Below are 230,686 nucleotides of genomic sequence, written 5' to 3'. Positions count from 1 at the left end.
GGTTTGAGTTCGCAGACGACGACGCGGATATCGAATCGACCATCTACGAGATGGAATCCCTGAGCGTCCAGTACCGGCATCTGCTCCGGCGGGCGCGGGAATTAAACCTCACCTGTGACCCCATGGACAATTGGTGAAAAAGTCTTGCAAACAGCGGGGAAAGCGGTATAATAAACTTAGGGAAGCTGTTTACAAAGCGTCCAAGCGGCGCTTTGTATTCCGCTTTTACTGGATGTGTGAAAACATTTCGCCATGAACTTTAAAAGGACACGGATAAAAAGGATGGATTTATGAAAAAATCCTGTCCAATCTGATGTTAGGACAACCCTCTTAAATCGGCCCGTGTTCCTGAAAGGAATGAGATCTTATGGAGCTCAACCGCTATATGCAGCAGCTGGTAGACGACATCGCAGCTCTTTGCTCCCCGGAACGCATTTACATATTCAGCGTCAAGGTCAACCTGCACGGAGAAGTGACGAGTTTTAAGCTCTGCGTCGTCGCCGACACCGATAGCAAAGCCAAGCTGGAACAAAAAATCTATCTGAGCCTCGACTGCGAGCTGCCTTACGACGTAGTCATCTACACTGCCGACGAATGGAAGGCTTTTACGAACAATCCCCTGTCCTTTGCCCATTCGATTATGGAGAAAGGATGGAAGGCTTATGACAAGGCACCGCAGTAACCCGGAAGACAGCCGGCACTTCCGCGACTGGGTCAACGCCGCCTACGACGACCTGCGGGCGGCAAAACTTTTGCTGGAAGACAATACCCTTAACAACTGCACTGCCTTCCACTGTCAGCAGTGTGTGGAAAAAGCCCTGAAGAGTTTTATCCTCTGCCGAACCCATCAAACGGTGGACGGACACAACCTGACCTGGCTCTGCCGCCGGGCGGCGGGGCTGGACGGAAGCTTCAAGCAGTGGCTTTCGGAAAGCGCCACTTTAAACCGGTACTACATTGAGACCCGGTACCCTACCGATATTCCCACCGAAATTTCAGACGCCACAGTTTACCGGCTCTATAAGCTCACCGAGGAGATGTTTTATTACGTCACCGACGAAGTAGGGCTGACCGACCGTCTGGATGACCTGGACGCTTACTAAAATACATAAAAGGAATTCTATATGGATAACTTTACGTTGGAGCAATGGGACGAAACCGGCTATCAGGCCCTCACCGCCCATCTTTTCACACTGAAAGACCCTGCCTACAAAACATTTCACCAAAAGCTCATCCCCGATGTGGAAAATTTTATCGGCGTCCGTACCCCGGCGGTCAAGACACTTGCCAAGGAAATCGCCAGGGGGAATGCGGAAAGCTTTTTGCGGGTGAGCAAAAGCGATTATTACGAGCAGTCCATGCTGGAGGGGCTCGTCATTGGGACCGCCAAATGTGATTTTAACGTGTTTTGGGAGAGAGTCTCTGCCTTTGTCCCGAAAATCGACAACTGGGCGGTCAACGACAGCTTCTGTGCCGCCGCCAAAATGGTGGGCAAACATCTTGCAGACAGTCTGCCGCAGATAGACAAGCTTCTTTGCAGCGACAACCCTTGGTGCATCCGGGCGGGGCTGATCTTGCTGCTCGACTACTACGTTCGGGAGGAATGGATCGACGAGACTCTTTTCCGGTGCGCGCTCCCCTTCCCCGACAAGTATTACGTAAAGATGGGGCTCGCCTGGCTTCTTTCGGTCTGCTATGTGAAATTTGAGGACAAAACTCTCGCCTTTTTAAAAAATAGCGCGCTGGATGATTTCACCTACAACAAAGCTTTGCAGAAAATCATCGAGTCCAATCGAGTTTCCAAGGAGAAAAAAGAGCAAATCCGGAAGATGAAGCGGTAAGATGTGAACTTTTTAATTTATTTTCGAAAATAGATTGACTTTGACTCAACACGGTGTTATACTAAACAAGTATTCAAGATTTGTAGCTTTGTTCCACATGTTATGTAGATCATGGTTCTAAAATGATCTGCAGTAATATGTGGATTTTTTGTTCTTTGGGTACAAATATTTTTTAGGAGGTACCCAAATGAATAACGGTACTGTAAAATGGTTCAACTCTGACAAAGGCTTTGGTTTTCTCACTAACGACGACGGCGGCGAGGATGTATTCGTCCATTTCTCCGCAATCGTTTCCGACGGGTTCAAAACCCTGGCGGAAGGCCAGAAGGTGACTTTCGACACCGAGCAGGATCCCAAGGACAGCCGCAAGCTGAGAGCTGTGAACGTTCGCGCTGCGTAATTTTATTGCAGCGTACAAAGGAGCAGGAGAAATCCTGCTCCTTTTATTTTTTAGAGAAAATAAGTATTGCTTTTTTCCTGCTTTTTAGCAGCAATCTCCTATTCATAATTTTCGTATCACTTATACGACAATTATGATTATAATGAAAAATAACAATCGTATTATAATAGTGTTGAAGGTTCGCAACGGAATCAGTAACTATAACGGTACTCTTTATAGGAATATTACAACTTTTAAGAATATAAACTGCCATAAAAAACGCTATTATAGAAATGGAAAGAGGAGGGCTGCGTATGCCGGTTATAAAAATCCAAAGCAATCTCAGATTAGACCCTGTAACTCATTGTAAAATACAAAAAATTGCCCGAGAAGAACACCGTTCCCTAGCAAATATGATCGACCATCTCGTAAAAAAAGAAATAAAAAGATATGAAATGGAGCATAGTGAAATCATCGTAACCGAAGAGGACATCGTGTTGGCATAAAAACAGCGGGAATCGATGGATTCCCGCTGTTTTCTTATCTTTTAATTAGCTTATCCCAGCATTTCCTCACGCCTGCGGGACCAGCCGGGCAAAAATCTGGCCCCAGTTCAAACATGGCCGGGCCGCTGTACCCCGCGTCCTCCAAAGCGGACAGAATCGCTTCCCAATCGTTCAAACCCTTGCCGGGGAGCCAGTGGCGCTCGTTGACGAAGTCGTAATCGGAAAGATGCACCGTGACGATGCGGCTTCCCAACGCACGGATGAAATCCTCCGTCCTCTCGGTGAGCAGGTGGTTCGTGTCGCAGCAGACACCCAGCCTGTCGATGCCGTCGACAATCCGGAGCATCTCTTCGGTGGTGTTTCCGAGGCAGGTACGAGGAAGATCCTCCACTGCCACCTGCACCCCCACCTGTTCCGCCGCGTCGCAGAGGTCAGAGAGTGACTCTCTCACCCGTTTAATCCGCTCCTCCCGCTCGTTTTCGGGGACGGGCTCAAAGGAAGGATGCACCACAGTCTTGCGGATACCCATTGCTTCCGCCGCCGAGGAAATCAGCGCGCTGTGCCGGACGACGACAGCCTTGCGGTGGCACTCGTCGAGGCTTGACAGATCCTCGTCCCATCCGTAGGGGATGTGAAGCGACCATATGGTGAGGCCGATGCGTTTGGCGTGATCTCCCAGATGCTTCCACGCGGCTTTCAGGTCGCAGGCCGGCCATCTTTGCCAGCGGTTCTGCATATCCAGTTCCATAAAGTTCACGCCGTTTTCCGAAAGACGGGTCATGTCTTCCAATGCGACGGCCTGCTCCCCAAAAAGGCAGGATGCGGCACCCACTTTCCAATCCATGCGGCTGGTTTTCATAAAAAAGCCTTCTTTCTCTTGATGGGACAAACGCCGCGACAAAATCGCGGCGTTTGTTTTTCTTCATCGTATCAAATTGTAAAAGAAACTGCAAGCTTTATTTTTTGCTCAGTTCCAGAATACGGATAGAGTCGAGAATACCCGTTTCTTTGGCAAGCTTTCCGTATTTGTCCACTTCATTTTTGTCCTTGGGGCCGTGAGTGACGCAGGCTGCCCCGCCGATACATCCACCCACGCAGGCCATACCTTCGATGAAGTTCGCGTCCAAAACGCCCTTGTTCGCTTTGAGCAGGGCTATTTTACAGGCTTCCAGCCCGTCGCAGGCCTCGGCCTTCACGGTAAACTCCTCGCCTTTTTCCTTGAGGGCCTGCACCACCGCGTCGGACACGCCGCCCGACCGTGCGAAGATGCGGCCATAGTAAGAGGCGTTGTTCAGCGGCGACTCCTCCAGATTTTCCGGCTCTATGTCCCGACTGTCCAGCAGCGCCTGAAGCTCCTCAAAGGTGATGACGCAGTCCACATACCGGTTCACCGGTTCCCGCTTCACTTCCATTTTCTTGGCGGTACAGGGCCCGATGAAAATTACTTTTCCAGTGGGGTCGGTTTCTTTGATATATTTGGCGATTTCCGCCATGGGGGACAGGTTGTGGGAAATGTGCTCCACCATCTGGGGGAAATTCTTGTGAATGAAATCGACGAAAGCAGGGCAGCAGGAGCTTGTGAGGAAGCCTTTCTCCATCAGCTCGTCGGATTCCTTATAGGCTGTCATGTCGGCGCCCAAAGCAGCCTCAACAACCTCGTGAATACCTAATTTCTTGATTCCGGTGACGATCTGGCCGATTTTTGCATATGCAAACTGGCTGGAAATGGCGGGGGCGATGACGGCGTAGACCTTGTAATTGCGGTTTTGGTCGCTTTCCTTAATCATCTCGATGGCGTCAACAATGTAGGACTTGTCGACGATGGCGCCGAAGGGACACTGGTAGACACAGGCGCCGCAGGAGACGCACTTCTCGTTGTTGATGTGGGCCTTCTCGTCCTCATCCATCTTGATGGCGCCCGCTTTGCAGCTCCGCTCACAGGGGCGGACCTGCTCTAAAATCGCGCCGTAAGGACAGACGCTGGCGCACCTGCCGCAGGCCACGCATTTATCGTGGTCGATGACGGCGTGCTGGTCCTTGATGCGGATAGCGTCCTTGGGGCAAACGCTCTGGCAGCGGTGAGCAATACATCCACGGCAGGCGTCGCTGACAGTGACCCGATGAACGGGGCACTCGTCACAGGCGATGTCGATGACCTCGATGACGTTGGGGTTATCCCGGTCGCCGCCCATGGCCATATGTACCCGCTCCTCGACAATTGCCCGCTCCTTGTAGACGCAGCAGCGCATGGTGGCTTTTTTACCGGGGATGATGGTTTTGGGGATTTCGTAGTAACCCTCCCGGAGCCGGCCCTCAAAGGCGAGCTTGGAGACCTCCTTTAAAACCTGATATTTCAAAAGCTGCACGCTGGTATCAAAATTTCTGTTCATCTGCCTTACCTTTCTTAATAATATTTCACTTTTACCCGTTTTCCCATGATCTCCAGATTTTTGGCGAGAATCTCAACGATTTTCAGCTTCAGGGAAAGGTCGAGAGGGAGGTTCGGGTTCTGATGAGCAGGGTTCATGGCCCGGCCCACGTAAAAATTCACGTCAGTGGCCTCCTCAAAAAGGTACTTGGCGATCAGCGATGCCCCATCCTTCTTTTTGAGCCAGGAGGTGTCGGTGTTGGAATCGCTGACGATGGTGTTGGAAATCTCCATAACCTTCCCCAGAGTCAGTGCCCCCTCGGTGACCAGGTCCACCCCGTCCATGTATCCGATGGGAGGAATTTTCGGGTCGATGTAGTCGAGGCAGGTGCGCACCGTCGTCCCAAGATAGCCGGAGACGATTTTGGAGGTGGTTCCCCCGCTGACGATTTTTTTACCCTCGTCCTCTAAAAATTCCTTGACTACCTTTTTGTCGTCGGCCGAATCGGACGGCGGGCCGAACATGATAGAAACCAAGGATTTTTCCCGCACCTTCATGACGGCGACGGTGGTATCATCCCCCATTTTGTCCATGTAAAGGGCCTTGCAGGCGTCGGCCAGCTTTGCCGCCGTACTTTTGGGAGAAGCGTCGGGGTCGTAGTTTTCCTCCAGGAATTTTGCCACGTTCTCCTGCTGCCAGCCGATGTTCATGGTAATGCCGATTCCGGCGTGTGGCACTCCGTCGCTGAACATGACGAAAACGTCCCCCAGCTCCACTTTCATCCGGCTTTCATAAACGGTTTTGTCCGAGATAATGTTCATTTCAATGGGATATTCGGTGCGTTTGCCGTCCCGCAGCAGGACGCAGAGGGGGTTGTCAAACTGTACCATGTAGGCTTCCCCATCGGAGCGGATTTGCAAAATGGTAAAGGTGGAATAAGCTACCTGGCGCACTTTGCAGATGGGCAGTGTCTGGATAATGGTCTCAACACAGTCCTCGATTTTCATGCCGCTGGCCATCATGGTGCCAATAATTTTTGAAGTCAGAGTGGAGAGGATGTTGGCCTTGACACCGCTTCCCAGCCCGTCAGCCAGAACCAGGGTTAGAGTGCCATCGTAATAGATGCTCTCTACCCGGTCGCCGCAGAGCTCCTCGCCGTATTTATTAAGGCTCACATAGCCGGTTTCGATAAAATATCTCATGGCAACGCCCCCTTAGGCTTCGTCGGCGTCGTCCATCATGCTCTCCTTGAGCCTCGTCAGGGCGATCTTGGTTTCAGCCGTGGTTTCCCCTAAAAGGGAGGCGATTTCCTGAACGACCCGCATCTGTTTGTTGATGACCTGGTCGGTGATCTCGATGGTGTCCCGGCGCATGGCAGCCTCGTGCTGGGCGGCCTTTTCTTCTTTATTGATATCCTTGAGGAAAATCAGCAGCAGTCCGTGGTCGTAGTCGTAAATAATAGATTTTTCCACGTAGATGCCGTACCGGTCGAGATAGCATTTCTCCGACAGGACATTCTGGCGAGTGTCGATAATGTCGATGAGCTCCGCCTCGTCGTAGATGTCGCCGATGGGGCGGCCTGCCATCTTTTCTCCTGGATCGATGCTCATTAAGCGGTATGCAGCCCGGTTGAACTGCTGGATGGAAAAGCTGGAATCAACCGCGATAATGGCGTTGGGGGAAGAATCGAGAATCTGGTCAGAAACCGATTCCGCCCGCTCTTTCATATAAGGCAGGCACATTTCCAGCTCCGCCTTGCCCTGGTAGACGGCGATGGCCTTCTCCCAACAGGTGGAATAGCCGCAGGCGCCGCAGTTGAGCATATCTTCAGGTTTTGTCTTACCCGTCTTAGCCAAAATTTCCCAAATAGCCGCCTCACCGGGAATATTCTGGCGGGGCAGGTCCAAATCAATCCGTTTGTTCAGGGTTAGATTATGTACTACATCGTAATCTTTTTTCTTTTCGGCGATTTTTTCTACCATGGCGCGGGAGGTAATGATCCCCTTTTTCTCATGGGGCATACCCGGCCCGTTGATACAGCTTCCCTCGCAGGCGCTCATCTCAATGAAATAGCCTTCCATCTTCCCCTCGGCGATTTCCTCTAACGCCTTCCGGCAATTTTCCACACCGTCGATAGCGATATATTGATAGGTAGGGTCTACATCCATACTCTTGATAATACCGCCGGTCTCAGGGAAAAACCGGGAGCGGAACTTGGAGCCGTCTCCTTTGGAATTATCGATCTCCACTCCTTCCTCGGCAAACCAATCCCAAAGCTCGTCAAAAGTGATGGTAATGCTGATGCTCTCGTTGCCGCAATACTGATCCACTTCGTCTTTTTTGGAGATGCAGGGGCTGATGAACACCACCTCGGCGTCGGGGTACTGCTCTTTCATCAAGCGGCCGTGGGCGTCCATAGGAGAGAGCACCTTGGCCACATAGGGCAGACAGCCGATGTGGTATTTCTGGATGAGGCGGATCACCGAATGGCAGCAGGAGGAGATGATGACCGGCTGTTTTTCCTGAACCAGCCGCTCGTACTCCCGCTTGACCACATTGGCGCCGGCGGCAGTTTCCTGCACGTCGAAAAAGCCCAGTTTTTTGATAGCCTCGGCGATGGGAGTAAACCCGTCGGTGTCAAAGGCGGCAATATAGGACGGCGCCAGCGACGCCACCACTTTTTTGCCGGATTTCATCATTTCCTTGACCCGTGGCACATCGTCCCGGACCTGCTTTGCGTTCTGGGGACAAATTTTAACGCACCGGCCGCACAAAATGCATTCCTCAGGGATGATTTGCGCCTGGTGGTCTTTAACGCGGATGGCCTTGATGGGACATTCGCGCACACATTTATAGCAGTCTTTGCAGTTTGCTTTTTTAAAGCTCAATACTTCCACAACATTCACGCCTTTCTCAAGCGTCCGATTTTCGACGCCGCAGAGTTAGATGCTGATCGGAAAATGCGCGCCTCCCGGATGAAAACGTTTCCAATTTTGGGCAGAGCGCCGCCTTTCCTAAAAAGAGTCAGTTCCCGTTCTGAATTGGCTTCAACACGTATTGATTGAAAATTTCCACCGCGTTTTCGGGAGATACATGATCAACGAACTCCCCATTGATTTTCGTGGAAACACCATCGGTACAATGGCCCAGACAGAAAGACGCCTTAAGCTCCACCTTGTCTTCCAGCTTGTGCTCCTCAATCAACTTTTGAAAAGCGTTGATGATGTTGTAAGACCCCTTGAGGTGGCAGGAACTGCCCACACAGATAAATACTTCCATAAAATCCTCCTTATTGATTTAGCAAATTAAAGCTGTAATTCATCGAATTGTTAAATTATTATCAAATATGTTTTTATTATACTGGTTATTCCCCGAAAAGTCAACGATTATTGGCGATTTTCCACGAATTTACGGAGAATAAGCTGATTTTATTTCTTATAAATCTATTGCAAATTATCGGTCTTTCCCAGAAGTTCTCTTTTTTGACTTTTTGATTTATCTGCCGTATAATATCTACAACTGACACATAAAGTGTGCCATGCGCCTAAAGGCGCTTTTATCCCGCTGGCCCGGGATAAGTGAGAACATTGTATCATAAGTCCCGGCCGCTGCACGGCCGACAAAGTCGCTTCGCGTCTTTTTGCCCGCTAAAGCGGGCGAATTTATGGTATAATATCCACAAATAGCACACAATGTGTGCTATGCGCCGCAGGCGCAATCATTTTGTCTCGCAAAATGATTTGTGGATGATTATCACCATAACAAAAACAGCTAAAGCTGTTTTGCGCCGCTGAAAGCGGCGTGCAAGCCCTATGGGCTTGCGGATATGGTATAATAACCTCACGGCGTAAGCCGAAGCCTTGTTTCACAAGCCTTCGGACGCCTGAGAGAACATTTTATCACAATTTGGACTATCGCCCCTGCGGCTGCGCCGCTCCTTGCGCTTCGCGCAATTAAATTGTGGTATAATAGCCTCACAAGCAAACAGCAGGGCTGTTTGCAAAGCGCCTTGCGCGGGCTATGCCCGTTATCGTGGACTTCGTCCACTAATTTATGGTATAATGAAATACATCAATTATTGCAAAAGCTGCCTTTATACAAGAAACTTTGTACACCGGAATAATCTAAACCGGTTCAGGAGGAAAAAATGAAAAAACTCATTGCATCCGTGCTTGCACTGTCTTTAATCGCATCCACAGTAACTGTACCAGTAGGCGCAGCATGGAAAAAAGACAGTACCGGCAACTGGACATACCTGCAAAAGAATGGTTCGAAAGCAACCGGCTGGCTTACGCTTCAGGGCAAGTGGTATCACTTTGACTCCAATGGCTTGATGGAAACCGGATGGGTGTACTCAGGAGGAAAATGGTATTATATGGCATCCGATGGCACGATGAAGACTGGCTGGATCAAAACAGGAGGCCAGTGGTACTACATGGACCGGTTCGGGGCCATGCAAAAAGGCTTTATCCACGACGGAACAGACTGGTATTTTTTAGGGCCTTCCGGCGCGTTGGAGCAAAACGGCGTTGAAGCCTGCGAAAGCTGTGAAGCTTTTTCCTCCAACGGTAAAAGCATCCGTTTGAAGGGCGGCCTCATTTACGTGGACGGCATTCTCGTCGCCAATAAACGCTACCCCCTCCCGAAAAACTATACTCCCGGCGGCCTCACCGACGAAGTGATGGGCGCTTTCAACACACTGAAAAATGCCATGTCGGCACAGGGCATGTCGCTTTACATTTCTTCCGGCTACCGATCCTATAGCTATCAGGCGGGTCTCTATCAAAAATATGCGGCGAGGGACGGAAAAAATGCCGCCGACCGGTATTCTGCACGAGCTGGCTTTTCGGAGCATCAGACGGGGCTGGCGTTTGATGTAAACCAAATCAACGACTCCTTCGCAAACACCGCCGAGGCAAAATGGCTTGCCGCACACGCCCACGAATACGGCTTCATCATCCGCTATCCCAAAGGCCAAGAAGATATCACCGGCTACCAGTACGAGCCCTGGCACCTCCGGTATCTAGGGAAAGACACTGCCAAGGCGGTCTATGAAAGCGGACTTTGCCTGGAAAAATACTTAGGAATCCCCTCCTATTATCTGCAATAATTTTGCTATTCATGTAAAAAACATCGGCTTACATAAGCCGATGTTTTTTGTTTCGATGCAGATGAATTTTATTCTTTCCGAAGCGCTAAGATCTGTTCCACCGCCTCGGCAAAACCGTATCCGCCCTCCCCTTCGGTCACATAGGTGGGCAGGTGGTTGAGCAAACGCACGAAAGGCTTGATGTTCGCCACACCGCAGCTCAGTTTCAGACTCTCGAACATGGGCTCGTCATTGGGGGAATCGCCGAAAAACATCACATGGTTTTGGATGTCCTCCTCCCCACGTACATCAGAGAGAAAGAGCTTTGCCATCGAGACTTTGTTGAAATCCCCAAACCAGGTGTTCACATGAATGGAGCTGATTTTTGCCACCGCCCCAAACCGTTCGCAGACTTCCTTGATTCGCTCCGCCGCCTCGAATCCAAGCTTCGGCTCGTCCTCGTTAAAATCGATGGCCAAATCATACTGGCGGTAATGCTGGTCTTTGGAAATCCGGCAGCCGGGCACTTCCTTCAGGCAGGCGTCCCGGATGACCTCAAGTTTACCGGAAACGTCCTCTGTGGGAATGGACGGATGGGTAAATTCCTTCCGCCTGCCGTTTTCCTCGTAGAAAACGAGCGCTCCATTCTCTCCGATGATAGCGTCGATGGGCCACTGTCGCACCGCCATGTCGCACCAGCCCGCCGGACGGCCGGTGACAGGAATCACCTTGATGCCGGCTCGATAAAGTTTCCACAATGCGTCATAGGCCTCGGGGAGAATTTTGCCCTCGTTTGTAATGGTGTCGTCGATGTCATGGAGGACATAGCGCAGATTTTTTGCCGTTTCCGGTTTTAAGTTCACAATCGGTTCCAATGTCGTTTCCTCTCTTTCGGTCTGCTGTCAAAACGTTACCTTTATTATAACGGATTACAGGCATTTTTACAAGAAAAGGCTCCCATTCCCACCGGGAAAACCGGTGAGAACGGGAGCCTGCTTCTCAAAAATCTCTGCACGCTACCCTTACGCTTCGTTTCTTTCTTTGGTATGACGGATGACCTTCAGGCGGGAAAATTCCTCCCTCTCCTTTTCCTCCAACGCATTGGAGATAAAGGCCGCCGTGGACTCAAAGTTCGGAATAATGATGTTTTTGAGGGCGTTTGCCCGGCGCTGGGTTTTTTTGATGGCGACGGCAAGCCGGTAGATGCTGTTTTCCATCTCCGCCAGTACCACCGTCATCTCTTTACATCGGTTAAAGCAGATATAAGCGATGTCTAGCTGGGAGTTAGAGACATAAAGTCCGTAAAAAACGCCCTCAGTTTCCGTCGCTTCCATGGTGATATGAGGGATTTCCACCCCCATTACACTTCGGTAGGTGATTTCGATACTCCGCTCCACCGGAACGGAGTAGGCGACGTTTTCTGAGATTCCCATAGAAATATTCGCCCTTTGGAGCGCGTCGTAGGCCCGTTTATAGGTGTCTTCAATTTCATCACGGATTTTTTTCGCGGTGTCGATGAGCGACATCATCTCCCGAATGAGAATATTCCGTTTTCGGTCCATCAGCTCGTAGCCGAGGTTCGCCAGCGACAGGGATTTCTTAATATTCAGTAGATTTCCTTTGGTGGGAAACACCTGGTCAGCCACGCGCAATCATCTCCTTTTCTGGACAGAGGGTGTGATCACCTTTCCGCCCTCACAAGCTAACAATCAAACGGAATGAATCTGTCTTTTGAATTTTTTGGCCCGGCTTTCGGTGTAGAACTCCAAAAGCATCTTTTCGTCGATGCGGTCCAACTCTTCTTTGGGCAGAAGGGACAGAAGGTCCCAGCCAAGCTCCAGCGTCTGCTCGATGGTGCGGTTTTCATTAAACCCCTGGTTGAGGAAATATTCCTCGAACATCTTGCCAAACTCCAGATACGCCCGGTCGGAGGGGGAAAGCTCCTCCTCGCCGATGACAGATGCGAGACTTCTCGCATCCTGGGTCTTGGCGTAGGCGGAAAAAAGCTGGTTGGAAACCGCCGGATGGTCTTCCCGGGTGTAGCCTTTTCCGATGCCGTCCTTCATCAGACGGGACAGGGACGGCAGGATGGAAACCGGCGGGTAAACGCCACTCTGATCCATGGTGCGGTCTAATACGATCTGCCCCTCGGTGATGTACCCGGTCAAGTCGGGGATGGGGTGGGTAATGTCGTCGTTGGGCATGGTGAGGATGGGGATTTGGGTCACAGAACCGTTTCCGCCCTTGACGATGCCGGCCCGCTCATAAAGCGACGCCAAATCGGAGTAAAGATAGCCCGGATAGCCTTTTCTGCCGGGAATTTCGCCCTTGGAAGAGGAAAACTCACGAAGGGCTTCGGCGTAAGAAGTCATATCAGTGAGGATGACCAAGATGTGCATCCCTTTTTCGTACGCTAAGTATTCGGCAACCGTCAGCGCACACCGGGGGGTGACAATACGCTCGACGATGGGGTCGCTTGAGAGGTTTAGGAACATGACGACCCGCTCCAGAACGCCCGACTCCTCAAACTGGCGCTTAAAGTAATCCGCCACGTCGTTTTGTACGCCCATGGCCGCGAAAACAACGGCGAATTTCTCGTCTTTATCGCCGCTTAGCTGGGCCTGCTTGACAATCTGGGCCGCCAATTTGTTGTGGCTCATGCCGGAACCGGAGAAAATCGGAAGCTTCTGGCCGCGAATCAGCGTCATCAAGGCGTCAATGGAGGAGATACCGGTGCGGATATAGTTTCGAGGATACTCACGGGAAACCGGGTTTAACGGTTTTCCGTTAATGTCCGCGTGTTCTTTTGCAAAAATCGGGCCCAGGCCGTCGATGGGGGTGCCGGCACCGTTAAAGATCCTGCCCAGAACCTCGGGGGAGAGGGGCATCTCCATAGGGTGTCCCTGGAAGCTGGTGCGGGTGTTAGTGAGAGAAATGCCGTTGGTGCCCTCAAAGACCTGCAAAACCGCTTTGTCCCCCTGGATTTCCACCACACGGGCCAAACGTTTGGTGCCGTCCTCCATGTGGAGTTCGGCCATTTCGTCATATCCGATGTCGGTCACGTGATCAAGGACGACGAGGGGGCCGTTAATTTCTTTCAAACCTAAAATTTGTACGCTCATACTCCTCGCCTCCTACTTGATCTGCGACAGCTTGTCGTCGATCATGGGATAGTATTCTTCCATCTTTTCAAGCTGATTGTTGGGGATGTTGTACTTCATCTTTACAAGCGCGTCAAACACTCCTGTCTCCGCCATAAGGGACACAGGGATACTGTTTTTCACGAGCCGCATGGCCTGGTCGTAGAGGTAGAGGATGATTTTCATCATGCCCAGCTGTTTTGGGAGCGGCACGTAGGTGTCGTCCTCGTGGAAGGCGTTCTGCTGCAAGAAGCCCACCCGGATGACCTTGGAGATTTCGATGACGAGCTTCTGGTCCTCCGGCAAAACGTCGGAGCCGATGAGCTTGACGATCTCCATGAGCTTCGCCTCTTCGCCGAGGATGTTCGAAAGCCGCTGACGGCACTGCAAAAAGTCGGGGCTGACGTTTTCTTTGTAGTAGGCCGCCAAATCGTCGATGTATTCGCTGTAACTGGTGATCCAGTTGATGGCAGGATAATGCCGGGCGTAAGCCAGCGATTTATCCAGCGCCCAAAAGGTGCGAACAAAACGCTTGGTGTTCTGGGTGACTGGTTCGGAGAAGTCGGAGCCCTGGGGGGAAACCGCTCCGATGATGGAAACGCTTCCCTCTCCGCCGCTCAAGGGAATCATATACCCGGCCCGCTCATAGAACTCGGCTAAACGGGACGGCAGGTAGGCCGGGAACCCTTCCTCGGCGGGCATCTCTTCCAGGCGTCCGGAAATCTCACGGAGAGCTTCCGCCCAGCGGGAGGTAGAGTCCGCCATGATGGCCACGTGGTAGCCCATGTCGCGGTAGTATTCCGCCAAGGTGATGCCGGTGTAGATGGACGCCTCACGGGCGGCAACCGGCATGTTGGACGTATTGGCGATCAGTACAGTACGGTCGGTCATGGCGCGGCCGGTTTTGGGGTCCACAAGCTCCGAGAATTCCTCCAGAACCTGGGTCATTTCGTTGCCGCGCTCGCCGCAGCCGATGTAGACGATGATATCAGCATCGCACCATTTGGCCAGCTGATGCTGGGTCATGGTCTTGCCGGTTCCGAAACCGCCGGGGATGGCCGCGGTGCCGCCTTTGGCGATGGGAAACAAGGTGTCGATGATCCTCTGACCGGTGATAAGGGGTCGGGCAATAGGAAGCCGTTTTTGGACCGGCCTTGGTGTCCGGATGGGCCATTTCTGGCAGAGTGTCAGTTCTTTTTTCTCTCCGCCCTCGGTGCGGATCACTGCAACGGTATCGTTGACGGCATATTGCCCGTCGGGCATGACTTTCACGACTTCGCCGCTCAAATTAGGGGCGAGGAGGCATTTGTGCAGGATTACAGGGGTCTCCGGGCAGGTGGCGTAGATCTGCCCGCCCTTTAAGGTGTCCCCCACCTTAACCTGCATGGTCACGTCGTATTTTTTCTCGGTGTCGATGGGAGAAACGTCGATTCCCTCGTCGATGAAAGCGCCGCATTTGTCAGCAATTTTCAGAAGAGGGCGTTCGATGCCATCGTAGATATTTGTTAAAATACCGGGTCCCAGAGTCGCGCTCAGCGGCGCGCCGGTGGAATAAACCGGTTCGCCGGGTTTTAAACCGGTGGTCACTTCGTAGACCTGAATGGTGGTAAATTTATCGGTAACGCCGATGACCTCACCAACCAGTTTTTTGTGGCCCACATAGACCATCTCTAGCATGGAGAAGTCTTTGGTGTCTTTGACCTTAATGACTGGCCCGTTTATCGAATAAATGGTATTGTTCAAGGTTTTTCACTCCTTTTCCGAAATGGGGACTTCTTTTTCAGGAGCTTATCTGAGGTCTTTTTTCAGCTGTTTTTTCAAAACCAGAAGCCGATCAAAACCGCCCGCAGATTTTGAAAAAACAGCCCAAAGGCCGGACTCTCAGACAAGCTTTGGGCACATCCCGCGACAAAGCCGAGGATAAACAACCCATAAATTCAAAGAACGTCCAGCTGTATGCTGTTGTCGGAGTAAAAGTCCTCCTTTTTGGCATTGAGCTTATAGGCAAAGGTCTCGTCAATGTAGATGTTGTCAGCAGGGCTTACGATGACGATGCCGCCCAATAGATTCATTGGATCAGGCTCCACCTCGCAGCCGGGGGCCAGCTTTTTCATGAGTCCACAATCTGCTTCCCGGGCCAAAATCTTCGCTTTGGACAGATCGGCCTTTTGAAGAACAGCAGCTAAATATTTTTCGTACTCTCCGCTCTCGGAAAAGGCTTTGAGTTCTGCGCCCGCCTTTTCAAACAGGCCCTCGATCAATTCTTTCCGCTTCAGCAGCACTTGCTGCTTTGCATTGAGCTTTTCCTTGGTAATGGCCTGGGCATACTGGGCTTCGATCTCTTCCAGTTCCTGTTTGGCCTCTTTTTCGGCCTCGTTTTTCGCCTCTTCCTCGGCTTTTTCCAGCACTTCTTTCTGATGTGCTTCCACCTCAGCTAAAATTGCCGCCACTTTTTCGTTGACTTCAGTAAAAATCGCTTTTTCAAAGCGTGCTAATTTTTCTTTATCGTTTGGCAAAGGAAACCCTCCTTCAATACAGGTTCTCCCTGTCTCATTGGTCACAAGCGGAGACGTCAGATATTGATGCCGACAGCCTCCCTGATGTATGTGGTAATGGAATCCCCAATGTCGGAGTCACCGTGACGGTCTGGAATTTCCACGATCAGGGGACGCCGCTTGTTGAGCTTGATGTCGTACACCACGTCTTTGCAAAGGGTGATGAGCTTTTTGGTCATCAATACGATGCCGATGTCCTCGGTGGCGCAGACCCGTTCCAGGGCCTGACGCACTTCGTCGTATTCGTGAACAACCTCGCCTTCAATTCCGGCAAGGCGCATTCCGACCTGAGTGTCTACGTTGTCGCTGATGAGATACATGCGCATCCCGAGTCACCCCCTAGTTAAGTGTTTGAGTCGTCTCAAAAATTATCGTGGAGGGCTTTTGGCCCTCCACCGAATCAAATTATCAGACTCTGTTGAGGATCAGGATGGAGATCAGCAGACCATAGATGGCGATACCTTCACCCAATACAACGAAGATCAACGCTTTGGCGAAAGACTTGGGGTCTTCGCTGACAGCGCCGATAGCAGCGGGAGCAGCGGCGGCAACTGCGATACCAGCTCCCAATGCAGAAAGCCCGGTAGACAGAGCAGCGGCGATATAGCCCATGCCAGCTGCGGCAGATCCGGCCGCAGCTGCTTCACTGGCAGCGGAGACAAGTCCGCCGACAGGCATAACAACTGCCAAAGCACACACGCCAAAGAAAGCGCAGAGATTGAGAACGATGTTTCTTCTTGCTTTTTTACCGGTGGACATTCCTCTGAGTACATTGACGAGGGGCAGGCTGATTAAAACGAGAGCTGCAAGAGGCAGCAAAAAGTGATAAAATTTCATGATGTTTTCCTCCTGAAAGTCATTTAGTCTGATATGTGAAAGCAGGATAGGCGCGCCCTATTCGGCTTTGTAGGAAATGGATGCCGGTTCGTATTCCTTACCGTCGCCATTGTAGAAACGGCTGAAAATCTCGTAAAACTCCAGTCTCAGCACCTGGATGCCCACGATGAGGCCCTCGAGGCACATGACAAAAACGTTGCCGATCACCATGACGACTATTGTACCGCCCCCGCTCATCATTTCGCTGAGAGACATGACCACAGCCATCATACCGGCGTGGGAGAGAATAAATCCGCCGACACGCAGGAAGCTCATAGTGTTGGACAGGTAGCTCAAAACATATTCGAACATCTCAAAGAAGTTTTCGAGGATAAAGGTGCCCACCCCGTCGGCGGGCTTTAAGTCCTTGCGTTTCTTCATCATTTTGCCCAGCGGCTCCCTCAGAAAGATGAGCAGCACGGGAATCACAATGACTAAAATAATGAACCAGGGACTGAGTACATTGATATTATAAAGCATCAACGCTGCCACCGCGATAACGGCTCCCATATAGAGCACTAGTCCCGCAAGCCCGTTGTTGCCGAATACCGCCCGTTCGTAGTCCTTGTGCTTGAAACCGAGGCAGATGTTAATAATCATGGCAACACAGATAACGCCTACGCCGATAAAAATCGCCGCCAAAAGCAGCATATTCGTTGTCCCCGCCTCAAATACCTTCAAAGGAAGGATTCCGCCGAAACCCAAACTTTCCCACATCGGGTCGAGCCATTCTTCATAGCCGAACACTGAACCGTAGATCGTGCCGAAAACTGCGCTGGAAATTCCCAGCCGGAGCATAATCCGCCCAAAGTCCATTTTTTTGGCCAGCCCCAGGAAAAGACCGATAAGGGCGATCACGAGTCCTTGGCCCAAATCGCCGAACATGATGCCGAACATCAAGGTATAGGTAATGGCCACTAAGGTGGTGGGATCATAATCATGATAAGAAGGTAGGCCGTACATTCCTACAAACATCTGGAACGGTTTGGCGAAGCCTTTGTTCCGAAGCTTTGTGGGCGGGGTCAAGGCCGGGTTCGCATCTACCGGATTCAGCATGCAGGACACGCCGTCGATGTCATTGAGGGAATCGGCAAACTTCCTTGCGTCCCTAGCCGGGACAAATCCCTCCAGATAGAAGCTGTTGTGGGCCACCGCCACGTATTTCCTCATGGAAAAGGTATCCGATGCCGCTTTCAAAACGGTAAAGCAGGAATTCAAACAATTGAGTTCTTCCTGTTTAATATCCGCAATCTGTTTTCGCACTTCCACAAGACGGTTTTTGTGCTCTTCCAGCATGCCGCCGATATGCTCGATGGCGATTTCCGGCTTGTTATGGGCGTAATCCGGTACCCGGAGCCGTTCAAAATAGAGAGATTTAAAAATGTCGTCGATCGATTCGATCTGCGGAGCCGGAGCGAAGTAAACCCCCCAATAATACTCGCTATCGTGGTCAAAGGTAAAGAAAAAGAAAGGCTTTTTATCGTAAAAATTGAGTTTTGGAAAGCTGTCGTAGGGCAGCCGCCCAAACCTGACTTTAACATAACTGGAGGCGAATACTTCATCGAAGGAGACATCCAGCCCCTGCAAATGCTTGATGAGCATCAGTGCCTGCTCGTACTGGCCGATTTCCTCCTTGAGGGTCTTCTTCTCCTGAGACAGGGCGGAAGCCTTATCCCGTATTCGTTTAATTTCGCCGTCCGCCGCTTCCGGGGTAAGGTTACCCGTATCCTCGGTGTATTGGAGCTTGGCATGGATATCCTGTGCCAGATCATACAGCTTTTTCAGAGAAGCGGAATAGGTGTTTTCTCCGTTCATCAAACTGAACGCCGTGGTTTTGTCCCCTGAACTCAGGACAGTCTCCGGGTGAAACACTCCACTTTGAATACACTTTAAAAGCGTTTGATCAAGCTCCGGCAGGTGGCCGACAATATCGACCAGCTGCATTTTTTCAATAGCCATTTTTCAGGTACACCACCTTTGTTTTTTGTGGTTACAATATCAGCAGACTGAGGATTTCGTCCTGCGGCTGACCGTACCGCACTCCCTCAATCACGGTAATAATGTTCTGTACTTCAATATTTCGCAAAGCGATGAACGCATACATGGCGACAGCAGCTTTCGTCGTTCCATGCAGCTGTCGCTTATAGATGCGGTAGCAGTAGGAATGGGTGTAATACTCCATAAAACCTTCCGGCACGCCTTTATGCATTTCCTCACCGGGCCGCACGATTTTGGCAATTCCCGTCATTTCGGCGATGGTTTTCGCCTCCAGGATTTTTTCCAGTTTCTCGTCGTTTAAGTGGTAACGGTATGGAAACAACAAGGGTTTGATTTGTTCCGCATCCATATGGTGAAAATACTTGAGGCGGAAAATGATTTCCACATTGTGCGCCTCAATTTCAGCCTGCATAATCTCTTTGAGGGCTTTTTTCGTCGCCCCTCTGAAATGCTTATCCACCGAATCGAACAAAAACTGGTAGTAATAGGAATAAAGCGCGAACTCACAGTGCAGATAATCTGCTGTGCCGTCGTCCCGGCGAAGTCTTCTGAGAATCGCCGCGTAAGGGGTCCCCGACAGCGCCTCGATCAGTTCGTCAAGATTCTTGACCTGGGTCAGCACCATCAGGTTAAAGGAAGTGTGGTGCATGAGGTATGACGGCATCTCGATAATAAAGCCTTCCGTCTGTCCCGCGCCGATGAGCATCAGGCAGCGGAGTATTTCATCCACTTCTACCCTGGTCAGTATAAAATCATAAAAACCGTTGTCGGAAAAATCATACCGGCGCAGAGAAGAGTACTTATAGTACAGATCCTTTTTAATGAGCGATTCTAGCTGGCCACGGTGGATTTCCGTCTCGTTGATGTTTTTCAGTGCCTTCTGGTAGGAAGGATTTTCTTTCAAAAAGGCTGCGACTTCTCCTACATCTGATTTTCGTGCCATCTGAGAGAAATCGGAAGGGGTCAGCCGTTTGCCAAAAATCGCGTGGACCTTTGTCAGGATCGCATTGCTGGAGAAAGAATTGAGCATCGGTTTCCATCTCCTTTAGCCGTTGAGGACCGAATCGACGATTTGGCGCAGCCATTCGTCCTTTCGGCTCTCGAATTGTTCCGCCAATTTCTGGGTAGCGGCATTTGCAGCCTCACGGATTTTTTCCACCTCGCTGTTTTCCTGCTGTTTGCGGGAATCGCGTACTTTCTGCACCTTTTCTTCAAAGACGGCTCGCTGGGCTTGCTGGATTTCGGCGACCTGCCCGTCTAGTTTTTCTTTCATGTGATCCCGGTCCTCGTATGCCTGCTGCAGCTTCTGCTGCGCGCGGGCGTCAATGTCCAAAATCTGGTGGATAATATCATCCATTCGAAATCACCTGGCCTTTCCCGGTTGATGCAGAATGAAAAACATCCTGCCATTCTATTATAAACCATTATCTGTAAAAGAAGCAAAGTTTCACAAGAAAATTTCACATTTTTGCTATGCACCTAATCATATACCCAATCCGTCAAATTTACAATAGAGTTCCTACTGAAAAAGGCTGGGCAAATAAACTAGTTTTTTGTACAAATTATATATAAAATGCGAATAAAAATCTTTATTGACCCAGGATTTCCATGGTTTACCTCTGAAAAACCTTACTGCTGCAATCGCTTGGGAATTCATAGGCTGCTGCCGTCAGATTTACCTCTGTTAAACATGCACAATCAGGCGCGCAGGAGCGCTTGAACTGGTTTTGCACAAATCGGCGGAAAAACAGCTTCGCGCACCGTCCGATCTCTTCAGAAGAAATTTCTGGAAATGCTTTTTGGGCGTAGAACTCCAGCGAGTTTGTCGACAATCCGTACTCCAAAAAATAGTAAAGAAAAAAGTCGTGAAGCTCATAGGGCCCCAAAATTTCCTCGGTTTTTTGGGCGATACCGCCGTTTTCGTCAGCGGGGAGCAGCTCAGGGCTGATGGGAGTGGCCAAAATATCCCGGAGTACGCCGCCACAGGAGGCAAATCGCCCGCTTTCCGCCAAATGTGAAACCATCTGCCGCATCATGGTTTTTGTGACGCAGACGTTGACATTATAATTTGCAATGTGGTCCCCGGCAAAGGTACAGAATCCCAGCGCCGCTTCGGACAAATCCCCCGTCCCCACGACGATGCCGCCGATTTGGTTTGAAATGTCCAGCAAAATCTGAGTCCGTTCTCGGGCCTGCGCATTTTCGTAGGCGGTGTCGTGCACCTGCGGGTCCTGCCCAATGTCCGAAAAATGCTGGAGCACTGCGTCCCGGATGGGAATTTCCCGGATGGTGCAGCCGAGGCCCTGCATCAGTTTCAGGGCGTTTTCATAGGTTCGCCCGCTGGTGCCGAAGCCCTGCATAGTCACCGCCACTATGTTTTCGGGGGGCAGATTCAATAAATCCATTGCCTTTTGGCACACGAGAAGCGCCAGTGTGGAGTCGAGCCCGCCCGAAACGCCAAGCACTACCTTGCGGGCGCCGATATTTCGCAGGCGGACAGCCAGCGACGACGCCTGAAGGACAAAGAGCCTTTCGAGAAAATCCGCTTTTTCTTTCGGTAGAAAAGGGTCGGCGCTGACGGTAAACTCATTATCGTTGCAGCGGGGAACTTCCAAGCACACAAGCTCTTTCTTCGGTGCAAGAGGCAATCCATGATTGCGTTTATATCCTTTTATGAGCTCTGGATCTAGGATTGACTCATAACATACCGCCTCCATGGCATCTTCTTCCGAAAAAGCCTTTTCTCCCAGAAAATATTCCGCCGCGGAAGCCTCGTACAGATATGGGGCTGAAGTGTCCCCTGCCCCTCCATTTATATAAAACAAACGGCATCCGAGGCTGCGGGACACAACTTTCATTATTTCGTCCCGCCGTTCCCGGCTGACGGTGTTAGCCGGCGCCTGCTCACAGACCAAAAGCAGCTCGACGCCTTCCGTTTCCAGCGCTCCTAAATCAAAAGCTAGGCGTGCTGTTCCCGCTGTATACAGGCAAGTTCTCATGCCGCACAAATTGAACAATTGATATCCGCCCATGGGAATTTCTGCCATTGTTTTTCCCTGACAGAGTATCTCATAAAACAAACTTCCGTTTTCATGATATTTGCCCAGCAATAGAATAGAAATACCTGCCGCATTTTGCACACGTAAAAATGCCTGCTCCGCCGTATCAATCCACGTTTTACCACAGGCGAGCTTTCCCACGTTGCCACCCAAACAGTAAGGCGGCAACACCAAAACGCCACAGCCCTTGTGCTCTTCCAGCAAAGGGATCAGCTCTTCTGCTGATTGTTCCGGATCTCCAAGAACCACGCGGTTTGATAGTATTCCTATCTTTACAAATGAAGGCATATTTTTTCCTCCAATCTTGTCCCGCCGGATTTCACCGGCCGCGCAGTCAAGATAAAAAGCGCCCGGAGGCGCTCTCTCGACTGCTTAACGTTTCATTGCATTCAGTATATCATATTTTGGCTAAAAATACCACTCTTTCCCGGTTCGAAAATTTTTCCCATTCATTTCCCATTTGGACAAAAGCTGTGAATAGAGAAAGGCCAACTAAAAAATAAAATTTCGCCTCAGAAAAGGACAGAAGGGTTCCCTCCTGTCCACCCGAAAATATTCCTATTCCGCTTCACTGAAATTAGAAACTTTACAGCAAACTACTTCTTGCAAAATAATATCGAATCGCCTCACCAATAAATTTTGACGCCCCTTCTCCATACTGACAGTCCGTGACTTCGATGATAGACGGGTTGTGCAGGTATCCATCAATGAGGATATCCCAATAGTTATCACCCATATCCATATTTGGACTGTGATTTTCATCAAACAAATGAATAATTTCATCGACAACACCCTGTACTTCTTGCAAACTAACATCCTTCGAAATATCTTCCACCAGCATTTTCATCAGGTTCCTGCTTTTTTCCACATATCCGTCTTCTTTGATTTTTTGCATCTTTTCCATATTCTCCGAAAAATGGCTTAGGTTATTTTTCATGGCCGCCGTGTACTTTTCCACGCTTCCATAATACTGAATAGCCGTTTTGGCGATATCCGTTTCATCCGCTCTTACTTTCTCGATCAAGGCGTCGAACTTCTCCATACTCCCCCAGTGTTTGATGACTTCTTCGGCATGCTCGTTTTTGAAGGTTTCCAGCGCCGCGATATATTCACTCAAATCAAATTCTTGAAAGCTTATACACAATTCTCCTTTTTCCAGATTACTCAGCAGGCTGAGCATTCGATTCAGCCTGTCCCGTTTTGCCGTCAGCAGGATTTTCTGCTGCTTAAACGCTTCTACTTTGCTGAAATCGGGGTCCTCCATGATACTTTTGATTTCTTTCAGCGGAAAATCCAGCTCCTTGTAAAACAAAATCTGCTGAAGCGTATTCAGCGCCTCGTCGTCGTAGAGCCGGTAACCCGCCTCCGTCACCCTCGTCGGCTTGAACACCCCGATTTCGTCATAGTATTGCAGTGTACGCACGCTGACGCCCGTCAGTTTGGCAATTTCCTTTACCGTTCTCATCCGAAACCCCTCCATTTGGTTATTTTTAAAATGAACGGGATACTTTCGCCCGGCGAAAGCCTTCGTATCCCCCATTCCTATCATAACTTACCACGCAGCGTGAGAGTCAAGAGCTTTTCAAAATTTTTTGTATTTCTATTGACATTTTAAGGACAATTGCATATAATAACAAATGAATAGATGCTCATATGTTTAATTATAGAATAAAGGAGAATTCTGATGGGACTGGAAAAATCTTTGGAACACGCCTGCTGTCTGGACGGACATCACCACTATGAGAACATTCCCGACGTGACCCGGGAGATACCTGATGACGATACTATCTTTGAAGCCAGCGAATTTTTCAAGGCGCTGTCAGACAGCAGCCGGCTGAAAATCATTACCTCCCTGCTGACCCATGAATTGTGCGTCCAGGACATCTCCGAGCAGGTTAACTTGTCTCAGTCGGCCGTTTCCCATCAGCTCCGGGTACTGCGGGCGGCACGTATCGTCAAATACCGCAAAGACGGCAAAATGGTGTATTACTCCATCGACGACGAGCATATTGCGGAGATCATCGGAACCACGATCTACCATTTATCGGAACAACCGGCAAAATAGTTTATGTAAATCTTTCAAGCCCGGAATTTTGCACCTTTGCCCTGCAAAACCGGCCAATATATTCTGGAAAGGAATGTTGATTGACATGAAAAAATTTCGCCACAAAGGCTCTCACGAATATTCAGAAGCATCCTGTACGGGCGGCGCCTGTGGCCCTGAGGATAATGAACATACCCATTCCCACGAACACGATCACGAAGAATCCTGCCATTGCGACCACGAGCATTCTCACCCACATGACCATCCTCCCGGCTGCGACTGCCCCCTCTGTCGGGAAGGCGGCGGCTGTTCCTGCGGCCATGACCACGCCACCCATGAAACCGGTAAAAAAGATTTGATTTTATTGGGAATCGCCGCTATATTGGTGGCTGTTTCCTTCTTCCTCCCCCATGGGGAAACATTCGAACCTCTATGGTGGCTGCGGCTGGCAATACAGGCCGCCGCGACTTTGTTCGCCGGATACGACCTGCTGATTGCCGGTTTCAAAGGGCTATTTAAGTTCTCCCTGGACGAAATGACGCTGATGACCATCGCTGTCGTCGCCGCCTTCGCCATCGGGGAAGGCTTTGAAGGGGCGCTTGTCACTATCCTCTTTAAAATCGGCGAGTTCTTTGAAGACAAGGCCGTCCAGAACAGCCGCAAACGGATTGACGCGCTGGTGAACATCGTCCCGGAAAATGCTAATCTCCTTTCGCCCGACGGCTCGGTTCGAGAAATCGCCGCCAGGGAAATTTCCGTCGGCGACACCATCCTCGTAAAAGTGGGCGACCGAGTGCCCTTGGACTGCATCATTCTCGAAGGCGGCAGCGACATCGACACCTCCGCCGTCACCGGCGAAAGCGTGCCTGTCCGCTCGGAGACAGGCGATTCCCTCCTCTCCGGCATGATCAACTTAAGCGGCGCGCTGAAATGCCGGGTGGAAAAGAGCTACGAAAACTCCACCGCCAACAAAATTGCCGAGCTGGTCAAGGACGCCACCCGGGAAAAAGGCAATACCGAGCGGTTTATCACAAAATTCTCGAAAATCTACACCCCCGTCGTAGTCGGCCTCGCCGTTCTCATCGCCGTTTTGCCTCCCCTGTTCGGTCTCGGTGAATTCGTCACTTGGCTGAACCGCAGCCTCATCTTTTTGGTGGCCTCCTGCCCCTGCGCGCTGGTGATTTCCGTCCCCATGACCTTTTACAGCGTCATCGGCACCGTTTCCAAAATGGGCGCCCTCATCAAAGGCTCCAAACACGTGGAAATCCTGTCCAAAGCAAAGAACTTCGTTTTTGATAAAACCGGAACCCTGACCACCGGTAAAGTGAAAGTATCGGGGTACGGCTCTCTTTCCGCTCTGGACAAGGAAGAGGTCCTCCGCCTTGCCGCCGTGTGCGAAAGCGTGTCGAGCCATCCTATCGCCAAAGCGGTCATCGAAAAGGCGGGCGCTGCCCTTCCCGCCCCCGATGTGGCGGAAGAAATTGCCGGCAAGGGCGTCAAGGCAATGGTGGACGGAAAAGCCTACTACTGCGGCTCCTACAAGCTGATGAACGACCGGGGTATTCCGCTGGACGCCGCCCCCGCCGCAAACCTCTACCTCTCCGATGAAGAAAACCTCTTAGGCTACATCCAGATCGGCGACACAGTGAAGCCGGAAGCCAAAGCAGCCCTCGCCGAACTGAAGGCGCTGGGCGCGCAGAAAACAATCATGCTCACCGGCGACCGGAAGGAGCAGGCGGAGCTGACCGCCGGCTTCCTTAACGTAGACGAAGTCCGCAGCGACCTGCTCCCCCAACAGAAGGTGGAAAACCTGCTCACCGTGAAGCAGACCGGCGTTACCGTTTTCGTCGGAGACGGCATCAACGACGGGCCGGTCCTCGCCGCCGCCGATTTGGGTATCGCCATGGGCATGGGCAGCGACTTGGCAACTCAGACCGCCGACATGGTGCTCATGTCAAACAACCTGAAGGGGATTACCGCCGCCATCCGCGCCTGCCGCAAAGGAATGCGGATTGCCCGGGGGAATATCGTGTTCATCCTCCTTGTCAAGGCGCTGGTGCTGGTGTTGGGCGCTTTGGGCTACGCCCCCATGGCCGCCGCCATCTTCGCCGACGTGGGCGTCACCCTGATCACTGTCCTCAATTCGCTGCGCATCCTCAAGGTGCGGAAGGAATCACGCAGATAAAAGTCAGAAAGCCGCTGGTTATTAAAATACCAGCGGCTTGTGTTTTCCCTGCTAACTATAAGCAAGCAATTTTCCGGCAAAAATCTGATATAGTAAAACAAAGGAGGATTGCCCATGAAACTAAAATCATTGACACTTCGCTTAGACGACCAATTGCTTTGCAAAATCCGCTATGTGGCGAGCTACGACGGACGGTCGATGAACCAGCAAATCATTCAGTGGATTCGAAAGTACATTGATCATTTTGAAAAACAGGTGGAAACCATCGAGATCGACGATAAATAAAAAGCAGTATCCCAACTCCGGGATACTGCTTTTGGTTTCAATTACGATCTCTTACTTCAAATACCCGTCGATGACCTTTTTGGCGTTTTCGGTGTCGTCGGTGACGCAGACCGCCACGTAACGGCCCTTCTGCTCCACAATGGCCTTGTCGAGCTTTTTGACTTCCTCGGGGATGTAGCTCTCGAAAGCGTCCCGCTGTTTTTTGATGTGTTCCTCGGCGGAAGTTTTCATCTTCTTGGCCGTTTCCTCATCCTTTGCCTCGAACACCGAAGCCTCCTCGGCCGTGGCTCCGCTTCCCATGTAAATCACCGCATTGTCGACGCCCTCCGGGATGTCGTAAACCATCCCCGCCATGTCGCCGTCGATGGGGGCGATCTGATCCTGATAGGTGACCTTCTCCGCTAAATCCTTTGCCATAGCGTTCACGTCCACCGTCAGATCCTTTTGATTCCCGCAGCTTGTCATAGAGGCACATACCACCGCAGCTGCTAAAAAGGCACATAATTTTTTCATTTTGGTTCCTCCCTGTCAAATTGATTCTGTCATTATTGGCCTATATTTCCGGCCGTGTGGTTTTTCAGGTAATCCAGCCATTTGCCGCAGTACTCTTTGTTCAGATGCACCCCGTCGGTGGACGCTTCTGCAGGGAGATACCCGCTGCTGTCCGCCACCGCCTCAGCCACATTGAGGTAGTACACCTTTTTATCTTCCGCCATCTTTTTGATCAGGCTGTTGTACTCATTGATTTTCGTCATGTTGTAGATTTTATCGCTGCTGGATTTTTTCTCGCTGACCGGCAGGATGGATTGGATGTAAATTTCAGCATCGGGTTTGATCTCCTTGATTTTGTCCACCAGTTCCCCGTATTTCTCGATAAAAATATCGCTGTAGGCCCAACCCAGCTCGTTGACTCCCAGCATCACATACACCCTTTTGAAGGTCTTATTCTGGGCTAAAGCGTCCATGGCGGACATTTTCACCCCATTTACTTCGATGTCGGCCTTGGTAAAAGCGGTGTCCACCTTAAGGCCTTTATCCATGTAGGTGGTTGCATTGCTGAGCCCGTTATAAATGATAAATCCCTGAGTCCGGGAATCTCCAATGAACACCGCATCATCAAAATAGCTGTTGTCCACAGCTGCCCCTGCCGGAACCGAAGCTGTGTAGTCGTATTGTTTGTAAGTGTTATTGTTTCCCACCGCCTCGCTGGACTGCTCTTCAACAGGTTCACTGCTGGACTCCGGCGGCGTTTGGCTCGGTTGCTCCGAAATACTGCTGTCGGTGGACGGCTGAGAATCTGAAATTGATACTGAACTGCCGGATGATTCCTCAGAAGACGGATCATCCTGCCCGCAGGAGGATAAGCCCGCCGTAATCAGAGCAGCGGTCAAAACAGCCACTACGCTTCTCCTCCAGACGGATTTATTAATAGACTTTTTCATCTGAAAAACTCCTTATAGCTGCGTTTTTCCCCGGTAGGCACCGGTTCACACGGGTTTTATTCCTATCATGATTTATCATATGCATTTTTCAATATTATATCAAAAATTACAATAAAAACAAAGCACCAAATGCAATTTTCCACCATTTTTGCGCTCTTTTGTCGAAAAAAGTTTCCTGCATTGGAATAGACTCTCCGCCTTAACGAAAAGTTTCCGATAACTTTCGAATTTGCAAAAGCAAAAGCGCGGTCTATCCCACCGCGCTTTCTTTCAGCTTCTCTTTTATTTCCGGTACCGATAATCCCGCTGATTTTAAGGCTTTTATTCTTTCCAGCCGTTTGAGCGTCTCCTCCCGGCGATACCTGCGGGTCAGATTTTCTTCCGCCTGCTCAAAGGGGAGCATCCCCTCCTCAGTGTAATACTTTAGAGTACTGTACCGCATTTTGGTCAGGCGAACCAGTTCGCCCACTGTCACATATTCTGAAATAAGGATTTTCTCCAGCGGCCGCTGCCTGGACATATTTAACCGATCCCTTCCTGCAAATTTTTATGGGGCACCCTTTCCAGTTAATCAGTTTCCCCCAGAAGACGACGAAGCGATTACCGCCATCATCACCATCTGGATGTCGTCCAGCGCCTTCTTGACGATAGAGGCCAGCTCGTCCTTCTTCACTTCCTTCAGCCGCTTTTTCATCTCTTTTTCTTCGTACTTGGAAAAATATCGTTTTAGCTCCCCGCTGTGGTAAAGCAATGCTGACAAAGTCGTGGTTTCATCAGACAGCTCTCCTTCTTCCAGAAATTCAGCCCGGATTTTTTCCACCACCGCGTCCGCACAATCTTTTTTGACCTGTTCCAGACGCTTTAAGCCGAACAGGCCTTTTTTTGTTACTGTTTCGATACAGCCGGCCTCGCGAAGGGATTCGATCAGTCCGTCATAAATAAAGATCACCTTTTTGGTGGTAAAGTTATAGGTCAGATCCTGAAGCCACCTTTGCAGCGTCATGGGCTTTTTATCCCCGATTTTTTGCCAAAGCTCTCGCATATACCCGATCCCTTCCGGTACTTTTCCCGTCAAAACGATCCGTTTTTTCTCGTCCAATTCTAAATTGCCATCCATTATCATTTGACAAAATACCGCGCCCACCGCACAAACGATATGCGGATAGTCGTTTCGAAGAAGCTTTAAATTTTTTCTGCCCGCCATGGCACAGACCGCGTATTCCTGTACGAGATTCAGCTCTTTCATGGTTGCACCTCACAAAAATTTACTTACTACTTATCACTTACTGCTTACAATTTACTACTAATGAGATAAAATGTCAAGTGTTTTTAACCCCACTTGTTCAGACGCCTCAGCATGAAATATATTGTACCGAAAATTTTCAAAAAGCCGTATGCGCTCTTAACATAGATACGCACACGGCTTTTTTGTTTCTTTACTTTTGCTTTTGGCAGGATTCACCTGTTTCAGATTCGCTTGCCTTTCCGGAATCGAAACGGCAACAAACTTCTTTGCCGGAGCAGCCGACACATCCCGAACATCCGGAACAGCCTCTCCCCTTCTTTTTGCGCCGGCGATTCCAAGTCAGAATCATCGCCACGAGGATGACAAGTACAAGGATTATCACAATATCTGCTGGTGTCATCGTATCACCTCATCGAATGAGCAGACTGCCCACCTGGAAAATCACTAGGGAAACGAGATAGGCGGCACCGGTCTGGTAAAGTGCAGTTGCCACGGCGCTTTTCAGCGAACCCAGCTCCCGTTTGGTGGCGGCGAAAGCGGCCACGCAGGGCATATACAGCACCGTAAACACCAAAAACGAAAAAGCGGACAAAGGCGAAAATACAGTTTGCAGAATACTGCCCAATTGGGCGTCGTTGGCGGCCCCCGTCAGGATGGTCAGGGTGCTGACCACCGATTCTTTGGCGGTGAGGCCAGTGATGAGGGCGGTGGAAGCCCGCCAGTCGTTGAAACCAAGAGGAATGAAGATGGGCGCGATAACCGAGCCGATGGATGCGAGGATGCTCATCGAGCTGTCGCTGACCATATTGAGGCTCCAGTCAAAACTTTGCAGGAACCAGATGACGATGGCGGCGATGAAGATGATGGTAAACGCCTTGCGGATAAAGTCCTTGGCCTTTTCCCACATGTGGAGCAGGACACTTTTGGGCGACGGCATCCGGTAGGCGGGCAATTCCATAACAAAGGGGATAGGATTGCCGCGGAAAATGGTCTTTTTCAGGAGTAACCCCGACAGCACCGCTACGACCATCCCCAGCACATAGATGCTGAACATGACCATCCCGCTGTGTTTCGGGAAAAATGCGGCGGTAATCATCCCGTAGATGGGAAGCTTTGCGCTGCACGACATAAAGGGAGTCAACACAATGGTCATTTTCCGATCCCGCTCGCTGGACAGGGTGCGGGTAGCCATGATGGCGGGCACGCTGCACCCAAAGCCGATGAGCATGGGCACAAAGGAACGGCCGGACAGTCCGATTTTTCGCAGCAGCTTATCCATGACGAAGGCAACTCGGGCCATATAGCCGCTGTCCTCCAAGAGCGAGAGAAAGAAAAACAGCAAAACGATAATGGGCAGGAAGGACAAAACGCTTCCCACACCCGCGAAAACACCGTCAATCAAGAGGGAGTGGAGCCAGGGACTCACATCCAAGCGGGTGAGAAAGCCGGAAAACTCCTCCGTCAGCCAGTCGATGCCGCCGCCTAGCAAATCCTGGAGGGGAGCGCCGATGACGGTAAAGGTCAACCAGAAGATAAGGAGCATCAGCCCTAGAAAAATCGGAATGCCGAAATATTTGTGGGTGAGAACCCAGTCGATCTTTTCTGAACGGACCTGTTCCTTGGTCTCCCGGTGCCGGGTGACGCAGTCGGCGCAGATTTTTTCGATGTAGGTGTAGCGCATATCGGCCAGTGCCGCTTCCCGGTCAGTACCCAGCTCAAACTCCATCTCCTGGACGATGTGGTCGATGATATGCTGCTGGTTTTCGGTGATGCCCAGCGCCTCGGTCATGGGGCCGTCCCCCTCCACCAACTTGGTAGCCGCGAAGCGGGTGGGGTAATCGTAGGCTCGGGCCTGGTCCTCGATGAGGTGGGCGATAGAGTGGATTGCCTTATGTACCGGCCCAACACAGAAGTCGAGCTTCACCGGTGGGCTTTTCGCGGTGACGACTTTCATCGAAACGTCTAAGAGATCGGAAATGCCCTCGTTTTTGCTGGCGGAAATAGGAACTACCGGAACACCCAGATGGGCCGACAGCTTTTTCACATCAATGGAGTTTCCGCTCTGGCGCACCTCATCCATCATGTTGAGGGCGATAATCATGGGAAGCCCCAGCTCCATGAGCTGTAAAGTCAGGTAGAGGTTCCGCTCGATATTTGTGGCGTCGACGATGTTGATGATGGCGTCGGGGTGCTCCTTGACGGCAAAATCCCGCGTCACCACCTCTTCCGACGTATAGGGGGAAAGGGAATAGATGCCGGGAAGGTCGACGATCGTCGCGTTTTTATGCTTGAGGATGTGGCCTTCTTTTTTCTCGACGGTGACGCCAGGAAAATTGCCCACATGCTGGTTGCTCCCGGTAAGCCGGTTAAACAGGGTGGTTTTTCCGCAGTTTTGGTTTCCAACCAGCGCGAACAGAAAACTCATGTATCGATTGCTCCTCTCATCTTGTGTAACACGAATTGTTGAAATTGATATGCTATCAGAAGCCCTTTGCGGTACGGTATTCAATAAGGGGCTTTGCCCCGTCATTCAACGTTTTCAGTGGGATCCGCCGCCTATAGAGGCGGGGGACATCTTAATTTAGTTATACTTTGGATACACCGTGAACTTCGATTTTTGCCGCCTCTTCCCGCCGGATGGTAAGAACATAGCTCCTCAGATACAGTTCAATGGGATCGCCCATGGGCGCCACCTTCCGTACCGTAACCATGGTATTGGGAGTCAGCCCCATATCCAGAAGCCGCCGGCGCAAAGCTCCTTCGCCGCCGATGGCCGTAATCGTCCCGCAAAAGCCGGGTTTTACATTGTCCAGTGTCATTGTCCGCCCCCCAGTCAGCAAATATTGTTAACATACACTTACATTATTCATTATAAAAGGAAAATCGTACTTTGTCAAGGCAAGGACTACGAATTGTTTGAACTTTTCAAAAGTTTATGTTATACTGTACACAAATAATTGATTTAGTCGGATTATTTATATGTGATTTTAAACTCAATCATGTAGAAAGGAGCGCCTCATGAGCAAATTGACACCATCCCAGCAGGATTATCTGGAGGCGATTCTAGACTTGGGGGAAGGGAGCGTTCGCTCCATTGACATTGCAACCGCATTGGGTTTTTCCCGGGCCAGCGTCAACAAGGCTATTCAATCGCTGAAGGCCCAGGGCCTCATTGAGCACGAACATTACGGACAGATCACCCTGACAGAATCCGGACTTTTGGAAGCGCGGGCGGTTCGGCGGCGGCACAATCTCTTAAAAACCTTTCTTAAGGAGATACTAGGCGTTGCGGAAGCCACTGCGGAAGAAGATGCCTGCCGGATGGAACATGTGGTCAGCCCTGAGTCACTGGAAAAGCTGGAATCCTTTACGGAACACTATCTGCAAAAGAAGTAAAGCCGTTTTACTTTTGCTATGAATGACACACCTCCTCAGTCGAACTGGGGAGGTTTTTTCGTTTGGGGAATCTCTCCATAAATTGGTATCCACAGTAGGTCATTGCTCTCCACTCCCTATCCGTGATAGAATACAGTTGATAAAAAGTTGATTTTTTTCCGCTATACTGGCGGCAAGAAAGTCAGATCGTCGAAAAAATCCTTTAAACCATAGATTTATAATCTTTACCGTAAAAACATCAGGAAGGAAAGCTGATCTTTATGAAAAAACGAATCCTCATCGTTGACGACGAAACCGATATTGTCACATTGCTCCGGGACTACTTCGAATTAAACGGCTACGAGGTCATCACCGCAAAAAACGGCGAAGAAGCCCTCAAGCAGGCGGAGCGTAATCCGAGCCTCATCCTTCTGGACATCAACATGCCCCAGATGGACGGTCTCACCGTCTGCAAGCGGATCCGGGACACCTTGTCCTGCCCCATCCTCTTTCTCACGGCAAAGGTGGAGGACGCCGACAAAATCAACGGTTTTCGTGTAGGCGGGGACGATTACATCGTCAAACCTTTCAGTATCAGCGAGTTAGGTGCTCGGGTGGATGCCCATCTCCGCCGGGAGGAGCGGCATTCCAGCCGGAACAAAGCCCGCTTCGACGGGGACCTCACCATCGACTACACCAGCCGGACGGCGTGTTTTAAGGAAACTCCCATATCCTTTGCCAAAAAAGAGTTCGACATCCTTGAGCTCCTTTCGATGAACCCAGGGCAGGTCTTTGACAAGGAAAGAATATACGAAAAGGTCTGGGGTTGGGATTCCGAGGGTGACAGTTCCGTTGTAGCAGAACACATCCGCCGTATCCGGCAGAAGCTCTCGTCCGCCGGATGCCCGGGCAAAATCGAAACCGTCTGGGGGGTGGGCTACAAATGGGGAAAATAAGGAAAGCGATCCGGTTTCTCCGGGACAAACGCCATTTCCGCAATATGACTCTGCGGCAGGCTATGGCGGTGCTCACTGTTTTGACCCTTCTGGCGGCTACTCTGGTGCTGGCTCTTCTCATGAACGGACTGGAAAAACTTTACTCCGCCGTCAGGCTGCCCTATCTAGGGGAAATGATGATCACCCCAGAGATTGGCACCACCGTCCTCATTGCCGAGCCGAAAGGCCTGGATGCCTTCCTCATTGATTTGATCCCCAATTTACAGATGCTGTCGTTTTTTCTCGTCATTGGCGGTGCCATCGTCTTCGAATCGCTGATTTTTTACCGCTTAAAGCTGAAAAAACCCATCGAGCTTCTGCAAGGGGCTTCCCACAAAATTGCCGGGAATGATCTGGACTTCACCCTCGTCTACGAACAGGCTGACGAGCTGGGAGACCTCTGCCGGTCCTTTGAAACCATGCGAAGCTCCCTCGATGAAAACAACCGGAAAATGTGGCGGGCCATGGAGGAGCGCAAACGTTTAAACGCCGCTTTTTCCCACGACCTGCGCACCCCGCTCACCGTCCTGCGGGGCTATGCCGATCTCTTAGAGCAGTATCTCCCGTCGGACCAGCTCCCCCAGGAAAAACTAATAGCCACAGTCTGCACTATGTCGGGGCATATTGCAAGGCTCGAAAACTACGTGACCAGCATGACCGAAATCCAGAAGCTGGAAGACGTGGAGCCTCATTATTTGTCCGTCCCCTCGAAAGAATTGCTCAATTCCTTCGAGGAATCGGGCAATATCCTCGCTGTTGAGGCCGGGAAAGATTTTTCCTTTGTAAACGGCGTATCAGCCGGAACACTCATCGTTGATTCCGCCCTCGTCAGTCAGGTTTACGAAAACCTCCTCTCCAATGGAATGCGGTATGCTGCGTCTGAGCTTTGTGTCCGCTGCGGGCAAAAAGGCGGTCTGTTCTCGATTTCAGTCCGAGACGACGGACCGGGTTTTTCCCCCGAAGGACTCCAAAACGCCTGCAACCCCTTTTATACCGGAGACTCTCGTACTGGGAGCCACTTTGGGTTGGGACTCAACATCAGTAAAGTCCTCTGTGAAAAACTGGGCGGCACCCTCCATATCCAGAACGGTAAAGAAAAAGGCGCTGAAATCACTGCGACTTTTGCGGTTCCAAAAAATATTACTCAGTAGATAAAAAGTTGAAAATCCCCTGGTACACTCATCTTGTACTCAAAACAAGGTAAGGCGCGTGAAAAACTAAATTTTTCACACCAAAAATTTGTTGCGGTTTGCAATAAATTTAAATAAGAAGGGGAATTTTTATGAACCAAAACGAAATCGTGATTCGCCATCTCAATAAGTTTTACGGTAAAAAGCGGGCCCTTTCCGATGTAGATCTGACCATCCAGCAAGGAATGTTCGGCCTTTTGGGGCGAAACGGAGCGGGAAAAACCACCCTGATGAAAACGCTTGCAACCCTCTTGCACAAAAATACCGGAGACGTCTTTGTCTGCGGCATTCCAGTGGAACACGCCCGGGAAGTCCGCTCCATTACCGGTTACCTCCCTCAGGAATTTTCCTGCTATCCAAACATGACTGTACGGGAGGCGCTGGGCTACCTGGGCATTTTGTCTGGCATGGACGGAAAAACGCGGAAGGAACGTATCGAGCTGCTGCTCAAAAAAACAAACCTTATCGAGCAGCAACAGAAAAAGGTAAAAGCTCTGTCCGGAGGCATGAAGCGCCGCTTGGGCATCGCTCAGGCCTTGCTCCATGATCCCAAAGTGCTCATCGTCGACGAACCGACGGCAGGCCTCGACCCGGAAGAGCGCATCCGCTTCCGGAACCTGCTCTGCGAGGTGGCGGAGGAACGAATCGTCTTGCTCTCCACCCATATCGTCGGAGACATCGAGGCCACCTGCGAGCGCATCGCGATTTTGAACGAGGGGCAGCTCCTTTTTAACGGAACGACCGGAGAACTGCTCCAGAAGGCCAATGGAAAGGTTTTTGAAGCCGATGTTTCTCGAAAAGAATTGGAAAGCCTCAAAAAAGTATATACCGTCACAGCCATGCATGCCGCCGGGCAAAACTGCCGCGTGCGGATCCTAGCGGAATCTCCTTCTCTGCCGTCGGCTTCCCCCGCAGAGCCCAACATAGAGGACGCCTATATGCTCTGCCTTCTCCATCACGGCGTCGCTGCAAACGACTTGGGAGGTGAAAAAGAATGAGCCTGTTTCTGAGAGAGTGCAAAAAGGTGATTCTCAGCATCCCCTACCTGATTTTTGTGGTGGTTTTTATTGGATTTCTTCTGTCCCAGGGGCTCAGCCGCCTGAACCCTATCGAAAAGCCGGTTCCCGGTGGCAGCTACGGCACCAAAAGTGCGGAAGTTCCCGAAATTATCATGCCCGCCGCGGTAGACGCCCTGTATCAGGACTACCAGGCAAACGAATTCACTGCCTATCCCATTGGATTTTACAAAAATGTTAGGCTAAATGCCCAAAAGCAGGAGCGGATGGCCAAAATCCTCTCTGAACTGACCGGCGTCCCGGCCGAAGAACTCCAAAATTTTTCGGTGCGGCAGGATAACAGGGGCTTCGTGCAAAAGGACGGTGAAATTGTGGTTCAGATCGAGGGAAATGGCGTCATTCAAAACGGGGACGGTTCCTTTACCGTAGGTTCAGAAGAACAGAGTGAAAATACACCTTTGAGTGTAGCCCCCGCATCAGGCCTTAGCTACGACCGGTTCAAGGAGCTGATGAACGGGGCCGACTCCCTTCTTGGCGGCGGTTCCGACTATGGGGACACCTACCGTACCGACCGATTTGGAAGGGTTCCCATGACCTACGAGGAAGCACTTGAGAATTACAACGATATCCTCACCCTCGACAAAGTCAGCGGAAGTTACGCCCGGTATTTTTGCGACTACGGCGGTATCATGCTGGGAATCCTCCCTATTTTTGTCTCCGTCGCCATATGCCTCAAAGACCGGCGGAGCGGCGTGCGGGATCTCATTTACGCCCGCCAAGCCACTTCTATGAAAATCGTCTTTACCCGGTACTTCGCCATGGTTATTTGCTGCTTCCTGCCGATTTTGCTCTTCTCCGGTTACCTAAACGGGGAAATCTCCTCCATAAACCCGAACCTTTCCATCGACAGTATGACTGTTTTTCGGTACGCTGTAGGCTGGCTTCTGCCCACCCTGATGACTACCCTGGCGGTAGGTATGTTTTTTACCGAGCTTACCGACACCCCCATCGCCATTCTCGTCCAGGGCGCGTGGTTTTTCTATAACATGTTCGGCGCCATCGGACGGATGGGCGGAGGCGGCTACAGCATGGACCTCATCCCCCGCCACAACACCATCGGCAATACGAGAGGATATCTTGACCACTTTGGTTCCCTCGTGTTCAATCGGGTTTTCTACGCGGTTTTGGCTTTGCTGCTTATCCTTGGGACGGCCTTTCTCTACGAACAGAAAAGGAGGGGAAAATATCATGGCATTGACTCCCATACAAAAATATTCCGCAGTGGCCGTCAGCAATCTGCGGCATAACTGTTTGCCTCACTTTTTGCTGTCTATCGGCTTTCTGCTCGCCACTCCCGCCATCTTTGGGATGAACGACCTTGACGCCCGGGCGGCGGCTGTCCCGCTGGAATACTTTATTTCCCTGACCGGAGTGGTGTTATTGACCCCCATCTTTTTGCCGGAGCAGGAAGATTCCGTCCGCGACGTTATGCAGTCCCGGGAAACCGGACTCACACCCGTTTATCTTATACGAGCAGGAACCGCCCTCCTAGCCCTTTTGTGTCTCTCCCTGTCCGCGGTTTTGATGCTGCGAACGGGCAGCTGCCAAGTGGATCTCAGCTTTGTTTCGGCCGTATTTGCAAACGGCATCTTCCTCGGTGGACTGGGGATGCTCTCATACGGCATTTGTGGAAATATCGCCGTCGGGTATATGATTCCGGTTCTCTATTATGTACTGAATTTCGCCGGTAAACCTCAGTCCTTTGGCCCGTTTTACCTGTTCTCCATGTCTCAGGGACATACAGGAGGCAAGTGGTTGATGCTGCTCTGCGGATGCATTCTCATTACATTGTCCATTGTCCTCAGGCACCTGCGACAAAACCTGCGTTAACAGCACAAAAGTACCCGGGAACGAAAAGTTCGCTCCCGGGTACTTTGTTTTCGACATAACTGTTACTCGACCATATCGTTTCTTCTGAAGTAAAGCGAGATGCACCACAGCGCAGCGATGCCCACCAGAGCAAAGATAATGCGGCTGAAGACAGCGGCCTGACCGCCGAAGATGGCTCCGACAAAATCAAAACCGAAGATACCGATAGAACCCCAATTGAGTCCGCCGATGATAACAAGTGCCAATGCAATTTTATCCAACACGCTCATAAGTCCTCCTAGAATTTGTTTGATTTAATAGTTACTTTTTAATTTTATTTTAACTTTAGTATGGAATCTATTTTCATTTTTATACATTTATGGTATGATAGAAATACTGATAATTTTTGGAGAGGACAGAATGTAGATATGACTGGACAACAGATTATTGTTCTTTGCGCAGGAGTGGCCATTATTCTCATCGCCCTGAGCATTTTTTTGGTAAATCGCAGCAATAAGAAAAAGGATGGAACTTTGGGACGCAAGAAGGTGGCTTCCATTTTACGGAATTTCGCCGGCATCCGTAGCTTTAAAGTCATCAACAACATAGACCTTCCCATCGGCGACGGCCGCTACACCCATATCGACCACATCCTCATCGGCTTTTTCGGCCTGATGGTTTTGGAAAGCCGGTCCGAACCGGGCGCTATCTATGGCCAGGCCAGGGATCAGGAATGGGTTTCGGTGGTCACCAGTAAAAACGGCTCCGAGCGCCGGAAAAAATTCAAAAATCCCGTCACCCTCAACCAGGAGCACTGCGAGGCCATCCGCAAAATTTTTCAGCAGGACAAAATCTACAAAGTCGATATTGAGAGCTACGTGATTTTCACTGACCGCAAAATTCAGCTGGGCGCCCAGCCGACCTTGCCAGTTATGAACCTGAAAAAATTGAAAAAGCTCCTGTCCCACAGCCGATATTCCGACAACGGCCCCGTGGACGTGCCCATGGTGTACGAAGCCATTATGAAACGTGCCAAAACAAAATAAAATGCTTTTAAAATCCATCGAGCGGCTCGATGGATTTTTTCTGTCCCCAAACGATCCTTTCCACAAGATAGTATGCCCCATCAACGCACAAACCCGGCAGGAAAAATCCCGCCGGGTTTTAACATATTTAAAATCACATTTGTTTTAACATAGCGACGACGATTTTTGCCGCATCGTCGGCCGCAAGCTGCTCGAAGGTGTCAAAATCTATCTCCGCACCATCGTCGGCGTTGTCGGAAATGCTGCGAATGATTACGAAGGGCACTCTGTTGGCGGCGCAGACGTGAGCCACTGCCCCACCTTCCATTTCCACGGCATTCGGGTCGAGGCGGCTGACAATATCCTCTTTGATCCTTTTGTCGGAAATAAATTGGTCGCCTGTGGCGATTTTCCCCAAGTGACAGGCAATGCCGCACTCGGCGCAGGCCTTCTCCGCCTTTTTGACGAGAGCCTCGTCCGCCGCGAACTGCTCCGTATAAGGATGGCTCAGGGCGACGAGCCGCAGCTCCATATCGTGATAGGCGGCTTCGGTTGAAACAACTACATCCCGCACCTTTGCGTCCTTTGCCCCTCCGGCAATACCGGTGTTGATAATAGCATCCACCCCAAACCGGTCGATGAGAATCTGGGCGGACATGGCGGAATTCACCTTCCCGATACCGGAGCAGACCAAAACCACGTCGATGTTGCCGATTTTTCCGGCGTAGAAGGTACGTCCGGCAGCCACCGTCTCCTCCCTTCCATGCATCATTTCCCGCAGGTGTTCCACTTCCGATCCCATGGCTCCGATGATTCCGATTCGATTCATATTTTAACATCCTTTCGATTGATTGTGAGCCCGTCCCATCTGCTTCCATGGAAAAAGGGCGCCCAAATGCGTCCTTTTTCACAGCAGCACCCAATTGGTATCCTAACTCAGCACTGGTCAGATTCTTTCTTGATTCCGAAAATCAGGCGGAGCAGACCGGATATGTATTTTGGGCTCTTAATGACGACAACTTTCATGGTGACGACTCCTTTTCTCCGACGATGCAAAACCACAAAGCGCCGCCCGGTCGGCAGGCGCGGACGCTTGCTTTCTGTTACTTACAGCACCAGAAGGACCAGAACCCCCATCCCAAGAGCACCACGGCCAGCATGGCGCAGACGAAGCGGAAGGAAAGCATGACGCCCAAAAGCAGGACGATCCCAACGATGATGGCGACGCAGGGCAGTTGCCTGCGCGTAAAAAGCGGTCTTTTCATGGCAGGCACTACCCCTTTCCCCAGCTTTTTTCGAAGGCTCTAATGACATTCCATTATACGCCCGGCACTTGGATTTGGTTCCTGCTGTTGCGGAAAAGAGATTTGCATCAAAAAAGGGTCATTCGTTCGCTAAAATAAGGAGCAGGGTGCCGTCCTCTACCTGGATGACCGCTTCCTCCCCTTTTTGCTGATTGCTGACGCCTAGAGGAAAATCCGGCGTCAACGCCACCCCGTCCAGGGGATACTGCACCCCTTTCAGAGTGACTCCGCGGCATTCGCCCCCGAAGGCGAAAACGCTGATGTAATGATAGGGCTCATCGAGGGAAATTTTCCCGTTTCGAAGCAAAAAAACCTTGTGGTTTTCGTCCACAAGCATTCCCTGTGCCCCCTCCCGGAGCAGATAACATAAAGACTGGATATTGGCGACAGTGTGGTCAAGCCTCCCGCCCAGTGCCCCGTAAATCACGAAGGAACGGTACCCCATCTGAAGTCCCTGCTTGATAGCCAGCATGGTATCGGTATCGTCCTTTTGGGCGGGGAATAAAATCGCTCCCTCTGGAATCTGCTGCCCCTCCATTGAGTCCATATCCCCGATGACGATGTTTGGGACGAGCCCCAGCTTTTCTGTGTGCCGGAGGCCTCCGTCCGCCGCAATGATAAAATCGCCGGGCAGCTGTTTATAGCAAAGTTTCCGGTAATCCCGGACTTCCGCCGCGGAAAAAATGATACAGCGTTTTGTAATAATAATCACCATTCTTTTTGTCGGAATTTGTGTCGGTTTTATGACAATGAAGCCGGCAAAGACAGAAAAACGTGGGTGAAAAACTGCTTTTTCACCCCCTCCCTATTTTTCCCACTCTTTGATTTTCATGGCATCCTCATACAGGGCGCAGTAGCTTTCGTGACGGCTCACGTTTATTTTCCCCTCATGAATCGCTTCTAAAACAGCGCAGCCCTTCTCCACCCGGTGGGAGCAGTCTAGAAACTTACAGTCTCCTAAATAATCCTGAAATTCCCGGAAACAATGCTGCAAATCCCCCTTGAGGATCCGGTCGTACTGACTGAGTTCCACCGTGCTGAATCCGGGCGTGTCAGCTACAAAACCGCCTTCCGGGAGGGGATAGAGTTCCACATGGCGGGTGGTGTGCCGCCCTCGGCCCAGCTTTTCACTGATTTCCGCGGTGGCGAGATTGAGCTCCGGGAACAACCGGTTCAAAAGAGTGGATTTTCCCACCCCGGTGTTTCCAATAAACAGGGTAAGCTTGTCTTTCAGCAGACCGCGGATTTCCTCCACGTTGTCCACGTCCACACTGGTGGAAACCACTGTAAACCCAGCGCTCCGGTACAGCTCACAAAGCCACTCCCCATTACACAAATCGGTTTTGGTGACTACTAAAACCGGCTCGATGTCCTTGTATTCACAGACGGCGATGAGCTTATCCAGCACCATCAGATTGGGGTCGGGACTTTGAGCCGACACTACCATCAGTGCCTGATCCAGATTGGCTGCAGGGGGCCGCAGCAGCTCGTTTTTCCGGGGCAGGATGTTCACCACGGTGTTGTCCTCCACCTCGGCCATATCGCCTACCAAAGGCGTGATTCCCTTTTTGCGGAACACGCCCTTTGCCTTGCATTCCAATAGCCCGTCAGCGGTTTCTACATAGTAGAAACCGCTGATGGCTTTCATAATCAATCCTTTTTGTATCATGCCATTCCTCGATGAATTATTCCGCGCTCGGGGCGTCAATAGGTCCTTCTGTTGGAGTGCTGGACGGTTCACTGGAAGATTCGCTGCCGGACGGCGTGCTGGAAGAACTGCCTCCCGAACCGATCCGGTCAATGATCTCATCATAGTATCCCTGTGTCAAGGTAAAGGTTCCCTTGTCGAAGTCCACTTCGTATTCGGCGTATTTGACGCCGTCAAGAGAAATGATGACTTTCTGGAGTCCGCTTCCCTCAATCGTCACATTCCAGGTGGGTGACTGGGCCGGGTTGACGGTGGCGCTTCCCTTGTCCTCGCCATTGATATAAACGATGAGCTTATACTCCCGGGATTGGGCGTCCGGCGGGAAATCCACGGCAAGCGTTACCTTTTTGTAGTAGCCGGAGCCGTTGCTCACTTTCAATGTGATGCTTTCGCCTTCCTTGATATATTCATTTGCCTTAAGGCTCTGATCCACGACGATTCCGGGTGCCTTGTCGCTGTCCACCTCGGTGATGCTGACGACGAGCCCCGCCGCCTCCAGCTTCTCTCGGGCGACGGCCTGATCGAGTCCGATGACCGCCGGCACTTTAGAGGCCGTTTGAGCCTGCCCGCGGCTGACGTAAAGGACGATTTGGGTGTTTTTCTCAATCTGAGTGCCGGCGGGTGGGTCGGTTTTGATAACCTGGTCCACCGGAACGTTTTCTTCGTTCTGGGTGCGCACCGTGTAATCGAGCCCCATGTCAAACAGCATCTGTTCCGCGGTGGCAATGTCTTTTCCGGCCAAATCGGGGACTTCCAGCGTCTTGTAGCCGTCACTCACCTTGATTTTGACAGTGCGGTTTTCCTTGACAGTAATGCCCGCCTGGATATTCTGGTAATAGATGACCCCAGCGGCATAGTCGTCGGTCAGCGCCCGCTCCTCAATGACAAAGTTAAACTTTTTATATTCGTCCATTGCCTTCACTTCGTCGTAAGCCATGCCCACCAGATCCGGCATCTTGATTTCGGCCACTTTTTCGCTTCTGCCCCAATAGAAAAAGCCCAAAAGCACCAATACCGCTGTGATGACGCAAGCAAATGCGATTCCCGTCAAAATCAAAATGGTGGGACTTTTCTTAATGACAATTTCTTCTTCCGGCTCATCTATGGCAACATCCTCGTTCTGGATGATGTCCACCGAACGAGTGTAGGCGGCGGGATCGGTCTCCTCCGCCATATATTTGTACTCAAACCGGATGGATGGATTCTGTTTGAATTCCTCGATGGCAGAAAGCATCTCTTTGGCCGACCGGTAACGGAGATTTTTGTCCTTCTGCATGGCCTTTTCGACGATTTCACAGAGTCCTTTGGGCACCTCTGGATTTTTTTCCTCCAAAGGAGTGGGGTTGCTCCGCATGTGCTGCATGGCGATATCTTCCGGGGTGTCCCCACTGAAAGGCATTTCACCGGCAAGCATCTCGTAAAGCAGGATTCCCACCGAATAGATATCGCTCTTTGCGTCTGATTCCTGGCCACAGGCCTGCTCCGGACTGATGTAGTGCACTGAACCCAGGGCCTTGTCCTTCATGGAGCGGATGTCCTCCCGAGCGAACCGGGCGATGCCGAAATCCATCACCTTGATGGAACCGTCCCGCAAAAGCATGATGTTCTGAGATTTGATGTCCCGGTGGATAACGCCGTGCTCGTGGGCGTGTTCCAGCGCCTTTAGAATCTGAGTGGCGAAGTGGATGGTGTCCTTCCAACGCAGCACCCCCTGATGGCGAATATACTGGTTCAGCGTAATGCCGTCGATATACTCCATCACGATGTACTGCTCCGCACCGGTAAAATTCACGTCGTAGACTTTGACAATATTGGGATGGCTAAGCACCGAAATCACCTTGGATTCATTTCTGAACCGCCGGACGAACTCGTCGTTTGTCAAATATTCCTCCTTGAGGATTTTGACAGCAACCTGCCGGTCCTCCACAAGGTCTTTTGCCTCGAAAACATTGGCCATGCCGCCGGAGCCGATAAGCCTTAAAAGCTCATAGCGCCCGGTCAGCTTTTTTCCGATGTACTGTTCCTGATCCATAGGTACCTCCATTGAAGAGAGATGGCGGCTTCCCGCCGCAAGGTATCGTTAAGCTCTGTACCCGCAATGAGAACGGCGCCCAACGAATTAACTCTATCCCAAGCCCGGTAAAAAAGGGCTCAATTTTCTGCGATTACAACGGTAATGTTGTCGTGTCCGCCGCCCATGTTGGCTAGCTTTATCAGCGTTTCAACCGCCTGCTCCGCCTCCCTAGTTTTCAAAACATCGGCAATCTCCCCGTCGGTGCAGATATTCGAGAGGCCGTCGCTGCACAGCAATAACTTGTCGCCCGGCTCAAAATCGACTGTGAGGAAGTCCACATTCACGTCAGGCCCGATTCCCACTGCTCTGGTAATCATGTTTTTCTCCGGATGGACCCGCGCTTCCTCCGGCGTAATAATCCCTCGGTCCACCAGGTCCTGTACCCGAGAATGGTCTTTGGTGAGCTGGGTGAGTACACCCCCCTGACAACGATACAGCCGGCTGTCGCCCACATGAGCTACATATGCTTTGCCCCCGTAGAGGATCGTCAGGACTACCGTCGTACCCATTCCCGTCAGCTCGGGATGCTCTTTCGCCGTCCGGTAAATCTTCTGGTTGGCCGCATCGATGGCCCGGAGCATTACATTGCGAGTATCTTCTTCGCTCATATTTTCTGCAAAAGACGCTTTGATGCATTCTGAAATCTCCGCCTTGGCAATGGAACTGGCCCGGTCTCCACCGTTGACGCCGCCCATGCCGTCGCAGACCAGCGCAAAACCCGCACTCTGGCCCAGCGCAACGATTTTAAAAGCGTCCTGATTGGTTTCCCGAACCAGACCGATGTCTGTTTTTCCTACTATTTTCAATGGTATGCTCCCCTCTTTTCTGTTGAAAATATGAAGCTGTAATTATGGTGCTGCCAGCAATTAACGTGTTGTTTCTGCTGCTGAAGCCATGATAGGCATTTCTACGAAACAATCTCCTGCCGTCTCAGCTGTCCGCAGGCAGCATTGATATCGGCTCCCAAGGTCCGGCGAACTGTCGCGTTGATACCTTTGTCATTCAAAGTTTTTTGAAAAGCGTAAACGGCCTCTTTAGAGCTTTTTTCGAATCCCGCTTCCTCCACATAGTTGACTGGTATGAGATTTACATGGCAAAGAGTTCCCTTTAACAGCTTTGCCAAACGCAGCGCCTGCTCTCTGCTGTCGTTGACCCCTTTAATCAGCGAATACTCATAGGAGATGCGCCGGTGGGTGCGGTCGGTATAGTGCCGGCAGGCCTTGAGCAATTCTTCAATGTTCCAGCGCCGGTTGATCGGCATAATTGAACTGCGGGTTTCATCGTCGGTAGCGTGGAGGGAGATGGAAAGGGTGAGCTGCAAATTTTTGTCCGCCAGTTCGTAAATCCGGTCCACTACACCGCAGGTAGAAAGAGAGATGTGCCGATGGCTCAGATTGAGCCCCTCCGAATGGCTGACAAGTTCCAAAAAACGCAAGACGTTGTCGAAATTATCCAGCGGTTCCCCGATGCCCATGAGCACGATGTTCGACACCTTTTCACCCGTATCTCTGGAGACGGCATACACCTGTTCCAACATCTCTGAGGGGGTCAGATGCCGAATGAATCCCGCTTTTGTGGACGCGCAGAACTCACATCCCATCCGGCAGCCCACCTGGCTCGATATACACAAACTGTTTCCATGTTCATAGCGCATAAGGACCGTCTCTACATATTCCCCATCCGGCAGTTCAAAAAGGTATTTAATCGTACCGTCCAATTGAGAACTGAGTTTCCTCACAATAGAAAACGACGTAATGATAGAGCTTTCCTTCAATTTTTCCCGTAGAGCAGCAGGCAGGTTCGACATTTCGTCAAAGGACAGGACTCTTTTTTGATGAAGCCAGGAAAAAACCTGTTTAGCTCGGAATTTCGGCTCCCCCATTTCGGCGAGAAAGCGGCTCAGTTCTTCTATTGTCATGGATTTCAAGTCGATGCCCGCCAAAATACGTCCTCCTTCTATGTTATGCACCAGCCCGTCCCCAAAGACCAGGGAAGGACGACGCAGGAATATTCTTCCATCAAAGCAGCTTTTAGCTTTTGGATACCAAGTAAAATAAGAAATCCGCCTCTGCCGCTTACAGGACATCTGTGCATATTATCCCACAAATTTAACTTCTTTTCAACCTTGCCAGGAAAAATCCGTCAAAATTCCCCACCAGAGGCGATAAACTGATGTAAGAAACGGTCTTTCCCGCCACTTTTGTAAAAATCTCCGGCAGTTCATCCCGCTCAAAATCGGGATGGTTCTGTAAAAAGTCCTCCACCACCCGCTCGTTTTCATCTTTGTTGAGGGAGCAGGTGGAGTAGACAAGAACTCCGCCCTTTTTGACGTACCGGGCGCCGTTTGCAAGGATCTCCCGCTGGATGGCTGGAAGCTCGTCCACCTCAGCCTGCTTCTTATACTTGATTTCCGGTTTGCGTCGGATAATGCCCAATCCGGAGCAAGGAACATCGCAGAGCACCCGATCGGCGTCCCCCAAGTTTTCATCAAATCGGGAAGCATCCCCCATCTTCGCATGGATGCAGCTGAACCCAAGCCGTTTAGTCCCTTGTTCAATGAGCCTCACCCGATGCTCATAAAGGTCAAAGGAACAAATTTCCCCCTTATCCTCCATCAACTGAGCAATCGTAAAGCTCTTAGAGCCGGGTGCGGCACAGAGGTCAAATACCCGTTCCCCTTCCTTTGCTCCCAATGCGGCGGCACATAGCTGGGACGACGCATCCTGTACATAGAAAAGGCCTTCAGAAAACCCTGAAAGTTTCGAAATACTTCCACTGTGTTCGATGGTAAGGCAATTTTCGATCAGCGGATGAACTTCTACCGAAACACCGTCTTTTTTAAGCATTTCTACGACTTGCGAAACATTGGCCTTACGGGTATTGACCCGCAAGTTCAGAGGCGGACGGCCCATACAGGTTTCTGCCAGGCCCACGGCGGTTTCCCATCCGTAATCCCGCTCCCAATACTGCAATATCCACGCCGGGATGGAATACTCCACCTCTGCCCGGCGATATTTGTCATTAAGCGGAGGCAATACAATTCTGCACCCTCCCCGGATATAGTTTCTCAGCACCCCATTTACAAAGCCGGAGGCACTTTTTTTCCTGGACTTCTTGATGAGATTGACACTTTCGTTTACTGCCGCGGAGGATGGCACGCCGTTCATATAGGAGAGCTGGTAAATCCCCAGCTCCAATGAAACCACTACCTCCAAATCCAGCTTTTGCACCGGCTTTTTGGTCAGCAACTGAATTTGATAGTCCAGCGTCAGCTTCCGCTCCAGCACCCCATAAAATAGCCGGGAGGCAAACTGAGACTCCCGCGGCTCCATTGGAGTGGCCTTTAAAAAAGCATCCAACGTCAAATTGGAGTAGCTCCCATCACGGGCGGTCTTTAGAAGAGCCTCGTAGCTAAGCTGCCGCGCTGTCATCGGTTATTCCTGTTCCGCAGCGCCAGGAGCCGCAGCAAGTTCGCCACCGCCACAATCAGCGACGCCACATAGGTCATAGCCGCCGCCGAAAGGACTTTCCGCGCACCGCGCAGTTCATCGTCTTCCAGAATATGATCGCTTTCCAGGGTAACCAGCGCCCGGCGGCTGGCGTTGAACTCCACCGGCAGGGTGACAAGCTGAAACACGACCACAGCACAAAACAGGATGATTCCGATCTGCACCAGCAAATCCATCCCCATGATGAGTCCGATAATGGCCAGAGGAAATGCAAGGGACGAACCCAGTTGGGTCACCGGGATGATGGCATTACGGATCTTGATAGGCAGATACCCCACCTGATGCTGGATAGCGTGACCGACTTCGTGGGCGGCGACGCCGATTGCCCCCACCGATGTGGAGTTATAGGTACTGTCGGACAGACGAATGACCCCTGCCCGAGGATCATAATGGTCGCTGAGTTCCCCGGCCACACGCTCCAGCCGGATATTCTGTAAACCGTTACTGTCCAAAATTTGCCGGGCAACCATAGCGCCGGTGTACTGCCGCCGATTGGTTACTTGGCTATATTTGTGGAATGTAGATTTCACCCTGATTTGAGCGATCAGCGCGATCATCAGCGCTGGTACCACCAGCACAAAATAGTAATAATCCAAATACAAGGAATTTTCCTCCTTTGTTTATCTGAGGAACCTATTCGCCCAGAATTTCACCTTTTTCAAAGTGCTTTCCCCGGAGGAAGTCCTCAGCCGCCATCCGTTTGCCGCCCTCGTACTGAACAGAAACGAACTGGACCGCCCCATCCCCGCAGGCGACGATGAATCTTTTTTCATCGAGAAGTTCCCCAGGGGCACCTTTTCCCTCTGAAATTCTGCTCTCGTAAATCTTGAGCCGTTTGCCCTGATGCATCGTGTGGGCGGCAGGCCAGGATGAAAGCCCTCTGATGAGATTATGCACTTGCTGCGCGGGTTTATGAAAATCGATGAGAGATAATTCCTTTGTGAGCATGGGCGCGTAGCAGGAAAGAGAATCATCCTGGGGTTCCGGCTTAAGTTTTCTCTCCTCTGCCTTCTCCACAGTGGAAAGCAACACCTTCGCTCCCAGCTCAGCCAACCGGTCGTGGAGCTCATCCGCCGTTTCGTTTTCCCCAATGGGAGTGGAAATCCGCTCCAACATATCGCCGGTGTCCAAACCTTCCGCCATATACATGGTGGTGACACCGGTTTCGGCCTCGCCGTTTAGAACGCTCCACTGGATGGGCCCCGCCCCCCTGTATTTGGGAAGTAACGAAGCATGTACGTTAATACAACCCAAAGGAGGCAGCTCCAATATGGTTTTGGGAAGGAGTTTTCCGTAAGCCACTACAATGATAAGGTCAGGGGCACAGCTTTTTAGCTGCTCCAGAGCCTCATCGTTTTTGAGGCTCACCGGCTGAAAAACCGGTATATTGTGCTGAAGAGCCAATTTCTTCACAGGCGGCGGGGTCAATTTATAGCCTCTTCCCTTGGGCTTATCCGGCTGGGTAAAAACGCCGGTCACCTCATAGCCCTTTTGGATGAGAGCATCAAGGCAGGGCACCGCAAACTCCGGCGTCCCCATAAATACAATTTTCATCTATATCTTGATTTCCTTTCAATGAAATTGGGCTTGATCACCCGTTTGCGGCGCAAACTCCGGCGTCCCTCAAAAATATGCGTCTTTTAGGCAATCGGGTCAGCTATTCTGTTTACGGCGCACTGCGATTTTTCTCCGGACGGGCTTTTCTGCCGGAGCCTGCATCTCCTTTGCCTTGTCTTTGAAAATGATACCTTCCAAATGGTCGATCTCGTGACAAAATGCCCGTGCCAGCAAGCCAGTGCCGACTTTCGTATATATCTTTCCATTGCGGTCAAAAGCACGGACTTCTACCCGGTCGGGCCGCTCGACGATACCGTATTCTCCCGGACAGGATAAGCATCCTTCCGAGTCCTCCTGGCTTCCGGTGGCTCTCACGATCTCGGGGTTAATGAGCTCTATGATACCCTCCCCCACATCAATGACGATGGCACGTTTGAGCACCCCCACCTGCACAGCGGCAAGGCCGACGCCCTCATATTTATACATTGTTTCCGCCATATCGTCCAGAAGCTGGTGAAGCTTCGAATCGAAATTCTCCACCTGCCTCGATTTCTTTCTCAAAGTTTCATCTTTCTCGGTAATGACTTCTCTTAACGCCACAATGGTTCCTCCTTTTATCTTTTCGCCCTGCAAAAGGATTGTTTCATCCAAATGATTCCAAATTATCAGTGGTCTTCAGGGACTTATTTGATGCAGCCGGACAAAAATCAGTTAATTTCCCCATTAAAATCGATAGTAACGGTGTTTTTTCCAAAAATCCGGTTATGTGAAGCTTTTGACACCACCCGTCTTACCAAATCCCTAAACTTCCGGTTATTTTTGCACTTTAATATAATGCGATACCGGAATTTTCCGTTGAGCCGATAGATGCCCGCTTGGGTTACACCCAAAAGCACCACAGGAAGCTTTTCCTTCTGAGCCAAAATCTCCTGCCGTAGAAGAGCGTAAAAATCATCCGCAGATTTTTTGGCACTTTCTTCGTCGAGGCCAGAAAAGCAAACTGCCATCAAGTCACAGAAGGGCGGCTGCAAAGCTGTTTTCCGGATGGCGATCTCCTCCCGGTAGAAAGCCTCGTAGTCCTGTTTAGCAGCACTAACAATCACCGAGTTGTCCGGCGAAACGGTCTGGATATAAGCTCTTCCCTTTTTCTCATACCGTCCGCTTCTCCCCACCACCTGAGTGATAAGGGAAAAAGTTTTTTCACCGCAGCGGTAATCGTTAGAGTAGAGATACTGGTCGCCATTCAGCACGCCTACTAAGGTAACATTGGGGAAATTGAGCCCTTTTGCCACCATTTGGGTGCCGATCATAATATCCTGTTCCCCTCGCTCGAATTGAGAGAACTTTTCCTCATAAGCATAGCGGGAATAAGTCGTGTCGGTATCCATCCGGAGAATTTTCGCCCCCGGGATGCGGCTCTTGATGAGATCCTCGATCTTTTGTGTTCCCGCCCCCATGAGCTTCACATGCTTGGAGCCGCAGGATGCACAGGGAACCTGAAGCCGCTGGGAATAACCGCAGTAATGGCACATAAAGTAACCGTTCACCTTGTGGTAAGTGAGGGTGATACTGCAATTGGGGCATTTAACCGCTTCTCCGCAGTCAATGCAGACGCCAAAGGTGGAATAGCCCCGCCGGTTGATAAGGACGATGGACTGTTCACGCTTGTTGAAATTCTCGAGAAGTGCTTCCGAAAACTCGTCGCTCAAAGGCGAAAAATTGTAGTTTTGCTCCTCCACCCGCATATCCACGATACGGACGTCAGGCAAAGTAGCCGCTCCGTACCGCTCATTCAGCGTAAATAACCGATACCGGCCGGTCTTGGCATAGTAATAACTCTCTAGGCTCGGCGTCGCCGAAGCCATCAGGAGCAGGGCGTTATGTCTCACACAGCGGAATTTTGCGATGTCTCGGGCGTGATACCGTGGCGTCATGTCGGATTTATAGGAGTGTTCCCCTTCTTCATCCATGATAATCAGCCCCAGGTTTTTCGCCGGGGCAAAGACGCTGCTCCGTGTACCTATGACGATCTTTGCGTCACCCAATTTCACCCGCTTATATTCATCCAGCCGCTCGCCCAACGAGAGGCTCGAGTGCATGACTGCCACGTCATCTCCAAAATAACCCCGAAATTTCTCGAGCATTTGGGGAGTCAGAGAAATTTCCGGCACCAACATTATTACCTGTTTGCCGTCCTTGAGGGCGGCCCGAATAAGCTCGATAAATACCTGGGTCTTGCCGGATCCGGTAACGCCGAAAAGCAGCGCCGCATAAGGGGCGTTCTCCTGATACAACGACAAAAGGCCTTCAAAAACTTCCCTCTGTCCCTTGGAGAGAACAAAATCCTCTGGTGGAGTTTGGCGCTCTACTTCCTTGGGACGACGGTAAACCTCCCGGTAAAAATATTCGACGATACCCTTTTTTTCAAGGGTTTTGATTACTGCGTCAGTTACGCCGGCATGATAACAGAGTTCCTTATCCGCTGCCGCGCCTACTGTCTGCAAAACAGTCAGCACATCCTGCTGCTTTGGAGTACAGGAGAGGCTTTCCAGATTCACGTCTTCGCAGATGCGCACCATTTTCTGATTTTTGTCTCCCACCTTGCGGCTCAGGAGATTTTCCTTCCGAAGTATCCCTTTCTCCGCCAATGTATCGGCAATTTTCCGGTTTGCAGAACCGTTTTTCCCCCAGAAAAACACTTCGGATTCTCGTGGACTGGAAAGTGACTGCATTCCAGCCAAAAGAGTTTGCTCCTCTTGGCTCAGGGCAGCACGCTCCACATCGCTGAGCTTTCCGGAAGGCAAATATTCCACCTTGGCTGATACCGAAAGTCCAACCGGCAGCATACACCTGATGGCATCGTAATAGCTGCAAAAGGTCGTGTCAGCCATGTACTCTGCCAATGCAAAGCCCTCTTCGTCGAGGACCGGTTCATTGTCCAGCACCGCTTCCACCGATTTGAGGCGCACCCCCTTTGGCGGCTCACGCTCCTCCAAATGAAATACCATGCCCTGAACCGGACGGTTAGCTCTGCCGTATGGTACCATCACCCGCATGCCACGTGCTACCCGCCCGGCGAATTCCTCTGGTATCCGATAACTGTAAAGCTGGTCAAAATGGAAAAGGGCGGACTCTACCGCAACATCTGCAATCAGTTCCACCCTTACTCCCCCTTTAAACGGCTTTGTATATTCTTTTAGTCTTCGTCCAGATCCATCGAATCGGTATGGCTGATCCGGCGATCGTGGATAACGCCGATATCGTCGCTCTCTACCAGCTTATATTTTCCCTTAGCAAAATCCTCTACGGCCATTTTAACCGGCTTTTCCAACAGGATATCACCGTTGTCATCGGCCTGTTGAGCGATTTCACGGGCGCGCTTCGCCACCGCCACCACCAGGGAATAGTAGCTCTGGCCCGGTTTCAGCAGTTCCGGTACGGAAGGTCTATGCATCATAATGAAACACCTCGTTTAAAAATTCTTTCTGGTTCTCTGTTTTGAGCCGCTGGGATCGGAGTACCGCGTGGAGGTCCTCCGCTGCCTGCTCAATGGTATTATTGACAATGATATAATCATATTGCGGTGCAGCCTTCATTTCCTCGCGGGCTTGACTGAGCCGTTTTTCCACCGTCTCCATATCCTCTGTCCCCCGGCCCACCAATCGGCTGCGCAATTCTTCCATACTGGGCGGCATGACGAAAATCATCGCCGCTTCGGGGCAGCGCTCCTTGATCTGCAAAGCCCCCTGCACCTCGATTTCCAAAATCACGTCGATGCCGGCGTTCAGCTTTTGATAGACACTGTCCCTTGGCGTACCATAGTAATTGCCGCAGTAACAGGCGTATTCCAGCATGCCGTCATGGGCGATTTTTTTCTTAAACTGTTCTTCGCTCAAAAAAAAGTAGTTGACCCCGTCCACTTCTCCTGGCCTTGGAGAACGGGTAGTGGCGGAAATTGAGAGAAATACATCCTCCCTGCCGTCAAGATATTTTTGGAGGATGGTGTCCTTGCCGCAGCCAGATGGTCCGGAAAACACCACGAGAGTGCCTTTATTCATCACTCTGCTCCTCTTCGTCAGGCACTTCAGCAGTCTGTACAAAACGGTTGGCGACAGTTTCCGGCTGGATAGAGGAAAGCACTACATGACCGCTGTCCATAATGATGACCGCGCGTGTTCTCCGCCCGTAAGTGGCGTCGATCAAAACGCCGCCGTCACGTGCTTCCTGGATGATGCGCTTGATAGGCGCGGATTCAGGGCTTACAATGGTGATAATGCGGTTTGCGGAAACCATGTTTCCATAGCCAATGTTGATCAGTTTCATTTTAACATTCTTTCCTTTCTGGGAGCCGCTTCAGTTTTGTCAGCAAAGGTGCAAAACCTGTTACAAAACTTTATTTCAAACAGCTCTTATTCGATATTTTGAATCTGTTCCCTGATTTTTTCAATTTCTGCTTTCATATCCACAACCAGACGGGCGATAGCCACATCTTGTGCTTTGGAACCAATGGTATTCACTTCCCGGTTCATTTCCTGCACAAGAAAGTCGAGCTTTCGTCCCACCGGTTCACTCCCCTCAAGGAGCTCGCCAAGTTGGTGGAGATGGCTTCTGAGCCGGACTGTCTCCTCATCAATGGCGACCTTGTCAGCAAAAATACCTGCCTCGGTAACGAGCCTCGACTCGTCAATATTTTTATCCTCCAGCACCTCACTGAGCTTCTGGTAAAGTCTGTCGTAGTACTCCGACCGAAGCTTGGGCGCCCGCTCTTCCACCTGGGAGAGCATTTCTTCGATAGCGCCCCGGCGGTTCAGCACGTCTTCCCTGAGTTTTTTTCCTTCCGTCTCCTTCATAGCGACAAAGGCATCCAGAGCCGTCTGTGCCACTTCGGAAACCGTGGCCCACAGCTCTTCCTCATCCACTTCCATCCGTTTGAGGGTGAAAATATCCGAAAAGCGGAGCAAGTCAGAAAGCTTAAGATTGTCCTCTAAAGACAAAGCAGGAGCCGCCGTGCGAAGAGCATTTACATATCCCGCCGCTACCGATTGATTCACTTCTACCTGAACATCCTGCTGTCCTACAGTGTAAATAGAAAGCAAAGCTTCCACTTTGCCGCGGGAAACTGCCTCCTGTACTTTGGCCTTCAGTTTATCTTCCAAAAAAAGAAACGTTTTGGGAATTTTGGACGACCACTCGAAATAGCGGTGGTTGACCGATTTAATTTCTACCGAAATATCCCATTTGTCGTTAACGGCTTGGCCGCGGCCGTATCCGGTCATACTTCTGAGCATTTTTCAGTACCTCTGCCTTTCTGAGCGTTGCGAGGGGTGCAGACCCACGCATTAATTGATACCGTTTTATTTTAGCAGATTTTAGCCTTTTAAAACCAGAATATTAATTTCATATTCATATATTTCATATATTATTTACATATTTGCGGAAATCAAAAAAACGCTGTAAAATAATATTGTATTCACGAAAGAAGGCGGTCTGATGCAAATCGAAAAAACCCATCTTGCGGTTTTCAGCCCAACTGGCACTACCGAACAGGTCCTCCGGGCCATAGCTCCCTATTTCCCCTCACTATCCCATGAAATCGATCTTTGCGATTATCAAAGCCGGGAGCAGATGCATCGTTTCGGCAAAAACGATCTCCTAATCGTGGGAGTTCCTGTTTATGGCGGCAGAGTGCCGATTCCCGCCAGAGAGCGGTTAGAGCGCTTTTTCGGAAATGGCACTCCCGCCATCCTAGCTGCCGTTTACGGCAATAGAGAATACGAAGATGCACTGCTGGAACTGAAAAACCTTCTGGAAACAAGAGGATTTCGTGCGGTAGCAGCTGGTGCCTTCCTTGCCGAGCACTCCATTGTCCGCTCCATCGCCGCCGGGCGCCCCGACGCAGCCGATCTTCAAAAAATCAATGCCTTTGCAGAACAGGCTAGCAATAAAATAGAAGGCATCGACGATATCTCAAAAGAGCCGGAGCTTTTTGTCAAAGGAAACTTCCCTTATCGGGAATTCAAAGGCGATCCCTTTGACCCTCACGGCTTCAAATCCTGCACCGGATGCGGCATCTGCGCAGCAAAATGTCCCACAGGTGCAATCTCGAAACAAGCTCCCTGGAAAATTGACAAAAATCGCTGCATTTCCTGTATGCGCTGCGTAAAAGTCTGCCCCAATGGCGCCAGAAATCTGAGTCCAGTAAAATACGCTTCGATCCGCAAAATGCTGGAAAGCAAATGCAAAGGCAGGAAAGAACCGGAATTTTTCTTTTAAATATGTTAAAACGGAACCCGTTTGATGGGTTCCGTTTTTCTATTGCCTGTAACTTTTTCGTTTCGGTGCAGGAATTTTCTGCTCTGGCGGCTTATTTTTGAGCCAGATGGTAAACCGGGTACCTTCCTCCTCCCGACTCTGCCAGTCGATAGCACCGCCCACCAGGTCGATGATGCTCTTTACAATGGAAAGCCCCAGCCCGTTTCCATGAGAGGCGTGGGAAGTGTCCGCCTGGTAAAACTTTTCGAAAATCCGCTGTTGCTTGTCAGCGGGGATCCCCACCCCGTCGTCCGCCACCGTCACAATTACCTCGGTGCCAATCTGCCGCAGGTAAACGGCAATATTCCCGCCCTCTCCGGTAAATTTGACCGCGTTATCTATCAAGTTTACCCACACCTGCTGCATCAATTCTTCGTCGCCGAAAAAGTCTACCTTATCCAGCTGGATGTCCATCTCGATGTTTTTGGCCTCCCATCGGTTCGCAAAAAGCAGAATCGCCTTTCGAATCTGCTCGTCTAAGGAAAAACGATTTTTTTGCGGAACGATAGACTGATTCTCGATTTTTGTCAGTTTCAGCATATTGGACGATAGGTTCGAGAGCCTCCCGGATTCCTCCTCGATAATTTCCAGATAGTTTTGCCGCTCTTCGTCAGAAAGCTCCGGACTTTTAAGGAGCTTTGCAAACCCCTGTATCGATGCGATAGGAGTTTTAAACTCATGGGATACATTGGACAGAAAATCCCGCCGCATGTGTTCCATACTGCCCAGTTCCCGGGCCATCCGGTTAAAGTTGTCCACTAGTTCGCCAATTTCGTCTTCACTGCGATAGAACACCTTGGTATCGAAGTCACCTCCCGCGACCCGCTTGGCAGCAGTAGTGAGCATCCCCACCGGCTTGATAACAAATGAAATAGCAAAGCACATCAGCACACTGCCAATCATCAGGCAGAGTACCAACGTCAGAAATACCAGCATGTAGATAGGCCGCAAAATACTGCTCTCCATGTTGATAGAAAGGATAAAGTATTCTCCCGGCCGGGCGGCAATTTGACCCAAATGGAAAGTCCGGTCCTCTCCGGAGATGTATATGAGTTCCCCTCCACCGAGTTTCTGCAGCTGTTCCTCTGTTAGATGAAGCGCGTCCACCTGCAGCTGTTCATAGAGAAAAACCTGATACATGTCGTTTGTGAGAATCGAGGCGATTTTTTCTGAGGAAAGCGCTGTATCCTCGGCCAAAGCATTCACCGAATTAAGGACCTGTTCCAGATTTGTCTCCAGCGTGTCGTGGGTATAATCCTGTACCATAAATGATGTGATAAAAAAAGATAGCAGGCAGGACAGGAGGAAAACTCCGATAAAAATTAGGGCGATTTTTACTCGAATCGAGCTTCGAACACGATGTTTCATCGGCATTTCTCCGCTTTATAGCCCAGGCCTCGTACCGTGACGATTTTAAAGGCGTCTGACTCCCCGAATTTTTCCCGGAGCCGCTTGATGTGTACATCTACCGTCCGCTCGTCCGCCTCGCTGTCGTAGCCCCAGATCTCGTCCATCAGCTGCTGACGGGTAAAAATCTGCTTCGGGTAGCTCAAAAGCTTAAATAACAAGTAAAATTCCTTTTTGGGAAGCTCCACCACTTTTCCCTTGACCGCAACTGTCAGCGCGTTGTAGTCCAGCACCACGTCTCCGATCACCAGCCGATGCTCGCTGGCAATCTGCGCCCGCCTGAGGAGCGCCGCCACCCGCATGAGCATTTCGTCCATGTCAATGGGCTTGACCATATAATCGTCGGTACCAGATAAAAATCCTTTTCGTTTGTCCTCAATGGTGTCCCGCGCCGTAACCATGAGGATGGGCAGCTCACTGTCGCATTCCCGAATGGCCGCCGTCAACTCATAGCCGTCCTTGCCGGGCATCATGATGTCGCAGACCAGCAAATCGATTTTATTGCTTTCGAGAATCTGAAGGGCCTCCTCGCCGTCAGCCGCCCCGTATACCTGATACCCATCTCCCTGCAAATATGCCGTCATAAGCCGCCGTAAATTTTTATCGTCCTCCGCGACCAAAATGCAGAACATCCCATCACCTCCTTTTTACTCTGCCAACAACGAAGGCGCGAAGGGACTCCCTCCGCGCCTTTTTCATCAGTTGGATGCAGGCAGTCCGCTAACGACAGCCTTATAGGTCTCGATATTCCAAAACAGGGTGGCGTTGGCGCTGTCCACCACGGCCTGCTGAGTCATCACAGCGTTTTTCTGGGTTTTGAGCTCCATTCCCGAGGCGCGCCCCAGATTGTACTTCTTTTGCGTCTGCTCGAGCTTTGTCTGCTCAGTCGCAAGCTTCTGTTTTTCGATATTCAGAGCATTCTCCTGTTTCACAATAGTGTTGTACTGCTGCTTGAGAGAGGTCTTTACCGACTCGGTCTCAGAATCAATCTCATTTTTCTTCATCTTCCGGTCGTTGTTATCCACCCTGCGGTCGCCGGAGCCATGAGCTTTCAGGTACTCCAACTCTTTTTCCTTGTACTGAATAGTATAGCTATTCTTGACCGCTGTTTTGGCGTCGTCATCCAACTTAATTTTCTTTACATAATCCAGATCGGGAGAAGGCAGCTTGCCGAGGGTTAGTTCTGCATCGGCAGAACGCCCCAGCATTTTATTGATCTCTCCCTTCATGGACGCAACCTGATTCTGGAGGTCGGCCAAATTGTTTTTCAGTTCAGTAATGCTCTTTTCAGTCTCCGCCACATTAAGTTTTGTGGTCATCCCCAGCGAAAGCTGTACCTTCGCCGCTTTCAGGGATTCCTCCAGGCTCGACTTAGATGCTTCCAGCTGGTTCACGTTATAAAGCAGCTGATAATAGGTGGCAAACATGCTCTGTGTGGCGTTTACCAGCTGGTAATTGGCCTGCTCCAGCTGGAGCTTTGTGAGATTGAGCTGCTGGCTGTAGCTATTGTACTGGGTGGTCTGTGCACCTGCCATCGAGCCGTACATAGAACTGATCATCGACAGGGTGAGCTTTGTGCTCCCCGCCACCGCCACCACATCTGGGGAGGCTTCGGAATTATTGATGATGGAATCCATACTGTACAGAGCATTGTTTATCATGTTGTCCATATCTGAGGTGGTATCCTGGGTCGTCTCAGTCACCCGGTTAAACTTGATATTCTGAATGGTGGCTTCGTTATTTTTCACCTGCAGGTTGTTTTTCAGCACCTGCTGTTCGATATCCTTGTATTCCAGTGTCAGAGGCGCGTTTAGGGTATCCGCCGCCATAGCAGACGCCGCCGCACCTATCATAAGAGCTGACGCCGCCAGCAGCGCCGTTAGTTTTTTGCAAAATGCCATAAATGATACCTCCTAAACATCAATTGCTTCTCAAAGCATCGATGGGATTTAACTCACTTGCCTTCTTAGCTGGAGTAAAGCCAAATACGATGCCCACAGCTGCCGAAAATCCAACTCCCAGCCCGATGGCCGAGCCGGACAACACAAAATCATATCCAATGAGGGCTGCGGCCCCCAACGACAACCCAAGTCCCAACGCCAGTCCGATGAATCCCCCCAGCAGGGAGAGCATGACTGCCTCCATCAAAAATTGGATCTGAATGGTGCGGGGTTCGGCTCCCAAAGCCTTTCTGAGGCCGATTTCGGTCGTCCGCTCGGTGACCGAAACTAGCATCATGTTCATAATGCCAATGCCGCCGACCAGAAGCGCGATGGACGCAATGCCCGCCAGCATTGTCTGCATCATCCCCTGCATGGATTTCATCATGTCGAGCAGGCTGTTCATCTCGATGACCGCATAGCTGTCGTCCTTGTAGTTGAACGCCCCGTTCAGATAAGATTTGATGCCGTCCACCACACTTTGGGAATTTGCTGTAGCATCCATATACAATTCTACCGCCATAATATTTTTGGCGCCGGACAGGTACATAACGTTTGTATAGGGAATCATGATGACTTCGTTGTTGTTGGCCATAGTCGTCATAACGGAATCCAGTTTCCCTGATGTGTCAGTAATACCGACAACGGTATACCGCACCCCGTCGATGGTAATGGTCTGATTGATACCGGACTCGCTCATGAAGAGCTTTTGCTCCATCTCCCGGCTGATGACGCAGACCCGATTTCGATTTTCGATGTCCAGGATGTTGATGCCTCGACCCTCTACGACGATATCCGGGTTTCTGCGGAAATACACTTCATTTTTGCCGTCTAAAACAATGTTTTCTTCAATATTCCCCCTGTTGGGAACATCGATGGTAGCAGTCACCGTGGGGGCAAAACCCACAATACCGTCAATATCCTGCAGAGCTTCTAAATCCTTGTCAGATAAGCCCTGCTTCAACGGCGTTCCGTATGCCTGCACCACAATGGTGTTTGCGCCGACGCTTTCGAACTGCTGGTTTACGTTGTTAATGACGCCCTGTACGATAGTGATCAGGGCAATGATAGCAGTAACGCCGATTACGATGCCCAATATGGTCAAAAAGGACCGGAGCTTGTTGTGAGTGATGTTTTTCCAGGACATTTTAAGGCTTTCTCTAAGCATCTTCCAACACCCCTTCCGACAGCTTTCCGTCCAAAATCTTCACGATCCGGTGAGCGTGTTTTGCAATGTTGGCGTCGTGGGTAATCATAATAATGGTTCTGCCCTCGTCGTTCAATTCCTTGAACAGCTCCATCACCTGCTTACCCGTCTTTTGATCCAGTGCGCCGGTGGGCTCGTCGGCCAAAAGGATGGACGGCTGGGTGATGACGGCGCGGCAGATGGCCACTCGCTGCTGCTGTCCACCGGAGAGCTGGTTAGGGTAGTAGTCGATTTTTTCTCCAAGGCCCATGCGGGTGAGAATTTCCACTGCCCGCTCCCGGCGTTCCTTGGCGTGGACTTTGGCGTACATAAGGGGAAGCTCTACATTCTCCACAATGGTGCTTCTGGGGAGGAGCTGGAACGACTGGAAAATAAAGCCGATTTCCTGGTTCCTTATTTTTGCCAGCGTCACTTCATCGAGATTCTCAATCTCCCTTCCGTTTAAGAAATACTCGCCGCTCGTGGGTACGTCAAGACATCCGATAATGTTCATCATGGTGGATTTGCCCGATCCGGATGGCCCTAAAATGGAGACAAACTCCCCTTTTTCAACCGAAAAATTTACATGGTCGAGCACGGTCTGTTCCTCGCCACCGGATTCATAGCTCTTGACGATATCTTTCATCATAAGCAATTCTTCTGCCATTTTATCGCCATTCCTTTTCAAATTTGTTGCGGTTCGCAGCAAGTTGCTGCAAATTCTCCCCCCTTTTGGGACGTAAAGAACAAATTTCGGTACGAAAAATTTTATTTTTCATACGATTCACCGCCTATCCCATCATCATGTCAGCCATGTTGATCGTCGTCTTGGGATAAAAGATGATGTCGCCGGCGCTGACGCCTTCTTTAATCTCTACTGTAATGCCGTCGTTAATACCGATGATGACCGGTTTAGACTGAATTTTCCCCTTCTCATCGGCATAGTAAACAAAGGGCTTGTTCTCATTGTCGAACTGAATGGCTTTCATCGAAATGGTCACAACGTTTTCTGCATTCTGATTCAAGGACTTCACTTCTACCGACATGCCTTCCAACAGCAAATCGTCCTTGGGCAGCGCCACATCCGCCGAGAAGTAGGAAATACCGTTTGCCTCGGTCGCCTGTCTCGATATCTTGGTCACCGTTCCAGTTAGGTCTTTTTGGAGAGCATCAACGGTACAGATGACTTCCTTTCCGATGCTCAAGGCGTTAACATCATACTCATCCACCTTGATGGTGGCGATCATCTGTCCGTAATCGGAAATGTCCATGGTGGGAGAGCCCACCATAACAGTAGAACCTTCTTCTATGTAGATTTTGGTGATTTCTCCTGCGAAATCCGCTTTAACCTCATCGTCCACCCGCTGGGATACCGCCGCGTCATATGCCGCCTGAGCCTGCTTGAGCTGCGCCTGGGCGGATTCAACCGTGTTGGTGGCCAGCGTCCCTTTTGTCAGCTCGTAGGTGCTTTTTGCTGTATCGTATTGCTGTTTCGCCGCGTCATAGGCGCTCTGGGCCTGATCCACGTCACTTTTTGCCACGATTTCCGCCTCATAGAGAGCCTTTGTGTCATTTAAGGCCTTCTCCGCGTTGTCGAGAGACAGCTTCGCCGAATTCATGGCACTTTCCGCCTGTAAAATCGACTGCTGGTTCTGGCCGTTTTTGGCGCTGTCGTAGTTCACTTTCGCCATATCGAGAGAAGCTTCCGCCTGCCGAAGGCTTGCGTCATAGTCGGTGTTGTCTACCGTGTAGAGCACATCTCCGACATTTACCGTATCTCCTTCCTCCACCATCAACTGTTTGACCTTGAGATTTCCATCAGCGGTGAGGGATTTCTTGTCGTGAGGTGCCACATTTCCGCTGAAGCTGTAGTAGGTGGCGATGCTTCCGGTCTTGGCCTCTTCCTGCTCAAACAGCGCCGTTTCAGGCACTTTAAACATCATAGACAGCCCCACCAGCGCTACAACAATGACCGCCGGTATGATAATATATCTCTTCTTAAATTTTTTCTTCTTTTTGTCTGTAGCCATACTGAATTTCCTCCTAATTGTCTTTCGCAGGCAGTATAGGATTTCAACATGAACCCTATATGAACGATTTTACCTGAATTCATAAATACCTTTCCTATCATACCGTATTTCTTTGCTGGATTTATGACGAGGATATGAACTTTTCATCTTCCATTTCCAAAGGTTCCCTTGACAAAAGATAAAAAATCAGCTAAAATAGAAAAGTCGATTTGCCGCTGTGGTGGAATCGGCAGACACAAGGGACTTAAAATCCCTCGGTAGCAATACCGTACCGGTTCAAGTCCGGTCAGCGGCACCAAATATCCTCCAATCCTTTTCGGGTTGGGGGATATTTTTGTCGTTCAAGGGACTTGAAGCGTTGGTCAACGTCCGGTCAGCGGCACCAACCGTATGCGTATTTTGCCGAAGGCTTGGCATTTATGCAGGTCAAAAGGGACACCGATTAATTTCGGTGTCTTTTTTCATGCCCGAAAAACAAAACGAGGCAATAACCTATTTATCTACAAAATCACTAAAGCCGAGGCTCCCGCCCCGGCTCTCTTTATCTCCGCACAAACCAAAAGCCGCAAGGACGTGCGCACATCCTCACGGCTTGATTGGTTCGGCTTTTGCAAGAATATTATACCACAACTCCGAATGTCTGTAAATAAAAATTTCCGGGGCAGCAAGATCCAAAGGTAATTGTATTGGTCAACCGGAGTTTCCCATTGGAATCGACATTTTTTTACAAATACGGCAATTGTTAATGTTTGTGTGTTTCTATTATTTGTCGATAAGTTTGTGTCTTGCACTGAGAAAACTCTTGTAATTAGCGGTAAATTCGGGAGTCAAATTGGTGCATTATTTTAATCATGAAACCAAAATGGCATTTCCAAGGTTTTACTATTAGAAGCTTATTTGAAACAATTAGGTCTGGAGGGAAAGAAATGAAAAAGATTTTGCGGGTTTCATTGACAGTATTTCTGGTTGGCGTATTATTCTGCGCCTGTTTCGTTACGTCAGCGGCGGCGAAAACAACAAGTGGAAAAATTGACGGAGGATTTACCTGGACGCTGGATGACCAGACAGGAGAACTGATTCTTTCGGGAAATGGAGACATTGAAGAAGATGCTTTCGAAGAATTTCAACAGAAAGTACTGATCTCCAATAAAAATAAAATTAAAAACATTGTCATTGAAGAAAATATAAAATCGATATATGCAATGGATAAATACTTAAGTAATACCGCACTTCCTAATTTGCAGACAGTGCTCCATAAAATTCCGAATGGATTTTCTTGGGAAATGGATTTCGTTACCTCTACAATGACAATCAGCGGGAATGGAAAATGTCCGGACTTAGAACCATATTTTTGGGCGTCCTATGGATGGCCATATATAGCGTATGATTATCAAACACTTAAGATTAACGATGGCATTACAGATATGGAAAACTGTAGTCTGCCATCCAGAAATTGCATTATTGGAAAAAATTGTAAAAATATTGGTAGTCTATACGTTTTCGAGTCTTTTGAGGTAGACTCCACTAATCCAGCCTATGCTTCCTATGAAGGATGCCTTTATACAAAAGATTACACAAAGTTGCTTAAGACACCGAGTGAGAAAGAAGGCCAATTGAGTTTTCATCCTAACCTTGCCATTATTGGAGACCAGGCCTTTCGGATGGTAAATGTAGATAATTTAGATATAGTTATCCCTTGGGGAGTAACTACTATTGAAGGAAGTTTATTTCCAAGTGGCAGTTCTGGCACCGGTCCTATTGGCGCAACAGTTGTACTGCCGGAAACATTAAAAAATTGGAATAGAGAAGTTGGCGGTGGTGGTATGATGTCCATTACTTTTCTATTTGGGGAAGGAAGCCAGACTTTTAAATCGGGATATTACGGTACAGGGGTTGAATTTTGGCCGCTTCTCCCTAAAGAAAGATACTACTCCATTTACGGTATCGCTCCCAACTCCCTGAAAACCTTCCAGAACGGCAAGACCTACTACTTCGACCAAAACTGTAAAATGGCCAAAGGCTGGAAGCAGGCGTCAGGCAACTGGTACTACTTCAACGACTACGGAGCAGCCGTCGTAAAAATCTGGCTGAAATCCGGCAACAAGTGGTACTTCATGCAGGCCGACGGCACCATGGCGACGAACAAATGGATTCAGTGGTACAACAAATGGTACTACATCGGCTCTGATGGAGCGATGTACGCAAACCGTTACACCCCGGACGGATATTGGGTCAACGGTTCAGGCGTGTGGGTGAAATAACAATACCTGGTTTCTGGCAACTTTGAAGTATCATTCCAGAAATCGTTTTATGTTGATATTGAAATGAATCAAAAATGGAGTTGTCCCCTGAAATATCAGGCGGATAACTCCGTTTTTGTATTGTTTATCTTTCCATATTACACTTTCTGCGTTTTAAAAATAACCATCAAATAACCCGGCGGATTCACACTAGGTCATTCTGTAGAACGATATTCCTGAGCAATTTTAGGAATTCTCACGGGAGGACAGCAGCAGGCCCTGAGTTCCAATCCTCCTAAGCCGCTCTATTTTATCTTTTGAGGGAATATAGCTGTTGCTGTCAAAATAATCGGTCATTCCGAGCCGCTCATATTTGCTCTTGCCCATGGGATGGTAGGGCAGCAAATCAATGCCTATCAAATTGTTAAGTTTTCCTGCGATTTCCCGGACGCGGCGGAAATGCTCTTCGTTGGCATTGATGCCCTCCAGGCAAATACAGCGCAGCCGAATTTTTATGCCGAACCGATCGGCACAAAACAAGTTTTTAAGCATTGGCTCAAGGGAAACGCCGGTGTTTTCAACATGGCGCGCCTCATCGGTGTCTTTGATGTCCCAAAGGAGCAGATCCGCAGTATCAGCTAGGGCAGGAAGATATTCTTTCCAGAAATATCCACAGGTTTCAACCGCCGTGTGCAGACCGATTTTCCTGCATTTACTGAGTATTTCAATCGCGGCGTCTCCCTGTTGCATGGGTTCGCCGCCGGAGAGTGTAATTCCTCCGGTTTTTCCGTAAAACGCCCGGTCTTTCAGAACTTCGGCAACTACTTCGGACGTATCCACGGTGAAAACCGTGTTTTCCAAAGCTCCCGACGGACATACCGCCGTGCATCTGCCGCAGTTTACGCATTTGCTTCTGTCAAACAGATGCCCGGCTTCGGTAAAGGTGTGGGCGCTGCACAGCGCACAACTCTGGCAGCCGATGCAGGCATTCTCTGTAAAGAAAATCCTGTTGCCTGTGAGCCTCGCTTCAGGATTGTGACACCATTTACACGACAGCGGGCAGCCGTTCATAAAAACCACGGTGCGGATGCCCGGTCCATCATGAGTGCAAAAATGCTGAATCTCCGTTACATTCACTTTCATGACTTGCATCTCTTTCAATAATCATATCCTGCCACTCCTTGTTCAGTGTGGCGAATCTCGCGTTCCAGCCAGAAACACGGACGGAAAGCGTCGGGAACTGTTCCGGATGCTCCTGGGCCTGTTTCAGAATTTTTGTATCCGCTACGTCTATCTGCATGAAATATCCGCCTAAGTGTACAAACCCCATCATCAGCCCCATAACAGCCTCCAGCCCGTCTTCACCGCTCACGGTAGAGGGCAGAAGCGAGATGTCGAGAGCCGCTCCCGTGACCTGTTTTTTCAAGTCGGCCTTACAGTAGGATGCCACAATGGAGGTCGCGCTTTCCTTGTCTGTTCCAGGAGTGGGAGAAAGGTTGCCGGACAGAACTTCCCCCTGTTTTCTGCCGTGAGGCGACGCAAGGCGGTTGGGCGCCCATTCGATCTGCCGGCCGAAGGTGCTGACTCCCGGGGGAAACAGAAAAGGCCCCTTTCCATCCAATTTTTTACAGGCCAAAGCGAAATCGTCGAGAATCCGGGCGGCTATCATGTCAGCTTCATCGTTGTTATTGCCGTAATAGGTAATCTTCTTGAGCGCATACTGCCGGAGCGCCTCGTCGGTCGCCCAGTTCTGCTTTAAGACCGCCATGAATTCGGAAAACGACACAAGTTTCTCTTCAAATACGATCTTTTTTATCGCGTATAGGCTGTTCGCTGCGTCGGCAAGTCCTCCGATATGGGGAGAGACGACCGTGTAAACCGTTCCGCCCTCCAAATAGGAAATTCCCCGACTGATGCAATCATTTTCAAACAAAGATACAACCGTGCAGGGAGCGGAACACCGTAAAAACTCGTCTGTTTTGTTCTGATGAATTTGCTGGACCTGTTTTTCCAGATCGGCGATAAAACCCTTATAAAGTTCTTCGAAAGAAACAAAGCCGGGAGCGTCATAGCTGTTGAGCGTCTGCTTTTGTAAAATAGCGAGCGCATCGAATGGAACATACGAAAAGTTGGTTTTTCCAGGTATCTGTACTTCCCAGCAGCCGTCGTTGGCAAAATTCACCGCATCAGAATAAGGATAACCATACTCTGTCAGAGACTGTAAAATCAGTTCCTCGTTATATACCGCAATCACCCCGCCGCCGTGGCGTATCACTTCTGAGACACGGCGGAGAAGCCTTTCATCCGTGTTTTTGTTTATGCGGACCGTTATGGGGAAATCGCTGATGCCCAGTTCCTCAACGATATCCAGCACAAGATAGGTCACTTGATTGGTAACGTCTCTGCCATCTTTCCCTATGCCGGACAGGACGATATTCTGATAATGCTGCGCATCACCGCTTCCGCTGCTTTTGCCGGTGATCCATTCGCAGCCCTTTATGAAAAAGTGGGCCAGGATTTCCCTCGCCTGGTCCAGGGTCAGTTTTCCATCGGCAAGATCCTTTTCTAAATACTCCCCTAACAGCCAATCCAGTCTGCCTATGCCGGGCCAATTCCCACAAAGCCGCAGGAAAGCGAAGGTAAACCAGATGCTCTGTACGGCTTCAAAGAAATTCCTTGCTCCGTATTCCGGTACCCGGCACAGGTTCCGATAGTTCTCCTCGCAGCCATGCTCCTGCTTTAGGGCGCTCAGATAGCGCCTGTGCCAGATTTCGAAACTGTTTACCGTTTGTTCAAGGCTTTTATAGAAAGGGAGTTTTTCGGGTTCCATGCATGCAGAAGCCGCCAGATTTATTTTTTCCCTTAGACCGCTGTATCCAATCCGGAGTATGGTCTCATAGTCCGTCGTCAGGTGGCTTACGCTGAAAAACACGGGAGTTCCCTTGTAATAGGCAGGTACCAAGTGCTGAATCGCAGCGCCCAGTGTGGCGGCGCCGCTCACTTTCTCACCGCTGCAAATCCTGATAGGAGCTCGGGACGCAATTTCAGAAACGGCGAGATCATATTTTTCCAAAGGGGTCAGGTTTTCAAAATTTTCGATCCCGTCCAACGAAACGCCGCTACATTTTTCCGTGTCAATTCCGTATTTGAACAGATACATGGATTCATATGCAAAGAGCCTTGTAGCTTCCGAAAGGCGAACGGGACGTTCGGTTTTTGACGAAGTATAGAAATCCATTTGCAACACCTCTTGGAATTATTGTACCATTGTGCGGTATTTTCACAATTGACATTCCTCTGATAAACCTATATAATTCTATTATTAATTGAGAACAGGCAGGGAAAAAGATGGATATTTATGATATTACCATTGGATATCTCGAAACAGGAAACCTCTGTTCTGGCCAGGTTGACGGCCTTCGCCATGTAAAACAACTTCCGTATCTTTCGGTGGTGCGTGCTACCCAAGGAGAGTATCTGATTGGACTGGACGGAGATGAATTGTCGTCCACCGGTGAAGGAGGTCTCTTTATCGCCCCTGCCGAGGTTATGCAGACGATCGTGCACAAGGTAAGCCCCAAGACACGGTATATGTGCGCGGACTGGGCATATTTAGACGTAACGGTGAATGGATTTCTTCGACTAGACCATATTTTCCGTTTTCCAAAAGTGATATCTCCCCAGAAGGCAGAAAAGTGGAATACTGCACTTGACGGATTGGCCTCTGCCGATAATGTGTGCGATCAGAAAATCTACGGATATATGCTTACGAAACAATTGATACAATGCGGAACCTTCCTAGAGTATGCCAATCATGAAGGGATCGGCAAGGTTTGCAGCTACATACATCGTAACTATTCTCAAAATATAACCGTCGGTGAACTGGCAGAGATTGCATGCATGTCAGTGTCTAATTTCCATGCAGTGTTTAAAAAACTCGTTGGTATCTCACCTACTGCATATCTCATCAATTACCGTATTTCTGTAGCAACACAGTTGCTGCTTTACAGTAAGTTTAGCATCGGTGAAATTGCAGCTAAAATAGGGATTGGAGATGCATATTATTTCAGTAGAATTTTCAGAAACAAATACGGCATTTCCCCTAGAGAATATCGTCAACAGAATCGTTACAGCGATTAGCTACCTGGTAAAAGTATTTAATGTACACAGCACAAAAAAGGACGGAGGTTATGGCCTCCGTCCAACTCATATAGAGAATTATCCAATTCGTGCGCCTTCTCCGTCTACTCGATATCCATCCGGAGTTTCCTGATTGATATACATACCGCCGTCTGCGCCTACATAATAGGACTTACCGTACCAGTCCACCCACCGGTTGGTCGCCATGACGCCGTCTTCATCCAAAAAGACCTGTTTCCCATCCTTTTCGAGCCAAGTCTTTACAGAAGCTGCGCCGTAATCGTTGAAGAAATACCAATTGCCATTTACCTGCTTCCAGCCTTTGACCATATTGTAGTATTGATCAAAATAGTAGGTTTTTCCATTCCCATCTTCGAATTTTTTCAAACTATTGGACTGAATGTCATAATAAGAAGCGATATTGTGATATGGGACGTACTCCAGCGCCTCATAGTTATTCTCCACATAGGCCAGTCGCATTTGGCCAGTTCCCGGCCATGCGTCCCACGCAGCAGAATTGTTGCGGGAAGGTACCCAGATGGGGTAAAAGCCCTGGCCAGATTCATCGACACTGGCTGTTCCAAAGCGCACCACGGTATCCGGGATAACGTATTTGATATTGGTTGAGGGGCTTCCAAAAATCTGATTGCCGACTGTGGTCACGCCCCAAGGAATAATGATTGTATCCACTTGTCCGCCTTCCCCATAGGGTCCGCAGTAGCGGTAAAAAGCGTAGTTTCCAATTTTTACTAATCCAGGATGGAAATCGTTGGGTTCTTTATATCGCGGATATTTCAGCAGTTCTGCAAAATCCTTGGTGTATAAAGCTCCTTCATAAGAAGCATAGAACGGATTCTCTTCGCTGACAGTATAATACCAATCGGTAGACATCAGGGGGGTAATATCATTCATGCTCCTGCCGATCATCACATATTGGCCAAAGCGAAAAGAATTGGATACGCCGGTAATTCCGTCGCCAAAAATCAGGGTATAGTCTCCATATTTTTCATCAGGGTACTTATTTTCATCAACTTCCGGCAATATACCGATACCTTCTACTGTTATGGTTTTTGTCGCATCGTCCACCTTCCAGGTAAAGCCATCTTTTGAATCGCCGCAAGCGGCCAAGCACAGGCATACGCAGGCTGCCAGAACGGCTAAACCTATTTTATGAATCTTTTTCATGAGATTCCCTCCTATTATTCATCAGGTGAATAATTATTTTTCGATACAAAAGCTTTTGTCCTACAGGAGGAAAATCCAGCAAAGCCGTTTGTATCAATTTTTCATACGGATACTGATTTCTCCGCTGTTAAGGGCCTTTGTTCGGCCATCTTCTGTCCGAACCAGAAGCCGCCCCTCTTCGTCGATGTCCATCGCCACGGCAGTGTACTGCCCCGTCATGCCGACAACAGTGACCTCTTGTCCGAGGAAAAACAGGTCTTTTCGGTACTGCCCCAAAAAGCTGGCCTTATTTTCCGGAAAATGCTGCTCATAAAAATACCGCTCAAAATTCTTCAGGAGTGCCGCGGCATAATCAGCCTGAGCGATACGCACACCAGTTTCCTGAAAAACTGAAGTGGCTATGTTGCGAATTTCCTCCGGAAAATCAACAGAAGTCTGCCCCAAATTTGTTCCAATTCCGACCACGGCGTATTCCACCGCCCCGGATTCCCCTTCAATGGAACATTCCGTCAGAATGCCACAGAGCTTTTTGCCATTGAGATAAACATCATTTGTCCATTTGATGGTGGGACGCAAACCGCAAAGTTCTTCCACTGTATCAGCCACTACCACTGCTGTCATTAGGGTGATGCAGTTGATATCGCTCACCTGCAGTTTAGGGCGAAGAAAAATCGAAAGATATACTCCGCAGCCTTCTGGGGATTCGAATTTCCGGGCCAGTCTCCCTTTTCCCGCAGTCTGACGGGCTGCCACGACTGCTGTTCCATTTTGTGCGTTGGACGCCCCCAGGGTTTTGGCATAGTTATTTGTGGAATCTACCTCGTCGAGAAATATCACCGGGTGGCCAATTATTTTGGTAGTAAGCCGACGCTCGATTTCATAAGCGGAATAAACATCGCTGGTGCTGAAACAATATCCTTTATTGGGGACGCTTTCGATTTGGTATCCTTCATTTTGCAGAGAAATAATCTGCTTCCAAACAGCGGTGCGAGACACCCCCAACGTGTTCGCCAGCTCGCCGCCAGATACGATTTTTCCCTGGTTTTTCTGAAGGACTTCCAGAATAGTGTATTTAATCATCCTTGTTCTCCTACCTTACTTTCAGCAGACGACTGCTTTGCCCAACAACTCTGCCGGACATCCAAACCGGTAGAATTTAATGGGCTGGCTTGGCTCAAAAAGAAGGCGGAGAAAATTATCTCACCCCTCTTTCGCAGTAGACATAAGCCTGCTGTAGGCACCAAAAGCCATCTGCACTTTTTTCTGTGTCCAGTTACGCCTGATGCGCATTGAACAGGTACTTTTATCATACAATATTTATCACCTCTTGACAATAATACCAATGAACTTGCAAATAAGTTTCAAATTGATACCATTTCATTTGAATATGATAAATTTCTGGATGAACAGCTATTTGTATGATATGGTATTTTTCGGATCTAACAAAAAACCTCCGGCCAACACCGGAGGTTTTTTCTAAAACTCTTTTCTTCTGTAGATACCCAAGGAGATAAAATAAGAAATAATGTAAGCGGCTATGGCGATAATCACCGCCCCTCCCAGCAAAAGCGCACACACGGTAGCATCCTGGGCAACCGACTCAAAATCCAGATTTTTGCCGAACCTGCTGAACAGGAAAACGACAATAAATGTCGGCACCATGTAAACGCCCATCATAATAAATCGGGATTTTTCACCGCCGAACTTAAATACCAGGGGAATCAGGATGGAAAGCATTAGGGTATTATAGCAAAGCAATACCAGCAGAACCGTCAAGTTCGCCCAGACCTCGGCGTCCGCATGGAACAAAGCCAGAATGCCGCAGCAAACTGCACCGCCTGTCACCCCAATTCCCAGCATTACAATGGCCAGAATATATTTACTCCCGACGATCTGTGAGCGTCTCAGCGGCATAGCGATGGCCAGAGAATCCCATTTGCTCGTTTCGTCCAGCGACATAGTGGTGATGGTATAGATGGGAAGAATGATGCAGAGCACCGACATGGCGCTGGCAAAGCCGCTGACTGCGTTTTGGCTCGTCATTGCAAACAGGACGATCATCGCCCCCATGTAAATTACAATAAAGCGCATATATCTCGACAACAAACAAAAATCTTTCTTCAAGAGGCCTTTCATTCCTGTCCCTCCTTGGCAATAAAAATCATCATATCTTCAATGTTGATGGGATCCACCACCATTCCCGGATATTTGGCCCGGATACGGTCGGCGTGTTTCACCAGCGCCTCAAATCCAAACCGGTGCCTATGGACACTGATGATATCCCCTTTGTCCACTCGGTTCAAATCGTCGAGGCTACCCTTCAGCACCCCATAGAGATATAGAATTTCATCCTTGGACTCTGACAACACCACTTTTCCGTTGTCCAAAAAGGTGATGTAGTCGGCAATTTTCTCCAGATCAGTGATAATGTGGGATGACAGTAAAATCCCCTTGTTCTCGTCCTGGATGAACTCCAAAAACAGGTCGAGGATTTCGCTGCGTACCACCGGGTCGAGACCGCCGGTTGGCTCGTCTAGGATTAAAAGGTCGGCGCCGTGCGACATGGCGGCTGCGATAGAGAGCTTCATCTTCATACCACGGGAAAAGTCCTTGATTTGCTTGTCAAGAGGGATTTTAAGCTTTTTGAGAAAGCCTAAAAACTGCTCCTCGTCCCAGGTTTTATAGATGTCCTTCATAAACTTGTTGATTTGTTTGGGTTTCAGGACGCTGTGAAAATAAGTCTCGTCGAAAACGATGCCCAGCCGTTCCTTGATCTCCTGATCGTGCTTGGTGTTGTCGAGGCCAAATACCTTGATGTCCCCGCTGTCCCGGCGGATCAGATTGAGAATACTCTTGATGGTAGTGCTTTTTCCCGCGCCGTTGGCACCTACAAGCCCCATGATAGATCCTTTTGGCAATTGGAAAGAGACGTTTTGCAGGGTAAAATCCTTGTAGCTTTTAGAAACGCCGTTTAGTTCCAGAATGTTTTCCGTGTTCATAATCCCTCTGCCTTTCCGGCTTTACGCCTCGTGATCGAATAAAATGTCGATGAGTTCCTTGAGTTCTCCGGCAGTGATACCCCCTGTTTTGGCCCAGCGTATTGCTTCGAACAAGGCACTTTCCACCTGCCGCATATGTTCTTCTCGTACAAACTCCACGTTTTTGGGAGCCACAAAGCTCCCCTTACCCGGAACCGTCTCAATAAAACCGTCTCGCTCCAAATCTTCATAGGCCCGCTTGGTGGTGATCACACTGATGCGCAGCTCCTTTGCCAAAAGGCGGATAGACGGAAGGGATTCCCCCTCTTTCAGCCTGCCGCTTATGATGAGAGATTTGATTTGAGAGGCGATTTGCTCATAAATAGGTTTTCCGCTGGAGTTAGAGATGATAATATCCAACTTTCGACCTCCCATCTGAAAATACTGTATATATTGTATATATACAGTATCACAACTTTACAATTTTGTCAATCCTCTTTTCTAAAAAATTTGCAAAATAAAAAACCTGCCTGTAACAGGCAGGTTTTTGAATTACTCTTCTGGGATCTCTTCGAACAGCTCCGGCAAAACCCGGGGCTTGTACTGCCGGTTTCTCATCAACTCAAAATGCCGTTCCAACTTGCCATTGGCGCATTCTGAAAAGCTGCAGGACAGAATTTTATCAATCTGTTCCTGCTCGTTTTTGATGTTGCGCCGCCGCTGCAAGCAGTCTTGAAGCTGTTTACAGAGCTTATAGCCCTCTACAACATTGAAACGGCTCAGCTCTACCTTGTGGTAAATATCGGTGAGCTCCAGCATGGTGTGATTATATTCGTTCCTCAGGTCTTTTAAACGTTTTCGTAAAAACAAAAGCTTCTCCTGTATTCCCTGCACCCAAGCTTCCAGCGATTCTTCGGCGGTGCTCACGGCTGTGCCAGGCTCTTCCGGCTGTAATTCCAGCGTAATCATTTCCCGCTGCTGAACTGCTTCTTCCGGTTCTTTTTTGCCTCTGGAACGCCGCCTGGATTTTTTAGGCACCGCTTCCTGCTTTGACTCTTCAGCAGAATTTTCCAGTTTATCAGCGGATTCCTCCACTGGTACGGACTCTTCAGCTTCGCGCTCGATGACTTCCTCCAACTCGGCAGGGGCAGACTGAGGGAATTTACTTTCGTCCACTGGCTGAATCTGCCATTCCACGCCGGAAAGAGATTTGGGAATCGAAGTCAAAAAGTTTTTCGCGGCGGTTTTTTTAAAAAGAAACGCATCGGTTTCATTTTCAGTCATTTTCGGGCGGTTGGTATTGTTTAAGGTGACATATTTTTTTCCGTCAGTGAGGACGTATTTGATTTTTTGTTCCACTTGCCGCCCTCCTTTCTATTAAGTTTCTATTGAATTTAGAAGTAAAAATTTCCGGTGTATAACTGCACTGGTTCAGCAGACACTATTTTCGAGGCGAACAGAGACTATTAAAAACGTCCGTCTGCAACTGTGGAGCCAGCGGAGGCCTTTTGCAGAAAAGCGGCCGTTATCCCTCTTTTCTCCTTGGTGTACAGTTTCATCCTCCAAAATTGAACTGAACCCGAAAAAGCCGTGTTCTTTGGGAAATGCCATATGGGATTTCCGAGGAAGGCGGCTTTTTTGTTTTATATTAAGCTTTCAGGTATTCGCCTAATATCTGGTTGACAAGTCCTGTGTCCGCTTTCCCTTTGACCAGAGGCATCAGATTTTTCATAATAATTCCCTTTTCCTTGACAGTAGGTGTTTGAAAGCCTAAATCATGCAAAACTTTTTCGATGACAGCTTTGATCTCCTGTTCGTCCATAGATTTGGGAGCAAACTCAGAAAGCACCGCCAAACGGGCCTTGCACTCGTCAATGATATCAGTGCGGCTCTCCGGTGCGCTGTCCATGGTTTCTTTCGTCTGTTTGATTTCCTTCAAAACGATGGCGTTTTCCTCTTCTTCAGACAAATCGGCATTTTTATCTTTGGCGACCGCCTTGAGGGAAGAGAGCAGAAGGGAAAGAGCCTCTTTTCGTACAGTATCTTTATTTTTTAAAGCTTCCATCATTTCTTTTCGGACTAAATCGATTTTCGACATATAAATCATTCCTTTCTAGATCTTTACGGCTTTACCGCCGCAAAATACTACTCGCTTCAATGTTATATTCAAACTATAATTCTATTGTAAGTCCCACTCCAACTTCCTGGATGGGGATTTCTTTATGAATAACCGCCTTGACGGCAAAAGACGTACAGTGACACGGATAGAGCCTTTGGATACGGTTTTCTTTAAAGTACTGAATCGTTTTCACCAACCTCTCCGATTCCTCGAATAGGTGGAATCCGCCGATCACACCAGCAATTTTATTGATTCCTGTTACTTTTTTTGCGTGCTCAATAATACTGCAAATGCCGCTGTGGGAACAGCTGGTAATGATAAAAAGGCCTTCTTCCAGAATAGCGGCAACCGCGCTGTCATCTAACAACAGATCCTCCTGCCAGACACCGTTTTTCTCGGCCATTCCGATAGCGTAACGGGGCTCAAAATCGAAGTAACGGGGAATTTCCCCCAGGAAAAGCAGATGCTCGCTGAGTATGACAGGCTGTTTGGAAAGAATAAGGTCAAATTTCCTGTCCAATTCTTTTCTTGTCATCGGGCAGCCGATTTGGTCGTGATGGGCCTGTTTTGCTCCAAACATATCGGGATGAGCCACTAATTTTACCTCATCCAGTCCCGACTGCTTGAAGAGAAACGGCAGTCCGCCTGTATGGTCGCTGTGCCCGTGGGAAAGAACAATGGTGCCGATGGCGGACACATCGATTTGAAGCTTCTCTGCGTTGGATAAAAAAATGTCTGAATATCCGGCATCCAGAAGTATTTTTTCTTCTTCATCCTCTATATAGTAAGAAAGGGCAGGTTCCCCCAGCAAATACTGGTTGATATACGTATTATTGTCCACAAGCACCGTAAGGCGCACAGTACCCTCCCCTTTCTCCATTTTGGGACAAATTAGCTGTGTTTATTCACGGATTTAGTATACACCTTTCTTTCCTTTCCGGCAAGCTTTTTTGGAAAAGGCAGGAGCTTTTGGCAAAAAAAGCTTTACAAAAAGGAATAGATGTTGTATAATAATCTGCAGTTGCGGATGTAGTTCAATGGCAGAACATCAGCTTCCCAAGCTGAATACGCGGGTTCGATTCCCGTCATCCGCTCCATTATTATCCCCGTAAGCAAAGCGCTTGCGGGGATTTTCTTTTTTCGAATAACACACTTTGTAACACACTTTAATTTTAAATCATCCTCAAATAATAAAAAACCGAGGCACCCGCCCCGGCTCTCTTCATATCCTCCGCAAAAAACCAAAAGCCGCAAGAATGTGCGCACATTCTCACGGCTAATGATTTGTCTCCTAGCAGTTTATCATATTAATAGTTTAACATATAAAATTTGGAAATATTGTCGAAATGTGGGGAAAAAAATCCCCGGAGTGGTGAGACTCCGGGGTATATTGTTAATCTAAGTATTCTGTTAGCCCAATACCTAAATCATTGTCTATTTTTTGTGTTGATTGTCTTTATCTACCCAAAAACGAAATACTTTCAGTCCATATGAACTGGCGTAAATACGTCTGCCTTTTACAGTGATATATGGAGTATAAACCCACATATAAAAACCTCCTTCTTTTTTGAGATTATCACTTGCATTTCGGCAGCATTCATGGTATGATAAATATGTACATACACACCGCTAACAAATGAAAATTGCCGATTTGCTAGTGTAGAAAAGGTCGAACTTTTGCGAGAAGTTCGGCTCTTTTTTCTTTATTAAAATCCTCAATCTCGAATTATACTAATCAAGTCGTAATAGAAATAAGTTCGTTTTCTTGGTTTCCCATCTGTGTAAAGGATACCGCATTCCACTAAGGAATTTAAATATCTATTAATTGTAGCAGAAGGAAGATCCGTGCATTTGGATATAATTGATGAGGATACAACGGGATATTTATATAGCAAATTTATAATGTCCACGATATTGCCACTATGTATAACTTCGCAAGCTCGGGACAGGTCTTGATCGTAAAGTTGATTTATTCTAGTAATCATTTTTATGTACTTGTCGCATTGTGACGTAACATTTTTTAAGAAAAATTGTATCCATTCGCTCCAACGACCGTCTGTGCGAATGTCATTTAAAAGCTTGTAATATCTAAACTTATCTTTTTCAAGTGCTTCACTAATAAAAAAGCAAGGCAGGTCAATTTGCTGACAACAATATAAATATAGGGGAATCAGAATTCTTCCGACACGACCGTTTCCGTCCATAAACGGGTGAATAGTTAAAAATTGTGCATGAATAATAGCAGCTCGTACCAATGGTCTCAAAGAATCTTTGGGATCTACAATATAATCTAAAAGATTTTCCATAAGCTGAGGCACCTCGCCAAAGATAGGTGGAGTAAATGTTATGGCGTGATCTTCGTCCATTTTCCCAATATAGTTTTGCTTTGTTCGAAATTCTCCAATTTCTCCTATAGTTTTTCTTACATTTCCTTTCATCAATGTTTTATGTATTTCTTTAATAAAATCTAAAGTAAACTGATTTCTGCTGAGGTAACGATACCCCATTTCTGTGGCTTCGAAGTAATTTGCTACTTCAATCAAATTTTTATCCTTTTCATTAGGTGTGACTTGGTTAATTAAAACCCCGTCCAAAGTAGCCTGTGTGCCTTCCATCATAGAAGACGCCAAAGCTTCTTTTTGCTGTAAAGTTGGCATAAACCACGAACTGTCAAGTTTGCTATCTCTAATTTTTTCCCTGTAAACTTCTAGCTTAGAACTAGCATCAATAAGGTCGTCGATAAAAATATCGTAATTTAAGCACCCCTTATTTAAGGGTAATGTAGCGGCAACGAATGGAACGGAAGCATCCATTTTCATATAAAATTCCTCCCTTCTTTTTCCAGATTACCACATTAAGAATCAAATGTCAAGTATTTTGATTCTTAATTATGCAAATATTTCTTTTTAAAATCAAAAACAGCCCGGAAGAGCACAACAACTGCTCTCCCCGGGCTTTCTTTACGCCTATATAATTGCGCCGCTCGAATCTGTCTGCAGCATCTGGCATTCTTTCAAATCGCCGAACGATTCCTCAAAGAAATAGTAATCCTTCCCTGCAATGGTGCGAAAGCCTCTGGCGGCCTTACCTACCTTCGGCTCAAAATAATACCATCTGCCGCCTATCTCTTTCCAATCTTCCAGCATAGCGCCAGTGGAATCCAAGTAGTACCACTCGCCTTTGTCCTTAATCCAGCCGGTGGCCATAGCGCCGTTTGCTTTGAGGAAGTACCATTTACCCTTGTCTTTCAGCCAGCCTGTTTTCATGTACCCATCCGATTGCAGATAGTACCAAACCCCATTGACCTTTTTCCAGCCCACGACGTCTTTCCCGTTTTCCCGGTAGCGCCACTTGCCGTTTTGTTTGTACCAGCCGTCGTTTCCCGACGGAGTCGGCGGTGTGACGGGGTTTGCGCCTGTTTCCAGCAGCTTGCCGTCGAGGTAAACGCCGTCCACCGCCCAGGCTTCAAACAGCGGCAATGGGAAGCCCTGACGGGCGCTCCAATCAACGATAGAATAAGGCATGGTGAAGAGTCCCTTTTTGCCGAAGCCCTCGCCCCAGGAATTGAGGACGGTAAAGCCCTGCTTGTTCCAGCCCACGATGAGCATCATATGGCCGCCCGCCATGGGCTCCAGACTGCCGCCGTCGATGCGGGGTTCGGGCATGATCGGGTTCTGGGCCGTGATTTCATAGAAGCTTTTGAATACAATGGTGCCTACGAGGACGCTTCCGTAGTAATAGACAGCCCGCTTCACCTCGTCCACCGTATTGCACTGATAGTAGTTCTTGATGCGGATGTTCTGGGCCTTTGTTTTGAAGCTCTCGAAATATTTCTCGAAAGTTTCGATGGCTTTTGGGACTTCCTCCTCGTAGGGGTAGTCAGTAAGATACAATCCCCCATCCTTTTGTGCAGCTTTTAAAAGGCCGCGGGCCTCTGTTCCTTCGCCCTTATTCTCCGAGTAGCGGCGGTTGCCGTAGTACCAGGGAAAGCTCACCTTCTGGTACTTTCCGGCCTTTTTGAGGCCGATTTCCACGTGGGCGGAAAGGGCGTGTGTCCCGCAGTTTTGATATTCCCCCTGGTCGTGGACTTTGATGCCTGAAATGTCGGTCTGGTAGCTCTCGGGCAGCGTCTCCGCGCCGTATGTAGCCCCGAACACATAGTCCCGGGGGTCTAGTTCCGTTTGGATGAGGCCGAGGCCCCTTTTTTCATATTCGCTCATAATATTCTCCTTACTTTAAATGTCCGTATTCATCAGTCTCAAGCAATTGGCACTCCTTTACTCCGTTATATGATTGTGGAGCAAAGCAGTATATTTTCCCGTCAATGAGCCGAGGCCCTTTTTCGGCAATCCCGGCGCTATCAAAGTAATACCAGCAGCCATCAATAAATTCCCAGTCGCCTTTAAAGGCTCCGTATGTCCAGCCCTTGGTAGTCTCTACCCACTTGTATATTGCCGTGGTGTTTGGGATTCCTAAAAAAGCGGCGGGATTGGTGCGGATGTTGTTCGGCGTCCGCACCTCAAAGTGGCAATGAGCACCGAAGCTGTGCCCGGTATTGCCCATAACGCCCAATTTAGTGCCGACTTGGACTTTGTCTCCTACCTTGACGGTCCTGGAATCCATGTGGCAGAAGAAATATCGGTTGCCGGAAGCGTCGTCTACCCGGACGTAGTTTCCCCACTCCCAGGTAATGTTGCCGCTGGATTTTGGGACCATAGTGGAGGACTTGACGATACCCGCAACGGGGCTAATGATGTTTTTGCTGCTCAGTCCTACAATATCAAGGCCGCCGTGAGAGGCGCTATATCCCTGCGTTACTTTGTAGTTGTCTGCAAAAATCCGCTTCATAGCCTACTCCTTCTTTGCTTTCAGTTCCTTCATAATTTTATCTGCCTCAATCGCTTCAGCAGTAAACGAGTTATTCTTCCACCATGCCCAGAGGGATGATCCCACGGTAAGCAGCAAGGTAAATCCCTCATATGCCTGTTCGTCCGACCAGGGCAGCGGATTGTGCCCTGAAATGGTCAGGATTTGATTGAGCAGCGCAAAAATCAATACGCCTGTCCGTGCAATAGTGCTGATTGATAAGTTTTTCATTCTATTTCCTCCTTTTTCTCAGTAGGTAGCTCCATAAGGCTGTCCATCAGCCCGGTCACTGTCCCGTTGCCGCCCAGATTGTGGTACTGCTCATAGAGCCGCCTCACATTCTCCCGGGCGTAAATGGGGCAGCAGCCCTTGTCCATGTAGTGGTTGTATGCGCTGATGATGCGGTCGCGCAGGAGGGCTTGCATCCCGAGTTTGATTGCCTCCTGCTCTTCGATGCGCTTTGACACACGCTTGGAGAGAAAGCTGAAAGCCGTCCCAAGCCCTGCGAGAATTGAACCGAACAGCGCCTCAAGCCAGTATTTTGCGATAAAATCTATCATACAGGAATATCCTCCACAGGCTCATCAGTAATTGTGGGTTCCTCCGGCGCCACCAGCACCGGACACGCCGCGTCGATCTCCGCCGCGTCCGCTTCGGTGAGCATTCCGCGGGCGATGTAGTTGGCTGTCATGGTGATGATTCCCGGCCGGGAAAACTCCCCGCTTTTGTAGCCGCCGATGATTCCCTCTTTCAGCCATTCTTTCAGGTTAAACATCTAATGTCCCTCCTAATGCAATAATCGCGCTTGTCAATTGGTTGATGATCTTGTTGCTGTCCCGGTTATATGCCACGTCGATTTCTCCTGCGTCGGCATACACCGTTGTCGTGGGATAAACCGCCGGGACTGTCTGCGGGTCGTGCTGAGTGGTGGTTGGGGTTTGCAGTTCATAGTAGATGGTGACGGGGGTTCCGGCGGCGTGCTGGGCGGCTAACCACTCTTTCAATCCCTCCGCCGTAGTGATATTGTGGGAATGGTTGAGACGGATGTACAAAGTACCGCCGACGGCGTTCCCATAGATTCCGTCATAGGTATACGTCTCAGAACCGCTGACAATAGTGCGGCAAATCAGGTGGGTGCAGTCTACAATACCTCCACCCATGGGAAGGCCCAGATAGAAAAAGGAGCTGGTTTCATTGCATTGGTCGGAAAGGATATTCCAGTTTTCTGTCCCATCCAGCGTCTTTTTCCCAATCCTCCGCGTCTCCACCCCCGTCACCGCGTCATACTCATCACAGACGCCGTTTGAAAGGCTCATCAGCGGTTCCAGGGCGAGGAGTGGGTAATCGGAACCGGTGTAGGGTTCGTAGGAGGTAGCGGTAGATCCGACTTCCAGCTGAGGATATACCGTAATTCCAGCCGACAGATCTGTGTTCAGGGAGATGTTAAAATATGCAATGGTAAATTCGGCAGCTTCCTGTAATGTGAAAGTGCCGGTTTTGTATCCCGGCGTGATGTAAAAGCTAACCCCACTGGGCAGCGTTCCGGCACTTAATGTATAAGTTCCTGCCGGGAGACGAATCTCCAGGTTACTCCGTGCAAGATAAATCGATGACGCCCCCGTCCCGTCGTTTACCCCTTGTATCGTGATGGAGCCATCGGCATTTTTGGTCGCGGTGATTCCGAAGCTGGTTTGGGTATCGCTTTCAAATTTGTATGGAAGCAGATTCTTTCCACACACCGTTACCTTCGTTGGCTCCACCCCACTGATACTTGCGATATTATCCGGCGACTTCTCTGCCTCTGGATTTGCGAGGACTTCCGTCGTCGCGCCTTGTACAGCGGCTTTAAGGAGCAGTGTGTTTTCCGCCACGTCGGGTAGGATTACCATTGCGCCGGATTTCTCGCCTACAAATGCATTGGCAAAAGCTTGGCGGGAGTCGGATTTGGTGTAAGCGTCGACTTCGTTATCCCAAATAGCCTCCCCATCTGAATTCCAACGAAGAATCTGCCCAGACTCTCCTCCATGCGGAACATGTTTGTTTCCGCTATCTGTTGGATGCACATAGTTATTGGCGTTTGATTCTACGCCATCTAGTTTCGCCTTGTCTGCCGCACTCATGAATCCCGCCGTGTCTGTAGTCGCGTTAGGAGCAAACTGCATCCAGGGATACCACGTAAATGGCCCTCCGCAAAATCGGATTTTGCAGCCGCTTCCAAATCTGGGCATTACCACTTGTCGCACCTGTTCGCCGTAGCTAAAAACGAGTCCATACAGACCGGTTCCCCCTGCTGCGCCCTCAAAAGTGGGAACGTTTGCAGCATTGTTATCGCTGTAATAGAATCCAGGCTTTATTGCGTCGTTCCAGTCGGTCACTAAAATAGCTTGTTCAAACATTTCTGCGCTCGCTGCTGCCGCCGTCGCGCTTTGAGCCGCACTGTTTTTTGATGCTTCTGCTTGCGCCGCGTATCCCTGCGCGTTTGTAGCAAATAACATTGCTTCCCCTGCGCTGCTTTCCGATGCTGTTGCGCTGTTTGCCGCGCTTGTAGCGCTCGCTTGCGCATCCGATGCGCTGTTTTCCGCTGCGGTTGCAGAATTTTGTGACGCAGTAGCTGATTGGGCTGCTGACTGAGCGGAAGCGTTGGCAGCATTGGCAGAAGCGGAAGCTTCGCTGGCAGAATTGGCCGCATTTGTCTCATGAGTTTTTGCGGCGTTTTTGCTGGAAAGGGCGGATGATGCCGAACTGGAAGCACTTTCTGAGTATCCTTTTGCCTCTTGCACTAATGATGATGCTTGAGTCAAAAACTGGTCGTAAATATCAGGAGTGACGGGAATAACGGGTTCTCCATCTAGCGCTCTTAAAATATTAACCGCGCTGTCCCCTTCTGATTGCCACAAGAAATGGCTCCCATCCGCGCCGTTTCCTTCGACTTTTAACTGCAAATTAAGTTTGCCGGGATAGGATGTCTGTGGCGGCTTGAGTGTCCACCATAAAGTAATCTCTGAATTTCCGACTTGCGGGGAAAAAGAAACAATACTCCTTCCATTTTCAGAATTTTGGCAAACCATTGTAATAGTGTACAAAGATAAATCATTTCCATCAAAAAAGCGAGGAAGAATCAATTTTACTTCCTCACTGTTCTCGTCGTTCTGCACAGCAATATTCTGTATCGCTGTCGGGATGTTGATTTTCCGCTCAGTAATGGTAATCGGCGGCTCAGTATCTGGATTCGCTGTGCGAAGCATTAAATTCGATCGGGCAAAAACCGCTGGTTGCGGGCTCGCGTCTTGTATTGTTCCCGCCACGATAAAACGAGTTGGTAAGCTGTGCCAAAGTTCCGATTCCAGGCCAGAAAATTTAAGGGCAACATGCAAAAATCCCTCTGTCTGTGTCACCTGATTTCCCACACGCCAAGTCAGGATCATTCGATCTCCTTCTAGCTTACGGTCATCTTCACTAATCGGAACATATCCTGGTTCCCCACACGAGGATTTAAAAAGGACATACGCTATCCCGCTGCTGTACAAATCTACTCCGTTGTAGATTCGAGGGAGTTCAAACTCGTAGACCTCTACCTGATTGTCCCCCGTCACGCCGATCATTGTATCATGCTGTTTGATTTCCCTGCCCTCTACTTTAAATCGCATTGGTCTCTCCCCTTTCATGGTGATTAATTTTGACATCTCCCTGTTGTATCTGAGTTACGATATCTTGCAAAACGCAGATGCTGTCCAACAGTAGTTTAAGATTAGTTGTTCCATGCACCTCAACCCGATTCAACGCCTGGATAACAGCTATTAGATTCTTTTCCACATTGTTCTCCTTATGATATTTCGGTAATAATCCCTCGTGTCACTCTGATAAAGGTCCCGTCCGCAAGAGTAAAAGTACCGGTCTGTCCATATTTACTGTCAATATATACTTCGCAGTTGTTTCCGATCCAAAGCCGGCTGGAAGCGTATAGGTCTCCGTATACACTCAAATTAGTTTGTACATAAAGATCACTGTAGTCCACGATAACGTCACCGGATGGGCCTCCAAGGGTGATATCCCCGCGGCCTGAATAGATGGTAATATCCTCTACCGCGCGAATTTCAGTGTACCCGTTAGAATTGTTGATGGTATTCCCGGAACCCCACGACAAAGAGGAACCTGTGATGGAAGAGCCCGTAATGTTACCGGATAAATTCAGATTGCCTCCTGCGTCAAACGACATGACATCACGGCTTCCGTTGTTCACATGTAGCCCGCCGTTATAGATGGTAAGGCCACTATTCTCCGTCAGGGAAACTTTCGTACTGTTTACAGCGGCTTCAATTGAGTTTGCCGTCTGGGTGACAGAAGATACATCGCCTTGTAAATTGCTGACCGAAGTATGTATCCCGGATAAGTCAATATTTATCGAGGAAATTTCTCCATCAATTGACTCCACGCTGGCAGTTAATGAGTTTGCGGTCTGCTTTAAAATAGAAATATCCCCTGTTTCTGCATCGTATAGCCTACTTATCGTCTCATCCACTGTCCGCGTCAGCTCATTGGTTTTTCCTTTGAGATTGGTAATCTGCCGATTGGTTTCCGTTACCTGTGTGGGCCTGACCTGGCTTCCAACAGCTTCCCATTCATCCGTTAGGCCCATTACCCCTGAGAGTTTCCGAGACATAATAACAGCTTTTACCGTCTGTCCTTTTTTGGTGTTTACCGTAATAACTTCTCCCGGCTGTATGAGAGGGCTTCCACGAACTTTCAGTTTATATGGCGTATAGCAAAAATCCTTGACGGCATTAAAAATAGCGGTCACTGCCGGCCTTAACTGACTGTCGGTTTCCGCGTATAAAAGAGGATTATCCGCGATTGTGTAGGCATTTTCACCTGTACCAACAATAACCCCGATATCATTCTCTGTGACCTTTACCTGAACTTTGTCTATCTTTTGTACCTGGTAATCTGAAAAGCTAAGGTCAAAATACTGGGTGTAGTCCGTAGTATGCCCCAGGTCGTTATACCATGAAAGGGCTAAACTGCCCGTCGGCGTAATATAGGCAAACCGCGCCGCTGCTTCGGCAATCCATTGTAACACTTCTCTCCCGGTAATGTCGTCGGCTTCTATTGTTTTGGCAACCAGATAATCTTGATTGGGGAATGTCGCATTTACCAACGGAATCCCTACCTCACTGCATAAAGATTGTAAGAGGCTTTTTAAAGAAATAGGGAAACTCAATTCGGAAAACCACTCGGCAACGGGCACATCAAATTTTGTCATCCGGTCATATGCCTTTACGCTGATGGTCCTCTCATTTTTACGCTCCGGTTTTTCCGCGATAAAATATCCCATTGATTTCAACTCAAAGGATTGCTCTACAAAATCGCTGACCAATTGGTTTTTATACTCTTTTGCATATTCCTTCAAAATGTCTCCTGAGAGCGACCAGGAAGCCGACTGTTCGCAAAAACGGATAACCTGTTCTTGCTGAAACGTGGATAATGATGGAGAAGAAAGCTTTGTAATCTGTGTGTCTGACACCGAATAGGAGGTCACATAAGGAGTTTCATTGTGGCAGCAATACAATTTCCCCTCTACATAAAAAAGAGCCTTGACGGGCTTGTCAGGCTGAGGCAGATTGTCTACAGGAGTTTCGCTTTTCCAGACAGTGAGGTAAGGAGCCCTTCCACTCCCCCCAAATATCCACTCACCATGTGGAAGCACAACATCTTTTCGGGCAGTTCGGTAAATGTCAAGATTGCTCTGTTCGGCTGTTTGGGCCGCCGCCCAGTACTGAAATTCCTTCCCTGCAATATCTTCACTCTGTATTGTCCCATTATAATCCAGTACATCAAACGACAATTCCGAGGCACAGGCGCTCCCCAACGTCAATTCCGACCCTGTGTTGACGCTCTGGAAAAGGGTCAGGTTTTCCTGTATCTCTGCTGCCGTCAACACCATATCCCCAAAGTCCATAAATACCCGCTTTGGGAGGCTGTCATCTTTATAAAGATTAATATCCATCTTTATCACCTATTTCTCGATGCAGTTAAACTTGACGCCCATCCAGTACCCACCATAAAAAACGGCGCTGTACAGATCAGAACTCTTGCTAGAACAATAACAAGTAATGGTATTTGTCCCCTTTTCTGGGTCGAGATAAGTCAGCTCAAAAAACACCGGGGATAGCATTGGGATCAAAAGTTGCATTTCTTCCTGCGTCAACCGGTCATAGGTAAAGGATATCTTCCTTACGCCCTGCCGTGCCCGTTCCCGGTGCAGAGTGCCATCCGCTGTTCGCTCCGCGCTGGTTTCTAAGTCTTCGATGGATACGCTGGCAGAGGTTGGTGAAAAAATGGGCTTTCCGTTGATTTTGTAGATTTCTGAATATGGCAAAAGAAGCACAGTATTCCCTCCTTTAAGCAAAAAAGCACATCAGCATATAGCTTGTATGCTTTAAAGTATAAAAATCAAATATAAAATCAAATACAAAAGTGAATATATACTATCTTGTAAAATTATGTTATTTTATTAATATATTAGTCATTTCTTATAAATATAAGGGGTTGTTTTTATGAAAAAAGTTCTTATTGCATGCCTTGTACTTACTTCCATCCTTTGCTTCTCTTCCTGTACGGATACAAACCAACCTGTAAACAAAACCAGTTCAGATTTGCAGTCAAGTCAAGAAAGCAGCGAATCTTCTGAGGAATCTATCCCTTCTGCTGCAACTGTAGGAGAAACGTTAGAATACAATGGCCTAAAGATAACATTAGATTCAGTTGAAAATTATGTTGACAGCGGAGATTTTATTATGGATGAGCCCGAAGAGGGAAAGCAATTTGTGGTTTTGAACTTCACGGTATTGAACGAAACCGGGAAGGATGATCACATCAACATGTTTTACCAAGAAGCCTACTGCGACGATATCGCAATTGATTCTGAAGCACTACTTTTTAATCACTCCGGAGAAACCATATGGGGCGATGTCGCCAATGGTAAAAAACGGGTAGGATATGTGGCTTACGAGTTACCAGAGGGTTGGCAAAAATTTGAGTTTAATTACAAGGTTGCAGGGAACCAAAAAATGGAATTTGTTGTCACGCCTGATAGCATAGCTTAACAAGTAGGGAGCGGAGAAAAAACCGCTCCCTTTTTTGTTACACTGGAACTTTTCCAGTACGTTTAAATTGATTCTCTCGATATTTCTGTGCTGTTTTACCGACTACATCACCGTCGATTTCTAGTGTTGGGTCAATCTCCCTGATTGCTTCGATTACCTGGTCAATCTTTTGGGCAAATGCCAAAACAAGAGGAGAATTTGCCTCCACCATTAAATCGTACAGCATACTTTGAGGGGCTACAATTTCAGGATTGCTTGACGCTCCTGCGTACTCTCCCATCATTGCAAGGGTAGGCTGCTTGATGACGCCGCCGGAAGCCAGTTTTGGTACTCTTCCAATTGTTACCTCTGGGATAACGCCTACTCGGAAGGAGAATCCCATTCCGATCTTATCAAGGATATCGCTGGCCCCGGAAAGGAAGGAATTTACTTTATTAATAAGGCTGTTAATCCCGCCTATAATCCAGTTAATAGCTTTTTCGACTCCGCCTAGAATTCCATTCCAAATTCCTATAAAGAAATTTCCGATTCCTGTCCACATCGCGTTCCACCCGCGTTTGAAATTTTCACAGAAAGTATCAAATCCGGCTTTTATTTTGTCCCAGATGTTTATGAAGAAATCTTTGACCTTGTTCCAAATAATTTTCCAATTTTCGAGCACACCCTCAATTTGTCGTTTAATCGCGTTATAGATGGTTGTTAAGATGTTACCCAAGAAATGGGAAATCGCATCCCAGATTCCAGTAAAGAAATCTTTAATTCCCTGCCATGCTTTTTCCCAATCGCCGGTAAATATTCCAGTGATAAAGTCGATGAGTCCGCCAAATATTTTGTAAATATCGGCCATTAAATCAGAAATAGTCTTAACCACACCATTAATAACTGTAACAATTACATCGAAAACTGTCTTTAGACTATTGATAACGACATCGATCAGTCCGATAGAATCGCAAAAGTCCCAAATAGCCTTAATGCATTCATACAGCTTAATACCGTATTTCATAGCAGCGTCTACAAGATTCAAAATTCCGTCTACAATTCCAGAAATAATGGATTTAAATCCTTCCCATGCAGCATCAGCAATGGGTTCCAAAAACTTCCAAATTCGGGCTGTGATTTCTCCTAACAGGGTTCCTATCTGTGTAAAGGTTTCGGTATGCTCCGTAAACCAATTCCCTATTTTGGCAAACATTTCCTGCAAAAATACCAACGCATCTTTAATCTTGCCGCCAGCCCATTCCGCAATGGGCACAAGGCCAATGTTGACAAAATTTTGTAATCCAGGTGTGACAGCCTGTACAGCATCATTAAGCATCGCAAAGAGCGAGGAAAGCGTGTTGATTGCCTCATAAACGATTCCGGGGATGTCAAGGGCTATCGCAATAGGAAATACAATGCTTTGTGCCGCATTAATGGACGACATCGCCAATTCAAAGCCGTTTAAAAGGGCGTTTTTCAGGGCGGTTCCATAATCATATGAGTTGACCTGCTTTCCTAACTCAGAAAAAAAGTTTTTGAAGTTATCAAGGACATCTTCAAGCCCCAAATCCATCATCTGGTTCTTGATTGCCTTCAACTTCTCCACAATGGTATCGGCCATTTTCTCATAAGGGCTTTCGCCCTCCGGCCAATCCAATGTGGGAACATCCCATTCATAGCCGCCGCCTGATCCTGCGCCGCCGGTGTCCTTATTAGTATCCTTCTGGATAACTTCCAGCTCATCAAACCCCGCAAGGGCGTTTTTGGCTTTCTTGGCATTGTCGGCTACATCTTTTTCGGCGTCTGCAATGTCCCCGAACCCACCAGCTATGTTCTGCTGTTGTTTCTGTTCGGCCTTGAAATCCCTGCCGAACAGACTATAAGTGAACGTCGCAAGTGCATTTCCCACTCGTTCCAGCAGCACGGCCAGCGCGTTTAGCCACGGAAGTACCGCTTGGATAAATGGCATAAAGGCATTGCCGATTGCTCTTCCTGCCGCCGTTAGCTGGCTTTTCAGGACACGGAGCATGTTGGCTGGGCTTTGTATCGTCCGCGCCATATCTCCTTGGGCGTTGCTGGTCTGTTTGAGGATAGTTAGATAACGGGCAATGATTTTTTGCTGGTCAGTCATTTCCTGACCACTCTTAATCAATCCGTATTGCAATGCCGTTTGTTCGATGTTTGCTGCTGTCAAGGATACGCCGTATTTGTACATTGCTCTGGGCATACCCTGCAAACCGCTCTGCATATTCTCAAAGACCTGAGACGGATCCGCCTCATACAGGGAAGCCATATCATAGGCAAGCTGGGTGAGAGACGTTGACATCTTAAAGGACGTCTTCTCTCCGATGCCCATAGACGTGGTGAAATTCTGCATGGTGGCAAGCATCTGCTTGCTTTCCATAATATCCACGCCAAAAGCCTTTTTTAAGCGCTGGGCGAATTCTTCTGCGGAGCCTGCGGCGTTTTTAAACGCTACATCAAACATATTCTGTATTTCAGGCGCAGAGATAGCAGACTCGATTCCGCTTTTTATAAATCCAAATAGCGCCCGGAAGCCTTTGTACAGCACCGCCGCGGCTAGCACCCGCTTGATAACCTGTCCTAGCTTTAAGAAAGCGCTCTTTGCTTTACTAGCAGACTGTACAGCCACGGTTCCATACTTCTTAGTAGCGGTTATCGCTTTTTCCGTCGCGGCCTTCACACGGTCCATGCCGGCTCCCAGATCGGTTTTTCCGGCATCGCTGTCCAACTTCTCTTTAGCCTCTTCTGCGCGGTTTAAGGACTCTGCCAGTTGGTCTGACTGCCGAATCATCCGGTTTAACTGTCCTTCGGTGTTGAGAATCTGCCCTTCCATCTTTTCTAGGCCGCTGCTGTCTGGATTAGGAGCGTTCAGAGCCTTTTCATAGGCTTCTTTCAATTGAGCCAGCTTTTGTTTCAGTAGCTCTATTTTTCGATTGAGGACTTCAAGATCGGTTTCTCCAGAACCATTAATCTTACCGATTTCTTCCCGAATTCGGCTAATAGAAGCGGCGTATTTGTCCGCGTTTTTATTGAGGTAATCCTGTACATTACCGAGAGGTGTGACGGTCGGAGCAGCACCAGTAAGATTGACTGGTTCCCGAATAGGGCCGTCTGACAGCGATTTATTTTGCTGTTCCAGACGCGCTGTGGCTCTCGCTACCGCCTCTTCTATGTCTCTCTGTTGCTGGATTACCTCTTCGGCTCTTGCCCGGTCTTGCGCCAACTGTTGGGCGTTGCGAGCTTCCTGTGCCTTTTGCTGTGCGACAGCTTTTTCCGATGCGGCTTTTGCCTTATCGATAACAGCCTGTGCTTTTGCCTGTTCTGCTTGGGCTTTCGCTTGCGCAGCAAGCGTCTTTGCCACCTGCTGTTGTACTTTCTGAGCCGCAACCTGGGCCATAGCTTGATATTTAGCCGACTCTGCCTGCATCTTCTGCATAGGAGTGGCCAGTTGCTTCAAAGCGTTCTGCGTTTGCTGGATCTGGGCCTTCATCTCAGGAGTGTTAAATAGGTTCTGCATCTGGGCTTTTACCTTATTCAAATCCTTAAGTGCTTCTTCCACCCTTGCTCTGACCAGTATTTCGAGCTCTTCTACTGTAATATGCACAATATAATCCCCCTTTCTATGAAATACTAAACCCCGAGAAATCTGCGCCAGATAAGCGCCTGTTCTTCTGGGGAGACCGCCCGCTTCTTTTCGACTTTGAACAAATCTGGATACAGTTTTTCTTTAGTGAGAAATACTTGGTGTTTCCCACCAAATGGAGAGATAGAAAGAACCTGCCTTGCCTGATTTTCCAGCATGATGATTTGTTCTTTCGCCCTTTCATTGCGGGCTTTAGATTGCTCGTAAATGTATTCACCCGCCTGTCTGAGGGTCATTTCCTCAAATTCAAGCGGGTGAATTCCTTCTCTGTATGCGTGAACGCGAAATTCCTGAATTATCTCACGGACGCTGCCAGGGCTTGTCCTGCCACATCCGTCGCCACTGTCTTGGCAGCAGATGCCATAATCTCGCCCATATCGAAGCCCACCATCGGATCCTGCGCCATCTTTTTGAGTTCTTCCTCCGGCAGCTTCTCCTTGAAAAAATACCGGTCGTTCATGGCAAGGATTAAATCCTGATAAAGCTCAAAAACGGTTTTTTCATGCTCTTGCTGGTAGTCGTCCAAAAAATCATAGACTTCATTGATGTTTTTAAATTCCTTCTCCGTCAAGGTCAAGAGGCACATCGCCAAGGTCCTCAGTTTCGCATTGTTCGCCTCCTGAAAGAGGAACGTCCGCAAATCCTTGCATTGAAGCCGCTCCTCCAAAAGAGCTACTAACCGGTTCTTCAACTGCAAGGTTACTGTCTTCTTCTCGGTTTCTAAGATCATATACCATTATCCCCCTTCAAGATCCACTCGGAAGGCCGTCCATGGTCGTCGGAACGCTAGATTTCCCGATTTTCAGGGTACATTTCACCATGTCGTCTAATGCAACCTCGCCGAGGCTTACCGATACGCTGCCCTGCCATTTTACAACCAGGGGCTTTGCACTGGATCCGCTGCCTGCGGAGGCATCTGGAAGTTTAACATACCAATAAATTGGATCTCCCGCTTCTTCCAGCGCGGCCAGCGCGCTATACTGCTCTTTGTAGTAAAGCAATTCAATTTCGATGGTCTCATACGCTCTCACACCCTGAACGGCAAACTCTGTCCTACTTTCCAGCGTCCGGTAGGTAATATCCTCCGGCGCAGAAATGATAGTGGGAATACTTTGTACGCCAAATACTTGTTTTAGTCCGGTATCCTCGGTTTCCGCGTAGTAAAGTTCAGTAGTTACCGACGCTACGGGAGGGGTTAAAGTAGTGCTTACTTCTGCCATAATGTCAACTCCTATCTATTTTGGTCAAATGTGTTTGTAATGGCGTTCCATCGGCATTCATAATAATTGCCGAACCGCCACTTTTTGGTAATGTCATCAAATTGTTCCGGTGTTGGAAGATTGGGCTTGAGATTGATTGTAGTGAGCTGCTCTCTCACCTTATCGGCCAAATCCATAGCCTTGTATACATCATCGGCCCAGACTTCTACCTTTAATGAAAAATCATAGCTCCAACCGCTGTATTTTTGCCGGGGAAGCAAATCACTGACTACAACGCATGGAAAACGCGCCTTTGCCGTAGGATTTTGGATCAGGACGTTTTGCGTCGTCAATCCTGGTGTTTCAGCCAATTTTCCAAGAATCGTTTTAAAAACAAGACCGGTATTCAAAGAATAGTGCTTCATCCGTTCACCACACTTTCAATCAGTTCCCGAATTGCCTCTGCAACTGCCCCTATGTTGTTATCCCGCATTGCGAACGCTGCGGGGCGCATAAATGGATGGGGATGTGTGCCCCGGATCATGTAATACCGATCTCCCTCCGGTGTTTCTGCCACCGGGAAATTATATCCGCTCAAATCGGCCATATCCTCGTGTACAAACCACGGAAGACCTGCTGCCGCTTTTTCAGAAATGTGTCCGGGACTTTCTGAATCCATGTAAATACCAGTACCGAACTCCAAAAATCCGGCGTGAAAAAAATCGGTGTAAACCCGTCCGCCCACCTCGGCGTTTTGTACTTTAACGATTTCCACCTTTATTCCCTGATTGCTCTCTCCGCTTGCCACATTCTTAAGCCGATAGGCATAATTAGCGGTGTTTTCAAGGGCAGTCTCAATTCCTTTTCCCGCTGCTTGAACCAGTCCGTTTATAATTCCATTTAATCCGCTTCCTTTGGTTTTACACACCACTTCAATGTCAATCATTTCCTACCAACTTTCTGGCCGTTGCAGTAGTGGGATTACGGATTGTTTTCACTCCGATACGGGATGGAATAATGCTCAACACCTCATAATCACCTGGGCCATAATCATCGTAGGTACTGTCGCCAACGGTGAAAACGCCTTGTTGCTCCGGCTTTTGAAGGTATAGGACATCCCCTTTTTGCAGATCGGGGAGGGAAAGGAAATCTAGGGTAACTACCCTGTTTGTCACCTGTCCAAATATCCGCTGCTCCATTTCGTTTGACATGTATTGAATGTTCACATATGAAAATTCCCGCAGATTGGTATTTCCGCCCTGCGGGATTCCGTCTGTGATCTCTTCCAACGGCGTTGCTGCCCAGATGGTGCATCGGTCAAATAATCGAGCCATTTTTAAAACCTCGGCTTTCGTTCAGATATGGCTACACTTTTCAATTTGGAGAGCAGGTCGCTATAGGTATAGGTCTGTCCTCCTACGGCGCTCCCATCAAGTCCTTCATCTCCGTGGGCGTTGTAGCTCGCGACTGTGTTCTCGACAACCTGGGAGGCAGTTGCGGGCGGCATCTCTTCATCCTCACTGAGCCGGAGGAAGGACGCTGCCACGCTGTACCAGTGTTCAAGGTTAATTTTGAGCAAGTCGTCGTTTACCGGCCCCTCAGGGAGATAAGTTTTTGCTTTCAATAAGTATTCCTGCTCGTTTTTCATAGCCCTCCTCCAAGATTAAGCCCCAGCAGCTACTTCCTTCGTATTGACCGGATTGGATGCATCGTTGGCAATAAACACACTGCGGCTATATGCAGGTTTGGTAAAGCTCTGGGAAATGCCGGTGAACTTACCATGATACCATTCAGGGCCATGGTCTAAGCCGATCTGTCCAAAGAGCTGATACTTTTCTCCCGCTCCGGTTTTTGCCAAAGGCTCCAGGAAAAAGTTACCCTTGCCGGGAACCGGCTGATATACGGGAGCAATTACGCTGAGATTCAACAGGAGCGCAGTTCCCTTAGGCAGGCATTCGCCTAGATACAGGTAAACCACACCGATGGGTGTAATGACGCTGGAAAGAGCAATACCGTTGATTTCACGTGCAGCGGGTACCACAGTCAACCCGTTTTGTACCGCATCGGCGTTGATCTGGAAAAGCGTTGTAGCGTCGCACCACAATGTCAGGCCGTCAGTAGGAGCGTTGGCCCCATAGATTTTCTTCACCATATCGGCAATGTCCCACAATCCCAAGGGCTTGCTCCCCATTGCGGTGGTATTGGTGGTAATAGCCGTGACAAGGCCCCTAGTCTTATTAACTTCGCTGTCAGTAGTAGCCTTGTTATATGCACCATTAATAAAGGTGTACTCAATATCCCGGTTTACCTTCTGAACTTTGGTCGCGACCTGAAAATCCAGCTCATTTACAGGGTTTGCCGTCTGATTTGCGATATTAACGCCAGACAAAGTTCCCATGTTGGACTGCTTGGCGTACGAAATTCCGACGGACTCCTGGAAAATCTGGGTGACATTGGTTTTCTGGGCGCGGGTCACAACACTGGCATCGGGAGCTGTTAAAGAAGCGGTTTCGCTAATTGCAGGCTGTGCGCCATCCCCACCTGCGGTGTATTCCTGTCCCGTTACAAACTCCACATGGTTTGTGGTTTTCGCCCTGCTTCCAATAATTGAGGAAAGCGGGGTTCTGGTGTTGCCCTTATTAAAGAGCATACCGGAGTAATTGAGTACTCCGAAACTGGTTGCAAACTGATCTGCCATAAAATTTCATCTCCTTGTTATTTTTGGCTGTTGGCCAATCGCGTATAGTACGCAATCGCCGTCATGTCGTTGTTCTCCTGAGCCTGTCTGAGCAGCTCCGAATAATCGGTTCTTGTGTTGCCCTGCACATGGGTTTCAGGAGATGCTTGTTTAAGTCTGCTGTTGACTTCCTGCTGTACCGATACTTGGAACAGTTTAGACATAGATTTGATTTGATCGCTGACGGTTTCGGCGCTCATTGCCTTAAAATCCAGCAGGTCAAGCAGCTCTACAGGAAGATTTTCCTTCCCTGCAAGCTTGACTGCTTCGTCTTTGAGTTTGTAGGCGTTAAGCTCTGCTTGTGCGTCCTGTGCCTGCTTAATAGCCTGTTCCTTTTCATAGTTCAGGCGGTCTTCAGTGGACATTTTAGCGAGCTTTGCTGCTTCGGTCTCCTGATTTTTCATGGCTGACACAGCATCGTTAGCCGCCTTTATCCGTTCGGCATTGACGATTTTATTGACCTCATCCCGTGTGTAAGTCTTTTCCGTCTTTTTGGCCGTCTCTTCCTGCGAAGCTGCATTCTCATTGCCGGATTCCGTTTTGGACTCTCCAGCTTTTGAGGCCTCTTCCGTTGCTTGTGCGCCTCCATCCGAATAACGCCGCATCAAAATCTGTCTCATTTCGTCTTTCAGCATTGTGTAACCTCCTTGCGTTCACGCCCGCCGGCATATATTTGAGTTCACGCCCTCCGGCAAATAAATATATACGAAAAGAACGCCAGCCACCCCGAAGGACAACCAACGTTCTTGACGTCAAAATATGTAATTTTTAGAAGTACTATTTTCGATTATTCTTGCTTTTCCCAACCGATACAGCCGTACCGATAATGATAGCGATAACCTCCGCAAATATCGTGCAGATAACACCCGCCCAAAACGGATCTACATACATAGCTTATTCCTCCTTTGGTTCAAATTGTATTCCGTGGTCTCCTTCGTACGGATTATCGTGCGAAACTTTACCCGTCCAAATTTCAGGTGGGATTCCATCTGGAAAAGCTTTACATTGGTACAAGTCGTCCGAATGCATTTCCCAATATTTGCAATTGATACAATTGGAACTGAATATCATATATTCGTATGGGTCCCCGTCAAACATAGGGCTCTGTTCCATTTCTTTATCGTATTCTTCCAGATACTTATTTTTCATCGTCATTCATCCCACCTAATTAAATTTATGGTAAATCCGTAACGCCTTGACATGCGGCGCATAATCAATCGCTGCAACAGATAATCTGCCTGTTCTGGATCCAGCGCCCCAGCAGACATCCTTCGGGAGATTGGGCCGTAATATTTCGGAATCATGGATTGATATTCTCGTTTCATTGCTTCTTTCGAACTTGGCGTCACCTTCCACTGTTTGGGCTGTTTGACTGAAAATACCCCGTGTTTTGTTACCGCCCTGACTTCTTTCATATCGAAAGCCCAGAGATTAAATAAATCCGACGGTGAAAGAGGACCATTTCCTGGGTGATTATGTGAAAATATGGAGCCTTTTAACATGCTTTTTTCGTCATTGGTTAAAGCGATGTGGTTGGAATCTCCTTTCTTCCGAAACAGTATTTTCCCGTCAGAATCAAAGGCTATTCCATGCTCAACTTTCTTATCTGCAATATCTTTCTCAGCATCAAAAATATTGCTATTTTCCTCAAAAGCAATTGTATCATCTTTTGGGTTCGGTTTCAAATCTGATATGGCTCGTATAATGCTCCTGCACGGATGTGGAATAGGTTGCCCTCTCCAATCTACAGTGATTGGGGGGGCATTGACACCCAGTTTCATTTCCGACACTTTAAACCGTTTCTGGTGGAGATGCTGGCAGGCTTCTGTGGTGCGCCCGTCGATAGTAGCAATGAAGATGTATTCCTTTGCACCGGACTCCTGGAAAGCTCTCATAGCGCTGTATCCTACAACAGCGGTCATTACGAGGTCTAGGTATCCATGATAGTCCTGCGTCTGTCCTGTGCTGCGCTGAGACGGTTTTAGAAGCCTGTTTTTCTCTGTATTAAGGATCTTTTGCATTTCCGGGCTGTCCGCTTCCAGGGGCGCTTCACGCTGCTTGGCGTTCCTCACTGTGTCTGCGGTGCGTTTCGCACCGTATTGGGCATATCCAAACATTTGGTCCTCATATGCAGTACCGTCCGGTAAATTCTGAAGAAGAGATTGCAAGTCTTTATCCGATACCCCGCCCTTTCTTCCACTCTCCCGCTCAAAGGTATTTTTTGAGATAGCTTGAAGAATTGGAAGCTGCGCATTTATCAGCCCGCGGTATCGGCCAGCAAACGCCGCAAATAGGTACAAAAAAAGAGCCTCGTGGCCCTTGATTCTACTGCGGTTTTCCAAATCGCGCATATATAGTTTTAGCTGATAGGAGTCGCTGTAACCGGCATCCCGCCATTGCTTGATTTTACGGTGGAGGGTTTCCGTCTCACGCTTTGACAGGTTGCCGGTCAGCTCTATCCGCATAAAGCGGTCGATAATGGCTTGAATATCGTCGGACAGCTCAGAAAAAGTCTCGTTAAGGATTTTGTATAGGTCATCTTGCTTTTGATTGGCAAATTCCCAGTACCTACGGATTTGCTTCCTGTCCGTCATCGTCCGGTTCCTCCTGCGGGTTCTGCTGATTTCGTTTCATCATGGTTTCGTAGTCTTTTTCTGTTTCCTGGTCCCGCCGCTCAAGCTCCTCTTGTGCGTCAACCTCAACCTGTGATTCATTGATGCAGGTTAGATCGGAGAAAAGGCCGCTCGACTTCATGGTAGCGGCTCTTGAAATGGATTTATCCTTATCGGTGGGAATATTCCGCTGCATTACGATGTTAATGTCTCTGAAATCAAAGTCTGCGCCTTTCAGATTTAACCGGTTCGTGATGATCTCCCACAGGCGAAGATATCCTTTGCGGAATACCCGGTCACTGGTAGCGCAATACTGATCAAGGGCATATAGCTTGTATCCCAAAGCGCTTGCATTGTCCGCGCTTGAAAATGCCTCATCGGTCATATTGGGAACGCCTGTAAGCATCGTTATCAAATCATGCAGGGATTTTTGGAGGCTCAGAGTTCCAGAGTAATCAATGCTTTTCAACAGCCATTCAATTTTTCCACCTTCTCCAATGAAGAGAACATTTGCTCTAAGCCATTCCGCATCTTCTTTATCTCGTTCCGGTGTTCCTATTTGGTTGGCCGGATTATATCCATAAACTAGCAATTTCGCATCGTCATTATACTGTGTCATGTTGCGGACATTGTTGATTAGCTGCTCGTAGGTGTCGATTGGAGAAATAGCTGGTTCGAATACGGTTATGCCATCTGGGTGCTCAAAAGTGACACATGGCACGTCCCCCCACGATAACATCTCTGGCTCTTCTACAATAGAAAAAACAAAATCCTTACCGATAAATTTTCTCCTGTACCCATCTGAGATGACTTCAACAACGGTTTCCTGCTGTCCTTTGACATCAGCCTGTTCCCATGTTCGGACACACCCTATTTGATTCGGCGGAGTGGCATAATCAAAAATTCCCACTGTTTGCCTGGAATCAAAGCGGGTATATACGATTTCGTTGTCTTCGTTTTCGTAGATATAAAGATGAGCCGCCGAAGTAATGAGGTAGTCATGGATTAGCTCTATGTAAGTGGCTGCATCGTCGTTATACCGCCTAATTTTTTCGATAGCGTCGGTATAATCTTTAACATACGATTCCTCTTTATCTCCTTTTTGCACGCTGTAGGCCGGAGCTTTTCCGCCCAGATACCCCTGTACCATGTTAACAACATAGAACTCAAACGCCACAATTGCATGGCGTTTTCCGTTTTCATCATATCCCCCTCCCATTGTATCAATTTGGGAAATCTTTCTGGAATATCTTTCATACATGCGTCTACGGTGGTCTAATATTGGACGAATTTTCTGTAGCAATTGTCCTATATTATCTCGGTTAATCAAATTAAACTGCTCGGCAGTCATTTGAAGCATAGGAATCCCCCCCCCCTAAATCTTAATTTTTCCAAAGCCCCATCCGGTATTGTATTTCATCACTTCTGAAAGTGCATATCGGCAAGCATCAATGGCGTGATTGTTTTTATCTGGAAAAGCGGAGATAAACTCCCCATCTTTATTTTGCTCATACTCGTATAAACTGAACTCTTTGTAGGCGTTTGGGGTTCGAGATTTGTCAATTACGATTGCATCAAGGCTTTGCATCCATTTAATCCCATACTCTACGCTGTCTGGTCCTTTCTTCGCTGGGTCGATTCGTATCCCCAACGAGGAAATCTCTGCAATGCTTTTCGGCTCCGCGCAGTCTGCGAGTATTCTTCCTGTCCCCCGCTCCCTCATCATGTCTGCTGCTCTCCTATTGCTCAGTTTCGGCTGATAGATTTCATCCAAAAGATAGAGGGTCTGGTGATTTTTGTTATAGTGCATTTTAAGCCATACAAAGGGGTCAATAGCAAATCCAAAGTCAACCCCATAATACAAGCGGTCAAAAGCGGCGATTTCTGTATCGGTAATCTCCCTCTCCTGAAGATTATCAAATACAGCGCCTCCGGTCCCGGTTGCCACTCCCATATATTCGTGTTCGTATGCTTCCGGTTTTCTGCTTTTCAAAAGTTCAGCCTCATAAATGAACTGATCTCCGAGCCATTCTCTTGGAACGTCTAAATAAGTGCTATGATGAGTAAATCGGTCTGGCCGCTCATCCATCATTTCGACGTTTACCCAACTATCACGGCTTTTCGGCGGGTTATAACTATAAAACATCCAGAACATGTTGCCGCCACGCATAGTGGACTGGTTGATGTTTCTAATCTCTTCCATACCGGTAAACTGATCTAATTCCTCATACCAAACGACACCTATATATCCCTTTTGGGGCTTAACCGATTTGATTTTTTGCGGTTTATCTGCACCACGAAAGAAAATTTTTTGCCCAGTTGGCAGATAGGTTATTTCCATTGGGGACGTCGTGTGCTTGAAACAGTCCGCGAGAAATAAAATGTCGATTGCCCAAAGCAATTGAGCGAAAACACTATCCCGCAGCGTCTCCCCTACCTTGCGAAGAATGAGGGCATTCACATCAGGGTGCTGGACAATCAAAAGAATAATTTCCAAGCTGATAAAAGAGGATTTTGTGGAACCTCGCCCACCATCAAACCAATAATGGGTATAAGCATGATCGTTTATATGCCATGCAGGGCCATAGAAGTGGGGGGCTATGATTTGGGACAAATTAACGTCCTGGTTTTGGAATATCAAAGACAATCCTCACTCCTTCCGGGTTTTGCTTGTCTGTTCCGGTGAATAGTCCGTATCTTTTACCAAGTAGTTCGGCGGCTTTTAAGCGGTCTTTTTCGTCCGGTGCTTTCTTTATCCTGCGGGCCTCAGAGCAGCCATCCCCACATCCTTCTACCACGACAATTTCAGATTCTGATTCGCCGCGCATAACGGCTGTGAGATATTCCATGACTTCTTGGGCTTCGGCTGTTTTTTGGCTGCGTATTTTTTCCAGTTGCTCGTCGATGTATGCTTTGACTGTAGTATTTTGTAGTAATTTATTAGCATTGGTGTGCGCATGTTTTTCGGAATATCCTGCTCTAATAGCTGCCTGCGTAGCGTTACAATCAATCAAATATTCATCACAAAATCTTTGCTGTTTTTCAGTAAGCGCCATACCACCCACCTCTCTTTTTAAACTTTCTGTTTTTATTGTTTTGGTGCAAACATTTCTGGATTATCTTGGATTACCATATACAAGGCGTTTGCCAATTCGTCAATCTGCTTTTCATCGTGTTCCGTATATCCAAGATGCGCAAATATTCCATGCATTAATTCGTGGACAAGACAGGCTTCCATGTTCCCTTTTGCACATGGACAAATTCTAATTACTAAATCCCTATAACAGATTTCCCCACTATAATTTACACTGCCCATATCGAGCCTATCAGTGATTTCTACGTTATAAATTTTACCGCCAATCTTTATCTTCTCTGGAATCTCCATTAGCCCCATCCTCTCATTGCTGCATCCTCTCGTTGCTGCATCACAAGCCCCCGCCCGCTTATCTGCTGATATGTGATGTCCAATCCGCCCATCAAAAAAGAGGGGCGTCCCCGACTAAAGGACGCTCCTCATACTTTTGATAATACTATTTTAGCATAAAAAAGTTGCGATTTATTGTCATCTTTTCCAAAGCTTCTCCATGGAGATGGCAGACATAATAATAATCATATGACATTTTACGAGCAATCTGTCGTAATGTGAAATCATTAATATACCGATATCGGAGGACTGTTTCCAGCCTTGTATCCCCAATAGTACTAATTGCCGTGTCAACTTCTCTCCGCAGATCCACCAGCCTGTCAATTTTGTCGTTGAGCTCGTCCTCCACCTCCGAAAGCCTCTCCACAGCATCCTGCATCCTGTCCTCGCCGCTACCACCGTGTGGCATCCCCGTATATGTAGGCGTGACCTTAGTTGCCCTGGCAATCCATCTGGCGCGCTCATTAATGAGCCTATCGACTTCTCTTTGTGCATCCTTGTACTGCAACAGGTATTCTTTCTTTGTCATCCCACGCCTCCATATCCCATAACTCGCTGAAATAGATTACTTTGTTCTCCGTCACCACGCGATTATGCTTGATGCAAACGATAGTCCCTATGTAGTCCCGATTAATCCGCACCTGATCTCCAACGTGATATGCCCTCCTATGCACCATTAGTGTGCGGTAACAATTAATCATAATCTTGTCCCTCCAAATTTTTTAGTGCCTCTCTTATCGTATCTATGTTTGCCGTTATTATTTCCATTGTAGCATCGCTCTTAATATGCTCAGAAGCCATCACCTTATCATATGTATTCATCTTGTAATATCCACAATAAGTTTGGTCGTTGTCTAAAAATCCGACAATTGCTATTTTCTTAACTTTGTATTCTGCGAACTTGTGAAGAGCGTCAGTAATGAATTCACTGTATGGCTGCGTCATATCATCAGAAAAAATTATTGTACTCAATGGTAAAATCCCCCTTTACCGCCCAGAGCTTCCAAACCCTTTATCGCCACGAGCGGTTTCAGGTAACGAATTTACAAGCCTTATATCCGGTGTCAACACTGGAAGAATAACAAGTTGGGCTATTTTATCCCCTTGGTTGACAAGGTAATCTGTTTTTCCTAGATTGTGTAGTTTTACCTTAATAGACCCTGTGTATCCTAAGTCAATAACACCTTCAGTTACTAAGTCGTGATTAACATTAAGCCCGCTTTTTGATTTCACAAATCCGGTTGTGGGGTATTGAACTCCATTAATGTATATGTACGGTAACTCTATATGTACTCCGGTATCAAATAACGCACTGTCTCCAGCAAAAACCCACCGTCTGACAGGTGAATATAGATCAAGACCTGCATCTGTAATATATGCCCTTGTAGGCTTTATTGCATGTGTATCAAGCTTAATTTTCACAATTTGAGTTTTACTACTGTTAAAATCATTATCATAGCATCGGTTAAGGTTTTCTATTCCAATTGTGGGCGTTTTATCAATTACAGCCCTGAAAGATATAATTTCGTATGGATTTATAAGATGGTTTGTTGCTATATATATTGCTTCATCTGCATCAATCAGTCTCATATTAATAACCCTCCAAACTCGCTAAATCAATCACGTATACCGGAAAGCTCCCTCTTTCGTTCCCACAAAATGAATAACATGGTTCTCCTTCAAATTCTATACAACTATCAGGAGCACGAATATAGAATCGACATCTTGCATCATAGATGTCATTGATTGTGGGCTTTCTCAATGAATTTTTCCCATTGGCGTCAAATAGGTAATCATACTCAGATACAAACAAGTCAATGACTTCTTCTTTGGTGTACTTATTAGCATGCACTACAAATTGAGTTCCTTCCGACCCGCCGTAGAATTCTATATAATCCAATTTGCTCATTACGGATTGTCCTCCTTTGTATAATTCTTACACTCAACACAAGATACGTGAAAGTTCCCACGGTCAAAGCATTCTTTATCTGTGCATGGATAGGGCCTAGTATGAATTTGATCGTCAATGTCAGAAGTTAAGTATTTTAGGGCTTTAACGCAGACATCTAATTGTTTTTTATTCATATTCGGACTACTTTCTCTCCCCGTAGCTGCAAAAATCATCATTTTCGATTTTGAAAGTGCTCAACAATCTATTGCACCGGTGTCTATCGTATTCGCTATCGTATATATGGTATTTGCATTTCTCGCACCTCACAACCTCAACCATATCAATAACAGGGATACTTAATAAATCATCTATCGCTTGGCTATATGCCTGATGGGCTTCTCCCGACGAATATTTGTATCTTTCTTCAAGTTTTCGATATATTGCATCCTGCTCTATGTATTTAGCCATCGTTATTTTCCCCCTATCTAAGAAATAATCCCATCCACACAAAGCCAAAACCTGTAATGATTTCGCCTGTAATTGATATTGCATCTCGCTTATTTCTTTTGTTTTCTGGCATATTGAAGCTATATCCAGAAGCGAATATCTGTATTGATATCCCGATAATCCAAATACAAATACCTATAATTAAAGCACTATTCATTTTCATCGTCCCCTTTATCAAGTTCCGGCAAATATGTAGTTTTAATGCTACGAAATCCACTGCATGAGTGCAGTGTATCCTTGACTTTTGTTCCAACGCTGACTTTCATTTCGGCATATTTACAGTAATACAGACGCAGACAGTCATAGCAGGATTTATAGCTCATTTTTTCCCCTTTGTCCCTTTCCATTCCCAATTTTCACCATAAAGGCAGGTTTCACAGGGGTCTTCCGACCACAAACATGATTCGCAGCTACTTTCATCTAGGTTACATTCTCTGCATAAACATGGATTATTGTCAACAGCATATAGGCATCCGTAGCACTCGCCATAATATCTAAGGCATGATATTGCCTCATTCCGTTCACGCTTTACCTGTTCCAGCTCTGATTGCAGTTGTTCGATTTTAGCAGCAAGTCTCTTTTTAGTATCAATAGCACTCTCATAATTTTGTAGTAGCGTTTCAAGGGTCTCAATAGCTGCGGATGCTTCGTCCAGTAAATCTTCGGTATACTGAATAGCCCTTCCGAGTGTTTCGCCGCTTCTATATCTTTTTGAGTAACTTCCAAGCTGTTCAACCAATTTTTCATACATGCTTGTCCTTCTTTCTTACGCCGTAGCTACAAAAATCAGATTTGTTAACATTAAGATAAAGGATATCTTCTCGTTCGCAGTCCCCTATGTCACCTTCTACCGGTGAATAAAATTTACACTCTCCACACCTCACAACCTCAACCACGTCGATGGCTAGCATATCATACAGTTCAGACAAGCACCATTGCACATCGTTGTCGTTGATTACCCGTTTGGATAGATTCTCATTGTTCAGAGACATTAGCTCGTTTACAAGGTCTTTCAATTCAGCCATTATTTATCCTCCTTCGGCGGTTCCGGTAACGGCATCCAGTGGGTTACTCCGTCTATGTAGAAATCAGGCTTGCAAGTAATTCCCAAATCTTCAAGCTTTGTGCTCCAATATACTACCGGTTCATCATTTTCTGGCAGCCTATCCTTAACACTTATCCACCCGGATTCCTTAAAATACGGACATTTCTCGGCCCGGATATTTTTAAGATTCATTACCATTGATAATTCTTTGGTATAATTATCGCACACCGCTTTATGTACGCATTTGTCACAATTTGGTTTAGGCATTGCTACAACTCCCATCAAAATATTGTAATGCTTGTTCCCGTGCCTCCTGTAAGAGACAAAATTGCTCCGCGTTCCCTCCGGTATCCGGGTGGGCGGCTTTGGCGAGCTGCTTAAACTGCCGTTCCACTTCCTGCATGTTGCGGGGGATTTCGCGGAATTGTAGCACTTTGAAACAATCCGGTATATCCGACTTAGGGGGTAAGTATTTCATCCCCGCAACCCACGTTGACAGATCATAGATTCCTCGCTCTACCATCCGGGCCAAATCCTCTAACGAAAGGACTACTTGGGCGAATACATCAGAGCCATATTTGATATTTACGCCGTGAATCTGAGCATTCTCGACGCTGTGAGAAAAACGGTAGTGTTGTCCCTTGTATGTAAATTCCACCCAGCATGAAAACCTGTCCCAATTGTAGTCATAGTTCTCGATTCCCAGCCGCCCCATTACCTTTTCTAGTTTAGCTTCATACGCGGCCGGTTCGGCATATTGCTTAGCCATTGTTGTCACGCTCCTTTTATTTACGAAAGAATCCAATTCTGAACTGAATATTAAGCCACATAAAAGCAACTAAAAACCTGAAATAATAATTATAATATACAATTCCTACAGAAGGAATAAAGACAAATTGGTTTTTGCTCCGATTAATTGCAAATCTATCATATGGTTCATGCATTGCTGTCACGCTCCTTTGTGCTTTATGAGACTGTGGCCTTTGACTTCTGAATCAATTGCAAAAATATCACTGTAGATTTCTGCTTCTTCATTATCGCAAATAGTAAGCGTTTGCTTTGCTGTTCCCTGTTCTTCGACAACTATGTACCACACGGCCAATTCAGATTTGCCGTAGCCTACTCTAATAATTGTCCCATCTACAAATCTGATTCGCACATCTTTGTCATAGCACCCTATTTCATCCTCTTTATAGGTGCTGTTTTCAATTTCAACAAGGTCGTCGCTGTATCCATAGATTTTTATCATATTGTTCCTCCCTCCCCAAAAGCGGGGATTAATTTCATTCCAGCAAAGGCCGCGCGCGTTTAAAAGCTTGCCTCTGGTTTCGTCAATCTTCGCTCTGTGTGTCTCTGTGAGACGTTTTTATGGGCAAAAGATATTTCGCTTATGGTTTTCTCCTGCCCACGTGTCAGCGGCTTTTCTAACGCCGCTTGGACATTTTCCACGCTCCTCATCAGCAAATCGCCAATCTCTTTGCTATCCATCCCCTCCCGATACCATTTGTGGATGAGATAGACGGTGTCTGCGGTGTAGGGGCGATTGGGGCCCGGTGCTGGCTCCCGCTTGCGATATTCCCTTTTCCGATTTCGCTTTCGATGATTTGCTTCCTGCCTGCATTTTGAGCAGCAATATATTTGTTTCCTTGCCGGATTGTACTCAAAATACTGGCCGCATTTACTATTCTTGCATTTTCGCATCTGGGGCAAGTTTATCCCTCACAATCTCATAAGTTCTCATTTCTCCGGTCATCCGTCCGATACACTCCATGGCTAATAGCAGTAACTTGTCCGCTTGTGCACCACTCTCTAAGCCCTTTAAGATTTCAGCCCTTAAATGACCCGCCTGACGGATTGATTCCTGATACTGGGCGTATGCAGCACAATAGAGAGCATGATTGTAAACTGCCTGGTCGAAAGCGCCTTGAATTTCTCTTTTCTTTGCTTTTGCTTCTTCCCGACTTAGTCTTTTTCCATAGAAGTCCCGGTAAAGTTGATAAAGCATATTGAAGCAAAAGAGTTCTTCCAATGAAGAGTGTTTAGGCATATCCTGTTTCTGAATGACCAGTTTTTCAATTTCTTCAAATGTCATATTTTTTCCTCAAGGTAACACAGGTTACACAACTGAAAATTTTTGTGTAACCATATAAAAGCGTCAACCATGCGGGTTTATCGGTACTGGTTACACAATTACACAAGTTACACTGTTTTTTTCTCTTACGCGTAAGGTGCACTATTATGTTCATATTTTATTAACTAATATATATGTTCTTTATATATAGTGGTGTGTGTATCGATTTTTTGTGTAACTGTGTAACCTTTGCCAACAAACCCAGCAACCATCGGGCTTTACGCGGTTACACAACTGAAAATTTTTGTGTATTCCGTGTAACCTATAAAATCATATCGTCCCAGTCGTCTTCATCTTCTATCGGTTTTAGCTGCATAATTACGCATCGTATACTGCTTCCGCCGATTTTTACGACTTTAGAAGGCACAATTTTTCCGCTTCCGCTCTGCTTAGAAGTCTCCACCAGATTTTTTCGCATTAGCCAGCTGAGAACGGCCCGGCTGCTGTATCCGCCGTCTGAACAGATTCGTTCAAACACAGAACGGATAATATAGGCTTGGTCATCTACGACTTTCCCCCAAATCTCCCCGTTTTCATTAGCTGGATTGAATCGATTGCTATTGGCTGCCACTGTCTCGCATATGTAGTTATAGGCGCGTTCATTGATATCAACTTCTGTTTTGGTCTGCAAATAGTCGCTAATATCCTCTATTGTGAGTGCTTTCCCGTCCTGAAATATCCATTCAGTCGCCAAGGCATCGGCGGTCAGAAGTACAGCACCGGCCATTGCCTGTTTTTCGGTGGCATCGGACTGGGTAATCTGTTTATAAAACTGTAAATATAGGTCTTTTGCCCTTTCAAAGTTTCCATCTTCCTGGATCCGTTCTATAAAGAATTTTCCGGCAAATCCATAATTGTTTCGAATAATTGCAAGGGTTTCCAAGGGATTTTCAAAGAGCTTTTCGGTACACTCAATTTCGATAATTCTGTTGAATGCTCCGGCGCCGGTCATAAAGTTCGTGATAGGCATTTCTCCACTTGTGAGGATGCAGTTGCGCCATGTTTGTGCTTTTTGCAGTCCTCCAGACTTTGCACCGCGTCCACGCCCAATTCCTTCCGCAAGCATGTATACCACCGATTCAAAATCTTTTTTGTTTTTAAGCATCTGAAACTCATCTAAAATTAAGGGAAGATTGTTTACAAATCCGGCTGATAGTTCCAAGCTTACAGCAGTTCCGTTAAAAGTGTGGATGTATTTTCCCGCCTCTGGATCAGCCCATACGCTGGCTGCAAACATCAATGCCACCGTTTTACCGGTTCCGCTTTCGCTCCCCCAAAGGTGGACGAAAAACGAAAGGGATTCGGTGATAGGCACCAACACACTAGCAAAGGCGCTGGCAAGAATCATCCTTATTGGAATGCCCCCCTGTCGGATGTGCCGGACGTGAGCCAGCCATTTATCATAGCTTCCGCAGTTGGACACGCTTTCAAAAAAACCTTTGAAATTGGCTTCCCCATCAAATACCAGATTTTCCACATAAGGTGAAAATCCATTGTCTCCTATCCATCCCAATCTTGCTACGCTGTTTTTTTCTGGTATCAGATCGTAATTCAAGGATTCCACATCATGGAGGTATTTGACCATATTTCTGGAATTCTCGCTGTTCACAGCAATTCCCACATTGGCTAGTTCCAAAATGCTGTTGTTACTGGCAAGGGTTTTCTTTTCGGCAATGGTATATCTCCATTGCTTACCTTTTCGATAGGCAAGTTTCAGCTTTTCAACACCGGTATCGATATTGACGAGACGGAGAACCGGCAATAAAGGGTGGTTGCAAGCTTCTACCTCTGCACCGTAGGAGCCGATGCCAGTGATCCCGCTATCGTCTGCCTGCCATTGTCCGCAGTTTAGCTCTAATTCCTGTCCCTCAAATTGGGTCACACTATCTGCGACGACGATTCCAGCTGCTTTTTGCTGGGCTTTTACATATTCTGCAAAGAGTTTTTTAAAATTCCTGATTTTAAGAGCATTGGCTTGTTCAGAAATTTTAATTAGTATCCGTTCCATAGTGAAAGAATCGTTTTTGTATTTGTAAACGAACTCATAAGGTGTTGTTGTGCTTAGAAAATCGTCCCTTGTAAATTCTGGTATCTGTTCGATGTTATCACCTCATTTTGCTCATCCGGCACATGATTTCATATTCCAACCAGTCCAGATTTTGAAGGGCGAGAATAAAGTATTTGTCCGGTGGTTCATCCATGGTTTTTGGGCGGCGGTGCAGATAGATTTTCCACAGTTGGCGGTGAAGTTCACATAGCTCTGCTAATTCATTTTCCACTTCTGCCTTTTTTTTTTCGTTCCGAAGTTTTTCAGCTGATATTTGCTTATACTCTCTCAATCCAGGAGTATCAGGTTCATATGGACGCAGGAAAAAATCGTCTTTAATCCTCAGGATTGCCTGTGAATAAGTGATATTGTGCATCAGCATCACAAAGCTGATTACATCCCCCTGCGCCCCACAGCCAAAGCATTTGAATCTGGTATTATCGGCATAGGCTTTCAAGCTGGCAGTCTTTTCAGAATGAAAAGGGCAGATGACAAATCCGGCTCTATTTGGTTCCAGCCCATAGGCCCTAAACAGGTCGTCCATCTTAATGGATTGCTTGATTTCATCCGCAATGGTCATCTGCGTCGCCCCTTTCCAGCCGTTCTTTGATCTCATAATACAGGATCCGCTCGATTAAATGTCCCGTGTCTTCCGGCTGGCAAAACAGGATTTGTGTGTTATACCTTGCTTGCCATGCCATCAGCGACGCAATAAACGATTTGGGGGCAAACTGCGTATTATATTGATGCCGCAAGATACTCCCCCAATCCGTGCGCTCGATCAAAAGGTACAGTTTCCCGCCCGCGCCGGTGAACCGGTCAAACTCTCGTTTGAACTGGTCGCGGCCACGGGTAAAGTTGCTGCTGATCTCGTTAGCGGACATTTTGCGCTCAATAGCAACCTTGTCTGCGAAACTGTACGGTGTCCCATCGGGGAGAGTGACCCGTGCGCTATAATCTCCAGATATCAACGCCACCCGCTCATATGGGCGGCCCATGGCCTCTAAACGGCGCTTATAAGCGCGTGTAGGTTGTTCTCTAGTGTCGCAAAGTATCACCATGCTGTTCAGGGATTCTTCTACTTCAATTGGGTGCATATTGTCACCGCCGCGCTAGAACGGGAGGTCTCCGTCGTCTTCCTCAATCGGTTCAAACTGCACTGACTGTCCCTGCGTTTTTACCTCATCGTCTGGTGTGTCGTTTGGATAATCTCTGTGGGGCTTAAATTTCGGAACTTTAAAGTTCTCATTTCTTACATCATCCACCGGGATGAATTTGAAAGGCTGGGCTTTCCATCCTTTTTTTCCGTTAACCGACCATTCTTCCAAACGGAACAAACATCCGACGATTTTTCCCTTGAGTTTTGACTCGTCCCAATCCCAGTGATACCCGTTATTGCTGTCCTCAATGGCATCTGTCATAGCTTTGAACTGCGATTTCGTCCACTCGTCTTTTTCGGTACCATCGTCTTTAAATATGTATTGTTTCAGAACACCTTTCCACTTTTTGTCTTCGGTGTTTTGCATTTTGAAATCTTTTTCATAAAAGTCCTTATATTCGCCTTCAATAATGTCCAGCGCCATTTCCAGTTTTTCAAAGGCCTGTCCATCGTTGTTGCTGTATTGAGCAACTTTTGCCCCCATAATTTTGACTACATATCCCCCGGCGGGAAGTTTTACTCGTTCCTGTGCGGCCTGTACCTTGTCCCAGTTATTTGGTTTGTTAATCATTTATTTTTCCTCACTTTCAAATTTCTAAAATTCAGACAGAGCTTCCAAAACTTTGCCCATATCGTTGTCAATTTCAAATGTTTCAAATGCGCCCATAGGGCTTTTGGCAGTGCTGTTTTTGGCCTGAGTTTCAAATACATAGCGTCCGTCTTCGGTCCGTTTAGCCAGTAAAACAGTGCCAAAAAGAGACTCCAGCACAACTTTCTCCAGTTTGCGTCCGTTGGTTTTGATGCGGGTGAAAGTATAGCCCAAATCGTCCCGAATCGTCTCGCTGTGCATCGCCACAATGACGGTAATATCCTCCCGTAGAGTTGCCGCAGTTTCACAAATATTCCAGACGTACTGTGTCAGGTCAATCCACTTTCCAAAGCCATCTTTATCGTTCATAGCTTTGATTTCTTTGTCTACCATACAGGTATTTAGTGTATCAATCACAATAGTGCTGATATCTGTCCGTTTCTCACTTACACCTAATAGGATTTGGCTGATTTTCGGTAGATCCCGACCGGAGAAAAAATTCTTCTTTTCTGAGTTGTACTGACTTCTCCATCCCTTCCAAGCAAGTCCTTTTTTGTCGCAATCAATGTAGTATGTACTATCAGGATTTAACGTTCTCATAGAAGTGGTCTTACCAGAACCGGATTCTCCCATGACACAAATCATTCTACTCATAGAGCATTCTCCTAATCTACGTCAAAAGTAGCCGGCTTTGCTATGGTACTGATACAATCAATGATCTCGCCCGTTGATTTTCTCATAACCATTCCATCTACAACTTGTAAATCCTTCTTCATTTCTGCCCAATTAACTTTTTGCTCTATCTTTAAATATTCTGGGGCTAGATTTACAACGTATTTTAGCAACTCAGATTCATTTTTTTGATAATCTATCTTTGGAAGCTTCCTAATTAGTTTCCCGTTTGGAAGTTCCAAAGACATCTGGGTTTTAGTAATCTTTGCTGGGGCTGTATCCAGATAATCATTTAGCTTAATAAGCAAAAAAGATGTTTTGCTGTCACATTTGCTTTTTGCCTCGTCGATTTTTGCTTTTAAGGATTCTATTCTTTGCTCTGCGGCTTGAATAAATAGATCGCGCCTCGCACGTTCTTCTTTAATTTTTTCCAATGCCCAATCAGCCTTATTAGCACTATCAATAACAAATTCGTCTTGATTTTCCTCTTCGTCTTCGATATACAGCCTTTCCATATAGTCAGTCATTGACTTTTTCCTCGCTTTCTGTTAAAATACTGGTGTTATAATGTCTTTTGCGCCTAGTCCGAGTTCCCGCTCGACTGGGCGCGTTTGTTTTATTTTGCATCATCTGATTCACCTAACCTAATTTTTGCCAACTCAATGGTTGCCTGATAGCATTTACCATAGAAACTATCCCCATGAGTTTGATTAACTTTTTGAGAAAACTCATCTAAGGTTCCATAAAAGCATCCGCAAGCTACCTTAATCTCTTTGTTCTTTGACTTAAAAAATGTGGTGGTACCATTACGAGATCCGATACAGCTGATCCAAAAGACACTTGATTTTGTAGCGACCCATGCATCGCCCCAGACCCGTGCATCTCCGCAGACCCATGCATCGCCCCAGACCTGTGCATTGCCCCAGACCCGTGCATCGCCATAGACCCGTGCATCGCCATAGACCTGTGCATTTCCATAGACCCGTGCATTTCCATAGACCCGTGCATCGCCGCAGACCCGTGCATTGCCATAGACCTGTGCATTTCCATAGACCCGTGCATCGCCATAGACCCGTGCATCGCCATAGACCTGTGCATTTCCATAGACCCGTGCATCGCCGCAGACCCGTGCATTGCCATCGTGCGATAAGTTTTTATCGCTCTCTACAAACCCGCCTATATCTCCAATCTTTACATCGCCAAATGAAATAAGGGCCTTGATACGGTACAGCGTTTTTCCTAAAAAATATTTTGTCTCCGATATAAGTTCATATTTTTTCTGTCCCATATGTATCCCCGCCTTTCATATATTCTTTGATTTCAGTCCAATTCAGTATCAAGGCCCCTATCGCCAGCATCCCGACTACTATCGTCAGAGCGGCTATGAGCTGCAATGGCTTGTCCGCATCGAAAATGGAGAAACCTACAAAAGCCAGTACGATAAACGCGCTTGCGGCCCATTCTCGCGGGCTCAGGCGGTCTTTAGAGTGCTTCATCGTTTCACTTCCTATCATTTTGTATTTAATTTTTGAATATATCCTTTCCTGTCGTTTTGTGGTACGGTTATGGGGGAAAGGAGGTGTAAATATGGAATCTATATTTGACACAGTAAATAGCCTTCAACAAAAAACTGACTATTTTCAAAAAGACCCATTATCTGTTCCACCAGACGGAATTACGCTACCTTCAAAATTTTTAACTTCATTTAAGGAATACCAATATGCAGACTATCAGTATGAATGTATCAAAGAAGAAATAGAATCGTTCCAGAACAGTCTTGATGATGAACATGAAATTGCTATCCAGCTGGCGAGTTTTGGACAATCTATTTTGATGCTAGTGTCTGACATAGGTTACGTAAATCCAAACCTTATGTTATTCTATGGCACAGTTAACGGAAGGTCATCTCAACTTATTCAGCATGTCAATCAATTGAATTTTATGTTGCAAGCTATTCCCAAAGAAGACCCTAATAAACCTGCTAGAAGGATTGGTTTCGCGACGTCCAATGAAGATTAAGAGTGTCTATTGCAATTGCTGTCGATACCAAGCGATATATCATCTCTACTGTTCCAGCAGTGGGGATGTTTTCGCTTTTAAGCAGTCCCTCTGCCTTTTCCAAGCATCCATTTCCTACCTGTTCCCACAGATTAATGTTTGTTTCATTCATCCTCTTTTCCTCCTTTCTTTGCTTTTAACCAGTTCCGTAGGATTTTTACCATTAAAGCGTTTTTGGACATTTCCCTTTTTTCTGCCTCCAATATAAGAGCAGTGTTTAAGTCCATCGGTATTCTGAGACCCGTCCTCTTTCTAGGTGCTCTCATTTTGTTGTCACCTCCTATATCACATTATAAGGTGTTGTCACTTTGTTGTCAATACGTTTTCTTTATTTTTTTTTGTGATATTATAGTGGTGCCAACATGACAACACAAAGGAGCGATTAAAATGCCTTCAAATTTACCTCAGTTTACTATTCGTATTGACCCATTGCTTTTAAAAAAATTCCGTTATGTAGCTGAATCAAATGCAAGGTCAGCAAATCGAGAGGCCGAAACACTTATTAAAGAACACGTCGAAAACTACGAGCGCCAACATGGTACTATCACTTTTGATGACTAAGCCATTGTCTGAATATTTTAATTACTAAAGCATTAAAACTCATTTCTCTCTTATCCGCCTCGTGCCTGAGCTTGTCCATTAATTCAGGATCGAGGCGGATTGTCGTTTGCTCCCGTTCCATTTTGCTCATGATTTTTCTCCTTCCCTTTTTCCAGTTGGTCGTTTAGCCACTTTAAAAATTCGCTTACGATGCACACAATGGGGCTCCTTTCTTTTGTTTTTTTGTGGGTGGAGTTAATTCTTTTTCTTATCTGGAAAATAGATTGGAATATCTTCAATTGGAATATCAAGTATCCTGCACAGCTCGTACACTTCCCAGATGTTGAAAGCGTAAACTTCCTGCATACGGTCGCTTATGTACTGCCCAGAGTGGCCGAGTATTTTTCCCAAATCTGCTTGGGTAATCTCTGCCTCAAAAAGCTTTGATCTCAACCGGTTCATTGGTCGCATGGTGTCACCTCCTACGAAAATGTATTTTGTGAGTGAATATACCTTTTTCTGTCAATTTGTGGTATACTGTCCAGAAAAGGAGTGGTATTCTGTGACTGAAACAATTGCTGTTGCCTTAATTACTGCCGTTTCTGGTATTGCCGGTGTCGCTGTCGGTGCTTTATTTGCATTTCTGACCGCAAAGTCAACACGAAAAAACGAGTATGAAAAACTTCTCTATGAAAAGCGACTTCAAGCCTATCAGGAGTTCTCAACAGCTTGCGGAGAATATTTAAAAGCTACAGACAACGCAGAACTTTATGCCAATCTGCTAGTTTCAACTCAAAAAGTTTACCTGGTTGCCGGCGAAGAGACCTACAGCTACATCTCTATCATTTCACTCCTTCTGAGAGACGCTTCTCCGAAAGAACCTGTTTCCCAAGAATTTAAGGATACCTACCATAAACTTCTGAATTCCTTTCGGATGGATCTCTCATCTTACAAAGGTAAATAACTCACGGCGCCCAGCCAAAACCATACACCAGTATGAAATATGTCGTAATCCCGCAAAGCGCACCGTAAACCAACCCAACTGGCAACACCAGGAAGACCATGAATTTCAAAATGTCCATCAAATTTTCTAGCCAACTGCACAGCTTTTGGAAAGACTTTCTTTCCCACCATCTGATTTTTTGGGGTTTTACTAGAAGCATCTGCGCATAAAATTCTTTCTCTGTCATCTGCATGCCTCCTTCCCCCACCATTTCTTTATAGAATTGGTGGTTAATTTTTTTGTTCTACCAGCGGCAAGATGCCGTGGGATTTCAGTAGTTCATAGATAAACAGCCGGCCTTTTTGCGTCCAATATGTATGGAGCTTACTGTGCTGCATTCCATCGTCTCCGCTGTAAGTATGCGTTTTAGATCGGGTATAACCCTTGTCCGCATATTTGTCGTAAAGAAGCCATACCCCGCCCTGTTTAAACTGAACGCTAAGCGTATGCAACAAGTCATTGAGCCACATGGCGCTTTTGCCATAGTCTTTTGCAATCTGGCTTGTTGAAATAGCGTCTTTGGTCTGCAAAACTACATCGTAATAGCTGGCCTTGGGGTTAAGTTCTGCGATAATTTGCTTCTGCTGGGCATTTTCGTCTTGCAGGAGCATTATTTTTTTGTCTGCGATTTTAAGTGCCCGGGCCATGACCTTTTCAGGACTGTTCCAATCTTTTTCAAGCTGGATGAAATACTGTCTTGCCTGTTTCCCTTTTTCGTTGCGTTGGAGCATACAGATTTCTTTTGCCATTTCGATGGTGAGTTGGGCGTCCTGCGCTGGACGGCCTCCGGTACTTTCGCTCAAAAATGAGCAGAAGTCTGTTCCCTCTAAAAATCCATATTCGCGCATACGTGGAAACCAATCTTTGTATGCTGTTTTTACTTCCAAAAACTCGTGCAGTTCTCTGGCTAACACTGTAGGCCGGTCGTTGTCATAATTGACCTTGATTAAATCGTTCATTTAGTCCTCCTTTTCTGTTTTTTTCTTGTTTTGTGTTTCAGAATGTGTTATTATGCTTCATGTACCAGCATATTAAGAAAGGTGGCTTTAAATTTGGATATTCAGGTAATTTGGTCGAAAGTTATGTCGCACTGGTCAGATGTTTTATCATCAATAGCTTTATTCATCTCTATTGGGGCTTTAATCATAAGCTATTTAGGTTATCGGCACAGAAAATTTATTTTAAAAAGTAGCATTATTGGAGATGAATCTTTTATCGTAGACCCAATAAGCACTATGAGTGGAAATCAATGTTCTGTGCTTCTTTGCATAATGTTGGAAAACAATTCTGAAGTTCCCATTACCGTCAGAGATATAGTCATATACGATTCAAAAAAGCCTTTTGTTATTTCACCCGAGCCAATGGGATATAACCTTATCGTTCCCGATGGAGAAGGACAGCATTTTTGGAATCCAAATTCGACTATAACTAGATTGCCTCTCAGAATAGAAAGTTATGGATACATGAAAGCATATCTCGTTTTTCCAAGTTCTTTTTGCGTTATGGAAGGAGATTATCAACCTGTACATTTTAAAGTAATGACAGCTCGTGGAAACAAAAAATTAAAAATAATGTTGTCTACGCCACAAGGTAGAGCAAAATGGTTTGATGGAGTAGGATTACACGAAGAAAATGATATTTAACTAAGCAATCAACTCTTAAAGCAAACTTTAACTTTTACGTATCAATATAATTGAAACAATCAGCGCTAATAAGGAAACTGATAACGATATAATTGGAAATATCGGCATATTTTTCCTCCTTCCCCTACCGCCATTTCTTGATAGATTTGGCGGTTTTTTATGTACTAATTCTTCTGGTCGTCTGAGAAGCCAAACAAAGTATTTGGTGTTTCGTCGAGCGCCTCACAAATTGGAGACACATACTCTTCTCTTAAAAGCTTTCTGCCTCGTAATATAGCATTGAAAACTTTTGGATCAAACCCAGCTGCTCTGGCAACTGCGGATTGATTCATCTTTTTTTTGCGCATAATTTCATACACCCTATCCGAAAAGTTCACTTTAATCACCTCCTTGATTGACAAGTTTCTTTGCAATTATTATTTTATAACAAGTTTCTTTTATTGTCAATACCTTTTTCAAAGATTCTTTTATTTTTTTCTTGACTTGCAAAGAATAATAGCATATTATAAATGCAGAGGTGATAAAAATGAGCTTTAGCACAAGACTAAAAGAGCGAAGAGAATACTTAAATATGAGTCGCGCGGAATTAGCTTCAAAAATTGGAGTTACACAAGCAGCTATTGGAAACTACGAAAATGGCATTAGTTCGCCTAAAGAAGAAATTCTATATAGAATATTTGATGCCTTAGCTGTAGAACCAAATTACCTTTGGCAAGATGAAATGAAAAAGAGTTCCTTACCCTTTACCGTTTCTTATCCCGAACAAAGCCTCATAAAAAAATACCGCGCCCTCGATACCCATGGGAAGGATATCGTAGACACGGTATTAGAAAAAGAATATGAACGGATACAGCAAGACGAAGACCTGGTAGGAATCTCGCTTGTGGCCCGCTCCGGTAAAAATGAGATAATTAAAGTTACCCGAAAAGAGTTAGAGGAAATAAATAAGATTCTGGATGAGTATGAGGCCGATCCGGATGAAGAGGCCGACAAATTATAACATATGGCTTTCTATGTAAGGTCGAAATTGCTCCAATACCTCCATTTCCAACGGAGACAGACCGTAGCAGGATTTGTGCTGTTCTCTTTCGTTGATTAATTTCAGACGGTTAAACCGGAATTGTGCCGCCGTTTCACTGATGTCACACAGCCTGGCTATGTCTTTGGCATCGTTTATCCTTAATGATTTTAATACGCACAATGGAGCCATTAATCGAGAGGCAAACACATTCGCCTGTTGCTCTAAAGGATTATCTTTCGACGAAGGTTCCCTGTTGATAGCGGTGATATGTATGCCGTCTTTAGGAACGTGCCCTAAGAGGATATGCCCCAGCTCGTGCGCAACAGTGAAGCGATTACGCTGGATGCTACAATGTTCATTAAAGAGGATGGTGTACCGCCCATCTATGCCTAGCGTAAAGCCATCTATTTCCAAGGTTTTATGTTCAAGCTGATGTCTTTTCAACAGCTTTTTTGCTTTTTCATAAGATCGTACCTGTATACCAAGCTTACGGCATATTGCCGATACCTTGATGGGCAGTTCGGTAAAGCCCATATCTAAAATAATCTTCCAAGCCAAATCTCTGGAAATTTTGTACTCTTCATAATCCATAATATCCTCTATCCTCCATTCGCTCGGTGATGCAAATGGAATATTTAAGAATTTTAGTTGAAATATTATGCTTTATATTATAATATTAATCCAAAATATTTAGTGTGTAAAGTGGTAAATTATGGTAATTATCTGGATACTTAATGCTCTATTGTCGAATTATGGATTATTTAACGTTATTTCGTAATGTTTTATCAAAATAACTCAAAATTTGTTATTAAATAGTTTTAGATAAATATGAACAAGCTACCTGGACTTATTCCGGGCGGCGGAAAGGAGATTCTCAGACATGGGCAGACGTACTAACACTGCTGTGTGGCTCGAAAAATATAATCGTTGGCAGATAAATGTACAAAAAGACGGTGTGAGACGTACCTTTACTAGTTCTAAGCCAGGACGTGCCGGGCAGCGTGAAGCCAATAAAAAAGCAGATGACTGGTTGGATGATAATATTGATTTGACCTCAACGAGGGTTTCCGTACTCTTTGATAAATATGTAGAAATGTTGAAACTAACTACTTCCGAATCAAATTGGGGAAAAATTGAATCCATGGGTCGTGTCTGGTTTAAGCCTGCCATCGGACATAAAAAAATAGTTTCCTTAACTGAGCAGGATTTTCAAAATATTCTTAATAAAGCATATAGTAAGGGACTATCCAAAAAGACGCTACTAAATATGAAGTCAACTATTACTAGCTTTATGAAGTTCTGCCGAAAAAACAAAGTGACAACGGCATTTTTTGAAGACTTGACCATTCCCAAGGGGGCAAGGACAAAAGAAAAACAAATACTTCAACCGAAAGATTTAGAAACGCTTTTTTCAACAGATACTACCATTTTGAATGGTAAGCGCAAATTTGATGATTATATATACGCCTACCGTTTCGAAGTGCTAACGGGGTTACGTCCCGGTGAACTAATTGGGTTACGCTGGTCTGATATACAAGACGATATGATATACGTCTCTCGATCAATCAATATTCGTGGAGAAGAAACAAAGGGGAAAAACGAAAATGCAATTAGACACTTTGCTCTAACTCCAACTGCCAAAAAGGTATTAGAAGCGCAAAAATCCATATCAAGTAGCGAATCGGTATTTGATATCAGCAATATGCAGCACTACTATAAGCGATGGAAAAAATATTGCCGTGCAAATGGCCTGCCTGAACTCTCATTATATGAAATCAGGCACACATTCGTTTCTATTGCAAAAAATTTATCTGATGGACAGGTCAAACCTCTTGTAGGGCATTCTGTTAATATGGATACCTTTGGAATTTATGGGCATGAGTTGAACGGCGAATTGCAGAAAACAGCTTCCGATCTTGAGTCTATTTTTGAGAGTATTTTGGGCTAAAAAATAACACACTTTGTAACACACTTTTATTTCTAAAACGTGTTTTTTGAGTCTAATTTATATGATTAAGAAATCTATAAAGCCCATAGTTATGGGGATTTTTGACGCAAATAAATCTTTAATAGATAGATGTTTATTGGTTCGATTCCCGTCATCCGCTCCATTATTATCCCCGTAAGCAAAGCGCTTGCGGGGATTTGCTTTTTCTGAATAACATACTTAAATTTTAATTGTTTTTAACAACAAAAGCCGAGGCCTCCCGCCCCGGCTCTCTTCATATCCTCCGCAAAAAACCAAAAGCCGCAAGAATGTGCGCACATTCTCACGGCTCTCAGTTGGTCACTTCCGGCTTTTGTACTGTTGGTCCCTACAGTTTTATCACAATAAGATTATATCACATCTCCGCAGCGATTGCAAGTAAAAAATCGCCCGGAAGAGCACCACAAGAATGCTCCTCCGGGCTTTTCGTTTGAGACAAACAATAAGCGGGGCCGAGGATACATCATCCTCGGCTCTTTCACTTTTTACGCCGCCAGCCAATTTAAAAATTCCTCATTTGTGTAAGTAAACTCGATATCCACCGGCGCGCCGTTTTGGATAATAAACTCGGTCAGGCCGTAGTCGGTCCCGTTGTCCGCCCAATCATAGGTATACCCGAGCCGGGTCCAAGGATAGGCGGAATCAAAATAAGACCAAACGATATTACCATCAAACCACTCTTTGAAGTCAACGTCACCATTTTCCGGCCAGCTCACTTCCATCTCATCCTTGGTGATATCGGTCTGATATGCCGGGCGGAGCAAATCCTCCGGGGAGACCCAGAATGCCGTAAAGTGAGTATATTCCTTCTCCTCCGGGAGGCCGATGAGCTGCTTGAGGCGCAGGTTCCAGTCTTTGACGCCATCCTTGTTCTTCTGATACCAAGCCTTGATTTCTTTGTCCGTGAAGGTCCAAACCTCACCGTACTGAAGGGTAATGGATTCACCATTAGGGTAACTTTCCGGGTAACGGTGCCAGGAAAGCATCAGCACCTTATCTCCCGCATCATTCCAGGTTACCATATCGTCGTCCGGCGTCACGCAGACAAGGGGCATTACTTCGCCGCTATCCGCCTCTACTGCATCCTCTACAGCGGCCTGGTAAAGCTGCCTTGTTGTGACAGGTGTACCGCTGACGGGGGCCGCCTCAGGACGGGGCAGAAACCATCCCAAAAAAGAAATTGCCACGGCAGCCACCATAACTACCGACGCTGTAAGCGCGCTAAACCGTTTTTTCAGCCAAAATTCTTTCATCATAACCTCCAGATCGGGTAAAATTCGCAATTCAAAATCTACCATAATTTTTGGCAGAACTGCCAATTATTTTTCATTCTACCACATATCTCGGTTTTTAGAAAGAAAAAATTCTTCTTTCTCCAATAGTGGAACTTCGTTTTCCCATTTTATTGGACGCTTTTCCCACAGACTTTTACAGAAAGTTTGATAATCGGTGCATAATTCAGCCATCCTTTCAAAATAATTGGAAAACGGACTGAGCCTCTGCGACAATCTTTGCACAGGAGATTTCCTATAATATGAACTGTTGGACCATCCATTCGGACAACCTGATCTGGGCGATTGGAAAAACACGAAGGATGGTTGTGGCAGCAGAAGTACTGCCGAAGGACATAAAAAGAAAGGTCGTTGCAGCATGAAAATTCCTTCTCTGGCGGCAGCCAAACAAAAACTTTTGGACGAATCGTTTGTCCAGGGCGCAAAATACGGGTTCACCGGAATTTTCGCCTTTCTGGCATCCAATGTAAAACTGTTGGGGAGCCTCTCTCCCTTTGGCGTGGCCCTGTCTATGGCTCTCCCCGCTCAATACTCGGTGGCGTCAATTATGGGGGCGCTGGCAGGATATAGCCTTTTTGGAAATTTTGCGGAAAACCTCCCCTATCTGATTGCATTGCTGGCAGTCATGGGGCTGAAGTTCGCTATTGCAGGCATTCCGAGGCTCCGAAGCAACCCCGCCGTTCTCTGTACCGCCTCAGCAGCGATGCTGGCTGTCTGCCTCATCATCCGCAACGCCCTGTTCGACAAGGGAACTATTGACCTTATCTTCTGCCTCTGTGAAAGCGTGTTGGGCGGGGCGCTGACCTATTTTGCCTTCCACGCGTCAAAAATCGTCCTCGGCCGGAAAAAAATTTCCGAGGGTGGGCTTATCGAACGGGCAAGCTTGGCCGTTGTCGTGCTGGTCGGATTGTTAGGCACCTGCCAAATTGAATTTTTTGTGTTTAATTTAGGGCGGATTTTGGCAGCCCTTGCTCTGCTCATCATCGCCAACCGGAGAGGAGCCACAGCCGGAGCTGTCTGCGGCCTGGCCTCAGCGGCGGTGCTGGCTTTGTATTCCCCGGAGTTTGCGGTAAGCGGTGGCATCTTCGCCCTGGCGGCTATGCTGTCTGGTTATTTCGCCATATTTGGGAAACTCACTCAGACCGCTTTTTTTATCCTCATTCACACCATCGGAATTCTCATCGTGGGAGCCGATTCCGCGGCCATAACCAGCGCTTTTGACCTGTTGCTGGCCTCGGCCCTCTTCATGGCCATGCCCCAGAAGCTACTCCAAAAAGTCCCCGCTCCGGTCGACGCAAATCGCAGCAAAACCATGCAGGAAACCGGGCGCACCTCAATGAAGCTTCAATTTGCGTCCAAAACGCTGGACGATATGCAGCAGGCGGTGGAGGCGGTGTCGGAAAAGCTGCGCCAGACCGGCGTCAACGACATTTCTTCTGTCTACGACCGGACAGTGGACCAGGTTTGCCGCCGGTGCGGACTCAAAATGTTCTGCTGGGAAACCACCTATAGCCAGACTATGGACGCTTTTCAAAAATTCACCCCCGTTCTGAAAGAAAACGGAAAAGTCACCAAGGAAGATTTGGCCGTCCACTTTACCACCCAATGCGCCAAGCCGGAGGAAATCCTTCGCACTGTCAACGGCTACTACCACGAATACCTCTCGAAAGGAAACGCAGCCCGCAAGGTATTGGAGGCAAAGCAGGTTGCGACAGAGCAGTTTGAAGGCATCGCGGACATGCTCTCGGAAATGAGCGAGGAAATCTCAGAAGTCACCCTCCTGAATCCCAAGCTCACCCAAAAGGCTCGAGATATCCTCATCGAAGTAGGCGAATCCCCCAACGAAGTTTACTGTATCTTAGACCAATACGACCGGATGCGGGTGGAAATCTATCAGGAAAATCCGCTCAAAGTGGACGCGCGCATCGTCACCGAACAGCTCAGCGAGGCGCTGGACCGGCAGTTTGACTTCCCAAGTGTTGTCACAGTGGATGATATGACGAAAATCTCCTTTTTCGAGCAGGCCCAGTACACGCTCCAGTTCGGAGTAAGCCAATTGAATTCCGGCAGCAACAAGGTCTCCGGCGACTGCTATGAGTACTTTACCGACAGCCGGGGCTTTGCCCATCTGATTCTCAGCGACGGCATGGGAAGCGGCGGAAGGGCCGCTATCGATTCCATCATGACCTGCAACTTCGTGCTGAAGCTCCTGAAAGCCGGATTTGGGTTTGACGCCGCCCTCAAGCTCATCAACAGCGCCCTGCTGGTCAAGGCGGGGGACGAATCCTTGGCTACACTGGACATCGGATGCATCGACCTCTACACCGGAAATGCCGAATTTCTAAAGGCGGGGGCCGCCTGCTCCTTTGTCACCAGAAACGGCAAAACCGTCATGGTGGACGGCAGTTCCCTTCCCATGGGCATTTTGCAGGGCATTTCCTATGACAAGCGGCAAATCAAGCTACAGGACGGCGATCTGATCGTCATGGTCACGGACGGAGCCATCTCCATTACCCCTGAATGGCTCCAGGAGGAAATTACCATGCTGGCGGGCTCTCCCCCGCGGGAGATCGCCACAAAGCTCGCCTCCCTGGCCCGGCACCGGGGCGACATTCCCGGCGACGACATCACCGTGCTGGCGGCGCGGATGGTACGGGTGAACTGATCAAAAACCGGCTTTCTCTATAGGAAAGCCGGTTTTTATAAAGATTTTCATCGAGATGATTGGTTGGTTCCACGAGGGCATTTGGACTCAGTGCAGGTTTTGCATATGTCCTCTGGTGTTCCTTCTAAACAACACATCATATAATTACATTCATCGCAGCAGCATTCTATCAAAATTCCATTATCGTCAATATGTTCTCCATTTCCCGGACAATCTACTCCTCCATTGCCAGGTATTAATTGAACTTTGGTAACATCAATTATCATATTGTGCCTCCTAAAATTTACATATAGACTAATACATTATATAATGTATTAGTCTATATGTAAAGAGCAAAATAAGGATATTATCTTATCAAAACATCAGTTTTGGAGAGATATCTTATGATTAAATTAAATGCACTGAAAATATTGGAACAAAACGGGAAAACAAAGTATTGGTTATACAAGCAATTGGGAATGAGTTATCAAAATTTCAGCAAAATGATTAACAACGAAACGAAATCCATCCGCTATGAAAATATCGAAGCATTATGTTACCTGTTAAACTGTACCCCAAACGAACTTTTTGAAATAACTGATGGGTAAAAATCGAAAAAACACCGGAAGGAACCAGCCTTCCGGTGTTTTTGAATGCTTGAATTTATGGGAACTGCTTTTAATCAACCGAGTTTGCCGGGGGCGCTTTGTTGACGTAAACCTCAATGGTGCCGCCGGTTTGGGTGTTGTACTTGCTCCCCACCATATGGTCGGTTCCTACCACGTACCCCTCGGGATAAGAGCTGTCCCAGCGATACAGGATGGTGTACTTAATGCCCAGTTCATCCAGTTTGGCCGTGTACTCCGCCTGAGTCTTTTTCTCATACGGTGGAATCAGCACTGTAGAGGAGCCTTTGCTGACCTTGAACTTGATGGACATAGTTTTTTCAAACTCTGTCCCCTCCGACACGCTTTGGTAAGTAATGGTGCCTTCAGGATACTGCTCATCATAGACATATTCCGGCGGATCGAAAATGTAGAGCTTTTGATTCTCGGGATTTCCCGTCACTGTCTTGTAGTCCTGCCCCACAAAGTTTGCCACCTTGTGCATCTGCTTGCTCTCTGATGACTCCGAACTCTCTTCAGAGCTCTGTGAAGAACTGCTTTCGCTCTCCGAACGATCGGAAGAGCTGTGAAATTCGGATTCTCCCCGGAAGGGATCGTTTTCCGACATGGAATCCACGATGGATGTAGTATCCCCCTCCGGCTCTTTGTGCCGGTCTTTTCCGAACAAAAACCAAAATGTAAAAATCAAAATCACCAGCAGAATGGGTAGTGTAATACCCATACTCCAGAGGATCAGCCTTTTGTTGCCACCATCTTTTTCCTCTTTTTCTTCCTGTTTCCGCTCGGCTTCCATAGGAATCCGTGGCAAGGTAGAAGTGGGCCGCCGAGAGGGTGGCTGAGCCCGCATGGAAACGGTGGGGGCATCGCTGCCGACAGCGCCTTTCTGGAAGGGACCGCCGATTTTTGCCAGCAGTTCCTCGACATTCTGAATGCGTTCAGTGGTGGACAGGGAAAGCCCTTGTATGATGGCCTGAGAAACCCGTGGCGGGACCGTCTCGTTGCGCTCCCGGGGAGGCAGCAGCGGTCTCGAATTGGAACGAATCAAAGCTTCCGGCGGAGCCGCTGCCGTCACACAGGTATAGAGCAGCGCGCAGACTGCGTAAACATCGGTCCAAGGACCGTGAGGGCTCACGGCGGAATACTGTTCCGGTGCAGAAAATCCGGGAAAAAGCTCGGCGACTAACTCGGTGCGGGCGGCGCGGACAGCGCTGATGGCAAAGCCATCCAGCTTAACCATCTTGCTTCGGCTTAAAATCACGCTGTCGGTGCTGATACCGCGGTGGATAAGGCCCTCCTCGTGGACAATGGCAAGGGTTTTGACCAGAGGAAGTAGCAAATCAGAGGTCTCCGTCCAGGTGAGCATTACGTCTCTCTTTTCCAGATAGGTTTTGAGGGAAATGCCTTCCACGAATTCCAAGATCGAATAGACGGTGTTGTTTTGATAGCAGATTGCGAATACTTGAGTAATACAGGTCAGCGTCCGCATACGAGAAAGTTTTTCAGCGATTTCGATAAAATCGCTCATGTACGCTTTGAACTGAATTTGACGGCCGTTGTTGACCGCAACCGATTTTCCGTCTTCACCGCGGGTAACCAAAGTGTCAGGAAAATATTCGTGAACCTTGACCTTTCGTTCGCCGATGACGTCATAACCGATATATGTGACGCTTTCGCCGTTATAGGACAGCACCTTGCCGACGACATAGCGGTTGTTGATAACAGTACGCGGAGCCAGATAGGAAGGAAAACGGGGAGATGTATCCGAATATCCGCAAAATGGACAAACCTCTTCTTCGCCTTTGTCCCTCATGCATCCCATGCACAAATTCTCATTCAAGCCTGTCACCTCCTAATTTCCGCAAAGCCGCGGATGAAGACTGTCGCTCTTTCGCATAAACGCCCATTTTTATTACGATTGGACAGCATCTTCTGTGAAGCTATCATGGAGTTGCTCTATTGCTGTCGGAGCACTGGCTCCGTAAAAAAATCACACTTACTGGCAAAAAGGTTTCAAACCCTGCCGTTATGAAGAATTTTTCCTTTTAGTACATAGTAATTTTATCACGATAAGATAAATTTTTGGCAATTGTATTTATTACGGATATATTATAATAAATTCCGCTGACAATGTCAACGGAATTCATTTTTCGTCTTATTCCCACACCAAAGAAAACTTCAATACCTTTCTAAGCAGCGTGATTCCGCTGTTTTTTACAAATTCAGTTTTCTATGGAGAATCTCTCACGTATCTGCAAGGCTAAATATATGCCGCCTTACTGAATGTTATGCTGAATTTTCGCCGCGGTGACGGTGTTCTGCATCAAGGTGGCGATGGTCATGGGGCCCACGCCGCCGGGAACAGGAGTGATGTATCCAGCGATGTCTTTGACTGCCTCAAAATCCACGTCGCCGCAGAGCTTGCCGTTCTCGTCCCGGTTCATGCCCACGTCGATGACCACGGCTCCCTCTTTGACCATATCAGCAGTGACGAATTTTGCACGTCCAACGGCAGCTACCAGAATATCAGCATTTTTGCAGATTTCGGGGAGATTTTTGGTCTTAGAATGGCAGATGGTCACTGTGCCGTTACGGTGGAGGAGCAGCATTGCCATAGGCTTGCCGACGATGTTGCTGCGGCCGATAACGACGCAGTTTTTGCCGGCGATGTCCACTCCGGTGGAATCAATAAGCTCCATACATCCGGATGGGGTACATGGCAGGAAATCAAAGTCGCCGATCATGATTTTGCCCACGTTGACCGCGTGGAAGGCATCCACGTCCTTTTCCGGCGAAATAGCAGCGATAACCTTGTGGTCGTCGATCTGCTTCGGTACCGGAAGCTGCACCAAAATCCCATTGACTTTAGGATCCCGGTTTAGTTCATCCACCAAAGCCAACAGTTCTTCCTCGGTGGTTTCCTCCGGGAGGGCGTATTCATATGATTCTATGCCGCAGCGGGCGCAGGCCTTCTTTTTGTTGTTGACGTAAACCCTGGAAGCTGGGTCCTGGCCCACGATAACTACCGCGAGACCAACAGTCACTCCATTCTCTTTGAGAGCGGCTACCTGCCCGCTGACTCGATCCTTCACCTGTTCTGAAATTTGTTTTCCGTCGATTCGTTTACTCATCGGTGTTGTCCTCCCCTGTAGTGTCGTCGTTACTGTCCGCAGTGTCTTCTGCAGGATCGGTATCGCTTTCCAGCTCTTTGATCTCTGTCGCCGATTCATCTGAAGTGGAATCAGCGGCAGGTTCCTCGGTCAGTGTAGCATTGCCGGTTTTCTTGTTCTTTTTCTTTGCCTGTTTTTCCTCGTAGGCCGCCACTTCATTTTGATAGGCCTCGGTTTTAACGTAGAGCTTCAGGTAATTCTCGTCGTGGGCCCGTTTGATCTTGGAGCGAACTGCCAACCAGACAATCACAGCGACAACCACTAAGATAAAAGCAAGCAGCTGGGAAACACGGATGCTCCCAAGGAGCAGGCTGTCGGTACGAAGGCCCTCGATGACGCCGCGACCCAAGCCATACCAGGCGGTGTACATCAAAAAGAGCTCACCGTCGAATTTGCGGTGCTTGCTGTATAAGAAAAGCAGCAAGAAGCCCAGAGCGCACCAGAGGGACTCATAAAGGAAACAGGGGTGAACCGACGCCAGTGCGTCTACGGTAACCCCCAGCTTACTGAGCGTCTCCACATTGGCGGAATTACTGAGATAGGAGGTGACCCGTTCGCCGGTCATACCCCAAGGGAGGCTGGTGTTGGAGCCGAACGCCTCCACATTGACGAAATTGCCCCAGCGCCCGATGGCCTGTCCGATGAGAAAACCCATACAGGCGATGTCGAGGACCGGAAGCAGCTTCATTTTGCGGAGCTTGACGATGAGGGCCCCCACCAAAATCGCGCCGATGAGTCCACCGTAAATTGCCATGCCGCCTTCCCAAGTCTTGATGATAGAGCCCAAATCGTTCTTGAAGGTATCCCAACTGAAAGCAACGTAGTAAAGCCGCGCGCCGACGATACCGCCGACGACGCCGCCCAGCACCACGTCAATGAGCTTGTCGGGGATGACACCGAATTTTTTGCATTGGCTCAGGGCAAAAGCCATGGCCAGCAGGATTCCAAGGGTAATGAGGATTCCGTACCAGGTAACCGATAGATTTCCGATCTGAAACGCCACCCGGTTCAGGTGGAAGGTGAGGCCAAGGCCGGGGAATTCAACTGTGTTCAATTGTTTCACGTCCTGTTCGTATAAATTTTGTCAGGGAATTATTTCTGGTTTGGGTAAACGATGGAAAGGGACTGGCAGACCTCATCGAAATCCGAGGCGAAGCGTTTTTCAACATCGGAAAAGGCAGTGTCGGCAATAACTTCCATCATGTCGAACAGCCCTACGTCCATCATCTCGTAGGAAAGCATAGCAGTCGCTGTGTTCTCCGCATCGTTGATGCCTTTAAGTGCCTTGCCGTAAAGGGCGTTGCGGCAGGAGAGGAAATCCTCCTCCGAAAGTCCGCTCTGCTTCTTTTCGGCAATCATTTTATTAAAAGCCGCCAAAACCGCCCTCGGATCTTTTGACTCGCCGCCCAGCATAGTAGCCAGGAATCCGCGCCCGCCGAACACTTCGGTGCCGAAGTTTGCGTTTAATAAGCCCTCCCGGTACATTTCGTTGTAGAAATCGGAGGTGGGCCCTGCCAAAACGTCCAAAAGGATTTCCAGTTCAATCTGCTGCTTGAGCCCGTCCATCGCCCCATCAGCAGGTTCCACCTTGTAGCCGAAATAGAACAGCGGAATCGCCACATCCAGGTTTTGAACCACTTCTTTTTTGTTTGCCTCCCGGGGCTCGTCGTAGCCTTTTCGTTCAATGGAAACGGGCTTCGATTCCTTGAGTCCGTCTACAATGATGTTTTCTGCAGTCTCCGGATCGAAATTCCCCGCCACGGCGATGACCATATTGGAGAGGTTATAGAAGGTATGGTAACAGCGGTATAGAAGATCCGCGTCGATTTTGGCAATACTCTCCACCGTCCCGGCGATGTCCACCTTGACCGCGTTGTTGACGTACAGCCCTTCCAGCAAATTGAACATGACTCGCCAGCTGGGGAGGTCCTCATACATCCGGATCTCCTGCCCGATAATCCCCTGCTCTTTCTCCACCGTCTGCTGGGTAAAGTAGGGGGCCTGTACGAAGGTGACAAGAGCCTTTAACGACTCCTCAAAGTTGTCAGCACAGGAAAAGAGGTAACAGGTCTTGTCAAAGGAGGTAAAGGCGTTGGCCTCCGCTCCGGTCTTGGCAAAAAGGGTGAATGCGTCCCCGTCTTCGCTCTCGAAAAGCTTGTGCTCCAAAAAATGAGCGATGCCGTCGGGCACCGTAACGAAATCAGCGTCGTCCCCAGTCTTGAAGCAGTTGTCTACCGAGCCGTATTTGGTGCCAAAGAGGGCGTAGGCGGTAGAAAACCCCTTCATGGGATAAAGCAAAATGGTGAGCCCCGACTCGTGCTCCATGCGGATATACTGCTCATGGATACGTGGGCTTTGAACCACGGTTTTTTTCATCAGCAATTCCTTCCTTTCTACCGCTTCACGTTCTCGCCGGTGAGCAGGTAAACGGTGTGTAGGCGGATATGCTTGGCCGCCTCTATGATTTCGTGTTTTTGAACCTTGGCGATGGCTTCGCTCTGTTCTTCCGGTGTGCCGCTGAGGCCTAAAACCGTCTGCGTCAGGTAGTAAAGCTCCATGGAATAGGCGCTCTCGCCCATGGAGCGAAAGCTGTTCTGGAGGCTTAACGACGCAAACTCCATGTCGGTGTCGGTAAAATCCCCATCACAAACCGCCTGAAGCTGCTCCAAAATGGCTTCTTTGGCCTCGTCAATCTTATCGTGCTCTACGCCGCTGTCAATCATCATAATGCCCTTAGTCCGGTCAAACCGGGCGGCGCAGTAGTAGCACAGGCTCTTTTTCTCTCGCACGTTGAGGAAAAGTTTGGAAGTCGGGGTGCCGCCCAGAATTGCAACTGCCATCCGCATGGGATTTAATAGCGTACTGTCCGGCTTAACATCGGTTTTGAACCCCAGACAGAGTTTCGATTGGGTCACATTAAACCGCTCAATGACGTTTTTCACCTCTCCGGAACCGATTTGGATCTCCGTCTCTGCAAAATCAGCCGGATGGCGTGTCAAGCCGGCAAATGCCTTTTTACACACCTCTTTGGCACAGGAAGGATCTCCCATGCCTACATGAAGGATTTCCACCGTCGCCTCGTCGATGATGCGGCGGTATGCGGCGGCGGTTTCTTCCGCTGTGATAGCTTTGACTCCCTCTACAGTACCGAACCGATCCTCCCCAAAAGCCTCGCCCTCGAACATGAGAGAAACAGTTTTCATTAGGGCATACCGGCGTTTGTCGTTGATTTCCGACTCAATGGTGTCGATGAGGTACTGTTTTTGGAGCATGAGCGTTTTTTCGTCAAACAGGCCTTTCTTCATAGCTGGACGGAGAAGCATTCCCATGAGAACTTCAGCGCTTTCCTTTAATAACAGCTCACCACTTAAGGCGTAGTTGTCGTCGATGACAGACATCATCAGCGTCAAGACAGCTTTGTCCCCTATTTTCGATATGGAGCTTCCCGCAGACGCACCGTACATCAAATTGAGCTTTTTGGAAAAAGCCTGAAAAGTCGGATAGTCCTCATATCCTTTTTCCAGAATCATGGGGACTAATGCATTTCCTGTCATAGTTTCTCTGCGCAGCGGCAGGATTAGGTTGACAGCAAGAAGATTGGTTTTATATCGCTCATCCCGGACGCTACCGAAATAGACGTGATCGCCTATAGGCTCCCGCAAAAATGTTTCCTTCATTCTAAGAATCATATCCTTTCAAAGACTTCCTAAAAAGGATGCCAAACAATATTCGAATAAGGCTGTTGCTCAAATGTTTGTAATAGTCATCCACAAAAAAGTGTTGCTCTGCAAAATTTTCACCATCAGTTTACTATTTGTGGATATTATATCATAAATTCAGTGGACGAAATCAACGATAGCGGGCATGGCCCAACAAAAGTCTTAGCCTTTTGTGAATTATGATACAATGCTCTCACATCTCCCGCGGTAGCGGGACAAAAACTCCTTTTAGGCGCTTTGCAAACAGCTTCGTTATTTGCTTGTGAGGTTATTATACCATATCCGCAAATTCCGCAGGAATTTGTAGGCGGGTTTACCCACCGTAGTTCTGCTTTGGCAGAACCGGATAATGATAAAATAAACGCAATGTCAAATCACCTTGTTTTGGCAAGCCGCATTTATGCGACCGAAGGTTTTCACAGAAAACCTTCGTTGATTGTGTTTATTATACCATAATATGGACGAAAAATTAAGAAGATTTCCTGAATATTTGTTGCCAACAGTTTTATCATATAAAAAAGAGCGGATCGTCATTATATAAATTGTAGCAAACCTTAAAATATCATCTCTGTCCTTTTAAATTTTATGGATTATCTTCCCAAACGGTTGACGAGTGGATCGAAAACAACTATACTGAAAATCGGAAAAAGAATTACGACTATTGTAACAGGAGGTATCCCTATGGCAGTATTAGTAACGGGCGGAGCCGGGTACATCGGTTCTCACACCTGCGTAGAACTCTTAAATGAAGGAGAAGAAGTGGTCATCGTTGACAACTTTGTAAACTCAAAGCCAGAAGCTTTAAACCGCATCCGGGAAATCACTGGAAAAGATTTTAAATTCTATGAAGTCGACCTGCTGGATAAAGAAAGTCTGGAAAAAGTCTTCCAGCAAAATGAAATCGACGCTGTCATCCACTTTGCTGGCCTGAAAGCGGTGGGCGAGAGCGTGTCAAAACCTCTTCTTTATTATCACAACAACATCACCGGCACATTAATTCTCTGTGAGCTGATGGAGCAATATGGTGTGAAAAGGCTGGTATTCAGTTCTTCCGCTACCGTTTATGGCGCGCCAAAATCGGTGCCTATCCGGGAGGATTTTCCTCTGTCCACCACCAATCCTTACGGCTCTACCAAGCTGATGATTGAAGACATCCTCCGCGACCTGTATGTGGCTGATAAAGACTGGTCCATCGCCCTGCTGCGGTACTTTAACCCCATTGGCGCTCATAAAAGCGGCCGCATCGGAGAAGATCCTAATGGTATTCCCAACAACCTGCTCCCCTATATTGCTCAAGTCGCTTCCGGGAAACTCGAGTGTCTATCAGTCTACGGAAACGACTACGACACCATAGACGGGACCGGCGTCCGCGATTATATTCATGTAGTGGATCTGGCACTGGGTCACTTGAAAGCATTGGCCAAAGTCCGTAAAGACAAGGGAGTAGATGCTTACAATCTGGGAACCGGCACCGGATATTCCGTCCTCCAGATGGTAGAGGCCTTCGAAAAAGCCAGCGGAAAAAAAGTCAACTACAAAATTGCCCCCCGCCGTCCCGGCGATATCGCCGAATGCTACGCCGATCCCGCTAAGGCCAAAGAAGTCTTGGGCTGGCAGGCGCAGAGAGGCGTAGAAGAGATGTGTATAGATTCCTGGAACTTTACTGCTAAAAATCCCAACGGACTATAAATTGAATTTTGTCACAAAGAACCCCCGGATGAGACATCTCATCCGGGGGATTTTAACATTTTTATTTACTCTGTTTTATCTAGAGACAAAACAGCGGCCGCCTCCGCAGGAGTCTGCACGTACACCTCTCTATCCAGCAGATAACTTAACACATAGTCCCATTCCTTAATAGAAAATTCCTCAGGACCCATCCTTTCAAGGAGTGCCTGTATTTTTTGGAGGTTTTGTGCGCATTTCAAATCCGACAGATAACTGCAGCCCAATTTCAGGGCCAGCTCATCCAGCAAATCAGTCTTCATCTTTTTTCCTCCTGGCAAGGCCATCCAAAAAGTACACTTTGTGAAAATTTTGTACATAACTAGTTTTTTCTTGTCCCATTTATAGTTATTATAACATTTGCCCATTTTTTCCTATAAATTGACAATGTTTTAGGAAAGTGTTATAATATTTTCAATCTAAAAAAATCCATGGCTCCTTTAATGACACATAAAAATGTCAATTTTTATGTGTACTTTTTGAAACAAAATAATACAATTATTTTAGAAAACATGTGCATAAATAGCTCAATTATTTATTAAAATTACAATATTAAAATCCTTATTTTTCCAATATTTTTGATTTTCGGTATAAAGTTGTCACCGAAAAGCCCAGCAAACGAGCTGCTTCCTGTGCTGTATACTTCCCCTCCCTCCAACTGGAACAAATATCTTCAAATTCATCCGGTATCGGCAACTCTGGGCGCCCAAATTTCACACCCCGCAGTTTTGCGGCCTGAATTCCTTCTGCTTGTCTACGGCGAATATTTTCCCGTTCGTTTTCCGCTACAAAGGAAAGAAGCTGTAATACCAAATCGCTGATAAATGTTCCCAATAGGTCTTTTCCCCGACGGGTATCCAGCAGGGGCATATCCATGATGTATACGTCTACCCCTTTATCTCGGGTAATTTTTTTCCATTCATCTAAAATTTCCTCATAGTTTCTTCCCAGGCGATCAATGCTCTTCATGACGAGCAGATCGCCTTCTTTTAATTTCCGCAGCATTTTCTGATAAGCGGGACGATCAAAATCCTTTCCGCTCTGCTTGTCTACAAATATTTGTTTCGGTGGGACGCCGAATTGGGCCAGTGCCAAAAGCTGACGGTCCTCGTTTTGATCTTTACTGGATACTCGCGCATAACCGTATGTCATCTCTACCCTCTCCTTAAAAAAACTACAGTGGATATTCTACCCTTTTTGCTTGGATTTTTAAAAGATAGGTTGTAAAATATCCATCTGAGCGGTCATCATAGTAAAATTGTGCAGTTTCTTGTGAAAAAAACATCTTGTATTTCGATAAAATTCACGGTACACTGAGTTTACTATAATATGCGGCGGATAACGAAAAATTTTTCCGCCAACAGAGAGGAAGTTTTCGATGAAGATTACCTTTGATAAAACACGTCAGATTTTTCATCTGCAGACCCAAAACGTTTCCTATGTGATGAAGGTGGCTTTTGACCGATATTTGCTCCATCTCTACTGGGGAAAACGGGTTCAAAACGGAGCGTACCTCGACTATCTCATGGAGGAAATGAATCAGAGGCTGTCTTTTTATCCCGTTGCGCCTAAAACCCAAAACTTCTGTCTCGGCACGGCTCCTCAGGAAGTGCCTACCTACGGCAGCGGCGATTACCGAGGGCCTGCAATAGAATGCCGATTAGCAAACGGTTCGGAAATTCTAGCCCTATGGTACAAGGATTATAAAATTATAAAAGGCAAACCATCCCTCCCAGGACTTCCCTCGACTTACGTGGAAGAGAAAGAGGAAGCCTTGACGCTTCAAGTGACCCTCCATGATGATGCGGCCAACTTGGACGTGATTTTGAACTACTCGATTTTTGAGGGCAGTGATGCCATTGTACGCAGCACTCAGGTAGTCAACTGTGGCTGTGATAATGTGATTTTAGACCGGGTGTTTTCCTTCAACGTTGACTTGCCTCAATCCGCGAATTACCGTTTTTTGCAGCTGGCGGGAAACTGGGGCAATGAACGCAATATCTGTACTACCCCGCTCCGTCAAGGGACACAGTCTATCGAGAGTACCAGAGGAGCCAGCTCCCATTTTGAAAACCCCTTTCTTGCCTTGTTGGCCCCTGGTACCGATGAACAGCAGGGAGAGGTTTTCGGTTTTAGTTTGGTCTATTCGGGCAGCTTTCGAATGAGCACCGAACTGGACATGCTGGACTTTGCACGGGTTCAGGGAGGCATCCATCCCCAGAATTTTAGTTGGAAGCTCTGTCCAGGGGAATCTTTTACCGCTCCGGAAGCAGTACTTACGTTTTCCGACCAAGGCTTGAATGCTATGTCCCACATTTATCATGAGCTTTATCAGAAAAGACTCTGCCGCGGGAAATTTCGGGATCAGGAGCGCCCTGTTCTCATCAACAGCTGGGAAGCCGCCTACTTTGATATCACCGAGGAAAAGCTGCTGAAGCTGGCAAAAGAGGCAGCTAATTTGGGAATCGAACTGTTCGTTATGGATGACGGATGGTTTGGTAAGCGCGACAACGACCGCTGCTCCCTGGGAGACTGGGTGGTAGACGAAAGAAAGCTGCCTGGCGGAATCCAAGGAATCACCGATAAGATGAAGTCGCTGGGCATTCAGTTTGGTCTATGGGTAGAACCGGAGATGGTTTCCCCTGACAGCGACCTGTTTAGGGCCCATCCTGACTGGTGCCTCCATGTTCCTCAGAGGGAATCGTCCCAGGGGCGGCAGCAGCTGGTGCTGGACCTCTCTCGGGACGATGTCTGCGATTACGTGATCGACGCTATGACTAATGTTTTCGGAAGCGCCGATCTGAGCTATGTCAAATGGGACTACAACCGAAACCTGTCGGAAATAGGTTCTGCTGCTCTTCCTGCTGACCAACAGGGTGAAACCGCCCACCGATACATTCTGGGGCTGTATCGAATTATGGAAGCCCTGGTCACCCGCTTCCCGGATATTCTGTTTGAAAGCTGTTCCGGCGGCGGGGGACGGTTTGACCCCGGCATGCTCTACTACATGCCTCAGGTCTGGACCAGCGATAATAGCGACGCCATCGCCCGCACCAAAATTCAGTATGGCACGAGCCTCGTATATCCCATCAGCACTATGGGTGCCCATGTGTCCGCTGTACCTAACCATCAGCTCCATCGGACGACACCTTTGGACACCCGCGCCAATGTGGCTTATTTTGGGGCGTTCGGCTACGAGCTGGAGCTGCTCCAGCTTTCGGATGAAGAAAAGGACGAAATCAAAAAACAGGTTGCTTTTTACAAGGAAATACGCGGTCTCGTCCAATTTGGAGACTTCTACCGGCTGGTCAACCCTTTCGACGCAGGGACCGCCGCCTGGATGTCCGTCTCGAAAGCTAAGGACCAAGCTTTCGCCGTATACGTGTATCATCTTATTCATTTGGAGCAGCCCAATTACCGGTTGAAACTCCAGGGACTCGATCCAGAGGCGTTGTACAAAGTCGAAGGAAATGAAAAAACATTAACACTGCCGGGAGACATCCTCATGAACGCCGGTATTTTAGTACCCAGACCCAAAAAGGATTTTGAGAGCCATTGCTATCATCTGAAAAAGGTTGTAGAATAACAAAACATTTTATATTATAAATACAGATGGGGACATTTAAAAAGAAAGCTTGTCTCGGTTTCAATGAACCCGTCCGTTGGCATAGAAGAATGGAAAAAGGAGAGGAAAATACCTCTCCTTTTTTCTATGCTTATAGTCGCCGGATCGATAAAATCCTACATACTTAGAATGATTTATGACTCCAAACTTTTCTTCGAATGAGCCGCTGCATCTCGAGAAACGCAGTAGGCCAGATATTCCCGGTCATAATGGTAGCCCAACTTTTTTGCCAGCCCCACTGACTTCAGGTTCGCCGCGTCCCAACTGGGATAGAGTCCTTTTTGGAGGCAGGCAAGAATCAGCGCCGCCCCGCAGGCAGAGGCCAAACCCCTCTGCCGATAATTTTCATGAGTGACGATTTCAATCTCGATACCGCCCTGGTATACCGTGTAGGAAGACGCACCAGCGACAATTTTTCCATCATGCCATGCAACAAAACCCAATCCACGATTCACATAATCTTTAGAGGATAAAAAATTTCCACAAAAATCCCGGCACCATTTCTCCTGCAAAATCATTTCATATTCCTTTTCGCCAATGGGCGTCATACAAAAGCCTTGCGGAAGGCTTTTCGACAGACGTTTTAAATGCTCTCGGTCGAAAACATCGCCGTCTTTATGGATGGCGTACCGGGTAATTCGTTGGGCGCGGGCCCCGTAAACTTTCTCAATCTGGGAGGCCCAGTTTTCTCCATAAGGCACGATGAACATGCAGTCCCCACAGGCGTGGAAATTTAAAATCAGTTCTTTCGCACCAGGGGCAAGGCTGTCTCCTGCCAAAAAACAGAAATCCCCGCTGACGATCTGTGCGGCTTTGGGATGTTCAGCATTGTCGGCGAAAGCCCGGCCCATGCTGCCATCCAGGCAGCCCCAAATCAGCGTTTCCTGGATTCCCTCATACAAAGGGGAAATCCTAGGTATCTGTTCTTTATTAAGTTCCACCATATGGCTTATCTCCTTTCAAAAAGTTCTGAATATGTTCGTTCCGTTTCAGTGTTCCTCAAATTCTACCACAAAAGGCCTTTTCTGTCCAGTATACGGCATGTTTTGTCGTTTTTTCTCCGGATTTCCCCGGTTTTCCATAATCTTGCAGTTGAAGGGATTGCCTGCTCTGTGCTATAATAAAAAGCAAAGTGGGCGGCAGAGCCGCCTGTATTGTGCAGGCTGCGGATTACCGCCACAAAAACGGTAGTGGTTTTTATTGCAATACAGCTTTCTCCTCCCTTGGCCGGAGATTTGCCTCTGAGCGGCACGCAGGCCCTTTGGGCTTGCGGCTATGTCATACTTCATGGTTCATTGTACTTGCTCTGTGCAGCTAAAATGACAGCATTGTACCAAAAATCCAAAGGACTTTGCCTTTCTTGCGGCTTGGCGTTTTGGTGTCAAAAGTCAGCTGGGTTTTGATGCAATCTTTTTTATGCACGGACATATAATCCCTCAAAAATAACAAAAGAAAAGAAAGGATTCACCTCATGAAACGATTTACCAAGCTCATTTCCCTGGCGGCTCTGCTGGTATTCTGCCTAACGGCGCTTCCACTGTCCGCCTCTGCCGCTGAGGCTAAGACTTTTCGCGCGGTGTGGGTGTCCACTGTCTACAACTTGGACTACCCTTCGGCAGCAACCACGAATTCATCCAAACTTAAATCCGAGGCAGACACTATTCTCGACAACTGCAAAAGCATGGGCATGACCGCAGTTATTTTGCAGGTCCGTCCATCTGGAGATTCCTTTTATCCTTCTAACATCTACCCGTGGAGCAAATACCTGACCGGCTCTCAGGGGACCGCTCCCTCTGGTGGGTTTGACCCGCTACAGTATTGGATCGATGGAGCTCACAGCCGCGGTATGGAGCTCCATGCCTGGCTCAACCCTTACCGCGTTACCAAAGGCGGCGAATCCGAATGGAATTCCCTCACTTCCAGCAACCCTGCTAAACTCCACCCTGATTGGACCGTGAAATACTCCGACGGAAACTACTACCTGAACCCCGGACTGCCGGAAGTGCGGCAGCTGGTCATCGACGGGGCGGTGGAAATCGTCAATAACTACGATGTTGACGGCATTCATTTGGACGACTACTTCTATCCCGGGACAAGTTTTAATGATAGTGCGACCTTTGCCCAGTATGGAAGCGGTTTTTCGAATATCGATGATTGGCGCAGAGACAACGTAAACAAGCTGATCCAGGGTCTCAACGACGCGGTACATAAAGCGGATTCCAGCGTATCCTTTGGCGTCAGCCCCGCAGGTATTTGGGCCAACAAATCCAGCAGCCGGCCAGAGGGATCTGCCACCAGCGGCGGACAGAGCTATTCATCCCATTATGCGGATACCCGAAAATGGGTCAAAGAAGGCTGGCTCGACTATATCTGCCCTCAGGTTTACTGGTATATCGGGCAGTCCAACGCAAACTATGAAATTTTGGCAAATTGGTGGGCTGACGTAGTCAAAGGCACCGGTGTCAAGCTCTATATGGGCCTCGCCGATTACAAAGCAGGCGAATCTTCCACATCCAGTCCCTGGTACGGCATTGCCGCCATCCAGGATCAGATGGCACTGAACCAGACCATTCCTGAAATCGCTGGAGAGATGCATTTCCGCTATAAATTTCTCTTAACGGTTCCCGGACTTCAATCCTACTACACCAACGTGCATAAAAACGGCGTGCCGAAGCTCGCAAGCCAGTCTTCCACCAAGGATGGACAAGGCACCTGGGTCAAGCTCTCCGACGGCAGCTACAAACTGCGGCTGAAAAACGGCAGTTATGCCAACGGCTGGAAAAAGGTAGACGGCAGCTGGTTTTATCTCGACCCCAAAACCGTTCTCATGAAAACCGGCTGGCAGAAAATTGGCGGCACTTGGTACTTTATGAACGGCGGCGGCTATATGCGCACCGGATGGCTCAAACAGAATAACAAGTGGTACTATCTCAATGGGAACGGTGCCATGCAGATTGGTTGGAAAAAGATCGACGGGAAGTGGTACTACTTCCTCAGCGACGGTGTCATGGGTACCAGTATGACCACTCCGGATGGCTACCGCATTGGAGCAGACGGTGTAATGCTGTAAATAATAGCAATAAAAAGCCAGTACCGATTTGGTGCTGGCTTTTCTGTTCAGATTATTAATGGGATCAATAAGTTCAAAGTAAAAAATAGAAAAGAGCGCCGGAAATTCCGGTGCTCTTTTTGCATCTATTTTGCCTTTTTAAGCGGCTGCTTCCGCCGTAAGACCTTTGCTGTGCCGGAACCATCCACCACGTCTGGGGTGATGACCACCTTGGAAATGGAATCGTCGGATGGAACTACAAACATCAGGTTTAAAAGGATTTCCTCCATGATATTCCGAAGACCCCTGGCGCCGGTTTTTCGCTTTATGGCTTCCCGTGCAATCGCCTGGAGTGCTTCCTCATCCATAACAAGCTCCACATCGTCCAGTTCGAACAGGCCGCTGTACTGGCGCAGGAGTGAATTCTTTGGCTCAGTGAGGACGCGAACCAATTGCTCCTCGGTCAAATCCTCCAACGTGGAGATGACCGGTAAACGGCCCACAAGTTCAGGAATGATGCCGAATTTCACCAAATCCGCGGGAATAATCTTTTTGAGCAGTTCCCCTTTTCCCTTGTCTTGACTTTTCTGAATATTGGCTCCGAACCCGATGGAGGAGGAATCCATTCGGCGTTCGATAATCTTTTCAATCCCCTCAAATGCGCCGCCGCAGATGAACAAAATGTTCTTGGTATCCAGCTGGATGAATTCCTGATGAGGGTGCTTGCGCCCGCCTTGGGGCGGCACATTTGCAACAGTGCCCTCCAGAATTTTCAAAAGTGCCTGCTGCACGCCCTCACCGCTGACGTCGCGGGTAATAGAAGCGTTTTCCGATTTGCGGGTGATCTTATCGATCTCATCGATATAGATGATACCCCGCTGGGCCGCCTCTACGTCAAAATCTGCCGCCTGCAGCAGCCGTACCAGCACGTTTTCCACATCGTCGCCCACGTAACCCGCCTCGGTCAAAGTGGTGGCGTCAGCGATAGCAAAAGGAACGTTCAAAGTTTTTGCTAATGTCTGAGCCAAAAGAGTTTTTCCTACGCCGGTAGGTCCCAGAAGCAGCACGTTACTCTTCTGAATTTCCACATCGGTATCCTTGGCCATGAAAATGCGCTTATAGTGATTGTAAACCGCAACGGAAAGAGTCACCTTGGCCTTTTCCTGACCGATGACATACTGATCCAAAACTTCTTTTATTTCAGCGGGTTTTAAAAGCTTGGGAGCCTTGAAGTTTTTCTCGGGCTGATAGGGCTCAAAAGAATCGGGAGATGGAAAAAGGCCCTCTTCCGCCAAAAGCTCATAGCAAAGTGCCACACAGGAATCACAGATATTGGCTTTAGCCGAATGGAGCATCCGCTCCACATTCTGCTCCGATTTCCCGCAAAAGCTGCATTTTACCGGTTCTTTCTCGTTAAAATCAGACATGAATCCTCCTACTCGCCGCTTTTGAAGATAACTTTATCAATGAGGCCGTAATCACAAGCCTCCGAGGCGGACATAAAGTGGTCTCTTTCGCAGTCAGCTTGAATCTGCTCCACGGATTTTCCAGTATTAGAAGCCAGAATTTCGTTCAAATGCTTCTTCATTCGCAGAACTCGCTCCGCTTGGATTGCGATATCGGTAGCCTGGCCCTGGGCGCCGCCGGAAGGCTGGTGAATCATGATTTCACTGTTGGGGAGGGCAAATCGTTTGCCCTTGGCACCGCTGGACAGCAAAAATGCACCCATGGAAGCCGCCATGCCGACACAAATGGTGGACACATCGCATTTGACGTACTGCATGGTGTCATAAATCGCCATACCGGAAGTGATAGAACCGCCGGGGCTGTTGATATAAAGATGAATATCCTTGTCGGGGTCCTGGCCTTCCAGGTAAAGAAGCTGGGCCACGATGAGGGAGGCAGTGGTGTCATTGACCTCCTCACCCAGCATGATAATCCTATCGTTTAAAAGTCTCGAATAAATATCGTAGGAGCGCTCGCCGCGGCTCGTCTGCTCTACGACCATTGGTACTAAGCTCATGTATTTTCCTCCAATCAAAATCGACCATAAGCAACGGATGGGTGAGGAATCTGCTTCCCCACCCGAACCCAATATGCCTATTTTCAGTTTAGACGAAAAAGATGAACAATTCGGAAAATCATTCCATCTATTCCGTAAATTCGCTGAAGCTTATTTATTATGCCTTAACAGCTGATTCTTTAATCAGGTCGACAGCCTTATTGACAGCAACATCAGCCATCAGGTCGGCAGCTGGAAGCATGGTTTTCACTTTATCCAGCTCCATGTTGTAGGAGTCTGCAATGCGCTGATATTCTTTCTCTAAATCCTCGGCAGTGGTCTCAATTTTTTCCAGCTCGACGACTTTTTCCAAAGCCAGACGAATCTTAACCTGTTTCTCAGCCTGTTCCTTAAAGGTCAGGCGGAATGCATCCATATCCATGCCAGTGTACTGCAGGTATACGTTGATGTCCATGCCCTGGCTTCTCAAACGGTAGTCAAAGTCACGAACCATCTCGTCGATTCTGCTTTCGTACATCTCTTCTGGAATTTCACCTTCCATATTGGCGATGACCTGGTCGATCAGCTTGTTCTCAAACTCGGTAGTTGCGGTCTTTTCGTTCTGCTCAGCAAGTTTGTTTTTAATGTCGTCCTTCATTTCAGCGAGGGTATCAAACTCACTGACATCTTTTGCAAACTCATCGTCAACCTCGGGAAGCTCTTTGGCATTGATTTCATGGATCTTCACCTTAAAAACAGAATCCTTACCCTTGAGCTCTTCCGCGTGGTAATCCTCGGGGAATTTAACATTCACGTCAAACTCGTCCCCCACATTGTGACCAACAATCTGATCCTCAAAGCCCGGGATAAACTGGCCGGAACCCAGAGTCAGCTCAAATTTTTCTGCTTTGCCGCCGTCAAAGGGAACGCCGTCTACAGAACCGTCGAAGTCGATGACAACAACATCGTCGTTCTGAGCAGCACGATCAGAGACAGAAATGGTTCTTGCATTACGGTTTCTCAAACGGTCAATTTCTTTATCGATATCCTCATCAGTGACTTCTTTAACCTCTTTGGACACCTTAATGCCTTTATAATCTTTGACAGAAACTTCCGGTTTGACAACGCAGACGGCTTTAAACTTAAAGCCATCCTCTTTGGAAACATCGGTCACATCCACCATGGGACGGGCGACGAGCTCAAGTCCTGCTTCCTCTACAGCTGCTTCCAAAGCACTGGGGTAAACGGCGTTGATGGCATCCTCAAAAAAGATACCCTCACCGTAAAGTTTCTCAATGGTTTTACGGGGGGCTTTGCCCTTGCGGAAACCGGGCACCTCAATTTTTTTCACGCGCTTCAGGTAAGCACTTTGGCAGGCTTTCTCAAATTCCTCTGCCGGAACGTGGACTTCCAATTCAAATTTATTGGTGGCAACGTTATTTTTGGATACTAAACTCATGTGACATCCTCCTAAATTTAGCCGTCATCCCGAAAGTGCGGCTTTTAAAATCATACTGCCGCAATGGCTGTACTTTTTTTGATTTTGGCGGCACAGACGAACCGCAATCGCACAGTGCACAATGGTGACATTATACCATAGATTGCCTTACAATGCTAGTTTTTCAAAACGCTTTTACCGATTTTTACAATTTAGACAATTTTTTTTGGGCAAAATTGCAAATAATCGCAGGATACTAATCTGAAATCAATGCCGATTCGTTCCCCATTAATGGCGTATCCCGAAGAATATCCATGAATATGGCCGTAATACACCTGTTTGATGCCATATTCATGAAGAATTTCCAGTATTTCGTAGCATTCTCCATTTCCGTACACCGGCGGATAATGGAGAAAGACAATGGGTTCTTTTTGAAGCTTTTTGCCAGCGTCCAACGACAGCCGAAGCCGTCCGCATTCCCGCAAAAGAATTTTTTTATCATTTTGGTCGTTCATCCAGCCGCGTGTGCCGCAGAGAGCGTAGTCTCCATATTCATAGGCATTGTTAAACAAAATCCTAATTGAGTGGCATCCCCAGTCGGACAGCGCCTTTTCAACCTTGGTTTTAGTAGTGAACCAGTAGTCGTGGTTGCCCTTCAAAATGATTTTTGTTCCATTTAGTTTGTGGAGATATTCGAAATCTGCCCGGCTTTCCTCCATGACGAGTCCCCAGGAAATGTCCCCGGCGATGACGACAGTGTCCTCGGGCTTCACAGTTTTCTGCCAGTTTTCGGTCAGGCGCTCCAGGTAGTTTTCCCAGCCGGGAAAAACGTCCATGGGCTTATCGACCCCTAAAGACAAGTGCAAATCGGCGATGGTATAGAGACTCATGCAACTTCCCGGTCTGTTCCACAGACCGCCTTTCCATTATTTTTTCATCAAATGATTCCATAAATTTTGGTTTTCATATTGATTGCGATTCTGCAAACAATAATTTCGGAAAGTATTCACCTTTCCAAAATTTTGTGACAGCGGAACCCTCGCTGAAAAGGAGGAAACCTGATGTCTGAATACGGAAAACACAAAGAAACCATTTCCTGTGTCAAATGCGATGTGACCAACTGCATCCACAACAACCACAAGTGTGAATGCACAGCAAGAGAAATCAAGGTGGGCCCCCACAGCGCTCACAGCTGTGAGGATACAGTATGCCAGTCCTTCCACGCGCAGGAAAAATAGTTTTTCCCGCACCTAAGGTAGGTTGATCCTTGCAATTAATGGAACTTTGAGGAGATATCCGCAGGAAACGTTGGGGCTTTCTGCAACTCTCCAACGCGCCCGAAGAGGGCGCGCTTTTTTTGTCCTATTTTTTCTTCCTTGGCTGTAACAAAAAATAGCACGGACAATCTCAATCTATTATCCTAGTAAAACAGCTATTTTTTATAATTTGCTTTCTTTTTTCCACATTTTATGCGGGAAATCCATCAAAAATCGTATCAAAAGGCATATGCCTATTGGAAAACCAAATTGTTAAATAATAGTTGCAATCCGTGTCGCGGATTGCATATGCCTGATTCGTCAGGCATATTGCGGGCAGTTCATGCCCGCAACGATACTATTTATTATTATCGGATTCCAAGATACCCGTCAAGGCAATTCATAATTTCATTGGCATAACGGATTTCTATTGGAGCATTTCTTTGACTTTATCCACCATTTGGTCTTTGGTAATGCTGTCATTAAAGCGAACCTTTTTATTTTTCAATGCCAGCAAGCTCTCAGGAGGTGTCATCTTACTCAAAGATTCCAGCATTTCCACCTGGGCAAAATCATCTGAGGGCAATTGTTCCTTGGTAATGCTCTTCAAAACATTTTCAGTAAATTTATAAGGAGAAGCTGTTGAAGCAATGATGGTTTTGGTTGTGTCTCCTGTTTTTGCACAGTAATCGTTGTAGACCTTTACAGCAACGGCGGTGTGGGTATCACAAAGGTATCCGAATTTCTTGAAAGTCTCGCCGATGGTCTCGCGAGTGGCGCCATCATCGCAGAATCCGCCGTAGAAATCGGACTGAAGTTTCGCTTTTACGTCAGCTCCGACTTGGTATTTACCGTCTTTGGAAAGTTTTGCAAACCAATCGGAAATCACCTTGTCGTCCCTCCCACAGAGATCATACAGCAGCCGCTCCAGATTGGAAGAAATCAGGATGTCCATAGACGGTGAAGCAGTGGCATAAAACTCACGGTTTTTGTCATAGACGCCGGTGGAAATAAAGTCGGTGAGAACTTTGTTTTTATTCGATGCGCAGATGAGCTTTCCAATGGGAAGCCCCATGTTTTTTGCGTAGTAAGCTGCCAAGATGTTACCGAAATTTCCTGTGGGGACACAAACGTTAAGCTTGTCGCCCAACTTGATTTCGTCCCGCTCCACCATTGTCGCATAGGCCGCTATGTAATAGACGATCTGAGGAACGAGGCGGCCCCAGTTAATGGAGTTAGCGGAAGAGAACATCTGATTGTTCTTTTTGAGTTCCTCAGCGATAACGGGGTCGGTGAAGATCTTTTTCACACCGCTCTGGGCATCATCAAAATTTCCTTTAATGGCGCAGACCGAAACATTTGAACCCTCCTGCGTGGTCATCTGGAGTTTCTGCATGTTGCTGACGCCGTGTTCGGGATAGAAAACCAACATTTTGGTTTTCGGAACATCCTTAAAACCTTCAAGGGCTGCTTTTCCGGTGTCCCCGGAAGTGGCGACCAAAACGACGATCTCCTTGTCGGGGGCGGTTTTTTTAGCAGAAGTGGTCAGCAGATACGGAAGAAGCTGCAGCGCCATATCCTTGAAGGCACAGGTAGGACCGTGCCACAGCTCTAATAGATATGCTTGTTCGCCCACTTTGGCAATTTCAGAAATATTGGCGGTATCAAACTTTTTGTCAGTATAGGCGCTGTCCACACAATAGTTCAGCTCTTCCTCCGTAAAGTCGGTTAGGAATTTCGACAGAACGGTTTTCGCCTTGTCATTATAGGAAGTTCCCAACATGGCGGAGATGTCGTCCAAAGAGATTTTTGGCAGGTTCTCTGGCACAAAAAGTCCGCCTTCCCTGGAAATTCCCTGTGCGATGGCCTGGGCGGCCGTCACTTTGCAGTTTGAATTTCGAGTGCTCAAGTAGTACATAATCATGCTCTCCTCTTATTTTTCCTATAAATTTTCTTCAAAAAATCGCTGAGCGTTTTTGAAGGTAAACTTGTCAACAAATTCGGCGTCAAAGTGTTTGTTCAAATTTTGGTGCCAGTCCGGAATTTTTTCGATTCGGTTGAGTCGGGAAAGGGCCGCCGCACCGTCAAAATCGCTTCCCACCGCAATTACATCCTCGCCGCCCAAGGCGACGATATGCCGAATGTGGCCGCGAAGCTCCTGGAAACTGGCATCACTCTCCCCGTTGATAAAAATGGGATAGAAATTGATCCCAATAAGCCCTCCCCTGCGTATAATTTCCTGAATCTGCAAATCGTCCAGATTTCGCTTGTGGGGGCAGATATCAAAGCAATTGGAATGAGTGGCGATAAAAGGCCGCTCGGCGATCTCGCAAAGTTCCCAAAAACTTGCGTTATTCATGTGGGATACGTCGATAACAATCCGGTTGGCCTCCAGTTCTTTCACCGCCTGTTTGCCTAAAGCGGTAAGGCCAATTTCGCTGTCGGCACCACCGGCCAGTTCATTTTCCCCGTTCCAGGTGAGGGACAAAATACGAACACCCAGCTCCCGAAATTCCGAGATGCGTTCCAGCTTGCCGCCCAATGCCGCCCCGTTTTCCACTGAAAGAATGGCGTTACAGACGCCTTCCTGAACATTTTTGGGGTCATAGGGAACGATCTTGCCGCTCTGGGCAAAAGCATTCTGCAAAACTTTTACCTGAGCCAGAAAGCGCCGGTAAGCCTTTACGCCACGGCAGTCGTCGTGGATAAAAGCGGCAAAGGTCTGCACCCACTGGTCAAACAGCATTCCCCGCTCCACAGAAACATTCAATTCATTTTGCACTAAAGATGCCTTTAATTTCCGGCATTCGTTCAGCGTATCGCAATGCAGATCAAAATGGCGCATCATCTCATCCTTCCTCTCTCCCAAACACAGGCTTTGTCTATTGTATGTGAACATAGCTTCTATTATCTTATGTAAAAGCGTTCTCGATTTGTTCCACCTTCAATTGGGTGCCGGTCTTGTCGTCCAACAGCACTTCCACCACATCGAACCTGGGTTGAAAGGAACTTCCCTCTTGTTCCGCAAGGTACAGCAGAGCTGTCTGACGGAGCTTAGTCTGCTTTGAAGCGGTGACCGCTTCCCGTGGCTCTGCTATCATCCGGCCGCTGCGGGTCTTTACCTCCACCAAAGCGAGAATGTCCCCCTTAGCGGCAATGATATCGATTTCGCCATAAGGGGAATGGTAGTTGACCTCCAAAATCCGGTATCCTTGTTCCACCAGGTATTGGGAAGCGATTCCCTCACCTTTGGCACCAGAGGAAACAGCAGGACAAAGGTCCTTTTTACCAAAGTATTTTTTGAGAAAGGTCATCCGGTGGACTGGAGAAGCACCATATGCATCCAGCATCTCGTAGTGGAGCTTGGTGCCGTAACCTTTGTGTTTTGCAAACAGATACTGGGGGTATTTGCGGTCCAGTTCTTCCATGTATCGATCTCGTTCTACCTTGGCTAAAATGGACGCCGCAGCAATAGAAGCAGAAGTGGCGTCTCCCTTAACAAGGCATCGGCTGGGCACTGAAACCCTGGGATTTTTATCCCCATCGATGAGGGCGAAGCTGGGGAGAGCAGAAAGCCCTTCCACCGCCCGCCGCATAGCGAGAAAGGTGGCCTGCAGGATGTTGAGTCTATCAATTTCCTCCACCGAAGCCGTAGCGACGCAGAAGGCCACCGCCTTGTCACGGATTTCGCCGTAAATGGCTTCCCGCTTTTTGGCGGAGAGCTTTTTGCTGTCGTTTAGCCCTTCAATTGGGTTTTGAGGATCGAGGATGACCGCTGCCGCGTAGACATCCCCGGCCAAAGGGCCGCGGCCCGCTTCGTCCACGCCGCAAAAATTTGCGATTCCGAGCGAAGCGTCATATTCGTATAAAGTCAACCTCGTCTCCCCCTTCCTGGATGTGCTGCACCATGTATAACTGATAGGTCAGAAAAAATAAATCGATGATTCATTGCATCTATTCCGGCACTTCCAAAGACATTTTTCCGAATTTTCCGCCCCGGTACTCGTCCAACACCATGGTCGCCGCCCGAAGGGTATCGATTTCTCCTCCGCTGATGAGCATTCCCCGCTTCCGTCCTACCAGGCAGAGCAGATCATAGGGCTCTAAATCCGCCGTTTCATCATCGGTAATTTTATAACGCTCAGCGAGCTGCTCGGGGTATTCCCGACGCATCCAGTCTAAAAGCCGCATAGCGAGCAGTTCCACATCCAGTACCTGATCCTTAACAGCACCGGTAAAAGCCAGTTTTTCCCCCACCGCCGGATCTTCAAACTTGGGCCAGAGAACACCGGGCATATCGAGAAGCTCCACGTCTCTGCTCACTGTCACCCACTGTTTTCCACGGGTGACGCCGGGGCGGTCCTCCACTTTAGCTCGCTTTTCCCGTGCCAGCTTGTTAATAAAGGACGATTTACCCACGTTGGGAATACCCACCACCATCATCCGCAGAGGCCGGCCGGCCATACCTTTGTTGGCGCGGCGTTCCAGCACCTCTGAAAGCTCTTGACGGACGGCGGGCAGGAACTGTGGAATACCTTTGCCTGTTTTGGAATCTGTTGCGATGGCGGTGATTCCCTGTTCTTTGTAGAACTTGAGCCATAGAGCGGTAATTCTCGGGTCGGCGGTGTCGCACTTGTTGAGGACCACCATCCGCTTTTTGTCCCCGACCCATTTATGGAGTTCCGGATTACTGGAACTCAAAGGAATCCGGGCGTCCCGCAGTTCAACGATAATATCGACCAGAGAAAGACTATCTTTAATCATCCGCCGGGTTTTGGCCATATGGCCCGGAAACCACTGTACAGAAGCCTGTTCCGTCACAGGACATCCCTCCCTTTTACCAATTTCTTTCCTATTATCTGTGATTTTCAGCCGGTCATACTAATGAATGACGCCGATTTTATTGAGCGGCAGGATCCGAAACACTACTTTGCCCACCACGTCGTCTATGGGGACAAAGCTCACCTGCAAAGACCGGCTGTCTGTAGAGTGGTTCCGATTGTCGCCCATGACGAAAACACAGTCGTCAGGCACTTCCACTGGGTATTCGTGGTCGCCGCGGCGGTCCTCTGCAATAGGCTCAGCGATATAAGGTTCGTCGATATAGACGCCGTCTACTTTGACATAACCCTGATCATCGATGCTTACCGTTTGGCCTTCAGTAGCAATAACCCGTTTGACCAATGCTTCATCCAGACCAGTGTTCTCGTCCAGAATTACTACATCGCCCGCCTTGGGAGTGTACATGAGCTTATAGACGATGAGCCGATCCTGATTGTTGAGAGTGGGCTCCATAGAAAAGCCTTTAACCTCCACCGGCTTGATGATAAAGCCGAAGACCACCGCCACGATAAGCACTGCCCAAAGTAGGGATTTGGCCCAATCCCACACTTCTCTTTTCCAGTTTACAGTCTTGGCGCCGGAGGGCTTCTCCGGCAGGTTCTCTTCGGAAATTTTGTTGAATTCTTCCATTAATATAGCCATTCCTTTCCGGGGATAGGATTATTTGGAGTTCGTGCCAGTATCGGCACAGCCGAAATGACGGTCAAAAGACCGGCAAGCTACGAAACCGAAAATTTGAAAAACTTATTTTTCTAATTTTTGCTCCTATCAGTTGACGGTACCGATTTTGTTCAGAGGATAGAGTCTCAAAAGAACTCTTCCCATAATATATTTTTCGTCCACAAAAGACAAAACAGCAAACCGGCTGTCGGTGGAATCATTCCGGTTGTCTCCCATGACAAAGACTTTTCCCGATGGCACCACCACCGGATAATCGTGCTGTCCATACATATTGGCGGCAATTTTTTCCTTGATATAGGGTTCATCGAGAGGAAGTCCATTTACATAAACAGTGCCGTCTTCGCCAATATCCAGCGTTTGCCCCCCAGTGGCGATCACCCGTTTAATCAGCGCCTTATCGAGTCCCGATTCCTTTGAAAGAACGACGATATCTCCTTGTTCCGGTGTGTAAAACAGCTTGGAAATCACCAACCGGTCGTTGTTGTGAAGAGTGGGCTCCATGGAAACGCCATCCACTGTAACAACTTTGATTAAGACGCCAAAAACGAGAAAAACCACCGCAAAAGATATGACAATAGCTTTGATCCACTCGAATATCTCCTGCTTGAGGGTCAGCTCCTCCTCTTCGTCCTCTGGTTTATCCGAATTGTCCGTTTGCTGTAGCGGAAAATCCGGCGTTGGGGCGATAGACGGTTCCTGCTCTTTGCCTTTGACTTCTGGGGCTTTGGACACAGTTGTAGGGTGATACGCAGAAGCAGATGGAATCGACCATACCTTGGTTTTATCGTCATCCCCAAGCGAACTTGCAGCCTCCTCCCGCGTTTCCGGCAATCCGGCTGTCACCACATCTGGCTCTTGCCTTTCCGATATCCTTGGGGGAGTTTCTTTCTCCGACTCAGGTGTGGGCGGCAGATGGTACAGGTCATCGTCAAGCATTCCCAATTCCTTGAGAATATCGTCTACCTGCCACGAATTATCCTGTTTTTTTGAATTGTCCAACTTTGCTCACCCGCTTCCCGTTTCCAACCAAAGTGTACCCCATATAGCAGAAAAAGGGACGTTACCGCCCCTTTCCTCGTGTGCTTATACGATTTTCTCTTTGACTCTAGCAGCCTTACCGACTCTGTTGCGCAGGTAGTAGAGTTTCGCACGTCTGACACGGCCGTGACGGAGAACGTCAACCGTAACAACGTTGGGAGAATGTACCGGGAACACTCTTTCGATGCCAACACCGTGAGCAATACGTCTCACCGTAAAGGTCTCAGAGATACCTCCATGCTTCATAGAGATAATAGTTCCCTCAAAAGCCTGAAGTCTTTCTTTGTCTCCCTCGCGAATTTTAACAGAAACTCTGACGTAGTCGCCAACCTGCAGCTTAGGGCTGTCGGCCTTCATGCTGGACTGGCTGATCAATTTTAGTGCGTCCATTGTTTTCCTCCTAGTTTTCAGACATTCGTGCATCCAAGGCTTAAGCCTGTGCAGAGGACTGCCCGCTTTAATGTTAAACATTAATCCCCACTTGAGTCAATAATCCCCAAGCGGAACAATATCTTATATATATTACCATAGCATCTGCAAAAATGCAAGAGATTTCAGGGATTTTCCGCGAAAAATCTCCTCTCATGATGCAATTCGGCAACTTTGCTAAAAATAATTTTCTCTAGGGCCCAAAAGTTTATTTCTTTGCTGAGCCTTATCAAAAATCCTAAGTCGGAAGGCGGCAAATTTCTTTTATACCAAATGGCGGACAATGTTCTCTTTATCGCCTTCCAACAAATCGATAACCGGAATCTCAATCATGGTATAGGCACCAGGCGCCTGCTTCATGGAAGCACGGGCAACCGCAACAAGCACCTGGCCGGTCAAAGCGGGATTGTTGATCTTCATGTTGAACTCGAAAAGTTGATTGGGGGTCTTGCCGGAAACGCCCTTCCGAGTCAAGTTGACGCCGTGGCCCATATCCAGCACATCGGCGACGCTGTCCACTTGAATGACGTGAGTTTCGTCGTTTACAAAATAGGCATCCGCTTTGATTTTCGCAGCGACTTCGTTAAAATCATAGCCTTCTTTCAACTCGATGTAAACCATTCTGCGATGAATAGAGGTCCCCAGAGGGATAGTCATAGAAAGAGCTTCCTTGACGCCTTCCACCGCCTTTACAGCGACGGTATGACCCATGCTCATGCCGGGGCCAAAGTTTGTATAGGTGAGGCCCTTGGGAGCGCAGGCCTGCATCATAGTGCGGACGACAGAATCAGATCCAGGGTCCCAACCGGCGGAAATGATGGACACGCGGCCGTGTTCTTTGGCAGCTTTGTCCAAAGTCTCATGCAAATCCCAAATTTTGGTATGAATGTCAAAGCTGTCCACTGTGTTGATGCCGTTTTCGAGGCATTCCAAAGCAAATTTTTCCACCGAACGGGTGGGAGTTGCCAAAATCGCCACATCGGGTTTCTGGGAAAGCTTTGTCACATGGTCAACCACCTCATAGCCACCAAGCTCAATAGGCTGTGCCTCATCCGCGTTTCTTCTCACAACGCCGACGCATTCTATGTCACCACAGGCCTCGAGCGCCTCCAGCACGTATCTGCCGATGTTTCCGTAACCAATGATTGCCGCTTTAATCATCTTCATCATTCCTTTTGTCAAAATGTAAAAGGGCGATAATAAGCCCAACTGGGGTTCATTATACTCTAAATCAGGCCATATCGTCAATATCCGTCAAAAAAAGTTTACTTGTGTTCTCGGAGGAAAGAAAAACCGCCGGCAAGCGTATGAGTCTTGCCGACGGTTTTACTATATGGCGTTACTTGGAAGCCTTGTGGAACACCTTTTTGCCTTTTTTGATGACGACAAAATCGTCTATCTTTACCATGTATTTCGGGTCGGCGACTTTTTCGCCGTCCACCGAGATGCCGCCCTGCTGGACAAGACGTCTCGCCTCTCCGTTGGATGGAGCCAATCCGCATTTGACAAGCAACGCCAAAATACCGATTTCTCCATTTTCAAAGTCATCTTCAGTCAAAACGGTCGTAGGCATATCTTCGGAATTGGCGGCGGAAGAAAATACCTGACGGGCGGTTTCCAGTGCCTTCTGGGCCTCATCCTCACCGTGAACCATACGGGTCAGTTCAAAAGCAAGGCGCTCTTTGACGGGATTCAGCTCAGCGCCGGTCAAGTTTTCCATCGATTCTATTTCCTCGATGGGCACAAAGGTTAGGAGCTTCATGCAGTTGATGACGTCGTCATCGCCCACGTTGCGCCAGTACTGGAAGAACTCGTAGGGGGTGGTTTTCTCAGGGTCGAGCCACAAAGCGCCCTTCTCGGTTTTGCCCATCTTTTTGCCTTCCTTGGTGGTCAGCAGGGTGAAAGTCATTCCGTAGACCTCTTCCCCTTCCACACGGCGGACCAAATCCACACCTCCCAGAATATTGCTCCACTGGTCGTCACCGCCCAGCTCGACTTTACAGCCTTCGGTACGGTACAAATGAAGAAAGTCATAGCTCTGCATGATCATATAGTTGAACTCAATAAAGCTTAAACCTTTTTCCAGGCGGGACTTAAAGCACTCCGCTGTCAGCATTTTGTTGACTGAGAAAAATTTTCCAACATCCCGCAAAAATTCCAAATATTTGAACTCACATAGCCAATCGCCGTTTTTAACGATTTTGGCATTATCGCCTGAGAAGTCCACGAACTTGGACATCTGACGGCGGAAACACTCGGCGTTATGGGCAATCTGCTCTTTTGTGAGCATGGGACGCATATCGGTTTTGCCAGTAGGGTCGCCCACTAAAGTAGTGCCAGTTCCTAACAGAGCGATGGGCCGGTGACCCGCCATCTGGAGCCGCTTCATGACCACCAGCTGCAAAAAGTGCCCGACGTGAAGGCTGTCGGCGGTGGCGTCGAAGCCGATGTAGAAGGTCACCTTCTCATTGTTTAACAGTTCCTCAATTTTGTCTTCATGGGTCATCTGAGCGATGAGCCCTCTGCGTTTGAGTTCTTCAAATACAGTCATTTTTCTTCTCCTTTTTCAGAATTATTTTTTCCGGCGGGGAGATAGGCTCATACAACAAAAAGCCCTCTACCCCCAACGGGATAGAGGACGAATCAATCGTGGTACCACCTCTGTTCACCGCGCTTTCGCAACCGCGGCCTCATCCAGTACAGAAACTATACTGTAACGCTGTAACGGGCGTTCCCGGCTATCCCTACTAAAATCGTTCAGGACGCGGCTCCAAGAGGTATTCGCATCAGGCTGCCTGCGTTTTTTCACCGGCCAAACGCTCTCTGAAAGGCTTACTCTGAAACTACTGATTCTTTTCACTGCCATTGCCCTTATCTTAGCATAGAATTTCTGCAAAGTCAACTCCTTGTGAAAAAAGTTGTGTTAACCTATTGACAGATATATGTTTACACTATAAAATATATGTTAACTGAAAAAAAATTAAAGTTAACACAAGAAAGGAAGGTCCACATGACATTCAAAACACGAACCCTTGCTTTTACCGCTCTCCTTGCCGCTTTAACCGCAGTTTTAGCCCAAATCGCCATTCCTCTGCCATTTACACCGGTTCCATTAACACTGGGCACCCTAGGAGGATATCTAGCTGCCGGACTTCTTGTCTGGCAGTCGGCCGCTATGAGCCAGTTGGTTTATGTTTTTATCGGGGCCGTCGGTATTCCTGTTTTCGCCGGATTCACCGGTGGCTTCGGCATCGTCATGGGCCCTACTGGCGGGTATCTTATCGGATATATCGTTTCTGCGCTGGTGGCAGGACTTATTATTGGAAAAACTAACGGCATGTTTTACTGGTATATCATCGCCATGATTGCGGGTACCTTTTTCTGCTATCTCTTCGGAACAGTTTGGTTCATGGCAGTCACCAAAACCGGGTTGGCCGCTTCGCTCACCGCCTGTGTCATTCCCTTCCTGCCCGGAGACGCTATCAAAATCGTACTCGCTTCCCTGCTGTCATTCAAGCTGCGCCCCATTCTTAAACGGACAATAGCATGAATCAAAAAACGCGCCGGATTCCGGCGCGTTTTTATTTGCTTTATTCTTTGGCATTCAGCACTTCGATAGCCTTCATCAGCTGAGGATCAGAAGTTTCATCCAGAGTATCGAAATTCAGTTTCTGCTCGGTAGTCAATGCGACTTCGTAATCAGGTTTGAGGCCGACGCCATTAAAATTCACGCCGCTGTGAGGATTAAAATAACCAACAGTCATCTTAATAGCAGAGCCATCCTCCAGCGGAAATGCACCCTGCATAATTCCTTTTCCGTAGGTGGTCTGCCCGATGAGTTCAGCGACCTTGAAGTCGCGGAGGTCAGCGGCAAACAACTCGGCGGCACTGGCAGTCTCCCCGTCCACCAAAACTACCATCGGAAGTTCAATACAGCTGGAATCCGATGTCCGGAGCACCTTGGTTTCACCTTTTTTGTTGGTCTCAGACACGAGATCTCCCTCAGGGAGCAGGTAATCCAGCACATCCGCCACACTGTCCAATAGTCCGCCGGGATTATTCCGTACATCGAAAATCAGGCCCTTAACGCCCTGAGATTTCAAATCAGAAACAGCATATTTGAAGTCGTCCACCGTAGTGTCATCAAAATTACTTATCTTGATGTAGCCATTTTCGCCAAGAGGACGGTATTCGATGGTAGAGGACTGAATGTTTTTCCGGGTTAGCTCCACCGAATAATCCTCGCCTTCCCGACGAAGAGCAAGGTTTACTTTGGTGCCTTCTTCGCCCTTGATATTGGACATAGCTTGCGTATATCCGATGGTGAGAATGTCCTCTTCGTTGACCTTGACAATCAAATCCCCCGCCTGGATGCCCGCCGCTTCCGCAGGAGAGGCCTCCTTGACGTCTACGATGAGAATATAGCCACTGTCGTCCTTGCGGGCCGTGGTACCAATACCCACTAAAGTACCTTCGTTTTCTTGTTGGTAGTACTTATACTCTTCCTGGGTCATATAGGCGGCGTATTTGTCGTCGATCCCCACCATATAGCCTCTGGCCACATAGTTTAAAAGATTTTCCTCGTCAATGTCGCCCAAATACTGGTTGCGGACGTAAGTGTCGATTTCAGACAGCTTTTTGTAAAGGTGCTCCCGCTCATCAACATTGGCAATTTTCGTGTTGAAAACATTGAGTGAGAAGAACATGGTAATGGTAAAAGTAATCGCCGCGGCGATTGCCATAAAACAAATCGCCACTCCTAAAGAGATTTTTTTGTTCATGCAGTTTGCCTCACTTTCGAGTAATGAAATTGGTCGGCATTCCAAGTGTAAAGGCTCTATCGTCCCGATAGAGCCTTTACACTTGGAGCGGCGCTCCACGCGCCGCCGCCTGACACGATGTTATTAATATATTTCGCTTATTTCGTACAAATTCAGCCCTGATACTCATTATACTTAAAAAATAGAAATATTTTAACCCGGTTTTCTAAATTATTTTAAAACATTCACGAAATTAAGCATGCACATAATTAGCGGGATTCTGATGTTTGCCGTTGACTCGAACCTCAAAATGCAGGTGCGGACCGGTAGAATTTCCAGTAGAACCGACTTTGGCAATGGTCTGTCCCTGCTCCACCTTCTGGCCAATGCTGACCAAAAGCTGACTGGCGTGCGCATAAAGGGTAGAATATCCTCCGCCGTGGTCAACGATGATATAGTTTCCGTAACTGTAGTGGCTAGTGGACTGGATTACTGTTCCGGAAGCCGCCGCCACAATATTTGCGCCGAACACGCCGCCGCCCGTAATATCCATACCGGTGTGAAAGCCACCCCAACGGGACCCATAGGGAGAGGAAATCCTGCTGTACCCCGGCAATGGCCAGATAAACTGGCTGTTTGCGGTGGAGCCGTCAGAGCTGTTGGACGAATGAGTCTTATACCAGTTTTGCAGCTCCGCCTCAACGGCTTTTTCTTCCGCCAGGGCTGCATCCCGATTGTTTTCGTATTGGTCTTTCAGGGCACCATAATCCTGCATGGCATCTTTGCTCTGGGCATAGGCCTGCTCCAGCTCAGATTGGGTCGCCTTAATGTCCTCCCGCTGGATAATGATCTCCTGCTTGCGCTGCTCGATAGCCGCTTTGTCCTGTTCGATACCGGTCTTTTCCTCTTCGATAGCCGCTTTCTGGGCGCGCAGGTCTTCCACCAGCTGCTGATCGTGAGCAGAAATAGCCTTCATCATCTCGGCGTTTGTCAAAAAGTCGGAAAAACTTTCCGCCGAAAGGAGCATCTCCAAAGAAGAGTTCTCTCCCGCCATATACATGGCGCGCATCCGCTTTTTGAACGCTTCGTATGTATCGGTGATCTCGATTTCCTTATTGGCAATATCCTCTTCTTTTTGCGCGATCTGGTTGTTTTTGTCGGCGATGTCGGCATTCATTGCTGAAATGCTTTGCTGGAGGACGTTGATTTTCTGCTGGTTGAGAGAAATCTGATTGTCCAATGCCTCTTGCTTTTGTTTTTCCGCGCCAATCTGCTTATTGACACTGTTCAGGTTGGATTTTGCCTCGTTTAGCTTCTTCTGAATTTCTTTTTGCTTTTGCTGAATCTCGCTGAGAGAGTCGGCAGCCGAAACCTTGATAGGCTGTTCACCCGTCATTCCAAATCCAACTGTGCAGGTCAGACACAGTGCGGTAATCAACGCCCAAATTCTCTTTTTTTTCACAATACCGCCCCTTTCCTATTCTGTGCGACGACTATTCCTCTTAAACTTTCAAATGGCCTCTCATGCTCATGGCGCTTCCAAAGCCGCCGACCACGATGCCGGAGATGAGGAAGTACCCTAAAATCTGGTAGGAGATGTGTTTAAATGGCACCAGATTCTGGGAGATGGAGGCAAGCCAGGTATTGGATTCCGACGTGACCGCGTTCAGGAACACATTGTAGCCGCCCCAGATGATTCCGAAAGCCGCCAGCGCGGCGATGAGCCCCAGGGTGATTCCCTCCACGATGAACGGAACCCGGATAAAGGCGTTGTTGGCGCCTACGTATTTCATAATGTTGATTTCTTTCCGCCGGGCGAACACCGACGCCCGGATGGTATTGGTGATGATGACAAGGGAAACAATAACCAGCGCGATGATGATCGCGCCTCCAAAGGTGTTGACCATCTTCCGCATGTGCATCAGGGTGTTGCTTAAATCGGTAGGCGCGTCCACTTTAAGGATATAATCCATGCTCTTAATTTGAGCAACAATGGAGTCCAGATGCTCTGGATCCAGAATTTTGGCTCGGAAAGATTCCGGCAAAAAGTCGTTTTCCACGCCATCCATCAGTCCCACGTCGCCGTCCAGATATTTGTTAATGACATCGTCCATGGCCTGATCTTTGGAAACAAAGGTAATATCCCCCAGGCCCTCCATTTGATCCAGCTGGGACCGCAGGGTATCGCTGTACCCTTCCGGCGCCTCCAAATCAACGAACACGACGATTTCATTTTGTTCGCCGACGAATTTTACGATGTTGTCCACGTTGATGCTGAAGAGTACCGCGAAGCCGACAATCAAAAGGCAGGCGATGAGCGTTCCTATAGAGGCGATTGTCATCATGCGGTTGTTCCATAAATTTTTGATACCGTTTTTAACGAGGTACCTGAAACTGCTAGCCCTCATAGGCACCTCCTATGTAATCGTCAAACACCACGGAGCCTTCCTCGATGTTAATTGTGCGTCCGCCGAAATATTTTACCATGTCGTGCTCGTGAGTGACCATTAGAATGGTAGTTCCGCATTTATTGATGGCCTTGAGCATCTCTACGATCTCATAGGAGAATTCCGGGTCGATGTTTCCGGTGGGCTCGTCCGCCACGATAAGGGGCGGATCGTTGACCAACGCCCGCGCCAGGGCCACTCTCTGCTGTTCACCGCCCGAAATTTCATAGGGGTACATACGGGCCTTGTGTTTTAAATTCATCAGTTCCAGCACATAGGGCACCTGCTGACGAATGGTTTTCACCGAGGCGTCGGTCACCCTGAGGGCAAACGCCACGTTGTCGTAAATGGTCATATTGGGAATCAGTCTAAAATCCTGAAATACCACACCGATACTTCTTCGAAAATTGGGAATCTGCCGGTTTTTCAATCGGTTTAGGTTGTAGCCGTTGACGATAACCTGTCCCGACGTGGCGATTTCTTCCCGGAGTAAAAGCTTTAGTATTGAGCTTTTTCCTGCACCAGAAGAACCCACAACAAAGGCGAATTCCCCGTTGTTGACCCGCAGATTGATATTTTTCAGTGCCTCCGTCCCGTTTTGATACTGAAACGAGACGTCAATCAAATCGATCATGCTAACATCCTCTCTCAAACGCCCTTTATCTCTCTGTCTGTGGAGATTTTCCCAATGGAAAGAGCCTCCTCCGTTACTGGGGAAGCCCCAAAGCGATGGGCAGGTATATTACCTGCCCCTGTTTTCTCTCTGTACGCCCCGGAAAGCGAGGACTCAGAATTTCATTGGATTGGAGGTGAGGTATTTCTTGACCATCAACGCAATCTTAAAGATGATGGCGTGGTCGAATTCCCTCAAATCCAGTCCGGTGAGTTTTTTAATTTTTTCAAGACGGTAAACCAATGTATTTCTGTGAACAAACAGTTTTCTGGATGTTTCGGAAACGTTCAGGTTGTTTTCAAAGAACCGGTGAATGGTAAACAAAGTCTCATGATCCAGCGAATCGATGGAACCGGTTTTAAAGACTTCTTTCAGGAAGGTTTCACACAAGGTAGTGGGCAGCTGGTAAATCAGCCGTGCAATACCAAGGTTGTCATAGCTGACGATGGATTCCTCGGTATCGAAAACCTTACCAACTTCCAAAGCGATCTGGGCTTCCTTAAAGGAACGGGCCAAATCCTTGACACCGACAACACTGGTACCGATGCCGACCACTGCCTTAGTGTAGAATTCTGAGCTGAGGGTATCCACGATAGAACGAGCCAGTTTTTCCAAATCTTTAGACTCAATACCCGCTTTTGTTTCCTTGATCAAAACGATGTCCGTCTCGCTGATGTTAAAAACAAAATCCTTTTGCTTATCAGGGAACAGATTTTGGATAACCTCGTAAGCGGAAACATCATTGGTGGTCACAACCCGGATAAGAAGTGCCACACGGCTCACATCGATGTTAAAGTGCAATTCACGTGCTTTGATGTAGATGTCGCCGGGGAGAATATTGTCCAAAACAACGTTTTTGATAAAATTGTTGCGGTCATATTTCTCGTCATAATACTGCTTAATGCTGGAAAGAGAAATAGACAAAATTTGGGCATAACGAGCCGCAGTCTCATCGGTTCCTTCCACAAAGACCGCATAATCGGCTTTGATATGGGGGCCAAAAGGCTTGTAGGTGTAACCGTCCCGGACGAATACATCATGGGAGTCACCAAAATCAACTGCATAATAATCGCTGTTGTTTCCGATCTTTGACAGATCACTGCACGCAATGATAGCGGATGTTTCGTCAATTACGCCGATCACGCGGTCAATGGCATCTCTCATCTGATGGACTACACCCTGAAAAAGTCGATTTGACATAATTTACTACCCCTTTTTCCAATATAATGTTTCCAAAGCAGCAACAACTCCCGTGCAGAAAACGATCCTGGCACAGGTAAACTATTACCCTAAGTATACATTATATATGTTACCTCTTTTTTAGCAAAAAAGCAAGGAAAACCGGCATATTTTTTGTAGAAATTTCGAAAAAAGGCGAAATAGTTACAAAATGATTACAAATTATCACTCAAATCGTACCATAATTCATCCAAAAATTTGTTACGAAACGCTGAATTTTTATTTGGTAAATTTAGGAGGGGTATTTCATCAAACCAGCAGACTATCTTAGCTCTTTTAAATCAGGAAAAATCTGAGTGGGATCCAATATCTTCCCGTTCTTCTGCACTTCAAAGTGAAGATGAGGACCGGTTGAGTTACCGGTAGAACCTACAAAAGCGATAGTTTCTCCCTGAGCTACCTGCTGCCCTTCTGTCACTGTTAGCGACTGGCAGTGGGCGTAGAGGGTCTTATACCCATCCCCATGGTCAATGACTACATAGTTGCCGTAAGCATGTGCGGCAGTATTAGCGGTCACAACCACGCCAGATTTTGCCGCGTGGATTTCCTCGCCGGAGATTCCGTTCCGGGTCACGTCCAGCCCTTTGTGAAAGGCAAAGGTGTTTTTTCCGTAAGGAGCTGTTATACTCAGATCCCCTGCTACCGGGAATAGCCAGTTTTCAAGTTGATCCGGTGTCACAGCAGGTTCTGTTCTCAGCTGGGTGGAAGTCGAAGGCACATTTTGGTCGTCGGCGGTAACCTGAGGCTTGGGAATCAGCGCACAGGCAACCACCAGTACCGCGACTAATGAGCAGGCTCCCACCATGAACCCCTTTCCCCGGCAGGCAGTATCATCATCGCTGAGAATTCTTTGGCAGCGGACTTTTAGCCTGCTGTGATCTGCTGCAAATGGTGCCGACACCAGTGGGAGTCCCCCCTTTTGACGGCAGGCGGTTTCTAAAACCGTTTTCCCGTAAAGTTTGCGGGCTTCGAAGCCACATTGCCGAAGCACCTCGGCGTCACAGGCTTCTTCCATAGAAACTTTTAATTCAGAGCTGATAAGATAGGTTACAGGATTAAACCAGTGAACTGCTGTGACTACCATCAACAGGAAGCGGATGAAAAGGTCGTGGCTTTTGTAATGAGAAAGTTCATGAAACAAAATCAACCGCTCCTGCTCGGGCAGCATAGAATTTTCCGGCAGATAAACAGCCGGTCGAAAGATCCCTATCAGCAGAGGTGTATCGGTTTCTTTGGTCCGATACAATTTTATGTTTTTTGAGATGCCCAACCTACTGCAAATTTTCTGCATGTCTTCTTTGTTTGGAGCATCCTGGACAATTTCTCCCTGACGTTTCAGCCTTATGGAAAAAATCGTGTAACAAATCAGCTTTGTAAGGAGTATCAGCGCCGTTCCGCCCAGCCACAGCCAAGTCAAAACCGTGAGCCAGTTGTTTTCCGGAATTTGGAAGCCAGCGGGCTCAGTCATCACACCGGGAATCAAGGTAAATTGATTTTGTGTGGAAACTGCCCCCGATGGCAAAGCGCTTGTAAACGACTTCTTGATATTTATGGAAAATGGAAGCATCATCGACACAAGCAGCGAGACCCAGACTATGCACTTAGTTCGGGCACGGTATTGCTTTTTTGAAAAACGGAAATACCCTTTCAGCAGCAATGCTAAAATTCCTGCGGCAGCACTAAGTAAAATGATTGATAGAAAAATCCGTTCCATTACTCCTCCTCAAACATTGCACAAAGTTCCAGCCATTCCTCTGAGGTAATAGCCTGCTCCTCCACCAAGGTGGCAACAAGGCTTTTAGCCGAATTGGCGTAGATTTTCTGCAAAAAGTTTTTAGTTTCCTTTTTTTGATAGTTTTCTTTTTTTACCAGCGCAGAGTAATACTTGAGCCTGCCCTTCTTCTGAAGCTCGACAAAGCCCCGCTCCGTCAGTCGGGCCAGCAATGCGTGCACCGTCGAAATGGACCAATTTTTTTCCTTTTCCAGTGCCTTATGGATGTCTGCCGTTTTCAATGGCTCGTCAGAACGCCAAAGAACTCCCATAACATCCAATTCTGCATCGGGCAGATGTTCCTCATACAATTCTTGCTTTGTTTCCCGTGGCATAGTAGCGCCCTCCGTTTCTCTACATTTGTCAATTTATTACAATATATCACCATTCTCTACATTTGTCAATAAGAAAAAGAAAAATTTTTTTTGAAAAATCGGCATCCTGTTTCCAGAATGCCGATTTTGATTAATCCAATATCATTTTATCGGTGAAACTGTCCTCCGCCGTAGAGGAATACAGCTCCATTAACTTTTCCACTGTCATATTAGCCCGTTCCTGTCCCTCCAGCATCATGAGCGCCTTGCCCTGACTCATAACAAGCGTTTTGTTGCCATACTCCAAGGCGTTTTTGATGTTGTGTGTGATCATCAAGGTCGTGATTTTGTGCTCTTTAACGATTTCATCGGTAAGACGCATGACCTGCTCTGCCGTTTTGGGGTCGAGGGCCGCCGTGTGCTCATCGAGGAGCAAGAGCGCCGGCGTCACGATAGTTGCCATCAAAAGGGTGACCGCCTGCCGCTGTCCACCTGACAGAAGCCCCATGGGGGTCTTAAGTCGATCTTCCAGCCCCAGGTTCAGCTCACGGAGTTTTTCGCGGAAAAACTCCTCATCAGACTTTTTGACCCCCATGGAAAAGCCCCGTTTTTTTCCGCGGCTATAAGCCAGCCCCAAATTTTCTTCGATGGTCATGTGAGGGGCGGTGCCTTTCAGAGGATCCTGAAAAAGTCGGCCAATTTTTCGGGCGCGCCTGTGCTCTTTCAGATAGGTAATGTCCTTGCCGTCTAAAAGCACATTGCCGCTGTCGGCTTCGTAGGTGCCGGAAATCACGTTCAAAAGGGTAGATTTTCCTGCGCCGTTGGAACCAATAACGGTGACAAAGTCCCCGGATTCCAGAGTCAGGCTCACATCCTGAAGGGCCCGCCTTTCGTTAACAGTATTTTTATTAAAAGTGATGTTGACGTGTTCAATTTTTAGCACGGCGGCTCCTCCTTTTCATGATAAATCCCTTCAATGTGGGAATGCAGATAGCAATGGTGACGAGAATAGCCGAGAATAGCTTTAAGTCACCCGCCTCTAAGCCAATACGCAGAGCGATAGTCAGTACAAAACGGTATATTACCGCGCCGACGACAACAGCTAATAGACTCCGCAGGATGGACTTACGGCCAAAAACCGCTTCACCTACGATAATGGAGGCGAGTCCGATTACCATCATGCCAATACCACCGCTGACATCGGAAAAGCTTTGGTATTGAGCGAGAATGGCACCTGCCAGCGCCACGAAAGCGTTAGCAATGGCAAGTCCCATAATTTTCATAGCATCGGAGTTAATAGAGGATGCCCGCACCATATCCTCGTTATCCCCAGTAGCCCGAAGAGACATACCTAGCTGGGTTTTAAGGAAAAAGTAAATAGCTAAGAGGGAAATGATGAGAATCAGGGCGATCATCATAAGGTTGGCATACTGCTCACCCATAAGCTGTGTGAGGCCGGAAAAGATGCTTTCCTTATCAAATAGGGAAAGGTTAGGCTTTTGTCCCATTACCCGAAGGTTCACTGAATATAATGCAGTCATTGTGAGGATGCCCGCCAGAATGGGTTGGACCTTCATTTTAGTCTGCAAAAAGCCGGTGACGCATCCGGCTAACCCTCCCGCGACCATAGCGAGAATCACACCCAGTACCGGATGACCATTGACAGCAAAAATAGCTGACACCGAAGTCCCCAACGTAAAGGTGCCGTCAATGGTCAGGTCTGGAATGTTGAGGATACGAAACGAAATAAAGATGCCTAGGGACATAATGGCAAATATCAGGCCCAATTCCAAGGCGCCCTGTATAACCGATAAAGACATAGCGTTTAACTCCTTTGCCTGTTGTGAAAAAGCCAATACGGCGGTGCCCTTTCGGAAAACACCGCCGCAAATATTCTGCTGCCAATAGGATTACTGCATCAAAACGACTCTTTCCCCATTGAGAATTTCATCGGGGATGGTAACGCCGATTTCTTTGGCGGTAGTTTCATTGATATAAGTGTTCAGATCATCTTTAAACACTTTCACCGGAATATCGGCGGGGCTTGTGCCCTTGAGAATAGCATCAGCCATGTTGGCAGTCTCTTTTCCAAGGTCGGTGTAGTCAATGCCGATGGTAGCAAAACCGCCGTCTGAAACCATGGAATCAGCACCGGTATAAACCGGAACTTTCGCCTTTTTGGTCACTTCGGTAACAGCTGCCATTGCGTTTGCAATGGTGTTGTCGTTAGGAGCAAAAATAGCGTCCACCTTATCGGCCAGAACCTGCGCAGCCTGCTGAACCTCAGAGGTGTTGGTGGCGACACCTTCCACTACCGTCAGATTGTGCTGTTCTGCAAATGCTTTTGCTTTCTGAAGGTTGGATTCGGAGTTGGCTTCGCCAGTATTGTAGAGCACACCTAAAGTTTTCATATCGGGAGTCAGCTGAAGGGCCAGGTTCAAGATTTTTTCCACCTGAACGGCATCGGAGGTACCAGTAATGTTTTTATCGGGTTTCTCCATGTCGGAAACGAGGCCAGCAGAAACAGGGTCCGTGACGGCAGAGAAAACCACAGGAATGTCCTTGGCAGCGGAAGCAGCAGCTTGTGCCGTAGGAGTTGCGATAGCGACAATTACATCTACCTCATCCCCCTGGAAGCCCTGGATGATAGAATTAAGCGTATTCTGATCCCCTTGGGCACTCTTGTACTGGATGGAGCAGTTTTCACCGTCTTTATAACCCAAGGTTTCCATCTGCTCAGTAAAACTATCCCGAATGGTGTCCAGAGATTTATGCTCGATGATCTGGACAACACCAATTTTCTTCATTTCGCCAGTTACGGGAGAAGAACCTTCATTTTCTCCACAAGAAGCGAACATACTGGCGGTCAAAATAGACGCGGTCAAAACACTTAAAAACTTTTTCATATCAATATTCATTCCTTTCTGAAAACTGGGCATCTTTCTGGCTCAGCCGCAAAATATCACAGCAATACCAATCACAAAGGCCCAAACAAAAACAAGTCTTGCCTGATTCTAAGAGTTTGCTTTAAAACTGTTCATCAAGCCGGTTTTTCTATCTTCGGTTCAATTGGATACGGCGTACGAAAATCAGCGTCGCCATATTCCGGTAAATCCAAAGCGCATGATCAAACGGTTCATGCCAATCCCTCCTGCAAAAAGTTTCAGAAAATGAAAAAAGCACCTGTCTCTCGGATCCAATGTCCAAGGACAAGCGCCTAAAAAGCAACCTGCGGTACCACCTTGTTTGGCGTTATGTAAACGCCCTCTCAACGAATGCTGACACATTCTATGCTCTGTAACGTGAGCCCACGTCGCATGATACTCGGCGTAAACCTTTCCCTGCGCCCTCAAGGGTCCATTTGTCCGATCCGCGTTTCTGTCGGGCTCCCAGCATCCCCGGCTCTCTGTGAGTGCGCTTTCGGTTTTATCTCCCTCTCAAAGGTTTTCTATACTCTACCACAAAAAATGAACCTTGTCAAGGCCTTTCGCAAAATATTTGACACTGAAAAAATACCTCGCTGTGCACTGGAGCTTGTCACAGCTTATGAAGGCAAAAAATCCCGGCTTTGGCGCCGGGATTTGCTCTCTTTTGCAGTGAAAATATTTTATTCCAAGACGTAAACTTCCATCTTTTTGGCACCGAAAGCGTAACACTCCTGATTGGTGTCAAAGAAAAGGTCAACGAGTACGCGGCCGTCCATCAAAGCTGTTCCGGTGTCTGCTGCAATGGCATAGCCATAGGTAAACGATCCGTCAGCCGCTTTAATATAAAGTTTGCTGCCATAGGGGATGATTTTGGGGTTAACGGCTACATGCCCTACTACTGCATATCGACCGCTAGCGGTTTTAGCGCCTTTGCGTGCGCTGTAGGCAGTTCCCTTACCGGTCAGTTTCTTAACATAGTTTGTGGGGTTGCCTTTGCCGTCCAGCGTCAGGGACGCCGGGGCCGCAAGAGGGGATACCGGAGCCGTCTTGTCACCCAAAAGTACAACTTCATTGACAGGCTTTTTGTCTATGCGTTCTTCAACCACCTCGGACTCTTGAACGACACCGTCAACGACATACTCTCTGTAGACAGTGGTTTTCTGTCCGGGAGCACCTGCGGTAATAATTTTGGTAGCACCATTTTTTAAGGTTGGTGTCCGCTCCGTCTTCGACTCAAAGGGAATTTCAGAAACTTCCTCACGAGTGCGGTAGGAAATTCTCGTTACGACGATTTTAGTGCCCTCGGCTACTGTTTCAGTGAGAGCTGGGACAACGGTATCCTGCTCCCCGAGAGTAATCCCAGCCCGCTCCAGAGCAACGGCGACGGTCTCACCTTTCATAGGAGCCCAGTACTGCTGCCCGTCGGCCCTTACCGATACGGGATAAGCCCGGTCAATATCCAAGTCATAAACCTGTTTCCGTCTTTCCCTGTAGGTAAAGGTATCATACTGGCTGAGAGGAATATTGGCTTCCTCCAAAATTTCCTTAGGATCCTCAAGTTCTGTCAAAACAATTCGTTTGTGCTGACCGTCGTCCACATACACGAGTCTGTGGAAACTGGCCAAACCACTCAGAATAGAGGAAAGCATCACTGCAACGACGGTGAGAGCAACAGGTTTTGCCAATCGAGATAAAACTGATTTCATAACTGCTCCTTCACATGATAAAATCCAAATCGGTTATTAAAGCGAACTCTCAAAACCGGCTTCCCGCTAGGGCCCCGGCTATATAACGGTTTCATCTTGTAAACCATTGTAACCGATTTGTTTCCATTCTATTCATCACATTGGAGTTTGTCAAAGATTTTATCTCTCATTTTTTGTGCAAAATGACAATATAAATTTTTCGCTTACCGAAATTAAACTGGAATAACTGGGAATATTTGCTGTTATTTGGGGACAATTACAATACGGTAACAAAAAGAATTCGGTACTTTTCACAAATTTGGCCTTTTTAGTTTTATTTTATAATTATATATATTATGCACTTTAATCGAAAGATTATTTCTATAAATATATATTATATGCATAAAATATAGTCATAATATATAATATATCGTCGCATTTCCGAGAAAAATAAAGGTCCAGCTCGTATGCTAGAGGATTCTGTAAATCAATATCCCTGCGACTCCCGCCCCCGACATGACCAAAATTGGATTGACTTTCCATTTCCTCAAAACCAAAAAACACAGTGCAAAAATAGCCGCCGCCCACCAGTCTACCTGTCCAATAGGAAATATCAATTGTCCATTCCCAAACAGGGCCAGGCACAAAATCGAAAAACCTGCCGACGCGATCATAGCCACTACTGCCGGACGCAATCCCTGAAGGATGCCTTTTATAAGTGTGGCTCCCTGGTATTTATAATAGAAATACGCTAACGTCAAAACGATAATGCAGGACGGCAAGACACACCCAGCAGTAGCTGCTAACGCGCCGGCTAGTCCCGTGACTCTCGTCCCAACAAAGGTGGCGGCGTTGATTGCAATAGGGCCAGGCGTCATTTGAGAAATGGACACAATATCTACAAATTCCTGCATTGTGAGCCATTGATTAATATCCACTACTTGATTTTGAATCAGCGGCATAGCAGCGTATCCGCCTCCGATACTGAACAGCCCAATTTGGAAAAAACTCCAAAACAGCTTTAAATAAATCATTCTATACTCCCTATCGACATTTATTATAGAAGAAACTATTTTGCAGGGCCTTTTTTCCCCTGGCTTGTTTGCAGATAAATCGTACCGCATCCAATGACCCCGGCGGCAAAAATGATGATCATTACATTCACATTAAAAAAGTAAACTGCCGCAAACGCTGTAATCATCACAAGGATTGGCAGAATGTTTTTTTCTTTGATAATGCTCCTGCCCATGGTGTAAACAACGTCGATAATCACTGCGGCAACGCCCGCCTGCATCCCCCTCATCAGCGCCTGTACTGTGAGGTTATCGCGAAAGGCCGCGTAAAAGTATGATATGGCTGTTAATATAATAAGAGGGGGCAAAACTGTTCCTAAAATAGTGACTAATGCGCCTAAAACCCCAGCTAAACGATAGCCGATGATGATGGATGCGTTAACGGCGATGGCTCCTGGAGAGGACTGGGCGATAGCGGTCATGTCCAGCATTTCGTCTTCCTCGATCCAATGGTACTCCTCCACGAATTTTTTGCGCATCAAAGGAATGATAACAAACCCTCCGCCAAAGGTAAAGGCACTCAGGGTAAAAGTGGAGGAAAAGAGTTTCCAATAAAATTTTAGGTCTTTTTTCAATATCATCTCTTCTTTCCTTGTTTTTCTTATTAATTATATTCTCTTTTTGTTCATACGTAAAATAGTATAACCACATATTTTTCATTGGAAAATCTTATGAGATAAAAACCGGCGGTAAATACCGCCGGTTTTTTGCAATAAATATACCGTATAATCTCACGAAGCGAAAAGTATAGTAAATATTCTACTTCTCCTCCCAGTCAAGTGCCCGCTCCACCGCTTTTTTCCAGCCTCGAAGGAGTCTTTCCCGCTCCTCCGGCAACATGGATGGTTCATAGACGCAATCGGCTTGCCCTTCAGCGCAGAGTTCTTCTTTTTTCCAGAATCCTGTCTGTAAACCAGCCAGAAATGCCGCCCCTAAAGCGGTTGTTTCCCGCACCATGGGGCGCAGCACTGGCCGGCCGATAATATCCGCCTGGAACTGCATCAAAAACCCGTTTGCTGACGCACCGCCGTCTACTTTGAGCTGATGAAGTTCAATGCCGGTGTCTGCGACGATTGCGTCTAAAAGTTCTTTTGACTGGTAGGCGATGGATTCCAGGGCAGCCCTTATAATATGGGAAGCATTCGTGCCCCGAGTGATGCCGATAATCGTCCCTCGGGCGAACATATCCCAGTAGGGCGCGCCCAACCCGGTAAAGGCGGGCACCATGTAAACGCCGCCGTTCCCTCCCGCCTTTTTGGCGTAATATTCAGAATCGGAGGAATCCCCAATGAGCCGCATCTCATCCCGAAGCCACTGGACAACCGAACCGCCGGTAAAAACGCTTCCCTCAATGGCGTACTGGGTTTGTCCCTCCATACTGGCGGCGATAGTCGTCAGCATACCGTGGTTACTGAAGCATGGGGTTTCCCCGGTGTTCATCAGCAAAAAGCAGCCTGTGCCATAGGTGTTTTTCGCCTCTCCCTTCTCAAAACAGCCCTGCCCGAACAGAGCGGCCTGCTGATCTCCTGCTACTCCTGTAATGGGGATTTCACAGCCGCCAATCTGCGCCATCCCGTAAAAATAGCTGGAAGGCTTGGCTGGAGGAAGCATCTCCTTGGGAATATCGAGTACATCGAGAATCTTTTCATCCCATTTTAAGCTGTGAATATTAAACAGCATGGTCCGGGAGGCGTTTGTATAATCAGTGGCATATATTTTTCCTCCTGACAGTTTCCACATCAGCCAAGTATCTACCGTTCCAAAAAGAAGCTCACCCCGTTTAGCCCGTTCTCTTGCCCCTTCCACATGATCGAGGATCCACTTGATTTTCGTTCCACTGAAATAAGCGTCAATGAGCAGACCAGTGGTCTCCCGGATGTAATCACTGTAGCCGCTGGCCTCCAGCTGTTCACAGATAGCGGCTGTGCGCCGACATTGCCAGACGATGGCGTTATAGACAGGCTTACCTGTGTCCTTTTCCCAAACAATAGTGGTTTCCCGCTGATTGGTGATACCAATGCTATCCACTTCTTCTGCGGTAATGCCGCTCATCAAAAGCACGTCGACAAGCACTCCGTACTGAGAAGCGTAAATTTCCAGCGGGTCATGCTCTACCCAGCCTTCATGGGGATAAATCTGCTTGTATTCCCGTTGAGCCATATAGACGATATTGCGGTCTTGGTCAAAAATCACCGCCCGGGAGCTGGTCGTTCCCTGATCAAGCGACACAATGTATTTTTTCATGGGATTTTCCCCCTCAACATTATGATTTCCAAAATTTCAAAAATTGCCGCCCCGTCGATAGACGGGCGGCAACATCTTTATTCTATTATATAGAAAAAACGGAAATTATTTCACCTTTTGCCCGCATTCCGGACAGAAATTCGCCTCTTTACTCAGAATGCAGCCGCATTTGGGGCATTTCCCGCTTTCCGGTCGCTTGCTGCCGCAGTTTGAGCAGAAGTTCCCGGTGTTTTCCTGTCCACAGGAACATTTCCAGCTCCCGGAAGAAGCTTTCTCCCTGCCGCAGTTTTGACAGAACGCACCGGTATTTTCTTGCCCACAGGAGCATTTCCAAGAGCCCTGCACCGACTGCTTTTTGGCCTCAGTCTCACGCGCCGCTTGACTTTGATTAGCAGCGCTGGCTGCTCCTACAAAACCGCCGCCCGCCTGCATCCCGACGCCAAGCCCCGCAAAGCCCATCATAGCACCGTTTTTGTTGGAACCGGCCGCCTCCATGCCTCGGGCGACCGCCCCCTGCACATAACCTTCCCGAATGCCCGGGTCGGAAAGCATAGCGCCTTCGTTGCGACGCTCGATAAGCTTTTTGGAATTTTCGTCATAGGAAATACTCTGGATACCCACCGATTCGATGGTCATACCCCGTTTCTGAGTCCACTCCTCGTCCAGCGCCGTCGATAGGTAACGGGCCAGTTCCACACCCTTTGAGGCAACGTGAGAAATGCGTATGTTATCCACCGACATCTGGTTGATCGCCGCCTGCAAACCATTTAAGAACTCCGACAGATACAGCTTATGAATATCCTGAATATCCACGCTCTCGGCGTTTCTGGGAATGGCCTCGGCATAAAATTTCAACGGTTCTACAATCCGGATGGAAAAATATCCGTGGGCCCGCAAAAACAGCTCTGCGTTATAAAAGTTATCGAAATAGTTGATAGGATTAACCGTCCCAAAAGCGATATTTTTAATTTCCTGCAAATTGATAAAATAGACCTTCTGTTCATAGGGCGTCACACCGGAAAACCGAATACGGTTAAAAGTCTCATGAAGCGCCTTATCGAACTGTCCGTTCAGCATCGACGGTGCAGAGCTGCCCCTCACCTCAAAGTAGCCTGGTTCGGCCGTGTAATCGACAACTTTTCCTCCATCTACCAGCAACATGAACTGGTTTTCCTGGACGTGGATGACCGAACCGTCAGAAATAACATCGGCGCTCCCTTTTTTATTCTGATTTCGCCTGTCGCCCCGCCGTACCGGAATGCCTGCGCAGAACACCGTACTGTCGCTCATGTTTCCGGCTTCGATGACTTCTAACCACTGGTCGGCCAATCCGCCGCCAATAGCACCTGTTATCGCTCTAATAATGCCCATAGTATTCTCCTTTTTGCATACAGTCGAAAATAAAAACTGAATTGAGTTTACAAGGTTTATATTTTTGTTCCCCAGAAGTTTTATTATACAAAACCTGCAGTGCAGTAAATCGTGGGTGAACTTTGCTAACAGTATAGCACACTCCCTCATGAATCTCAACAAAAATCCTGGAAAAGGATGGAACATTCTTGACAGAATGCAGAAATTTTGCCAAAATTCGTCTGTTTTGCCACACATAGGTGAAAAAATGGTATAATAAACGCAGTAAAACTGCGTTTATCACTGAAGAACCCCTTTGAGGATTCCATCCTCAATTTTGCCCGCCGAAGGACGGTCAAAACCGGACTTCTTGCATAGAAAACAAATATGGTATAATAGCCTCATAAGCAAACAGCTTTGCTGTTTGCAAAGCGCTTAAAAGGCGCTTTTATCCCGCTGCCGCAGGATAAGTGAGAACATTGAATCATAACTCCCGTCCGCTGCACGGCCGACAAAGTCGCTTCGCGTCTTTCTGCCCGCTAAAGCGGGCGAATTTATGGTATAATAAACACAATCAACGAAGGTTTTCACAGAAAACCTTCGGCCGCATAAATGCGGCTTGCCAAAACAAGGTGATTTGACATTGCGTTTATTTTATCATTATCCGGTTCTGCCAAAGCAGAACTACGGCGGGTAAACCCGCCTACAAATTCCTGCGGAATTTGCGGATATGGTATAATATCCACTAACGGCACACAATGTGTGCCGTGCTTTGCAAGACAAACTCTTTACTTGAAATTGTTTGATTAGAGGGATCTTCCTATGTCAACTTCCTCCCGTAAACAGCTGCCCGCCTTTCTCAAAGGGTCAAAGGACGGCCTTCCAATCTGCCTTGGATATCTGTCTGTATCTTTTGCGTTCGGCATGATGGCAGCGGAAAACGGTCTCCCCGTGTGGGTAGCGGTTTTGATATCCATGTCGAACTTTACCTCGGCGGGACAGTTCGCCGGGACCAGCCTCATTCTATCCGGAGGCATGTACTTGGAAATCGCCATTACCACATTTGTCATTAACATCCGCTACATGCTCATGTCCCTTTCCCTCTCCCAGAAGGTAGACGAAAAAATGACCACCTTGGAACGCTGTATTCTCTCGTTTGGAAACACCGACGAGGTATTTGCCGTCGCCATGCAGCAGCAGGGAGCAGTTACCGCCCCCTATCTGGCAGGGCTAATCGCCACTCCATACATTGGGTGGGCACTGGGCACCTTTCTCGGCGCTGCAGCGACCAGTATTCTTCCCCTTGCCCTCCGAAGCGCCTTAGGAATCGCCATTTATGGCATGTTCCTCGCTATCATTATCCCCCCCTGCCGAAAAGCTAAACCCGTCCTCATCACTGTTCTTATTGCCGTGGCGCTCAGCTGTATCCTTCATTGGACGCCGGTGCTCAAAGAACTGTCCAGCGGATGGATCATCATTATCTGCGCCGTTGCGGCCTCCGCCTTTGCTGCCTACCGGTTCCCGGTGGACGAAGAAGAGTCCGTGTAAACGAAAGGGAGGAGTTTTATGGATTACCAAAGAATCCTGCTGGCTATTTTTATCATGGCGCTTGTAACTTATCTGCCGCGAATGCTGCCGCTGGCCATCTTTAAAAAGAAAATCCAGAATAAATTCATCCGGTCTTTTCTGGCCTATGTGCCCTATGCTGTGCTGGCAGCCATGACCTTTCCGGAAATTTTCAGTTCTACCTCCAGTTTTATTTCTGCTCTTGCAGGAACGGCGGCTGCCATTGCTCTAGCCTACTTTGGCAGAGGCCTTTTAACAGTGGCGTTGTCCGCTACAGCAGTGGTGTTTGTCACTGAACAGATATTGACATATCTCCAGTCGATATAATCATTTTTGTATCCAGCCGGCGGTTTTTTGCCGGTTTTTCTATGCACTTTCCATCAGAATCAATAGAAGCTTTTGTGCAACAACGGGAAAATTGATAAATTTTTGTCAATTTCTTGACCCTCCTCTAAAAACATTATATAATGGTATCATTATGTCGAATTAGGGGAGTATAGCTTTGAATTATATTAATGACGTGATTACCGCCATTAGCGATTTCCTACAAAATTATATTTTGCTCATTCTGCTTTGTGGGACGGGCATCTACTTTACCATCCGGCTCAAATTTGTTCAGATCCGCAAATTCGGCGCGGGACTCAAAGCCACTTTTGGCAACATCAAACTAAAGGGCGATAAGGCCGGAAAAGACGGTATGAGTTCTTTCCAGGCACTGACCACAGCCATCGCGGCCCAGGTGGGAACCGGGAATCTGGCCGGAGCGGCTACCGCCATCGTGTCAGGCGGTCCTGGCGCTATTTTCTGGATGTGGGTGAGCGCCTTTTTTGGCATGGCTACGATCTACGCGGAAGCCACCCTCGCTCAAAAATATAAGACAGTGGATAAGGACGGGAATGTCACCGGCGGTCCCGTCTACTACATTCGCGCTGCTTTTAAAGGAAAACTGGGCAAAATTTTAGCCGGCCTTTTTTCCGTTTTCATTATTCTCGCTCTAGGTTTCATGGGCAATATGGTGCAGTCCAATTCCATTGGAAGCGCGTTTCAAACCGCCTTCCACATTAAACCTTGGATTGTGGGCATCATCGTAGCCGCCATTGCAGGGTTTATCTTTTTAGGCGGCGTGGGGCGCATTGCCTCCTTTACCGAAAAAATTGTTCCCATTATGGCTCTTTTTTATATGGTGGGCTCTGTGGCGATTATCTGTGTTAACTACCGTCACATCGGCAGTGCTTTTTCCGCCATTTTTGTGGGTGCTTTCAATCCTACCGCAGTGGCAGGCGGCGTCTTAGGTGTTACGGTGCAGAAGGCTATCCGATACGGCGTGGCTCGCGGCCTCTTTTCCAACGAAGCCGGCATGGGTTCTACCCCTCACGCTCACGCCACGGCCAAAGTTAAAGATCCTTGTGATCAGGGCATTGTCGCCATGATGGGCGTTTTTATCGACACATTTATCGTTCTCACTCTCACAGCACTTGTTATTTTGACTAGCGTCAACATCGACGGCACCGTTACCGGCACCGAATTGACCCAATCTGCTTTTGCTGGCACCTTCGGTAATGCTGGAATCATTTTCGTCGCTATCTGCATGTTGTTTTTCGCTTTTTCGACGATTATCAGCTGGTATTTCTTCGGTGAAATCAACGTCTCTTACCTGTTCGGCAAAAAAGCGGTCAAAATCTACGCTGCACTGGTGATTGCCTTTATCGTTGTTGGCTCCTTCCTCAAGGTTGACACCGTCTGGGCGCTGGCGGACTTTTTTAACAGTCTGATGGTCATTCCAAACCTGCTGGGTGTTCTGGCGCTGAGCGGCGTGGTGGTCACCGCCTCCAAATTGTATGACGCCAAGAAAAAAGCCGATAAGCTGCAAAAACATGCCGTTACTCAAAACACCCTTCCTTCTTCCGAAGAGGAAGCAGTTTCCTCTATCACAGAAACAGTCGAGTAATCACAGCCACTTGTCAGAATAGCTGACAAGTGGCTTTATAAAAGTTATTTGATTGACAAGTTAGTCGGCCAATGTTAGAATATGAAAGAAATAGGGCTTTAAAGACCTTGCTCTCGGCAAACCCATTGCTCTGTTCCAATATTGCTGTTGTAAATAGGCCAACATAGGAGTTTTAAGATGATTCAAAACAAAGCGGATTATAAATATTATCTGGAGCGGGACCGCATCGCCCTGCGTAGAACCAGAAAACGCCCCCCGCTCATCGGAGAGGAAATTTGGAAGTTTGAAATCCTCATGCGCAAACTGGAATATCACCAGTGCCTTTCCGGTGCACATAAGTATCTGCACCTGCCCCTTTACCTGCTCAATCGGCTCTCCTTTAAACGCCTCAGCATCAAGCTGGGGTTCAGCATCCCTGTCGGCACCTTTGAAGAAGGGCTTTCCATCGCCCATTACGGCTGTCTGGTGGTCAATTACAAGGCGCGCATCGGTAAAAACTGCCGTATCCACGAAACCGTTACTCTCGGCGCCACCAACGGCACCGACGACGCCCCGAAAATCGGCGACAACTGCTTTATCGGCACTGGCGCAAAAATCATTGGCGGCGTCACCATCGCGGATGACGTTGCCATCGCCGCAAACGCCGTTGTCACAAGCGATATTTTAGAGCCGGGAACCACCTGGGGCGGCATTCCGGCCAAAAAAATCAGCGACAACAGCTCCCGGAGCAATCTGGCTAAGGGACTGTTTCAAGACGAAAAGGTCTGAAACCTGCCCTGCTAAAAATTTTTCTAATAAACAGCCAAATACCCTCTGCCAATTGGCAGAGGGTATTTTTTGATCCTTATTTTTGCTCGTCTTTCCATTCCAGATATTCGTCATAGCTGGACAACCGGTCGATGAGTTTTCCCTCCGGCGTCAGCTCCATGATGCGGTTTGCCACCGTCTGGATGAACTCGTGGTCATAAGAGGCAAAAAGCACAACGCTCTTAAAATTGATGAGCCCGTCGTTGACCGCCGTGATGGATTCCAAGTCGAGATGGTTGGTCGGCTGATCCAGCATCAGCACGTTGGAGCCGAACATCATCATCCGCGACAGCATACAGCGCACCTTTTCACCGCCGGACAGCACTTTCACCTGCTTTGTCACATCGTCGCCGGAAAAGAGCATTTTGCCGAGGAAGCCGCGAAGATAGCTTTCAGTGGTATCCCGGGCGTACTGCTCTAACCACTGAAGGATGCTTAAATCGCAGCCCTCAAAATAAGCGGTATTGTCTTTCGGAAAGTAGGACTGACTGGTGCTGACGCCCCATTTGTAGCTTCCTTCATCCGGCTCCAGCTCTCCGGCGAGAATCTGAAACAACGTGGTGGTCGCCAGCTCGTTTTCGCCGACAAAGGCGATTTTGTCCTCTCTCCCCACCCGGAAGGTCACGTGGTCGAGGACTTTGACCCCGTCCACCGTTTTGGTCAAATCGTCCACTGACAGGATTTCCTTGCCGGGCTCCCGGTCCATCTGAAATCCCACGAAGGGGTACCGCCTCGACGAGGCGGGCATTTCCTCCACCGTCAGCTTGTCCAGAAGCTTTTTGCGGGAGGTAGCTTGACGGGATTTTGATTTGTTGGCGGAGAACCGCTGGATAAAGCTTTGCAGCTCCTTGATTTTATCCTCGGCCTTTTTGTTCTGGTCGCGGATCATCCGCTGCATCAGCTGGCTCGACTCGTACCAAAAATCGTAGTTGCCCACGTAAATCTTAATCTTGTTGTAGTCCACATCCACGATGTGGGTGCAGACGTTGTTTAAAAAGTGACGGTCGTGGGATACGACGATGACAGTACCCGGATAGTCCATCAAAAAGTCTTCCAGCCACCGGATGGACGCCGTGTCCAGATGGTTTGTCGGCTCGTCCAGCAAAATGACGTCGGGCTGGCCAAAGAGCGCCTGAGCGAGCAGCACCTTGACCTTTTCCTTGCCGCCTAAACTGCTCATCTCTTTTTCCAGCAGCTCGAGGCTAAGGCCCAACCCTTGCAAAAGCTTGCCGGCCTCGGTTTCCGCGTCCCAGCCGTTTAACTCGGCAAACTCGTATTCCAGCTCAGAGGCGAGAATGCCGTCCTCCTCGGAAAAATCCTCTTTTTCGTAAAGGGCGACCTTTTGCTTCATGATGTCGTAGAGGCGCTGATTCCCCATAATGATGGTGTCCAAAACGGTGTACTGGTCATAAGCGTAGTGATCCTGCTTGAGCACCGACATCCGGTTTTTCGCGTCCATGACGACGGTGCCGGTGGAGGGCTCCAAATCCCCCGACAAAATCCGCAGAAAGGTGGATTTTCCCGCTCCGTTGGCGCCGATGACGCCATAGCAGTTCCCCTCGGTGAATTTTAAGTCCACGTGTTTAAACAAATCCTGCCCGTCGAAGGCAAGGCTCACATCCGATACAGTAATCATAGCATAGTCCTTTCCATTTTACATTCCGGTTTCCATCATAACACAAAAGACAAAAACAGCAAAGGTCAAAACCGGCCTTTGCTGTTTTTTCTCACAATCCATGCAATTTTTAGAAAAACCGGAGGTGTTTTTGGCTACTATCGAGGCAAAACCACCTGTTTTTGCAGCTCGCTCACCTGTTTTGCCGTCCCTTCCGGGTATCGGCCGAAGGGAAACAGTAATTCCATCCGCTCGTACTTTTCCTTACATAGCTTCCGAAAGGGCAAAAGCTCTACCCTTTTGACACAGGTATGCCCGGCGATCAGTCTGTTGAGCCGTTCAATATTTTCCCTCGTGTCGTTAAGCCCCGGCACGATGACCTGCCGCACCCAGGTGTCGATTTTCCGGCTTTGCAGCTCGTCCAGAAAAAAGAGCACCTCTTTGAGGGAACATCCAATGTATTTTTGGTATCCTTCTTCATCTGTCATCTTGATGTCTAAAAGCACCAAATCAGTCACGCTGAGAAGCCGCTTTACCCCCTCGTTCCAGACGCTTCCGCTTGTATCGAGGGCGGTGTGGATTCCCGCCTCCCGGCAGAGGGTGAACAGTTCCGCCACGAATTCCGCCTGCAATAAAGCCTCTCCGCCGGAGACGGTGATGCCGCCCTCAGACCCAAAGTAATTCCGGTAACGAAGCGCCCGTTCCAATACCTCTTCCGGCGATATCTCCAGCCCCTCCCCCATCTTCCAGGTGTCGGGATTGTGGCAGTAGCCGCAGCGGAGCTTGCACCCCTGCATAAAGACGACGAACCGAACCCCCGGCCCGTCCAGAGTGCCCATACTCTGATAGGAATGGATTCTTCCCTTCATTGCTGTCCCTCCTCTCCATATAAACTGAAAACCCGCCCTGCGGGAGACGGGTTTTCATTCATTTTCGTTACATTGCGTCGTGGAAGGTGCGGCTGATGACCTCCCGCTGCTGCTCTCTCGACAGCTTGTGGAAGTTGACGGCATAGCCGGAAACCCGGATGGTCAGATTGGGGTACATCTCGGGATTTTCGTAGGCTTCCATCAGCTTTTCCTTGTTTAACACGTTTACGTTAATGTGGTGGGCCATCTGCTTAAAGTACCCGTCCAGCACCGTTGTGAGGTTCTGCACCCGCTCTACGTCACTGTTGCCCAAAGCCTGAGGTGTGATGGAGAAGGTGTTGGAAATACCGTCCCGGCAGTATTCGTAAGGCATCTTTGCCACCGAATTGAGGGAAGCGAGCGCCCCGTTTGTCTCCCGGTTGTGCATGGGGTTTGCGCCGGGGGCAAAAGGCTCGCCCTTTTTCCGTCCGTCAGGGGTGGAGCCGGTCTTTTTGCCGTAAACCACGTTGGAAGTGATGGTCAGCGCCGACAGAGTGTGCATGGCGTTTCGGTAAGCCGGCGTTTTCTTCAGCTCGTCGGACACGCCAATGAGCATATTTTTCGCGATCTCATCCACTCTATCGTCGTCATTTCCGTATTTGGGGAAGTCGCCCACCGTCTCAAAATCCTTAATATAGCCGCCCTCGTCCCGAATCGTCTTGACTTTGGCGAACTTGATGGCGGAGAGGGAGTCGGCGATGACTGAAAGTCCCGCCACTCCAAAGGCCATGAACCGCTCTACATCGGTGTCGTGAAGGGCCATCTGGGTCTTTTCGTAAGCGTATTTATCGTGCATGTAGTGGATGACGTTCATGGTGTTGACGTAAAGATTGCATAACCACTGGCGGTATTCCTCAAACCGCTCCATCACCTTGTCATAATCCAGCACTTCGTCGGGATAAACCTCTTTTTTCGGCCCCAGCTCGATACCGGAAAGCTGGTCATGACCGCCGTTTAACGCCAACAATAACAGTTTGGGCAGATTGCACCGGGCGCCGAAAAACTGCATCTGCTTGCCCACCTTCATGGCAGAGACACAGCAGGCGATAGCGTAGTCGTCGCCGTAGATAGGCCGCATCAAATCGTCGTTTTCGTACTGGATGGAATCGGTGTCGATGGACACTTTCGCGCAGAACTTTTTGAACGGCTCCGGCAGTTTTTCCGACCAGAGGATGGTGAGGTTCGGCTCCGGGGCGGACCCCAGAGTGTACAGGGTGTTGAGCACCCGATAAGAGTTTTTCGTCACCAACGGAACTCCGTTTTCGCCCACGCCGCCAACGCTTTCGGTAATCCACATGGGGTCGCCGCCAAAAAGCTCGTTGTACTCGGGCGTGCGCAGGTGCCGGGCCATGCGGAGCTTCATGACAAAGTCGTCCATCAGCTCCTGTGCGCCCTGCTCGTCAAGGATTCCTCTCTCCATATCCCGCTGGATGTAGATGTCGAGGAAAGTGCTGACCCGTCCCAGCGACATGGCGGCACCGTTTTGCTCCTTGATGGCGCCAAGATAGCCGAAATAGGTCCACTGGATGGCCTCTCTGGCGCTGGAGGCGGGTTTTGAAATGTCGATGCCGTACATGGCGGCCATTTCCTTCAGCTTGCCGAGGAAGTTGATCTGCTGGTACAACTCCTCCGCCAGACGGATGTTCTCCACGTCCATCAGCATTCTGCCTTTTTCCGCCTTGTCCTTCTGTTTCTGCTCGATGAGGACGTCAATTCCATACAGTGCTACTCTCCGGTAGTCGCCGATGATGCGGCCGCGGCCGTATGCGTCGGGAAGGCCGGTGATAACGCCGCTTTTACGGGCTTTGCGCATCTCGTCGGTGTAGACCCGGAACACCCCGTCGTTATGGGTGGTCCGGTAGGTGAATTCCTCCTCGATTTTCTCCGACATCTGATAACCGTAGGCTTCACAGGCATTTCTGGCCATTCGGATGCCGCCGAAGGGATTGACACCCCGTTTGAGGGGGCGGTTGGTCTGCAAGCCCACGATCAGCTCTTTTTCTTTGTCGAGATAGCCGGGCTTATAGCTTGTGAGGGAAGAAACAGTAGCGGTATCTATGTCCAACACCCCGCCGTACTCTCTTTCTACCTGCAAAAGGTTGTTAAGCCGCTTCATCAGATGATTTGTCCGCTCTGTCGCTCCCGAAAGAAAGCTCTCGTCCCCTTCATAGACGGTATAATTCTGCTGAATGAAGTCCCGAACGTTGATTTCATCCTGCCATTTCGACGGTTTAAATCCATCCCACTGTTCAAAATTCATTGTGATCGTCCTTTCTAACGGAATTTGTGCCGCTCCCGGCAACCCCGAGATTGCCGCAATAACTCCCGCGGCAAAAGCACAAAACGCAGCATGAAAATTATTTTTCACGTTCCGCACTTTCTATCAAAACGTCCTGTCTGGGGACTGCCCTAAAAAACAACAAGGACAGTCCCATGATTTTCTCACAAGACTGCCCAGACGGTCGGCTGTTTACTCTTTGCACTTCCCTGTGGTGAACCCACAATTACCCGTCAGTCGCGCAAAGGATTCTATAATCAGTATAAACTTCTCACCTCATTCTGTCAATATGGGAAACTGCCTGATACCGTCTCCCTTTTTTCGTCAAAATCTATGGATTGTTCCAAAGGTGCAAATATGATATACTATTCAAAGCGTATGAAAAAACTACATTAGGGATACAATAACCACAACTGTTAAAAAGGAAGTGCACTCATGGAACAACTGCATGAAATTTTAAACGTCATTGTCGACGCTGCAATCCTCCTTTTCGAATTTGTCGGCGTCGTCGTCATTATCATATCCGGCCTCAGGGGCATTTTCAGCTATTTCCGCCGGGATCCGCTCACCCGCCTCAACCTGGCCAAAGGCATGGCAATGGGTCTGGAGTTCAAGCTGGGAAGCGAAATCCTGCGCACCGTTATCGTCCGGGAATTTTCAGAAATATTCATTGTCGCCGGAATCATTCTTCTGCGCGCTACCCTCACCTTCCTCATTCACTGGGAAATCAAAAACGAGGAAGCTCAGGAAGGAATCAGCGAGCATCTTCAGAAAAAGCATCTGAATCCCTTTAAAACCGAAAAAAAAGAACCGCCTGAAGCAGGCGGCCAAAAATAATTGGGAAAGGGTAATTAAAGGAGTTGCTGGAATGATAATACCACAGCCCCGCTGCACTTCCTGTCGAAGGAACAACCCTTTAAAAAATTTTTAATGATAAAATCCGCGATCTGAAAACTGTTCAGGCCGCGGGTTTTAATTTTTACTTACAAGAGAAAATTTGGTGCATTTTTCAACCCTGTCCGTAACAAAAAAATAACAAATAATGCACCCTCTATTATCGAGTAGAATAGCTATTTTTTATTATGGAGGGAGAATCGCGCAGCAATGCGAACCGGAATAACAAAAAACCATAGCTATTCCAATGGACTATTTTATTTCGTCACCGCTTCCACCCATTTTTGTGCGATAAGAGCAATGCCAGGACCTGCAGGATGCACGCCGTCCCCTGACCAGGTGCTAGGCTTTTGCTGCACGCTGGCCGCCGCAAAATAACCATCCATGGGAATGTAAACGTCGGCAAATTCCCTCGCCAATTTCCGTGCAACCAAAATTTTCGGGTTCAAGTCCTCTCTCCAGGATTCAATCTCCGGCGAAACATGGAGCAAAAACGGCTCAATCATGACAATTTTGGTATCCGGCAAAGCCGCCTTGGTACGCTCCAAAATATTCCGGCAGTTTTGTTCGTACTGTTCCGCTGTGGTGGGATTATTTTGATCGTACCGCCGCCAGGTATCGTTGACGCCGATCAAAAGCGACAGCACATCTGGTTTAAGCGCGATGGTGTCCTCATCCCAACGATTTACCAGATCAATGCTGCGGTTCCCAGAAATTCCACGGTTGTAGAACTTCAAATTCAGCTCAGGATACTGTGCCATGAGCATACTCGCCGCCACGTATACATAGCCTTTTCCAAGGTGCATCGGGTCGCTCAAAGGGTCGTCTACACAGCGATTCCAGTCGGTGATGCTGTCCCCTTGAAAGAGAATGACATCATTTCTTTTCAACAACATATCAAATTCCTCTTTTCTTTTTCAGCCGGAAATCCGGCAAAACTACCCTTGTAAAAGCCGGTTGAGCAGCCAGTCAGCCACCCCGTCTTCCTCATTGGAACCAATGATGCCCGTCGCAGCCTGCTTGAGTTCTTCCGCAGCATTTGCAACGGCATAGGCCTCGTCCGCCGCCTTAAACATGGGCAAGTCATTTAATGCATCTCCAAAAACAACCACCCTGTCACAATGGAGGATCTCTTTCAGCTTCTGCATTCCGTAAGCTTTGCTGGCATTTTTCGGCATAATTTCCAGCCAGTATTCCGGCCGGTAAAGTTCCTGCTGAAAGATGCAGCTGAAATCTTTGAGAGTCTTCACTTCTTCATAAATTGGAAGGAGCTCTTCTTTATAACCGATACAGGTAAAATAATAAATGTCTCCATCAAATAGCTCTTCTTCTGACCCGCAGGCCCTCATCCGCGGGTCATTCCGACGATTGTAGAGGTAATACTCCATTCCCACACTTTGCTCTCCTGTTCGATAGGAAAGCCGTTCACGGCCCTCCAAAAAAGCATAGCAAACCGGAGGTATTCGGTACCGATTTAAAAGGCGATGAATTGTCATCTGCTGCTCCAGAGAAAACACCTGTGAAGAAAGAATCGTTCCTGTCTCAGGTTCCATCAGAAAAGTTCCATTGTGAAAAACCCCTGGATTAGTAAGATGCAGACCTTCAATGACCGGCAGGGCCGACGAACGCGAGCGGGCAGTGGCAATAGAAAAACAAAGCCCCTGTTCCATCAAAGTGTTGAGAATGGCAACCGTGTTTGGGGTGAGTGCAGTCTTTCGGTTTAAAAGTGTTCCGTCCAAATCGGAAAGATACAGTGTTTTCATAACGTTTTCCGTCCTTTCCGTAATCCTGTAAAAGTATAGCACAAGGAAACAAAGTGTGCAAGATGAGCTGAGAAAAAGTCAATATTCATCAAATCAAACTTAAAAATCGCCATAAAAAACACAAAAGAAAACTCCGCCGGATCGGGCGGAGTTTTTTTGTGTTTTTTATTTCAAGAGTGAAATTACAGATTTCCTACCTTAGCTATAACAAAAAACAGCTAATATAGTACTCCTTACAATAAACTGCCGGCTATTTTTTATTCTTCGCTGGCGGCGGCTACAGTAACAGTATTGGTATCACCCTTCTTCATGTTTTTGTCCAGTTCCTTCATCATCTGTTTGAAAAAGTTAGAGGAGTTGGTGGCGCCTGCTACGGTATCCACTTTAGAAGCGTCTTGTTTTTCTACAAGGCCTTTCTCCAGCTTCTCGGTGTAATCGGCGGGATATGTCTCAAAGCCCGCGCCAGTGTAAGCGTCTTTATATTCCTGGTCTTCGGTCTTTTTATGTCCGTCTTCCTGGCTCAGAGCGTCGAACTCAACTTCGGCGATTTTACCGTCTTTGACTGTGACATTGATATATTCTTTCCAGCCATGACTGTCAAAATCCTTCGCCTCAACGCGGTAAGAGCCGTCCTTATAGGCCTCATTGTCGGAGTTGTTACCGCAAGAAGCCATCGTTCCCATAACAGCCAGCATCGCAACTGTAATTGCTAGGGTTTTTTTCATGAAAAATCCACCTTTCTAAAATCAATCGGTTAAGATTGTTTAATTATTAACTAACTTTACAAGGATATATTATAACGTCTCTTTTTAGTAATGTCCAGCCCTTTGCAGATTATTTCTCAATTTTGTATAAATTGCAGTTAAATTATTTCCGCATAATGCCAGAATTCCTTGCATTTTCCTGGATTTGCTTGACAATACTCTATAAAAATAATATCATAGAAGGGATTGAGCATCTTTAATAAATGATGACATATTTTATATATTTTGACTTAGAAAATTTATTGGAGTGTGGAGGTGTTTTGCATCGGAAAGTTTTATAAAATGTCTGCTGTATTGGGAATCATATTAACGCTGTCTTCCTGTCAGGTGCAGGCGAGGGATGCCGTCGCTACAGACGAAACTTTTCTGATGGACACCATCGTGACCCAAACGGTATACGGCCCAAACAGCAGTATAATCATCGGCGAGGCCGTAGACTTAATGAAGGACATCGAAAAAACCTACTCTTCCTACCTGGACAGCTCCATTATATCCGAAATCAATGCCAACGCAGGAGTCTCTCCAGTGCCCGTTGGGGAAGAAGAACGGAACGTTATCAAACGATGTGTCGAATTTTCCGAACAGTCAGATGGGCTTTTTGATTTGACCATTGCTCCTCTGGTCAAGCTTTGGAACATCACCGGAGACGAACCTCATATTCCTACGGAAGAAGAAATTGCAGCAGCCCTCCCCCTCATTGACTACCGTAATGTAATCGTCAATGAAGAAAAAAGCACAGTTTACTTGTCCCATCCAGACATGGAACTGGATTTCGGAGCAACTGTCAAGGGTTACGCTGTTCAAAAAGTGCTAGAACTTTATCGACAAAGCGATATAGCAGGAGGTATCCTGTCTCTGGGGGGAAACGTGGCCGCATTCGGGAAAAAACCGGACGGATCTGCTTTTCGCACAGGTATTCGCGATCCTCACGGAACCGCAGCCGACTATTTCGCCATTTTGGAGATGAGTGATCAAGTCATCGCCACTTCCGGCGCCTATGAACGTTATTTTGAACAAGACGGAAAAATCTACCATCATATTCTCAATCCTCTAACTGGCTACCCTTGTGAGTCAGATCTTTTGAGTGTCACCGTCGTCTCGGAGGACGGGCTTCTCTGTGACTACTTATCCACCATGTTTTATATGCTTGGCAAAGAATCTGTCGTCAGCCATTTAAATGAAAACAGTTACTCCCTGATTGCGCTGGATGAGCAGGGGAAAATTTACATTTCTCCCCGTATTATGGAACATTTTACCTTACTTGACTCCAGTCCTTACGTTTTCGCCGATCAAACCGGCAGGAAGGATTGAGCTGTGTTTGCGCGAAAAAAAGATATTTTCATTATATTTGGTATTCTGTTGGCCGCCGCAGTTATTTGGGGAGGATATATACTGACGCAGAGTGCTCCCGGCCAAAAAGCCATTATTCAATACGATGGAAAAACTGTCAAAACCGTCTCATTAACAAAAGATCAGGAATTTTCCCTAGACGAAGACCCTACTGTGCATTTTAAGGTAAAAAACGGCGCCATTGCATTTGTCAACGCCAGCTGTCCTGATAAAATCTGTCAAAATACCGGGTTTCTATCTAAAGCGGGACAAACTGCCGCCTGTTTGCCAAAAAAGATACTGCTAAAAGTGATAGGCCCCGATCAACAAGATGTAGATATTATCGCGAACTAACGAAAGAAGGGACGAACACTGACTCGTAAATGCAACGTGCGGACGATTACTGGCATGGGGATGCTTCTCTGTCTTGCCATCGTCCTCAGCTTTGTGGAAGGAATGATTCCTCCCCTTCCCGCCCTGCCTCCCGGCGTCAAGCTGGGGCTCTCGAACATCGTTGTTATCTACTGCCTGTTTTTCCTGGATGGAAAGAGTGCTTGCTGTGTAGCTGTGCTGAAGTCTCTTTTCGTCTTGCTGACACGCGGGATTTCAGCTGGATTTCTGAGCATATTCGGAGGACTTTTATCAGTAGCCGTAATGCTCATCGCCATTCGTTCGAAGAAACTAAGCTACCTTATTTTAAGCATTTTCGGAGCGGTAAGCCACAATATAGGGCAGATTATTGCTGCATCCATTCTTTTTAAAAGCGCTACTGTTTTTTACTATCTTCCCGTTCTCATCGTCTCCGGCGTGCTCATGGGCACATTGACGGCGGCGCTGATGAAAGCCCTGCTCCCCGCTTTGAAACGGATTGCAGGCAAACGGGAATAAAACTCGCTAAGCAAGGCTTTAAGCCTCTGAAAACGGCTCGTCGGCCCTCAAGGGCGGCCGGCGCCGCCGATAAAAACGCCCTTTACTTTTGATGCGGCGCGTTCCAGCGCCAAATCCCAGAAAGGACATGATTTTTCCATGCGAAATCTCAATGGTATTCGTTTAAGTCATCACAAAAAGTCCAAGGATCTCGCCACAGTGGAGCTGCCGCTTCCCAAAACGGTCACTATTCCCATGCTGCAACATATGGGAGCTGGCTGCAAGCCCTTGGTCGAAGCGGGGGATGTCGTCAAAGTAGGCCAGCTCATCGGCGACAGCGACGAGGTCTTTTCCGTTCCCGTTCACAGTTCGGTTGCAGGCACCGTCACTGCCATTCAGGACTATGTCGCTTCCTCAGGTAAAACCGAAAAGCGGGTGGTCATCGAAGTTGCGGAAATTCAAGAAACGATTGATGCGAAACCCCACCCTGTTTCCGACCAAAAATCTTTGGTCGAAGCGGCGAGACTCTCCGGCCTTTCAGGCTTGGGCGGCGCTGGCTTTCCAACCCATGTAAAGTTAAACTACAAGGATATCGACAAGGTGGACACCCTGGTTATTAATGGAGCTGAGTGCGAGCCATATATTACCTCCGACTACCGGGAAATGCTGGAAGCGCCCGACGACATCATCGGCGGCGTCAAGGAAGTCATGCGCTGCCTCAAAATCGCTAACGCTTACATCGGTATCGAAGACAACAAGCCCGATGCTATCAAGCTTTTACGAGAAAAAATAGATGTGGACAACATCCACGTAGTATCTCTCAAAAGCGTTTACCCCCAAGGGGCCGAAAAGGTGATGATCTACCACTCCACCGGCCGGGTCATCGAGGAAGGGGAAATCCCCGCTGATAAGGGCGTTATAGTCCTGAACATCTCGACGGTCTCCCACCTCTACCGCTTTATCAAAACCGGCATGCCCCTGACCCACAAGCGCCTTACCGTCGACGGCAACTTTGTGGACAAACCTATAAATGTCCGGGTCCCTATCGGCACTTCCATCGATTATGTGCTGGACTTTGCCGGAGTGGACAATAATAAAGCCGATAAGATCCTCATGGGCGGTCCCATGATGGGTATCGCCATCTATGATGTGGAAACCCCGGTCATCAAAAACAACAACGCCATCCTGGTGCTCCAGGAAAAAGACCGGAAATACAAAGCTTCCCGCACAGTCAGTACCCTTTCTCCCTCCGTTACCGAGGGCACTGACAATCCAGAGGACGCTGCAAAAGGCCCCGCCAGCACGGTAGTTGGCAAAGAACTCGTTCCCCCTACCACCGCCTGTATTCGCTGCGGCAAATGCGTTTACGTCTGCCCGGTCGATTTGATGCCGGCGGCGCTGGAAAAAGCCTACGACAAAAAGAACGTGGATTCCCTTAAGAATCTGAAGGTGAACCTCTGCATCAACTGCGGGTGCTGCTCCTATATTTGCCCCGCCCACCGCAATTTGGCGCAGAAAAACCAGCTGGCCAAGGAGATGCTGCGGAAAATGAAAAAATAAGCTGGATCGCTTCCAGTTCGCGCCGCATCATTGCGGAAACAAATCAACAAGGAGAGATTTATCAGCATGAAAGAATTGATTGTGTCACCTTCCCCGCATATTCGTAGCGGAAATTCCACACAAAAAATTATGCTGGACGTCATCATCGCCCTGGTTCCGGCCCTCATCGCCTCGGTTGTTATTTTTGGGCCTCGGGCGGCGCTGATCACCGCCGTCTGCGTGGGAAGCTGCGTCCTTTTCGAATACCTCTGCCGGCTCATTATGAAGCGGGAGCAGACCATTTCCGACTTAAGCGCCGTCGTCACCGGCATTCTGCTCGCTATGAACCTGCCGGTCACCATCCCGCTGTGGGTGGCGATCTTCGGCTGCTTCATCGCAATCGTCGTCGCCAAACAGCTCTTCGGCGGCATCGGGCAGAACTTTGCAAACCCGGCCATTGCGGCCCGAGTCATTCTGCTCGCCTCCTTCTCCGGCTACATGACGGCGTATACCGTCCCCTTCGACCACGCAGGCGTTGACGCCGTGCTGGGGGCGACCCCTCTGGCACAGCTTGCCTCCGGCGGCGAAGTGCCCACCCTGCTCAACATGTTCCTGGGCGCAAAGGGAGGCTGCATCGGTGAAGTGAGCTGCGCGGCCCTTCTCTTGGGCGGTATCTATTTAGTGGCCCGCAAGGTCATCCACCCCATTACTCCCCTGATCTTTATCGGCACCGTCTTTCTCGGGAGCTTTCTTTTGGGGCAGGATCCTCTCTATCAGATCCTTTCCGGCGGCCTTTTCATCGGTGCTATCTTTATGGCCACAGATTACTCTTCCTCTCCCGTCACCATGTCCGGCAAGGCGATTTTTGCCTTTGGCTGCGGCCTTATCACCATCCTCATCCGGTTCTACGGCGGGTATCCTGAGGGCGTTTCCTTCGCCATTTTGCTGATGAACATCCTGACTCCTCAGATTGATAAAGTGACCCGGAAAATTCCCTTGGGGGCAAAACTCCAGAATCCGAAAAAGCTGAAAATCAAACGGATCGTCTTTTCTATCGTCGGTATTTTGCTGGCGGCGGGCGTTCTCGTCTGGACAGGCTTCACTTTGTTTAAAGGAGAAGGCTACGGCAAAGCGGAGCTTGAGGAATACGCTTCCGCGGCACTCCCGGAAGCGGACACCTTAAAACCCATCAAGGTTTCCTCCGATGACGAACAGCTTCTCTTCGCCTACAAAGCGGAAAACGGAGCCGGTGCCGCTTTGGTGGTCACCGCTGAGGGCTACAACAAAAAAGAACCCATTACCATGATGGTGGGCTTTAATCCCGACGGCGTCATTCAAGGTGTCAAGGTCATCGACCAGCATGAAACTGAGGGAATCGGCACCAATGTCGTCACCGACGAAGCATTTCTCGCCCAGTTTGCAGGCAAAACCGCAGAGGATTTGAGTGCGGACGTGGTGGCGGGAGCCACCTTCACATCCGAGGGGATTTTAAGCGGCTGCCAGAAGGCGGCGGAGCTCTATTCGTCCCTCCAATCGGAAATTTTAGGTTAAGGGGAGGAACGAAACGTGAAAACATGGCATGAAATTATCAAACCGACACTGGTTCTCATCGTTGTCTGCGCAGTCGTCTCCGGCGCCCTTGCTCTGACCTACAACCTGACCGGCGTGGCCGAGTTGGGCAATGGCTACACCCCGGACCAACTCACCGAATTTTCTGCCAAGGCCCTGCCGGAAGCAGACAAACTGACTGAAGTGAAGATTGAGTCCGAGGACGAATCCCTCCTAAACGTCTACAAAGCGGAAAACGGTGCCGGAATGGCCATCGTTTTGAATTCCAAGGGATACAGTTCCGACGGCATCACCATGATGGTTGGTCTCAATGCCGACGGCGTCATTCAGGGCGTTTATATTATCAATCAGACTGAAACCCCAGGCATCGGCGACAAGGTCGCCAACAACGAATCAGACTATCTGGATCAATTCGTCGGCAACAAGCAGGGCGAAATAAGCGCTGACACCGTGGCGGGCGCTACAAAGACCTCCAAGGGTCTGATCGCCGGCTGTGAAAAAGCGGCGGAGCTGTTTGCGAAACTGAAAGGGGAGGTGCTGGGCGCATGAGCTGGCTCAAAGAATTCTATAAAGGCATTTTAAAGGAAAACCCGGTTCTCGTCATGCTGCTGGGAACCTGCCCCACTTTGGCTGTCACCACCATGGCTTTCAACGGCATCGGCATGGGCCTTGCAACAACCTTCGTACTGCTGGGCTCCAGCATCGTTATCTCCTTACTCAAAAAAGTCATTCCCAACCAGGTGCGCCTGCCCGCCTTTATCGTCATCATCGCGGGCTTCGTCACCATTGTGGGATTTCTCTTACAGGTCTACCTCCCCGACCTTTATGGGTCCCTGGGCGTATTCCTCTCCCTCATCACCGTCAACTGCATCATCCTGGGCCGAGCGGAAGCATTCGCCAGTAAGAACAGCGTGGGGAAATCCATTGCCGACGCGCTGGGAATGGGAATCGGCTTTACCTTGGCCCTGTTCCTCATGGGTTCTATTCGTGAAATTTTGGGCCAGAACACCTGGTTCGGCATCGACGTATCCCTCGGCATGTTTGAACCCATCGGGCTCTTTATTTCCCCGGCCGGCGGATTTATGGTGTTCGGCCTGTTGGTAGCAATTGCCAACAAACTCTCCGGCTATAAAATTTCCAAGAAAAAAGGCTGTGCAGGCTGCCCTTCCAGAGGCGCTTGCCACGGGGAAGGAGAGACACGGTAAATGAAAGAAATTTTAGCAATTTTAGTCAGCGCCATTTTGGTCGACAACTTCGTTCTTTCGAAGTTTATGGGTATCTGCCCCTTCATCGGCGTTTCCAAAAAGACCAGCTCCGCCATGGGGATGAGCGTCGCCGTCACCTTCGTCATGGTGATGTCCGCCGCACTTACCTACCCCATCTACACCTACATTCTGGTGCCCAATGGGATGGAATATCTCCGCACCATGGCCTTTATCCTGGTCATCGCCCTCTTCGTCCAGCTGGTGGAAATCATCATCAAGCGGTTTATGCCCCCGCTGTATAAGGCTCTGGGCATCTACCTGCCCCTCATCACCACAAACTGCGCCGTTCTCGGCGTAACCATTCTGAACATCGACAGCGAGTACAACTTCGGCCACAGCCTCGTCAACGCCTTTGGCGCCGGTATCGGTTTTATGGTCGCCCTGCTGCTGTTTTCCGGCATCCGGGAGCGCATCGACAACGCCGACGTGCCCAAGATGTTCAAAGGAGTACCGGCCGCCCTCATCGCCGCCGGTATCGTGGCCGCATCCTTTATGGGATTTTCAGGCATCGTCGAGAACCTGTTCCAGTAGCCCCTTGCCTAAAACTGGTAGCCATAGGCGTCCATACGGACGATTCTAAAAAACTCCTGATGCTACGTCAAAAAGCATCGCAACAGACGCTTTTTCCGAAAAATCCCATTGTGCTAACCTATAGATACCAGTTCTTTAAAGGGATTCCCCTTGCCAAGGGTAAAAAGCCCGCGGCGATTTGTCAGATAGGAGAAATTCGACCATGGAATATATTTTGCCCATTCTGCTTTTTGTGGCGCTCGGACTGATAGCGGGTATTTTGCTTTCGATTTTTTCGAAGGTGTTTGCCGTCAAACAGGATCAGCGCGTATACGACATCAAGGACAGCCTGCCTAACGCCAACTGCGGCGCCTGCGGCTATTCCGGCTGTGAAGCCTACGCAAACGCCATCGTAAAAGACGGTGCCAAAACCAATCTCTGCATCCCCGGCGGCGACAAGGTTTCCCGCAAGATCAGTGAGATCATGGGTACCTCCTTTGAGGACGTAGCAGAACGAAAAGCCACCGTCCGCTGTAACGGCAAATGTGGAGCCGTCAAGGATAAATACATCTACACCGGGGCCATGTCCTGCGCTGCCTCCAACATGCTTTATAACGGCAAAAAAGAGTGTACTGCCGGCTGTCTGGGTCTTGGCGACTGTATCAAGGCTTGTAAGTTTGAGGCCATTGACATCATTGACGGGGTTGCTGTCATCAACCGAGAGAAATGCACCGGCTGCGGCATGTGCAAAGAAGCCTGTCCTAACGACCTCATCGGTGTGTTTGACGATGACAAGACTGTAGAAGTCATTTGCTCCAGCCATTTCAACGCCAAAGAAACTATCCGCATCTGCGAAAACGGCTGTATCGGCTGTCGTAAGTGTGAAAAGGTCTGCCCTCACGACGCAGTTCACGTGGTAAACAATCACGCTATCATTGACCACGACAAATGCACCTCCTGCGGCGACTGTGTCGAAGTGTGTCCCCGAAAATGTATCCACAGACTGTAAAAATACGCTTACAATAAACTATTACGGAGCAAAGCGCACGCTTTGCTCCGTTTTATTTTTTCAAATTTGTTTCAATTACCGAATCTTTGCAAAAGTTATCCATCTTTTTACAGAAAACATAAAATATTCACATTTTGTTGATAAGATAATGAAGAAAAAGTACCTCTTTTATCGTTAGATTTTAAGAATGGATTTCGATTTAATATCATTTTAGAAGATTGCCTTTATCTGCAAGGAGAGTGAAAATATGCAGAAACTCAGAAACAGTCCTTTCTTTACATCGAAACGGACTCATCTTATCTTTTTGATTCTTTTCCCCATCTTTATCTGTGGCATGACCGAATTGGGGCAGATGCAAAGCTTTGGAGAACTTTTAAATTTTACTTTCACCCGGTTCGGCATCATGGTATTCAGCACCTTGCTCATTACCGCCATATTCTGGTTTGCCAACTTCCTCGTCAAACGTGCATGGATCGGCGGAGTGATTACCGCGGTACTGTTTTATGCATTTTCCTGTATCGAATATTATAAGTACTTTATCTCTGGCGCTCACTTTTTATTCAGCGATCTGGCAATGACGAAAAATGTTGCAGACCTTACCCAGTTTGCAAGGCTTCACTTCAACCCGCTACTGCTTTTATCTCTTTTTCTCATCGCCGTTTACATCGTGTGTCTATGGCTTTGCGACGTCCGGATTGAGCGCAAATTCCCGGTGCGGGGAGCAATATCAGTGCTGATCGGGTTTATCACTACTGTCTCTCTTACCGTTCCCGCATTGTTTGCTCCAGTCTGCACTGTTTTTGGCATTGATAACACTTATAGCTATAACGCGTTTTCCGATGAAAAACGGTTTGCCAACAATAATCTGATTACTAATTTTGCAGTCTCCATCAACCAGCAGATAGCCAGCAAGGTGGAAGAACCCCAAAATTATTCTGAAGAACTCGTAAATAGCATGCTTACTGATCCAGACGCAGAACCAGTCTCAGAAGGCAATCTGGTCAAACCAAACATCATCTTTATTATGTCGGAATCTTTCGGCGATTTTCGTCAGCTTGAAGGAATGGACGTTCCAAAAGGCACTTATGACAAGCTGGATGAAATTAAGCAGGAAGCTTTTTCCGGACAGGCAATTGTCCCTACATTTGGCGGCAACACTGTCCGTACGGAATTTGAGCTGATGTTTGGCCTGCCAGTCAAATCTCTCAACAACGCTACAATTCCACATTCTCTGTTGCCCGCTAATGTAGAGCAGGACACCTTTGCCCAGATGTATAAGAAGGAAGGATACAACACCACCTATCTGCATCCGTTCAGTTCCAGCTTCTATGGGCGGGAGGAAGTCTACAGCGAATACGGCTTTGACCGTCTGATGTTTATCGATGACTTGACTGTCCCCGTCCAGAAACTTCGAGATTACGTAGACGATGATACCGTTTATCGTCAATCGGAACAGATTATGGCGGAAACAGAAGGTCCAGACTACATCCATATCACCACCATGCAAAATCACCAGCCTTATGGAAGCGACGACGACACCGAAGTGGGACTCTACCTCAAGGGTGTCAAAAAATCCTGCGAAGAACTCCAAGAATTTTTAAACCGCCTGAAGGAATCCAAAGAACCGACCATTGTTTTCTTTATGGGGGACCACTTCCCTTTCTTCAGCCCGGACAGCAATATTTATGCTGATTTAGGCATTACTGCCGACAACTGTGAGATTCTCTACAGCCAGACCTACCTTATCTGGAACAACTATGGCCTCACCGATGAGGGACTTCCGGCAGAAGATGTATCCGCCTTTTATCTGCCCCACATCATCTATCGTCAGGCGAGTCTTCCGGCTAACGAATTTACCGAAACAATCTTGAACGTCATGAAGGACGAACCGGTTTACTCGGTAGCTTCCCCAAAAGAAAACAATTCCCAGCTGCTGGATACTCTTACCTACGACCGCACCATCGGTATGGGATATTCCGATGAGGAAGTGGTGAATCCCTTTTCCCGAAACATAGAAAAATAAATTGATAAAAAGGACGGGGTTTGCCCGTCCTTTTTTCAAGGCGGCTTGTCTTTTCTAAGACAAGCCGCCTGTTTTTTTCGGAATGTACGCCTCCTCTCCTGCATATTCATGTTTCAGGCGGGATGCTATGAAAATTTTCGGGGCTTTTCCAGCGCTCCGGTCTATTTTGTCCGAGTCCCGCATACCATTAGATAGAAAATTACCATCGTTGTGCCCTCTTCACCGCGAGGACAAAACCGAAAGGAATGATTATGCACATGCCGGAATTGAATTTAACGAAGGACATCATTTGTGTCAATGAAACCGTGCTCGATTCCTCCACCGAGCAGTCGGTCGAGCTGGACTATCTCCTCCCCGACTATTATCCCAACATCTTTAAGCTCCTCAAAACCCAGATCGTACCCAAAATCCAGTCCCAGAAAGTTTCGGGGAACAAGCTTTACCTGGATGGTATTTCTGCGGTGAAGGTGCTCTACCTAGCGGAGGAGACAAACCGTATTTGTTCTATTGAGCAAACCGTACCTTTTTCGAAAACCATCGATTTGGCCTCGGAGTGCCAAAATCCAGTTGTCCGTGTAACAGCGCGCTGTTATTTTGTCAATGCCCGGGCCGTCAACCAGAGAAGGCTTGATATACGCGGCGGCATCAGCTGCAAAATCAAAGTGACCGAGCCCCGGGAGGCCATGGCGGTATGCGGCGGACAGGGAGCTGGGCTTCAATTCCACGTGACCCCCATGTCGGTATGCGATGGCAAGAAATACGCTGTCAAGCAGTTCACCGTCACCGACGAGTTGGAACTGGGGTACTCAAAACCCGCTTTTCAGTCCATGCTCAACTACCACTGCACTGTCTCCCCCACCGACTATAAGATCATCGCCAACAAGGTTATCTGCAAAGGCGATTTGATGCTGCATATCCTCTATATGCCCACAGGAGACGCCCCTTTCCCGGAGCCTATGGATTTTTCCATTCCTGTCAGCCAGATCGTCGACGTTCCCGGCGTCGAAGAGGATTATAACTGTGATGTAAGTTTCAGCGTAGCCTCTGTCACCTTCGAACCCAAAGCCACAGAAGGGGAAGAAAGCAAAATTTTGATGTGCGAATTCGTTATAAATGTCTTCTGTACCGGCGACCGGAATAAAGAAATTCTCTTGGCAGACGATGTGTACTCCACCCTCTTTGAAAGCGCTATGACCTCCATGCCGGTTTCTGTGGAACGATTTTTGCTCACCGTTAACCACACTGCCATTTGCAAACAGGCTCTGGATGTGGACAGCGACAGTTCTATCGCCGGTGTATACGACGCTTTCTGCACTCTGTCAGAATACACCGCCAAAGTAGAACAGGGCACGGTTCGTATCAATGGAATGCTGGAAGCTACCGTCCTCTGTTATGATAATGACAGTATGCCTTTTGCCATTGACAAGACTTTTCCGGTGGAAATCGCCCTGGACTGCACCCCCGGCACCGAGGACATCAGCTTTATGCCTATGGCCGATATTCTAAACGTAGGATACACCATCAGTTCTCCCACCCAGCTGGAACTTCGGGCAGAGGTCCGCGTCAGCGGCAGCATCTATCAGAAGGTCCGCTGCAATACCATCTCAGACGTCACTGTCAATGAGGAAGCTCCCAAGGATACCGCTTCTTCCTGTGCACTGCAGCTCTACTACGCCGACAAAGATGAAGGTATCTGGGACATTGCAAAACGCTTCGGCACCGCCATGACCGCTGTCATGGAAGAAAACGCTTTAGATTGCGAACGGCTGCCTGAACCGGCGATGCTGCTCATTCCCATGGTAAATAATTAGATGAATAGATAGGCGCGGCAAATTCGCGTCGGGAGAGCCGTTTTCCTATAAAGCGGTCTTGCATAAAAACAAGTCGCCAGCGGCGATATGGAGGTCGCGTGAAAATAAATTTTCACGCTCGTTTTTGAGCCTTTGCCGCGAAAAAAACAGCCGTAATTCCGCGGCTGTCGCCGAAATCGGCTCAAATTCCGAAGAAAGGAAGCTCTTTGCCGCAGCAATTTGAAAGATAGCTGCTAGCAAAGGCATGGTGATTTATATGGAAAATCAAAATATTTATCATGATATCGCCCAGCGGACGGGTGGGGATATCTATATCGGCGTAGTCGGACCGGTCAGAACTGGCAAAAGTACCTTTATTAAAAAGTTTATGGAGACACTGGTCATCCCCAATATGCAAAGCGACTTCATGCGGGAACGGGCAACCGACGAACTGCCTCAGTCCGCCGCAGGGAAAACCATTATGACCACCGAGCCAAAATTTATCCCCGAAGAAGCAGTAGAAGTGGAACTGGAAGGTAACGCGGCTCTCAAGGTGCGACTTATCGACTGCGTAGGCTACATCGTTCCCAGCTCTTTGGGCTACTTTGAAAACGAAATGCCTCGAATGGTACGGACCCCTTGGTTCGATGAAGAAGTTCCTTTCAACATGGCAGCCGAAGTGGGAACACAAAAGGTCATCAACGACCATTCTACCCTAGGGCTTGTTATCACCACCGACGGCAGCATCAGTGATATCCCCAGAGACGAATACGAAGAAGCCGAAGAGCGGGTCATTAATGAATTAAAGGGTATCCGCAAACCATACATCATCCTTTTGAATACCCAAAATCCCAATAGTCAAAGTACCCGGGAACTCCAGAAACAGATGGAGGAAAAATACTGCAAACCTGTCTACCCCGTCAACTGTCTGGAGCTAAGTGAGGAGGACATCAAGGGAATTCTGCAGAAAATTCTCTTCGAATTCCCGCTGAAGGAAGCTGCCATTGAACTGCCCCGCTGGATTATCTCCCTCGACAAGGATCACTGGCTAAAACGAGCGGTGTTTGAGGCCATTAAGGACGCCGCTTCGGGCATTCGTAAAATCAGTGAGGTCTCTTCTATCGGCGAAAAAATGTGCGGCTGCGAGCACATTACCAAAGCATCTGTCGACCGCATTGATTTAGGCAAGGGCCAGGCTAGCATCACCATCGCCCTCCAGCCTCAGCTCTTCTATCAGATTCTCGGTGAGGCGACTGGCCTCACGATTGACGGCGAAGCGGGCCTCATGCCATGTATGATTGAGTTGGCCGCCTGTAAGCGCGAATACGATAAGCTGAAAGGAGCTCTGGACGAAGTGGCCGCCACCGGCTATGGCATTGTCATGCCCACTATGGAGGAACTGTCTCTTGAGGAGCCGGAAATCGTCAAACAGGGCGGAAAATACGGCGTAAAACTGCGGGCCTCCGCCCCCAGCATCCACATGATGCGAGCCGACATTACCACCGAGGTAAGTCCCATCGTCGGCAGCGAAAAACAGTCGGAAGAGCTTGTGATGTTCCTCCTAAAAGAGTTCGAGGAAAATCCCAAGAAGATCTGGGAATCCAATATCTTCGGGAAATCCCTCCACGAGCTGGTCAACGAGGGACTCCACAACAAGCTCTACCGGATGCCCACCGACGCACGTCTCAAACTCCAGGAAACCATCGAAAGAATCATCAACGACGGCTGCAACGGCCTTGTCTGCCTGATTCTCTAAGGCAAAACCGCACATATGCGGTATAGCTCAAACAATCCAAAAGGAAGCGGGATATGCCCCGCTTCCTTTTTCGCGTTTCTCCCCCTTTGTCCGACCGAATATTTCCACAAAACGCCGCCAATACTTGACAGGCAAGTTAAAAACGAATATAATAGAGACAATAATTCATAGTCAAATACTGGGAAAATCGGCAGGTAAATTTTGTATGCCGGTTTTCGTGATGTATAAAAACAGGCTGATTACATGCAAAGAAGTCAAAAGGAGGTTCTCTATTGCTAAAGCTTCAAAACATCTCCTGGGTACTCCCTAACGGAGAAAAGATACTGGACGACGTTTCCCTCACCGTACAAAAAGGTAAACTGACGGTAGTCACTGGTCCAAACGGCGGTGGAAAAACATCTCTGGCCAAAATTATCGCTGGTCTCGAAAAACCCACCTCCGGCCGGATTTTCCTGGACGGAGAAGACATTACGAAGCTAGATACTACAATGCGGGCCAAAAAAGGCATTAGCTACGCCTTTCAGCAGCCGGTCCGATTTAAGGGCCTTTCGGTGAGGGATCTCTTAGAGCTTTCCGCAGGGGAAAAACTCAAGGAATCGGACTATTGCGAGCTTTTGGGCAGCGTTGGTCTCTGTGCCCACGACTATATCGACCGGGAAGTAAATTCGAGCCTTTCCGGCGGCGAAATCAAGCGTATCGAAATTGCGACAGTCCTTGCCCGTAACACCCGTCTTTCGGTTTTCGATGAGCCGGAAGCTGGTATTGATCTTTGGAGCTTTTCCGGCCTCATCGACGTATTCCAGAAACAAAAACAGAGCGGAGAGCGTTCTATGTTGGTCATCTCCCACCAAGAGCGGATTTTACAAATCGCCGACGAAATCATCGTCATCGCCAATGGTAAAGTGCGTACCACCGGTACCAAAGAGCAGGTGCTGCCAAGCCTGTTGGAAGGCGAAAAAGTAAATCAGTGTCCCCTGGGCAAGGAGGTCTAATTCATGAATAACATCACTGAAAAACTGCTCCAAATGATCTCCAACTGGAAGGAGGGCTTTAACGGCGCGTACAATATTCGTGAGAATGGTCAATGCGCCGGGCGCCAGTCTTCCCCAAATATTCAGATTGACTCAAAAGATGACGGTCCCGGCCTCGTCATTCACATCAAACCGGGCACCCAGAAAGAAACCGTTTATATTCCCGCCTGCGTCACCCATGGCGACGTCGACGACTTGGTCTATAATGATTTTTACGTAGGCGCAGGTGCCGACGTGACTATTGTTGCAGGATGCGGCGTTCATAACGACAGCGAAGAGGAGGCCCGTCACAACGGCATTCACCGCTTCTTTGTGGAGAAAGGCGCCCATGTGCTCTATCAGGAAAAACATATCGGTACCGGAACAGGCGCCGGAGTCAAACGTATAGATCCTGTCAGCGATATCTATCTCAGTGAGGACGCCATTATGGAGATGGATACCACTCAAATTGGCGGTGTGGATTCTACCGTCCGCAAGACCAATGCCGTTTTGCAGGCTCGGGCCAAGCTCATCATCCACGAACATTTGATGACAAACGGCCATGAAAAGGCCAAAACTGACTTTTCCGTGGATTTGAACGGCGAGGACTGCGGCATCGACCTGATTTCCCGCTCGGTAGCGCGGGACTTCTCCCATCAGGAGTATCACTCACAGATAAACGGCAACACCCGCTGCACCGGCCACTCAGAATGTGACGCCATTCTGGTGGGAAACGGTACTGTCAACGCCGCTCCTGAACTTTTCGCTGGCCATATCGATGCTTCTCTCATCCATGAGGCCGCCATTGGGAAAATTGCCGGAGAGCAGATTTTAAAGCTCAAAACCTTGGGGCTCACTGAGCAGCAAGCAGAAGAAAAAATTATCGAGGGATTCCTAAAGGGATAGAATTACATTAAAAAAAGCCGGTATTGTTACCGGCTTTTTTGTGGTTAACAATCCGGTGACAGTACGGTTAAAATTCTGAACAGCCATTGAAAAAGGTTTTCTCTCCTGTTATACTGAATACAAAATTTAGCCACCCCGAAAGGAGTTTGCCCACATGAAAAAAGTTCTCCTGCCAATTCTCTCCCTTTGCATGCTATTGGGCTTATCAGGCTGTGAAAAAATTTTAGGAGAGTCGGGAGACATGACCGTTTGGAACGGCACCCTCATCGACACTTCCAAAGTTGACGAAATTGATAACCTTATTGACGATAAGCTAACGGCCTTCCGTTATCAGGGCGATGTCCTTTTTACAAGTGAAGTCTTAAACTCAGATGCCAGCGGCTACAACACCGTTCCTTATTATGATACCGAATTCGGATATATTGACTGCAACACTAATAAATTCCACAAAGTTGGGCAAACAATTCCGCTCGCCGGTATCAGCACCTTTTCCTCTCAGGACCGTCGGTATCTCTATTATGTTTACGCTCAATTCCCGGAGGGTACTTCCTATCCCGAAAATCAGGAAGAGTACAACAAACTTCAGGAAGCAACTTCTACCACCATTCTGCAATATGACACCCACACAAAAAAACAGAAGGCTCTCCAGATAGAAGTACCCATCGCACTCTACAGCGCCATGGATGAACAAAAAGTTCTGGCCAATAGTGTCAGCGTCACCACCGGAGACATTCCGGAAAAACCTCGCGTCGCCATACTGGATTTTGCAAAAAACGAAGTGAAAGTCCTCTATGACGGAAGCGAGGAAGAGGAAAATCCCTGGTTCCAGACCCGGGCTGGAAACCGATATCTCTTCTCCCCTGATATTTATCAAACTGAAAATCCTTCTGTTCGCATTACCGATACCCAAAATTTTTCTGAGATTACCCTGCCGCTTGAATTCCCAAAAACAGAACAAGACGGGCACCGCTCATTTGAAAATATCGGCGACGTTTTTTACCTGTACACCTCCACTGATAGAAGCCGTTACGACGGCCTTTGCAAATATGTTCCCACAGAAAGCGGCTTTGAAAAACAAGACGCCGATATCAGTGAACTAGCGCCACGGTATACCTATTATAGTCAGTCGGTAAAAGACTATATGGACTCAAATTCCGAACAGTTCTTCACCATCAGCAATTCTGTTAGCGGCGAAGACACCTACCTTTCTATTGAACTGGAAGGCTTTGCTCCGCCGCCCCTAGCATATGGCAACATGCTCTACCCCACCACCGGAGAAAACTATATCCTATGTTCCGGAACCGATATGACTTGGGAATGGCGGCCCATTTGCACGTTACAGACCGACTACCAATTCTATTTTGTAACCGGAGAAGAAATTGACCGGGCGCTGGGTGGCAGTGAAAAATAAAACTTATCCATTCAAAGATACAAAAACAGAAAATTCCTTCTGTTTTTGTATCTTTTTCCTTTTCTGGGGAAACTAAAGGTAATGGAAATACCACAGAAAGGGATGATTCCCCATATGAAACAAGCTTCCTCCTTTCAAACAGACTATCAACTCAACACCCAAACTATGAACCGCTTGCTTCGCCTCAATGAGAGCTTTGACGTCATCGGCAGGGAAATTTTGATCGGCCGGCGCAAGGCAACTCTCTACTTTATCGACGGATTCGCCAAAGACGACATCATGGAAAAAATCATGGAATACTTCATGAAGATTGACGAGAAAAAAGAGTCGGAAATCCACTCCGCCGCCGATTTTTCCGCCCTCATGGTGCCCTATGTGGAAACTGACCTCATTACATCCGTCGATCAAGCAGTTACTGCCGTCTTATCAGGCACCATAGCCCTTGTGGTGGAAGGCTTTTCCCAGTGCATTCTCATCGATGCCCGCACCTATCCCGCCAGAGGGGTCACTGAGCCGGAAGACGACCGAGTACTCCGCGGTTCTCACGACGGTTTCGTCGAAACACTGGTGTTCAACACCGCTCTTATCAGACGGCGTATCCGTGATCCGCAGCTCACCATGGACATCACCCAAATCGGCGAGAAATCTAAAACCGATGTGGTCGTCTGTTACCTCAAAGACAAAGCCAATCCCAAAATGCTCAAAGCTATTAAAGAGCGCCTGTCAAGAATCGAAATCAATACCCTGACTATGGGGCAGGAAAGCCTGGCGGAATGTCTCGTCAAGCCTCAGTGGTGGAATCCTTTTCCCCGCATCCGCTACACCGAACGGCCCGATGCAGCCTCTGCAAGCGTCATGGAAGGAAGTATACTCATCATTACCGACAACTCTCCCTCGGTGATGATTTTCCCCACTTCCATCTTCGATTTTGTACAGGACGCCAACGACTTTTATTTTCCACCCCTTGTGGGCAGCTATCTGCGCATCGTCCGGATGGTAGTATTCCTTTTAACCCTTTTTCTGACGCCGGTGTGGTACCTGCTCATCCAAAATCCTGGCTGGATCCCGCCATGGCTTGATTTTATCCAAATTTCTGAGCCAAACTCCGTTCCCATTCTCGCCCAGCTCCTTATCGTCGAGCTGGTTATCGACGGACTCAAGCTCGCTTCTCTCAACACTCCAAGCGTTTTAAGCAACTCGTTCAGCGTCGTGGGTGCCCTGATTTTAGGAGACTTCGCCGTCAAGGCCAACTGGTTTGTGCCGGAGGTGGTGCTCTACATGGCGTTTGTCGCCATTGCAGGATTTACTCAGCCCAGTTTTGAGCTAGGATATGCACTCAAGTTTTTCCGGGTAATTCTCCTCGTTTTGACCGCTCTCTTTAATTTGTGGGGGTTCATCGGAGGAACCGTTTTGCTCCTCGTCGTCCTTTGCTGCACCCGCACCCTGGATGGAAGGCGCTACCTCCACCCCCTCATCCCTTTTCACGGCAAAGAATTGCTCAGCCTGCTGATTCGACGTCCCATCAAACAGAGCAAAAACTGAAAAAATCCTCCTGCTTTTGCAGGAGGATTTTTTCGTAGTATGGTTAGAAATGGGCCTATTTTATAAGCCTAAGAATTCTCTCATGGTATCAGTGATTTCCACGGCACGGGTATAGTTTTCCATTTCGCAGAAAATACGAATAAGCGGCTCAGTGCCGGAGAAGCGGCAGATAATCCAACCGCCGTTTTTAAAATAAACCTTACAGCCATCCATATAGGAGACCTTCTCCACTGCCTCGTCGAACTCGGGAAGTTTCTGCTCAGTAAAGAGCAATTCGTTGAGTTGATCTTTTTTCTCCTGGGAGAAACGGCAGTCGTATTCGCTCATCTCACAGTGGCCATAGGTATCCTTAATTTCTTTCAAAATCGCATTGAGCGGTTTTCCAATTGCACAGGTCATCTCCACAAGCAATGCGGCAGCGTAAATACCGTCTTTACCGCTAATATGACCTTTTACTGTTAATCCACCGGAGCTTTCGCCGCCGATGATAGCACCGGTTTCATCCATCTTCTCGGAAATCCATTTAAAACCGACGGGCACCTCGTAACATTTCTGCCCGAAACTTTCCGCCAAACGATCCAGCAGGTGGGTGGTGGCGATATTGCGCACACAGTCGCCCTTCCAGCCCTTATATTTTACCAGATAGTAATAAAGCAACACCAAAATATCGTTGGGGTGAATAAAGGTCCCCTCAGAGTCGATGAGGCCGATCCGGTCGGCATCGCCGTCGGTGCCGATTCCCAGGTCATAGCCGCCTTCCACTACCATGTTAGACAGCCTCGAAAGGGTCTTAGCGGAGGGGGAAGGCAATCTGCCTCCAAATAAAGCATCGTGGCGGTCGTTGATGACGTCTACATCACAGCGGCAGGTCAGAAGGATCGTCTGCAAAGAGGTTTTAGATACTCCAAACATGGGGTCCAAAAGAACCTTGACGTGTTTGCTCTTGATTTTTTCAATATCGATAACTGACAGAATGCTGTCAATGTAATCGTTCATAGGTTCAATCACTTCGACGAGGCCCTCTTTCAGAGCTTCGTCAAAATCCATCCGGCGGATCTGGTCCTCCGACACCTTGGAGATATAACCTTCTAGATCGTTTGTGACTTCTTTTGTAGCATCGCGTCCGCCTTCGGTGAAAACTTTTACGCCGTTGTATTCTGCCGGGTTATGAGATGCGGTGATAGCCATACCGTATTTGGCGCCAGTCTTTTTGACAACGAACATAATCAAAGGAGTCGGAGCCTCAATGTCGATAAACTGCACGTGGATGTCGTTACCGGCAAAAACGCTGGAAATCCACTGAGCGCCGATGTCAGATAGAAAACGACGGTCGTATCCGATAATCAGCGGGGTGTTCTCCACATGCTCATCCTGCATTTTATGTACAAGTCCCTGGGCCAGAAGCTCCAGGTTCGCTTTTGTGAACTCATCGCCGATAATCGCACGGAATCCACCTGTGCCAAATTTAATCATAGCTTGCATCTCCTCTGTATTGAATCGATTTATTGTATCTTACGCTTTCAAAAGGCTTTCGCAGAGCGCCAGATCCTCGGGGGTATTAACGCCTAAAATCTCGGTGTCGTCGTGAGTGGTGTAAGTGCCGATTTTGTAACCCTTACCCATCATGATAGAAGGAACGTCAGTCAGGTAGTACTCACCCTGGGCGTTGTTGCTCTTCAGTTCTTTGAGGCAGTCAAACATTTTCTTGCTATCGAACACGTAGATACCCACGTTTAACTCGTTGATCTTCTTCTGCTCGGGAGTACAGTCCTTATCCTCGACCACACCGATAAAATCGCCCTTTTCATCGCGGACAATTCTGCCATAAGCCAAGCCCCTGTCTGAAACGCCAGTCAAAATAGTGCAGTCGTTGCTTTGTTCTGTATGGATTTTTACAAGATTCTCATAGGTTTCCTTTTTAAACATAGGCATGTCGCCATAGCAGACTAAAACCGGTCCATCGTAATCCTTCAAGGCGTCGTAAGCACAATTTACTGCGTGGCCAGTACCCAGCTGTTCATCCTGAACTGCAAATGTGTAGCCCTGCTGAAATGCGTCAAAAACCATTTCCTTTTTGTATCCTGCAACGATGACGATGTCTTTGTTTTCCGGAATAAAGCTAAGATTGTCTACTACATAACGAAGCAGTGGTTTGCCGTTTGCCTCTCTCAAAACCTTTGGAGCATTGAATTTCTCCGATAATAGTCTTTTTCCTTTGCCAGCTGCCAGAATAATCGCTTTCATAACGATTTCCTCCTAAAATTTTTCATTAGCAATCGGTAATCGTAACACCTTTGTCCTGTTTGAGGACCATGGCAGGATAGCCCATGTCGTTGACCGCTTTGACAATCTGCTCAGCTTTGCCCACGGGGGCGTAACAGTACATGCAGCCGCCTCCTCCGGAACCATTGAATTTACCGCCGTACGCGCCGTTTTGGATAGCAGTATCCAGCACCTTATCGATGATGGGGGTGGAAATCTGAAGGCCATCCCGGAGATTTTTGTGCTGACGGCTCAAAAGCTGCCCCAGCTTTTCATCGTCTACGTTTCCAGAGGAAAGCATGTCGAGGGCCTCCCGCTGGATGCGGTAATTGTCGATATTGGCACGGATTTTCCGCTGATGCAGTTCATCCAAAGAATCCACGTATTTCTCTAGTTCGGGATTCTCATAGAAGTCCCGAATGGAGTGAATGCCGTACTGCTCCAGTTCCTTTAAGCCTTCCTGAGTAGGGTATTTGGAATCGCCCAGTACTTTTATGGTGTCCTTCTGCTGAAGGGAGTCAAAGAGGATGAAGCACCCCTTTAAATCCACATCCAGCTTTTCAGGGACAACACCGTCAGAAAAGTCGATATGTACAAGGCCGCCTAAAGCTGAGGCGTACTGGTCCATCATGCCGCCGGGCTCATTAAATTCCTCAACCTCTGCCTTCCAGGCGAGCTTCGCCATCAGTTTGGAGTCGCTGGCGCGGCCGCGGTCGCAAAGAGCCGCCAAAGTAGTGGTCAAAACCAGCACCATGGTGGTGGAGGAGCACATGCCCTTCCCAATGGGAATTTCGGAATCCATAGTCACATCGGCGCCGACCAAGGGAAAACCCTCTTTTTTCAGTACGTTAACGATGGACTTAAAATAATCTCGGTTATTTTCGTATTTGAGCTCCTGGCTCATATCGATGGTGTATTCCTCGTATTTGTTGTCGATGTTTTTTGCACCAAGCTCGCTGATGGATTTATCCCGAATCTTGATGTGCAGCAACATATCATCCCGTTTTTCCGCCTTTGTGGAAAAACGCAGGTTGATACCAGAAGCGATTACTTCCAATCCAAGATAGTCCTGATGTTCGCCGAACAGGCAAATTCTACTGGGGGTCGAAACTTTAAGCATGTCATAGCCTCCAAAGATCATAATCACATTGAAACAAAGGGTGCCTAGCGCCCCTGTTTGATTTTCCTGTTTCATTATAATCCCAAAATTCTTACATGTGTTTAGTTTATTTTCGACACTATTCAGGTGTTATAACGAATATTGAAAAAGAGATTCATCCTTAAAAATTGGCTCTTTGACAGGCTTTGGCAGCATTTCTGGGCCGGTGTCATTATTACGAATGCAAACAGACATATTGTACCATATTTTACCTAAAAATGCAAACAAAGGCCCGCCCAGCACAGCTGCTGGACAGGCCTTGATATCTATTTATAGCGTTCACGGGCAGTTTTTTCAATTTCCGCCGCTAAGACCACCTCTCCTTTACGGAGCGTCTTTTTCACATCAATATATCGCTGATTCCGGCTACCCCGATACTTGAGGGTCAGATCCCGCTGTGCCAGAATAAACGGTCCATCCACTAGATAGTCGCAGACATTTAGTAATTCGGCGACCCCTTTGTCTTTTTGCGCCATCTCTTGTAATTGTTCCAACGTATAACCGGAATAGCTCATAATATTCAGTTTCATTCCACGAATGGCCTTGATCTTCTTCCCCAGATCCGCAAACGCCGCCGCCTGACAGAATGGCTCCCCTCCGCTAAAGGTCACCCCTTGAAGAAGAGGATTTTTCTTTATTTCGGCGACAATCTTATTGGTGTCAATGTCGTAACCACCTAAAAAATCATGGGTCTGTGGATTGTGGCAGCCAGGACAATGATGAGGACATCCCTGACAGAATACAACGAATCTTAGCCCTTTTCCATCGACAATGGATTCCCGAACCACACCGGCAATTCGCAGCGTTTCGCCCATAGCATAAAACTCCGTTTCTATTTGACTTTTCCTCTATTTGGATGAAACTGCAAAATCATTTAAATAAAGGAGAAATAACAAGCACTCAAATATTATAAGGGAAAAATTGTAGAAAGTAAAACGCCGTTTTCCCTATTTGCCAGACAAAAACCTAACCTTTCCGACGGAAAAGTTAGGTTTTTGTATCTGAATGACAATTATTTTGGAAAGAAACCGCTATTTAGATGGCTTCCATAGAATCAGCGGTGTTCACCGAATGTTTGACTCTGTCCTCTACTTCCGCACGCTTTGCGTTATTAAAGTGATCCAAGGTACCCACCAGATAACCGGTGATGCGTCTGATCCGCTCAAAGCCCACATCCCCTTCGTCCTCTTTACGATGGCACTGAGGGCATTCGTTATCAATGATGCCGGTGTAGCCACAGACAGGATCGCGGTCGACAGGATGGTTGATAGAGCCGTACCCAATGCCGCATTCTTTCATGTAGCGGACGACTTGTTCAAAGGCCTCCAAGTTTTCACAAGGATCTCCATCAAGCTCAATATAGGAAATATGGCCACCATTTGTGAGAGCGTGATAAGGTGCTTCAATCTTAACTTTTTGGAAGGCCGAACAGGGGTAGTATACCGGCACATGGAAGGAATTTGTGTAGTAATCCCGGTCAGTGACGCCAGGAATCAGGCCAAACTTTTCTTTATCAATGCGGACAAAGCGGCCGGACAACCCTTCTGCCGGCGTACCGATGAGAGAAAAATTCATGCCATACTCTTCGGTGGCCTCATCCATCCTCTTTCTCATGTAACCAATAATCTCCAGACCTAAATTCTGTGCCTCTTCCGATTCACCGTGATGTTTGCCGATGAGCGCCTTGAGGCATTCCGCCAAGCCGATAAAGCCCATAGTCAAAGTACCCTGCTTGAGCACTTCCTCGATGTTATCGTCTGGGCCCAGCTTGTCGGACCCCGTCCAGACGCCCTGTCCCATAAGGAAGGGATAATTGCGGACCTTTTTGCTGGCCTGGATGCGGAATCGAGCCAAAAGCTGATCGATAACCAGATCGACGATTTTGCCTAGAGACTCAAAGAAAGCGTCTACGTTTCCATTGGCCTTGATGGCAAGACGAGGTAGATTAACAGAGGTAAAGCTCAAGTTGCCCCTGCCGGTCACCACCTCATTGTCTGGGAAACAGGAGTTTCCGATGACTCTGGTGCGGCAGCCCATATAGGCGCACTCTGTCTCGGGGCGGCCCTCTTTGTAGTACTGCAGGTTAAAGGGAGCGTCAATGAAGGAAAAGTTCGGGAATAGCCGTTTGGCCGACACTTCGATAGCCAATTTGAACAAATCGTAGTTGGGATCTCCAGGATTGTAGTTGACCCCTTCCTTGACCTTGAAGATGTGAATGGGGAAAATGGGGGTTTCGCCATTTCCGAGGCCTGCTTTTGTGGCAAGCAAAATGTTTCTTGTCACCATGCGTCCTTCAGGAGAAGTGTCAGTTCCGTAGTTTAACGAAGAGAACGGAACTTGCGCTCCTGCACGGGAGTGCATGGTATTCAAATTATGTACAAGGGCTTCCATAGCCTGATAGGTGGCCCGGTCGGTCTCATGAGTCGCCTCTTTGAAAGCAAACTTCTGCACATGCTCCGCCGTTTTTTCGTCAAGGCCCAAACTGAGCAGTTTTTCTTTCTCCGCCTCAACATAACCGTTATTGAAGGCGAGAACAGGCTTTATATCCTTTTCTTCGAAGATTTTGTCCGCGACGCTACGTGCGGAATCCTCTCCGTTTTCAAAGCCGCAGAGCAATTCCAGCGCTTTGCCGACATTGACCCGGTATCTTCTGGCAAAAGTCTTGCGGACACCGTCTGCAAGGTAATAATCGAAGTTGGGGATGCTCTGACCGCCGTGCTGGTCATTCTGGTTGGCCTGGATGGCGATACAGGCCAGCGCCGAGTAGCTGGAAATGTCGTTGGGTTCCCGCAAAAATCCGTGTCCGGTGGAGAATCCGTCGTGAAACAGTTTTCCCAGGTCAATCTGGCAGCAAGTGGTAGTAAGAGTCAGAAAATCCAGGTCATGGATGTGGATATCTCCATTTGTATGAGCCTTAGCGTGGACTGGGTCGAGAACGTACATCTCGTAAAACTGCTTAGCGCCCTCGGAACCATATTTCAGCATGGAACCCATGGCGGTGTCACCGTCGATATTGGCATTTTCCCTTTTGAGATCCACTTCTTCCGCTGACTTAAAAGTCAGATCTTCGTAAATCTTCATCAGCTTGGTGTCCATTTCACGGACACGGGTTCGCTCCGCTCGGTAAAGGATGTAATCCTTGGCCGTTCTGGCATGGCCGCGCTCCATCAGAACCTTTTCCACCGCATCCTGAATAAATTCTACAGTGGGTACTTTATCAGGACACCCTGTTTCTACATAATCGGCTACTTCCTGTGCCAAAGCAAAAGCAGTGTCGTAGTCCTTGCCGCCGCTGGCCTGAGCCGCTTTAAAAATAGCGTTGGCAATTTTTTCGATGTTAAAGGCCACTTCTCTGCCATCACGTTTTCTGATTTTTGTAATCACGATAGATCATCCCTTCTATGCAGTCTGCAAAGCTCTCAGATACCCTAACCGGCCTATATCCCTGCTCTTTGTAATACAGAGAGTATTTTATAAAACCACAATATATAGTGTATCTCCGCTTGTCTTGCACTATTATATAGCATATTTTGGGTTCTGTCAATAGCATTTATATACTTATTTTGTATATTTTGTTTTTGCTATCCTGCACAAATTTTCTTCCAATTATTTATACGGAATGAAGCTTTTAAGTCAATTAAAGACTACTCTGTATCCTCTGTGAATACAATTTTGAATACATGTATATGATAAAACATTTTTGAGCATCATTCTTATGGTAAAATAACCCAATACAAAAATTTGTTGCTTTTTTTGTGTTTATTGCTAGATTTCAAAACCATCTTTCTTCTATTTTTTCTGCAAATAATATGTACAAAGTTCTTTCAATTCTTAAAATATTGTGGTATACTATGAATGTTAAAAATCAAAAAGGGGTGTCGCTTTGGAAAAGTATGTTATCAAAGGTGGCAACAGACTCCAAGGTGAAGTTACCGTCAGCGGGGCAAAAAACGCCGCCGTTGCCATTCTTCCCGCCGCCATTCTTTCCGACGAACCATGTACTATAGAAAACGTTCCTAATATCAGCGATATTGATTGTACTATAAAGATTCTGACTCAAATGGGCGTCCAGGTAAAAATCATCAATAAATCCACATTATATATTGATCCGAGACATATCGTCAATCCTACCGTTCCCTACGACCTGACAAAGAATATGCGTGCTTCTTATTATTTTCTCGGCGCACTGCTGGGAAAAGCGGGAAGCGCTCGTGTTTCCATGCCCGGAGGATGCGATTTGGGTGCGCGTCCCATCGACCAGCACCTGAAAGGACTCGCTTCTCTTGGGGCGGATGGTGCTGTGGACCACGGTATGGTGCACCTGGAATCCAAAAATGGATTAAAAGGAGCACATATCTATTTTGACATTGTCACTGTGGGCGCAACAATTAACGTGATGTTGGCAGCCGTCAAGGCCACCGGCCTGACTGTCATTGAAAACGCCGCGAAAGAACCCCATATCGTCGATTTAGCGAATTTTTTGAATTCTATGGGCGCAGAAATTATGGGGGCCGGCACTGATGTCATTAAAATCAGGGGTGTGAAACACCTTCATGGCACCCAGTATTCTATTATACCTGACCAAATCGAAGCAGGGACCTTTATGGTGATGGCTGCAGCAACCAAGGGAAATATTCTTATTAAAAACGTTATTCCTAAACATTTGGAATCTATTTCGGTTAAATTAGAAAAAATCGGAGCTATTGTCGAAGAATATGACGACAGTATCCGCGTCATTGGCACCGGCCGGTTGGAAAAGACCAGCATCAAAACCCTTCCACATCCTGGCTTCCCCACCGACATGCAGCCCCAGATTACAACTCTGCTTACTCTGGCAGAGGGAACCAGTATTGTCACCGAAGGCATTTGGGACAACCGCTTTAAATATGTCGATGAACTTCGCCGCATGGGTGCTGACATCTCAGTAGATGGTAAAGTTGCCGTTATCGAAGGCACTGGACATCTCATGGGAGCGCCCGTCAAAGCAACCGATCTGCGGGCAGGTGTCGCCATGATTATCGCGGGACTTGCAGCATCCGGTATCACCGAAATTGAAGACATCCACCATATCGAGCGAGGATATGAAGACATCGAATTGAAATTGCGCGCTTTGGGAGCGGACATCAAAAAGATCCATTCTCCCGAAAATGAAATGCCCCTCGCCCTGTAATGCTTGCTACATCAGGTTGGAGAAATTTCTCCAACCTTTTATTGTGGAACAATAACGTTTTGAGTTGCATCTGTCCAGCCCCCTTCTACAATCCTAGATTGACTTTTCGGGACGAGTTTTTGCAATGTGAAACGATAATTTGGAAAGGAGGGAGAAGCCTTGACCTATTTTTATAATCTGTGCAGTTCCAGCAGTGGGAATTCCACCTATTTGGGAAGCCTGACAAGCGGAATTTTATTTGACGCCGGCATCGGGATCCGCAACTACGCTAAAAGCCTGCACGCCGCCGGACTCCCCCCATCCGCCGTCAAAGCGATTTTTGTGACCCATGAGCACAGCGACCACGTAAAGGGCCTCGATGTGATTTCCACGCGCCATGACCTGCCAATATACGGTTCGGAAGGTACCATTCAGAGCCTTCTAGAACAAGGGCATCTCTGCGGGCAGCAGGAAATACATATCATCGACAAGCCTACTCAGGTGGAAGGCTACATTGTCACCCCCTTTCACACCTCCCATGACAGCCGGGAAAGTTTGGGATTTCGGGTGGAAACGCCGTCTCATGAGCAGGTGGGTATCTGCACCGACTTGGGATTTGTCAGCGACGAAGTGCTAAACTCTCTTTTGGGTTGCCATTTTGTCATGCTGGAATCCAATTACGACGAAAGTATGCTCATGTACGGCTCCTACCCCTTCTTTTTGAAAAGAAGGATTTCTTCGCATAAGGGACATCTTTCCAACGAACAGTGTGCTGAAACTATTGAGCGACTTATCCAGGGAAATACCAAGCGGTTCGCTTTGGCTCATCTCAGTGAAGAGAACAATCGGCCTGAAGTGGCGTTTTCTCACTCTAAAAATTATCTTGTCCAAAAGGACATGCTTTTGGGGCGAGACTACCTTATTGACGTTTTAGCCAAAGTAAATGACGGAAGGATGATTGAGATATCATGCTGACCGTCACCTTAATTTGTATTGGAAAACTGAAGGAAAAATATCTACGGGATGCCTGCGGAGAATACGGCAAACGTTTAGGCAGCTTCTGCAAACTCAATATCCTCGAGCTCAGCGAATATAAGCTTTCGGACAATCCATCTGAAAGCGAAATTCAGCGATGCATCCAAAAAGAAGGGGCATCGATCCTTGCAAAGCTTCCAAAAGATAGCTTTGTCATTCCACTTTGCGTTGAAGGAAAGCAGTACGCTTCTCCAGCTCTTGCCAAAGAGATAGAAAAAATCTCGCTTTCCGGCCAAAGTGGCATTACTTTCATTATTGGCGGTTCTTATGGCCTGAGCGACGAAGTGAAAAATCTCGGGAAATTGAGACTTTCCATGTCGGAAATGACTTTTCCACATCAATTGGCTCGCGTCATGCTCTTAGAACAGGTTTACCGCTGCTTTCAAATTAACTCAAACGGAAAATACCATAAATAGAGAGAGTTCCGTGTAAAGCGGGAAAGGCAAAATGTAGGAGGCTTATCATTTGATTAGAAAAGATTTAAGAAATATCGCTATCGTCGCCCACGTCGATCATGGCAAAACCACACTAGTCGACGAAATGCTCAAACAGGGCGGCGCATTCCGGGAAAATCAGGTCGTCGAGGATCGCGTTATGGACAACAACGACCTGGAACGGGAAAGAGGAATTACAATCCTCGCAAAAAATACCTCCGCCTTTTATGAAGGCGTTAAAATCAACATTATCGACACCCCCGGTCATGCCGATTTCGGCGGCGAAGTGGAACGCGTCCTCAAAATGGTGGACGGTATCCTGCTGTTGGTGGATTCTTTTGAAGGCTGTATGCCGCAGACCCGTTTCGTTCTCCAAAAGGCTATGGAGCTGGGTCACAAAATTATCGTGGTGGTCAATAAAATTGACCGTCCTGACGCCAGATTGTACGAAATCGAGGACGAAGTGCTGGAACTCCTGATGGATTTAAATGCCACCGAGGAACAGTTGGACAGCCCGGTGGTTTACTGCTCAGGCCGGGCGGGCACCGCCACCTATGCGCCGGAAGTCCCTGGAAAAGACCTGCGTCCCCTCTTCGATAAGATTCTCGAGCACATCGATCCGCCGGCGGGAGAGGAAGAATCCCCCTTCCAGATGATGGTCTCCGCTATTGACTACAACGAGTACGTGGGCCGTATTGCCATCGGGCGGGTCACCCGCGGCACCGTCAAACAAGGACAAGAAGTGATGGTCTGCGATTATCACAACCCCGACACCAAGTATAAAGGCAAAATCGTCAACATGTACGAAATCAACGGTCTAAACCGGATTGCTTGTGAAACCGCCACAGTTGGCGACATCATTTGCATCTCCGGCATCGAGAATATCACCATTGGTGAAACCCTCTGTGCCCCCGACGCGTTGGAACCCCTTCCCTTCTCGAAAATTTCGCAGCCTACAGTGCAGATGACTTTTTCTGTCAACAATTCGCCTTTCGCCGGCCGAGAAGGCAAATTCGTTACTTCTCGCCAGATTCGTGACCGCCTTTATAAAGAGCTTTTAAAAGATGTCTCCCTCAAGGTGGAGGACACCGACTCTGCCGACAGCTTCTTGGTCTCCGGCCGAGGCGAAATGCATCTCTCCATTCTTATTGAAACCATGCGCCGCGAAGGCTATGAATTCCAGGTTAGCACTCCCCATGTCCTGTTCCGGGAAATCGACGGCAAAAAGTGTGAACCAATCGAGCGGGTCGTCATTGATGTCCCCGAGGAGTGCATGGGCGCCGTCATGGAAAAGATGGGCTACCGCAAAGGCGAACTTCAGCAGATGACTCCTCAGGGCAGTCGGATGAAAATGGAATTCCTGGTTCCATCCCGCGGATTGTTCGGCTATAAAAATGAGTTTTTGACCGATACCAAAGGCGAGGGAATCATGGCTTCGGTGTTCGAGTGCTACGAACCAATGAAGGGCGACATTCCCACCCGTTCTACCGGTTCCCTTATCGCATTTGAGACAGGAACCGCCGTGGCCTACGGCCTCTACAACGCCCAAGAGCGGGGCCAGCTTTTTATCGACGCGGGCACTGAAGTGTACGAAGGAATGATCGTCGGCCAATCCCCTAAAGGCGACGATTTAGTGGTCAATGTCTGCAAGAGAAAGCAGCTCACCAACACCCGCGCCTCCGGTTCTGACGACGCGCTCCGTCTCATCCCGCCTAAGGACATGAGCCTTGAGCAATGCATTGAGTTCATCACCGAAGACGAGCTTATTGAGGTAACACCGGAAAACCTGCGGCTGAGAAAGCGGATTCTCGACAAATCCCTCCGCGCAAAAGCAGCAGCAAAAGCAAAATAATATGTTCTCTTTGAAGCAGTAAAAAAACGGTATCCGTTTGTACGGATACCGTTTTTTGTGGTCTACCGATAGGCTGCAATCATCGTGGTGTTTCCCCGGCGATATACCATCTCTGTCTTTTCAAATCCCGCCTTTAAAAGCATTTTTACTTGATTATTGAAAGAACAGGGAGTATCGTAATGATAAAACTCATCCATTGGAATGCCCAATTCTTCACGAATACGCTTGTTCTCCGCAAACCAATGATCCTCTTCCCGCTGGGTTTCCACCATATAGTCGCATTCGATGTAGCGTCCCCCATCTTGCAGAGAGTTGTAGATTTTCTTATACAACGCTATTTTTTTGCTGTGGGTGAAGTGATGCATCGTCTGAAAGGAAACAACGGCATCGTACCGATGGACACCTAAGTCACAATCAAAATAGCTGGCATGGATGAGATCCATATGCTTATCAGAATGCTTTTCCCGCAGTTTTAGAAGCATTTCTAGTGTCAAATCAATTCCAGTGACCTCTAACTGTGGAAAACACTTAAAAATTTCATCCAACTCCAGCCCGGTGCCGCACCCCAAATCCAACAGCTTTTTCGCATCAGCCGGAAGCTGCCCCGCCATCTTTTTGTACCCTTCTTCACAGCCTTACACGTCGTTTAGCATGTGCTCGTCATAACCGTCGACGCGGGCGGCAAAAAAATCGCTCATTTTTTCCACTAATTTTTCCTCCAAAAGATTATACCATATCCGCAAGTTTCTCTAAAAATGTAGAGGTAGATTTACCAATCGCAGTTCTGCGTCAGCAGGAATGGATGCTGACACATGGTTATAACTAATCCTGCTCCATGCTAGCACAAGATATATCTGCGCTTTATTATATTTTTTCTACGTTTTTACAAATATCCTGAAGAGGACAGGCTGTGCACTGAGGTGCCCGCGCCTTACAAAATTCCCGTCCAAAGTGAACCAGCCGATGGCAGAAATCGTTGCTTTTTTCCGGCGGCAGAATCTTTCTGAGATCCATCTCCACCTTAAAGGGCTCCTTTTCCTTTGTAAGACCTAACCGTCCGCAGATGCGGATACAATGGGTGTCGGTGACGACGGCAGGCTGATGGAAAATGTCTCCCATGACAAGATTTGCCGTCTTTCTCCCGATGCCGGGAAGTTTTACCAAATTTTCTAAGGTGTTGGGAAGTTCCCCTCCGAAATCGTCAATGAGCATCCGGGACAGCATTTTGATATCCTTGGCCTTGGTGTGAAACAGGCCGCAAGGCTTAATAATTTCTTCGATTTCCTCAATGGGTGCCTCCGCCAATGACTGAAGCGAAGGAAACTTTGAAAATAACACCGGCGTGACCAGGTTCACCCGGGCGTCAGTACATTGGGCGGATAGCCGCGTCGAAATTAAAAGCTCATAGGGTTTTTCATAGGTTAGGGAACAAACCGCGTCTGGATACACCCTTTCCAAAGCCTCCACTGCTTTTAGCGCCCTTTCTTTTCTCGTCATATTTTATTTCCTCCTTCACAAAAAGACAGGTGAAACCACCGTCCCACCTGTCCATCGCTTCAATTAAAAATATTGCCGCCCTGACAGTCGATGCCAACGATCAGCGGAAAGTCGCAAAGCTGAAGTTTCTTTACCGATTCGCAGCCCAAATCTTCGTAGGCAATAACCTCACAGCTTTGGACACACTTGCAGGCAAGCGCTCCCGCTCCGCCGATGGCGCAAAGATACACTCCGCCATTGCGTTTGATGGCCTCCACCACTTCCAATTTTCGGGGGCCTTTACCAATCATACAAATCAGTCCCCGATCCAGCAAAAGAGGCGCAAATACGTCCATTCTTCCAGAAGTCGTCGGCCCGCAGGAGCCGATTGCCATTTCTTCCCGGGCCGGCGTTGGGCCGGCATAATAGATAGTCGCTCCCTTCATTGGAAAAGGCAGCGCTCCACCGTCCTCCATTGACGCCACAATCCGTTTGTGGGCGGCATCCCGAGCGGTATACACAATACCGGATAACAATACCCGGTCCCGCACCCTCAGCGTCTTTGCAATTTGTTCCAGTTGCTGCGCATTACAGCGAATCGTACTCATGCTTTGAAACAGCCTTCTTCCTATTTGCTCTTTATTTACGGAATAAAAAGTCCGCTTTAAAGCCTTTCTTGGATTCTTCTGCTGCTTTGGGGGCAGAGTTTACTTCCGTTTCTTCTTTGGAAGCTTCTGCTTTCGCGTCATCTTCATTAATGTGCGCTTTTGCACTTTTCAAATCTTTTTGAAGCTGTTCCAAATCCTTCATCACTTCTGTGGAGAAAACTTTGAAAGAATCCATCGTCGCCGCTAGTTTTGCCCGAGTTTGTTCAAACTGTTTTTCCGCCTGAGAAGCTTCTTGCTTGGTGATTTCCTTAAGTTTAGCGGATTTTTCATGAGCGCGGGCGACGATTTTGTCGGCGGCGTTTTTCGCTTCCATCATAATTTCGCCGATTTCGAGGCTTGCCTTTTCCTTTACATGTTTTTCATTGAACTCCTGGAGTTTCGCGCTCAGTTGTTTGTTGTTGGCCTCCAAAACGTCCCGCTTCATTACCAACTTGCTGTTGAGCGCTTTCTGAGAGGCCACTTCCCGCTGCAGCTCTTCTGTCCGAGTGCTCAGTCGTTTATTGTTCTCCAGTACGCCATTAAATTTTTCTTCAAAGTTGGTAGCGGCCTGCTTATTTTCCTCATTTTCCTTTTGAAGCTCTTCTAACTGGGATTTCAGAGCATCAAGTTCCTTCTGACTTTCTTCCGCCTTGGCTTTCAGGGCGTCGTTTTCTTTCTGCAGATCTTCCGTGGCCTGCTGAAAACGTGTCACCGTTTTTTGATGCTCCTCGTTGACTTCTTCAAAACATTTGAGAACATCCTGACGGTCAAAGCCGCCAAAGACCGCTTTTTTAAATTTTTCGCCGTATTCCATATCGTTCCTCCCTTTCAATTGTTGTCTATCACACCTTTGCAGGTAAAGCTTCCACTGTTTCTGCACTGTTTTAAACCTATGAGGCTATTATAGCACCAAAGGAATAGATTTGACAAGTATCAAACGATTCAAAAAACCTCTTTTACTTTTCATCTGTCGACAAAAGTGATACAATAGAAAAAAAGGACTGATTGAAATGAACTGCAGTGAACTCATAACATCAAGAAGAAGCGTACGAAAATATTTGAACAAAGAGATTCCTAATGAATTGATTGAACGGTTACTGCAGGCGGCTCATTGGGCTCCCAGCGGTGGAAACATGCAGCTCTGGCATTTTTACGTCCTCCGAGGGGAAGCAAAACAAAAAGTCTGCGACAGCTTGAGACGTCCCACCCACTGGATTTACAGCGCCCCAGTAGTGATTCTGGTCTGCGCTGAGTCGGAACGCTCAGCGCAGTACGGAGAACGGGGCAAAAATCTTTACTGTCTTCAAGACACAGCGGCCGCTATTCAGAATATTCTCATCTGCGCCAAGGCAAATGGCCTTTCCACCTGCTGGGTGGGGGCCTTTGACGAAACCGCCTGCAAAGAAGCGCTGAATCTTCCAAATGAGCGCCGTCCTGTCGCTATGATCCCGGTGGGCTACTCGGAGGAAGAACCCAAAGCCCCTGAACGCCGTCCTCTCACCGAAGTGGTTACCTTCTTGGACTAAAAAACGCCTGACCAAATCGGTCAGGCGTTTTCCTTTGTGGAGAATTTCCCCGCTATCTTCAACGCAAAGAATGTCGGGCTTGTGGGAAAAGGCCTCAGCCAGCTCTCTCCACCGGGTTATGGTACTCCCCTTTTCCAATAATTCAAACAGAAATGGGGAACCATGATACCAAACTTCGTCCGCCACCATAGTACACCTCTATTTCACTGCGTATCCGTCCTGGCCCAGGAGGCCGTTTAAACCATCGAACAGCATTCCGGCGAGCATCACCCGCTCCTTGCCCGGCGGATAGCAGTATTTTTTCTCGTCGGCAAAATAAAGCTTAACCGGTGAGTTTCCAGGGTACTCTCTGCACAGGCTCAATACGGCGGGAATTCGTTTATCTTCCTTTGAAGTAAACTTGATAAACAACGTTGTCTCCTTCTCCGACGGCTGGAAATCCCTCAGGGAAAACAGCTTGTTGCAGAGGATCTTCGGCTCCTCGTCCTCTCGGAGAGAAACCGTCCCCTCGGCGATAAGCGGCTCGCCGGAACGCAAAAGCCTCTCGTACTGATCATAGATTTTTGGAAATACCACCATCTCCAGCTTACCGGTTATGTCCTCAAAATCCACAAAGCACATACTCTGCCCGCTTTTGGTGGTGGTGAGCTTCTGGGAGGCGACCCGCCCGAGAATCCGCACCGGCTTGCGGTCAGTGTAGCGGGTCTCGTCGTTTACAATGTCAAGCAAATTGTCCATCTGATACTTTTTCACCAGTGGGGCGTACTGCTGGAGCGGATGCCCCGTCAGGTAAAAGCCCAACGCCTCGTACTCGAATTTTAAAAGCTCCCCTTGGGAATACTCTTCGCACCGCACCATATCGGCCTGAGGCTCCTCGATTTGGGCCGCAGCAAATAAGCTGATCTGCCCGCCCGCGTTGTTTTTGCCGTAAAAAGCCGCCGCTTCCATCGCCTTTTCGTAGGAAGCGTACAGCTCCTTTCTGTGAAAACCGAAACAGTCCAGCGCACCGGAACCGATGAGGCTCTCCAGGTTGCGCTTGTTCAAATCCCTGCCGTAAAGCCGCTTGCAGAACTCAAACAGGTTCTGATAAGGCCCGTTTTCCTCCCGCTCGGCGATGATATTATCGAGAACCCCCTTGCCCATGCTCTTGATGGCCAGCAGCCCGAACCGGATGGCGTTTCCCTCTACCGTAAATGCGGAAACACTCTTGTTGATGTCCGGCGGCAGGATGGGAATGTGTCGTTCCCGGCATTCCCCCACGTATTCGAGCAGTTTGCTGGTGTGATCAAGCACCGAGGTGAGCAGCGCCGCCATATATTCCCGGGGATAGTGGCATTTCAGATACGCCGTCTCATAGGAGACGACCGAATAGGCCGCCGCGTGGGATTTGTTGAAAGCGTACTCAGCAAAGGAGGCCATGTCGTCAAAAATCTCGTTGGCCACCTTGGGGTCGATACCGTTTGCCACGGCGCCGGCGCATTCTACCGACCCGTCCTCCCGTTTTTTGCCGTAGATGAAGTTCTGCCGCTCTGCCTCCATCACGTCTTTTTTCTTTTTGGACATGGCGCGGCGCACCAGATCCGCCCGCCCATAGGAATACCCCGCCAGCGACCGGAACACCTGCATCACCTGTTCCTGATAGAGCAGGCAGCCGCCGGTGACGTTTAAAATCGGCTCCAACTGAGGGGCCTTGTACCGCACCTTTTCCGGGTGGAACCGGTTTTGGATATACACCGGGATAGAGGAGCTGGGGCCGGGTCGGTAGATGGAGGTAGCCGCCGTCAGATCCTCAATGTTTCTGGGTTTCATGCTGATGAGCATCTGCCGCATCCCTGCCGACTCGAACTGGAACACCCCGCCCGTCTCTCCACGGGAAAACATCTCGTATACCTTTTTGTCGTCCAAGGGGATTTTGTCGATGGAAAAGGAAGGCTCCCGCTTCTGAATCTCTTTGGCGCAGTGGTCGATGACTGTCAGGTTTCGAAGGCCCAGAAAATCCATCTTTAAGAGTCCCAGTTCTTCCAGCGTCGTCATGGGAAACTGGGTGATGATGGATTCGTCGCTCTTTTGCAGCGGCACGTATTCGCTGACTGGATCGGCGGTGATAACCACCCCCGCCGCATGGGTGGAAGCGTGCCGGGGCATCCCCTCCACCTTTCTCGCCATATCGAGAAGCTCCTTAATCTCCGGGTCTGCCTCGTACAGCTCCCGCAGCTCCTTTACATCCCTCATGGCCTTATCCACCGTCATCTTGAGCTGGAAAGGGATGAGCTTTGCAATCTTGTCCACCTTCTGATAGGGCATTCCAAGCGCCCGCCCTACATCACGAACAGACCCCTTAGCCGCCATGGTGCCGAAGGTGATGATCTGGGCCACATGGTCGGCTCCGTATTTGCGGACGACGTAGTCGATGACCTCCTGCCTCCGCTCATAGCAAAAATCCACGTCAAAGTCGGGCATGCTGACCCGCTCCGGGTTCAAAAATCGCTCGAAGATGAGGTTGTATTTCATCGGGTCGACGCCAGTGATGCCCATACAGTAAGCGATGAGGCTCCCCGCCCCCGAACCTCTGCCCGGCCCCACGGGAATGCCCTCGCTTTTGGCGTAGCGGATAAAATCGTAGACGATGAGGTAGTAGTTCATGTACCCCATCTTGACGATAATATCCATTTCGTAATCAAACCGCTCCCGCAGTTCCGGCGTGACGGTCCCATATCGTTTTTTCAGGCCCCGGCGGCTCAAATCGGTAAAATACTCCAAGTTGTCCCGACCGTCCGGCGGGGTGAAGTTTGGAAGCTTCGTCTGCCCAAAGGTGAAATCAAAATGGCATTGCTCGGCGATTTTTACTGTGTTGTCCATGGCGTCCTGAAAATCTGGGAGGGCCTCTTCCATCTCGGCCCGGGATTTCAGGTAAAACTCATCAGTGGGAAATTCCAGCGTGCCGCCGTCCCCGTAGACGTGGTTTGTCTGGATGCAAACCAGAATGTTCTGCATCTTGGCGTCGTCCTTATTGAGATAGTGGCAGTCGTTTGTGGCTACCAGGGGAATACCCGTCTCGTCGGAGAGTTTGCGAAACAGCGGCAAAATTCGCTGCTGCTCCTTGATGCCGTGGTTCTGCACCTCGATGTAGTAGTTCCCCTCTCCAAAGATGCCTAGATACCGCAGGGCTGTTTCCTTTGCCCCCTCGTAGTCGCCGGCGGTGAGTTTTCGAGGAATCTCCCCCGCCAAACAGGCGGACAGGGCAATCAGTCCCTCGTGGTGTTTTTGGAGCAGCTCCAAATCCACCCGGGGACGATTGTAAAACCCCTCGATATATCCCGCTGACACCATTTTGATGAGATTCTGGTACCCTACGGCGTTTTTACAGAGAAGCACCAAGTGGTATGGGCTTGAATCCACCTTATGCACTTTGTCAAACCGGGTACGGGGAGCCACATATACTTCGCAGCCGATAATAGCTTTAACCCCTTCTTTTTTGCAAGCCTTGTACAGGTCCACCACGCCATACATACAGCCGTGGTCGGTGATGGCGACGGTGTCCTGTCCCAGCTCCTTCACCTTTTTCGGCAGATCCTTGATGCGACAGGCTCCGTCCAGGAGGCTATACTCGGTATGCAGATGAAGATGTACGAACTTTTTGTTTTCCATACCGAACCTCCTTTCAATCGGCATACCTTAAAACTGAACAAACATATAAACAGTTGCGCCAGTGATAACCAGCGCCACAATGGCAAAAATAACGGTGTAGACTAACTCTCCCGGAGTTTTTCTCTCTAAAGCCCGATACTCAAGCACCTGAAATAGAGTCAGCACCCACATGCATATGGAGAGCACCAAAAACAGCATCTTTTTGATGACAGGGTCGCCGATGATGGTCGCCGCTAATCCTCCCACGACCAAAACTGCCGCCCCTGCGTATTCGATAAAATCTTTTTTCTGTATTTTCATGCCAAACGATGTCCTTTCCCAAATATAAAGCGCTTTTATTTATCTGCTTTCTGCCGCAGCTTGTCTGCCGCCACGGAAATCCGTTTCAGACGGTGATTGACACCGGAACGGCTGAGTGGCGTTGTAAGAAGCTCTGAAAGCTCCCGCAATGAAAGCTCCGGGTTCTCCAAACGAAGCTCCGCCAGCTCCCGTAAATCGTCGTCCAAATAGGAAAGCCCTGCGTGGGCTTCAATGTATCTGATGTCCTGCACCTGGGCGCTGGAGGCAGAAACGGTCTTGTCGAGGTTTGCCGTCTCGCAGTTGGTCACCCGGTTGACCTTGTTGCGCACATCTTTCATTACCTTGATGTCCATAAGCTGTAAGGCAAATTTAGAACTGCCGATGAGAGTAAGAAAATCCTCGATCTGCTCGCTCTCCTTAAGATAGAGGATTTCGCTGTGCTTTCGTTTGGTCATCTTGAAGCGGATGCCCATCCCCTGAGCCAGCAAAAAAACCTCTTCCGCCAGCATCCTATTGGGAGCTACCAACTCCAGGTGGTATTCCTTTTCCGGATTAGTTACCGAACCGGAAAGCAGAAAAAGTCCCCGTAGAAACGCCGCCAGGCAGCGGGGACTTTCGGTAAATTCCGGATTGAGGGCCGTTGAGCTGATGGAAAAATACTCACAGAGAAACTCTCTTTGATGAGGATCCTCGATGAGCACAGCATACATGGGGACATTTTCCTTGAGTCTTCTGGGATCCGAGTGAATGGTAACGAAAGTTCCCATCATTCCAGCTAGGCTTTGGGCGAAATGCTCGGCCACAAACTTATTCTCGGTGGCGAAAACCTGGGCCTCTTCAGGAAAACTCCGGCTAAAACTGAGCATCCCGTAAAGTCGCGCCTTTTCGCATTGTTCTTTTTTCTCTTCCAACTTACAGAGTTCTTTTTTCACGTCCTGACAAAATGACATGGCGGCCTCCTTCCTGAAATACAGCCGTCAGAGCTCCGTTTATTTTGCAATATCCCGATGCACGACCCGGACATTCCCCCCCTGCTCCGACAGGTAATGGTAAATATTCTCAGCAAAGGTGACACTGCGGTGTTTTCCGCCGGTGCAGCCCACTGCAATCATCAGCTGGCTTTTGCCCTCTTTCTGGTAAAGAGGGATCAAAAAGCCGATGAGGTCTTTGAGCTTATCGAGAAGCTCCATCGAACTGCTGGAATTCATGACATAATCCCGCACCTCTTGATCAAGGCCGGTCTTGTTTTTTAAAGCGTCAACATAATAGGGGTTCGGAAGACACCGCACGTCGAACACCAGATCCGCCTCGGCGGGAGACCCGTACTTAAAACCAAAAGACATGACGTTGATAAGCATGCCGTTTTGCAGCTCGTCCAGAAAAATATTGTTCATCCGCTGTTTTAACTCGTTTGCAGACAAGTGGGTGGTGTCGATGATGTAGTCGGCCCGCTCTCTGGCGGGTTTTAACAGCACCCGCTCGTTGCGGATAGCCTCACCGATGCCACCGCTTGTGAGATCCGCCAATGGATGACGCCGCCTAGTTTCCTTGTACCGGCGCATCAGTTCCTGATCAGTAGCGTCCAAAAACAGCAGCTTGTATTTGAGTCCTTTGCCCTGGAGTTCGTCCAGTTCCTCAAACAGCCCGTAAAACAGGTCTCCGCCCCGCATATCGGTGACAATAGCGACCCGCTTGAATTTGCTGTCTGCAGCAAGACAGATTTCGGCCACCTTGGAAATGAGCTTCGGCGGCATATTATCGACGCAGTAAAAGCCGATATCCTCCAAAGCATCAATGGCCCGGGATTTTCCGGCACCGGAAAGGCCTGTAACAATCAATAGATCCATCTGTATCCTCCATAAATCGGGCAAACGTAATTATTCATTAAAAACAGCCTGCTGGCACCGCTCTCACAGCACTTCCATCTGCCTTCAGCTGCATCACTTCGCATTCAAGGCAGAAGCCTGTCTGGCGTTTCACTTCTTCTTTGACTTTTTGAATGAGCTTCAGCACATCCTTGCATGTGGCGTCCTTATAATTGATGACAAATCCGCTGTGCTTCTCACTCACCATGGCACCGCCTACGCACAGCCCCTTGAGGCCGCACTGCTCGATAAGCGCCGCCGCAAAGGCACCTTCCGGCCGCTTGAAGGTGCTACCCCCACTGGGATATTCCAATGGCTGCTTCGATTTTCTTCGCCCCATCAGCTCATCCATCCGGGCACGTATTTCCTCCTTGTCCTTCAGGACGAGTTTCATGGCCGTCCTCACAATACATAGGGGCTTTCCAGTGTAAAAACTATGCCGATAGCAATACTGTAGTTCCTGCGCCGATATCCGGCAGAGATTCCCTTTTTCATCCAGATGCTCGCAGTAAGTGACCACATCCTTCATCTCGCCGCCATAGGCTCCAGCATTCATGTAGGCGGCTCCACCCACGCTTCCTGGGATGCCCCAGGCGAATTCCAGACCCGAAAGGCCGTAGCGGTAGGCAGTATAGCAGGCTTTAGCCAGCGGTGCCCCCGCTTCACAGATTAGTACATCACCCTCCACCGTACACCGGGCAAAATCCTTGCCCAAAAAGACGGCAGCGGCGTCTACACCCTCGTCGTCAATCAGCAGATTGGAACCTTTCCCGAGAAAAAAGTGTGGGATGTTTTCCCTGAGGACTGGCAGCAAGGCTGACAGTTCTTCCACATTTTTTGGAACGACGAACAGAGGAACGGTTCCTCCGATTTGGAAGCTGGTATGCTTTTTCATCGGTTCGTCGCAAAGAAACCGGATACCTGCTTCGGCGCAGTATGCCTTTACCTTATCGTAACCATTCATTCTGTGACATTAACCCCCGCATTCGGTGAATTTGAGTGTTCTGTCTCCTGAAAGCGCAATGTCCTGTGCCCTCAGGAGACAGAACAAAAGAAAAAATTCTTTTGCCTCTCTCATATATACGCGCCAAACAGTGCGTTTATTTCTTTTCGTGCATTCTCCAGAGCATGGCAGCACCGATGGTTCCGGCGTCGTTTCCAAGCTCTGCTACTTTTAGTGTAGTGGTAGCAGTACTCTCAAGGCCATAAGTCTCAGTTTTCAAGATCTCCCGCAGGGGGGCAAGCAAAGTTTCTCCTTCCTTGCAGATGCCGCCGCCGATAAGTAATACCTCCGGCTGGAAAATATTGATATAGTTTGCGAGGCCGCAGCCCAGATAGCTAATGTAATCATCCACCAGCCTTTTGCCCACTTCGTCACCCATGCGCATGGCGTCAAAGGCGGTTTTGCCATTGACTTCATCGAGAGTCTTTGCCACTTCCCAAAGCTTGGACTGGGGATTCGCCTCCATAGCCTCCTGGGTCATCTTTACCAGTGCAGAGGCTGAGGCATACGCCTCCAGACAGCCCTTTCTCCCGCAGGCGCAGGCCCGGCCGTTATAGTCGATGACAATATGTCCAAGCTCACCGCCGATTCCGTTGAATCCGGAATAGATCTTGCCATCAATAATGATTCCGCCGCCGACACCGGTTCCCAGCGTGATCATAATAACATCGCTAATTCCTTTTGCCGCGCCCGCGATGGCTTCACCGTAAGCAGCCACATTTGCGTCGTTTTCAAGATAGACTGCCTTGTGAATCCGCTCCTCCACGTATTTTGCCAGAGGCGTGTTCTCAAACTGTAAATTGCAGGAATAAATCACGGTTCCCGTTTTCACATCCACAGCGCCCGGGGTTCCAACGCCAACAGATTCGATGTCGTCGATGGTGAGATTCAGCTCTGCCAGCGCTTTCTGCGCACATTCCACCATCCGACCCGCCAGTGCCTCGTCGTTTCCATCCACAGAGGAAGGGATGGAAGCCTTAGCCACCACTTTGCAGTTTTCATCTACGACACCCGCTTTGATAAATGTGCCGCCTAAATCGATGCCAATGTAGTACTTCATAATTTCAAACCTTTCTATTAAGCCCGCCAAAGCATTCCCTGGCGGGCATATGATTCTATTTTAATTTTGCCAGACGATGTTTCCGATTTTCGATATAATCATAAAAACAGTCTGCATTGAGGTTGAGGATTAAATTTTCCGGGTAATCGATTTCTTTCAGCATCTGCAGAGTCCGGGGAACCTCTCCCACAGCTGCCGCGAAATGGGCGTCGGAGCCAACGCACGCACGCGCTCCGTATTTTTTGCAGAGCTTTGCGATTTCGAGACAGCGCTCCTCAGCGCCTGGCTTGTCGAAACTGTGCTCATTGAATTCCATAATTTTTTCCCGCTCCACAAGGCGCTCGATAACAGTTTCGTAATCGTAGAAAAACCTTCCCCTTCCCGTATGGCCCAACATATCCACATATGGATTATCGAGCGCTCCCAAATAGGCGGAGGTACAGGCCTCATAATCTGACGCCTCAAATTCCGGCGCGTGGATAGATGCAATGACCCAATCGAGCCTGCCCAGCACTTCCGGCGGCAAGTCGATCCGTCCGTCAGCGTCGAGAATATTTGCTTCCACTCCCCTTAGGATGCGGACGCCGTACATCTCGTCCGAAATCAGGTCCATATTGCGGAAATAGAGAAGCGGCGCCCCGTCGAAAAGCTCCGGCCCGTGGTCAGTAATGGCGACGCCCCGAAGTCCCGCCTCCTTTGCGCACTGTACCGCCTCAATGATCGTCGAGTAGGCGTGTTTGACTACGTTTGTATGGCAGTGGACTTCCACTTGAATGTTCAATCAGACTTCCTCCTAGAAATTCCAGTCTTTTTCTACTTCCGGCTTATCCTGATCCACCGGCATGCCGAGATTCGCCAGTAGTTCCTGAGCCGCATTATAGCCCATCTTTTTCTGGCGGTTGTTCATGGCGGCAACTTCCAGGATAATGGCTAAGTTCCGTCCGGGCTTGACCGGAATGGTCAAGGAGGGCACTTTTAGTCCCAGGATGGTGGTATACTCGTTTTCCATCCCCATCCGATCGTAAACCTTAGCCGGGTCCCAATGCTCCAGCTTGACGATCATGTCGATCTTTTCGGTCATCTTGACCGAACCCATGCCGAAAAGCCTTCGGGCGTTAATGATGCCGATGCCGCGGAGCTCCAAAAAGTGGCGGATATTGTCCGGAGACGTCCCCACCAGCGTCCGGTTGGAAACCCGGCGGATTTCCACTGCGTCGTCGGCGATGAGCCGGTGTCCCCTCTTGACAAGTTCAATGGCGGTTTCGCTCTTTCCCACGCCGCTGTCTCCGAGAATCAGAATACCCTCGCCATAGGCCTCCACTAAAACGCCATGGCGGGTGATCCGGGGAGCCAGCTCCACATTTAGGAATGAAATAATCGTTGCCATAAAACTGGAGGTGGACTCTTGAGTACGGACGATAGGCACCTGGTGCTCTTCCGCTGCTGCAATGAGTTCCGGCACGATGTCCATGCCGCGGGTGACGATGACAGCGGGAATTTTCATGGCGCACATAGCGTCCAAGCGCTCCATCCGCACTTCAGGACTAAGGTCGTTCAGATATGCGTTTTCCATCTTTCCGATAATCTGGATGCGATCCGGGTCAAAATAGTTTTTGAATCCGGTAATCAACAGTCCTGGCCGGTTCACTTCACTGGACGAAATCATGATTTCCGCTGGGTCCTGAGGCAGATAAATACTTTCCAGAGAAAATTCTTTAATCAGCCGTGCCAGCGAAACAGTAAAATTCGACGCCATTGTTATTTCCCCCTTTTTCCGCCCCTGTCATGGGTTCAAGCAGACGAATCTGCCACATTTCTGCAGGCGGTTACATACGGTATTATTATACACCAGAATAGCCTCTTTTGGCAATATAGCAAGTATAAAAATTATGATTCTGAAAAAGCAAGGGGGAGAGCTTATCCCGCTTTCAAACAAGAAATAGGAGATTTCAAAATAACCCTGCAATCAATTACATTTACGTCAATATTTCAGTATAATATAAATAATCCTGAGATCATTTCGTTTTTATTTTGATTGCAGACATGTACAACCGCTGATATTGTGGGATGGCTGCAACGGATTATTGACCCCATGGATGGTTATATATCATATGAAAATATTCGATATCCCGCGAAAAAGGCAAGTAAAAACGACTTTGCCATCTATAAAGACAAAGAATATAAACGCTGTATTGTATAAAAAGGGACGGCTTAAGCCGTCCCTTTTCTCACAAGTGCATAGACCCTTTTATTCAATCGAAAGTTTCCTTTTATCTTTTTGAAACGTATAGATCTCGTTTAGAAGAGTCGCTCCCAGAACCAGCACCCCTCCGGCAATCTGCAACGGCATCATCCCCTCACTAAGAAATACCGCCGCGAACACAATGGCGGAAACCGGGTCGATATAGCTGAACACCGCTGCCGTCTGACTCGAGAGCTTTTGCAGGCAGGAAAAATACAGAAGATACATAACGCCCGTATGGACGATTCCCACTACAATCAACAGCAAAATAGCCGTCCCGGAAATTTTGGCAAAATGGATTCCGTCGGTGAAAAGCACGTAGGGAAACATGGCTATAGCCGACACGAGAAGCTGAACAAAGGCGCTTTCCACGCCGGAAATGTCTTGGAGCCGTTTGTTTAATAGCACGATGGAGGCGTACACCAAAGCCGCTCCCAGCCCATACAAAATACCCAAGAAATTTCCGTCCCCAATTCCACCATTACCCGCCACGCAGACCATTCCCGCCATAGCTACTAAAATACAAAGTACTTTTATCTTGTCGAGTCTTTCCTTGAGGACGAGGGGTGACAAAAATAGAATTAGTACAGGCGCAAAATAGTAGCAGATGGTAGCGGTAGCGATAGTAGTATACCGGTACGCCTGAAACAGCAGCATCCAATTGAAGCCCAAAGCAATACCGGACAGCAGCAAAGGTACCAGATTTTTCCGGATGCAGTTAAAAGAGAACCGCCTGCCCGATAAACAGGCAAACCCGAAGATAAAGAGGCTCCCAACGATACCCCGTACAAGTGCTATCTGCGCCGAGGACAGGGGAATACCCCGAACAAACAACCCCAGGCTTCCAGCAATCAGCATCGAGCAGATAAATCCGATTTTTGCCTTGCTCATTTTGTCAAAACCCTTCCTGATGACTTACTTTCTATTCTCCCAGCAGACTTTCTAAAAGTCTGCTGTTTTCCTCCCGGCGGCGCTTGGTCTCTGCCCGGTCTATGTGATATTCCCCATCTTTCAGACACAGAACATCCCCTTCTCTGACGTCCTCCGGCAAATCTGCAAGGAGAATCTCCCTTCGCTGCCGGCTTTCGTCTTCGCAGACGGCGAAAGTATCTTCCAACCGGTCAATGATCCAAAATTCCATTTGCAGTCACTCCCTTACTTTCCGGTATACACATCAAAGGTCTTCCCGTCAGTGGCGATGACGATGTCGCCATTTAAATCGGTGCGGTAAACTGGCTTGCCGGTTTTTTTGAGCTTTTCCCTAATTTCGGCGTGTGGGTGATTATACTTATTTCCCTCGCCGACCTGGATGACATAACACTCCGCTCCCACCGCATCCAAAAATTCTTCGCTGGAACTAGTGCTGCTTCCGTGATGTCCCAGCTTCAACACCGTAGCGGAAACGTCAGCCCCGGAAGCGACCAATTCTTTTTCCGCATCCGCTTCCTGATCCCCGGTAAACAGAAAAGAAACATCGCCGTATGTAAACTTCATCACCAAAGACGTGCTGTTTAAATCGTAATAGGTCTCCACCGGGCCCAACACCGAAAGGGTTCCCCCGCCGATTTCATAGCTGTCCCCAGCATGGGCGAGGGTCACGGTGAGCCCCTTGTTTTTCACCGTCTTCAATACATCGGTATAGGTTCTGGTGGTGGGGATAATTGCCTTGGGCACATCGCCCATAATGACCTGTTTTACATCGAAAGTGTCGATGACTACGTCCATGCCGCCGATGTGGTCGGAGTGGGGGTGGGAACCCACCACCATGTCCAGTGTGTCGACACCGACGCTGTTTAAATAGGCCACTACTTCCCCCGCCATATCGTTTTCACCGGCATCGATGAGGATGTTGGCGTCTCCTGCTTGAATGAGCATACTGTCGCCTTGCCCCACATCGATATAATGAACCAGCACATCGGCGTCGGGTACATCGCTAAGGGACGACCCGGTGAAAATTCCCGGCGGCAGTGAATCCCCGTCAGGGAGCCACTTGCTCCAGTCCTTGCCGTTGAACAAAGTCACGACGGTAAAGGCGCTTAGGAGGATCGCCGCAGCGATCACCACCGACCAGTTGACCTTCTGCTTTTGTTTTCTGCGTTTTTTCTTCGCCATGAAAATAGTCGTCCTTTCTGGGAATTGTCGGCAAAGTTAAAAAATACGGCTATGTGGTGTCTTTCCGATAGGCCGTCCCGTGTTATTTAGGTCTTTTGACGAACGGATGCTGTTTCCGTCCTTTCTGTACCGGCCGTTTTGTCCCTCCGGAATTCTTTTTTCCCCCAAAGTCATTTTTTCGGCCGCTCTGCCCATCGTGAGTGGAGCGCTTTGCCGGACCCGCCTTTTGAGTATGGGCATTTTTTGCTGTTCCATACGTTTCCCGCAGAGGCGGCACCAAACATTTTTGACCAGTGCCGATCAAATCAGACCGCCCCGCCTGCCGCAGAGCTTTCACTACCAAAGCGTGGTTTTTCGGCAGGAAATACTGCAAAAGGGCGCGCTGCATCGCCTTTTCTTCCGGCGTTTTCGGCACAAAAACCGGTTCCATGGTGTAGGGGTTTAACCCGGTGAAAAACATACAGGTGGACACCGTCCCCGGAGTGGGGTAAAAATCCTGCACCTGTTCGGGGTGGATGCCCTGTTCTTTTAAAAACAACGCCAGCTCAACAGCGTCTTTTAAGGTGCTCCCCGGGTGAGAAGACATAAGATAGGGCACCAGGAACTGCTTTTTCCCCAATTTTTTGGTAATCTGATAGAATTTTTCAGCAAAGGCCTTGTAAACTTCAATATGGGGCTTACCCATACAGTCCAAAACGTCGCCGCTGCAATGCTCCGGAGCCACTTTCAGCTGTCCGCTGACATGGTGTTCCACAAGCTCCCTGAAAAAGCTGTCGTCCTTGTCCTCCATCATATAGTCATACCGGATGCCGGAGCGGATAAACACCTTTTTAACTCCCTTGATGGCCCGCACCTCCCGCAGAAGCTCCAGATACCCCCGGTGATCCACTTCCAGCGCCTTGCAGGGGGTCGGCGCGAGACATTTCTTACCGACGCAGAGTCCCTTTTCCATCTGCTTTGTGCAGGAGGGCTGCCTGAAGTTTGCGGTGGGGCCGCCCACATCGTGGATATACCCTTTAAAGTTCGGCAGCGTCGTCAAAAGCTCCGCTTCTCGTAAAACCGACTCCTCGCTGCGGACGGCAATCTTCCGCCCCTGATGAAAAGCGATGGAACAGAAATTGCAGTTTCCAAAGCACCCTCTGTTGTGGGCGATGGAAAATTCCACCTCCTCGATACCGGGCACCCCGCCCAATTCCTCGTACATCGGATGGTAAGTGCGGGTATAGGGCAGGGCGTACACCCGGTCTAACTCCTCGGTGGTCAGCACCCGCATGGGGGGATTTTGTACCAGCATCTTGTCCCCCTGCCGCTGCAAAACCGTCCGCCCGGTAATTTCGTCCTGGTTGTCCATCTGGATTTTGGTGGCCTTGCAGTAGTTTTTCTTGTCCCGGCACACCACCTGAAAATCCGGGCACTGGACGCCGCCGTAGGGGGTGTTTACCGGATCGGTGAGATAACAGGTGCCCCTAATGTCGGTCAAGCTGTGGATGTCCTCCCCGCCAGCCAGGCGGCCCACGATCTCGATGGTCTGAAGCTCCCCCATACCGTAAGAGAGAAGGTCGGCTCCACTATCTACAAGAATGGACGGCCGCACTGCGTCGTCCCAGTAATCGTAATGGGCAAACCGCCGAAGAGACGCCTCTAATCCACCGATGACGATGGGAATGTCCCCGTAAATCTCCCGGATTTTCCGGCAGTAAACGATGACCGCCCGATCGGGGCGCTTGCCCGCCTTTCCCCCAGCGGTGTAGGCGTCGTCGGTGCGCTTTCTGAGGGCG

232 protein-coding genes, 2 tRNA genes, 1 pseudogene, 1 riboswitch and 1 other annotated feature (2 of these 237 cut by a window edge) are annotated in these 230,686 nt (G+C 48.2%); of the genes and pseudogenes, 62 read left to right on the top strand and 173 right to left on the bottom strand.

Annotated features, from left to right (window positions below; genetic code table 11):
- From H8710_RS02800 to H8710_RS02775, 6 genes are all read left to right on the top strand, one after another.
- Window positions 1-137: the 3' portion of a DUF2508 family protein gene (locus H8710_RS02800; protein ID WP_249293883.1), read on the top strand. 130 nt of this gene lie to the left of the window's left edge; only the last 137 of its 267 coding nucleotides appear in the window; its start codon lies beyond the left edge, outside the window; its stop codon occupies window positions 135-137.
- Between the two features lie 230 nt (window positions 138-367).
- Window positions 368-682, top strand: a complete 315-nt coding sequence (locus H8710_RS02795) for a hypothetical protein (protein WP_249293882.1) — start codon at window positions 368-370, stop codon at window positions 680-682.
- Window positions 663-1,103: a HEPN domain-containing protein gene (locus H8710_RS02790; RefSeq protein WP_249293881.1), complete on the top strand. Its 441-nt coding sequence runs from the start codon at window positions 663-665 to the stop codon at window positions 1,101-1,103. The genes H8710_RS02795 and H8710_RS02790 overlap by 20 nt, the downstream gene beginning before the upstream one ends.
- 21 nt (window positions 1,104-1,124) lie before the next feature.
- Window positions 1,125-1,841 carry a DNA alkylation repair protein gene (locus tag H8710_RS02785; RefSeq protein ID WP_249293880.1) on the top strand — a complete coding sequence of 239 codons (717 nt, stop codon included), beginning with the start codon at window positions 1,125-1,127 and terminating at the stop codon, window positions 1,839-1,841.
- 187 nt (window positions 1,842-2,028) lie between these two features.
- Window positions 2,029-2,241: a cold-shock protein gene (locus tag H8710_RS02780; protein ID WP_249293879.1), complete on the top strand. Its 213-nt coding sequence runs from the start codon at window positions 2,029-2,031 to the stop codon at window positions 2,239-2,241.
- A 293-nt stretch (window positions 2,242-2,534) separates the two neighbouring features.
- Window positions 2,535-2,726 carry a hypothetical protein gene (locus H8710_RS02775; RefSeq protein WP_249293878.1) on the top strand — a complete coding sequence of 64 codons (192 nt, stop codon included), beginning with the start codon at window positions 2,535-2,537 and terminating at the stop codon, window positions 2,724-2,726.
- Between the two features lie 34 nt (window positions 2,727-2,760).
- Here the strand turns inward: H8710_RS02775 and H8710_RS02770 are convergent, their stop codons facing one another.
- From H8710_RS02770 to H8710_RS02750, 5 genes are all read right to left on the bottom strand, one after another.
- Window positions 2,761-3,585: a sugar phosphate isomerase/epimerase family protein gene (locus tag H8710_RS02770; protein ID WP_249293877.1), complete on the bottom strand. Its 825-nt coding sequence runs from the start codon at window positions 3,583-3,585 to the stop codon at window positions 2,761-2,763.
- A 97-nt stretch (window positions 3,586-3,682) separates the two neighbouring features.
- Window positions 3,683-5,116 carry a 4Fe-4S dicluster domain-containing protein gene (locus H8710_RS02765; protein ID WP_249293876.1) on the bottom strand — a complete coding sequence of 478 codons (1,434 nt, stop codon included), beginning with the start codon at window positions 5,114-5,116 and terminating at the stop codon, window positions 3,683-3,685.
- 14 nt (window positions 5,117-5,130) lie between these two features.
- Window positions 5,131-6,297, bottom strand: a complete 1,167-nt coding sequence (locus H8710_RS02760; RefSeq protein WP_249293875.1) for a SpoIIE family protein phosphatase — start codon at window positions 6,295-6,297, stop codon at window positions 5,131-5,133.
- A 12-nt stretch (window positions 6,298-6,309) separates the two neighbouring features.
- Entirely contained in the window at window positions 6,310-7,992 is a 1,683-nt protein-coding gene (locus H8710_RS02755; protein WP_249293874.1) for a [Fe-Fe] hydrogenase large subunit C-terminal domain-containing protein, read from the bottom strand.
- Window positions 7,993-8,119: 127 nt separating this feature from the next.
- On the bottom strand, window positions 8,120-8,374 hold the full coding sequence (locus tag H8710_RS02750; protein WP_249293873.1) for a (2Fe-2S) ferredoxin domain-containing protein: 255 nt from the start codon (window positions 8,372-8,374) through the stop codon (window positions 8,120-8,122).
- A gap of 868 nt (window positions 8,375-9,242) precedes the next feature.
- Between H8710_RS02750 and H8710_RS02745 the strand changes: the two genes are divergently transcribed.
- Window positions 9,243-10,205, top strand: a complete 963-nt coding sequence (locus H8710_RS02745; RefSeq protein ID WP_249293872.1) for a M15 family metallopeptidase — start codon at window positions 9,243-9,245, stop codon at window positions 10,203-10,205.
- A gap of 68 nt (window positions 10,206-10,273) precedes the next feature.
- Here the strand turns inward: H8710_RS02745 and H8710_RS02740 are convergent, their stop codons facing one another.
- The 12 genes from H8710_RS02740 to H8710_RS02685 form a co-directional block, all read right to left on the bottom strand.
- Window positions 10,274-11,059, bottom strand: coding sequence for an HAD family hydrolase (locus H8710_RS02740; protein ID WP_249293871.1), 786 nt, complete (start codon window positions 11,057-11,059; stop codon window positions 10,274-10,276).
- A gap of 147 nt (window positions 11,060-11,206) precedes the next feature.
- On the bottom strand, window positions 11,207-11,830 hold the full coding sequence (locus H8710_RS02735; RefSeq protein WP_249293870.1) for a V-type ATP synthase subunit D: 624 nt from the start codon (window positions 11,828-11,830) through the stop codon (window positions 11,207-11,209).
- A gap of 63 nt (window positions 11,831-11,893) precedes the next feature.
- Window positions 11,894-13,306, bottom strand: coding sequence for a V-type ATP synthase subunit B (locus tag H8710_RS02730; RefSeq protein WP_249293869.1), 1,413 nt, complete (start codon window positions 13,304-13,306; stop codon window positions 11,894-11,896).
- 12 nt (window positions 13,307-13,318) lie between these two features.
- Window positions 13,319-15,067, bottom strand: coding sequence for a V-type ATP synthase subunit A (locus H8710_RS02725; RefSeq protein ID WP_249293868.1), 1,749 nt, complete (start codon window positions 15,065-15,067; stop codon window positions 13,319-13,321).
- A gap of 194 nt (window positions 15,068-15,261) precedes the next feature.
- Entirely contained in the window at window positions 15,262-15,840 is a 579-nt protein-coding gene (locus H8710_RS02720) for a V-type ATP synthase subunit E (RefSeq protein WP_249293867.1), read from the bottom strand.
- Between the two features lie 56 nt (window positions 15,841-15,896).
- Window positions 15,897-16,205, bottom strand: a complete 309-nt coding sequence (locus H8710_RS02715; protein ID WP_249293866.1) for a V-type ATP synthase subunit F — start codon at window positions 16,203-16,205, stop codon at window positions 15,897-15,899.
- Window positions 16,206-16,287: 82 nt separating this feature from the next.
- A complete protein-coding gene (locus H8710_RS02710; RefSeq protein WP_249293865.1) occupies window positions 16,288-16,716 on the bottom strand; it encodes an ATP synthase subunit C in 429 nt (142 codons plus the stop codon).
- Between the two features lie 57 nt (window positions 16,717-16,773).
- The gene (locus H8710_RS02705) at window positions 16,774-18,714 is read right to left on the bottom strand and encodes a V-type ATP synthase subunit I (protein WP_249293864.1); all 1,941 of its coding nucleotides are present in this window, start codon (window positions 18,712-18,714) and stop codon (window positions 16,774-16,776) included.
- A gap of 31 nt (window positions 18,715-18,745) precedes the next feature.
- Window positions 18,746-19,783: a V-type ATPase subunit gene (locus H8710_RS02700; protein WP_249293863.1), complete on the bottom strand. Its 1,038-nt coding sequence runs from the start codon at window positions 19,781-19,783 to the stop codon at window positions 18,746-18,748.
- A gap of 15 nt (window positions 19,784-19,798) precedes the next feature.
- Window positions 19,799-20,110, bottom strand: a complete 312-nt coding sequence (locus H8710_RS02695; protein WP_249293862.1) for a hypothetical protein — start codon at window positions 20,108-20,110, stop codon at window positions 19,799-19,801.
- A gap of 256 nt (window positions 20,111-20,366) precedes the next feature.
- Window positions 20,367-22,100, bottom strand: coding sequence for an NAD(+) synthase (nadE, locus tag H8710_RS02690; protein WP_249293861.1), 1,734 nt, complete (start codon window positions 22,098-22,100; stop codon window positions 20,367-20,369).
- Window positions 22,101-22,398: 298 nt separating this feature from the next.
- A complete protein-coding gene (locus H8710_RS02685; protein WP_249293860.1) occupies window positions 22,399-23,277 on the bottom strand; it encodes a MerR family transcriptional regulator in 879 nt (292 codons plus the stop codon).
- 219 nt (window positions 23,278-23,496) lie between these two features.
- Here H8710_RS02685 and H8710_RS02680 point away from each other — a divergent pair, with 219 nt between their 5' ends.
- The 3 genes from H8710_RS02680 to H8710_RS02670 all read left to right on the top strand — a co-directional run bounded on the left by H8710_RS02680 (window position 23,497) and on the right by H8710_RS02670 (window position 26,326).
- Window positions 23,497-23,877, top strand: coding sequence for an ArsR/SmtB family transcription factor (locus H8710_RS02680; RefSeq protein WP_249293859.1), 381 nt, complete (start codon window positions 23,497-23,499; stop codon window positions 23,875-23,877).
- Between the two features lie 85 nt (window positions 23,878-23,962).
- Window positions 23,963-26,041, top strand: a complete 2,079-nt coding sequence (locus tag H8710_RS02675; RefSeq protein ID WP_249293858.1) for a heavy metal translocating P-type ATPase — start codon at window positions 23,963-23,965, stop codon at window positions 26,039-26,041.
- A 114-nt stretch (window positions 26,042-26,155) separates the two neighbouring features.
- Window positions 26,156-26,326 carry an Arc family DNA-binding protein gene (locus H8710_RS02670; RefSeq protein WP_249293857.1) on the top strand — a complete coding sequence of 57 codons (171 nt, stop codon included), beginning with the start codon at window positions 26,156-26,158 and terminating at the stop codon, window positions 26,324-26,326.
- A 51-nt stretch (window positions 26,327-26,377) separates the two neighbouring features.
- Here H8710_RS02670 and H8710_RS02665 read toward each other — a convergent pair whose 3' ends face one another.
- From H8710_RS02665 to H8710_RS02640, 7 genes are all read right to left on the bottom strand, one after another.
- Window positions 26,378-26,839, bottom strand: a complete 462-nt coding sequence (locus H8710_RS02665; RefSeq protein WP_249293856.1) for a DUF4358 domain-containing protein — start codon at window positions 26,837-26,839, stop codon at window positions 26,378-26,380.
- Window positions 26,840-26,871: 32 nt separating this feature from the next.
- Window positions 26,872-27,768: a GDSL-type esterase/lipase family protein gene (locus H8710_RS02660; protein ID WP_249293855.1), complete on the bottom strand. Its 897-nt coding sequence runs from the start codon at window positions 27,766-27,768 to the stop codon at window positions 26,872-26,874.
- A 250-nt stretch (window positions 27,769-28,018) separates the two neighbouring features.
- Window positions 28,019-28,288 carry a helix-turn-helix domain-containing protein gene (locus H8710_RS02655; RefSeq protein WP_249293854.1) on the bottom strand — a complete coding sequence of 90 codons (270 nt, stop codon included), beginning with the start codon at window positions 28,286-28,288 and terminating at the stop codon, window positions 28,019-28,021.
- A gap of 51 nt (window positions 28,289-28,339) precedes the next feature.
- Window positions 28,340-29,014 (bottom strand): GOLPH3/VPS74 family protein, encoded by a 675-nt coding sequence (locus tag H8710_RS02650; RefSeq protein ID WP_249293853.1) that lies wholly within the window; start codon window positions 29,012-29,014, stop codon window positions 28,340-28,342.
- A gap of 190 nt (window positions 29,015-29,204) precedes the next feature.
- Entirely contained in the window at window positions 29,205-29,414 is a 210-nt protein-coding gene (locus H8710_RS13490; RefSeq protein WP_430413298.1) for a FeoB-associated Cys-rich membrane protein, read from the bottom strand.
- Between the two features lie 9 nt (window positions 29,415-29,423).
- The gene (gene feoB, locus H8710_RS02645) at window positions 29,424-31,439 is read right to left on the bottom strand and encodes a ferrous iron transport protein B (RefSeq protein WP_249293852.1); all 2,016 of its coding nucleotides are present in this window, start codon (window positions 31,437-31,439) and stop codon (window positions 29,424-29,426) included.
- Window positions 31,440-31,599: 160 nt separating this feature from the next.
- Complete coding sequence (locus tag H8710_RS02640; RefSeq protein ID WP_249293851.1) at window positions 31,600-31,833, bottom strand: FeoA family protein; 234 nt, start codon at window positions 31,831-31,833, stop codon at window positions 31,600-31,602.
- A 199-nt stretch (window positions 31,834-32,032) separates the two neighbouring features.
- Between H8710_RS02640 and H8710_RS02635 the strand changes: the two genes are divergently transcribed.
- The 6 genes from H8710_RS02635 to H8710_RS02610 all read left to right on the top strand — a co-directional run bounded on the left by H8710_RS02635 (window position 32,033) and on the right by H8710_RS02610 (window position 37,480).
- On the top strand, window positions 32,033-32,410 hold the full coding sequence (locus H8710_RS02635) for a metal-dependent transcriptional regulator (protein ID WP_249293850.1): 378 nt from the start codon (window positions 32,033-32,035) through the stop codon (window positions 32,408-32,410).
- Between the two features lie 260 nt (window positions 32,411-32,670).
- Window positions 32,671-33,345 carry a response regulator transcription factor gene (locus H8710_RS02630; protein WP_249293849.1) on the top strand — a complete coding sequence of 225 codons (675 nt, stop codon included), beginning with the start codon at window positions 32,671-32,673 and terminating at the stop codon, window positions 33,343-33,345.
- Window positions 33,333-34,535: a HAMP domain-containing sensor histidine kinase gene (locus H8710_RS02625; protein ID WP_249293848.1), complete on the top strand. Its 1,203-nt coding sequence runs from the start codon at window positions 33,333-33,335 to the stop codon at window positions 34,533-34,535. The genes H8710_RS02630 and H8710_RS02625 overlap by 13 nt, the downstream gene beginning before the upstream one ends.
- A gap of 131 nt (window positions 34,536-34,666) precedes the next feature.
- The gene (locus tag H8710_RS02620; RefSeq protein ID WP_249293847.1) at window positions 34,667-35,572 is read left to right on the top strand and encodes an ABC transporter ATP-binding protein; all 906 of its coding nucleotides are present in this window, start codon (window positions 34,667-34,669) and stop codon (window positions 35,570-35,572) included.
- Window positions 35,569-36,897 (top strand): ABC transporter permease, encoded by a 1,329-nt coding sequence (locus tag H8710_RS02615; RefSeq protein WP_249293846.1) that lies wholly within the window; start codon window positions 35,569-35,571, stop codon window positions 36,895-36,897. The genes H8710_RS02620 and H8710_RS02615 overlap by 4 nt, the downstream gene beginning before the upstream one ends.
- Window positions 36,839-37,480 carry a hypothetical protein gene (locus tag H8710_RS02610; protein ID WP_249293845.1) on the top strand — a complete coding sequence of 214 codons (642 nt, stop codon included), beginning with the start codon at window positions 36,839-36,841 and terminating at the stop codon, window positions 37,478-37,480. Before H8710_RS02615 ends, H8710_RS02610 begins: the two co-directional genes overlap by 59 nt.
- Before the next feature lie 62 nt (window positions 37,481-37,542).
- Here the strand turns inward: H8710_RS02610 and H8710_RS02605 are convergent, their stop codons facing one another.
- Complete coding sequence (locus H8710_RS02605) at window positions 37,543-37,749, bottom strand: DUF378 domain-containing protein (protein WP_283242749.1); 207 nt, start codon at window positions 37,747-37,749, stop codon at window positions 37,543-37,545.
- Between the two features lie 138 nt (window positions 37,750-37,887).
- On the opposite strand from H8710_RS02605, the gene H8710_RS02600 reads away from it, so the two are divergent.
- Window positions 37,888-38,505 carry a nuclease-related domain-containing protein gene (locus tag H8710_RS02600; protein WP_249293843.1) on the top strand — a complete coding sequence of 206 codons (618 nt, stop codon included), beginning with the start codon at window positions 37,888-37,890 and terminating at the stop codon, window positions 38,503-38,505.
- 133 nt (window positions 38,506-38,638) lie between these two features.
- Here the strand turns inward: H8710_RS02600 and H8710_RS02595 are convergent, their stop codons facing one another.
- The 17 genes from H8710_RS02595 to H8710_RS02515 all read right to left on the bottom strand — a co-directional run bounded on the left by H8710_RS02595 (window position 38,639) and on the right by H8710_RS02515 (window position 53,924).
- Window positions 38,639-39,313, bottom strand: a complete 675-nt coding sequence (locus tag H8710_RS02595) for a 5'-methylthioadenosine/adenosylhomocysteine nucleosidase (RefSeq protein ID WP_249293842.1) — start codon at window positions 39,311-39,313, stop codon at window positions 38,639-38,641.
- 107 nt (window positions 39,314-39,420) lie between these two features.
- Window positions 39,421-39,510: a stage V sporulation protein SpoVM gene (gene spoVM / locus H8710_RS02590; RefSeq protein WP_249293841.1), complete on the bottom strand. Its 90-nt coding sequence runs from the start codon at window positions 39,508-39,510 to the stop codon at window positions 39,421-39,423.
- Window positions 39,511-39,587: 77 nt separating this feature from the next.
- Window positions 39,588-39,749, bottom strand: coding sequence for a hypothetical protein (locus H8710_RS02585; RefSeq protein WP_249293840.1), 162 nt, complete (start codon window positions 39,747-39,749; stop codon window positions 39,588-39,590).
- Between the two features lie 118 nt (window positions 39,750-39,867).
- Window positions 39,868-40,503 (bottom strand): thiamine diphosphokinase, encoded by a 636-nt coding sequence (locus tag H8710_RS02580; RefSeq protein ID WP_249293839.1) that lies wholly within the window; start codon window positions 40,501-40,503, stop codon window positions 39,868-39,870.
- Between the two features lie 90 nt (window positions 40,504-40,593).
- Window positions 40,594-41,436: a ribosome small subunit-dependent GTPase A gene (rsgA, locus tag H8710_RS02575; RefSeq protein ID WP_249293838.1), complete on the bottom strand. Its 843-nt coding sequence runs from the start codon at window positions 41,434-41,436 to the stop codon at window positions 40,594-40,596.
- Between the two features lie 37 nt (window positions 41,437-41,473).
- Complete coding sequence (gene pknB / locus H8710_RS02570; RefSeq protein ID WP_249293837.1) at window positions 41,474-43,528, bottom strand: Stk1 family PASTA domain-containing Ser/Thr kinase; 2,055 nt, start codon at window positions 43,526-43,528, stop codon at window positions 41,474-41,476.
- A gap of 119 nt (window positions 43,529-43,647) precedes the next feature.
- Window positions 43,648-44,376, bottom strand: a complete 729-nt coding sequence (locus tag H8710_RS02565; RefSeq protein WP_249293836.1) for a Stp1/IreP family PP2C-type Ser/Thr phosphatase — start codon at window positions 44,374-44,376, stop codon at window positions 43,648-43,650.
- Between the two features lie 101 nt (window positions 44,377-44,477).
- A complete protein-coding gene (gene rlmN, locus H8710_RS02560) occupies window positions 44,478-45,512 on the bottom strand; it encodes a dual-specificity RNA methyltransferase RlmN (RefSeq protein ID WP_283242748.1) in 1,035 nt (344 codons plus the stop codon).
- Window positions 45,513-45,678: 166 nt separating this feature from the next.
- Window positions 45,679-47,001, bottom strand: a complete 1,323-nt coding sequence (gene rsmB / locus H8710_RS02555; protein WP_249293835.1) for a 16S rRNA (cytosine(967)-C(5))-methyltransferase RsmB — start codon at window positions 46,999-47,001, stop codon at window positions 45,679-45,681.
- Complete coding sequence (locus H8710_RS02550; protein WP_249293834.1) at window positions 46,998-47,681, bottom strand: zinc metallopeptidase; 684 nt, start codon at window positions 47,679-47,681, stop codon at window positions 46,998-47,000. Before H8710_RS02550 ends, rsmB begins: the two co-directional genes overlap by 4 nt.
- Window positions 47,682-47,712: 31 nt before the next feature.
- Window positions 47,713-48,633 (bottom strand): methionyl-tRNA formyltransferase, encoded by a 921-nt coding sequence (fmt, locus tag H8710_RS02545; protein ID WP_249293833.1) that lies wholly within the window; start codon window positions 48,631-48,633, stop codon window positions 47,713-47,715.
- A gap of 99 nt (window positions 48,634-48,732) precedes the next feature.
- A complete protein-coding gene (gene def, locus H8710_RS02540) occupies window positions 48,733-49,236 on the bottom strand; it encodes a peptide deformylase (RefSeq protein WP_249293832.1) in 504 nt (167 codons plus the stop codon).
- Window positions 49,237-49,343: 107 nt separating this feature from the next.
- Window positions 49,344-51,797, bottom strand: a complete 2,454-nt coding sequence (gene priA / locus H8710_RS02535) for a replication restart helicase PriA (protein ID WP_249293831.1) — start codon at window positions 51,795-51,797, stop codon at window positions 49,344-49,346.
- A 35-nt stretch (window positions 51,798-51,832) separates the two neighbouring features.
- Window positions 51,833-52,093 carry a DNA-directed RNA polymerase subunit omega gene (gene rpoZ / locus H8710_RS02530; protein ID WP_346727082.1) on the bottom strand — a complete coding sequence of 87 codons (261 nt, stop codon included), beginning with the start codon at window positions 52,091-52,093 and terminating at the stop codon, window positions 51,833-51,835.
- On the bottom strand, window positions 52,083-52,694 hold the full coding sequence (gmk, locus tag H8710_RS02525) for a guanylate kinase (RefSeq protein WP_249293830.1): 612 nt from the start codon (window positions 52,692-52,694) through the stop codon (window positions 52,083-52,085). Before gmk ends, rpoZ begins: the two co-directional genes overlap by 11 nt.
- Window positions 52,687-52,959, bottom strand: a complete 273-nt coding sequence (gene remA, locus H8710_RS02520) for an extracellular matrix/biofilm regulator RemA (protein WP_249293829.1) — start codon at window positions 52,957-52,959, stop codon at window positions 52,687-52,689. Before remA ends, gmk begins: the two co-directional genes overlap by 8 nt.
- Window positions 52,960-53,045: 86 nt before the next feature.
- Window positions 53,046-53,924, bottom strand: coding sequence for a YicC/YloC family endoribonuclease (locus H8710_RS02515; protein ID WP_249293828.1), 879 nt, complete (start codon window positions 53,922-53,924; stop codon window positions 53,046-53,048).
- Between the two features lie 202 nt (window positions 53,925-54,126).
- Between H8710_RS02515 and H8710_RS02510 the strand changes: the two genes are divergently transcribed.
- Window positions 54,127-54,909, top strand: a complete 783-nt coding sequence (locus H8710_RS02510) for a 4Fe-4S binding protein (protein ID WP_249293827.1) — start codon at window positions 54,127-54,129, stop codon at window positions 54,907-54,909.
- 39 nt (window positions 54,910-54,948) lie between these two features.
- Here the strand turns inward: H8710_RS02510 and H8710_RS02505 are convergent, their stop codons facing one another.
- The 6 genes from H8710_RS02505 to H8710_RS02480 form a co-directional block, all read right to left on the bottom strand.
- Window positions 54,949-56,316: a HAMP domain-containing sensor histidine kinase gene (locus H8710_RS02505; RefSeq protein WP_249293826.1), complete on the bottom strand. Its 1,368-nt coding sequence runs from the start codon at window positions 56,314-56,316 to the stop codon at window positions 54,949-54,951.
- Window positions 56,313-56,987: a response regulator transcription factor gene (locus tag H8710_RS02500; protein WP_249293825.1), complete on the bottom strand. Its 675-nt coding sequence runs from the start codon at window positions 56,985-56,987 to the stop codon at window positions 56,313-56,315. Before H8710_RS02500 ends, H8710_RS02505 begins: the two co-directional genes overlap by 4 nt.
- Before the next feature lie 66 nt (window positions 56,988-57,053).
- A complete protein-coding gene (locus H8710_RS02495; RefSeq protein WP_249293824.1) occupies window positions 57,054-58,256 on the bottom strand; it encodes a TolC family protein in 1,203 nt (400 codons plus the stop codon).
- Between the two features lie 19 nt (window positions 58,257-58,275).
- The gene (locus H8710_RS02490; RefSeq protein WP_249293823.1) at window positions 58,276-59,463 is read right to left on the bottom strand and encodes an ABC transporter permease; all 1,188 of its coding nucleotides are present in this window, start codon (window positions 59,461-59,463) and stop codon (window positions 58,276-58,278) included.
- On the bottom strand, window positions 59,456-60,148 hold the full coding sequence (locus tag H8710_RS02485; RefSeq protein WP_283242747.1) for an ABC transporter ATP-binding protein: 693 nt from the start codon (window positions 60,146-60,148) through the stop codon (window positions 59,456-59,458). The genes H8710_RS02490 and H8710_RS02485 overlap by 8 nt, the downstream gene beginning before the upstream one ends.
- A gap of 124 nt (window positions 60,149-60,272) precedes the next feature.
- Window positions 60,273-61,511, bottom strand: a complete 1,239-nt coding sequence (locus H8710_RS02480) for an efflux RND transporter periplasmic adaptor subunit (protein WP_249293822.1) — start codon at window positions 61,509-61,511, stop codon at window positions 60,273-60,275.
- 211 nt (window positions 61,512-61,722) lie between these two features.
- Here H8710_RS02480 and H8710_RS02475 point away from each other — a divergent pair.
- A tRNA-Leu gene (locus tag H8710_RS02475) sits at window positions 61,723-61,809 on the top strand.
- Window positions 61,810-62,437: 628 nt separating this feature from the next.
- Window positions 62,438-63,772, top strand: coding sequence for a hypothetical protein (locus H8710_RS02470; RefSeq protein ID WP_249293821.1), 1,335 nt, complete (start codon window positions 62,438-62,440; stop codon window positions 63,770-63,772).
- 225 nt (window positions 63,773-63,997) lie between these two features.
- On the opposite strand, the gene H8710_RS02465 is transcribed toward H8710_RS02470, so the two are convergent.
- Together H8710_RS02465 and H8710_RS02460 are read right to left on the bottom strand one after the other, a co-directional pair.
- Window positions 63,998-64,894, bottom strand: a complete 897-nt coding sequence (locus H8710_RS02465) for a glycyl-radical enzyme activating protein (RefSeq protein ID WP_249293820.1) — start codon at window positions 64,892-64,894, stop codon at window positions 63,998-64,000.
- Window positions 64,851-66,989: a pyruvate formate lyase family protein gene (locus tag H8710_RS02460; RefSeq protein WP_249293819.1), complete on the bottom strand. Its 2,139-nt coding sequence runs from the start codon at window positions 66,987-66,989 to the stop codon at window positions 64,851-64,853. Before H8710_RS02460 ends, H8710_RS02465 begins: the two co-directional genes overlap by 44 nt.
- 110 nt (window positions 66,990-67,099) lie before the next feature.
- On the opposite strand from H8710_RS02460, the gene H8710_RS02455 reads away from it, so the two are divergent.
- Window positions 67,100-67,891, top strand: a complete 792-nt coding sequence (locus H8710_RS02455; RefSeq protein ID WP_249293818.1) for an AraC family transcriptional regulator — start codon at window positions 67,100-67,102, stop codon at window positions 67,889-67,891.
- A gap of 78 nt (window positions 67,892-67,969) precedes the next feature.
- On the opposite strand, the gene H8710_RS02450 is transcribed toward H8710_RS02455, so the two are convergent.
- From H8710_RS02450 to H8710_RS02415, 8 genes are all read right to left on the bottom strand, one after another.
- Entirely contained in the window at window positions 67,970-69,076 is a 1,107-nt protein-coding gene (locus tag H8710_RS02450; RefSeq protein ID WP_249293817.1) for a hypothetical protein, read from the bottom strand.
- 93 nt (window positions 69,077-69,169) lie between these two features.
- Window positions 69,170-70,156 (bottom strand): biotin--[acetyl-CoA-carboxylase] ligase, encoded by a 987-nt coding sequence (locus H8710_RS02445; protein WP_249293816.1) that lies wholly within the window; start codon window positions 70,154-70,156, stop codon window positions 69,170-69,172.
- A gap of 396 nt (window positions 70,157-70,552) precedes the next feature.
- Complete coding sequence (locus tag H8710_RS02440; RefSeq protein WP_249293815.1) at window positions 70,553-71,212, bottom strand: ABC-2 transporter permease; 660 nt, start codon at window positions 71,210-71,212, stop codon at window positions 70,553-70,555.
- Window positions 71,209-72,075 (bottom strand): ABC transporter ATP-binding protein, encoded by an 867-nt coding sequence (locus H8710_RS02435; protein WP_249293814.1) that lies wholly within the window; start codon window positions 72,073-72,075, stop codon window positions 71,209-71,211. The genes H8710_RS02440 and H8710_RS02435 overlap by 4 nt, the downstream gene beginning before the upstream one ends.
- A 21-nt stretch (window positions 72,076-72,096) precedes the next feature.
- A complete protein-coding gene (locus H8710_RS02430; protein WP_249293813.1) occupies window positions 72,097-72,474 on the bottom strand; it encodes a GntR family transcriptional regulator in 378 nt (125 codons plus the stop codon).
- 132 nt (window positions 72,475-72,606) lie between these two features.
- Window positions 72,607-73,413 (bottom strand): hypothetical protein, encoded by an 807-nt coding sequence (locus H8710_RS02425; RefSeq protein WP_249293812.1) that lies wholly within the window; start codon window positions 73,411-73,413, stop codon window positions 72,607-72,609.
- 289 nt (window positions 73,414-73,702) lie between these two features.
- Complete coding sequence (locus H8710_RS02420) at window positions 73,703-74,152, bottom strand: GatB/YqeY domain-containing protein (protein WP_249293811.1); 450 nt, start codon at window positions 74,150-74,152, stop codon at window positions 73,703-73,705.
- A gap of 73 nt (window positions 74,153-74,225) precedes the next feature.
- The gene (locus H8710_RS02415) at window positions 74,226-75,032 is read right to left on the bottom strand and encodes an MBL fold metallo-hydrolase (protein ID WP_249293810.1); all 807 of its coding nucleotides are present in this window, start codon (window positions 75,030-75,032) and stop codon (window positions 74,226-74,228) included.
- A gap of 164 nt (window positions 75,033-75,196) precedes the next feature.
- On the opposite strand from H8710_RS02415, the gene H8710_RS02410 reads away from it, so the two are divergent.
- A tRNA-Gly gene (locus H8710_RS02410) sits at window positions 75,197-75,270 on the top strand.
- 618 nt (window positions 75,271-75,888) lie between these two features.
- Here H8710_RS02410 and H8710_RS02405 read toward each other — a convergent pair.
- From H8710_RS02405 to H8710_RS02365, 9 genes are all read right to left on the bottom strand, one after another.
- Entirely contained in the window at window positions 75,889-76,992 is a 1,104-nt protein-coding gene (locus H8710_RS02405) for a Fic family protein (protein WP_249293809.1), read from the bottom strand.
- A gap of 147 nt (window positions 76,993-77,139) precedes the next feature.
- Window positions 77,140-78,393: an N-acetylmuramoyl-L-alanine amidase family protein gene (locus H8710_RS02400; RefSeq protein WP_249293808.1), complete on the bottom strand. Its 1,254-nt coding sequence runs from the start codon at window positions 78,391-78,393 to the stop codon at window positions 77,140-77,142.
- Window positions 78,394-78,403: 10 nt separating this feature from the next.
- A complete protein-coding gene (locus H8710_RS02395; RefSeq protein ID WP_249293807.1) occupies window positions 78,404-79,021 on the bottom strand; it encodes a M23 family metallopeptidase in 618 nt (205 codons plus the stop codon).
- A 3-nt stretch (window positions 79,022-79,024) separates the two neighbouring features.
- Complete coding sequence (locus H8710_RS02390; protein ID WP_249293806.1) at window positions 79,025-79,270, bottom strand: phage holin; 246 nt, start codon at window positions 79,268-79,270, stop codon at window positions 79,025-79,027.
- Window positions 79,267-79,599 (bottom strand): hypothetical protein, encoded by a 333-nt coding sequence (locus H8710_RS02385; protein WP_249293805.1) that lies wholly within the window; start codon window positions 79,597-79,599, stop codon window positions 79,267-79,269. The genes H8710_RS02390 and H8710_RS02385 overlap by 4 nt, the downstream gene beginning before the upstream one ends.
- Complete coding sequence (locus H8710_RS02380; RefSeq protein ID WP_249293804.1) at window positions 79,596-79,814, bottom strand: hypothetical protein; 219 nt, start codon at window positions 79,812-79,814, stop codon at window positions 79,596-79,598. The genes H8710_RS02385 and H8710_RS02380 overlap by 4 nt, the downstream gene beginning before the upstream one ends.
- The gene (locus H8710_RS02375; RefSeq protein WP_249293803.1) at window positions 79,807-82,686 is read right to left on the bottom strand and encodes a pyocin knob domain-containing protein; all 2,880 of its coding nucleotides are present in this window, start codon (window positions 82,684-82,686) and stop codon (window positions 79,807-79,809) included. The genes H8710_RS02380 and H8710_RS02375 overlap by 8 nt, the downstream gene beginning before the upstream one ends.
- A 176-nt stretch (window positions 82,687-82,862) precedes the next feature.
- Window positions 82,863-85,043, bottom strand: coding sequence for a DUF4097 family beta strand repeat-containing protein (locus tag H8710_RS02370; RefSeq protein ID WP_249293802.1), 2,181 nt, complete (start codon window positions 85,041-85,043; stop codon window positions 82,863-82,865).
- Between the two features lie 9 nt (window positions 85,044-85,052).
- Window positions 85,053-85,424: a hypothetical protein gene (locus tag H8710_RS02365; RefSeq protein ID WP_249293801.1), complete on the bottom strand. Its 372-nt coding sequence runs from the start codon at window positions 85,422-85,424 to the stop codon at window positions 85,053-85,055.
- 169 nt (window positions 85,425-85,593) lie between these two features.
- Between H8710_RS02365 and H8710_RS02360 the strand changes: the two genes are divergently transcribed.
- Window positions 85,594-86,142 carry a DUF4352 domain-containing protein gene (locus H8710_RS02360; protein WP_249293800.1) on the top strand — a complete coding sequence of 183 codons (549 nt, stop codon included), beginning with the start codon at window positions 85,594-85,596 and terminating at the stop codon, window positions 86,140-86,142.
- A 37-nt stretch (window positions 86,143-86,179) separates the two neighbouring features.
- Here H8710_RS02360 and H8710_RS02355 read toward each other — a convergent pair whose 3' ends face one another.
- The 35 genes from H8710_RS02355 to H8710_RS02185 form a co-directional block, all read right to left on the bottom strand.
- Window positions 86,180-89,749 carry a phage tail protein gene (locus H8710_RS02355; RefSeq protein ID WP_249293799.1) on the bottom strand — a complete coding sequence of 1,190 codons (3,570 nt, stop codon included), beginning with the start codon at window positions 89,747-89,749 and terminating at the stop codon, window positions 86,180-86,182.
- 26 nt (window positions 89,750-89,775) lie between these two features.
- Window positions 89,776-89,946, bottom strand: a complete 171-nt coding sequence (locus H8710_RS02350) for a hypothetical protein (protein WP_249293798.1) — start codon at window positions 89,944-89,946, stop codon at window positions 89,776-89,778.
- Window positions 89,947-90,083: 137 nt separating this feature from the next.
- The gene (locus tag H8710_RS02345) at window positions 90,084-90,518 is read right to left on the bottom strand and encodes a hypothetical protein (protein ID WP_249293797.1); all 435 of its coding nucleotides are present in this window, start codon (window positions 90,516-90,518) and stop codon (window positions 90,084-90,086) included.
- A gap of 16 nt (window positions 90,519-90,534) precedes the next feature.
- Window positions 90,535-91,008 carry a hypothetical protein gene (locus H8710_RS02340; RefSeq protein WP_249293796.1) on the bottom strand — a complete coding sequence of 158 codons (474 nt, stop codon included), beginning with the start codon at window positions 91,006-91,008 and terminating at the stop codon, window positions 90,535-90,537.
- 11 nt (window positions 91,009-91,019) lie between these two features.
- Window positions 91,020-91,412, bottom strand: coding sequence for a hypothetical protein (locus tag H8710_RS02335; RefSeq protein ID WP_249293795.1), 393 nt, complete (start codon window positions 91,410-91,412; stop codon window positions 91,020-91,022).
- Entirely contained in the window at window positions 91,409-91,933 is a 525-nt protein-coding gene (locus tag H8710_RS02330; RefSeq protein ID WP_249293794.1) for a hypothetical protein, read from the bottom strand. Before H8710_RS02330 ends, H8710_RS02335 begins: the two co-directional genes overlap by 4 nt.
- On the bottom strand, window positions 91,926-92,321 hold the full coding sequence (locus H8710_RS02325) for a hypothetical protein (protein ID WP_249293793.1): 396 nt from the start codon (window positions 92,319-92,321) through the stop codon (window positions 91,926-91,928). The genes H8710_RS02330 and H8710_RS02325 overlap by 8 nt, the downstream gene beginning before the upstream one ends.
- 2 nt (window positions 92,322-92,323) lie before the next feature.
- Window positions 92,324-92,635 carry a hypothetical protein gene (locus H8710_RS02320; RefSeq protein ID WP_249293792.1) on the bottom strand — a complete coding sequence of 104 codons (312 nt, stop codon included), beginning with the start codon at window positions 92,633-92,635 and terminating at the stop codon, window positions 92,324-92,326.
- Between the two features lie 15 nt (window positions 92,636-92,650).
- Window positions 92,651-93,685: an SU10 major capsid protein gene (locus H8710_RS02315; protein ID WP_249293791.1), complete on the bottom strand. Its 1,035-nt coding sequence runs from the start codon at window positions 93,683-93,685 to the stop codon at window positions 92,651-92,653.
- 17 nt (window positions 93,686-93,702) lie between these two features.
- Entirely contained in the window at window positions 93,703-94,359 is a 657-nt protein-coding gene (locus H8710_RS02310; RefSeq protein WP_249293790.1) for a capsid assembly scaffolding protein Gp46 family protein, read from the bottom strand.
- Window positions 94,360-94,875: 516 nt separating this feature from the next.
- On the bottom strand, window positions 94,876-96,318 hold the full coding sequence (locus H8710_RS02305; RefSeq protein WP_249293789.1) for a minor capsid protein: 1,443 nt from the start codon (window positions 96,316-96,318) through the stop codon (window positions 94,876-94,878).
- On the bottom strand, window positions 96,293-97,696 hold the full coding sequence (locus H8710_RS02300) for a phage portal protein (RefSeq protein WP_249293788.1): 1,404 nt from the start codon (window positions 97,694-97,696) through the stop codon (window positions 96,293-96,295). Before H8710_RS02300 ends, H8710_RS02305 begins: the two co-directional genes overlap by 26 nt.
- A 15-nt stretch (window positions 97,697-97,711) precedes the next feature.
- Window positions 97,712-98,983 (bottom strand): PBSX family phage terminase large subunit, encoded by a 1,272-nt coding sequence (locus H8710_RS02295; RefSeq protein ID WP_249293787.1) that lies wholly within the window; start codon window positions 98,981-98,983, stop codon window positions 97,712-97,714.
- The gene (locus H8710_RS02290; protein WP_249293786.1) at window positions 98,952-99,392 is read right to left on the bottom strand and encodes a terminase small subunit; all 441 of its coding nucleotides are present in this window, start codon (window positions 99,390-99,392) and stop codon (window positions 98,952-98,954) included. Before H8710_RS02290 ends, H8710_RS02295 begins: the two co-directional genes overlap by 32 nt.
- Window positions 99,393-99,424: 32 nt before the next feature.
- Window positions 99,425-99,721: a hypothetical protein gene (locus H8710_RS02285; protein WP_249293785.1), complete on the bottom strand. Its 297-nt coding sequence runs from the start codon at window positions 99,719-99,721 to the stop codon at window positions 99,425-99,427.
- Between the two features lie 145 nt (window positions 99,722-99,866).
- The gene (locus H8710_RS02280) at window positions 99,867-100,289 is read right to left on the bottom strand and encodes a DUF1492 domain-containing protein (protein WP_249293784.1); all 423 of its coding nucleotides are present in this window, start codon (window positions 100,287-100,289) and stop codon (window positions 99,867-99,869) included.
- 164 nt (window positions 100,290-100,453) lie between these two features.
- Window positions 100,454-100,732 carry a hypothetical protein gene (locus H8710_RS02275; protein ID WP_249293783.1) on the bottom strand — a complete coding sequence of 93 codons (279 nt, stop codon included), beginning with the start codon at window positions 100,730-100,732 and terminating at the stop codon, window positions 100,454-100,456.
- Between the two features lie 15 nt (window positions 100,733-100,747).
- Window positions 100,748-101,350, bottom strand: coding sequence for a dUTP diphosphatase (locus H8710_RS02270; protein ID WP_249293782.1), 603 nt, complete (start codon window positions 101,348-101,350; stop codon window positions 100,748-100,750).
- Between the two features lies 1 nt (window position 101,351).
- The gene (locus H8710_RS02265; RefSeq protein WP_249293781.1) at window positions 101,352-101,669 is read right to left on the bottom strand and encodes a hypothetical protein; all 318 of its coding nucleotides are present in this window, start codon (window positions 101,667-101,669) and stop codon (window positions 101,352-101,354) included.
- Between the two features lie 183 nt (window positions 101,670-101,852).
- On the bottom strand, window positions 101,853-102,119 hold the full coding sequence (locus H8710_RS02260) for a hypothetical protein (RefSeq protein ID WP_249293780.1): 267 nt from the start codon (window positions 102,117-102,119) through the stop codon (window positions 101,853-101,855).
- Between the two features lie 13 nt (window positions 102,120-102,132).
- Entirely contained in the window at window positions 102,133-102,315 is a 183-nt protein-coding gene (locus H8710_RS02255) for a hypothetical protein (RefSeq protein WP_249293779.1), read from the bottom strand.
- 162 nt (window positions 102,316-102,477) lie between these two features.
- Entirely contained in the window at window positions 102,478-102,909 is a 432-nt protein-coding gene (locus tag H8710_RS02250) for a hypothetical protein (RefSeq protein WP_249293778.1), read from the bottom strand.
- Window positions 102,902-103,183 (bottom strand): hypothetical protein, encoded by a 282-nt coding sequence (locus H8710_RS02245; RefSeq protein WP_249293777.1) that lies wholly within the window; start codon window positions 103,181-103,183, stop codon window positions 102,902-102,904. The genes H8710_RS02250 and H8710_RS02245 overlap by 8 nt, the downstream gene beginning before the upstream one ends.
- Window positions 103,183-103,401, bottom strand: a complete 219-nt coding sequence (locus H8710_RS02240) for a DUF551 domain-containing protein (protein ID WP_249293776.1) — start codon at window positions 103,399-103,401, stop codon at window positions 103,183-103,185. The genes H8710_RS02245 and H8710_RS02240 overlap by 1 nt, the downstream gene beginning before the upstream one ends.
- A gap of 61 nt (window positions 103,402-103,462) precedes the next feature.
- Entirely contained in the window at window positions 103,463-103,972 is a 510-nt protein-coding gene (locus tag H8710_RS02235; RefSeq protein ID WP_249293775.1) for a J domain-containing protein, read from the bottom strand.
- A gap of 180 nt (window positions 103,973-104,152) precedes the next feature.
- Window positions 104,153-104,452 carry a hypothetical protein gene (locus H8710_RS02230; protein WP_249293774.1) on the bottom strand — a complete coding sequence of 100 codons (300 nt, stop codon included), beginning with the start codon at window positions 104,450-104,452 and terminating at the stop codon, window positions 104,153-104,155.
- A gap of 432 nt (window positions 104,453-104,884) precedes the next feature.
- Window positions 104,885-105,295: a hypothetical protein gene (locus tag H8710_RS02225; protein ID WP_249293773.1), complete on the bottom strand. Its 411-nt coding sequence runs from the start codon at window positions 105,293-105,295 to the stop codon at window positions 104,885-104,887.
- 301 nt (window positions 105,296-105,596) lie between these two features.
- Window positions 105,597-107,342 (bottom strand): DUF927 domain-containing protein, encoded by a 1,746-nt coding sequence (locus H8710_RS02220; RefSeq protein ID WP_249293772.1) that lies wholly within the window; start codon window positions 107,340-107,342, stop codon window positions 105,597-105,599.
- A 97-nt stretch (window positions 107,343-107,439) separates the two neighbouring features.
- A complete protein-coding gene (locus H8710_RS02215) occupies window positions 107,440-107,997 on the bottom strand; it encodes a CHC2 zinc finger domain-containing protein (protein ID WP_249293771.1) in 558 nt (185 codons plus the stop codon).
- On the bottom strand, window positions 107,945-108,442 hold the full coding sequence (locus H8710_RS02210) for an ERCC4 domain-containing protein (RefSeq protein ID WP_249293770.1): 498 nt from the start codon (window positions 108,440-108,442) through the stop codon (window positions 107,945-107,947). The genes H8710_RS02215 and H8710_RS02210 overlap by 53 nt, the downstream gene beginning before the upstream one ends.
- A gap of 51 nt (window positions 108,443-108,493) precedes the next feature.
- Window positions 108,494-109,111, bottom strand: coding sequence for a hypothetical protein (locus H8710_RS02205; protein WP_249293769.1), 618 nt, complete (start codon window positions 109,109-109,111; stop codon window positions 108,494-108,496).
- Window positions 109,112-109,135: 24 nt separating this feature from the next.
- Entirely contained in the window at window positions 109,136-109,783 is a 648-nt protein-coding gene (locus tag H8710_RS02200; protein WP_249293768.1) for an AAA family ATPase, read from the bottom strand.
- Between the two features lie 11 nt (window positions 109,784-109,794).
- The gene (locus H8710_RS02195; protein ID WP_249293767.1) at window positions 109,795-110,328 is read right to left on the bottom strand and encodes a host-nuclease inhibitor Gam family protein; all 534 of its coding nucleotides are present in this window, start codon (window positions 110,326-110,328) and stop codon (window positions 109,795-109,797) included.
- A gap of 89 nt (window positions 110,329-110,417) precedes the next feature.
- Window positions 110,418-111,089, bottom strand: coding sequence for a bactofilin family protein (locus H8710_RS02190; protein ID WP_249293766.1), 672 nt, complete (start codon window positions 111,087-111,089; stop codon window positions 110,418-110,420).
- A complete protein-coding gene (locus H8710_RS02185) occupies window positions 111,070-111,297 on the bottom strand; it encodes a hypothetical protein (RefSeq protein WP_249293765.1) in 228 nt (75 codons plus the stop codon). Before H8710_RS02185 ends, H8710_RS02190 begins: the two co-directional genes overlap by 20 nt.
- 91 nt (window positions 111,298-111,388) lie before the next feature.
- Here H8710_RS02185 and H8710_RS02180 point away from each other — a divergent pair, with 91 nt between their 5' ends.
- Window positions 111,389-111,820, top strand: a complete 432-nt coding sequence (locus H8710_RS02180) for a DUF6173 family protein (protein ID WP_249293764.1) — start codon at window positions 111,389-111,391, stop codon at window positions 111,818-111,820.
- Window positions 111,821-111,963: 143 nt separating this feature from the next.
- On the opposite strand, the gene H8710_RS02175 is transcribed toward H8710_RS02180, so the two are convergent.
- The 3 genes from H8710_RS02175 to H8710_RS02160 all read right to left on the bottom strand — a co-directional run bounded on the left by H8710_RS02175 (window position 111,964) and on the right by H8710_RS02160 (window position 112,870).
- Entirely contained in the window at window positions 111,964-112,125 is a 162-nt protein-coding gene (locus tag H8710_RS02175; RefSeq protein ID WP_249293763.1) for a hypothetical protein, read from the bottom strand.
- A gap of 278 nt (window positions 112,126-112,403) precedes the next feature.
- Window positions 112,404-112,550, bottom strand: a complete 147-nt coding sequence (locus H8710_RS02165; RefSeq protein ID WP_249293761.1) for a ribbon-helix-helix protein, CopG family — start codon at window positions 112,548-112,550, stop codon at window positions 112,404-112,406.
- Window positions 112,551-112,654: 104 nt separating this feature from the next.
- On the bottom strand, window positions 112,655-112,870 hold the full coding sequence (locus tag H8710_RS02160) for a helix-turn-helix transcriptional regulator (RefSeq protein ID WP_249293760.1): 216 nt from the start codon (window positions 112,868-112,870) through the stop codon (window positions 112,655-112,657).
- Window positions 112,871-112,961: 91 nt separating this feature from the next.
- Here H8710_RS02160 and H8710_RS02155 point away from each other — a divergent pair, with 91 nt between their 5' ends.
- A complete protein-coding gene (locus tag H8710_RS02155; protein ID WP_249293759.1) occupies window positions 112,962-113,363 on the top strand; it encodes a hypothetical protein in 402 nt (133 codons plus the stop codon).
- A gap of 1 nt (window position 113,364) precedes the next feature.
- Here the strand turns inward: H8710_RS02155 and H8710_RS02150 are convergent, their stop codons facing one another.
- Together H8710_RS02150 and H8710_RS02145 are read right to left on the bottom strand one after the other, a co-directional pair.
- A complete protein-coding gene (locus H8710_RS02150; RefSeq protein WP_249293758.1) occupies window positions 113,365-113,589 on the bottom strand; it encodes a hypothetical protein in 225 nt (74 codons plus the stop codon).
- 43 nt (window positions 113,590-113,632) lie between these two features.
- Window positions 113,633-114,361: a phage antirepressor KilAC domain-containing protein gene (locus H8710_RS02145; RefSeq protein WP_249293757.1), complete on the bottom strand. Its 729-nt coding sequence runs from the start codon at window positions 114,359-114,361 to the stop codon at window positions 113,633-113,635.
- Between the two features lie 93 nt (window positions 114,362-114,454).
- Between H8710_RS02145 and H8710_RS02140 the strand changes: the two genes are divergently transcribed.
- Complete coding sequence (locus H8710_RS02140) at window positions 114,455-115,045, top strand: hypothetical protein (RefSeq protein ID WP_249293756.1); 591 nt, start codon at window positions 114,455-114,457, stop codon at window positions 115,043-115,045.
- 164 nt (window positions 115,046-115,209) lie between these two features.
- On the opposite strand, the gene H8710_RS02135 is transcribed toward H8710_RS02140, so the two are convergent.
- Window positions 115,210-115,422 carry a helix-turn-helix domain-containing protein gene (locus tag H8710_RS02135; RefSeq protein WP_249293755.1) on the bottom strand — a complete coding sequence of 71 codons (213 nt, stop codon included), beginning with the start codon at window positions 115,420-115,422 and terminating at the stop codon, window positions 115,210-115,212.
- 149 nt (window positions 115,423-115,571) lie between these two features.
- Here H8710_RS02135 and H8710_RS02130 point away from each other — a divergent pair, with 149 nt between their 5' ends.
- The gene (locus tag H8710_RS02130) at window positions 115,572-116,045 is read left to right on the top strand and encodes a helix-turn-helix domain-containing protein (protein WP_249293754.1); all 474 of its coding nucleotides are present in this window, start codon (window positions 115,572-115,574) and stop codon (window positions 116,043-116,045) included.
- On the opposite strand, the gene H8710_RS02125 is transcribed toward H8710_RS02130, so the two are convergent.
- The gene (locus tag H8710_RS02125) at window positions 116,040-116,657 is read right to left on the bottom strand and encodes an ImmA/IrrE family metallo-endopeptidase (RefSeq protein ID WP_249293753.1); all 618 of its coding nucleotides are present in this window, start codon (window positions 116,655-116,657) and stop codon (window positions 116,040-116,042) included. The genes H8710_RS02130 and H8710_RS02125 overlap by 6 nt on opposite strands.
- A 289-nt stretch (window positions 116,658-116,946) precedes the next feature.
- Here H8710_RS02125 and H8710_RS02120 point away from each other — a divergent pair, with 289 nt between their 5' ends.
- Window positions 116,947-118,014, top strand: a complete 1,068-nt coding sequence (locus H8710_RS02120) for a tyrosine-type recombinase/integrase (protein ID WP_249293752.1) — start codon at window positions 116,947-116,949, stop codon at window positions 118,012-118,014.
- Window positions 118,015-118,538: 524 nt separating this feature from the next.
- Here H8710_RS02120 and H8710_RS02115 read toward each other — a convergent pair.
- Complete coding sequence (locus H8710_RS02115; RefSeq protein ID WP_249293751.1) at window positions 118,539-119,309, bottom strand: hypothetical protein; 771 nt, start codon at window positions 119,307-119,309, stop codon at window positions 118,539-118,541.
- A gap of 394 nt (window positions 119,310-119,703) precedes the next feature.
- Between H8710_RS02115 and H8710_RS02110 the strand changes: the two genes are divergently transcribed.
- Window positions 119,704-122,010: a SpoIIE family protein phosphatase gene (locus tag H8710_RS02110; RefSeq protein ID WP_249293750.1), complete on the top strand. Its 2,307-nt coding sequence runs from the start codon at window positions 119,704-119,706 to the stop codon at window positions 122,008-122,010.
- A gap of 383 nt (window positions 122,011-122,393) precedes the next feature.
- A complete protein-coding gene (locus H8710_RS13320; protein WP_283242745.1) occupies window positions 122,394-122,597 on the top strand; it encodes a helix-turn-helix domain-containing protein in 204 nt (67 codons plus the stop codon).
- A 70-nt stretch (window positions 122,598-122,667) separates the two neighbouring features.
- On the opposite strand, the gene H8710_RS02100 is transcribed toward H8710_RS13320, so the two are convergent.
- The 5 genes from H8710_RS02100 to yfmF form a co-directional block, all read right to left on the bottom strand.
- Window positions 122,668-124,452: a protein kinase domain-containing protein gene (locus H8710_RS02100; protein WP_249293749.1), complete on the bottom strand. Its 1,785-nt coding sequence runs from the start codon at window positions 124,450-124,452 to the stop codon at window positions 122,668-122,670.
- Window positions 124,453-124,888: 436 nt separating this feature from the next.
- Window positions 124,889-125,743, bottom strand: coding sequence for a bifunctional methylenetetrahydrofolate dehydrogenase/methenyltetrahydrofolate cyclohydrolase FolD (gene folD / locus H8710_RS02095; protein WP_249293748.1), 855 nt, complete (start codon window positions 125,741-125,743; stop codon window positions 124,889-124,891).
- Window positions 125,736-126,845 (bottom strand): prolipoprotein diacylglyceryl transferase, encoded by a 1,110-nt coding sequence (gene lgt, locus H8710_RS02090; protein ID WP_430413297.1) that lies wholly within the window; start codon window positions 126,843-126,845, stop codon window positions 125,736-125,738. Before lgt ends, folD begins: the two co-directional genes overlap by 8 nt.
- A 29-nt stretch (window positions 126,846-126,874) precedes the next feature.
- A complete protein-coding gene (gene yfmH / locus H8710_RS02085) occupies window positions 126,875-128,158 on the bottom strand; it encodes an EF-P 5-aminopentanol modification-associated protein YfmH (RefSeq protein WP_249293746.1) in 1,284 nt (427 codons plus the stop codon).
- A 17-nt stretch (window positions 128,159-128,175) separates the two neighbouring features.
- Window positions 128,176-129,459 (bottom strand): EF-P 5-aminopentanol modification-associated protein YfmF, encoded by a 1,284-nt coding sequence (gene yfmF / locus H8710_RS02080; RefSeq protein ID WP_249293745.1) that lies wholly within the window; start codon window positions 129,457-129,459, stop codon window positions 128,176-128,178.
- 723 nt (window positions 129,460-130,182) lie between these two features.
- On the opposite strand from yfmF, the gene galE reads away from it, so the two are divergent.
- Window positions 130,183-131,190, top strand: coding sequence for a UDP-glucose 4-epimerase GalE (gene galE / locus H8710_RS02075; protein ID WP_249293744.1), 1,008 nt, complete (start codon window positions 130,183-130,185; stop codon window positions 131,188-131,190).
- A 65-nt stretch (window positions 131,191-131,255) separates the two neighbouring features.
- On the opposite strand, the gene H8710_RS02070 is transcribed toward galE, so the two are convergent.
- Window positions 131,256-131,489, bottom strand: a complete 234-nt coding sequence (locus H8710_RS02070) for a hypothetical protein (protein WP_249293743.1) — start codon at window positions 131,487-131,489, stop codon at window positions 131,256-131,258.
- Between the two features lie 298 nt (window positions 131,490-131,787).
- The gene (locus tag H8710_RS02065; protein ID WP_249293742.1) at window positions 131,788-132,378 is read right to left on the bottom strand and encodes a recombinase family protein; all 591 of its coding nucleotides are present in this window, start codon (window positions 132,376-132,378) and stop codon (window positions 131,788-131,790) included.
- Window positions 132,379-132,604: 226 nt separating this feature from the next.
- On the opposite strand from H8710_RS02065, the gene H8710_RS02060 reads away from it, so the two are divergent.
- Window positions 132,605-134,812 carry an alpha-galactosidase gene (locus H8710_RS02060; protein ID WP_249293741.1) on the top strand — a complete coding sequence of 736 codons (2,208 nt, stop codon included), beginning with the start codon at window positions 132,605-132,607 and terminating at the stop codon, window positions 134,810-134,812.
- 173 nt (window positions 134,813-134,985) lie between these two features.
- Here the strand turns inward: H8710_RS02060 and H8710_RS02055 are convergent, their stop codons facing one another.
- Entirely contained in the window at window positions 134,986-135,795 is an 810-nt protein-coding gene (locus H8710_RS02055) for a GNAT family N-acetyltransferase (RefSeq protein WP_249293740.1), read from the bottom strand.
- Between the two features lie 527 nt (window positions 135,796-136,322).
- On the opposite strand from H8710_RS02055, the gene H8710_RS02050 reads away from it, so the two are divergent.
- Window positions 136,323-137,921, top strand: coding sequence for a glycoside hydrolase family 10-like protein (locus tag H8710_RS02050; protein ID WP_249293739.1), 1,599 nt, complete (start codon window positions 136,323-136,325; stop codon window positions 137,919-137,921).
- A 125-nt stretch (window positions 137,922-138,046) separates the two neighbouring features.
- Here H8710_RS02050 and clpX read toward each other — a convergent pair whose 3' ends face one another.
- The 4 genes from clpX to H8710_RS02030 form a co-directional block, all read right to left on the bottom strand.
- Window positions 138,047-139,327 (bottom strand): ATP-dependent Clp protease ATP-binding subunit ClpX, encoded by a 1,281-nt coding sequence (clpX, locus tag H8710_RS02045; RefSeq protein ID WP_249293738.1) that lies wholly within the window; start codon window positions 139,325-139,327, stop codon window positions 138,047-138,049.
- An 8-nt stretch (window positions 139,328-139,335) separates the two neighbouring features.
- Window positions 139,336-139,923, bottom strand: a complete 588-nt coding sequence (clpP, locus tag H8710_RS02040) for an ATP-dependent Clp endopeptidase proteolytic subunit ClpP (protein ID WP_249293737.1) — start codon at window positions 139,921-139,923, stop codon at window positions 139,336-139,338.
- Window positions 139,924-140,080: 157 nt separating this feature from the next.
- Window positions 140,081-141,361, bottom strand: a complete 1,281-nt coding sequence (gene tig, locus H8710_RS02035; protein WP_249293736.1) for a trigger factor — start codon at window positions 141,359-141,361, stop codon at window positions 140,081-140,083.
- Between the two features lie 191 nt (window positions 141,362-141,552).
- Complete coding sequence (locus H8710_RS02030) at window positions 141,553-142,230, bottom strand: metallophosphoesterase (protein ID WP_249293735.1); 678 nt, start codon at window positions 142,228-142,230, stop codon at window positions 141,553-141,555.
- A gap of 171 nt (window positions 142,231-142,401) precedes the next feature.
- Between H8710_RS02030 and H8710_RS02025 the strand changes: the two genes are divergently transcribed.
- On the top strand, window positions 142,402-142,578 hold the full coding sequence (locus tag H8710_RS02025; RefSeq protein ID WP_249293734.1) for a DUF1540 domain-containing protein: 177 nt from the start codon (window positions 142,402-142,404) through the stop codon (window positions 142,576-142,578).
- A 445-nt stretch (window positions 142,579-143,023) separates the two neighbouring features.
- On the opposite strand, the gene thrC is transcribed toward H8710_RS02025, so the two are convergent.
- The 9 genes from thrC to tyrS form a co-directional block, all read right to left on the bottom strand.
- Entirely contained in the window at window positions 143,024-144,514 is a 1,491-nt protein-coding gene (gene thrC / locus H8710_RS02020; protein ID WP_249293732.1) for a threonine synthase, read from the bottom strand.
- Between the two features lie 24 nt (window positions 144,515-144,538).
- Window positions 144,539-145,444: a dipeptidase gene (locus tag H8710_RS02015; RefSeq protein WP_249293730.1), complete on the bottom strand. Its 906-nt coding sequence runs from the start codon at window positions 145,442-145,444 to the stop codon at window positions 144,539-144,541.
- Between the two features lie 64 nt (window positions 145,445-145,508).
- Window positions 145,509-146,471, bottom strand: a complete 963-nt coding sequence (rnhB, locus tag H8710_RS13440; RefSeq protein WP_346727081.1) for a ribonuclease HII — start codon at window positions 146,469-146,471, stop codon at window positions 145,509-145,511.
- A 79-nt stretch (window positions 146,472-146,550) separates the two neighbouring features.
- A complete protein-coding gene (gene ylqF, locus H8710_RS02000) occupies window positions 146,551-147,417 on the bottom strand; it encodes a ribosome biogenesis GTPase YlqF (RefSeq protein WP_249293728.1) in 867 nt (288 codons plus the stop codon).
- A 60-nt stretch (window positions 147,418-147,477) separates the two neighbouring features.
- A complete protein-coding gene (gene lepB / locus H8710_RS01995; RefSeq protein WP_249293727.1) occupies window positions 147,478-148,080 on the bottom strand; it encodes a signal peptidase I in 603 nt (200 codons plus the stop codon).
- Between the two features lie 126 nt (window positions 148,081-148,206).
- On the bottom strand, window positions 148,207-149,118 hold the full coding sequence (gene lepB / locus H8710_RS01990) for a signal peptidase I (RefSeq protein WP_249293725.1): 912 nt from the start codon (window positions 149,116-149,118) through the stop codon (window positions 148,207-148,209).
- Between the two features lie 84 nt (window positions 149,119-149,202).
- Window positions 149,203-149,547, bottom strand: coding sequence for a 50S ribosomal protein L19 (gene rplS / locus H8710_RS01985; protein WP_249293724.1), 345 nt, complete (start codon window positions 149,545-149,547; stop codon window positions 149,203-149,205).
- A gap of 303 nt (window positions 149,548-149,850) precedes the next feature.
- Complete coding sequence (locus H8710_RS01980; protein WP_346727080.1) at window positions 149,851-150,756, bottom strand: diaminopimelate dehydrogenase; 906 nt, start codon at window positions 150,754-150,756, stop codon at window positions 149,851-149,853.
- Window positions 150,757-150,925: 169 nt separating this feature from the next.
- Entirely contained in the window at window positions 150,926-152,137 is a 1,212-nt protein-coding gene (tyrS, locus tag H8710_RS01975; protein WP_249293722.1) for a tyrosine--tRNA ligase, read from the bottom strand.
- A gap of 80 nt (window positions 152,138-152,217) precedes the next feature.
- Window positions 152,218-152,455 (bottom strand) — a binding site (T-box leader).
- A 141-nt stretch (window positions 152,456-152,596) separates the two neighbouring features.
- On the opposite strand from tyrS, the gene H8710_RS01970 reads away from it, so the two are divergent.
- Window positions 152,597-153,136, top strand: a complete 540-nt coding sequence (locus H8710_RS01970; protein ID WP_249293721.1) for a biotin transporter BioY — start codon at window positions 152,597-152,599, stop codon at window positions 153,134-153,136.
- A 40-nt stretch (window positions 153,137-153,176) separates the two neighbouring features.
- Here the strand turns inward: H8710_RS01970 and H8710_RS01965 are convergent, their stop codons facing one another.
- The 15 genes from H8710_RS01965 to H8710_RS01895 all read right to left on the bottom strand — a co-directional run bounded on the left by H8710_RS01965 (window position 153,177) and on the right by H8710_RS01895 (window position 170,090).
- Window positions 153,177-154,367, bottom strand: coding sequence for a S41 family peptidase (locus H8710_RS01965; RefSeq protein ID WP_249293720.1), 1,191 nt, complete (start codon window positions 154,365-154,367; stop codon window positions 153,177-153,179).
- Window positions 154,368-154,599: 232 nt separating this feature from the next.
- Window positions 154,600-155,808, bottom strand: coding sequence for a murein hydrolase activator EnvC family protein (locus H8710_RS13435; RefSeq protein ID WP_249293718.1), 1,209 nt, complete (start codon window positions 155,806-155,808; stop codon window positions 154,600-154,602).
- A gap of 40 nt (window positions 155,809-155,848) precedes the next feature.
- A complete protein-coding gene (ftsX, locus tag H8710_RS01955) occupies window positions 155,849-156,754 on the bottom strand; it encodes a permease-like cell division protein FtsX (protein ID WP_249293717.1) in 906 nt (301 codons plus the stop codon).
- Entirely contained in the window at window positions 156,744-157,427 is a 684-nt protein-coding gene (ftsE, locus tag H8710_RS01950; RefSeq protein WP_249293715.1) for a cell division ATP-binding protein FtsE, read from the bottom strand. The genes ftsX and ftsE overlap by 11 nt, the downstream gene beginning before the upstream one ends.
- Window positions 157,428-157,580: 153 nt before the next feature.
- Window positions 157,581-158,666, bottom strand: a complete 1,086-nt coding sequence (locus tag H8710_RS01945) for a PucR family transcriptional regulator (protein ID WP_249293714.1) — start codon at window positions 158,664-158,666, stop codon at window positions 157,581-157,583.
- 301 nt (window positions 158,667-158,967) lie between these two features.
- Entirely contained in the window at window positions 158,968-160,419 is a 1,452-nt protein-coding gene (locus tag H8710_RS01940) for a M23/M56 family metallopeptidase (RefSeq protein WP_249293713.1), read from the bottom strand.
- A complete protein-coding gene (locus H8710_RS01935) occupies window positions 160,419-160,811 on the bottom strand; it encodes a BlaI/MecI/CopY family transcriptional regulator (RefSeq protein ID WP_249293711.1) in 393 nt (130 codons plus the stop codon). The genes H8710_RS01940 and H8710_RS01935 overlap by 1 nt, the downstream gene beginning before the upstream one ends.
- A 130-nt stretch (window positions 160,812-160,941) precedes the next feature.
- Entirely contained in the window at window positions 160,942-161,733 is a 792-nt protein-coding gene (locus H8710_RS01930; RefSeq protein ID WP_249293709.1) for an ABC transporter ATP-binding protein, read from the bottom strand.
- Entirely contained in the window at window positions 161,720-162,610 is an 891-nt protein-coding gene (locus H8710_RS01925) for an ABC transporter permease (RefSeq protein ID WP_249293708.1), read from the bottom strand. The genes H8710_RS01930 and H8710_RS01925 overlap by 14 nt, the downstream gene beginning before the upstream one ends.
- Before the next feature lie 90 nt (window positions 162,611-162,700).
- Window positions 162,701-163,696, bottom strand: a complete 996-nt coding sequence (locus H8710_RS01920) for an ABC transporter substrate-binding protein (protein WP_249293707.1) — start codon at window positions 163,694-163,696, stop codon at window positions 162,701-162,703.
- A 701-nt stretch (window positions 163,697-164,397) separates the two neighbouring features.
- Complete coding sequence (locus H8710_RS01915) at window positions 164,398-165,423, bottom strand: resuscitation-promoting factor (protein ID WP_249293706.1); 1,026 nt, start codon at window positions 165,421-165,423, stop codon at window positions 164,398-164,400.
- Between the two features lie 449 nt (window positions 165,424-165,872).
- Entirely contained in the window at window positions 165,873-166,436 is a 564-nt protein-coding gene (locus tag H8710_RS01910) for a chromate transporter (RefSeq protein ID WP_249293705.1), read from the bottom strand.
- A 35-nt stretch (window positions 166,437-166,471) separates the two neighbouring features.
- Window positions 166,472-167,056, bottom strand: coding sequence for a chromate transporter (locus tag H8710_RS01905; RefSeq protein WP_249293704.1), 585 nt, complete (start codon window positions 167,054-167,056; stop codon window positions 166,472-166,474).
- A gap of 178 nt (window positions 167,057-167,234) precedes the next feature.
- Complete coding sequence (gene glpK / locus H8710_RS01900) at window positions 167,235-168,719, bottom strand: glycerol kinase GlpK (protein ID WP_249293703.1); 1,485 nt, start codon at window positions 168,717-168,719, stop codon at window positions 167,235-167,237.
- Window positions 168,720-168,824: 105 nt separating this feature from the next.
- Complete coding sequence (locus H8710_RS01895) at window positions 168,825-170,090, bottom strand: SPFH domain-containing protein (protein WP_249293701.1); 1,266 nt, start codon at window positions 170,088-170,090, stop codon at window positions 168,825-168,827.
- An 801-nt stretch (window positions 170,091-170,891) separates the two neighbouring features.
- Here H8710_RS01895 and H8710_RS01890 point away from each other — a divergent pair.
- The 4 genes from H8710_RS01890 to H8710_RS01875 all read left to right on the top strand — a co-directional run bounded on the left by H8710_RS01890 (window position 170,892) and on the right by H8710_RS01875 (window position 174,351).
- Window positions 170,892-171,617: an AzlC family ABC transporter permease gene (locus tag H8710_RS01890; protein ID WP_249293698.1), complete on the top strand. Its 726-nt coding sequence runs from the start codon at window positions 170,892-170,894 to the stop codon at window positions 171,615-171,617.
- 18 nt (window positions 171,618-171,635) lie between these two features.
- On the top strand, window positions 171,636-171,962 hold the full coding sequence (locus tag H8710_RS01885) for an AzlD domain-containing protein (protein WP_249293697.1): 327 nt from the start codon (window positions 171,636-171,638) through the stop codon (window positions 171,960-171,962).
- 175 nt (window positions 171,963-172,137) lie between these two features.
- The gene (locus tag H8710_RS01880; protein WP_249293696.1) at window positions 172,138-173,583 is read left to right on the top strand and encodes an alanine/glycine:cation symporter family protein; all 1,446 of its coding nucleotides are present in this window, start codon (window positions 172,138-172,140) and stop codon (window positions 173,581-173,583) included.
- A 177-nt stretch (window positions 173,584-173,760) separates the two neighbouring features.
- Window positions 173,761-174,351, top strand: coding sequence for a serine O-acetyltransferase (locus H8710_RS01875; RefSeq protein WP_249293694.1), 591 nt, complete (start codon window positions 173,761-173,763; stop codon window positions 174,349-174,351).
- A gap of 76 nt (window positions 174,352-174,427) precedes the next feature.
- Here the strand turns inward: H8710_RS01875 and H8710_RS01870 are convergent, their stop codons facing one another.
- From H8710_RS01870 to pflB, 3 genes are all read right to left on the bottom strand, one after another.
- The gene (locus H8710_RS01870; RefSeq protein ID WP_249293693.1) at window positions 174,428-176,026 is read right to left on the bottom strand and encodes an ABC-F family ATP-binding cassette domain-containing protein; all 1,599 of its coding nucleotides are present in this window, start codon (window positions 176,024-176,026) and stop codon (window positions 174,428-174,430) included.
- Between the two features lie 137 nt (window positions 176,027-176,163).
- Window positions 176,164-176,874: a pyruvate formate-lyase-activating protein gene (gene pflA / locus H8710_RS01865; RefSeq protein ID WP_249293692.1), complete on the bottom strand. Its 711-nt coding sequence runs from the start codon at window positions 176,872-176,874 to the stop codon at window positions 176,164-176,166.
- A 67-nt stretch (window positions 176,875-176,941) separates the two neighbouring features.
- Window positions 176,942-179,173 (bottom strand): formate C-acetyltransferase, encoded by a 2,232-nt coding sequence (pflB, locus tag H8710_RS01860; RefSeq protein ID WP_249293690.1) that lies wholly within the window; start codon window positions 179,171-179,173, stop codon window positions 176,942-176,944.
- 185 nt (window positions 179,174-179,358) lie between these two features.
- A riboswitch (ZMP/ZTP riboswitch) is annotated at window positions 179,359-179,442 on the bottom strand.
- A 184-nt stretch (window positions 179,443-179,626) separates the two neighbouring features.
- Between pflB and H8710_RS01855 the strand changes: the two genes are divergently transcribed.
- Window positions 179,627-180,028 (top strand): DUF1622 domain-containing protein, encoded by a 402-nt coding sequence (locus H8710_RS01855; protein WP_249293689.1) that lies wholly within the window; start codon window positions 179,627-179,629, stop codon window positions 180,026-180,028.
- 314 nt (window positions 180,029-180,342) lie between these two features.
- Here the strand turns inward: H8710_RS01855 and H8710_RS01850 are convergent, their stop codons facing one another.
- The 3 genes from H8710_RS01850 to H8710_RS01840 all read right to left on the bottom strand — a co-directional run bounded on the left by H8710_RS01850 (window position 180,343) and on the right by H8710_RS01840 (window position 182,573).
- Window positions 180,343-180,981: an SGNH/GDSL hydrolase family protein gene (locus H8710_RS01850; protein ID WP_249293688.1), complete on the bottom strand. Its 639-nt coding sequence runs from the start codon at window positions 180,979-180,981 to the stop codon at window positions 180,343-180,345.
- A 42-nt stretch (window positions 180,982-181,023) separates the two neighbouring features.
- The gene (locus H8710_RS01845) at window positions 181,024-181,848 is read right to left on the bottom strand and encodes an HAD family hydrolase (protein WP_249293687.1); all 825 of its coding nucleotides are present in this window, start codon (window positions 181,846-181,848) and stop codon (window positions 181,024-181,026) included.
- Between the two features lie 257 nt (window positions 181,849-182,105).
- Window positions 182,106-182,573 carry an FMN-binding protein gene (locus H8710_RS01840; protein ID WP_249293686.1) on the bottom strand — a complete coding sequence of 156 codons (468 nt, stop codon included), beginning with the start codon at window positions 182,571-182,573 and terminating at the stop codon, window positions 182,106-182,108.
- Window positions 182,574-182,894: 321 nt separating this feature from the next.
- On the opposite strand from H8710_RS01840, the gene H8710_RS01835 reads away from it, so the two are divergent.
- The 17 genes and pseudogenes from H8710_RS01835 to H8710_RS01755 all read left to right on the top strand — a co-directional run bounded on the left by H8710_RS01835 (window position 182,895) and on the right by H8710_RS01755 (window position 201,138).
- The gene (locus tag H8710_RS01835; protein WP_249293685.1) at window positions 182,895-183,923 is read left to right on the top strand and encodes an FAD:protein FMN transferase; all 1,029 of its coding nucleotides are present in this window, start codon (window positions 182,895-182,897) and stop codon (window positions 183,921-183,923) included.
- A gap of 3 nt (window positions 183,924-183,926) precedes the next feature.
- Window positions 183,927-184,295 (top strand): NusG domain II-containing protein, encoded by a 369-nt coding sequence (locus tag H8710_RS01830; RefSeq protein WP_249293684.1) that lies wholly within the window; start codon window positions 183,927-183,929, stop codon window positions 184,293-184,295.
- Between the two features lie 36 nt (window positions 184,296-184,331).
- Complete coding sequence (locus tag H8710_RS01825; RefSeq protein WP_249293682.1) at window positions 184,332-184,829, top strand: Gx transporter family protein; 498 nt, start codon at window positions 184,332-184,334, stop codon at window positions 184,827-184,829.
- 138 nt (window positions 184,830-184,967) lie between these two features.
- On the top strand, window positions 184,968-186,368 hold the full coding sequence (locus tag H8710_RS01820; protein WP_249293680.1) for an RnfABCDGE type electron transport complex subunit C: 1,401 nt from the start codon (window positions 184,968-184,970) through the stop codon (window positions 186,366-186,368).
- A 66-nt stretch (window positions 186,369-186,434) separates the two neighbouring features.
- Window positions 186,435-187,355 (top strand): annotated as a pseudogene (locus tag H8710_RS01815) (RnfABCDGE type electron transport complex subunit D); the annotation flags it as partial.
- A gap of 252 nt (window positions 187,356-187,607) precedes the next feature.
- Window positions 187,608-187,898, top strand: a complete 291-nt coding sequence (locus tag H8710_RS13515; protein WP_488154045.1) for an FMN-binding protein — start codon at window positions 187,608-187,610, stop codon at window positions 187,896-187,898.
- 15 nt (window positions 187,899-187,913) lie between these two features.
- Entirely contained in the window at window positions 187,914-188,465 is a 552-nt protein-coding gene (locus H8710_RS13425) for an RnfABCDGE type electron transport complex subunit G (protein WP_249293679.1), read from the top strand.
- Window positions 188,462-189,121: an electron transport complex subunit RsxE gene (gene rsxE, locus H8710_RS01800; RefSeq protein WP_249293678.1), complete on the top strand. Its 660-nt coding sequence runs from the start codon at window positions 188,462-188,464 to the stop codon at window positions 189,119-189,121. Before H8710_RS13425 ends, rsxE begins: the two co-directional genes overlap by 4 nt.
- Entirely contained in the window at window positions 189,122-189,712 is a 591-nt protein-coding gene (rsxA, locus tag H8710_RS01795; protein WP_249293677.1) for an electron transport complex subunit RsxA, read from the top strand.
- 202 nt (window positions 189,713-189,914) lie between these two features.
- The gene (locus H8710_RS01790) at window positions 189,915-190,700 is read left to right on the top strand and encodes an RnfABCDGE type electron transport complex subunit B (RefSeq protein ID WP_249293676.1); all 786 of its coding nucleotides are present in this window, start codon (window positions 189,915-189,917) and stop codon (window positions 190,698-190,700) included.
- Window positions 190,701-190,947: 247 nt separating this feature from the next.
- Window positions 190,948-192,723: an LTA synthase family protein gene (locus H8710_RS01785; protein WP_249293675.1), complete on the top strand. Its 1,776-nt coding sequence runs from the start codon at window positions 190,948-190,950 to the stop codon at window positions 192,721-192,723.
- A 251-nt stretch (window positions 192,724-192,974) separates the two neighbouring features.
- The gene (locus H8710_RS01780) at window positions 192,975-194,534 is read left to right on the top strand and encodes a DUF3794 domain-containing protein (RefSeq protein ID WP_249293674.1); all 1,560 of its coding nucleotides are present in this window, start codon (window positions 192,975-192,977) and stop codon (window positions 194,532-194,534) included.
- A 256-nt stretch (window positions 194,535-194,790) separates the two neighbouring features.
- Window positions 194,791-196,269 (top strand): stage IV sporulation protein A, encoded by a 1,479-nt coding sequence (gene spoIVA / locus H8710_RS01775; protein ID WP_249293673.1) that lies wholly within the window; start codon window positions 194,791-194,793, stop codon window positions 196,267-196,269.
- Window positions 196,270-196,541: 272 nt separating this feature from the next.
- Window positions 196,542-197,261, top strand: a complete 720-nt coding sequence (locus H8710_RS01770) for an ABC transporter ATP-binding protein (protein ID WP_249293672.1) — start codon at window positions 196,542-196,544, stop codon at window positions 197,259-197,261.
- A gap of 3 nt (window positions 197,262-197,264) precedes the next feature.
- The gene (locus tag H8710_RS01765; protein ID WP_249293671.1) at window positions 197,265-198,185 is read left to right on the top strand and encodes a SufB/SufD family protein; all 921 of its coding nucleotides are present in this window, start codon (window positions 197,265-197,267) and stop codon (window positions 198,183-198,185) included.
- A 154-nt stretch (window positions 198,186-198,339) separates the two neighbouring features.
- Window positions 198,340-199,596 (top strand): hypothetical protein, encoded by a 1,257-nt coding sequence (locus H8710_RS01760; RefSeq protein ID WP_249293670.1) that lies wholly within the window; start codon window positions 198,340-198,342, stop codon window positions 199,594-199,596.
- A gap of 114 nt (window positions 199,597-199,710) precedes the next feature.
- Entirely contained in the window at window positions 199,711-201,138 is a 1,428-nt protein-coding gene (locus tag H8710_RS01755) for a spore germination protein (RefSeq protein WP_249293669.1), read from the top strand.
- A gap of 60 nt (window positions 201,139-201,198) precedes the next feature.
- Here the strand turns inward: H8710_RS01755 and H8710_RS01750 are convergent, their stop codons facing one another.
- The 5 genes from H8710_RS01750 to H8710_RS01730 all read right to left on the bottom strand — a co-directional run bounded on the left by H8710_RS01750 (window position 201,199) and on the right by H8710_RS01730 (window position 207,943).
- Window positions 201,199-202,611 (bottom strand): phosphoglucomutase/phosphomannomutase family protein, encoded by a 1,413-nt coding sequence (locus tag H8710_RS01750; protein WP_249293668.1) that lies wholly within the window; start codon window positions 202,609-202,611, stop codon window positions 201,199-201,201.
- Window positions 202,612-202,650: 39 nt separating this feature from the next.
- On the bottom strand, window positions 202,651-203,382 hold the full coding sequence (locus H8710_RS01745; RefSeq protein WP_249293667.1) for a sugar phosphate nucleotidyltransferase: 732 nt from the start codon (window positions 203,380-203,382) through the stop codon (window positions 202,651-202,653).
- Window positions 203,383-203,407: 25 nt separating this feature from the next.
- The gene (locus tag H8710_RS01740) at window positions 203,408-204,520 is read right to left on the bottom strand and encodes a GHMP family kinase ATP-binding protein (protein WP_249293666.1); all 1,113 of its coding nucleotides are present in this window, start codon (window positions 204,518-204,520) and stop codon (window positions 203,408-203,410) included.
- 305 nt (window positions 204,521-204,825) lie between these two features.
- Window positions 204,826-205,374, bottom strand: coding sequence for an anaerobic ribonucleoside-triphosphate reductase activating protein (nrdG, locus tag H8710_RS01735; RefSeq protein ID WP_249293665.1), 549 nt, complete (start codon window positions 205,372-205,374; stop codon window positions 204,826-204,828).
- Window positions 205,375-205,594: 220 nt separating this feature from the next.
- Window positions 205,595-207,943 (bottom strand): anaerobic ribonucleoside triphosphate reductase, encoded by a 2,349-nt coding sequence (locus H8710_RS01730; RefSeq protein ID WP_249293664.1) that lies wholly within the window; start codon window positions 207,941-207,943, stop codon window positions 205,595-205,597.
- A 499-nt stretch (window positions 207,944-208,442) separates the two neighbouring features.
- On the opposite strand from H8710_RS01730, the gene murA reads away from it, so the two are divergent.
- The 4 genes from murA to typA all read left to right on the top strand — a co-directional run bounded on the left by murA (window position 208,443) and on the right by typA (window position 213,029).
- Window positions 208,443-209,729: a UDP-N-acetylglucosamine 1-carboxyvinyltransferase gene (murA, locus tag H8710_RS01725; protein WP_249293663.1), complete on the top strand. Its 1,287-nt coding sequence runs from the start codon at window positions 208,443-208,445 to the stop codon at window positions 209,727-209,729.
- A 159-nt stretch (window positions 209,730-209,888) separates the two neighbouring features.
- A complete protein-coding gene (locus H8710_RS01720; protein WP_249293662.1) occupies window positions 209,889-210,683 on the top strand; it encodes an MBL fold metallo-hydrolase in 795 nt (264 codons plus the stop codon).
- On the top strand, window positions 210,677-211,159 hold the full coding sequence (gene rlmH / locus H8710_RS01715; protein ID WP_249293661.1) for a 23S rRNA (pseudouridine(1915)-N(3))-methyltransferase RlmH: 483 nt from the start codon (window positions 210,677-210,679) through the stop codon (window positions 211,157-211,159). The genes H8710_RS01720 and rlmH overlap by 7 nt, the downstream gene beginning before the upstream one ends.
- A gap of 49 nt (window positions 211,160-211,208) precedes the next feature.
- Window positions 211,209-213,029 (top strand): translational GTPase TypA, encoded by a 1,821-nt coding sequence (gene typA / locus H8710_RS01710; protein ID WP_249293660.1) that lies wholly within the window; start codon window positions 211,209-211,211, stop codon window positions 213,027-213,029.
- Between the two features lie 62 nt (window positions 213,030-213,091).
- On the opposite strand, the gene H8710_RS01705 is transcribed toward typA, so the two are convergent.
- From H8710_RS01705 to H8710_RS01690, 4 genes are all read right to left on the bottom strand, one after another.
- Window positions 213,092-213,640, bottom strand: coding sequence for a class I SAM-dependent methyltransferase (locus tag H8710_RS01705; RefSeq protein ID WP_249293659.1), 549 nt, complete (start codon window positions 213,638-213,640; stop codon window positions 213,092-213,094).
- Between the two features lie 253 nt (window positions 213,641-213,893).
- Window positions 213,894-214,526 (bottom strand): endonuclease III, encoded by a 633-nt coding sequence (nth, locus tag H8710_RS01700; protein ID WP_249293658.1) that lies wholly within the window; start codon window positions 214,524-214,526, stop codon window positions 213,894-213,896.
- 59 nt (window positions 214,527-214,585) lie between these two features.
- Window positions 214,586-215,113 (bottom strand): FumA C-terminus/TtdB family hydratase beta subunit, encoded by a 528-nt coding sequence (locus H8710_RS01695; protein WP_249293657.1) that lies wholly within the window; start codon window positions 215,111-215,113, stop codon window positions 214,586-214,588.
- Between the two features lie 31 nt (window positions 215,114-215,144).
- On the bottom strand, window positions 215,145-215,966 hold the full coding sequence (locus H8710_RS01690; RefSeq protein ID WP_249293656.1) for a hypothetical protein: 822 nt from the start codon (window positions 215,964-215,966) through the stop codon (window positions 215,145-215,147).
- A gap of 196 nt (window positions 215,967-216,162) precedes the next feature.
- On the opposite strand from H8710_RS01690, the gene H8710_RS01685 reads away from it, so the two are divergent.
- Window positions 216,163-216,678 carry a nitroreductase family protein gene (locus H8710_RS01685; protein WP_249293655.1) on the top strand — a complete coding sequence of 172 codons (516 nt, stop codon included), beginning with the start codon at window positions 216,163-216,165 and terminating at the stop codon, window positions 216,676-216,678.
- A gap of 198 nt (window positions 216,679-216,876) precedes the next feature.
- Here the strand turns inward: H8710_RS01685 and H8710_RS01680 are convergent, their stop codons facing one another.
- The 12 genes from H8710_RS01680 to H8710_RS01625 form a co-directional block, all read right to left on the bottom strand.
- Window positions 216,877-220,326 carry a DNA polymerase III subunit alpha gene (locus tag H8710_RS01680; protein ID WP_249293654.1) on the bottom strand — a complete coding sequence of 1,150 codons (3,450 nt, stop codon included), beginning with the start codon at window positions 220,324-220,326 and terminating at the stop codon, window positions 216,877-216,879.
- Window positions 220,327-220,353: 27 nt separating this feature from the next.
- The gene (locus H8710_RS01675) at window positions 220,354-220,626 is read right to left on the bottom strand and encodes a hypothetical protein (protein ID WP_249293653.1); all 273 of its coding nucleotides are present in this window, start codon (window positions 220,624-220,626) and stop codon (window positions 220,354-220,356) included.
- Between the two features lie 35 nt (window positions 220,627-220,661).
- Window positions 220,662-221,576, bottom strand: a complete 915-nt coding sequence (whiA, locus tag H8710_RS01670) for a DNA-binding protein WhiA (protein ID WP_249293652.1) — start codon at window positions 221,574-221,576, stop codon at window positions 220,662-220,664.
- 39 nt (window positions 221,577-221,615) lie between these two features.
- Complete coding sequence (rapZ, locus tag H8710_RS01665; protein ID WP_249293651.1) at window positions 221,616-222,473, bottom strand: RNase adapter RapZ; 858 nt, start codon at window positions 222,471-222,473, stop codon at window positions 221,616-221,618.
- A gap of 37 nt (window positions 222,474-222,510) precedes the next feature.
- Complete coding sequence (gene murB / locus H8710_RS01660; protein ID WP_249293650.1) at window positions 222,511-223,455, bottom strand: UDP-N-acetylmuramate dehydrogenase; 945 nt, start codon at window positions 223,453-223,455, stop codon at window positions 222,511-222,513.
- Window positions 223,456-223,591: 136 nt separating this feature from the next.
- Window positions 223,592-224,554 carry an ROK family protein gene (locus H8710_RS01655; protein ID WP_249293649.1) on the bottom strand — a complete coding sequence of 321 codons (963 nt, stop codon included), beginning with the start codon at window positions 224,552-224,554 and terminating at the stop codon, window positions 223,592-223,594.
- Between the two features lie 55 nt (window positions 224,555-224,609).
- A complete protein-coding gene (locus H8710_RS01650; protein ID WP_249293648.1) occupies window positions 224,610-225,335 on the bottom strand; it encodes a phosphatase in 726 nt (241 codons plus the stop codon).
- A gap of 12 nt (window positions 225,336-225,347) precedes the next feature.
- On the bottom strand, window positions 225,348-226,310 hold the full coding sequence (gene hprK / locus H8710_RS01645; RefSeq protein ID WP_249293647.1) for an HPr(Ser) kinase/phosphatase: 963 nt from the start codon (window positions 226,308-226,310) through the stop codon (window positions 225,348-225,350).
- Between the two features lie 492 nt (window positions 226,311-226,802).
- Window positions 226,803-227,687, bottom strand: coding sequence for a DMT family transporter (locus H8710_RS01640; protein ID WP_249293646.1), 885 nt, complete (start codon window positions 227,685-227,687; stop codon window positions 226,803-226,805).
- Between the two features lie 31 nt (window positions 227,688-227,718).
- Window positions 227,719-227,937: a DUF3006 domain-containing protein gene (locus H8710_RS01635; RefSeq protein ID WP_249293645.1), complete on the bottom strand. Its 219-nt coding sequence runs from the start codon at window positions 227,935-227,937 to the stop codon at window positions 227,719-227,721.
- Between the two features lie 14 nt (window positions 227,938-227,951).
- On the bottom strand, window positions 227,952-228,908 hold the full coding sequence (locus H8710_RS01630) for a ComEC/Rec2 family competence protein (protein WP_249293644.1): 957 nt from the start codon (window positions 228,906-228,908) through the stop codon (window positions 227,952-227,954).
- Between the two features lie 82 nt (window positions 228,909-228,990).
- A protein-coding gene (locus H8710_RS01625) for a YgiQ family radical SAM protein (protein ID WP_249293643.1) crosses the window boundary here: on the bottom strand, window positions 228,991-230,686 show its 3' portion. The gene runs 275 nt beyond the window's last position; 1,696 of the gene's 1,971 nt are visible here — the last part of the coding sequence; the start codon falls outside the window, past its right edge — the gene reads right to left on this strand; its stop codon occupies window positions 228,991-228,993.

Source organism: Fumia xinanensis (genome assembly GCF_014384905.1).
In the GTDB taxonomy this organism is placed as follows: domain Bacteria; phylum Bacillota; class Clostridia; order Oscillospirales; family Ruminococcaceae; genus Fumia; species Fumia xinanensis.
This window is presented reverse-complemented; position numbering and strand designations above follow the sequence as displayed.

Bases quoted from the DNA above. Each gene is read 5' to 3' on its own strand.
- H8710_RS02795 (WP_249293882.1), top strand. From the start codon at position 368: ATGGAGCTCAACCGCTATATGCAGCAGCTGGTAGACGACATCGCAGCT.
- H8710_RS02790 (WP_249293881.1), top strand. From the start codon at position 663: ATGACAAGGCACCGCAGTAACCCGGAAGACAGCCGGCACTTCCGCGAC.
- H8710_RS02785 (WP_249293880.1), top strand. From the start codon at position 1,125: ATGGATAACTTTACGTTGGAGCAATGGGACGAAACCGGCTATCAGGCC.
- H8710_RS02780 (WP_249293879.1), top strand. From the start codon at position 2,029: ATGAATAACGGTACTGTAAAATGGTTCAACTCTGACAAAGGCTTTGGT.
- H8710_RS02775 (WP_249293878.1), top strand. From the start codon at position 2,535: ATGCCGGTTATAAAAATCCAAAGCAATCTCAGATTAGACCCTGTAACT.
- H8710_RS02770 (WP_249293877.1), bottom strand. From the start codon at position 3,585: ATGAAAACCAGCCGCATGGATTGGAAAGTGGGTGCCGCATCCTGCCTT.
- H8710_RS02765 (WP_249293876.1), bottom strand. From the start codon at position 5,116: ATGAACAGAAATTTTGATACCAGCGTGCAGCTTTTGAAATATCAGGTT.
- H8710_RS02760 (WP_249293875.1), bottom strand. From the start codon at position 6,297: ATGAGATATTTTATCGAAACCGGCTATGTGAGCCTTAATAAATACGGC.
- H8710_RS02750 (WP_249293873.1), bottom strand. From the start codon at position 8,374: ATGGAAGTATTTATCTGTGTGGGCAGTTCCTGCCACCTCAAGGGGTCT.
- H8710_RS02745 (WP_249293872.1), top strand. From the start codon at position 9,243: ATGAAAAAACTCATTGCATCCGTGCTTGCACTGTCTTTAATCGCATCC.
- H8710_RS02730 (WP_249293869.1), bottom strand. From the start codon at position 13,306: ATGAGCGTACAAATTTTAGGTTTGAAAGAAATTAACGGCCCCCTCGTC.
- H8710_RS02715 (WP_249293866.1), bottom strand. From the start codon at position 16,205: ATGCGCATGTATCTCATCAGCGACAACGTAGACACTCAGGTCGGAATG.
- H8710_RS02710 (WP_249293865.1), bottom strand. From the start codon at position 16,716: ATGAAATTTTATCACTTTTTGCTGCCTCTTGCAGCTCTCGTTTTAATC.
- H8710_RS02705 (WP_249293864.1), bottom strand. From the start codon at position 18,714: ATGGCTATTGAAAAAATGCAGCTGGTCGATATTGTCGGCCACCTGCCG.
- H8710_RS02700 (WP_249293863.1), bottom strand. From the start codon at position 19,783: ATGCTCAATTCTTTCTCCAGCAATGCGATCCTGACAAAGGTCCACGCG.
- H8710_RS02695 (WP_249293862.1), bottom strand. From the start codon at position 20,110: ATGGATGATATTATCCACCAGATTTTGGACATTGACGCCCGCGCGCAG.
- nadE (WP_249293861.1), bottom strand. From the start codon at position 22,100: ATGCCTTCATTTGTAAAGATAGGAATACTATCAAACCGCGTGGTTCTT.
- H8710_RS02685 (WP_249293860.1), bottom strand. From the start codon at position 23,277: ATGAGAACGGTAAAGGAAATTGCCAAACTGACGGGCGTCAGCGTGCGT.
- H8710_RS02680 (WP_249293859.1), top strand. From the start codon at position 23,497: ATGGGACTGGAAAAATCTTTGGAACACGCCTGCTGTCTGGACGGACAT.
- H8710_RS02675 (WP_249293858.1), top strand. From the start codon at position 23,963: ATGAAAAAATTTCGCCACAAAGGCTCTCACGAATATTCAGAAGCATCC.
- H8710_RS02670 (WP_249293857.1), top strand. From the start codon at position 26,156: ATGAAACTAAAATCATTGACACTTCGCTTAGACGACCAATTGCTTTGC.
- H8710_RS02665 (WP_249293856.1), bottom strand. From the start codon at position 26,839: ATGAAAAAATTATGTGCCTTTTTAGCAGCTGCGGTGGTATGTGCCTCT.
- H8710_RS02660 (WP_249293855.1), bottom strand. From the start codon at position 27,768: ATGAAAAAGTCTATTAATAAATCCGTCTGGAGGAGAAGCGTAGTGGCT.
- H8710_RS02655 (WP_249293854.1), bottom strand. From the start codon at position 28,288: ATGTCCAGGCAGCGGCCGCTGGAGAAAATCCTTATTTCAGAATATGTG.
- H8710_RS02650 (WP_249293853.1), bottom strand. From the start codon at position 29,014: ATGAAAGAGCTGAATCTCGTACAGGAATACGCGGTCTGTGCCATGGCG.
- H8710_RS13490 (WP_430413298.1), bottom strand. From the start codon at position 29,414: ATGACACCAGCAGATATTGTGATAATCCTTGTACTTGTCATCCTCGTG.
- feoB (WP_249293852.1), bottom strand. From the start codon at position 31,439: ATGAGTTTTCTGTTCGCGCTGGTTGGAAACCAAAACTGCGGAAAAACC.
- H8710_RS02640 (WP_249293851.1), bottom strand. From the start codon at position 31,833: ATGACACTGGACAATGTAAAACCCGGCTTTTGCGGGACGATTACGGCC.
- H8710_RS02635 (WP_249293850.1), top strand. From the start codon at position 32,033: ATGAGCAAATTGACACCATCCCAGCAGGATTATCTGGAGGCGATTCTA.
- H8710_RS02630 (WP_249293849.1), top strand. From the start codon at position 32,671: ATGAAAAAACGAATCCTCATCGTTGACGACGAAACCGATATTGTCACA.
- H8710_RS02625 (WP_249293848.1), top strand. From the start codon at position 33,333: ATGGGGAAAATAAGGAAAGCGATCCGGTTTCTCCGGGACAAACGCCAT.
- H8710_RS02620 (WP_249293847.1), top strand. From the start codon at position 34,667: ATGAACCAAAACGAAATCGTGATTCGCCATCTCAATAAGTTTTACGGT.
- H8710_RS02615 (WP_249293846.1), top strand. From the start codon at position 35,569: ATGAGCCTGTTTCTGAGAGAGTGCAAAAAGGTGATTCTCAGCATCCCC.
- H8710_RS02610 (WP_249293845.1), top strand. From the start codon at position 36,839: ATGGCATTGACTCCCATACAAAAATATTCCGCAGTGGCCGTCAGCAAT.
- H8710_RS02605 (WP_283242749.1), bottom strand. From the start codon at position 37,749: ATGAGCGTGTTGGATAAAATTGCATTGGCACTTGTTATCATCGGCGGA.
- H8710_RS02600 (WP_249293843.1), top strand. From the start codon at position 37,888: ATGACTGGACAACAGATTATTGTTCTTTGCGCAGGAGTGGCCATTATT.
- H8710_RS02595 (WP_249293842.1), bottom strand. From the start codon at position 39,313: ATGAATCGAATCGGAATCATCGGAGCCATGGGATCGGAAGTGGAACAC.
- spoVM (WP_249293841.1), bottom strand. From the start codon at position 39,510: ATGAAAGTTGTCGTCATTAAGAGCCCAAAATACATATCCGGTCTGCTC.
- H8710_RS02585 (WP_249293840.1), bottom strand. From the start codon at position 39,749: ATGAAAAGACCGCTTTTTACGCGCAGGCAACTGCCCTGCGTCGCCATC.
- H8710_RS02580 (WP_249293839.1), bottom strand. From the start codon at position 40,503: ATGGTGATTATTATTACAAAACGCTGTATCATTTTTTCCGCGGCGGAA.
- rsgA (WP_249293838.1), bottom strand. From the start codon at position 41,436: ATGAAAGCCATCAGCGGTTTCTACTATGTAGAAACCGCTGACGGGCTA.
- pknB (WP_249293837.1), bottom strand. From the start codon at position 43,528: ATGGATCAGGAACAGTACATCGGAAAAAAGCTGACCGGGCGCTATGAG.
- rsmB (WP_249293835.1), bottom strand. From the start codon at position 47,001: ATGACAGCGCGGCAGCTTAGCTACGAGGCTCTTCTAAAGACCGCCCGT.
- fmt (WP_249293833.1), bottom strand. From the start codon at position 48,633: ATGAAAATTGTATTTATGGGGACGCCGGAGTTTGCGGTGCCCTGCCTT.
- rpoZ (WP_346727082.1), bottom strand. From the start codon at position 52,093: ATGATGCATAGACCTTCCGTACCGGAACTGCTGAAACCGGGCCAGAGC.
- gmk (WP_249293830.1), bottom strand. From the start codon at position 52,694: ATGAATAAAGGCACTCTCGTGGTGTTTTCCGGACCATCTGGCTGCGGC.
- remA (WP_249293829.1), bottom strand. From the start codon at position 52,959: ATGAAACTGATCAACATTGGCTATGGAAACATGGTTTCCGCAAACCGC.
- H8710_RS02515 (WP_249293828.1), bottom strand. From the start codon at position 53,924: ATGCTCAGAAGTATGACCGGATACGGCCGCGGCCAAGCCGTTAACGAC.
- H8710_RS02510 (WP_249293827.1), top strand. From the start codon at position 54,127: ATGCAAATCGAAAAAACCCATCTTGCGGTTTTCAGCCCAACTGGCACT.
- H8710_RS02505 (WP_249293826.1), bottom strand. From the start codon at position 56,316: ATGAAACATCGTGTTCGAAGCTCGATTCGAGTAAAAATCGCCCTAATT.
- H8710_RS02500 (WP_249293825.1), bottom strand. From the start codon at position 56,987: ATGTTCTGCATTTTGGTCGCGGAGGACGATAAAAATTTACGGCGGCTT.
- H8710_RS02495 (WP_249293824.1), bottom strand. From the start codon at position 58,256: ATGGCATTTTGCAAAAAACTAACGGCGCTGCTGGCGGCGTCAGCTCTT.
- H8710_RS02490 (WP_249293823.1), bottom strand. From the start codon at position 59,463: ATGCTTAGAGAAAGCCTTAAAATGTCCTGGAAAAACATCACTCACAAC.
- H8710_RS02485 (WP_283242747.1), bottom strand. From the start codon at position 60,148: ATGGCAGAAGAATTGCTTATGATGAAAGATATCGTCAAGAGCTATGAA.
- H8710_RS02480 (WP_249293822.1), bottom strand. From the start codon at position 61,511: ATGGCTACAGACAAAAAGAAGAAAAAATTTAAGAAGAGATATATTATC.
- H8710_RS02470 (WP_249293821.1), top strand. From the start codon at position 62,438: ATGAAAAAGATTTTGCGGGTTTCATTGACAGTATTTCTGGTTGGCGTA.
- H8710_RS02465 (WP_249293820.1), bottom strand. From the start codon at position 64,894: ATGAAAGTGAATGTAACGGAGATTCAGCATTTTTGCACTCATGATGGA.
- H8710_RS02460 (WP_249293819.1), bottom strand. From the start codon at position 66,989: ATGGATTTCTATACTTCGTCAAAAACCGAACGTCCCGTTCGCCTTTCG.
- H8710_RS02455 (WP_249293818.1), top strand. From the start codon at position 67,100: ATGGATATTTATGATATTACCATTGGATATCTCGAAACAGGAAACCTC.
- H8710_RS02450 (WP_249293817.1), bottom strand. From the start codon at position 69,076: ATGAAAAAGATTCATAAAATAGGTTTAGCCGTTCTGGCAGCCTGCGTA.
- H8710_RS02445 (WP_249293816.1), bottom strand. From the start codon at position 70,156: ATGATTAAATACACTATTCTGGAAGTCCTTCAGAAAAACCAGGGAAAA.
- H8710_RS02440 (WP_249293815.1), bottom strand. From the start codon at position 71,212: ATGAAAGGCCTCTTGAAGAAAGATTTTTGTTTGTTGTCGAGATATATG.
- H8710_RS02435 (WP_249293814.1), bottom strand. From the start codon at position 72,075: ATGAACACGGAAAACATTCTGGAACTAAACGGCGTTTCTAAAAGCTAC.
- H8710_RS02420 (WP_249293811.1), bottom strand. From the start codon at position 74,152: ATGTCGAAAATCGATTTAGTCCGAAAAGAAATGATGGAAGCTTTAAAA.
- H8710_RS02405 (WP_249293809.1), bottom strand. From the start codon at position 76,992: ATGAAAATGGATGCTTCCGTTCCATTCGTTGCCGCTACATTACCCTTA.
- H8710_RS02400 (WP_249293808.1), bottom strand. From the start codon at position 78,393: ATGAGCGAATATGAAAAAAGGGGCCTCGGCCTCATCCAAACGGAACTA.
- H8710_RS02395 (WP_249293807.1), bottom strand. From the start codon at position 79,021: ATGAAGCGGATTTTTGCAGACAACTACAAAGTAACGCAGGGATATAGC.
- H8710_RS02390 (WP_249293806.1), bottom strand. From the start codon at position 79,270: ATGAAAAACTTATCAATCAGCACTATTGCACGGACAGGCGTATTGATT.
- H8710_RS02385 (WP_249293805.1), bottom strand. From the start codon at position 79,599: ATGATAGATTTTATCGCAAAATACTGGCTTGAGGCGCTGTTCGGTTCA.
- H8710_RS02380 (WP_249293804.1), bottom strand. From the start codon at position 79,814: ATGTTTAACCTGAAAGAATGGCTGAAAGAGGGAATCATCGGCGGCTAC.
- H8710_RS02375 (WP_249293803.1), bottom strand. From the start codon at position 82,686: ATGCGATTTAAAGTAGAGGGCAGGGAAATCAAACAGCATGATACAATG.
- H8710_RS02370 (WP_249293802.1), bottom strand. From the start codon at position 85,043: ATGGATATTAATCTTTATAAAGATGACAGCCTCCCAAAGCGGGTATTT.
- H8710_RS02360 (WP_249293800.1), top strand. From the start codon at position 85,594: ATGAAAAAAGTTCTTATTGCATGCCTTGTACTTACTTCCATCCTTTGC.
- H8710_RS02350 (WP_249293798.1), bottom strand. From the start codon at position 89,946: ATGCTGGAAAATCAGGCAAGGCAGGTTCTTTCTATCTCTCCATTTGGT.
- H8710_RS02345 (WP_249293797.1), bottom strand. From the start codon at position 90,518: ATGATCTTAGAAACCGAGAAGAAGACAGTAACCTTGCAGTTGAAGAAC.
- H8710_RS02340 (WP_249293796.1), bottom strand. From the start codon at position 91,008: ATGGCAGAAGTAAGCACTACTTTAACCCCTCCCGTAGCGTCGGTAACT.
- H8710_RS02335 (WP_249293795.1), bottom strand. From the start codon at position 91,412: ATGAAGCACTATTCTTTGAATACCGGTCTTGTTTTTAAAACGATTCTT.
- H8710_RS02330 (WP_249293794.1), bottom strand. From the start codon at position 91,933: ATGATTGACATTGAAGTGGTGTGTAAAACCAAAGGAAGCGGATTAAAT.
- H8710_RS02325 (WP_249293793.1), bottom strand. From the start codon at position 92,321: ATGGCTCGATTATTTGACCGATGCACCATCTGGGCAGCAACGCCGTTG.
- H8710_RS02320 (WP_249293792.1), bottom strand. From the start codon at position 92,635: ATGAAAAACGAGCAGGAATACTTATTGAAAGCAAAAACTTATCTCCCT.
- H8710_RS02315 (WP_249293791.1), bottom strand. From the start codon at position 93,685: ATGGCAGATCAGTTTGCAACCAGTTTCGGAGTACTCAATTACTCCGGT.
- H8710_RS02310 (WP_249293790.1), bottom strand. From the start codon at position 94,359: ATGCTGAAAGACGAAATGAGACAGATTTTGATGCGGCGTTATTCGGAT.
- H8710_RS02305 (WP_249293789.1), bottom strand. From the start codon at position 96,318: ATGACGGACAGGAAGCAAATCCGTAGGTACTGGGAATTTGCCAATCAA.
- H8710_RS02300 (WP_249293788.1), bottom strand. From the start codon at position 97,696: ATGCTTCAAATGACTGCCGAGCAGTTTAATTTGATTAACCGAGATAAT.
- H8710_RS02290 (WP_249293786.1), bottom strand. From the start codon at position 99,392: ATGGCGCTTACTGAAAAACAGCAAAGATTTTGTGATGAATATTTGATT.
- H8710_RS02285 (WP_249293785.1), bottom strand. From the start codon at position 99,721: ATGGAGATTCCAGAGAAGATAAAGATTGGCGGTAAAATTTATAACGTA.
- H8710_RS02280 (WP_249293784.1), bottom strand. From the start codon at position 100,289: ATGACAAAGAAAGAATACCTGTTGCAGTACAAGGATGCACAAAGAGAA.
- H8710_RS02270 (WP_249293782.1), bottom strand. From the start codon at position 101,350: ATGAGACTGATTGATGCAGATGAAGCAATATATATAGCAACAAACCAT.
- H8710_RS02265 (WP_249293781.1), bottom strand. From the start codon at position 101,669: ATGAGCAAATTGGATTATATAGAATTCTACGGCGGGTCGGAAGGAACT.
- H8710_RS02260 (WP_249293780.1), bottom strand. From the start codon at position 102,119: ATGGCTAAATACATAGAGCAGGATGCAATATATCGAAAACTTGAAGAA.
- H8710_RS02255 (WP_249293779.1), bottom strand. From the start codon at position 102,315: ATGAATAGTGCTTTAATTATAGGTATTTGTATTTGGATTATCGGGATA.
- H8710_RS02250 (WP_249293778.1), bottom strand. From the start codon at position 102,909: ATGTATGAAAAATTGGTTGAACAGCTTGGAAGTTACTCAAAAAGATAT.
- H8710_RS02245 (WP_249293777.1), bottom strand. From the start codon at position 103,183: ATGGCTGAATTGAAAGACCTTGTAAACGAGCTAATGTCTCTGAACAAT.
- H8710_RS02240 (WP_249293776.1), bottom strand. From the start codon at position 103,401: ATGGTAATGAATCTTAAAAATATCCGGGCCGAGAAATGTCCGTATTTT.
- H8710_RS02235 (WP_249293775.1), bottom strand. From the start codon at position 103,972: ATGGCTAAGCAATATGCCGAACCGGCCGCGTATGAAGCTAAACTAGAA.
- H8710_RS02230 (WP_249293774.1), bottom strand. From the start codon at position 104,452: ATGATAAAAATCTATGGATACAGCGACGACCTTGTTGAAATTGAAAAC.
- H8710_RS02225 (WP_249293773.1), bottom strand. From the start codon at position 105,295: ATGACATTTGAAGAAATTGAAAAACTGGTCATTCAGAAACAGGATATG.
- H8710_RS02220 (WP_249293772.1), bottom strand. From the start codon at position 107,342: ATGGAACGGATACTAATTAAAATTTCTGAACAAGCCAATGCTCTTAAA.
- H8710_RS02215 (WP_249293771.1), bottom strand. From the start codon at position 107,997: ATGAGATCAAAGAACGGCTGGAAAGGGGCGACGCAGATGACCATTGCG.
- H8710_RS02210 (WP_249293770.1), bottom strand. From the start codon at position 108,442: ATGGTGATACTTTGCGACACTAGAGAACAACCTACACGCGCTTATAAG.
- H8710_RS02205 (WP_249293769.1), bottom strand. From the start codon at position 109,111: ATGATTAACAAACCAAATAACTGGGACAAGGTACAGGCCGCACAGGAA.
- H8710_RS02200 (WP_249293768.1), bottom strand. From the start codon at position 109,783: ATGAGTAGAATGATTTGTGTCATGGGAGAATCCGGTTCTGGTAAGACC.
- H8710_RS02195 (WP_249293767.1), bottom strand. From the start codon at position 110,328: ATGACTGACTATATGGAAAGGCTGTATATCGAAGACGAAGAGGAAAAT.
- H8710_RS02190 (WP_249293766.1), bottom strand. From the start codon at position 111,089: ATGGGACAGAAAAAATATGAACTTATATCGGAGACAAAATATTTTTTA.
- H8710_RS02185 (WP_249293765.1), bottom strand. From the start codon at position 111,297: ATGAAGCACTCTAAAGACCGCCTGAGCCCGCGAGAATGGGCCGCAAGC.
- H8710_RS02180 (WP_249293764.1), top strand. From the start codon at position 111,389: ATGGAATCTATATTTGACACAGTAAATAGCCTTCAACAAAAAACTGAC.
- H8710_RS02175 (WP_249293763.1), bottom strand. From the start codon at position 112,125: ATGAGAGCACCTAGAAAGAGGACGGGTCTCAGAATACCGATGGACTTA.
- H8710_RS02165 (WP_249293761.1), bottom strand. From the start codon at position 112,550: ATGAGCAAAATGGAACGGGAGCAAACGACAATCCGCCTCGATCCTGAA.
- H8710_RS02160 (WP_249293760.1), bottom strand. From the start codon at position 112,870: ATGCGACCAATGAACCGGTTGAGATCAAAGCTTTTTGAGGCAGAGATT.
- H8710_RS02150 (WP_249293758.1), bottom strand. From the start codon at position 113,589: ATGACAGAGAAAGAATTTTATGCGCAGATGCTTCTAGTAAAACCCCAA.
- H8710_RS02145 (WP_249293757.1), bottom strand. From the start codon at position 114,361: ATGAACGATTTAATCAAGGTCAATTATGACAACGACCGGCCTACAGTG.
- H8710_RS02130 (WP_249293754.1), top strand. From the start codon at position 115,572: ATGAGCTTTAGCACAAGACTAAAAGAGCGAAGAGAATACTTAAATATG.
- H8710_RS02125 (WP_249293753.1), bottom strand. From the start codon at position 116,657: ATGGATTATGAAGAGTACAAAATTTCCAGAGATTTGGCTTGGAAGATT.
- H8710_RS02120 (WP_249293752.1), top strand. From the start codon at position 116,947: ATGGGCAGACGTACTAACACTGCTGTGTGGCTCGAAAAATATAATCGT.
- H8710_RS02115 (WP_249293751.1), bottom strand. From the start codon at position 119,309: ATGATGAAAGAATTTTGGCTGAAAAAACGGTTTAGCGCGCTTACAGCG.
- H8710_RS02110 (WP_249293750.1), top strand. From the start codon at position 119,704: ATGAAAATTCCTTCTCTGGCGGCAGCCAAACAAAAACTTTTGGACGAA.
- H8710_RS13320 (WP_283242745.1), top strand. From the start codon at position 122,394: ATGATTAAATTAAATGCACTGAAAATATTGGAACAAAACGGGAAAACA.
- folD (WP_249293748.1), bottom strand. From the start codon at position 125,743: ATGAGTAAACGAATCGACGGAAAACAAATTTCAGAACAGGTGAAGGAT.
- yfmH (WP_249293746.1), bottom strand. From the start codon at position 128,158: ATGAAAAAAACCGTGGTTCAAAGCCCACGTATCCATGAGCAGTATATC.
- yfmF (WP_249293745.1), bottom strand. From the start codon at position 129,459: ATGAAGGAAACATTTTTGCGGGAGCCTATAGGCGATCACGTCTATTTC.
- galE (WP_249293744.1), top strand. From the start codon at position 130,183: ATGGCAGTATTAGTAACGGGCGGAGCCGGGTACATCGGTTCTCACACC.
- H8710_RS02070 (WP_249293743.1), bottom strand. From the start codon at position 131,489: ATGAAGACTGATTTGCTGGATGAGCTGGCCCTGAAATTGGGCTGCAGT.
- H8710_RS02065 (WP_249293742.1), bottom strand. From the start codon at position 132,378: ATGACATACGGTTATGCGCGAGTATCCAGTAAAGATCAAAACGAGGAC.
- H8710_RS02060 (WP_249293741.1), top strand. From the start codon at position 132,605: ATGAAGATTACCTTTGATAAAACACGTCAGATTTTTCATCTGCAGACC.
- H8710_RS02055 (WP_249293740.1), bottom strand. From the start codon at position 135,795: ATGGTGGAACTTAATAAAGAACAGATACCTAGGATTTCCCCTTTGTAT.
- H8710_RS02050 (WP_249293739.1), top strand. From the start codon at position 136,323: ATGAAACGATTTACCAAGCTCATTTCCCTGGCGGCTCTGCTGGTATTC.
- clpX (WP_249293738.1), bottom strand. From the start codon at position 139,327: ATGTCTGATTTTAACGAGAAAGAACCGGTAAAATGCAGCTTTTGCGGG.
- clpP (WP_249293737.1), bottom strand. From the start codon at position 139,923: ATGAGCTTAGTACCAATGGTCGTAGAGCAGACGAGCCGCGGCGAGCGC.
- tig (WP_249293736.1), bottom strand. From the start codon at position 141,361: ATGAGTTTAGTATCCAAAAATAACGTTGCCACCAATAAATTTGAATTG.
- H8710_RS02030 (WP_249293735.1), bottom strand. From the start codon at position 142,230: ATGAGTCTCTATACCATCGCCGATTTGCACTTGTCTTTAGGGGTCGAT.
- H8710_RS02025 (WP_249293734.1), top strand. From the start codon at position 142,402: ATGTCTGAATACGGAAAACACAAAGAAACCATTTCCTGTGTCAAATGC.
- thrC (WP_249293732.1), bottom strand. From the start codon at position 144,514: ATGTACTACTTGAGCACTCGAAATTCAAACTGCAAAGTGACGGCCGCC.
- H8710_RS02015 (WP_249293730.1), bottom strand. From the start codon at position 145,444: ATGATGCGCCATTTTGATCTGCATTGCGATACGCTGAACGAATGCCGG.
- lepB (WP_249293727.1), bottom strand. From the start codon at position 148,080: ATGGCTATATTAATGGAAGAATTCAACAAAATTTCCGAAGAGAACCTG.
- rplS (WP_249293724.1), bottom strand. From the start codon at position 149,547: ATGGACGCACTAAAATTGATCAGCCAGTCCAGCATGAAGGCCGACAGC.
- H8710_RS01980 (WP_346727080.1), bottom strand. From the start codon at position 150,756: ATGATGAAGATGATTAAAGCGGCAATCATTGGTTACGGAAACATCGGC.
- tyrS (WP_249293722.1), bottom strand. From the start codon at position 152,137: ATGACTGTATTTGAAGAACTCAAACGCAGAGGGCTCATCGCTCAGATG.
- H8710_RS01970 (WP_249293721.1), top strand. From the start codon at position 152,597: ATGACATTCAAAACACGAACCCTTGCTTTTACCGCTCTCCTTGCCGCT.
- H8710_RS01965 (WP_249293720.1), bottom strand. From the start codon at position 154,367: ATGAACAAAAAAATCTCTTTAGGAGTGGCGATTTGTTTTATGGCAATC.
- ftsX (WP_249293717.1), bottom strand. From the start codon at position 156,754: ATGAGGGCTAGCAGTTTCAGGTACCTCGTTAAAAACGGTATCAAAAAT.
- ftsE (WP_249293715.1), bottom strand. From the start codon at position 157,427: ATGATCGATTTGATTGACGTCTCGTTTCAGTATCAAAACGGGACGGAG.
- H8710_RS01945 (WP_249293714.1), bottom strand. From the start codon at position 158,666: ATGTCAAATCGACTTTTTCAGGGTGTAGTCCATCAGATGAGAGATGCC.
- H8710_RS01940 (WP_249293713.1), bottom strand. From the start codon at position 160,419: ATGGAACGGATTTTTCTATCAATCATTTTACTTAGTGCTGCCGCAGGA.
- H8710_RS01935 (WP_249293711.1), bottom strand. From the start codon at position 160,811: ATGCCACGGGAAACAAAGCAAGAATTGTATGAGGAACATCTGCCCGAT.
- H8710_RS01925 (WP_249293708.1), bottom strand. From the start codon at position 162,610: ATGTCTTTATCGGTTATACAGGGCGCCTTGGAATTGGGCCTGATATTT.
- H8710_RS01920 (WP_249293707.1), bottom strand. From the start codon at position 163,696: ATGAAAAAGTTTTTAAGTGTTTTGACCGCGTCTATTTTGACCGCCAGT.
- H8710_RS01915 (WP_249293706.1), bottom strand. From the start codon at position 165,423: ATGAAATCAGTTTTATCTCGATTGGCAAAACCTGTTGCTCTCACCGTC.
- H8710_RS01910 (WP_249293705.1), bottom strand. From the start codon at position 166,436: ATGATTTATTTAAAGCTGTTTTGGAGTTTTTTCCAAATTGGGCTGTTC.
- H8710_RS01905 (WP_249293704.1), bottom strand. From the start codon at position 167,056: ATGATATTGAAAAAAGACCTAAAATTTTATTGGAAACTCTTTTCCTCC.
- glpK (WP_249293703.1), bottom strand. From the start codon at position 168,719: ATGAAAAAATACATTGTGTCGCTTGATCAGGGAACGACCAGCTCCCGG.
- H8710_RS01895 (WP_249293701.1), bottom strand. From the start codon at position 170,090: ATGGGCATTATTAGAGCGATAACAGGTGCTATTGGCGGCGGATTGGCC.
- H8710_RS01890 (WP_249293698.1), top strand. From the start codon at position 170,892: ATGTCAACTTCCTCCCGTAAACAGCTGCCCGCCTTTCTCAAAGGGTCA.
- H8710_RS01885 (WP_249293697.1), top strand. From the start codon at position 171,636: ATGGATTACCAAAGAATCCTGCTGGCTATTTTTATCATGGCGCTTGTA.
- H8710_RS01875 (WP_249293694.1), top strand. From the start codon at position 173,761: ATGATTCAAAACAAAGCGGATTATAAATATTATCTGGAGCGGGACCGC.
- H8710_RS01870 (WP_249293693.1), bottom strand. From the start codon at position 176,026: ATGATTACTGTATCGGATGTGAGCCTTGCCTTCGACGGGCAGGATTTG.
- pflA (WP_249293692.1), bottom strand. From the start codon at position 176,874: ATGAAGGGAAGAATCCATTCCTATCAGAGTATGGGCACTCTGGACGGG.
- pflB (WP_249293690.1), bottom strand. From the start codon at position 179,173: ATGAATTTTGAACAGTGGGATGGATTTAAACCGTCGAAATGGCAGGAT.
- H8710_RS01855 (WP_249293689.1), top strand. From the start codon at position 179,627: ATGGAACAACTGCATGAAATTTTAAACGTCATTGTCGACGCTGCAATC.
- H8710_RS01850 (WP_249293688.1), bottom strand. From the start codon at position 180,981: ATGTTGTTGAAAAGAAATGATGTCATTCTCTTTCAAGGGGACAGCATC.
- H8710_RS01845 (WP_249293687.1), bottom strand. From the start codon at position 181,848: ATGAAAACACTGTATCTTTCCGATTTGGACGGAACACTTTTAAACCGA.
- H8710_RS01840 (WP_249293686.1), bottom strand. From the start codon at position 182,573: ATGAAAAAAACCCTAGCAATTACAGTTGCGATGCTGGCTGTTATGGGA.
- H8710_RS01835 (WP_249293685.1), top strand. From the start codon at position 182,895: ATGTCTGCTGTATTGGGAATCATATTAACGCTGTCTTCCTGTCAGGTG.
- H8710_RS01820 (WP_249293680.1), top strand. From the start codon at position 184,968: ATGCGAAATCTCAATGGTATTCGTTTAAGTCATCACAAAAAGTCCAAG.
- rsxE (WP_249293678.1), top strand. From the start codon at position 188,462: ATGAGCTGGCTCAAAGAATTCTATAAAGGCATTTTAAAGGAAAACCCG.
- rsxA (WP_249293677.1), top strand. From the start codon at position 189,122: ATGAAAGAAATTTTAGCAATTTTAGTCAGCGCCATTTTGGTCGACAAC.
- H8710_RS01790 (WP_249293676.1), top strand. From the start codon at position 189,915: ATGGAATATATTTTGCCCATTCTGCTTTTTGTGGCGCTCGGACTGATA.
- H8710_RS01785 (WP_249293675.1), top strand. From the start codon at position 190,948: ATGCAGAAACTCAGAAACAGTCCTTTCTTTACATCGAAACGGACTCAT.
- H8710_RS01780 (WP_249293674.1), top strand. From the start codon at position 192,975: ATGCACATGCCGGAATTGAATTTAACGAAGGACATCATTTGTGTCAAT.
- spoIVA (WP_249293673.1), top strand. From the start codon at position 194,791: ATGGAAAATCAAAATATTTATCATGATATCGCCCAGCGGACGGGTGGG.
- H8710_RS01765 (WP_249293671.1), top strand. From the start codon at position 197,265: ATGAATAACATCACTGAAAAACTGCTCCAAATGATCTCCAACTGGAAG.
- H8710_RS01760 (WP_249293670.1), top strand. From the start codon at position 198,340: ATGAAAAAAGTTCTCCTGCCAATTCTCTCCCTTTGCATGCTATTGGGC.
- H8710_RS01755 (WP_249293669.1), top strand. From the start codon at position 199,711: ATGAAACAAGCTTCCTCCTTTCAAACAGACTATCAACTCAACACCCAA.
- H8710_RS01750 (WP_249293668.1), bottom strand. From the start codon at position 202,611: ATGATTAAATTTGGCACAGGTGGATTCCGTGCGATTATCGGCGATGAG.
- H8710_RS01745 (WP_249293667.1), bottom strand. From the start codon at position 203,382: ATGAAAGCGATTATTCTGGCAGCTGGCAAAGGAAAAAGACTATTATCG.
- H8710_RS01740 (WP_249293666.1), bottom strand. From the start codon at position 204,520: ATGCTTAAAGTTTCGACCCCCAGTAGAATTTGCCTGTTCGGCGAACAT.
- nrdG (WP_249293665.1), bottom strand. From the start codon at position 205,374: ATGGGCGAAACGCTGCGAATTGCCGGTGTGGTTCGGGAATCCATTGTC.
- rlmH (WP_249293661.1), top strand. From the start codon at position 210,677: ATGCTGACCGTCACCTTAATTTGTATTGGAAAACTGAAGGAAAAATAT.
- H8710_RS01705 (WP_249293659.1), bottom strand. From the start codon at position 213,640: ATGGCGGGGCAGCTTCCGGCTGATGCGAAAAAGCTGTTGGATTTGGGG.
- nth (WP_249293658.1), bottom strand. From the start codon at position 214,526: ATGACGAGAAAAGAAAGGGCGCTAAAAGCAGTGGAGGCTTTGGAAAGG.
- H8710_RS01695 (WP_249293657.1), bottom strand. From the start codon at position 215,113: ATGAGTACGATTCGCTGTAATGCGCAGCAACTGGAACAAATTGCAAAG.
- H8710_RS01690 (WP_249293656.1), bottom strand. From the start codon at position 215,966: ATGGAATACGGCGAAAAATTTAAAAAAGCGGTCTTTGGCGGCTTTGAC.
- H8710_RS01685 (WP_249293655.1), top strand. From the start codon at position 216,163: ATGAACTGCAGTGAACTCATAACATCAAGAAGAAGCGTACGAAAATAT.
- H8710_RS01680 (WP_249293654.1), bottom strand. From the start codon at position 220,326: ATGGAAAACAAAAAGTTCGTACATCTTCATCTGCATACCGAGTATAGC.
- H8710_RS01675 (WP_249293653.1), bottom strand. From the start codon at position 220,626: ATGAAAATACAGAAAAAAGATTTTATCGAATACGCAGGGGCGGCAGTT.
- whiA (WP_249293652.1), bottom strand. From the start codon at position 221,576: ATGTCATTTTGTCAGGACGTGAAAAAAGAACTCTGTAAGTTGGAAGAG.
- rapZ (WP_249293651.1), bottom strand. From the start codon at position 222,473: ATGGATCTATTGATTGTTACAGGCCTTTCCGGTGCCGGAAAATCCCGG.
- murB (WP_249293650.1), bottom strand. From the start codon at position 223,455: ATGAATGGTTACGATAAGGTAAAGGCATACTGCGCCGAAGCAGGTATC.
- H8710_RS01655 (WP_249293649.1), bottom strand. From the start codon at position 224,554: ATGAAGTACTACATTGGCATCGATTTAGGCGGCACATTTATCAAAGCG.
- hprK (WP_249293647.1), bottom strand. From the start codon at position 226,310: ATGGCGTCGAATTTTACTGTTTCGCTGGCACGGCTGATTAAAGAATTT.
- H8710_RS01640 (WP_249293646.1), bottom strand. From the start codon at position 227,687: ATGAGCAAGGCAAAAATCGGATTTATCTGCTCGATGCTGATTGCTGGA.
- H8710_RS01635 (WP_249293645.1), bottom strand. From the start codon at position 227,937: ATGGAATTTTGGATCATTGACCGGTTGGAAGATACTTTCGCCGTCTGC.
- H8710_RS01630 (WP_249293644.1), bottom strand. From the start codon at position 228,908: ATGGCGAAGAAAAAACGCAGAAAACAAAAGCAGAAGGTCAACTGGTCG.